Annotated in this window: 187 protein-coding genes and 11 pseudogenes (1 of these 198 running past the window's edge); 111 read left to right on the top strand and 87 right to left on the bottom strand. The window is 62.0% G+C overall.

The annotated features are described in order from the left end of the window. The first annotated feature begins 59 nt into the window (after positions 1-59). Positions 60-1,694 (top strand): NADP-dependent glyceraldehyde-3-phosphate dehydrogenase, encoded by a 1,635-nt coding sequence (locus OKW29_RS04900; RefSeq protein ID WP_429290190.1) that lies wholly within the window; start codon positions 60-62, stop codon positions 1,692-1,694. Between the two features lie 251 nt (positions 1,695-1,945). Here the strand turns inward: OKW29_RS04900 and OKW29_RS04895 are convergent, their stop codons facing one another. The 4 genes and pseudogenes from OKW29_RS04895 to OKW29_RS04880 all read right to left on the bottom strand — a co-directional run. After that, positions 1,946-2,125, bottom strand: a complete 180-nt coding sequence (locus OKW29_RS04895) for a hypothetical protein (RefSeq protein ID WP_429290767.1) — start codon at positions 2,123-2,125, stop codon at positions 1,946-1,948. Between the two features lie 10 nt (positions 2,126-2,135). Continuing rightward, positions 2,136-2,357 (bottom strand): hypothetical protein, encoded by a 222-nt coding sequence (locus OKW29_RS04890; protein ID WP_429290189.1) that lies wholly within the window; start codon positions 2,355-2,357, stop codon positions 2,136-2,138. Positions 2,358-2,629: 272 nt separating this feature from the next. Then, complete coding sequence (locus OKW29_RS04885; RefSeq protein ID WP_018422638.1) at positions 2,630-3,076, bottom strand: SRPBCC family protein; 447 nt, start codon at positions 3,074-3,076, stop codon at positions 2,630-2,632. 348 nt (positions 3,077-3,424) lie between these two features. Continuing rightward, a pseudogene (locus tag OKW29_RS04880) lies at positions 3,425-4,150 on the bottom strand (IS256 family transposase); the annotation flags it as partial. A 1-nt stretch (position 4,151) separates the two neighbouring features. On the opposite strand from OKW29_RS04880, the pseudogene OKW29_RS04875 reads away from it, so the two are divergent. Both OKW29_RS04875 and OKW29_RS04870 read left to right on the top strand, forming a co-directional pair. Next, positions 4,152-4,325: pseudogene (locus tag OKW29_RS04875) on the top strand (ATP-binding protein); the annotation flags it as partial. A 130-nt stretch (positions 4,326-4,455) separates the two neighbouring features. After that, a pseudogene (locus tag OKW29_RS04870) lies at positions 4,456-4,770 on the top strand (IS30 family transposase); the annotation flags it as partial. A gap of 164 nt (positions 4,771-4,934) precedes the next feature. On the opposite strand, the pseudogene OKW29_RS04865 reads toward OKW29_RS04870, so the two are convergent. Then, positions 4,935-5,738 (bottom strand): annotated as a pseudogene (locus OKW29_RS04865) (Clp protease N-terminal domain-containing protein); the annotation flags it as partial. A 650-nt stretch (positions 5,739-6,388) separates the two neighbouring features. Here OKW29_RS04865 and OKW29_RS04860 point away from each other — a divergent pair. From OKW29_RS04860 to OKW29_RS04825, 8 genes are all read left to right on the top strand, one after another. Continuing rightward, positions 6,389-6,970, top strand: a complete 582-nt coding sequence (locus OKW29_RS04860; protein ID WP_429290188.1) for a TagK domain-containing protein — start codon at positions 6,389-6,391, stop codon at positions 6,968-6,970. Continuing rightward, positions 6,954-7,790 carry a type VI secretion system accessory protein TagJ gene (locus OKW29_RS04855; RefSeq protein ID WP_429290187.1) on the top strand — a complete coding sequence of 279 codons (837 nt, stop codon included), beginning with the start codon at positions 6,954-6,956 and terminating at the stop codon, positions 7,788-7,790. The genes OKW29_RS04860 and OKW29_RS04855 overlap by 17 nt, the downstream gene beginning before the upstream one ends. Continuing rightward, a complete protein-coding gene (gene tssE, locus OKW29_RS04850) occupies positions 7,787-8,305 on the top strand; it encodes a type VI secretion system baseplate subunit TssE (protein WP_429290186.1) in 519 nt (172 codons plus the stop codon). Before OKW29_RS04855 ends, tssE begins: the two co-directional genes overlap by 4 nt. A gap of 1 nt (position 8,306) precedes the next feature. Then, positions 8,307-10,187 carry a type VI secretion system baseplate subunit TssF gene (gene tssF, locus OKW29_RS04845; RefSeq protein ID WP_090810718.1) on the top strand — a complete coding sequence of 627 codons (1,881 nt, stop codon included), beginning with the start codon at positions 8,307-8,309 and terminating at the stop codon, positions 10,185-10,187. Further along, the gene (tssG, locus tag OKW29_RS04840) at positions 10,184-11,257 is read left to right on the top strand and encodes a type VI secretion system baseplate subunit TssG (RefSeq protein ID WP_429290185.1); all 1,074 of its coding nucleotides are present in this window, start codon (positions 10,184-10,186) and stop codon (positions 11,255-11,257) included. Before tssF ends, tssG begins: the two co-directional genes overlap by 4 nt. After that, on the top strand, positions 11,254-12,327 hold the full coding sequence (locus OKW29_RS04835; protein ID WP_429290184.1) for an ImpA family type VI secretion system protein: 1,074 nt from the start codon (positions 11,254-11,256) through the stop codon (positions 12,325-12,327). Before tssG ends, OKW29_RS04835 begins: the two co-directional genes overlap by 4 nt. A 72-nt stretch (positions 12,328-12,399) precedes the next feature. Beyond that, a complete protein-coding gene (locus tag OKW29_RS04830; RefSeq protein ID WP_429290183.1) occupies positions 12,400-13,416 on the top strand; it encodes a fimbrial protein in 1,017 nt (338 codons plus the stop codon). Positions 13,417-13,457: 41 nt separating this feature from the next. Beyond that, entirely contained in the window at positions 13,458-14,861 is a 1,404-nt protein-coding gene (locus OKW29_RS04825) for a GlcNAc-transferase family protein (protein ID WP_429290182.1), read from the top strand. Here the strand turns inward: OKW29_RS04825 and OKW29_RS04820 are convergent. From OKW29_RS04820 to OKW29_RS04770, 11 genes are all read right to left on the bottom strand, one after another. Then, entirely contained in the window at positions 14,766-18,200 is a 3,435-nt protein-coding gene (locus OKW29_RS04820; RefSeq protein WP_429290181.1) for an RHS repeat-associated core domain-containing protein, read from the bottom strand. The genes OKW29_RS04825 and OKW29_RS04820 overlap by 96 nt on opposite strands. 16 nt (positions 18,201-18,216) lie before the next feature. Next, positions 18,217-18,483 carry a PAAR domain-containing protein gene (locus OKW29_RS04815; RefSeq protein ID WP_090810707.1) on the bottom strand — a complete coding sequence of 89 codons (267 nt, stop codon included), beginning with the start codon at positions 18,481-18,483 and terminating at the stop codon, positions 18,217-18,219. Positions 18,484-18,572: 89 nt separating this feature from the next. Beyond that, a complete protein-coding gene (locus tag OKW29_RS04810; protein ID WP_429290180.1) occupies positions 18,573-21,359 on the bottom strand; it encodes a type VI secretion system Vgr family protein in 2,787 nt (928 codons plus the stop codon). 33 nt (positions 21,360-21,392) lie between these two features. Beyond that, positions 21,393-25,358, bottom strand: coding sequence for a type VI secretion system membrane subunit TssM (gene tssM, locus OKW29_RS04805; protein ID WP_429290179.1), 3,966 nt, complete (start codon positions 25,356-25,358; stop codon positions 21,393-21,395). Between the two features lie 13 nt (positions 25,359-25,371). After that, a complete protein-coding gene (gene tssL / locus OKW29_RS04800; RefSeq protein ID WP_429290178.1) occupies positions 25,372-26,706 on the bottom strand; it encodes a type VI secretion system protein TssL, long form in 1,335 nt (444 codons plus the stop codon). Next, entirely contained in the window at positions 26,703-28,052 is a 1,350-nt protein-coding gene (tssK, locus tag OKW29_RS04795; RefSeq protein ID WP_429290177.1) for a type VI secretion system baseplate subunit TssK, read from the bottom strand. Before tssK ends, tssL begins: the two co-directional genes overlap by 4 nt. A 5-nt stretch (positions 28,053-28,057) precedes the next feature. Then, the gene (gene tssJ, locus OKW29_RS04790; RefSeq protein WP_429290176.1) at positions 28,058-28,603 is read right to left on the bottom strand and encodes a type VI secretion system lipoprotein TssJ; all 546 of its coding nucleotides are present in this window, start codon (positions 28,601-28,603) and stop codon (positions 28,058-28,060) included. A 140-nt stretch (positions 28,604-28,743) separates the two neighbouring features. Continuing rightward, positions 28,744-29,226, bottom strand: a complete 483-nt coding sequence (locus OKW29_RS04785) for an Hcp family type VI secretion system effector (RefSeq protein ID WP_429290175.1) — start codon at positions 29,224-29,226, stop codon at positions 28,744-28,746. 109 nt (positions 29,227-29,335) lie between these two features. Further along, on the bottom strand, positions 29,336-30,838 hold the full coding sequence (gene tssC / locus OKW29_RS04780; protein ID WP_184068177.1) for a type VI secretion system contractile sheath large subunit: 1,503 nt from the start codon (positions 30,836-30,838) through the stop codon (positions 29,336-29,338). 46 nt (positions 30,839-30,884) lie between these two features. Further along, positions 30,885-31,418, bottom strand: a complete 534-nt coding sequence (tssB, locus tag OKW29_RS04775; protein ID WP_184068521.1) for a type VI secretion system contractile sheath small subunit — start codon at positions 31,416-31,418, stop codon at positions 30,885-30,887. 205 nt (positions 31,419-31,623) lie between these two features. Next, on the bottom strand, positions 31,624-32,139 hold the full coding sequence (locus OKW29_RS04770) for an OmpA family protein (protein WP_429290174.1): 516 nt from the start codon (positions 32,137-32,139) through the stop codon (positions 31,624-31,626). Positions 32,140-32,218: 79 nt separating this feature from the next. Here OKW29_RS04770 and OKW29_RS04765 point away from each other — a divergent pair, with 79 nt between their 5' ends. Further along, a complete protein-coding gene (locus OKW29_RS04765) occupies positions 32,219-32,398 on the top strand; it encodes a hypothetical protein (protein ID WP_429290173.1) in 180 nt (59 codons plus the stop codon). A gap of 901 nt (positions 32,399-33,299) precedes the next feature. Here the strand turns inward: OKW29_RS04765 and OKW29_RS04760 are convergent. The 14 genes from OKW29_RS04760 to OKW29_RS04695 all read right to left on the bottom strand — a co-directional run bounded on the left by OKW29_RS04760 (position 33,300) and on the right by OKW29_RS04695 (position 50,180). Then, positions 33,300-33,983, bottom strand: a complete 684-nt coding sequence (locus OKW29_RS04760; RefSeq protein ID WP_429290172.1) for a DotU family type IV/VI secretion system protein — start codon at positions 33,981-33,983, stop codon at positions 33,300-33,302. 51 nt (positions 33,984-34,034) lie between these two features. Then, positions 34,035-34,595, bottom strand: coding sequence for a fimbrial protein (locus OKW29_RS04755; RefSeq protein WP_429290171.1), 561 nt, complete (start codon positions 34,593-34,595; stop codon positions 34,035-34,037). A gap of 73 nt (positions 34,596-34,668) precedes the next feature. Beyond that, positions 34,669-37,320 carry a fimbria/pilus outer membrane usher protein gene (locus OKW29_RS04750; protein WP_429290170.1) on the bottom strand — a complete coding sequence of 884 codons (2,652 nt, stop codon included), beginning with the start codon at positions 37,318-37,320 and terminating at the stop codon, positions 34,669-34,671. 198 nt (positions 37,321-37,518) lie between these two features. Further along, positions 37,519-38,283, bottom strand: coding sequence for a fimbria/pilus periplasmic chaperone (locus tag OKW29_RS04745; protein ID WP_429290169.1), 765 nt, complete (start codon positions 38,281-38,283; stop codon positions 37,519-37,521). A 99-nt stretch (positions 38,284-38,382) separates the two neighbouring features. Then, positions 38,383-38,931: a fimbrial protein gene (locus OKW29_RS04740; protein WP_429290168.1), complete on the bottom strand. Its 549-nt coding sequence runs from the start codon at positions 38,929-38,931 to the stop codon at positions 38,383-38,385. Between the two features lie 254 nt (positions 38,932-39,185). Continuing rightward, positions 39,186-39,836, bottom strand: coding sequence for a response regulator (locus OKW29_RS04735; protein WP_429290167.1), 651 nt, complete (start codon positions 39,834-39,836; stop codon positions 39,186-39,188). 731 nt (positions 39,837-40,567) lie between these two features. Continuing rightward, positions 40,568-40,705, bottom strand: a complete 138-nt coding sequence (locus tag OKW29_RS04730) for a BON domain-containing protein (RefSeq protein WP_429290166.1) — start codon at positions 40,703-40,705, stop codon at positions 40,568-40,570. Then, a complete protein-coding gene (locus OKW29_RS04725; protein WP_429290165.1) occupies positions 40,702-40,959 on the bottom strand; it encodes a hypothetical protein in 258 nt (85 codons plus the stop codon). The genes OKW29_RS04730 and OKW29_RS04725 overlap by 4 nt, the downstream gene beginning before the upstream one ends. 51 nt (positions 40,960-41,010) lie before the next feature. Further along, positions 41,011-41,253, bottom strand: coding sequence for a hypothetical protein (locus tag OKW29_RS04720; protein WP_429290164.1), 243 nt, complete (start codon positions 41,251-41,253; stop codon positions 41,011-41,013). Positions 41,254-41,581: 328 nt separating this feature from the next. Beyond that, complete coding sequence (locus tag OKW29_RS04715) at positions 41,582-43,009, bottom strand: basic amino acid/polyamine antiporter (RefSeq protein WP_429290163.1); 1,428 nt, start codon at positions 43,007-43,009, stop codon at positions 41,582-41,584. A 69-nt stretch (positions 43,010-43,078) separates the two neighbouring features. Beyond that, positions 43,079-44,515, bottom strand: a complete 1,437-nt coding sequence (locus OKW29_RS04710) for a basic amino acid/polyamine antiporter (protein WP_429290162.1) — start codon at positions 44,513-44,515, stop codon at positions 43,079-43,081. Positions 44,516-44,656: 141 nt separating this feature from the next. Continuing rightward, positions 44,657-46,153, bottom strand: a complete 1,497-nt coding sequence (locus OKW29_RS04705; RefSeq protein WP_429290161.1) for an efflux transporter outer membrane subunit — start codon at positions 46,151-46,153, stop codon at positions 44,657-44,659. Then, positions 46,150-49,209: an efflux RND transporter permease subunit gene (locus OKW29_RS04700; protein ID WP_429290160.1), complete on the bottom strand. Its 3,060-nt coding sequence runs from the start codon at positions 49,207-49,209 to the stop codon at positions 46,150-46,152. The genes OKW29_RS04705 and OKW29_RS04700 overlap by 4 nt, the downstream gene beginning before the upstream one ends. After that, on the bottom strand, positions 49,206-50,180 hold the full coding sequence (locus tag OKW29_RS04695; RefSeq protein ID WP_184068203.1) for an efflux RND transporter periplasmic adaptor subunit: 975 nt from the start codon (positions 50,178-50,180) through the stop codon (positions 49,206-49,208). Before OKW29_RS04695 ends, OKW29_RS04700 begins: the two co-directional genes overlap by 4 nt. Before the next feature lie 884 nt (positions 50,181-51,064). Between OKW29_RS04695 and OKW29_RS04690 the strand changes: the two genes are divergently transcribed. After that, the gene (locus OKW29_RS04690; protein WP_429290159.1) at positions 51,065-52,822 is read left to right on the top strand and encodes an esterase/lipase family protein; all 1,758 of its coding nucleotides are present in this window, start codon (positions 51,065-51,067) and stop codon (positions 52,820-52,822) included. Beyond that, on the top strand, positions 52,770-53,138 hold the full coding sequence (locus tag OKW29_RS04685; RefSeq protein ID WP_429290158.1) for a hypothetical protein: 369 nt from the start codon (positions 52,770-52,772) through the stop codon (positions 53,136-53,138). The genes OKW29_RS04690 and OKW29_RS04685 overlap by 53 nt, the downstream gene beginning before the upstream one ends. A gap of 2,098 nt (positions 53,139-55,236) precedes the next feature. Here OKW29_RS04685 and OKW29_RS04680 read toward each other — a convergent pair. Then, the gene (locus OKW29_RS04680) at positions 55,237-56,211 is read right to left on the bottom strand and encodes a ParB/RepB/Spo0J family partition protein (protein ID WP_429290157.1); all 975 of its coding nucleotides are present in this window, start codon (positions 56,209-56,211) and stop codon (positions 55,237-55,239) included. Then, positions 56,208-57,419, bottom strand: coding sequence for a ParA family protein (locus OKW29_RS04675; protein ID WP_184068212.1), 1,212 nt, complete (start codon positions 57,417-57,419; stop codon positions 56,208-56,210). Before OKW29_RS04675 ends, OKW29_RS04680 begins: the two co-directional genes overlap by 4 nt. Before the next feature lie 1,045 nt (positions 57,420-58,464). Between OKW29_RS04675 and OKW29_RS04670 the strand changes: the two genes are divergently transcribed. Beyond that, positions 58,465-59,868 (top strand): replication initiation protein, encoded by a 1,404-nt coding sequence (locus tag OKW29_RS04670; RefSeq protein ID WP_167368809.1) that lies wholly within the window; start codon positions 58,465-58,467, stop codon positions 59,866-59,868. A 124-nt stretch (positions 59,869-59,992) separates the two neighbouring features. Here OKW29_RS04670 and OKW29_RS04665 read toward each other — a convergent pair whose 3' ends face one another. Both OKW29_RS04665 and OKW29_RS04660 read right to left on the bottom strand, forming a co-directional pair. Then, positions 59,993-61,489, bottom strand: coding sequence for a GntP family permease (locus tag OKW29_RS04665; protein ID WP_429290156.1), 1,497 nt, complete (start codon positions 61,487-61,489; stop codon positions 59,993-59,995). A gap of 2 nt (positions 61,490-61,491) precedes the next feature. Then, positions 61,492-62,535: a patatin-like phospholipase family protein gene (locus OKW29_RS04660; RefSeq protein WP_184045135.1), complete on the bottom strand. Its 1,044-nt coding sequence runs from the start codon at positions 62,533-62,535 to the stop codon at positions 61,492-61,494. A gap of 616 nt (positions 62,536-63,151) precedes the next feature. Between OKW29_RS04660 and OKW29_RS04655 the strand changes: the two genes are divergently transcribed. The 8 genes from OKW29_RS04655 to OKW29_RS04620 all read left to right on the top strand — a co-directional run bounded on the left by OKW29_RS04655 (position 63,152) and on the right by OKW29_RS04620 (position 69,743). Beyond that, positions 63,152-63,523 carry a GFA family protein gene (locus OKW29_RS04655; RefSeq protein ID WP_090810665.1) on the top strand — a complete coding sequence of 124 codons (372 nt, stop codon included), beginning with the start codon at positions 63,152-63,154 and terminating at the stop codon, positions 63,521-63,523. After that, on the top strand, positions 63,520-63,642 hold the full coding sequence (locus tag OKW29_RS04650; protein WP_429290155.1) for a hypothetical protein: 123 nt from the start codon (positions 63,520-63,522) through the stop codon (positions 63,640-63,642). The genes OKW29_RS04655 and OKW29_RS04650 overlap by 4 nt, the downstream gene beginning before the upstream one ends. 7 nt (positions 63,643-63,649) lie before the next feature. Beyond that, positions 63,650-64,390, top strand: a complete 741-nt coding sequence (locus tag OKW29_RS04645; protein WP_184005401.1) for a response regulator — start codon at positions 63,650-63,652, stop codon at positions 64,388-64,390. Beyond that, the gene (locus tag OKW29_RS04640) at positions 64,387-65,730 is read left to right on the top strand and encodes an ATP-binding protein (protein ID WP_187626885.1); all 1,344 of its coding nucleotides are present in this window, start codon (positions 64,387-64,389) and stop codon (positions 65,728-65,730) included. The genes OKW29_RS04645 and OKW29_RS04640 overlap by 4 nt, the downstream gene beginning before the upstream one ends. Then, positions 65,731-65,856 (top strand): hypothetical protein, encoded by a 126-nt coding sequence (locus tag OKW29_RS04635; RefSeq protein WP_429290154.1) that lies wholly within the window; start codon positions 65,731-65,733, stop codon positions 65,854-65,856. 404 nt (positions 65,857-66,260) lie between these two features. Then, on the top strand, positions 66,261-67,682 hold the full coding sequence (locus OKW29_RS04630; protein ID WP_429290153.1) for a basic amino acid/polyamine antiporter: 1,422 nt from the start codon (positions 66,261-66,263) through the stop codon (positions 67,680-67,682). A 56-nt stretch (positions 67,683-67,738) separates the two neighbouring features. Further along, positions 67,739-68,998 (top strand): arginine deiminase, encoded by a 1,260-nt coding sequence (gene arcA, locus OKW29_RS04625; RefSeq protein WP_429290152.1) that lies wholly within the window; start codon positions 67,739-67,741, stop codon positions 68,996-68,998. A gap of 409 nt (positions 68,999-69,407) precedes the next feature. Further along, positions 69,408-69,743 (top strand): RcnB family protein, encoded by a 336-nt coding sequence (locus OKW29_RS04620; RefSeq protein ID WP_184023606.1) that lies wholly within the window; start codon positions 69,408-69,410, stop codon positions 69,741-69,743. Positions 69,744-69,841: 98 nt separating this feature from the next. On the opposite strand, the gene OKW29_RS04615 is transcribed toward OKW29_RS04620, so the two are convergent. From OKW29_RS04615 to OKW29_RS04600, 4 genes and pseudogenes are all read right to left on the bottom strand, one after another. Further along, on the bottom strand, positions 69,842-71,098 hold the full coding sequence (locus OKW29_RS04615) for an MFS transporter (protein ID WP_429290151.1): 1,257 nt from the start codon (positions 71,096-71,098) through the stop codon (positions 69,842-69,844). Then, positions 71,095-71,658: a GAF domain-containing protein gene (locus OKW29_RS04610; RefSeq protein ID WP_429290150.1), complete on the bottom strand. Its 564-nt coding sequence runs from the start codon at positions 71,656-71,658 to the stop codon at positions 71,095-71,097. Before OKW29_RS04610 ends, OKW29_RS04615 begins: the two co-directional genes overlap by 4 nt. A gap of 38 nt (positions 71,659-71,696) precedes the next feature. Continuing rightward, positions 71,697-73,124: an MFS transporter gene (locus tag OKW29_RS04605; protein WP_429290149.1), complete on the bottom strand. Its 1,428-nt coding sequence runs from the start codon at positions 73,122-73,124 to the stop codon at positions 71,697-71,699. An 80-nt stretch (positions 73,125-73,204) separates the two neighbouring features. Further along, positions 73,205-74,989: pseudogene (locus OKW29_RS04600) on the bottom strand (gamma-glutamyltransferase family protein). Between the two features lie 220 nt (positions 74,990-75,209). On the opposite strand from OKW29_RS04600, the gene OKW29_RS04595 reads away from it, so the two are divergent. Then, positions 75,210-75,887: a FadR/GntR family transcriptional regulator gene (locus OKW29_RS04595; protein WP_429290148.1), complete on the top strand. Its 678-nt coding sequence runs from the start codon at positions 75,210-75,212 to the stop codon at positions 75,885-75,887. A gap of 40 nt (positions 75,888-75,927) precedes the next feature. Here the strand turns inward: OKW29_RS04595 and OKW29_RS04590 are convergent, their stop codons facing one another. Both OKW29_RS04590 and OKW29_RS04585 read right to left on the bottom strand, forming a co-directional pair. After that, positions 75,928-77,253 carry a type II toxin-antitoxin system HipA family toxin gene (locus OKW29_RS04590; protein WP_429290147.1) on the bottom strand — a complete coding sequence of 442 codons (1,326 nt, stop codon included), beginning with the start codon at positions 77,251-77,253 and terminating at the stop codon, positions 75,928-75,930. A gap of 2 nt (positions 77,254-77,255) precedes the next feature. Further along, positions 77,256-77,699, bottom strand: a complete 444-nt coding sequence (locus OKW29_RS04585) for a helix-turn-helix domain-containing protein (protein ID WP_429290146.1) — start codon at positions 77,697-77,699, stop codon at positions 77,256-77,258. Positions 77,700-78,595: 896 nt separating this feature from the next. On the opposite strand from OKW29_RS04585, the gene OKW29_RS04580 reads away from it, so the two are divergent. From OKW29_RS04580 to OKW29_RS04570, 3 genes are all read left to right on the top strand, one after another. Further along, positions 78,596-78,973, top strand: a complete 378-nt coding sequence (locus OKW29_RS04580; protein ID WP_184068248.1) for a hypothetical protein — start codon at positions 78,596-78,598, stop codon at positions 78,971-78,973. Between the two features lie 11 nt (positions 78,974-78,984). Next, on the top strand, positions 78,985-79,203 hold the full coding sequence (locus OKW29_RS04575) for a YMGG-like glycine zipper-containing protein (RefSeq protein ID WP_018422694.1): 219 nt from the start codon (positions 78,985-78,987) through the stop codon (positions 79,201-79,203). A gap of 467 nt (positions 79,204-79,670) precedes the next feature. Then, positions 79,671-81,236: an alpha/beta hydrolase gene (locus tag OKW29_RS04570; RefSeq protein ID WP_429290145.1), complete on the top strand. Its 1,566-nt coding sequence runs from the start codon at positions 79,671-79,673 to the stop codon at positions 81,234-81,236. A 113-nt stretch (positions 81,237-81,349) separates the two neighbouring features. Here the strand turns inward: OKW29_RS04570 and OKW29_RS04565 are convergent, their stop codons facing one another. Together OKW29_RS04565 and OKW29_RS04560 are read right to left on the bottom strand one after the other, a co-directional pair. Further along, positions 81,350-82,504, bottom strand: a complete 1,155-nt coding sequence (locus OKW29_RS04565; protein ID WP_429290144.1) for an endo-1,4-beta-xylanase — start codon at positions 82,502-82,504, stop codon at positions 81,350-81,352. A 371-nt stretch (positions 82,505-82,875) separates the two neighbouring features. After that, positions 82,876-83,184, bottom strand: coding sequence for a BON domain-containing protein (locus tag OKW29_RS04560; RefSeq protein ID WP_187616500.1), 309 nt, complete (start codon positions 83,182-83,184; stop codon positions 82,876-82,878). A gap of 844 nt (positions 83,185-84,028) precedes the next feature. Between OKW29_RS04560 and OKW29_RS04555 the strand changes: the two genes are divergently transcribed. From OKW29_RS04555 to OKW29_RS04510, 10 genes are all read left to right on the top strand, one after another. Further along, a complete protein-coding gene (locus OKW29_RS04555) occupies positions 84,029-85,183 on the top strand; it encodes a porin (RefSeq protein ID WP_184068257.1) in 1,155 nt (384 codons plus the stop codon). A gap of 200 nt (positions 85,184-85,383) precedes the next feature. Continuing rightward, a complete protein-coding gene (locus OKW29_RS04550; RefSeq protein WP_429290143.1) occupies positions 85,384-86,475 on the top strand; it encodes a LacI family DNA-binding transcriptional regulator in 1,092 nt (363 codons plus the stop codon). Positions 86,476-86,664: 189 nt separating this feature from the next. Beyond that, complete coding sequence (locus tag OKW29_RS04545; protein ID WP_429290142.1) at positions 86,665-87,912, top strand: ABC transporter substrate-binding protein; 1,248 nt, start codon at positions 86,665-86,667, stop codon at positions 87,910-87,912. A 129-nt stretch (positions 87,913-88,041) separates the two neighbouring features. Beyond that, the gene (locus tag OKW29_RS04540) at positions 88,042-89,076 is read left to right on the top strand and encodes a carbohydrate ABC transporter permease (protein ID WP_429290141.1); all 1,035 of its coding nucleotides are present in this window, start codon (positions 88,042-88,044) and stop codon (positions 89,074-89,076) included. Then, positions 89,073-89,903 (top strand): carbohydrate ABC transporter permease, encoded by an 831-nt coding sequence (locus OKW29_RS04535; protein WP_184023565.1) that lies wholly within the window; start codon positions 89,073-89,075, stop codon positions 89,901-89,903. The genes OKW29_RS04540 and OKW29_RS04535 overlap by 4 nt, the downstream gene beginning before the upstream one ends. Positions 89,904-89,962: 59 nt before the next feature. Next, complete coding sequence (locus OKW29_RS04530) at positions 89,963-91,300, top strand: GH1 family beta-glucosidase (protein ID WP_429290140.1); 1,338 nt, start codon at positions 89,963-89,965, stop codon at positions 91,298-91,300. Positions 91,301-91,412: 112 nt separating this feature from the next. Beyond that, positions 91,413-92,543, top strand: a complete 1,131-nt coding sequence (locus tag OKW29_RS04525; RefSeq protein WP_429290139.1) for an ABC transporter ATP-binding protein — start codon at positions 91,413-91,415, stop codon at positions 92,541-92,543. A 50-nt stretch (positions 92,544-92,593) separates the two neighbouring features. Next, entirely contained in the window at positions 92,594-92,833 is a 240-nt protein-coding gene (locus OKW29_RS04520; protein WP_429290138.1) for a hypothetical protein, read from the top strand. Positions 92,834-93,158: 325 nt separating this feature from the next. Beyond that, positions 93,159-93,590, top strand: a complete 432-nt coding sequence (locus OKW29_RS04515) for a type II toxin-antitoxin system Phd/YefM family antitoxin (protein WP_429290137.1) — start codon at positions 93,159-93,161, stop codon at positions 93,588-93,590. After that, on the top strand, positions 93,590-93,979 hold the full coding sequence (locus tag OKW29_RS04510) for a type II toxin-antitoxin system VapC family toxin (protein ID WP_090810623.1): 390 nt from the start codon (positions 93,590-93,592) through the stop codon (positions 93,977-93,979). Before OKW29_RS04515 ends, OKW29_RS04510 begins: the two co-directional genes overlap by 1 nt. On the opposite strand, the gene OKW29_RS04505 is transcribed toward OKW29_RS04510, so the two are convergent. After that, the gene (locus tag OKW29_RS04505) at positions 93,958-95,007 is read right to left on the bottom strand and encodes a LacI family DNA-binding transcriptional regulator (protein ID WP_429290136.1); all 1,050 of its coding nucleotides are present in this window, start codon (positions 95,005-95,007) and stop codon (positions 93,958-93,960) included. The two genes, OKW29_RS04510 and OKW29_RS04505, sit on opposite strands and share 22 nt — an antisense overlap. A gap of 272 nt (positions 95,008-95,279) precedes the next feature. Here OKW29_RS04505 and OKW29_RS04500 point away from each other — a divergent pair, with 272 nt between their 5' ends. From OKW29_RS04500 to OKW29_RS04445, 12 genes are all read left to right on the top strand, one after another. Continuing rightward, positions 95,280-96,575, top strand: a complete 1,296-nt coding sequence (locus OKW29_RS04500; RefSeq protein ID WP_429290135.1) for an extracellular solute-binding protein — start codon at positions 95,280-95,282, stop codon at positions 96,573-96,575. A gap of 60 nt (positions 96,576-96,635) precedes the next feature. Beyond that, positions 96,636-97,553, top strand: a complete 918-nt coding sequence (locus OKW29_RS04495) for a carbohydrate ABC transporter permease (protein WP_429290134.1) — start codon at positions 96,636-96,638, stop codon at positions 97,551-97,553. Between the two features lie 92 nt (positions 97,554-97,645). Then, positions 97,646-98,389 (top strand): carbohydrate ABC transporter permease, encoded by a 744-nt coding sequence (locus tag OKW29_RS04490; RefSeq protein ID WP_429290133.1) that lies wholly within the window; start codon positions 97,646-97,648, stop codon positions 98,387-98,389. A 69-nt stretch (positions 98,390-98,458) separates the two neighbouring features. Continuing rightward, on the top strand, positions 98,459-99,589 hold the full coding sequence (locus OKW29_RS04485; protein WP_429290132.1) for an ABC transporter ATP-binding protein: 1,131 nt from the start codon (positions 98,459-98,461) through the stop codon (positions 99,587-99,589). 278 nt (positions 99,590-99,867) lie between these two features. Then, on the top strand, positions 99,868-102,273 hold the full coding sequence (locus OKW29_RS04480; RefSeq protein ID WP_429290131.1) for a glycoside hydrolase family 3 N-terminal domain-containing protein: 2,406 nt from the start codon (positions 99,868-99,870) through the stop codon (positions 102,271-102,273). A gap of 65 nt (positions 102,274-102,338) precedes the next feature. After that, positions 102,339-103,106 carry an SDR family NAD(P)-dependent oxidoreductase gene (locus OKW29_RS04475; RefSeq protein ID WP_184068291.1) on the top strand — a complete coding sequence of 256 codons (768 nt, stop codon included), beginning with the start codon at positions 102,339-102,341 and terminating at the stop codon, positions 103,104-103,106. Further along, entirely contained in the window at positions 103,103-103,987 is an 885-nt protein-coding gene (locus OKW29_RS04470; protein WP_429290130.1) for an SMP-30/gluconolactonase/LRE family protein, read from the top strand. The genes OKW29_RS04475 and OKW29_RS04470 overlap by 4 nt, the downstream gene beginning before the upstream one ends. 156 nt (positions 103,988-104,143) lie before the next feature. After that, on the top strand, positions 104,144-105,139 hold the full coding sequence (locus OKW29_RS04465; protein WP_429290129.1) for a LacI family DNA-binding transcriptional regulator: 996 nt from the start codon (positions 104,144-104,146) through the stop codon (positions 105,137-105,139). 181 nt (positions 105,140-105,320) lie between these two features. Then, positions 105,321-106,727, top strand: coding sequence for an MFS transporter (locus tag OKW29_RS04460; protein WP_429290128.1), 1,407 nt, complete (start codon positions 105,321-105,323; stop codon positions 106,725-106,727). Positions 106,728-106,759: 32 nt separating this feature from the next. Further along, on the top strand, positions 106,760-108,544 hold the full coding sequence (locus tag OKW29_RS04455) for an IlvD/Edd family dehydratase (RefSeq protein WP_184023534.1): 1,785 nt from the start codon (positions 106,760-106,762) through the stop codon (positions 108,542-108,544). Positions 108,545-108,628: 84 nt separating this feature from the next. Then, positions 108,629-109,816, top strand: coding sequence for a fumarylacetoacetate hydrolase family protein (locus tag OKW29_RS04450; RefSeq protein WP_187616515.1), 1,188 nt, complete (start codon positions 108,629-108,631; stop codon positions 109,814-109,816). Positions 109,817-109,856: 40 nt separating this feature from the next. Continuing rightward, positions 109,857-111,299 carry an aldehyde dehydrogenase family protein gene (locus OKW29_RS04445; RefSeq protein WP_429290127.1) on the top strand — a complete coding sequence of 481 codons (1,443 nt, stop codon included), beginning with the start codon at positions 109,857-109,859 and terminating at the stop codon, positions 111,297-111,299. A gap of 153 nt (positions 111,300-111,452) precedes the next feature. Here the strand turns inward: OKW29_RS04445 and OKW29_RS04440 are convergent, their stop codons facing one another. The 3 genes from OKW29_RS04440 to OKW29_RS04430 form a co-directional block, all read right to left on the bottom strand. Further along, positions 111,453-111,719, bottom strand: coding sequence for a DUF4148 domain-containing protein (locus OKW29_RS04440; protein ID WP_429290126.1), 267 nt, complete (start codon positions 111,717-111,719; stop codon positions 111,453-111,455). A gap of 198 nt (positions 111,720-111,917) precedes the next feature. After that, on the bottom strand, positions 111,918-112,751 hold the full coding sequence (locus OKW29_RS04435; RefSeq protein ID WP_429290125.1) for a DUF2182 domain-containing protein: 834 nt from the start codon (positions 112,749-112,751) through the stop codon (positions 111,918-111,920). Further along, positions 112,748-113,512: a DUF899 domain-containing protein gene (locus OKW29_RS04430; RefSeq protein WP_429290124.1), complete on the bottom strand. Its 765-nt coding sequence runs from the start codon at positions 113,510-113,512 to the stop codon at positions 112,748-112,750. The genes OKW29_RS04435 and OKW29_RS04430 overlap by 4 nt, the downstream gene beginning before the upstream one ends. Positions 113,513-113,678: 166 nt before the next feature. On the opposite strand from OKW29_RS04430, the gene OKW29_RS04425 reads away from it, so the two are divergent. The 5 genes from OKW29_RS04425 (at position 113,679) to OKW29_RS04405 (ending at position 120,933) form a co-directional block, all read left to right on the top strand. Next, positions 113,679-114,908, top strand: a complete 1,230-nt coding sequence (locus OKW29_RS04425) for a helix-turn-helix domain-containing protein (protein ID WP_429290123.1) — start codon at positions 113,679-113,681, stop codon at positions 114,906-114,908. A gap of 14 nt (positions 114,909-114,922) precedes the next feature. Further along, the gene (locus tag OKW29_RS04420) at positions 114,923-115,597 is read left to right on the top strand and encodes a glutamine cyclotransferase (protein WP_429290122.1); all 675 of its coding nucleotides are present in this window, start codon (positions 114,923-114,925) and stop codon (positions 115,595-115,597) included. Between the two features lie 627 nt (positions 115,598-116,224). Further along, the gene (locus tag OKW29_RS04415) at positions 116,225-118,621 is read left to right on the top strand and encodes an alkaline phosphatase family protein (RefSeq protein WP_429290121.1); all 2,397 of its coding nucleotides are present in this window, start codon (positions 116,225-116,227) and stop codon (positions 118,619-118,621) included. A gap of 122 nt (positions 118,622-118,743) precedes the next feature. Further along, entirely contained in the window at positions 118,744-120,234 is a 1,491-nt protein-coding gene (locus OKW29_RS04410) for a cytochrome-c peroxidase (RefSeq protein WP_429290120.1), read from the top strand. A 27-nt stretch (positions 120,235-120,261) separates the two neighbouring features. Continuing rightward, positions 120,262-120,933 carry a hypothetical protein gene (locus OKW29_RS04405; RefSeq protein WP_429290119.1) on the top strand — a complete coding sequence of 224 codons (672 nt, stop codon included), beginning with the start codon at positions 120,262-120,264 and terminating at the stop codon, positions 120,931-120,933. 87 nt (positions 120,934-121,020) lie between these two features. On the opposite strand, the gene OKW29_RS04400 is transcribed toward OKW29_RS04405, so the two are convergent. Genes OKW29_RS04400 through OKW29_RS04370 form a run of 7 tightly spaced genes read right to left on the bottom strand, consistent with a single transcriptional unit; the run spans position 121,021 to position 126,576 of the window. Continuing rightward, on the bottom strand, positions 121,021-124,116 hold the full coding sequence (locus OKW29_RS04400) for a complex I subunit 5 family protein (RefSeq protein ID WP_429290118.1): 3,096 nt from the start codon (positions 124,114-124,116) through the stop codon (positions 121,021-121,023). Then, positions 124,110-124,484, bottom strand: a complete 375-nt coding sequence (locus OKW29_RS04395) for a sodium:proton antiporter (protein WP_184023510.1) — start codon at positions 124,482-124,484, stop codon at positions 124,110-124,112. The genes OKW29_RS04400 and OKW29_RS04395 overlap by 7 nt, the downstream gene beginning before the upstream one ends. Positions 124,485-124,500: 16 nt before the next feature. Then, positions 124,501-125,205 (bottom strand): Na(+)/H(+) antiporter subunit B, encoded by a 705-nt coding sequence (locus tag OKW29_RS04390; protein ID WP_429290117.1) that lies wholly within the window; start codon positions 125,203-125,205, stop codon positions 124,501-124,503. Beyond that, a complete protein-coding gene (mnhG, locus tag OKW29_RS04385; RefSeq protein WP_090810583.1) occupies positions 125,202-125,546 on the bottom strand; it encodes a monovalent cation/H(+) antiporter subunit G in 345 nt (114 codons plus the stop codon). Before mnhG ends, OKW29_RS04390 begins: the two co-directional genes overlap by 4 nt. Positions 125,547-125,549: 3 nt before the next feature. Then, on the bottom strand, positions 125,550-125,792 hold the full coding sequence (locus tag OKW29_RS04380; RefSeq protein WP_018422732.1) for a hydrogenase subunit MbhD domain-containing protein: 243 nt from the start codon (positions 125,790-125,792) through the stop codon (positions 125,550-125,552). Between the two features lie 3 nt (positions 125,793-125,795). Beyond that, positions 125,796-126,056, bottom strand: a complete 261-nt coding sequence (locus OKW29_RS04375) for a monovalent cation/H+ antiporter complex subunit F (RefSeq protein ID WP_018422733.1) — start codon at positions 126,054-126,056, stop codon at positions 125,796-125,798. Beyond that, entirely contained in the window at positions 126,049-126,576 is a 528-nt protein-coding gene (locus OKW29_RS04370) for a Na+/H+ antiporter subunit E (protein ID WP_429290116.1), read from the bottom strand. The genes OKW29_RS04375 and OKW29_RS04370 overlap by 8 nt, the downstream gene beginning before the upstream one ends. A gap of 459 nt (positions 126,577-127,035) precedes the next feature. On the opposite strand from OKW29_RS04370, the gene OKW29_RS04365 reads away from it, so the two are divergent. The 3 genes from OKW29_RS04365 to OKW29_RS04355 all read left to right on the top strand — a co-directional run bounded on the left by OKW29_RS04365 (position 127,036) and on the right by OKW29_RS04355 (position 128,920). After that, on the top strand, positions 127,036-127,818 hold the full coding sequence (locus OKW29_RS04365) for an ABC transporter substrate-binding protein (RefSeq protein ID WP_184023501.1): 783 nt from the start codon (positions 127,036-127,038) through the stop codon (positions 127,816-127,818). Positions 127,819-128,072: 254 nt separating this feature from the next. Next, positions 128,073-128,399: a DUF190 domain-containing protein gene (locus OKW29_RS04360; RefSeq protein WP_184023499.1), complete on the top strand. Its 327-nt coding sequence runs from the start codon at positions 128,073-128,075 to the stop codon at positions 128,397-128,399. A 236-nt stretch (positions 128,400-128,635) separates the two neighbouring features. Beyond that, the gene (locus OKW29_RS04355) at positions 128,636-128,920 is read left to right on the top strand and encodes a hypothetical protein (protein WP_184059165.1); all 285 of its coding nucleotides are present in this window, start codon (positions 128,636-128,638) and stop codon (positions 128,918-128,920) included. Positions 128,921-129,213: 293 nt separating this feature from the next. On the opposite strand, the gene OKW29_RS04350 is transcribed toward OKW29_RS04355, so the two are convergent. From OKW29_RS04350 to OKW29_RS04330, 5 genes are all read right to left on the bottom strand, one after another. Further along, entirely contained in the window at positions 129,214-129,642 is a 429-nt protein-coding gene (locus tag OKW29_RS04350; protein ID WP_429290115.1) for a VOC family protein, read from the bottom strand. 141 nt (positions 129,643-129,783) lie between these two features. Continuing rightward, the gene (locus tag OKW29_RS04345) at positions 129,784-130,263 is read right to left on the bottom strand and encodes an SRPBCC family protein (RefSeq protein ID WP_429290114.1); all 480 of its coding nucleotides are present in this window, start codon (positions 130,261-130,263) and stop codon (positions 129,784-129,786) included. Next, positions 130,256-130,591, bottom strand: a complete 336-nt coding sequence (locus OKW29_RS04340; RefSeq protein ID WP_018422741.1) for an ArsR/SmtB family transcription factor — start codon at positions 130,589-130,591, stop codon at positions 130,256-130,258. The genes OKW29_RS04345 and OKW29_RS04340 overlap by 8 nt, the downstream gene beginning before the upstream one ends. Positions 130,592-130,713: 122 nt before the next feature. Further along, entirely contained in the window at positions 130,714-131,043 is a 330-nt protein-coding gene (locus tag OKW29_RS04335; protein WP_184059163.1) for a hypothetical protein, read from the bottom strand. A gap of 87 nt (positions 131,044-131,130) precedes the next feature. Beyond that, positions 131,131-131,583 carry a MarR family winged helix-turn-helix transcriptional regulator gene (locus OKW29_RS04330; protein WP_090810567.1) on the bottom strand — a complete coding sequence of 151 codons (453 nt, stop codon included), beginning with the start codon at positions 131,581-131,583 and terminating at the stop codon, positions 131,131-131,133. A gap of 156 nt (positions 131,584-131,739) precedes the next feature. Here OKW29_RS04330 and OKW29_RS04325 point away from each other — a divergent pair, with 156 nt between their 5' ends. Further along, a complete protein-coding gene (locus tag OKW29_RS04325; protein WP_429290113.1) occupies positions 131,740-132,159 on the top strand; it encodes a PPC domain-containing DNA-binding protein in 420 nt (139 codons plus the stop codon). A 39-nt stretch (positions 132,160-132,198) separates the two neighbouring features. Here OKW29_RS04325 and OKW29_RS04320 read toward each other — a convergent pair. The 5 genes and pseudogenes from OKW29_RS04320 to OKW29_RS04300 all read right to left on the bottom strand — a co-directional run. Next, a pseudogene (locus OKW29_RS04320) lies at positions 132,199-132,546 on the bottom strand (LysE family translocator); the annotation flags it as partial. 56 nt (positions 132,547-132,602) lie between these two features. Beyond that, positions 132,603-132,989 (bottom strand): MAPEG family protein, encoded by a 387-nt coding sequence (locus OKW29_RS04315; protein ID WP_184068340.1) that lies wholly within the window; start codon positions 132,987-132,989, stop codon positions 132,603-132,605. 186 nt (positions 132,990-133,175) lie between these two features. Then, entirely contained in the window at positions 133,176-134,858 is a 1,683-nt protein-coding gene (locus OKW29_RS04310; protein ID WP_429290112.1) for an alkaline phosphatase family protein, read from the bottom strand. 267 nt (positions 134,859-135,125) lie between these two features. Then, positions 135,126-135,365: a hypothetical protein gene (locus OKW29_RS04305; protein ID WP_429290111.1), complete on the bottom strand. Its 240-nt coding sequence runs from the start codon at positions 135,363-135,365 to the stop codon at positions 135,126-135,128. A gap of 430 nt (positions 135,366-135,795) precedes the next feature. Then, on the bottom strand, positions 135,796-136,200 hold the full coding sequence (locus tag OKW29_RS04300) for a DUF427 domain-containing protein (protein WP_429290110.1): 405 nt from the start codon (positions 136,198-136,200) through the stop codon (positions 135,796-135,798). Positions 136,201-136,547: 347 nt separating this feature from the next. Here OKW29_RS04300 and OKW29_RS04295 point away from each other — a divergent pair, with 347 nt between their 5' ends. Continuing rightward, positions 136,548-137,534, top strand: a complete 987-nt coding sequence (locus tag OKW29_RS04295; RefSeq protein WP_184068348.1) for a hypothetical protein — start codon at positions 136,548-136,550, stop codon at positions 137,532-137,534. Positions 137,535-137,766: 232 nt separating this feature from the next. Next, on the top strand, positions 137,767-138,108 hold the full coding sequence (locus tag OKW29_RS04290; RefSeq protein WP_429290109.1) for a hypothetical protein: 342 nt from the start codon (positions 137,767-137,769) through the stop codon (positions 138,106-138,108). Positions 138,109-138,150: 42 nt separating this feature from the next. Here the strand turns inward: OKW29_RS04290 and OKW29_RS04285 are convergent, their stop codons facing one another. From OKW29_RS04285 to OKW29_RS04275, 3 genes are all read right to left on the bottom strand, one after another. Then, positions 138,151-138,750 carry a hemerythrin domain-containing protein gene (locus tag OKW29_RS04285; protein WP_429290108.1) on the bottom strand — a complete coding sequence of 200 codons (600 nt, stop codon included), beginning with the start codon at positions 138,748-138,750 and terminating at the stop codon, positions 138,151-138,153. A 66-nt stretch (positions 138,751-138,816) separates the two neighbouring features. After that, a complete protein-coding gene (locus OKW29_RS04280) occupies positions 138,817-139,155 on the bottom strand; it encodes a hypothetical protein (RefSeq protein WP_429290107.1) in 339 nt (112 codons plus the stop codon). A 73-nt stretch (positions 139,156-139,228) separates the two neighbouring features. Beyond that, positions 139,229-139,480: a hypothetical protein gene (locus OKW29_RS04275; protein ID WP_184068354.1), complete on the bottom strand. Its 252-nt coding sequence runs from the start codon at positions 139,478-139,480 to the stop codon at positions 139,229-139,231. Between the two features lie 1,055 nt (positions 139,481-140,535). Here OKW29_RS04275 and OKW29_RS04270 point away from each other — a divergent pair. Then, positions 140,536-140,760, top strand: a pseudogene (locus tag OKW29_RS04270) (nitric oxide dioxygenase); the annotation flags it as partial. A 4-nt stretch (positions 140,761-140,764) separates the two neighbouring features. Next, a pseudogene (locus tag OKW29_RS04265) lies at positions 140,765-141,079 on the top strand (MBL fold metallo-hydrolase); the annotation flags it as partial. Between the two features lie 199 nt (positions 141,080-141,278). Here OKW29_RS04265 and OKW29_RS04260 read toward each other — a convergent pair. Together OKW29_RS04260 and OKW29_RS04255 are read right to left on the bottom strand one after the other, a co-directional pair. Continuing rightward, the gene (locus OKW29_RS04260) at positions 141,279-141,794 is read right to left on the bottom strand and encodes a hypothetical protein (RefSeq protein ID WP_429290106.1); all 516 of its coding nucleotides are present in this window, start codon (positions 141,792-141,794) and stop codon (positions 141,279-141,281) included. A gap of 146 nt (positions 141,795-141,940) precedes the next feature. Beyond that, a complete protein-coding gene (locus tag OKW29_RS04255; RefSeq protein ID WP_429290105.1) occupies positions 141,941-142,111 on the bottom strand; it encodes a hypothetical protein in 171 nt (56 codons plus the stop codon). A 137-nt stretch (positions 142,112-142,248) separates the two neighbouring features. On the opposite strand from OKW29_RS04255, the gene OKW29_RS04250 reads away from it, so the two are divergent. The 4 genes from OKW29_RS04250 (at position 142,249) to OKW29_RS04235 (ending at position 148,251) form a co-directional block, all read left to right on the top strand. Further along, positions 142,249-144,540 (top strand): FdhF/YdeP family oxidoreductase, encoded by a 2,292-nt coding sequence (locus OKW29_RS04250; protein WP_429290104.1) that lies wholly within the window; start codon positions 142,249-142,251, stop codon positions 144,538-144,540. A gap of 1,778 nt (positions 144,541-146,318) precedes the next feature. After that, a complete protein-coding gene (locus OKW29_RS04245) occupies positions 146,319-146,501 on the top strand; it encodes a hypothetical protein (protein WP_187620124.1) in 183 nt (60 codons plus the stop codon). 265 nt (positions 146,502-146,766) lie between these two features. After that, a complete protein-coding gene (locus OKW29_RS04240; protein ID WP_429290103.1) occupies positions 146,767-147,078 on the top strand; it encodes a hypothetical protein in 312 nt (103 codons plus the stop codon). 117 nt (positions 147,079-147,195) lie between these two features. Continuing rightward, positions 147,196-148,251, top strand: a complete 1,056-nt coding sequence (locus tag OKW29_RS04235) for an AI-2E family transporter (protein WP_429290102.1) — start codon at positions 147,196-147,198, stop codon at positions 148,249-148,251. Positions 148,252-148,369: 118 nt separating this feature from the next. Here the strand turns inward: OKW29_RS04235 and OKW29_RS04230 are convergent, their stop codons facing one another. Continuing rightward, the gene (locus OKW29_RS04230) at positions 148,370-149,125 is read right to left on the bottom strand and encodes a TetR/AcrR family transcriptional regulator (protein WP_184068370.1); all 756 of its coding nucleotides are present in this window, start codon (positions 149,123-149,125) and stop codon (positions 148,370-148,372) included. A gap of 529 nt (positions 149,126-149,654) precedes the next feature. On the opposite strand from OKW29_RS04230, the gene OKW29_RS04225 reads away from it, so the two are divergent. From OKW29_RS04225 to OKW29_RS04200, 6 genes are all read left to right on the top strand, one after another. Further along, entirely contained in the window at positions 149,655-150,716 is a 1,062-nt protein-coding gene (locus tag OKW29_RS04225; protein WP_429290101.1) for an efflux RND transporter periplasmic adaptor subunit, read from the top strand. Next, positions 150,713-153,886 carry an efflux RND transporter permease subunit gene (locus OKW29_RS04220; protein WP_429290100.1) on the top strand — a complete coding sequence of 1,058 codons (3,174 nt, stop codon included), beginning with the start codon at positions 150,713-150,715 and terminating at the stop codon, positions 153,884-153,886. The genes OKW29_RS04225 and OKW29_RS04220 overlap by 4 nt, the downstream gene beginning before the upstream one ends. A 2-nt stretch (positions 153,887-153,888) precedes the next feature. Beyond that, positions 153,889-155,352, top strand: coding sequence for an efflux transporter outer membrane subunit (locus tag OKW29_RS04215; RefSeq protein ID WP_429290735.1), 1,464 nt, complete (start codon positions 153,889-153,891; stop codon positions 155,350-155,352). A 182-nt stretch (positions 155,353-155,534) separates the two neighbouring features. Next, a complete protein-coding gene (locus OKW29_RS04210) occupies positions 155,535-156,875 on the top strand; it encodes a paraquat-inducible protein A (protein WP_429290099.1) in 1,341 nt (446 codons plus the stop codon). Between the two features lie 67 nt (positions 156,876-156,942). Next, the gene (locus tag OKW29_RS04205) at positions 156,943-158,538 is read left to right on the top strand and encodes an intermembrane transport protein PqiB (protein WP_429290098.1); all 1,596 of its coding nucleotides are present in this window, start codon (positions 156,943-156,945) and stop codon (positions 158,536-158,538) included. Then, positions 158,535-159,224: a PqiC family protein gene (locus tag OKW29_RS04200; protein WP_429290097.1), complete on the top strand. Its 690-nt coding sequence runs from the start codon at positions 158,535-158,537 to the stop codon at positions 159,222-159,224. Before OKW29_RS04205 ends, OKW29_RS04200 begins: the two co-directional genes overlap by 4 nt. Before the next feature lie 171 nt (positions 159,225-159,395). Here OKW29_RS04200 and OKW29_RS04195 read toward each other — a convergent pair whose 3' ends face one another. After that, positions 159,396-160,139 (bottom strand): TetR/AcrR family transcriptional regulator, encoded by a 744-nt coding sequence (locus OKW29_RS04195; RefSeq protein ID WP_429290096.1) that lies wholly within the window; start codon positions 160,137-160,139, stop codon positions 159,396-159,398. Positions 160,140-160,281: 142 nt separating this feature from the next. Here OKW29_RS04195 and OKW29_RS04190 point away from each other — a divergent pair, with 142 nt between their 5' ends. The 12 genes from OKW29_RS04190 to OKW29_RS04135 all read left to right on the top strand — a co-directional run bounded on the left by OKW29_RS04190 (position 160,282) and on the right by OKW29_RS04135 (position 178,618). Beyond that, positions 160,282-161,943 (top strand): FAD-dependent monooxygenase, encoded by a 1,662-nt coding sequence (locus tag OKW29_RS04190; protein WP_429290095.1) that lies wholly within the window; start codon positions 160,282-160,284, stop codon positions 161,941-161,943. Between the two features lie 57 nt (positions 161,944-162,000). Beyond that, positions 162,001-163,071: a VOC family protein gene (locus OKW29_RS04185; protein ID WP_429290094.1), complete on the top strand. Its 1,071-nt coding sequence runs from the start codon at positions 162,001-162,003 to the stop codon at positions 163,069-163,071. Between the two features lie 35 nt (positions 163,072-163,106). Next, positions 163,107-164,063: a fumarylacetoacetate hydrolase family protein gene (locus tag OKW29_RS04180; protein WP_429290093.1), complete on the top strand. Its 957-nt coding sequence runs from the start codon at positions 163,107-163,109 to the stop codon at positions 164,061-164,063. Then, positions 164,060-166,036 carry an acyl-CoA synthetase gene (locus OKW29_RS04175; protein WP_429290092.1) on the top strand — a complete coding sequence of 659 codons (1,977 nt, stop codon included), beginning with the start codon at positions 164,060-164,062 and terminating at the stop codon, positions 166,034-166,036. The genes OKW29_RS04180 and OKW29_RS04175 overlap by 4 nt, the downstream gene beginning before the upstream one ends. A gap of 762 nt (positions 166,037-166,798) precedes the next feature. Continuing rightward, complete coding sequence (locus tag OKW29_RS04170; protein WP_429290091.1) at positions 166,799-167,521, top strand: OmpW/AlkL family protein; 723 nt, start codon at positions 166,799-166,801, stop codon at positions 167,519-167,521. Between the two features lie 145 nt (positions 167,522-167,666). Beyond that, on the top strand, positions 167,667-170,645 hold the full coding sequence (locus OKW29_RS04165; RefSeq protein ID WP_429290090.1) for a molybdopterin-dependent oxidoreductase: 2,979 nt from the start codon (positions 167,667-167,669) through the stop codon (positions 170,643-170,645). 10 nt (positions 170,646-170,655) lie between these two features. Beyond that, a complete protein-coding gene (locus OKW29_RS04160; protein ID WP_429290089.1) occupies positions 170,656-171,519 on the top strand; it encodes a 4Fe-4S dicluster domain-containing protein in 864 nt (287 codons plus the stop codon). 414 nt (positions 171,520-171,933) lie between these two features. Then, positions 171,934-172,611, top strand: coding sequence for a TetR/AcrR family transcriptional regulator (locus OKW29_RS04155; RefSeq protein ID WP_429290088.1), 678 nt, complete (start codon positions 171,934-171,936; stop codon positions 172,609-172,611). A gap of 573 nt (positions 172,612-173,184) precedes the next feature. Then, positions 173,185-174,018, top strand: a complete 834-nt coding sequence (locus OKW29_RS04150) for an AAA family ATPase (RefSeq protein ID WP_429290734.1) — start codon at positions 173,185-173,187, stop codon at positions 174,016-174,018. A gap of 165 nt (positions 174,019-174,183) precedes the next feature. Next, complete coding sequence (locus OKW29_RS04145; RefSeq protein WP_429290087.1) at positions 174,184-174,633, top strand: DUF3331 domain-containing protein; 450 nt, start codon at positions 174,184-174,186, stop codon at positions 174,631-174,633. A 228-nt stretch (positions 174,634-174,861) separates the two neighbouring features. Beyond that, the gene (locus OKW29_RS04140) at positions 174,862-175,779 is read left to right on the top strand and encodes a LysR family transcriptional regulator (RefSeq protein WP_429290086.1); all 918 of its coding nucleotides are present in this window, start codon (positions 174,862-174,864) and stop codon (positions 175,777-175,779) included. Between the two features lie 487 nt (positions 175,780-176,266). After that, the gene (locus OKW29_RS04135) at positions 176,267-178,618 is read left to right on the top strand and encodes a DUF3141 domain-containing protein (RefSeq protein ID WP_429290085.1); all 2,352 of its coding nucleotides are present in this window, start codon (positions 176,267-176,269) and stop codon (positions 178,616-178,618) included. A 124-nt stretch (positions 178,619-178,742) separates the two neighbouring features. On the opposite strand, the gene OKW29_RS04130 is transcribed toward OKW29_RS04135, so the two are convergent. Then, complete coding sequence (locus tag OKW29_RS04130; protein WP_429290084.1) at positions 178,743-179,369, bottom strand: UPF0149 family protein; 627 nt, start codon at positions 179,367-179,369, stop codon at positions 178,743-178,745. A 237-nt stretch (positions 179,370-179,606) separates the two neighbouring features. Next, positions 179,607-180,356, bottom strand: coding sequence for a hypothetical protein (locus OKW29_RS04125; RefSeq protein WP_429290083.1), 750 nt, complete (start codon positions 180,354-180,356; stop codon positions 179,607-179,609). 389 nt (positions 180,357-180,745) lie between these two features. Here OKW29_RS04125 and OKW29_RS04120 point away from each other — a divergent pair, with 389 nt between their 5' ends. Next, entirely contained in the window at positions 180,746-183,298 is a 2,553-nt protein-coding gene (locus OKW29_RS04120; protein WP_429290082.1) for a DUF3772 domain-containing protein, read from the top strand. A gap of 67 nt (positions 183,299-183,365) precedes the next feature. On the opposite strand, the gene OKW29_RS04115 is transcribed toward OKW29_RS04120, so the two are convergent. Beyond that, the gene (locus OKW29_RS04115; protein WP_221307744.1) at positions 183,366-183,743 is read right to left on the bottom strand and encodes a hypothetical protein; all 378 of its coding nucleotides are present in this window, start codon (positions 183,741-183,743) and stop codon (positions 183,366-183,368) included. 511 nt (positions 183,744-184,254) lie between these two features. On the opposite strand from OKW29_RS04115, the gene OKW29_RS04110 reads away from it, so the two are divergent. The 6 genes from OKW29_RS04110 to OKW29_RS04085 all read left to right on the top strand — a co-directional run bounded on the left by OKW29_RS04110 (position 184,255) and on the right by OKW29_RS04085 (position 188,262). Beyond that, on the top strand, positions 184,255-184,677 hold the full coding sequence (locus tag OKW29_RS04110; protein WP_429290081.1) for a DUF4148 domain-containing protein: 423 nt from the start codon (positions 184,255-184,257) through the stop codon (positions 184,675-184,677). A 304-nt stretch (positions 184,678-184,981) separates the two neighbouring features. After that, on the top strand, positions 184,982-185,314 hold the full coding sequence (locus OKW29_RS04105) for a hypothetical protein (protein ID WP_429290080.1): 333 nt from the start codon (positions 184,982-184,984) through the stop codon (positions 185,312-185,314). Between the two features lie 10 nt (positions 185,315-185,324). Then, positions 185,325-185,876, top strand: coding sequence for a hypothetical protein (locus tag OKW29_RS04100; RefSeq protein WP_429290079.1), 552 nt, complete (start codon positions 185,325-185,327; stop codon positions 185,874-185,876). A gap of 931 nt (positions 185,877-186,807) precedes the next feature. Further along, on the top strand, positions 186,808-186,930 hold the full coding sequence (locus tag OKW29_RS04095) for a hypothetical protein (protein ID WP_013094087.1): 123 nt from the start codon (positions 186,808-186,810) through the stop codon (positions 186,928-186,930). Positions 186,931-187,002: 72 nt separating this feature from the next. Then, positions 187,003-187,614, top strand: coding sequence for a recombinase family protein (locus OKW29_RS04090; RefSeq protein WP_184023420.1), 612 nt, complete (start codon positions 187,003-187,005; stop codon positions 187,612-187,614). A 228-nt stretch (positions 187,615-187,842) separates the two neighbouring features. Next, positions 187,843-188,262 carry a response regulator gene (locus tag OKW29_RS04085; RefSeq protein WP_429290078.1) on the top strand — a complete coding sequence of 140 codons (420 nt, stop codon included), beginning with the start codon at positions 187,843-187,845 and terminating at the stop codon, positions 188,260-188,262. Between the two features lie 28 nt (positions 188,263-188,290). On the opposite strand, the pseudogene OKW29_RS04080 reads toward OKW29_RS04085, so the two are convergent. Next, positions 188,291-189,158 (bottom strand): annotated as a pseudogene (locus OKW29_RS04080) (glycosyltransferase family 2 protein). Between the two features lie 56 nt (positions 189,159-189,214). Further along, entirely contained in the window at positions 189,215-193,297 is a 4,083-nt protein-coding gene (locus OKW29_RS04075; protein ID WP_429290077.1) for a CheR family methyltransferase, read from the bottom strand. A gap of 317 nt (positions 193,298-193,614) precedes the next feature. Between OKW29_RS04075 and OKW29_RS04070 the strand changes: the two genes are divergently transcribed. The 3 genes from OKW29_RS04070 (at position 193,615) to OKW29_RS04060 (ending at position 195,113) form a co-directional block, all read left to right on the top strand. Then, positions 193,615-194,091, top strand: coding sequence for a hemerythrin domain-containing protein (locus OKW29_RS04070; protein ID WP_429290733.1), 477 nt, complete (start codon positions 193,615-193,617; stop codon positions 194,089-194,091). 168 nt (positions 194,092-194,259) lie between these two features. Further along, on the top strand, positions 194,260-194,532 hold the full coding sequence (locus tag OKW29_RS04065; RefSeq protein WP_184024220.1) for a DUF6723 family protein: 273 nt from the start codon (positions 194,260-194,262) through the stop codon (positions 194,530-194,532). Between the two features lie 302 nt (positions 194,533-194,834). Next, positions 194,835-195,113: a DUF2934 domain-containing protein gene (locus OKW29_RS04060; RefSeq protein ID WP_187618538.1), complete on the top strand. Its 279-nt coding sequence runs from the start codon at positions 194,835-194,837 to the stop codon at positions 195,111-195,113. A gap of 84 nt (positions 195,114-195,197) precedes the next feature. Here the strand turns inward: OKW29_RS04060 and OKW29_RS04055 are convergent, their stop codons facing one another. Continuing rightward, positions 195,198-195,722 (bottom strand): CinA family protein, encoded by a 525-nt coding sequence (locus OKW29_RS04055; RefSeq protein ID WP_429290076.1) that lies wholly within the window; start codon positions 195,720-195,722, stop codon positions 195,198-195,200. A gap of 229 nt (positions 195,723-195,951) precedes the next feature. On the opposite strand from OKW29_RS04055, the gene OKW29_RS04050 reads away from it, so the two are divergent. Continuing rightward, a complete protein-coding gene (locus tag OKW29_RS04050; protein WP_429290075.1) occupies positions 195,952-197,997 on the top strand; it encodes a protein-L-isoaspartate(D-aspartate) O-methyltransferase in 2,046 nt (681 codons plus the stop codon). Between the two features lie 361 nt (positions 197,998-198,358). Further along, a pseudogene (locus tag OKW29_RS04045) lies at positions 198,359-198,583 on the top strand (peroxiredoxin); the annotation flags it as partial. Between the two features lie 107 nt (positions 198,584-198,690). Here OKW29_RS04045 and OKW29_RS04040 read toward each other — a convergent pair. The 4 genes from OKW29_RS04040 to OKW29_RS04025 all read right to left on the bottom strand — a co-directional run bounded on the left by OKW29_RS04040 (position 198,691) and on the right by OKW29_RS04025 (position 203,669). Beyond that, a complete protein-coding gene (locus tag OKW29_RS04040; protein ID WP_429290074.1) occupies positions 198,691-199,425 on the bottom strand; it encodes an ABC transporter substrate-binding protein in 735 nt (244 codons plus the stop codon). A 228-nt stretch (positions 199,426-199,653) separates the two neighbouring features. Beyond that, positions 199,654-200,943, bottom strand: coding sequence for an MFS transporter (locus OKW29_RS04035; RefSeq protein ID WP_429290073.1), 1,290 nt, complete (start codon positions 200,941-200,943; stop codon positions 199,654-199,656). A gap of 51 nt (positions 200,944-200,994) precedes the next feature. Then, a complete protein-coding gene (locus OKW29_RS04030) occupies positions 200,995-202,323 on the bottom strand; it encodes an MFS transporter (protein WP_429290072.1) in 1,329 nt (442 codons plus the stop codon). Positions 202,324-202,394: 71 nt separating this feature from the next. Then, positions 202,395-203,669: a glucarate dehydratase family protein gene (locus OKW29_RS04025; protein ID WP_429290071.1), complete on the bottom strand. Its 1,275-nt coding sequence runs from the start codon at positions 203,667-203,669 to the stop codon at positions 202,395-202,397. 206 nt (positions 203,670-203,875) lie between these two features. Between OKW29_RS04025 and OKW29_RS04020 the strand changes: the two genes are divergently transcribed. From OKW29_RS04020 to OKW29_RS04010, 3 genes are all read left to right on the top strand, one after another. After that, positions 203,876-204,580, top strand: coding sequence for a GntR family transcriptional regulator (locus OKW29_RS04020; protein WP_184068489.1), 705 nt, complete (start codon positions 203,876-203,878; stop codon positions 204,578-204,580). A 577-nt stretch (positions 204,581-205,157) separates the two neighbouring features. Then, positions 205,158-205,415, top strand: coding sequence for a hypothetical protein (locus OKW29_RS04015; RefSeq protein ID WP_429290070.1), 258 nt, complete (start codon positions 205,158-205,160; stop codon positions 205,413-205,415). Between the two features lie 133 nt (positions 205,416-205,548). Then, positions 205,549-205,896 carry a hypothetical protein gene (locus tag OKW29_RS04010; protein ID WP_084754269.1) on the top strand — a complete coding sequence of 116 codons (348 nt, stop codon included), beginning with the start codon at positions 205,549-205,551 and terminating at the stop codon, positions 205,894-205,896. Between the two features lie 97 nt (positions 205,897-205,993). Here the strand turns inward: OKW29_RS04010 and OKW29_RS04005 are convergent, their stop codons facing one another. Beyond that, positions 205,994-207,007 carry a Gfo/Idh/MocA family protein gene (locus OKW29_RS04005; protein ID WP_429290069.1) on the bottom strand — a complete coding sequence of 338 codons (1,014 nt, stop codon included), beginning with the start codon at positions 207,005-207,007 and terminating at the stop codon, positions 205,994-205,996. Positions 207,008-207,183: 176 nt separating this feature from the next. Then, complete coding sequence (locus OKW29_RS04000; protein WP_429290068.1) at positions 207,184-208,848, bottom strand: alpha-amylase family protein; 1,665 nt, start codon at positions 208,846-208,848, stop codon at positions 207,184-207,186. A 48-nt stretch (positions 208,849-208,896) separates the two neighbouring features. Here OKW29_RS04000 and OKW29_RS03995 point away from each other — a divergent pair, with 48 nt between their 5' ends. Continuing rightward, complete coding sequence (locus OKW29_RS03995; protein ID WP_429290067.1) at positions 208,897-210,528, top strand: alpha-amylase family glycosyl hydrolase; 1,632 nt, start codon at positions 208,897-208,899, stop codon at positions 210,526-210,528. A 102-nt stretch (positions 210,529-210,630) separates the two neighbouring features. Here the strand turns inward: OKW29_RS03995 and OKW29_RS03990 are convergent, their stop codons facing one another. Next, complete coding sequence (locus tag OKW29_RS03990) at positions 210,631-211,488, bottom strand: helix-turn-helix transcriptional regulator (protein ID WP_429290066.1); 858 nt, start codon at positions 211,486-211,488, stop codon at positions 210,631-210,633. A gap of 104 nt (positions 211,489-211,592) precedes the next feature. Here OKW29_RS03990 and OKW29_RS03985 point away from each other — a divergent pair, with 104 nt between their 5' ends. Then, on the top strand, positions 211,593-212,492 hold the full coding sequence (locus OKW29_RS03985; protein WP_429290065.1) for an SDR family oxidoreductase: 900 nt from the start codon (positions 211,593-211,595) through the stop codon (positions 212,490-212,492). Positions 212,493-212,561: 69 nt separating this feature from the next. Here OKW29_RS03985 and OKW29_RS03980 read toward each other — a convergent pair whose 3' ends face one another. After that, positions 212,562-213,254 (bottom strand): phosphatase PAP2 family protein, encoded by a 693-nt coding sequence (locus OKW29_RS03980; RefSeq protein WP_429290064.1) that lies wholly within the window; start codon positions 213,252-213,254, stop codon positions 212,562-212,564. A 247-nt stretch (positions 213,255-213,501) separates the two neighbouring features. Here OKW29_RS03980 and OKW29_RS03975 point away from each other — a divergent pair, with 247 nt between their 5' ends. The 3 genes from OKW29_RS03975 (at position 213,502) to OKW29_RS03965 (ending at position 215,885) form a co-directional block, all read left to right on the top strand. Then, complete coding sequence (locus tag OKW29_RS03975; RefSeq protein ID WP_429290063.1) at positions 213,502-214,374, top strand: endonuclease/exonuclease/phosphatase family protein; 873 nt, start codon at positions 213,502-213,504, stop codon at positions 214,372-214,374. Positions 214,375-214,513: 139 nt separating this feature from the next. Continuing rightward, complete coding sequence (locus OKW29_RS03970; protein WP_429290062.1) at positions 214,514-215,299, top strand: COG4705 family protein; 786 nt, start codon at positions 214,514-214,516, stop codon at positions 215,297-215,299. 37 nt (positions 215,300-215,336) lie between these two features. Next, the gene (locus OKW29_RS03965; RefSeq protein ID WP_429290061.1) at positions 215,337-215,885 is read left to right on the top strand and encodes a hypothetical protein; all 549 of its coding nucleotides are present in this window, start codon (positions 215,337-215,339) and stop codon (positions 215,883-215,885) included. Positions 215,886-215,923: 38 nt separating this feature from the next. Here OKW29_RS03965 and OKW29_RS03960 read toward each other — a convergent pair whose 3' ends face one another. Continuing rightward, the gene (locus tag OKW29_RS03960) at positions 215,924-217,165 is read right to left on the bottom strand and encodes a glycosyl hydrolase (protein ID WP_429290060.1); all 1,242 of its coding nucleotides are present in this window, start codon (positions 217,163-217,165) and stop codon (positions 215,924-215,926) included. A 1,824-nt stretch (positions 217,166-218,989) separates the two neighbouring features. Here OKW29_RS03960 and OKW29_RS03955 point away from each other — a divergent pair. The 5 genes from OKW29_RS03955 (at position 218,990) to OKW29_RS03935 (ending at position 225,473) form a co-directional block, all read left to right on the top strand. Next, positions 218,990-219,634, top strand: a complete 645-nt coding sequence (locus OKW29_RS03955) for an SCO family protein (protein ID WP_429290732.1) — start codon at positions 218,990-218,992, stop codon at positions 219,632-219,634. A gap of 17 nt (positions 219,635-219,651) precedes the next feature. Continuing rightward, complete coding sequence (locus OKW29_RS03950; RefSeq protein ID WP_429290059.1) at positions 219,652-221,610, top strand: RICIN domain-containing protein; 1,959 nt, start codon at positions 219,652-219,654, stop codon at positions 221,608-221,610. After that, on the top strand, positions 221,610-222,050 hold the full coding sequence (locus tag OKW29_RS03945; RefSeq protein WP_429290058.1) for a hypothetical protein: 441 nt from the start codon (positions 221,610-221,612) through the stop codon (positions 222,048-222,050). Before OKW29_RS03950 ends, OKW29_RS03945 begins: the two co-directional genes overlap by 1 nt. A gap of 495 nt (positions 222,051-222,545) precedes the next feature. Next, positions 222,546-224,807, top strand: coding sequence for a polysaccharide biosynthesis tyrosine autokinase (locus tag OKW29_RS03940; protein WP_429290057.1), 2,262 nt, complete (start codon positions 222,546-222,548; stop codon positions 224,805-224,807). A gap of 228 nt (positions 224,808-225,035) precedes the next feature. Next, positions 225,036-225,473: a hypothetical protein gene (locus tag OKW29_RS03935; protein ID WP_429290056.1), complete on the top strand. Its 438-nt coding sequence runs from the start codon at positions 225,036-225,038 to the stop codon at positions 225,471-225,473. A 539-nt stretch (positions 225,474-226,012) separates the two neighbouring features. Here the strand turns inward: OKW29_RS03935 and OKW29_RS03930 are convergent. After that, positions 226,013-227,098, bottom strand: coding sequence for a glycosyl hydrolase (locus OKW29_RS03930; protein ID WP_429290055.1), 1,086 nt, complete (start codon positions 227,096-227,098; stop codon positions 226,013-226,015). A 1,217-nt stretch (positions 227,099-228,315) separates the two neighbouring features. On the opposite strand from OKW29_RS03930, the pseudogene OKW29_RS03925 reads away from it, so the two are divergent. After that, positions 228,316-228,912: pseudogene (locus OKW29_RS03925) on the top strand (sugar transferase); the annotation flags it as partial. A 105-nt stretch (positions 228,913-229,017) separates the two neighbouring features. Beyond that, positions 229,018-230,142 (top strand): glycosyltransferase, encoded by a 1,125-nt coding sequence (locus OKW29_RS03920; RefSeq protein ID WP_429290054.1) that lies wholly within the window; start codon positions 229,018-229,020, stop codon positions 230,140-230,142. A 360-nt stretch (positions 230,143-230,502) separates the two neighbouring features. On the opposite strand, the gene OKW29_RS03915 is transcribed toward OKW29_RS03920, so the two are convergent. Beyond that, on the bottom strand, positions 230,503-230,686 hold the end of the coding sequence (locus OKW29_RS03915) for a glycosyltransferase (protein WP_429290053.1). Its footprint extends 737 nt past the window's final position; 184 of the gene's 921 nt are visible here — the last part of the coding sequence; the start codon falls outside the window, past its right edge — the gene reads right to left on this strand; the stop codon is at positions 230,503-230,505.

Genomic DNA, 230,686 nt, shown 5'->3' with positions numbered 1-230,686 from the left:
TTCGAGCAATCCCAACGCCTGGCGGGCCACCGCGTACTGCACGAACATAGGAGCGAAACGTGGCAAATATTGACTTCGAGAACCTCTGGCAGTTGTTTCCAGTCACCGACGATATTCCCGATTCCGCCCGCCTCGCGGAGCCGATTCATCAGCGCGTCTCGCTCGTCGATGGAGAACTGAAGGCATGGGATGGCGCCTGCAAGAGCGTGCAGTCGCCAGTCTGCGTGCGACAAGCCTCCGGCGACGCTGAACAGGTCGTCATTGGCAGTTATCCGGTCATGGGCGAGGTCGAGAGCGATGCCGCGCTGAACGCGGCCGTGCGAGCCTACGATCACGGCCGCGGTGAGTGGCCAACGATGACAGTCGCGCAGCGCATCGGCTGCATGCAAGACTTCATTCGTCTCATGGCGGCCAGGCGCCATGAGATCGTGAATCTGATCATGTGGGAAATCGGCAAGAGCCTTGCCGATTCGCAGAAGGAGTTCGACCGCACCATCAGCTATATGCAAGACACTATCTCGGCGCTCAAGGAGCTAGACAATAGCAACTCGCGCTTTGTCATCGCGGAGGGCACCATCGGCCAGATTCGCCGCACCCCGCTGGGCGTCGTGCTGTGCATGGGGCCTTACAACTATCCGCTGAACGAAACGTTCGCGACGCTCATTCCCGCATTGCTGATGGGCAACACCGTCGTGTTCAAGCCGCCCCAATATGGCACGCTGTTGTTCTTTCCGCTGCTCGAGGCTTTCCGCTCTGCTTTCCCGAAAGGCGTCGTCAACACGATTTATGCACCGGGTGCGGTGGTGGTGCCACACATGCTCGCCTCAGGAAAGATCGACGTGCTTGCCCTCATCGGCTCAAGCAAGGTTGCAGACCACCTGAAAAAACAGCACCCAAAGTCGCATCGGCTACGCGCCGTTCTCGGCCTTGACGCCAAAAACGCCGCGATTGTGTTGGCTGACGCCGACATAGACCTCGCCGTGAAGGAATGTCTGCTCGGTACGTTGTCGTTCAATGGTCAACGGTGCACAGCGCTCAAGATATTGATGGTGCACCGCTCGATCGTCGATACGTTTCTTCAGCGCTTTAACGCAGCGCTCAAAAATCTCAAGGTCGGCATGCCGTGGGAACAGGGTGTGTCCATTACACCGCTGCCGGGCATGCATCGCACGGCCTACATGACTCAGGCAATTGACGATGCGAAAGCGAAAGGCGCGGCGGTCGTGAACGAAGGTGGTGGCGTGTTCTGCAAAACTCTTTTCTATCCGGCCGTGGTGTACCCCGTGAAGGAAGGGATGATGCTCTATCGTGAGGAGCAGTTCGGACCGATCATCCCAGTCGTGCCGTTCGATGACATCGATACACCACTCGAGTATGTCATCACTTCGGACCACGGTCAGCAGGTCAGCATTTTCGGCACCGACGCTGCCCAAATTGGCTCGCTGGTCGACCCGCTCGTCAATCAGGTGTGCCGCGTCAATCTCAACAGCCAGTGCCAGCGAGGCCCAGACGTCTTTCCGTTTGCCGGCCGCAAGGATTCTGCGGAAGGTACGCTATCGGTCACCGATGCGTTGCGCGCGTTCTCGATTCGCTCCATGGTCGCGGCCAAGGAGACCGACCTGAACAAGACGCTGCTCGATACGATTGTCACGAATCATCACTCGAAGTTCGTGAACACCGGTTTTATCTTTTAGCGGCTCGATGGGTATCGAGCTCGAGTCCCGGTGCGGAGATTCAGCGCGCGATGCCGTAAAGGTCAGCGCATTGCGCGCATGGTTGAGTCAAAGGGTCCATTCGTCAGTTGGGGCGATTTCGCACGACGTCCGGCCAGTCGATGCCCGTCGAAAAGCATAGGTTTAAAAGCGACGAATATTTGCGACGTCCTATGGCGGTGCTTCATGCATCGACCCAACGCTTTTCCCTGGTGCAGGATGCGCGGAGCGGGTCACTGCGGGTCCGGATGAGCCAAGCCCGCTTGCTCGATAATCTGCTCGTATTGTTCCACACCGACTACGGCTCGGTATTCCTGCATCAGCCGGATGAGCGCCTGCGACGTCCTGGAAATCACACCGTAGACTTCCAACTGCTCTGCGTGCACCAGGGCCTGCCCCAAAGTCATGGCCACGTCAGTCGCCTTATTGCAGTTGAACAGCGAGCAAGTCGTTGGCGAACGCGGGCCGGGCGGAGGCGAACTCCATCAGGTCGAGGAAGCCCTCGCTGACCGCAAACTCATGCAGCGCATCGTCGCCGCTGTCAGCTTTGATGCGACCGTAGCTTTCGACCATTTTCAGGTCGGTAATCAAGTACATCATCTCAACCTCTTTCTGTCTGGGAATGCCCCGAGTTGTCGCGCTCATACCTCGACGGAAAGAATGCGCCCCGTCGGGCCGTTGTCGTCTCATGCTTCGGTCCGAAGAGTACGTAGCGTGGCTTAATTCAAGCTTAAACAATGCCAACGATGAGAACGCCTCGCCGCAACGGAGATTCGGCGGCGCCCAATCGGAAGACCTCGCGGAATAGCATTCAATCCGTCGCGAAGCGGTTGAACACTGGACGGTCGTTTGGCGGGGAGAATAAAGTGCCCTCGGGTCACTTGCTCGGTGGCGGAGCAAGCGGCTGTTATTGAATGTCAGTCCGCAATCTCCGGCTCGACCAGCTTCGCCAGTTGCGCGAGCGACTCCTGCCAGCCGAGGTAACACATCTCGACCGGAATCATCTCGGGGATGCCTTCCTGCACGATGTTCAGTTCGGTCCCGCACGACACCTGCCGCAACGAAACGGTCGTGTGCATCTGACCAGGCAGATTCGGGTCGTCGAAATGGTCCGAATAGCGGATCTTTTCGAACGGCACCAGTTCGATGTACTCGCCGCCGAACGAGTGCCCCTTGCCCGAGCCGAAGTTATGAAACGACATCCTGTAGGTGCCGCCGACGCGCGCATCCATCTGATGCACGTCGCAGGTGAAGCCATACGGCGGTAGCCATTTCGCCATCGCGGCGGGTTCGAGGAACGCGCGATAGATACGCTCGGGCGTCGTGCGCAAAACACGGTGGAATTTGACGGTTCCGGTAGCCATGATGAGTGTGCCTTTCACTGGAGGGGTTGGACATACTGTCACGACGCGCCCGCGTTGCGGGAATCGACACGCACGAGACCAGGCAAAACCCGTAGACGGTTGACACTCGTTTAGCAGATGTATCGCCCCATACGGACTGCGTTGCGGTCGAAACGTCCCCGGTCGCCATAGCGTCCCCGTCCTTTTTGGATGATCGATGATTGCAACGCATCAGGGACCGCCGGCCTACGCCGCCATTGAAGTCCGGATGCATGGCTGCAATCGTTACCTTCAATCCGTTACAAACGAGAACTTGGCAAGCCGGGGGCGTCCATGCATGGTGTATAGGCAACTTGATGAGCAGGGACTTCAGGCGGCGAGTTTCTGCTGAACCGGTTGATCGTCTTTCACCGGTTCGCCATCCCTGAAGGCAATGCCTTCCAGCAACAGCTTGATCTTTTCGGGCCCGTTGACGCGGCGCCAGGTTTTCTCGGCTTCCTCGATCAGCTTGAATGCCAGACCAAGGAAGGTTGGTCGCGACACACAGTTGCGCGTGCGCGTCGTACGGTGTCGCACCGTCGCGAACGTCGACTCAATCGCATTCGTGGTCCGCAAATGCTGCCAGTGCTCAGCCGGGAAGTCGTAAAACGCCAGCAGGCTTTCCCGGTCCTTCTTCAACGTTTCCGTTGCCTTCGGATATTTCGCCGCGTAGACCGTCACGAAACGATCAAACGCGGCATACGCGTCGGCGCGCGTGGCGGCCATCCAGTTCGCCTGCAGATCTGCTTTAGCTCTGCCTTGCTGCGACTTCGGCAGCACGTTCAGGACGTTGCCCATCTTGTGGAACCACCAGCAGCGCTGGCCACGCGTTGCAGGAAACACTTCCTCCAGTGCGGCCCAGAAGCCCATCGCGCCATCGCCGACGGCAAGCAGCGGCCCAGCCTGCAGGCCTCTCGATTTCAGGTCGAGCAGCAACTCCTGCCATGACGCCTTCGACTCGCGATACCCGTCACCGATCGCCACACGCTCCTTGCGTCCATCCGGCCTCACGCCGATGATCACCAGCAGACATTGACCGTCCGAGTTCTCGCTGCGCGGCACCATCAAGACACTTTCTGGCTACGACTTCAGCTTCCAGCCGGGTCTCGATCGGGATCGCATCATGGCACTGGCACAACTCGACTTCATCGAACGACGTCAGGCCGTGCATTTCCTCGGGCCGCCTGGAACCGGCAAATCACACTTGTGCATAGCGCTTGGCGTTGAGGCCTGCTATGAGCGGTGCGCAATCATCGTCCCAAACGGAGCTCCTCCGATCACAATTCCGGCTGATCACCGGTTACACAGGGTGGGGATTTTTACTTCGACACTTCGGGGGAAATTACGGGCGGCATTGACAGCGCCAAAGCTTCACCTACGACCGGGGTAAGGAAATGTCGCGACATCAAGAACTCACCGCCGCGACGGGTGCGAAGGTGTACTTCTGCGACCCGCACAGTCCATGGCAACGCGGTACTTGTGAAAACACCAACGGCTTGCTGCGCCAGTATCTGCCCAAAGGCGCAGACCTGTCGGTCTATAGCCAGGACGAACTCGACGCCATTGCCGACAGTCTCAACAGCCGCCCTCGCGCCACTCACGCCTTCCATTCGCCATTCGAGGTCTTTGCCCCAACACTTGCTTCAGCAGCTCAACCTCAAGGCTCTAAACATTAAATCCGCCGTTGCGCTTCGACCTTGAAGCCGCCGTTTACGTACGGCCATAAAACATAATTCGTATTACGATTAGGGAATACCCGCTGAATGATGGCCGAAACTGACGGTGTGATGCGCCCCCGAGAGCACCCGTGTCCAACTATCCTCATCCTCATGGCAGCGTTGCTCAACAGCCGCACGTCGGCAAGTTTCGGCGGGACTTCGCCGGCCGCGATCGCGCGCGCGAGGCCTTCGACTACCGCCGTCTTGCCAACCCCGGCGTCGCCGGTCAGCAACGGATTGTTCTGACGCCGGCGCAACAGCACGTCGATCATCGTGCGAATCTCGACTTCGCGCCCAACCACCGGATCGATTTCACCGGCGCGCGCGCGTGCGGTCAGATCCGCGCAAAACTGCGCGAGTGCCGCGCCCTTCACCGATGCAGCGAGCGCACCGGACGCCTCGCCCGGCACCGCCGACGAAAAGTCACTCTGGTCGTACGGGGTGTCCTCCGCTTCGGGGGAGCCGGCAATCCACGCCGGCAACGCATCGTGAAGGCCGTCGACGGCAATCTTGCCGAACTCCGGCGAAATGGCCAGCAGCAAGCGCCGCAACTCAGGCGTCTCGACAAGCGCCGCCATCAGCCATGCGCCGCGGATCCGACCGTCGCCGAATGCCAGCGTCGCGACCACCCACGCGCGCTCGATTGCCGTCTCGACGTGATGCGAAAAATCCGTGAGCGCGCTCGCGCCTGACGGCAGCGCGGCAAGCGCGGTCTGCAGGTCCCGCTCGAGCAGTTCGCGGCTGATGCCGCAGTGTCTGACGATGCGGTGCAGGTCGCTATCGGACTGCGCGAGCAACTGGTGCAGCCAGTGCGCGAGCTCGATATACGGGTTGCCGCGCAGCTTGGAAAACGCCGTTGCGGATTCGATGCTCCTGAAGAGCGTTGCGCCGAGCTTGCCGAACAACGCGTGGCGTGAAATGGACATGATGACGTTGCAGGTAAAGATGTTTGTAGCGGAGAGGCGTGGCCTCGCGTCGGCATCCCGCGCTCCGCGGGCAGGTATCCGAAAAAGCGCGCCGGCCAGACTGATCGAGCGACAAAGGATAGCCGGTCGATCGCTGCGTGTATTTGGGCCGTCGCCCATATTCCGCTCAAGGAGCGCGAAGTAGCATTCATATCTTCCACGCGCCAACCCACATTTTCAGTTGGTGATTTTTTTATTTCTGCGGCGAGAGAGTTTTTACAAATGCGCGCTTTCCAGGCAAATCTCATTCGCCGTTTCATACCGGTCAGGCCATGACTGGATATCACGCACGCTGGGACCATTCGCCCTTCGAAGCAAGCGCGCTCAGGACCTTCGCACGAACGATCCAGTCTTTCCGGCTCGCTCCAACCGTTTCGCGAATCGATCTGTCGGAAATGAGTGAGGCAAGCCAGTGGGCCGTCGCACGCGAGGACCGTCACGCCGGCGTGGAGGGTTCGCCTCGCGCTGGGCCGAGCGCGCATACCGACCTTCAGCCTATGCCCGATTTATTACGGAACCCGCCTCTCGAAATAGCGAATACGTCTGGAGACTTTGTCCAGGCACCACCGTCGAGCGTGAATTCTGCCGCGGACCGGATCGAGCCCGTGCTCATGCAGCCGGACGACTTCAGCGACCTGATCGCACTAGCCGACGAGGACGATAACGATCCGCTGCAGTTGCGGCGCGAACCGAATCCAGCGGAACCCGGCGCACACGACGGCATGGCAAAGCTTCTGACAGCCGACATCGACGCAGCGGACCCGCTCGCCGCGCTCACGCTGGAATATCGTCACGCGCTGTTGAGCCAGGAGAGCGGCAACGCGCACGAGCCCAAGGCGTCGGCCGAAGATCACGGCGAGTCGATCATCGGCTCACCTCACGATCCGTTCGCCGAGCTTGTCGATCCGTCGCGTGCTGAAGCGTCGGTGTTCGACCTGCTGACGAAGGGGAAGAACATCGACACCCTGCTCGATAGCCTTGACTCGTTCAGTGCCGAGCAGATTTTCGAGGCGGACGAAACGCACGAGATCCTCGCGCTGCTCGCGCCGCGCGGAATTCCCGCGCACCGTGCGAGCAGAACCGCGCAGCTTGCGCGCGAAGAACATCACATGATCAGTATGGACAGCCACATCGCCATGCCTGAATCGATCGAATACGAAGAGCCTGAATTTTCAGATGAAAATAACCGCTGACCTGCCCAAGTCGGACACGCCAACACTTCGCAGCCTGCTCGACGCGCAGACTTACTGCGAACTCAAGGAGCAAACCATCGACAACGTGCGCAAGCATCCGTCGAACGTGCGCGAACGCTGGCTGTTGTTCGAGCTGTTGTGCCTCGACGGCGAATGGAAACGCGCGTTACAACAGCTGCAAACCTGGGCCACGCTAGAGCCGGAAGGCACATCGCGCGCCCAGATGTATCGCGGGCTGATTCGCAGCGAGATGTTCCGCGCCGAGGTGTTCGCGGGTCAGCGCGCGCCGGGCGAGATCAATCCGCTGCCCGAGTGGGTGAAATCGCTGCTGCAAGCCAACGTCATGCTGGGCGAGGGCAACCTCGCCGCCGCCGACGAACTGCGCGGCGCCGCGTTGAACGCCGCGCCGGCCACGCGCGGCGACAGCACGCAGATCGGCGCATTCGAGTGGCTGACCGATAGCGATAGCCGGCTGGGCCCCGTGTGTGAGCTGACCGTAGCGGGCGGGTATCGCTGGGTGCCGTTCGACTCGATGAAATCGCTGACACTCGGTCCGGTCACCGCGCTGGCCGACCTCGTCTGGCGCTCGGCCGTCGTGGGCCTACGCGACGCGACTATCCTGCGCGGCTACCTGCCGGTGCGCTATCCCGGCTCGGAAAGTGGTCCCGCCGCCACCCGGCTCTCGCGCGAAACAACCTGGAAAGACGTAGGGGAAACCGGCGTGATCGCGCTCGGCCAGAAAACCTGGAGCACCGACAAGGGCGACGTCGGCCTGCTCGACATCGGCGAATGCCGGTTCAATCACGACGAGCACGTATGACCACGTCCGACGCGCGACACCGGCAAGCCTACATGCCGTCGCTGATCGACCGCCTGCTCGACGATGCGCCCGCGCGGCGCAGCGAGCGGCCGGAGGCCTATGCGCCCAACAGCGAAGGCATGCGCCGCATCATCCAGCGTGATCTCGGCCTGCTGCTCAACACGACGAACCTGGACGACGAAATGGACATCGCGCGCTACCCCATCCTAGCCGCGTCGGTCGTCAATTACGGCATTCCCGCGTTGTCCGGTAGCTACCTCACCAGTCGCAACTGGGAAACCGTCGAGAAGATGGTCCGCAACGCGATCGTTCGCTTCGAGCCGCGGCTGATTCCGGAGTCGCTGCGCATCCGGCCGCTCAATAGCAAGAACCCGGTACGTTACAACCAGCTCGAGTTCGAGATTCATGGCCTCATGCGCTGGTCGCCCTATCCACTGGAATTTCGCATCCAGAGTGCATTCGACATCGAAATGAATCACGTCACGTTCGAACTGGGCTCCGGCAAGGGAAGTTGACATGGACCCACGATTTCTCGACTACTACAGCCGCGAACTGACCTACATGCGGGAAATGGCCGGCGAGTTCGCCGCCCAGCACCCGAAAATCGCGCGCCGCCTTGGCATGGAGGGCATCGACGTTGCCGACCCCTACGTTGAGCGGCTCATCGAGGCGTTTTGCTTCATGTCGGCGCGCACGCAGATCAAACTCGACGCCGAATTTCCGCGCTTTACGCAGCGCCTGCTCGAAGTGGTCTATCCGAACTATGTCGCGCCGACGCCGTCGATCGCCGTCGCGCAGTTGCGTCCGAGCCTGCGCGAAGGCGATTTCACGAGAGGGCTGAAGGTGCCCCGGCAAAGCATGCTGCGCTCGGCGATCCCGCCCGGCGAGCAAACCGCGTGCGAATTCCGCAGCAGCCAGGACGTCACGCTATGGCCTATCGAGATCGCTGAAGCCCGGCTCAGCGCCGTGCCACCGGATATCCCCGACACCGATCGCCATCTGTTGCCGCACCTGCAATTGCGCGGCGCGTTACGGCTGCGCCTGCGCACAACAGGCGAAGTGAAGTTCAACCAGATGACAGACTTCGACCGGCTGCCCATTTACATCGGTGGCGACGAACGTATCGCTTCGCATCTGTTCGAGCTGATCCACGCCGGCAGCGTCGCCTCCGTCGTGCGCGCGTACGGCGCGTCGAGAGACGAAGGGCACGTGGTCGCGAAAACACCGGTCGAATTTGAAGGTCTGCAAGCGCAACAGGGTCTGCTGCCGCTCACGTGGAATACGTTTCACGGCCACAACCTGCTTCAGGAATACTTCGCATGCCGCCAGCGCTTCTATTTCTTTGCGCTGACGCAGCTCGCGGCGGGTCTCGCGCGAGTGGACAGCAAGGAGGCCGAGGTCGTGCTGCTGCTCGACCGCCTGCCGGAAGAGCTGGCCGCGCACGTCGACGCAGCGCGTTTCCTGCTGTTCTGTACGCCGGTCATCAACCTGTTTCGCAAGCGCACCGACCGCGTCGAAATCAATCGCGCGCAAACCGATTTTCATCTGCTCGCCGACCGCACCCGGCCGCTCGACTACGAGATTTTTTCGGTGTCGCGCGTATTCGGTCAGCGAGCGCAAACATCGCTCGAAGTCGAGTTCAATCCGCTTTATCAGACGCTGCATAGCGACGTGGGCAACCACGGCCGCTATTTTTCGGTGCGCCGTGAGCAGCGCGCGCTGTCGGCCAATGCACGCAAGTACGGCACCCGTACGCCGTATATCGGGACCGAGGTCTACGTGTCGCTCGTCGATCAGGCGGAGGCGCCGTACGCTGACGACATTCGCTACCTGTCGGTCGAAGCGTGGGTCACGAACCGTGACCTGCCGCGCCTGATCCCGCGTAACGGCAAAACCGACCTCACGATGTCGGACTCCGTGCCGATCGAGGGCGTGCGCCTCGTGCATGCACCGAGCGCGCCGCGCGCGCCGTACGCGAGCGGTGAAACGGCGTGGCGTCTGATCAGGCAGCTGAGCTTCAACTACATGCCGCTCGCCGAACTCGACCACGGCGACGGCGGCCAGGCGCTGCGCAACATGCTCGGCCTCTTCATCGCCCCAGGCGAGCGCGAACAGGCACGGCAGATCGAGGCACTCGTCGGCGCACGCACTGAACCGGTGGTCCGGCGTCTGCCGGGCGACGGACTACTCGTGTATGGGCGTGGCGTGCGCTGCGAACTGACGGTCGACGAAACCGGCTTCTCAGGCATCAGCCCGTATCTGCTCGGCCTCGTGCTCGAGCATTACCTCGCGCGCCACGTCTCGATCAACGTGTTCACCGAAACCGAACTTCGTTCGATGCAACGTGGCCTGATCACCCAATGGCGGCCACGCATGGGCGGACGCGGAGCGGTATGAGCATGGATGGGGCAATGGCGAGCGCCGTCGCGTCAACGCGATCATCGCTCGATCCGCAATCGCTCGACGCGTGGTTCGATCCGGACACGCCGTGGCAGTCCGGCTTCCTGAGCCTGCTGCGGGCTATCGCCGCGCGCGACCCGCTGATGCCGTTGCCGGGCACCGCGAGTCTGCCGCAAGAAGAGCCGTTCCGGATCGGTCAGCAACCCACTCTGGCGTTTGCGCCACGCGAAATCGCGTCGCTCGGCATGCGAGACGGTTGCCTCGACGTGCGGCTGTTCGGGCTCGGCCTGTGGGGGCCGCAGGGGCCGCTGCCGCTGCATATGACGGAGCTGGCTCACAGTCGTGTGGAAAGCCACCAGGATCATGCGCTCGTCGGGCTGGTCGATCTGTTCCATCACCGCGCTCTGTCGCAGTTTTATCGCGCGTGGGCATCGGGGCAAGCCACCGCGTCGCTCGACCGTGCCGGCGACGAAACGTTTTCGTTCTACGTCGCCAGTCTGATCGGCGTCGACCCGGCCGAGGCGGAGCAGTCCTGTCTGCCCACGCACTCGCGCTACAGCGCGGCGGCGCACCTCGTGCGCGAGGCGCGAACTCCGCACGGCATCGCGGCGACGCTCTCGCATTACTTCGGTGTTCCGATGACGATCGAAGAATTCGTGCCGCACTGGATCCATCTGTCCGCATCGGAACATACGAGGCTCGGGGTGCCGGGGCCCGCGGCGATCATCGGTGAATGCGCCCAACTCGGCGAGGCAATTCCCGACCGGCAACACAAGTTCCGGCTCGTCGTGGGTCCGCTCGACCTCGATCAGTATTTGCGCCTCACGCCGCACGGCGAGGACTTGCCGACGTTCGTCGAATGGGTGCGAGCCTTCGTCGGCCACGAATACGCGTGGGAGGTCAAGCTGCTCGTCAACCCCCGCGCGGCGCCAGCCGCCTGCATCGGCACGTCGCAGAGACTCGGCTACTCGACGTGGCTCGGTGATTCCCTCGACGACCTGCCGGTCGTCGGCATGGTTTTCGAACCTGAACAGTACAACGACCGACCCCGGAGTTCCCTCGCATGAACGCCAACACTCCCGCCGCCGTGCTGCGCTACGCCGATCTGCTCGAACCGGTCTCCGCACACGCGCCTTGCGGTCCCGATCTCGAATACGATCCGGCCTTCGTGATGCTGCAGGCGGCCGCGGCCCCACGCGCCGAAGCGCAGTACGGCGACTTCGTCGACGTGCCGCCAACGGCCAATTGGGCCGACATTGAACGCGACTGCCGCGCGCTGCTGCTGCGGACAAAAGACATCCGCCTCGCGGTGATCCTGCTGCGTTGCCGAACCCGGCTCGACGGCGCGGCTGGCCTGCGCGACGGACTGGCATTGCTGATGGCCATGCTCGAATGCTATGGCGAAGCGCTCCACCCGCTGCCCGTGTTCGAAGGCGAGCGAGACCCGGCGATGTTCGCCAACGCGATCGGCGGACTCGTCGAACCGGATGGCACGCTGGCCGATGCGCGCGACATCCCGATGCCGAGGGCCGCGGGGCTTCAACTGCATTTGCGCGATATCGAAAAATCATTCGCGACGCCGCGCCAGAAGGACGCGCTCGCCCCTGAATCCGTCGCCCGGTTGCTAAAGGAATTGTGGGGCCGACGCGACGCGGCAATGGCCGCACTAGTCGAAGCGCAGTGTCTGACGCAGCGCATTGCCGCATGGTGCGATGAGATGCTCGACGCCGACGCGCCCGATCTCGGCGCGTTGTCCCGAGCGCTGGAGCCATTCGCGCAGCATCGGGTGGGCGGCGGCGGGTCCGCGCCAGTGCCCGCCCGAGCCGTCAACGAGCAGGACAACAAGCAGGACAACGACAGCGTGCGTGGATCGGCGTCGGCGATCGTGGCTACGGCGACGCTACCGCAGTCCGACGCGCGCGCCGATCTGCCAATCACTGCGCCTTCTTCAATGGATCGCTGGAGCGCGCTCGCAGCCATTCAGGAAACACGCATGTGGTTCGAGCAAAACGAACCGAGCAGTCCTGTCATTGTTTTGCTGCGCCAATCGGAACGAATGGTGGGCAAACGGTTTTCAGAACTCGCCCATATCATTCCCGCCGATTTACTCGCTAAATGGGACGTAGCCGACAGTTGAGGCGACGTGCGCGCATGTGCGACTTTCCCCGCTGTCAGCCCATTCAGTCCGCCGGTCAACCAACAACTTCCAATGAAAAGACTCATTCATTTTCTTATCCTGGTTTGCTTCGCGATACCCCATTTCGCGTTCGCCACCTGCACCCAGTTGAAGCCTTCGCAAATTTCCGAACTGCTGTCTCAAGGCTACATTGCGGGACAAACATTAACGGTCAACATACCGTTCCGGGAAAGCTCGGTATCGATCGATCCGGCGTTACCGGTCGGCTCGGTGATCGCCACGGGCTTGTCGCCGGCGTACGCGACCTATGCGAACTTCGCGGACTGCACCAACGGGGGCACGGTATCAATACAGTATTCCAACGCAACGCCGTCCGTTGTATTGGGGGCTACCGTCTATAACACGAACGTCCCAGGCATCGGCTTTCGTTTGACCTATCTTCGTGCAACCGGCGTGAACTCGCCACTTCCGTTTACGCCGTCCTTTCCCGCGGGCGAACCCAATCAGGTTATCTATGGGCGCTTCGGCATTGGCTCGCAATTCGAGATCGAACTGGTCAAAACGGGCGACATCGCAAGCAACGTCAACGTGATACTCAATACCGTGGGAGCCGGCGTCGCCGAGGGTGACGGCAATCGGGTCGTGACCATCACGGGCGGCAGCATCAACGTCAAGGTTCTTCCAAGTTGCTCGGTCAATACCAGTACACTGAACATCGATTTCGGCACGTTCGGCCCAAGCGATGTGTCGACCACAAGCGGGCCAACCCGGCCAGTCGACTTTACGGTGCTCTGCACCGGGCCCACGCCACCGGCTTCGATTACTGCCGTACTTTCCGGAACCCCCGATACAGAAGATAGCAGCATGTTGAAGAACACCGGCGCGACGCATCTCGCGATTCGATTGCGGGATGTTTCGACCAACACAATCTTCAGGCCCAACGATCCGACGAGCACCCTCGTCCACACACCGCAGGGCGCGATGCAATCGCCGTTTGCACTCGAGGCGACGGTGCTGCGCGTCGGAACAGCAACGCCGAGCGCAGGCAGGATCCAGGCAACCGCAACAGTCACGATGACCATTCTTTGAATCGACTATTCAACGACGAAGGTCCACCAGAATCAACGCGCATGACCCAGTTATCCGTCACACCGCCGCACTCGATCTTCGTGCAAATCGCGAGTTATCGCGACCCGCAGTTGATCCCCACCTTGCTGGATTTGATCCAGAAAGCTAGAAAACCTGATCTACTACGGATCATCGTCTGCTGGCAGCATGCGCACGACGAGACGATGATCCAATTCTGGCAGCACGGCTTTGGCAATTGGCGAACCGAGCAGACCGACAGCTGGACCATCCAACATCTCAGTCTTCGTGAAGCGAAAATCGAATTAATCGACGTGCCCCACATGATGACGCAGGGCGCATGCTGGGCTCGCAATCTGGTCCAACAGCGATACGGCGGCGAGCGCTACACGCTGCAACTCGATTCGCACCACCGCTTCGTCGACGCATGGGACACGCTCGCAATCGAGATGCTGGAGTCTTTACGCGATGCAAGTCCGAAACCCGTGCTGACCGCCTACCTTCCGATGTACGACCCCGAGAACGACGACGCTCGATCCAGCGACGAGCCGGGGATATTGGCCTATGCAAGGTTTTCCAGGGAAGGGGTGGTCCTGTTTCGCTTGAAGACACTCTCCGACTGGAGAACGCGCATTCGCCCGGTCCGTTCGCGCTTCTTCAGCGCGCACTTCGCATTTGCCGACGGTCACTTTGCCCAGGCGGTCCAGCACGATCCTGACTATTTCTTTCACGGCGAGGAGATTTCGCTTGCCGTCCGTGCGTTCACCCACGGCTATGACCTGTACAGTCCGCACAGGCTGATCGGTTGGCACGAATATCTGCGCTCATACCGCGTCAAGATGTGGAACGACCACAATCACGAGGCCAAGGAACGGGGTGAAATCGACGAGCCCTGGCACGCGCGCAACGAGCGCTCGTTGCAGCGCAATCGTGCTCTGCTCGGTATCGACGGAGAAACGTTGGCTGACATTGAGTTCGGCAAGTATGGACTCGGAGCGGAACGCACGCTCGCCGATTACGAGGCCTACGCGGGCATCGGCTTCAAGTGGCGCGGTGTCCAGCAGTCGGTATTGAATGATGTTCCACCAGTCGCGGGCACGCAACGTCCCGACGAAGCGACATGGAAAGCTTCTCTGCTACGCGCAAACGACGTCCGTGTGTGCGTGCATCAGAATGGATTCGACAGGCATCTGGTCACGCCCGGCGTCGAGCACGCGCTGCGGGCCGCGACGTCAGTCACCGTCGTGATTTACGGCAACGACGAGACGGTACTGCGCCGCGAGACCGTCGACGGCAGCGGTCTTTCCCGATACCGGAAAAACGGCTGGCTCGACTTCCATGTGACTTTCGAATCAGAACTTGGCCAGCTCCCAGCCTGCTACGTCGTGGAGTTGTTCGACGACGCCGGCAAGGTATTGAGCCGGGTCCGGTGCGCCATCGATGCATGACGCATCCGCGAGGACGACGCACGGAAACGCCTCCGGCGTCGCGCGGCCGACAGGACTGCACCACGTCAGCGGATTCGGCGCGTAGCGATACGGACTGGCTCCGCCTTCGCCATTGCGATCGGGGCTGATGTAGCGGCCCGCGTGAGGATCATAAAAACGCGCACCGTTGTAGTACAGCGTGGTTTCATCGTCCGCGTATTGGCCGGCATAACGAAGCGGCTGCGCAAACGCGTCGCTGCTTGGCCACTCCGGCGTCACGAGACTGCCCCACGCCCGGTAACGCCCGCGCCATGCCACCTGGCCGGTCTCATCCGTGAGCGCGACGGCCGTACCGGCGACGTCAGTGTGATAGTGATAGACCTGCGTGTTCTTGATCGCGCCATCATCGGTGAGGGTCTGGTCCACGCAAGCGAGCGGCGCGAAGCCGGTTGAGCGGTCGGGCTCGGGTTGATACAGGTACGTGCGCAGTTCCATCGCGCGCTGCTGCTGGATCAGTCTGTGTCCTTGCCACAAATAGCGCGTGACCTCGTCCTGTTCCGGCGTCGATGACTGCTGCGCGCGCCGTGACGAAGCGGGTTCGACACGCCTGCCGATACGCCGACCGATCGCGTCATACTGATAGCGCACGGTATAGCCCTTGCGATGCGCGGCGATGACGTGCCCCTCCGCATCCCAATCGAGCGATAGCGTATGGTTGCGGCCACGCCTACGCACCAATTGCCCCCACACATCATAGTCATAACGATGTCCGCGGCATTCCCGTAACCGGTGGTCGGGATACGCGGCCGGGAACCAGCTGCCGCCAGGCGTATCGAGCAGATTGCCAGCGGCGTCCCACGTGAAATACTCGATGTCCCCCTTCTCCGACACCGAGCGCAACAGACAGCCACGCCGGTCGTAGTCGTACCACGTCTGACCGTCGGCCTCGGCGCCCGTCCTGACGATCACGTCAGCGAGACTGTAATCGGCTTCGCGCCACAATCCGGCGACAGGTTCTGTCACGCAGCCCGGCGTATCCACGTCGCGCCCCGTCACCGAACGCCACCACACCGGCAAGCCGAGCGGCGAATAGCCCGTATGCGTGCGCAAACGGCCTTGCGTGCGCGCAACCGGACGCCTCATCGCGTCATACCAGAAGCGCGCAATCTGTCGATCGTCCAGTTCGACGAACGCGACAGCGCCAGTTTCGAAGCGACGCATACGCAACTCCTGCCTCTGTGGCAGCTGAATCGCGACAAGGCGGTCAACGACGTCGTACGTGTAGCGCAGTGTGCCGTTTGCGCCGTGCTCGGCGATCAGACGGTCACCGGCGTCGTGTTCGAAGCGGATCTCATCCGCTCCGATTCCGAGTAGCTCGCCTTCTCGTGTTGGCTCGCGGCTCACGCCGTCGAGCAATCCGCGCGGCCCGTAGCGATACATATAGCGATTGTGCGCGGTCTCACGCCGGATCAGACGGCCCGCGCGGTCGTAGTCGAACGTTTCGCGACGCTGTTGCCCGCCCGCCTGCCACGTGAGACAACGGACCTGCCCGGTATCCGCATAGTCGAAGTTGCGTTCCACGCCATCGGCATCCGTGATCGACAGGCAACTGCTCGCATTCCACCGAAGCAACTGCACCGCGCCGTTCGCGCTTTCGATTCGAACCGGGCGCCCATGCGCATCGTATCGACGCACGATCACGTGCCCCTCTTCGTCGACCGCGCGTACGACATTGCCGCGCCGGTCTCGATACCAGTGCCGGCTTCGGCCACTCGGGCCGACGAACGACGTCCGCTGGCCAGCCGCATTCCACACATGACGCTCGGCCTGACCGTCCGGACGCGTGATGGTCAACGGTCGGCCGAGCCCATCGCGCTCGATTCGCGTGACCGCGCCGAGCGCGTCGGTCACACTGACTACGTAACCATTGACGTCATACTCGTAGTCCGTCGTGCTTCCGCCAACTCCGGTGCGACGTGTCACCTGCCCCCACGCGTTATGCGCGAAGGTCGTGGCGACCCCCTGCGCATCCGTCGAGCACACGACATCGCCATCGTCACCATATTCGAAACGCGTGAATTCTCCAGACGGGGTTTGATAGTGCAACGGCTGCAAGCGATCGTTGCGTGCCCACATCCACACACGGCCATCGCTTAACACAACTGACACGGGCTCGCGTGACGCAAACGCATACTGCGTCGAGCGGGTTGCGCCCTGGAGATCCGTCTCACACGCGACGCGTCCGAGCCCGTCGTATTCGACGTGAACCACCCGCTCGCCGGGCAGTTGCATGGTGAGCGGCGCGACAGCGTCGCCGTAGTCGAACCGGTAGCGCCGGTCATCGAAGTCTGTGTGCGACAGCACGCGGCCCTGCTCGTCGTATTGCCAATGCGCCGTGTTGCCGAAGACGTCGCTGACCTCACTGGTCCGGCTATCGAAGTCGTAGGCGAAGCGCTCACGCGCGCCTTCTGACGTGACTCGTCGAATCACGCGCGCGGCGCCGCCGATCGTCTGCCACACATAGCGTGTCGCCATTCCGAGCGCGTCGGCTTCTTCGACGATCCGCCCATCGCGGTATGCAAAGCGACGCACGATTTCGCCGACCCGGTTGCGTACCTCGGTGAGTTCGCCGCGCTGGCTGTAGCCGTACTGGACCAGCGCGCCGGTGGGACCGCCGTCGACACACTCGACAGCGCTCAGACGCGCGCCCATCCGCGCTTCGTAGTGCATGCGCAGCTCGTGGCCGCAGGTTCCACGCATGCGCAGCAAGCGCCCGCCGGGATCCCAGATCAGGCCGATCCGCTGCTGACGAAGATCCTCGACGTATTTGAGCCGTGCGATTCCGTTCGCGTCGAAGTCGCCGAACACGCGGTAATGCGGCGTCAGATCCGCGACGACGAGGCGTCCGTCGCTCAGATGCGCGATGTGCAACTGCGCAGCCGACGCAATCACCTGCGACCCGCGCTCGGGAAACGGCACGCTGAGCGTGCTGCCGTATTCGTCGGTGTAGAGCAGTTGATCGTCCCGCTTGTGCAGCGTGACTTCCCAACTCGTGCGCCAACCGACGCCGAGCAGCCCGAGCGCGTGCTGCGCGCTCGAATAACAACGCGACCATACGAGCGGAAGACGGCCTCGCAGCCTGAAGTCGGTTTCGTCGGTAGGTAGGCAGATTTTGCTGCCGCTGATTACCTCGACCGAGCCGCACAGAATGCCCGACAGCGCACGACGCATCCGAAAGCGGTCGACGACGTCGCCGAGCCGCTCACAGCGATCGAGCAACGGTCCGACACTGGCGAGGGGCAATACGACGCCGGGCAAGCCGACCAGCTCGCCGCCGATTCCCGCGACTCCCGTCGTCACATGGCCCCCATCGTCATCATGAACCGATGCGCACGTCTGGCGAGCCAGCGGAACACGGCGCGCCACACGAAACCTTGCCGCCAACCAATGCCGCCGGCACGTTGTTGATCAACACCGTACCCGAACCCGCGACCACAGCTTGCGAGCACGGGTGCAGCGCGCAAACGGCAGAGCTCATACCGACGAGCGCCGCAGGCAATCGATTGATGAAGACCGTCGGGGAACCCGAGACGATCGAACCGCCATGTCCGATCGCATCGCCTTTGCGAGCCGCTGGAAACATGATCGATTTTCTCCTCATGGAAACTGAACGTCCGTGCAGGGCGATGCGCGAAGGCATTCGCCGTCTGCACGGTATTGCGAGATACGCTGTTACGCGTCTGAGCCGGTTGCGGGCGGTGTTTCGATCGGCGGCGGCGGTTCTTCCGAGGGCGGCGGTTCTTCCGATGGCGGCGGTTCTTCCGACGGTGGCGGCTCCTCCGACGGTGGCGGCTCCTCCGACGGTGGCGGCTCCTCCGACGGTGGCGGCTCCTCCGACGGTGGCGGCTCCTCCGACGGTGCGGGCTCTTCCGATGGCGGCGGTTCCTCCGATGGCGGCGGTTCCTCCGATGGCGGCGGTTCCTCCGATGGCGGCGGTTCTTCCGATGGTGCCGGCTCTTCCGAGGGCGGCGGTTCTTCCGAGGGCGGCGGCTCTTCCGACGGTGGCGGCTCCTCCGACGGTGCCGGCTCCTCCGACGGTGGCGGCTCCTCCGACGGTGGCGGCTCCTCCGACGGTGGCGGCTCCTCCGACGGTGGCGGCTCCTCCGACGGTGCGGGCTCTTCCGATGGCGGCGGTTCTTCCGATGGCGGCGGTTCTTCCGATGGCGGCGGTTCTTCCGATGGTGCCGGCTCTTCCGATGGTGCCGGCGCTTCCGACGGCGGCGGCTCTTCCGACGGCAGTGGTTCTTCCGTCGGCAGCGGACATATCGTCGGAAGCGGCTCGCCCGATGGAGGTGGCGGAATAACTGGAACGTCCAGCGCATCGAGCACCACTACAGGAACTGGCACCGTCACTGCGCTGCCGCATTCCTTGTCACCGGGGTTAAGGTCCAGCGGCGTGCCTTGCACCACGACACGGGTGTCACCCTGGATGCGGATCGACTTACCAATGAGCTTGATCTCGCCATCCTTGTTCATGGTCAGCGACGACTTGCCGCACACGATAGACAGCGCCCCCCCGGCCGACAGCGAATAGGCTCCGCCTACCGCGTGCGTCGACGCGCCACCAACCGTGACCGTACGTGCACCGCCCACCGTCAGAAGGGAGGCACCCCCAACCGCGGTCTCCTCCGCCCCGCCAATCGAGACAAAGTGTGCAAGACCCACGGAATAGAAGGCGACACCCTTCACCCTTACCGAGTACTTGCCGCCGACGATCGTGCTGGACGTCGCCCCGACGGTCATGCTGTGCGCCGCGGCCACGCCGATCGTGTAGTCGGCACCGACGACGTGTGACTCATTCAGCTTCGTCAGGCGGTTCATGTCCCGTTCCGCCTGCAACGTGAATTCCTCGGCACCCGCCTTGTCCTCGAAGCGGATGCTGTTGTAGTTCTGCAGGCCCCCTTCCATCGACCGGCTCATGAAACCGCTCTGCGTCGCGTTGCCTGGCAAGTCATAGGGCGGACGCGTCGCCGCGTTGTACAGGCTCCCGGTGATCAGCGGACGATCCGGGTCGCCGTTCCAGAAGTCGACGATGACTTCCTGGCCGATGCGCGGAATGTAGATGCCACCGAAACCCTGACCGGCCCACGCCTGGCTCACACGGACCCAGCAGGAGTCGGTTTCGACGTTTTGGCCGTAACGGTCCCAGACGAAGCGGACCTTCACGCGGCCGAATTCGTCGGTCCACAGTTCCTTGCCCTCGGGACCTACGACGACAGCCGACTGCGGCCCGTTGACGACCGGCTTCGAGGTCTCCCGCGGCAGTCTGAACACTTCGCTTGTCGGTTGCACGTCGAACTTGTTGCTGCAGGTGTATTCGTAGCCGCTACCCGATTCGTCCGGCGTACCGGTCAGGTCGAGCTTCGTACCGATGACGAGGTATTCGCAGTTCGCGGCCGTATAGTCGTAGTTGGTCAACACGAACGTCTGCCCGCACGCGAGTCCCCGTACGTTACCTTCGCCTTTCGCTCGCGTACCCGGCGCGCGCAGTGCTTCCATGCGCGTACGCGCGAGCAGTTCACCGTGGCTGCTGTCGGTGTAGTCGCCCGGCCAGTCGTAGCGCTCGAGCAGGTTCCAGCTGGTGTCGCGCGGTTGCTGATTGATCGCCCGCATGTCGGCGCGCGAACGCGTGAAGTCGAAGTCGCTCGTCACGTAGTGACCGGTGCACAAGACTTCGGCCGTCGAAAACGCGCTGATGTATTCGGTGTCGGTCTTGCCGCCCTGCGGTTGGAACGCCAGTGTCCGGTATGAGGGGTTCGGCGAGTGGCGGTGCGCGCCAATGTGATCGCACAGCACGAGCCGGTGCTTGCCGTCGGCATGCTCGAAAAACCAGTAGATGCCCCACTCTTCCATCAGGCGATGAATGAAGTCGTAATCGGTCTCGCCGTACTGGACCTGGAACGCGCGCGGTTCGTTGGTCGGACTCTCACCCTCGAGCGCATAGCGGCTCACGTCGAGGCGCTTTTCGACCGGGTACGGATAGTCCTTCAGCACCTCGTCGATGATCTCGATGACCGTCCTGTTCTGGAAAATCTTGTAGTCGGTCGTCAGGGTCGCCAGCCACAGCCACGGCTTCAGCACGACACGATAGACGTTGTAGCGGCCTTCCCGACGCAGGTATTGCGCGGCGACGACGAGTCCGGTGATTTCGCGCTGACATGCTTCGGTGTCGGCGCTCGGCTGGAGGTCGATCGCGACGGTCATTTCCTTGCCTAGCAGCGCCTTCAGGTCGAGGTTGGCACTGACGGCAAGCGGTACCGTGTAATCGTCAGGCGTGCGCAACAGCAGTTCGTACTCAAACAGCTTGCCGAGATGCTCGTCGCCGTTCAGTGACATGAACTCCAGCGCCGGCTGCGTCTGTCCGTCCGCGGTCTGCCCCGGCCACCGCGGTATCGCCGCGCTGGATACGGTCACTGAGCGGCTTTGCACACTTATCGCGTTCAAGGGATTACTTGACATGCACTCCTCTAAATTCTCTATATCGAAAAGACGCTACAGTTCGTCGGCGAATGCGGAGCCTGACGACGCGTCCGCTCGCCTTCCCATCGCGTTTCCGCTACCGGGACAACGAAAATCGCGCAGCAACGCCGTGAGTTGCGGTCCTGAATGTCCGCCCGATGTCAGTTCGATGACCGCGTGCCGGTCGTCGAAATTGAAGTCCACCGCCGAGCGGCTCGACGACAACGTCGACGTCACGCGGCCCCGGTCGATCAGACGGAACAGCGCCCACGGACCTTCGGTCATGACGGTCGACGTGTCCGGACGCACGCGTGGATTCGCGGTGAGGCCGGCCATCGAACCGCCGCGCGGCCCCGGCCAGGTGATCGGGGACGTCGTGACCGGACCATGCGCATAGCGCAGGTTTTGCCCGTCGACGTCGATGAGCAGATCGGTAATCTCGGGGTCCAGCGACACGACCTTGAGGCCCGCGTTCCACGACATCCGGGTCGCGCCGGGATCGCGAAAAAATGTCTGACGGATCGCCGCGGCGCGCTCGAACGGTTCGAGGCCCGGTCCCTGCATGGGCGGCATGCCCGGGCTGACCGGCTTATAGCGCCATGGCCGCATGCTCGTATCGACGCGGCTGGCGAGCGTCTTGTGGAAGAAGTCGTCGAGCAGGCCGCCGGCCGCGAACACGCGATTGAAATCGTCGATGTCGACTTCCTGGGCGCTCGCGGCAAACGGATATTTGCCTTCGACAGCACGGCGGCATTGCGCGCCAACGCTCGATTCGACCTGCATCGTGAGCAGGGAGCCGACATTGCGGTCCACCTTGCGCATCGACTGCGACGCGAGGCCCACGAGCACGGCCCGAAACGGCGGCGGAAGCTTCTGCGCCTCGAGCTGCATCGTGGAGCCGAGGTCATCCGTGGGCGGCATGCTGTTGGTGGCGAGCACGTCGCCGGCCGTCATCAATCGCGTGTACTGCTCGTTGATCAGCCCGATGACGCCGCCCAGCTGCAGCACGCCGCTGCCGCCAGGCAGCGCGCTCCCGCTATCGGCCTGGCCGGTCACGACTTCGCGCAGCGCGGCAAAGCGTCTGTCGACCAGTTCACGTTCCATCTTCTGTTGCGCGAGCTGACCGATCGTGGCGGTTGCGGCCACGGCGCTCGCCGCGCGCGCCGCCTGCGAGCGACGCATGATCACGTTGATGGCACTACCGGCGGCCGACGGCTCGTCCGCGCCATCAACGATCGACAGCGACGTCTCGCGCGCGGCCGTTCGCGCGAGTCTCGCCAGCGGCGAATCCGGCGCAGCCAGCGTACGCAGCGTCTGCAGATCGGGCGCCAGGGTGCCTTCGCTGCCAGACACCGGTCTCACGTCGTCGAGAAACTGGCTCCAGTAATTGCCATAGTCGGTCAGGTATTGGCGACGGATATCGTCGGCGAGCCTGTCCTTGCGCGGTGCGTTGCCGTTTGCCATCCGCCGCCGCCGCGCCGACGCATCGGCCTCGCCCATCACCCAAGCGTCCTGTTTTCGCGCCTGCTCGAGAAAATCAGGGAGGCGCTTGTTAAAAACGGCGTGATAGCCGTCGTAGGTATAGAGACCGGGGATACCTCGCGCGAGCGTCGAACCGCCGGCCAGCATGAACACGGTAGTGGCCTGCGGACCCGCGGCGCTCAGCAGCGTGACGTTCTCGGGCGCCTCGGGAGCCATGGCGTTCATCGCACGTTCGTAGAGCCGTCCGGACGCCGGATTGCGGCCAAGGAACTCGCGCGCGCGGCGCACGAGCCGTGCATTCACCGGTCTTGCCGGCACCGCGGGCACCCCTTCCACGATCAGCGCATCGAGGTGACGCGCCATCACGTTGCGCTCGCCGAGCGATGCGACGCTGTTGGCGTGTTCCCAGTCGCCGAGCACCCATGCCTTGACCGCTTTCGCGTCGTAGTGCGAGCCATCGAACAGCATCAGGTAGACCATCAGCGTGCGATAAACGCCGTCCGCGTCCTGTACGCCGATTTGCGTATCGAGCACCGTTTCGAGCCGGCCGACGACTTGCGGCAGCAGCATCTGTTGCAGCAGATTGTTGTAAGTCTCGCCGGCCGCGGCGCGGATGGCGGGCGCCGTGTAGAGCCCGTAGTGCCATGCGACACCGGGACTGTCGAGGTCCATGCCGTCGAACTGAGGCAGGTCACGCGACGCTGACAGAAGCGTCCCCATCGTCCCGGGCTGCGGCGCCTTCCGTTGCGACAAGACCCGCGCGACGAGCGCATTGGCCTTGCCATCGATCGCGGCGAGATACTCGCGGTTGTTGCCGAAGCTCACGACGAGCGCACCAATCAGCCACACCGCCACGACGATCGCGAGCAGATGTCCGATAAGACGCAACGCGCGGAAGCGGACTTCCCAGTACAGGTTCGGCCGCACCAGATGCGCTTCGGCCAGGATCACGCGCTGAAACAGATTGCGCAAGAAATAGCCGCGATAGCCGATAGGCGTTGCGTCGCCGGACGACGGCGAAACCGTTTTCGGCGCGGCACCGAACCAACCCGCGAGCCCGCGACGCAGCCGCTGCAAGAGCGTGGAGCTGTCGGCGGACACGGCCTCGTGAGTTTGCGCCGCGCTCGTGAAATAGACGCCGCGCAGCGTGCTGTTCAACTGCGTGTCGTCGTATTTCGAATCGAGAAACACCAGCGCGAGCAATTCATTGAGTTCCGCGCACAGGCTACGAAATTCTGACGGCAGCGCATAAAGTTTCTTGCGCGGATCGACCTCGTACACCTCTTGCAGCCTCGTGTTGACGCCGTCTTCGAGTCCCTGCTCCAGCTCACGCATTTCGGCCGCGCAGTTCAGGCGCAGTGTGTCGCGGCCGTGTTGTACCGCCGCTTCCTGATAAGGCAGTGTGAAGCCGAAAATCTGCGCGCGGCTTTCCGCCGTCAACGACTGGAAATACTCCCCAAAGCCGGGCAGCAGATCGAGCTTCGTGACGAGCACGTAGACGGGGAATCGAATCCCCAACTGCTGGCGCAACTCGCCGAGCCGAGCGCGCATGGACGCGGCGAGCGCCTTTCGTTCCGGCGCTGGGCGCGTCAACAACTCTTCGACCGAAACGACCAGCAACGCACCGTTGATCGGCGCGCGCGGGCGCCGCTTGCGAAGCAGCCCCAGAAGGCCGCACCACTCGGCCTCGTTCACGCTCTTCAGGTCTTCCGGATTGACGTCAACCTTCGCGGCGTCTTGCGACGTTGCGTCCTGAACCGTATAGCGGCCAGCGGTGTCGATCAGCACCGCCTCGTTCGCGAACCACCAGTCGCAGTTCGCCGTTTCGACGCGGCTTCTCAGCGACGCCGCGACCATCTGATCCGCCTCCGGAAAATCCAGACCCGAGTTCAGGATCAACGTCGTCTTGCCGGCGCCTGGCGAGCCCACCACCATGTACCACGGAAGTTCGTACAGGTAGCGCTGGCTTTCGAGCAGACGACGTAGCCCTGCCGGTCCGCCGCGCATGCGTTTGAGCTTGTCGATGGCCTTCGCGACGACCGCGTGAAGCGCGCGGATTTCGTCTCGTGCGACAGGGGTCGCGGCCGACTTCTTCGTGAACGGGTTCAGAACGCGCTGCAGCAGCACGTCATCGCTGCGCACTGCCCGCCACAGACGATACAGCCCATAGATCGCGTAGCAGGCAAGCAGCACCGAGATCAGCAGCACGCGGGACCATGTGGTGCCGAGTGGATGCGTTTGGCCGAACGCGAGTATCGGTCCGAAATACCAGAGCGCGAGACACAGCATCGCGACGCCGATGACGCCAGGCGACCAGCCGAGCAGCCAGAACAGCAGCAGCAATAACAGCACGACGATCGACAGCGTGCGCGAGAGCACGCTCTCGAGTGGGCGGTAGTCGCCAAATGCAATCAGAGGTCCCACGAACCAGACGGCCACAGCAGTCACGAGGATCGCGGCGAGCACCAGCGTCTGGCGCGTGAGCACAAGTTTCGATAAGCGGTTCAAATAAGACATCAAGGCTTTCCCGTTAATGCGTGACGAAGACTTCCACGCGTCGATTGCGGGAACGACCTTCCGCTGTACTGTTGTCCGCGACAGGTTGTGTATCGCCCTTGCCGACAGCCTCGATGCGATTGCCGGGCATGCCGTGCGCCTTCAATACGTCGGCGACGAACGCGGCGCGCCTTTCCGATAGCACCAGGTTGTCAGGAAACTCCGCCGTATGAATCGGCTGGTTGTCGGTGTGCCCGGTCACCGTGACATTGCCGCCGACCCGGACGACCTCCTGCGCGACCTTGGTCAACACCGGATCCAGTTCCGGTCGAATGCGGCTTTGCCCCGGCAGGAACACGTAGTCGCCACGGAACACGACCCGGCTGCTGCTCGCGTTCTCTTCGACGGAGACCTGGCCGCGAGCGATCTCGTCTTTCAGCAAAATCGACAGGCGCAAGCGCTCGTGAACGACCGGAGCCGCGACCTTGATCGGCTCTCCGATCGCGAGAATCTTCGCTTCCAGCGCATTGCTTTGCGCCAGAAGCCGATACTTGTACCAGGCGAACAGCGAGAACACACATAGCGCAGCGACGCCCGCCGTTGCCCAGACCGGCACGCTTTTCAGCAGCCGCATCCTGCCCGGCTCCTTGCCGCGCCAGTGCGGCGACAGTTCGAGCCGCATCGTGTCCCGCGTGCCGCTGATAAGCGTCAGCATTCGCTGCCGAATCTGCTCCAGATGACGTGGACCGTCCGCGGCAACACTGTAGCGTCCTTCGAATCCAAGGCTGAGAATGCGATACAACACCTCGAGGACGTCGATGTACTCCTGGGGATCCGTTGCCATGCGGCCGATCAGCAGGAAGAACTTCTCGCCGCCGTCCACTTCTCCTTCGAACTTGAGCAGCAGCCCCCCCGCGGCCCAAATTCCACCGCTCCCCCAACGCGTGCGGTTGGCGGCTTCGTCGAGCGCGGTGCACAGCGCGTAACGGACAGCCGCCACGTGCTTCCACGGCAAACTCGCTTTGTCGCAGACCTTCTGGAATGCGGCGACCTCACGCACCAGCAGCGAGCGCAAGCTCGCAACCGCAGCCAACGAATCGAGCGAAGCCGGCATGTCCGCCAGCATGCGCAACAAAGGCTGCGCGGCTTCACACAACGGATTGCGCGCAGCCTTCATGCGCTCCAGACGCGTCTGCACTTGTTCCGGCGGATCGAACGCGGCCGCATCGACCACCGGTTCCTGATTGGCGACACCCGCGGTTGTGGAACGTCCAGCGGGAATGGCAGACGGCTGGCTCCGGCCAGAAGCAGAGTTGTCGGGGTTCAACAGAAACTCGAACGCGTCGTCCCCGTATGCACCGGCACTCATTTTTGACGCACGCCCCACAGCTCAAGCTTGAGTTCCGGGAAGTGCCCGGCGACATGCATGGCAAGCCCTCCGTGCCGCGCAATCTGTTCCCAGAACGGTCCGGTACGCGACAGTTCGAAATAGATAAAGCCCGAGTTGAACGGAATCTGGCGCGGAGGAACCGGCAGCGCCGCTACTGCCAGACCCGGCAGGTGCGAACGGATCAATTCCGGCAAGCGCTGCGGATGACTGATCTTCGTTTGTGCAAGAAACTGCTGCTGCAGCAATTCGGAAGGCATCTGCGCGCCCACGGCGAGCACGAGGCTCGAATAGCCGGCCAATTCGTTCGGCAGCATGGCGGCCGTACGGATGCCATGCGCCTGCTCCATAAGCGGAATGGGCTGCGCACCACGAATCAACACCTGGTTCAACAGATAGTGAACCTCCTCGACGAGGGGCCTGATACTGCGGTAGAGCTGCGCATGGTCATAGCCCGGCGCCGCCCGCGGACGCCGCGTTTGCGGACGCACGAAGGTCGAAAGCTCGCCCGCGAAAAGCGCGAGCTCGCGATACAGGGTCACCGGCGCGGTCTCCTCGAGTTGGCAAATATGCTCGAGCAGCGGCTCATAGCGATTGAGCACCTGGAGCAGCAGATAGTCGGCCACTTCGGCCGCCGCGCCCGTACGGCCATCAGCACCTGACAGACGGGCGGCGAGCGCGTCGGCGCGTAGTCGCGCGAGGCCGTGCAGCTGCATCGCCCATTCGCGCAGCAGTGGATTCGCGCCGTAACCGGTCACGGGCGGAATGTGGTCGGCGCTGTGCAGCGACACGGCGCCGTCGGCGTGCAGCGCCTTCACGCGCGTCAGCGCAAGCCCGATCCACGACTGCGTCAGCTCTTTCTCGGGCAACAGCCGCAAGCGCAGATTCGAGAGTTGGACGGGCTTCGGACCTTGGCCGATCGCGTTGCTGTCGCGCAGTTCGGCGTCGTACGCATGGTAACGGGCCAGCGATCCGCTCTGCTCGGTGAAGGCGGTTTCCTCGGTGTTAGGCAAGCGAAGCGGGACCGCCAGGTAAATCACCTGCTCCTGATGTTCCGGTCCGATCGTCAGTGGGGGCGGGGGCAGCGTCAGGCCAGGCACCTCGAACGGTGTGCCGTCTGGAAATACGCCGAGCCCGCTCTTGAACACCAGCTTGCCGAACGCGAGCGATTCCTGATCGATTTCATAACGGCTGAAGCCCCAGAAAAACGGGCTCATCGGCGCGCTCCGGCGATGCGCGAACGACTCGAAATACCGCTCCTGCTGCTGAAACAATTGCGGGCGCAGGAAGAGTCCTTCGCTCCAAACAACTTTGCTATACCAACTCATCGAAATTAGTCTGACTTTGAAATCGAAACAGTGCGCTGATCGAGCTGGATCGTCAGCTTCTGTTCCTTGTCTGGAAGAGCCATCCTGTACCATGCGGCGTCGGGCGCGATTGGCAACCGGTAAACCGCGCGCCAGACCGATTTCCCGAGATCCCGGTAGCCGGCCAGCACGCCAATTGCGGTAGTGGCGGGGTTCGACTTCCGGACGATCTCGCGTGTATCGCCGGGACGCAGAATAAATTCGTCAACGACCAGCACATCGTCGCCAAGGACTTTTTTGTCGTCGCTTTGCAGCGTGAAAAAGTCGCCGGTTTGAAACGCCGTCGGCGACTTCAGTTCGTAGACCCGCACGAGGATCGGCGCCGCCGTTCCCCACTCGTTCGGATTGACGTTCTCGTTTGCCGCGATCTGAAGCCGGAGGGTCGTTCGCTCCTTGACAACGGGAGCCGACGCGGTAGCGCACCCGGACAGCCATGTGCTCGCCCCGCTTAGGGCTAGCCAGCCCCCGATACGCAGCCATATCGCGAAGCGGGAAAAAAAGATCGAAACCATCTGACGGTATCAAGGTGATCTCGCACATCGCCCTGAATGAACCAGGATGCCTGCATCCAGCCGGGCATCCCGGTTAACAACCTTCACACGGCGTCCCGGACAAAAGGGTCGTCGTGCCAAGATTCAGGAAAATGTGCGATTTAGGCCGTGTTCTTCTTGATATCGAAGGTCGCCGTGATCGCACCGCCGCTACCGCCTTGCGCGTTCTGCACCACATATTCCTGCTTCAGGCGAGCAAAGGACAGACGCACCGTTTCGCACGGACGCGATTCACTGTCGCTGACGCCGGACGGATGCACCGAGGTAACCAGCACGTCGTTCATCGTGAATTTGATGTATTCGAGCGGATTACCGCCAGCCTTGCGCACGACGAGTTTGGCTTCGTCGATGTGCTTACCGGTCAGGCAGTATTGCGTCAGGTTGGGCGTTGCACGATCGATGAAATGCTCAAACGTGAAGTCCTCGACCGTGGCTCGGCCAGCGCCACCACCGGAACCAACGTGCATATTCGATTGCTGCGTAACGCCCCACGCCCAGCTCAGAACATCGATTTCGTCCTTGTGGTTAGCGTCTGCCGACTCACCATCAATCCCGTTAATCTTGAGAAAGATGTCTTGCGCCATAAAAATACTCCTTGGTACCGATTAGTTTTAAAGATGCTCAATGAAAGTCAGGCATATTTAGTGAGCGCCTGTCCGTCGCTCATTCACCGAATGGACGGTAGACGTCAGATCAGGCTGCATCCTTCACGAGCGGCAGCTTCGCGACGAGACGCAAAGAAACCGTCAGACCTTCAAGTTGGAAATGCGGACGCAGGAAGAACTTCGCCTGGTAATATCCCGGATTTCCCTCGACGTCCTCGACGACCACTTCGGCCGCGGCCAGCGGTCGACGTGCCTTGGTTTCCTGCGACGAATTAGCGGGATCGGCGTCAACGTAGTTCATGACCCATTCGTTGAGCCATTGCTGCATTTCGTCCCGCTCCTTGAATGCGCCGATCTTGTCGCGCACGATGCACTTCAGGTAATGCGCAAAGCGCGAGCACGCGAACAGATACGGAAGACGTGCCGATAGATTCGCGTTCGCAGTTGCGTCGGGATCGTGGTACTCGACCGGCTTCTGCAACGATTGCGCGCCGATGAACGCCGCGTAGTCAGTGTTCTTGCGGTGAATGAGCGGTATGAAACCACTCTTCGACAATTCCGCTTCGCGGCGGTCGGAGATCGCAATTTCCGTCGGGCACTTCATGTCGATGCCACCGTCATCCGTCGGGAACGTGTGACACGGCAGGTTTTCAACTACCCCACCGCTTTCCACGCCGCGAATCAGCGTGCACCAACCGTAGTTCTTGAACGAACGGTTGATGTTCACCGCCATTGCGTAGGCCGCGTTCGACCATACATAGCGTTGATGATCCGCGCCGGCGGTCGCCTCTTCGAAATTGAATTCGTCGACAGGATTCGTCTTGACGCCATACGGCAGACGTGCAAGGAAACGCGGCATTGCAAGGCCGATGTAGCGCGCGTCTTCCGAACTACGCAGCGAGTTCCAAGGTGCGTACTCGAGGTTTTGCGTAAAAATCTTCGTCAGGTCGCGCGGGTTGGCGAGTTCCTGCCACGAGTCCATCTGCAGCACGGACGGTGCCGCACCCGTAATGAACGGCGCATGCGACGCTGCCGCCACCTTTGCAATCGAGCCCAGCAGGTCGACATCGGCCGGCGTGTGATCGAAGTAGTAGTCGGCGACGAGACAGCCGTACGGCTCGCCACCCAACTGCCCGTATTCTTCCTCGTAAATTTGCTTGAAGAACGGACTCTGGTCCCACGCAATCCCTTTATAGCGCTTCATTGTGCGACGCAGGTCGTCCTTCGACACATCCATAAAGCGGATCTTCAGCTTCTCATCCGTTTCCGTGTTCGCGACGAGGTGATGAAGCCCACGCCATGCGCTTTCAAGACTCTGAAAATCTTCATGGTGGAGAATCAGGTTGATCTGTTCGGATAATTTGCGATCGATCTCCCCAATAATTGACTCTATGTTTTTGTACGCGTCGTCGGACACCGTTGCCGATGTAAGCAGTGCTTGTTGAGCGAGCGTCCGGACAGCCCCCTCGACAGCCTCGCGCGCGCGCTCCGTTTTGGGCTTGAATTCGCGCGATAGGAGTGCATTGAAATCGGACTGATTGGTCACGCTCGCCGTTGCCTTGGCGCGCGTGTTCGCTTGAAGTTCGGCCATCATTTCCCCATTGTTTCAGGCTGTGCTTTCGTGCGGAAAGCAAAAATCATTCGTTGGTCACCGGTTCGCCGGCGGATGCCGCTTCCGGCTTTGGCGCCTTTGCGAGCGCTTCGAGTAACGCTGGGTCTCTCAACACCTTGCTGACTAGGTTTTCCGCGCCACTTTTGCCATCCATATACGTTTGCAGATTGGCGAGTTGCGTACGCGCCTCGAGTAGCTGCGCAAGCGCGTCAACCTTCTTCGCGACGGCTGCGGGCGAGAAGTCGTCCATGCTTTCGAACGTGATATCGACCATCAGATGACCTTCGTTCGTCAGCGTGTTGGGCACCGCGAACGCAACACGCGGCTTCATGGCCTTCATTCGCTCATCGAAGTTCTCGATGTCGATATCGAAGAACTTACGATCGCCGACGGCGGGCAACGGTTCGAGCGGCTTGCCCGACAAGTCGGCGAGGACGCCCATCACGAACGGGAGTTCGACTCTCTTTTCCGAACCGTAAATTTCGACGTCGTATTCAATCTGGACGCGGGGGGCACGATTACGTGCGATGAATTTTTGAGAACTGGTAGAAGCCGACATAGTGCTCTGAGGTTGTTCGCTCAAGTAAAAGAAGGAGCGGCGACACCGCTCGCTTTCGTATGAAATCCGCAAGCTGATGATGTTATGTCTCGGAGCAGCGCGGCGATATGGGCGGTTGCCCAAAAGTCTGTCCCGTTCGCAAAAGCGAGGCCGGGTTGGCGTGCGCGAACGCAGGCTCCCAGAGGACGATCCGCGACGAGTACTTTCAGTGCGTGCCTGAATCGGGAACAACGGTGATTTCGACACGACGATTCATCTCGCGCCCCTGACTAGTTTCGTTGCCGGCGATCGGCCGGGTATCGCCGTACCCCTGAATTGCGAAACGTGTGACGGGCAACGTAGCCGTGTTGACGAACCAATCGCGGATGGCCCGCGCGCGTGCCTCGGAGAGCTTTTGATTCGCGACGCTGGCACCCACGTTGTCAGTATGACCCGCGATGAGAATTCGCTTGTCGGGATTCGCGCGAATCAGATCGAGAACCGCGTGGAGCCTTGGCTCTGCACCTGACTTGAGCGTCGTCTTGCCGCTGTCGAATAACAAGAGGCTGTCGATCGTCACAGCAAGGGGCGGGGAATGCGCGGCGATCGTGGGGGAATGCGATGTCGCGGTCACGCGTTCAAGCGCGACTTGCAACTGCTTGCCCCGATACAGTCCCCAGCCGAGCCCGGTCGGCACACCGTTGCTCGCATAGCGAGCCAGCTCGGCGGATTGTCTGCGCAACGATTCGAATCGCTCACGCTTCGCATCCGCGCGGGCTGTGGGTATATGCGCGTAAGCCTCGAGGTCGTCGGCGACTCGCGTGACCAACCTGCTGTTCGACCATGCGGAGACACCAATCGACACCATCAGGACGACCACCGACGCAGCCAACGCGTGCAAGCTTCCGGAATACGACCGGGCCCACTCGCTCTTCGAAACCCGGAATCTGTCGTTCCGCGCGATGGTCGTAAGTAAAGGCAGAGACAGCGGCTTCGGTTGAGCCCTCGGCCTCGTCAGCAGCGGCCGCAGCGCGGTCTTGCCGGTGAGCCATCGCGTCCATGCGCCTGGACGCATCGGTGGGTGTCCGATGTCGGCCAATAGCAAGCCGCGCAGCGAGAACGGCGCGGTGTTCGCGAGCGATGAAAGTATCGATAGCAGCGCCTCATCTTCTAGCCAGTCGAACACTGCATGCCCCAGACCGGCACGCGACGCACGTTCCGGGTGGGCGACAGCGAGCCAAGCCTGATCCAGTTGTTGCCTGAGCGCTTGCACATGTTGCCGCGCGGTTGCGGTCGCGGGTTGCATCGTCGAGATATTCATGGCATCGCCGAACCAGACCGGTTCCACTGCGTGGTCGCCATTCGAGCCGAGGTACGCGTAGATCGCGATATAGCAGGGTAATACGAACGCCCGGGGACCGATGCAAGCGTCGATTTGATGCTTCCAGCGGGAAAATTCGCGGCGAATCACAGCATCGTCGCACTCACCGTCGGGAACGACGGGCATCAACACGGCATCTGGCGGACGTTGATGCGACTCCATCACCGTGGCCAACACGCTGGACAACTGCTGCGGGGACCGGACACGCAACCACAGCGCATCACCGTTACGTCGCAGTGTGGATGTCTGGCCATCGCGTGCAAACAACGCGCCGGCATGCGGCCCGACGACGAGAACGATCGATAACTGACGCACGTTCCCGAGCTGAAAATCCTGATCCTCGTGGGTCGGATGCGATCGCCCGTAAGCTGGCAAAACGGCGGCGCCCACCCCCGTCAACAGAACAAGACTGAGCACAACGGGCCACGCTGGTTGAAGAGCAAGCGGCAAACATAGCCATATCAGTCCAACTACGGAGACAGCGATCCAGATCAGCGCCGCCGGGTAGCTGTTTCCGGAAATCATTGCGAACGCTCCGTCTGCATAGGACTACTCTGCGGCGACGACGTTTGAGGTAGACCGCGTGTCGCAACGTCCAGACTAAGGTCCATCGCCGTCCATAGTGACGCGATGGCAACCGCACCAGCAATCACCCCGCCGGCGGTTCTGCGTGAATGTGAGATGCGTGCCATGTCCGACGGCCGAAGCGAATTGGTCGGTGGCATGGCGTTATCCGGTGCGTCGGGTATGGAGAACGCCGCCTTATGACGCAGATGCCCGTTCAACGCCGATTTCGCACGCTCCAGATATGCGTTGGCGTTTTCTCGTCCGCCGTCGAAGCCCAACCCCAGCAACATGGTGTAGAACTCAAGTCTGGCGGGGTCCGGATCGCCGCCGTCCACCACCGCCGCGATCCGGTGCCATACCCATGCGGCGCCATCGCGCACGCCATGAAAACGCATCTGCAGCGGGTCACGCAACCATTCCTCGCGCTGCCTGGACGGCAATGCATGCAACGTCAGTTCATCTAGCAGAACGCATTGTGCGAGGCTGACTTCCCGGATGTCCGTTGCCAGAAAAGTTCGCTCCAGCATTTGCTGCTGTAACGTCTCGACCAACGTACTGCAACGCGCGCGCCAAAAAGGAATAGCCGGCAGCTCCGCGCCGTCGGACAGCAGTGCTGCATGCAACGCAGTCGCTCGCATGAGCGCGACTGTTGAGTCAAACATAATAAGAAACGTATTCGCGCCGGCACCTCAGGGCATTTCGACGACATAGGTGACGAATGTATTGACGGTGCCAGCCGTGGCTCGACCGGTTGCGTAGTAGCTGGCAATGAAATCCACCGGCGTCGGATCCGTGGACGTGATCGGAACGACTCTCATCGTAGACCGGTCGCCGACCTTGATCCGCGATCCGTCCGCATTGGCCAGCATGACCTGTACATTCGTTGCCGACGCCGCCCCGCTCGCATTCTGCAGGTCCAGATTCCCGGTGTTGGGATCGGTCGACGAACCGCTCTCGAAATACACGCGCGCCCCCGTTACACCGCTTGGACATTGGATCGTGATGGTAAAGACCTTTGAGCCATCTATAGCTCCGGCCGTCGGCAGCGATCGCGTCGAAAGCGTCGGCAACGTGACCGTCATGTCGGGCGAACTCACCAGCGCACACGTCGTCGCGTTATAGGTGCCACTAAAATTGAGCGTGACCGAAGGCGAGCCTTGCGCATGTACGCAAACCGATCCCAACAGTGCACCTGCGATCAATCCGGAAATTAGTCCGGCGATCCGAAAGTATCTGCAAATATTTTTCATTTTCTGACCTCTACTGTCGGCGGAATCATCTAAGCCGCAGCGCTGGAGCTGACCGGGTATCGACCTGCGCACTTCAGCGAAGCGAACTGACAAGCGCCGCGCCCGCTGAACGTCGCGCTACGGACTTTGCCGGCGGAGACCAGACTAGCGCTGGATCACAGCTCAGCTTGATGCGCGCAACGATCCCCGCGCGCTGACCGCTGTCCGCCTTGTCGTCGTCCGGCACCGTGTAGGGCATCACGCACTGCTCCGCTGCGCGATTGCCCCAGCGCACCAGCAGCTTGCCTTCGTGCTCGAGGCCGCGCAGGTATGAGAGGCCACCCTGACCGACGATGCCCACCGATTTCTCGGACTCGTCGAATAACTCGGTGCCCATCGGCATCGCTTTGCCTTCCCGATCCAAAACCTCGGCGAAAATCGGCGTGCCCTGCGTGGTCGCAATCTTCACCTTGACAAGCGAACTCGCGCGCGGCACGACTTCCTCACTCGTGTTGCCCAGTTCAACGTCGAGCGACACGTCGCTCGGATCCAGCGCGACCGTGTTGACCCGGTATGGCATCAGCGAAGACACCACCGCATAGCCGTTAGCGTCAATCCTTGCACCCTGGCCATTGATGATCCGGCCACCTTCCGCGCCTTTCGCTTCGACGAGCGCGAACGCCTGCCCAAGCGGCGGGCTCAGCGTCATGCCGCCGCTGTGAACGACGACCGCGCCGTCGGCATTGAACGCGGCTTGACGGGTCTGATTGCTGATCGATGCATTGACGTTGTAGGTACCGAACGGCGCGCGATACATCGCATAACCACCCGCGGAAACGGTCCGATTGTCGCCGGCGACGATCCGTGACGCGTTGACACCGTAGGCGATCGGCGTGGCTCCGCTCGTGTTGCCCGACGCAGTGGCCTGAATTGTGCTATCCCCGTTCGAGCCGCGCGAAACGTTGGTGGTCAGATAGTCGAACATATGATGCTCGTTCGAGTCGACCTTGCCGAGCGGAATCGTCAGGTTCAAACCTACCTGCGTGCTGATCTTCGAGTTTTGCAGGCGCGTGCGTTGCGCATATAGCGAGTAGGACACCCGCTTGTACGCGCTGTTGAAACCAACCTGATATTGCAGATCGTAGCCCTTCGACGCGCCCCAGTAGTTCTGCGAACTGCCGGCGATATAAAAAGAACTCGACTCGCCGATTGGCTGGTTGATATTCAGCTGCAGACGGCTGCGCGTGCGGTAGTCATACTGACCCGTGGTGTCTCGGGAGCCATATCGCGCGTACATCGCGTCATGCAGGCTATAGAAGCGTGAGGTCGAGTATCGGTAAGCCGCAACCGAAAAATTCGTGTTGGGCCCTGGAAGGAGCTTGCTGTAGCTGATCCGCGTACTGTAGCCGGGACGACCACCAGACACCCCGGGAATATTCGTTCCCGCCGCCGTTACGTCAAACGCGAATGCGCCGAGCGGCGTATTGAGCGCGACACCCACCAGGCCAGCCCAGTAACCTTCCGCAAACTGTGCACCGGTGTAGCCGGTCAACAGGTTTGTCAGGCCGCGCTGATAAACCGCCTGCGCCACCCACGGATGGTTATTCAGCACGGTATCGCGATAGACACCGGTCGTCAGATTGAAACGTGCAACACCAGGCCGCAGCAACTGCGGGACGGACGCGAACGGCACCAGAAAAGTCCGCTGACGGCCGTCGGATTCTGTAATAGTGACCTGAAGGTCGCCGCCATAACCCGTAGCCGGCAGGTCGTTCAGTTCAAACGGCCCCGGCGGCACGCTGGTCTCGGCCACGATGATGTTGTTCTGACGCACGATGATGCGTGCATTGGTATCAGCCACGCCACGCACAACCGGCGCGTAGGAGCGCATGGAATCCGGCAACATGCGGTCGTCGCTCGAAAGCTGGACGCCACGCACGTTGAATGAGTCGAAGACGTCACCGCTCGTCGAGCTGTCGCCGATCGTCAGTTGGCTCTTAAGCGCCGTGACATCGTGTTGCGCAAACAGCGCGACACTTTGCCAATGCGTGCCGGAACCCCGGTTCTGCGAGCTTACCGTGGACCACTGGCGGAAACGCCAGCCGTTCACGTTGAATCCGCTTTGCAGACCGAGGTAGACACTGCTGAAGTCTCCGCTACCATTGTTCTGGTGAGTCGTATAGCCGGCGAGACTGTATTGCACGAAGCCTGCGTTGATCCCGTTGTCCCAACGGGACGGATCAACGTAACCGGCAGCCTCCTTGCGCAATTCGATCTGTGGAATCGACAGATCGAGTTGCAGATCGGCGGTGTTGAACGATGCAACCGATCCCGGTACGGCTTCAACCAGCGGGACGCATTGCACTGACGCGTCCGTATTGTCGAAGTCGCCCTTTCCTGCTTCCTTCAACCGCTGGGCCACGCGCTCGGTATCTACGCCAGCGCGGTCCAGGCCAGGCATCGTGAAACAGGGCGTTGCGATATCCGAGCCCGGCACTGCCTGAAACAGGACATCGAAGCGTCCACGCTTCTTACCATTGACGAGCAGTTCGAGCGGATAAACACCGGGAGCAACAGGATTGCCTCGCGTATAGCGTGACAAATCGGCGACGTTGCCCGTAAAGAATGCTGGATTGAACTCGACTTCTTGCGGAACTTCCGCAGCGGGCGCATTTGATGTCGCCGTGGTAGATGACGGATCCGTACGCGCAGCTTCTCCGTCGACACCGGCTGCCTGTTGCGGCAACTCGGACGCCGAGCAGTCGCTGGATGGCGTCGCCGCTGAGTCCGGCGCGCACGCGGCGACCGCGGAATTTGAGCAAAAGACCCAGCCCGACGCTATGATTGCCGCCCAAGCCAGTGGGTGAAACCGGAAAGGGACATTACTGAATACTCTTTCAACCGCCGTCTTACTATTCCGCACGCCCGACATCCCGTATTTCAATTATTGATTCTTTTGCGCTTCCGCGCTTTGAGCACCTGTCACTTCCGCCGAGTCCTTGATCGCTGTACCGAAGTCGTTCAGAACCGTATAGGAAACGGTGGCAGGAGCTTTGATATCCAGCTTTCCATCTTGTGGACGGAGATCGACGTGCCCGAACGGCGGTGCCATATCGGGCAAAAGAGCGACTTTCCTGCCTGCCGTTTCTACCTCTGCCGTGCCGACGGAAATGTAGTAGGGCGAAGGGTTGTCCAGACGAACGATGCTCTGACCTTTGTCATTTAGCTCGACATGCCACTTCAGCTGGGCCCGCCCCGCCGTTGGGTCATCGAGCAACGATACCGGCCGGTAGAACATCTTGATACGCGTTCGGAACGCGAGCTGAATCATGTTCCGGTCATCAGCGTCCTTAGGCTTCGGCGGAATTTCGAGAACGTTCAGCCAATAGACAGCCTCACGGTCCTTCGGCATGTCGCCGCCTGTGAACATGATGCGCAAAGCCTGCCCTCTGTGAGGCTCGACCCGAAATACCGCCGGCAGTAACGTGAACGGCACCTTGATTTCATTCGGGGCAGCTGCCGCATCGCCGTCGTCCAGCCACGCCTGGACCAGGACCGGACGGCTGTCAACATTGTTCAAACGAACATTGACTTCACGGTTTTGCGCCGGATAAATAACTCGGGTACCGGTAATGGTGATAGCAGCTTGTGCAGCAAACGAGGTCACACTTAAGGCGACAGCTGCGGCGAACAACATTGGAAACTTCATTGAAGACACTCGCTCCTCCACGCGACAGATAAGCGGAATGCCACTTCGGGTTGCCTTCGAACTAGAAGAGCAACCCGATGCCATTCGGCTTAGATTCGCTTACTGGTATGCCAACGTGTAGCGAACAACAGCCGTCACGTTACCGGCCGTGGCTCTGTCTGTTGCATAGTACTGGCCGGCGTAGTACATCGTTGCCGTACCGTCGCTCCCAACATCAACGAACTCGCCCGTGCTGCCCAGCGGAAGCACCGACATCGTGCCATTCGCGCCATTGTGGTCAAGCAATTGCACTTCGACGTACTGGGCCGGCGAGGTAGTTGCCTGGTTAATGGCATTACGCGTAACCGGGTCCATGTTCGTGGTCTCGAAATGCGCCGCGACCTGTTTCAGCGTTGCCGGGCACTGCGACACCGAAATGTTGAAAGGCGTGGACCCGCCGACTGCGCCAGCCGCAGGCAGCGTTTGCGAAGACACCCGAGGCAGCGTGACCGTTTGGTCCTCGTCACCCGAGTTGATCACACAGGTGTCGTCATACAGCTCTCCATTGAACGTTACCTGACCTGTGCCCGGTGCAGCTTGAGCGAAAACCATCGGCGCGACGGACAGGCCCATCAGCGCGATCATGAGTTGCGTTACTTGTTTTTTCATGAGATTCCTCTTTGTTGCCATTTCAGAACTACAAACCCTTGTGAAGCCGGGACGTCCAGCGATCGTCAAGGCAGAGGAATGATGTCATTGAAGAAGATCGGTGTTAATGGGCCGATACCCAAAATGAAAGACCAAATAGGTCAGTCGAGAAACGGCGTGTCGATTCCTCGAACTGAACAGGTCACAGGACCACCCTACGATAGGGAGAAGGCGCCACGAGAACGACAGAATCCGCCTGAGAATCGCGGCAATTGCTACAAGCAGGACCACTCGCGCACGATCGTGACGAGTTCTACGTCGTTTCTGGCACCGAGCTTCTTCATGCCAGCGTTCTTCTGATTGCTCACGGTCTTCGGACTGCGATTGAGCCGCTCGGCAATTGTTGCGATCGACATTCCGTCGCAGATCATTCGCACGACCGTCGATTCTTTTTCAGATAGCAAATTGAGAGAAGATGCGCCTTGCGCTGCGCGCCCCGTTGCGCGTAACATCTTGTCCGCAATGGAATCAGGCAGAAACACGCTCTTATTTTTGGCAACGCGGACGGCAGCGGTAAGGCTGACAAAGTCCTCGGGACCCTTGCCGACGAAGCCGGCCGCCCCCGCGTTGAGCGCAGCTGAAATGATGTGCGTGGAAGAATGCGTGCTCAGAAAAACGACTCGTATGGCTGGGGCGACACGCCGGATCCGGTCAAGAAGGTTGAGACCGTCGGCATACGGATCGCCTTCGAATTCGTAGTCGCACACAAGAACATCGACTGGCACTTCAACCAACCGCTGGAGAAGCAGGCCAATACTTTCGCTTTTGAAGCAGACCTGGATGTCAGGACAACGCTGAAGAAGATGCTCGACGCCGAGGAGAATAAATGGATGATCGTCGGCGATACCCACTCTTATTTTGTTCACTCACACTCCATACCACGCAGGTGAATACCTTTTCCTTGCCGAAACACCCTGCATGATTTGTCACCAAAGTACCATGTCATTTCACGCCGTTACATGATGAGAAAGGCGCAGGGCATCTCGTCCCATCCACTCGTCGACACCCCCTGATCCTGTGTGTCGCCACGGGACGCTGCGTTTGCGTGGGCCTAGCCGCACACCTCAGCAGCAAGATCGAGAGCCGCAACCTTCCTGCTTCTAATGAAGCGAACGGCGTCGGGAACGCCTATCATCTAAGCGCACCAGTCGGTGCAGTCCAAATAGCGCATATCAAATTGTCTTGATCGTTCCACAAAAGCATTTTGGCACCACGCAAATAGAAGTTTTCGAACCACTGTTTTTTAAAACGATGCAAAATCGGTGAGAAAGCCGGTGTGCTTTGATAAAGACAAAGCAATTTTTGGGCATACAACCTGGCATGGATCAATCATGAAGATGGGATAGCGCAACGCACCCCAACTCGTCGGCGAGGAATTAAAACATCTTCGCCTTGCGCAGAGGCGGATTGTACGATGCGCTAACAAGAAAAAAGTCAGCAGAGTCCTATATGCGTCATAGGTGCAAGAAGTGCTTTCAACATCCAGCCCAGTCGGCCCGTCGCAATGCCCCATCGCCGCCGGCGTCACCGCCGTGTTTCTTCTAGCGGACCGCGCGACAGCAGGTCCGCCCTCGCGGGCCCATTTGAACCGAAACCGCTAGTTGCTGCCCCGCGTGCTGAGTTCCTTACGCACCGCGACGCGGCTGGTCACCGACAGAACACCGGGCACGCCCTTCGCAATATTGGTCGCGAGTTCGACCTGGTCCGCGGTCGGCGCGCTGCCCGTCAACCTCACGACGCCGTTATCCGCGCGCACTGTAATGTTGCTGGCCCGTAGTCGCTGGCTTCGTGCGTTTCTGAATGCGCGGGGCGTACGTCCCGCACGAGTTGCCGGTTGGTAGCCTTGATCTCGCCCGCGGTTGGCGCCGAACTCGCCGCAGCTTGTGCCGCGGGACCCGATCCGCCCGCTTGCGGCTGCGCGTGCGCATTCAGGCAAGCGAACACGACCGCGCTCGCGCAAACCAGCTTCAGCCATTTCTGTGCGTTCATTTCGTTCTCCTGTTGTGTATGGCCGGATGACATCGACGGTGACTCCGGTCACTAATCGGTAATGCGCTCGTCGAATACGGTCAGCGCGGCGAGACTGACGCGACAGCACGCGCTCATGTACCAGGCCGGCGCATAGGCGCTGCCCGTCACGCCAATCAGCCACGTCACGACGAACGGCGCGAAACCGCCGAACAACGTCACGCCGACGCTATAGATGATCCCGAGCGATCGCCCGCGCAGTTCGCGCGGGAATCCTTCGAGCAGCAGCAGAAACCCAGCCGGATTGCCGAGCACCCACAGGCCGATCCCCGATATGGACGTAGTCTGGCCGCCGGCCCGGCAGCACGCCGGGTCGGCGAAACGCGAATTGGCGAAGTTCAGGCTGTAAGGTATTGCTCGACGAGCGTGGCCCAGTAGGCGGCGCCGATCGGCAGTGCCTGATCGTTGAAGATGAAAAAACTGGATTTCATTGAAACGTCGCGCACGGCGAGACTGCATCTGATGCAGCGCGAAGGCGCGATTCACACGCGCCCGGCCGACTATTTCATCCGCTGCATTCGCCAGGCCGCGATCATGTGAGCCGCGCGGCGCGCGAGCGAAAGCGGGAGCGGGAGCGGGAGCCTTAGGCCGCAAAATGATTGCGCACGAGATCGACGAACGCGACCAGCCCGGTAAGCAGAACTACAATGAACAGCCAGCGTTCGAGCAGCGCAAACACAGGCCGTTTCCCCTTGCGACGCTCGGCGATGTAAAACCACACGGTCGCCGCCGTATAAAGCACGGTCGACATCAACAGATAATGCAGGCCGCCCGCGTACACGAGAAAGAGCGCGTAGCCGCAGCCCAGCAGCGCGAGCATGAAATCGATGCGCCGTGACCACGGCTGCCCCGCATACGATTCGCCGCTCGCTGCGAGCTTCAACCCATAGCCGGCGACGAGCAGATACGGGATCAGGTTCATCGACGTGGTGAACTCCTTGGCCAGCGTGAACGCTTCTTTCGAAAACAGCGTGACGATCAGAAAGGCCTGAATCACGAGGCTCGTCATCCACAGTGCGGCGACCGGTACGTGGTTGCGGTTTTCTCGCCCGAGAAACGCGGGCATCGTGCGGCTCTTGCCCGCCGCGTGCAGAATTTCGGCGGCGAGCAACGTCCATGCAAGATAAGACCCGAGTACCGATATCAAGAGGCCGAGCTTGACCACGACCGCGCCCCAGGCGCCGACCGCGGCGCTCAGCACGCCAGCCATCGACGGATTTTTCAGCGTGCCCAACTGCTCGAGCGGCAACACGCCATACGACAACAACGTGACCATGACCATCAACGCAAGCACGCAGAGAAAGCCGAGTACGGTCGCGACCCCGACGTCGCGCCGTTCGCGTGCATGCCGTGAATAGACACTCGCGCCTTCGACGCCGAGAAACACGAATACCGTGCCCAACATCGTCTTGCGCACCTCGCCGAACAGACCGGTCGCCGACGGCTCGGGAACGGTCCACAGGTTCGCGACGAACAACTGCCACTTGACACTCGATAGCACGAGCACCGCGAACAGTCCAAGCGCGAACAACTTGGCGGCCGTCATCGACGCATTCACTACCGACGAGCCCTTCACGCCGCGCAGGATCAGAAGGTGAAACACCCAGATCATCAGCGAGGAACTGACGATCGCGCTAAACGTATTGCCAGCGCCGAATGTAGGCGCGACGATCGCAAGCGCGGACTTGATCAGCACGAGATAGGCCACGTTGCCGAGACAGCTGGCGCACCAGTAGCCGAACGCCGACAGAAACCCCGTGTAGCGTCCAAACCCGACGCGCGCATACGTGTAGACGCCAGCGTCGAGTTCCGGCTTGCGCCATGCGAGCCGTTGAAAGATCAGCGCGAGTATCAGCATGCCGGAGCCGGTGATGGTCCAGCTGATCAACGAACCGACTACGCCGGTATATTTGCCGAGCGCCTGCGGCAACGAAAAGACGCCCACCCCGACCATCGAGCCGATCACCATCGCCATCAGGCCCGGCGCTGAAAGTCTGACGCGCTTGTCCATTGCTGCGATCGCTCTCCCGCGAACACGTTCCGATCGAGCCGCGCTCGTGCGACTACGATGATCGACCGCTCAGATGACGATCGTGCCGGTCGCGAGGCCGATCAGCGCGCCAATCGCGCCGCAGGCCGCGACGGCAAAGATGACCCACTCGACTTTCGAAAACACCCGATGGCCGCGCTCGCGTTTGGCCACCACATACAGCACCGTACCGGGCGCATAAAGCAGCGCCGATAGCATCAGGAACTTCAGGCCGCCCGCGAACAGCAGAAAGGCCGTATACAACGTCGCGAACATCGCGACGAAATACTCGGTGCGCAACGCGCCGCTCAAGGTGCCGCCATTCTGTCCACTATCGTAACGCGCGGCCTTGATGCCGTATGCGGCCACGAGAAAATAAGGAATCAGCACCATCGAGCTCGTGAGATTGAGCATCAGCGCAAACGCATCGGTCGACCAGTACGTGCTGATTACGAAACACTGCACCACGGTACTCGTGAGCCAGATCGCGGCGACCGGCAGCTTGCGCTCGTTTTGTCGCGCGAAGATACGCGGCATCGTCTCGAGACGCGCTGCTGCGAACAGCACCTCGGCACAGATCAGCGACCATGCGAGGTACGCGCCGAGGATCGAAATGATCAGACCGGCGCTGACGAACACGACACCGAATGGGCCGAGCAGCGCGCCGAGTACCGCGGCCATCGACGGTTGGCGCATCACCGCGATATCGGCGCGCGGCAAGGTCGCGTAAGGCAGCAGCGTCACCAGCACCAGCAGACACAGCACGGCGACGAAGCCGGTGATCGTCGCGGCGCCGACGTCCGAGCGCTTTTTCGCATAGCGCGAGTACACGCTCGCACCTTCGATACCGACGAACACGAAGACGGTGACGAGCATCGTCGCGCGAACCTGCGAGAACAGGCCCTTGCCGATCTGATCGCTGCGTTCCCACAGATTCGCGCGAAACATGTCGGCGCGAAACAACGCGATCAGCATCACGATGAACAGCACGATTGGAATCAACTTCGCGACCGTGACGATCGTGTTGATCATCGTGGCCTGCTGGACGCCGCGCAGCATCACCAGATGAAACAGCCAGATGCCCACCGACGACACGATGATCGCGGTCGCCGTATTGCCGTTGCCGAATACGGGGACGAACGCGCCGAGCGTCGATTTGATCAGCACCCAGTACGACACGTTGCCGAAGCAGCCAGCCATCCAGTAGCCGAATGCGGATAGAAAGCCCGCATAATCGCCGAAGCCCGCTCGCGCGTACGCGAACACGCCGGCGTCGAGCTCGGGCCGTCGCTGCGCGAGCGCCTGAAAGACGCGCGCCAGCGCATACATGCCGATGCCCGCCACGCACCATGCAATGACCGCGCCGAACGGTCCGGTCGCGCGCGCGAAATTGCGCGGCAACGAGAAAATCCCTGCGCCCACCATTGAGCCGACGACCATCGCGGTCAATGCGGGCAACGACAGTTTCGTCTCGACCTGGGTTGCCATCGTCCACCCTTCAGAGAAGCTGATTTCTTCCAGACAGGGACTTACGCGGAGCAGGTACGCGTGCATTGCGCATCTCCTGTCAGTCCTCCCCGACTGAAGCCAACGGCCTTGCGAGTACCGGACCGCACTCCTCCTGGTCGTTCACTGTGCGGCCGGCGCCGGCGCGGTGGCGGGCGCGGGTTCCGTCGGCGCTCGTGTATTCGAGGCCACTGGCGGATTGGCCAACCAGCCGCCCCCCAACGCCCTGAACAGCGCGAACTGTGCCTGCAGTTCGCCGACCTCTTCCCTCGCCTGCGACGACTGGCTTTCGAGCAGCGCAACCCGCACCTGATCGATATCGACGCGGCCGGTATCGCCGAGTTCGTAGCGACGTCGCACCTGGCTCAACTGCGTGGTGCGACGCGTGACTTCTTCATTGCGTGCCTTGAACAACTCGTCCTGCCGGTTCAAGCGCGCCAGTGCACGGTCGACGTCATAGAACGCGCCGAGCGCGGTCTTTTCATAGTTCAACATGGCCTGCTGCGCCTGCGCATCCGACGACTCCACCTGCGAGCGCCGCGCGCCAAAGTCGATCAGCGGCAGCGCCATCGCCGCGCCGAATAGCCAGAAGGTGCTGGGCCCGAGGCCTTGACCCGCGATCTCCCAACCATTGCGTGCAAGCAAACCGCTCAACGACATGGTCGGCCAGTAGTTGAGCCGCGCGACATCCGACTGCCTGAGCGCCGCATTCACGCGTGCCTGCGCCGCGATCAGATCCGGGCGCCGCATCAGCAGGTCGACCGGCTGGCCGGGCTCGATATGCGGCAGCGCGGTCATCAGCGTGTCGCTTTCATCGAGAATCCCCGCGAATTCCGCGGGCTGCACGCCGCATAGATTCTGCAAATTGAGTCGTGCCTGCGCGATGCCGTTCTCCACGTCCTGCAAACGCGCATCGACCTGCGCGCGGCCGGCGCGCGCTGCTTCGATGTCCGTACTCAGCACGAGACCCGCGTTAAAGCTCTTCTCGGCGATGTTGACGAGGTCGTCCGCGATCGCGCGGCTCTGCAGCAAAATCGCGCGTTGACGCAGCAGCCCGCGATAGGTGACGTACAGATCCGCGACACCCGACACCACGCTCAGGCGTACCGCCTCCGCGTCGCCCGCGGCTGCGCGCGCCTGTTCGCGTGCCGCCGAGAGCCTTGCGCGTCCCTGACCGAACAGGTCGATCTCCCATTGCGCCTGCAAGCCGACACGCCAGAACTGCGCATCGGTATTGTTGATGCCGAGGAATTCCGCGAATTCGAGCTGCGTCTCGCCGCCGTGGTACTTCGCAGCGCTCACGCCAGCACCGACCGACGGCAGCAGTTGCGAGCGAGCCAGCCGGATCCCGGCCTGCACCTGATCGACGCGTGCGTAAGCGGTCGCGATGTCGAAGTTGTGCGCGAGCGCGAGATCGATCAGTTTGTTCAGCGTCGGGTCGTTGTACTGGGTCCACCATGCCGCGAGCTGCTGCTCGGACATCGGTGTCGCCACGCCCGGTTGCGCCTCCGAATACTGCGGCGGAAACGCGGCGGGCTTTTGCAGCTGCAATGAACCCGTACAGCCGGCTTCGAGCAGCAGGGCCGCGATGGCGAGAAGATAAGGGCGCGCGCGGATCATTTTGCTTCCGGGTGTCGACCCGGCTCCCATTCCGTCTGCCTGATCGAGAACAGCATCGCATACAGCGCCGGCACGGCGACCAACGTCAGCACGGTGGCAAAAACGAGGCCCGCCATAATCGTGATCGCCATGTCCTTGAAGAAAGGATCCCACAACAACGGCGCCATGCCGAGCGCCGTCGTACCGCCCCCCAGTATCACCGGCCGCAGACGGTTCATCGCGCCGTGGGTCACCGCCTGCATGCGCGGCACGCCCGCGGCGATCTGCGAATCCATCTCTTCGACGAGCACCACGCCGTTCTTGATCAGCATGCCGATCAGACTCAATAGACCGAGCAACGCCATGAAGCCGAACGCGCCGCGAAATAGCAGCAGACCGAGCGTGACGCCGACGATCGACATCGGCACGACGAGCAGCACGACGAGCGCCGGCTTCAGGCGTCCGAACATCATCAGCACGAGCAGCGCCATGCCGATGAAGCCGAGCGGCAGTTGACGGAACAGGCTCTGCTGCGCGCGCGTCGACGATTCGTGCTCGCCGCCCCATTCGAAGCTATAGCCCGGTGGCAGCTTGATGTTCTCAATGCTGGAGCGTATGCGGTTGAACGCGTCGACACTGTTCTGCCCATAGATCGGGTTGGCCGAAACCGTCAGCGTGCGAATCCGGTTTTCGCGCGCGATCTGGCCTTCCTCGGTACCGACCGTGAAGCCGTTGACCACGTCGCCGAGCGGCACGTAACGGCGCAGCCCCGCGCTGAACACCTGCAGGTCCTGCAGACCCGCGACGCCACGCGTGTAGTCGGGCGAACGCAGCACGATCGGCAGTAGCTGATCGCCTTCGCGATAGATGCCCGCCCGCAGGCCTTCGGTTGCATAAGCCATCGTGTCGCTAACCTGACGGCGCGTCACACCGAGCGAGCGCGCCCGCGATTCGTCGAATTCCGGCCGCACGATGCTGATCGGGTTCTCCCAGTCGTCGCGAATCGCGATGATGCGGCCGTCGGCCTTCAGCACATTCTGTGCTTCTTGAGACAAGCGGCGCAGCACGGCCGGGTCGGGTCCGGAGAAACGTGCCTGAATGGCCGCGCCACCGCCGGGACCGAAGTTCGGCCGCGTGACAGTCCAATGCTGTTCGGGGAAGCGCTTCTTCAGGTCCGCTTCGATGTCCGGAATCATGTCGTCGATCAGGCCCTGGTCCTTCACGCCGACGATGAACTGCGCGTACGACGGATCACGCCCCTCCGGATCGTAGACGAGGAAGAAACGCGTCGCGCCCGAGCCAATATACGTCTGCACGTTGGTGACGTCCGCATGCTTGAGCAGCACCTTCTCCACCTCGCGGCTCTTTTCGACGACCGCGCGAATATCGGCGCCGCGCGGCAAACGCATGTCGACATAGAAGATCGGCGTGGTCGACGCGGGGAAGAAGCTCCGCTCGACGAAGCGGAACGCCCACCCGGCCAGCACGGTCAGCGCGACGAGGCCGATGACCACGAACACGCGCTGTCGGGTGACCCATGACAACAGCTCGCCGTAACGCTTGTACAGCTTCGACTTGAACGGGTCGTCATCGATGATGTCCGCGGGCTTGAAAAGATACGTGCCGAACAGCGGTGTCAGGGCGATGGCGATCACCCAGCTGAATAGCAGCGAAATCGCGGCGACGGCGAACAACGACGCACAGAATTCGCCGACCGCATCCGGCGACAGGCCGATGCCCGAGAAAGCCAGAATCCCCACAATGGTCGACGCGAGCAGAAGCCATTGGCTTTGTTTGAGAATCTCGGTCGCCGCCTGGAGATGCGACATGCCTCGTTGAACCTTCACGAGCATCCCCTCGACCACCACGATGCTGTTGTCGGTCAGCATGCCCATCACGATGATCAGCGCGCCGAGTGAGATACGCTGCAGCTCGATGCCTGCTGCGTACATGACCAGCAGCGTGCCGAGGATCGACAGGAACAGCTCGACGCCCAGCACGATGCCCGCGCGCCAGCCGAGCGCAATGCCCAGCGCGACACCGACGATCGCCACGGACAGGAACACGTCGAAGATAAAGCCGCGCACGCTCTCGTCGACGACCTGCGGCTGATCGTAAAGCGAGTGCAGCTTGATGCCGATCGGGCGGTTACGCTCGAGTTCGGCGAGCCTCGCCTTGATCTCCTCGCCGACCCTCACCACATTGACGCGCGGCCGCGCGCTGATACCGATCGTAACCGCCGGCTGGCCGTTATAGTGAATGACCTGGTTCGGAATCGTCGCGTAGCCGTGGCTTACGCGCGCGATGTCGCCGAGCAGCAGCGGGCCGGGCGTAATGTTGACAGGCAGCGAACGAATGGCCTGCAACGAATCGAGCGAGCCGGTCGGCGCAATCCGCAACGACAGGTCGCCGACACGTTCGCGGCCCGCGGGCCGAACCTCGTTCTGCAGGAACAGCGTCTGCGCAAGATCGTCGGTGGACAGATTGTTGGCGATCAGTTGCGACTGGTCGACGTCGACCGAGATCTGCTCCTGCTGCTCACCGGCGATCACGATGTCGGACACGTCGCCGAGTGTCAGCAGTTGGCGGCGCAGTTCGCGCGCGTACTCATACAGTTGCGCCTGCGTGTAGCCCTCGCCGGTCAGCGCGTAGAACATCCCGTAGACGTCGCCGAAACGGTCGACCACGAGTGACGGTCCCGCGCCCGGCGGAAGCCGGGGCTGTGCATCCGATACCGACTTGCGCACCTCGTCCCACACCTGCGGCAATTGCGCCGACGTGTACTGGTCGCGAATCTCGACGCGGACTTCAGAGTAGCCCGGTGTCGAACGCGAGGTCAGCTTGTCGACCTGCGGCATCTGCTGGATCGCGCTTTCGAGCCGGTCCGTCACTTCCTGCTCGACCTCGTGCGCACTCGCGCCCGGATACAGCGTCACGACGACCGCGGTCTTGATCGTGAACTTCGGGTCTTCGAGCCGCCCGATGTTGTAGTACGCGAAGATCCCGCCCAACAGCGAGATGAGCGTCAGAACCCACGCGATCAGCGGCTTTTCGATAAGGGGGCGCGCGAGATTCATTGAGGCGCATCCATTGGACGGACCGCCATTCCCTCTTTCATGAACTGCGAGCCGCCGGCCACCACGCGGTCGCCCGCCGCAACCGCCCCCGCGACGACCACATCGTCATTGCGAATTTCGCGCACGCTGACCGGCACCGCATGCACACGGCCGGACGCGGCGTCGTAGCGCCACAGACTGCGCTGACCGTCCGCGCCGATCGACACCGCGGCGATCGGAATCGCGAAGTACCCTTTGTTGTCGTTTTGCGCGACCTGACGCGCCGTTTCGGAAATCTGTACGCGCATCGCCATGCCGGGGAACAGCATCGCGCTTTGCGGTCCTTCGATCGAGAACACGAGCCGGTAGGCCGCCGAAGTCGGCGAGGTCTGCGTGGTCCGTTCGCGGAACACTAGCGGGAAGCGGTTCTGCGGCCGCTCGGGCAGCCACGCCTCGGCTCTCAGGGTCTTGTCGACGAACAGCCGTTCGGCAATGCTCTGAGGCAGATCGACGCCGACATCGACACGGCCGATGTTTTCCAGATTGAACGCGGGCGCCCCAGCCTGCACGAGCTGCTGGATCTCGATGTTGCGGCGAGCGATCCGGCCGTCGAATGGCGCGACGAGCTGGGTATTGCGCAGGTCGCGGCTCGCCAGGTCGCGTGACGCGCGTGCGGCGTCCGTGGCAGCCGAGAGCTGCTCATAAGCGGCTTGAGACAGAATGCCGTCCTTGCGCAGCACCGCCTGGCGCTTCAGGTTGTCGCTCAGCTGCTGATACTGCGCGTTCGCGCGTTGCAGTTGCAGCTTGTAGGGTTCCTCGTCGATCCGCGCGATCAGTTGCCCGCGTTTCACCGACGCGCCTTCGAGCACCGCGATCTGCACGACGCGGCCCGATACTTCGAAGGCGAGCGGCGAGATGCTGGTCTGCTCGACCCGCCCGGTAAAAATGCGAATGGCGGAAGCGTCGGCCGGTTCGACCCTGGTGAGCTGCACGGCTGGCCTCGTATCGCCACTCTGTGTTTCGGTCTGCCGTTGGCAGCCCGACAGTGAAGCGACAAGCGCGCAGGTCAACGCGCACGACAATGCGCCGGTCAGTGCGATTCCGCCTGATCGGCGGGGCCGCGGTGCATCGGAGCGGTTGGCATTCATGACGTTCTCGGCTGACTGCTGGCGCAACCCATGTCGTAAGCCCGGCGGCAACGTAGCTCACGGGCCGGCGAATACGAGACCCTACAGGTTGCTCAGCAATTCATAGGGGCCCATAACAGTGGACCGACGGGTGCATCCGCTTCGACTTCCACGGCCAGGTCAGACTCGAGGAACAGCGGCATCCCTTCTGTCGGACCGGCAACGTCGTTCAAACCAGTGTATCGGCGGCAATGGTGTTGTGGCCGTCCAGACTACAGCCGCAACCCATGTGTCCTCATTCCGGCTCCGTTCATCAGGCATCCTGTCGAACGGCCAAACTGCTTCGCCATGCCGAAGCAAGACTGAGGAAATTGACGAATCCGCCCTGTATGGAATGCACGACGATTCCGCAAAACCTGAAGACGAATGAATATGCGGGCGGATTGCAGGGTTGAATCAGATCCCTTCGATTGAACCTTGCTGCAAAATTATTAAAGTTCCCAAACAATTCGTTGTCAAGAGCCTCACAGGCGCTTAAGGTAAGCAATCGATACGATCGTGCTACTAGTCACGAAATGCCATGGGGAAAAAATGCTATAGGTTTCAAGGAATTTTTGTTTCGCCGATGGGTGACGCAACTCTGCGTGAAAAGAAAGTTGGCAATTGCAACGTCGCGGGCCGCCGCCAGCGTTCATCGCTTGCATCGGCGTAGCGCGGCTGCCCTGTCGCACGAACCGGTTCGACGCATCATGACGCGCTCGCTCGCATCGTGGACATCGCGGTGCGCGGCACTCGCGCTGCTCACTGGCAGTCTTCTGTGCGGTTGCGCGATGGTCACCGTCAGCTCACAAGGGCCGGAGCAGTACATCGCGATGCGCCGCGGCGACATTCTATCGACCGGCCGTCTGAGCGCCGCGACGCGAGACACCCTGCACATCGCGGCACTCGATGGGAACACCTGCCAACGTGAGCCGCTCGATTGCATCAATACGATCTCGACCGTCGGCGGAATCAATACCGACCGGCGATTGTCGAGCCTCGCCGAACTGTCGTTGCAGATGGCCATCACCAACACGCCAACCAGCGCCAGCGATTGGAGCGACGCGCAATTCGATCTGTGGCTCAGGGCCGCGCGATTCGCGTATGTGTTTCTGTTCCTCGGTGAACGCACTGCTGGCGAACGTGCATTCGAAGATCGTCAGACCCAGGTCCGTGACTACTACAACTACGCGGTGCAGGAACTTGCCCACGCGCTGTTTCTGCGTGGCGCGCTCGCTACCGATGCCGGCAACGGCGTGCCAGGCACGCAGTACATCGCAGGCTGGTCCATCCATCTCGACCTGAGCCGAACCCGGCTACCCGAAGGCGTGCGCGAACCGCGCGAAGTCATCCCGGCGTCGCGGCTGTCGTTCGCGGGGATACGTAGCATTTATCGACGCGATGGTTTGGGGGCGGAACTCGTTGCGGTGATGAACGTGCCGCCGCCTGAAGATGACGTCGATGCGGGTGGCAATGCGGGTGGCAATGCCAGCGCCGACACGCGTGGGTCCGCCCGCGTCGATGGTCCCGCGAGCGCACCGTTCAACTCCGGCGTGTCGTCAGCAGCCGCGGGTCGGCCAAGGTCGGCGTCGCGCTTTTTCCGCGAGATGCCGTCGCCGAACGTGACCGCGTTGATCTGGTTCAGCCAGGGCACGCTCGAACAGGTGCTTGCCTCGCATGAGGTCGTGCTGTCCGTCTATGATCCGTATCGCGAAGACAGTGTCGAGCGACACGGCCAGACTGTGCCACTTTCGGCCAACTTCAGCGCGGGCTACGGCATCTGGCTCGCGCGCTCCGGCTTCGCCGGGCAATCGTTGCGCACGCTGTTTGGACGCGCACACGGTATCGATACGCCCCGCATCTACATGATGCAACCGTTCGATCCCAATCGACGGATCATTCTGATGCTGCACGGCCTCGCGAGCAGCCCCGAGGCATGGGTCAACGTCGCCAACGATATTCAGGGCGATGAAGTGCTTCGCCAGCATTTCCAGGTGTGGCAGGTCTACTACCCGACCAACGTGCCGATTCTGGTCAACCTCGCGCGCATCCGCCGCGCCACGCAACAGACGCTCGCGCACTTCGATCCAGACGGTACGGCGCCGGCGTCGCATGGCATGGTGTTGATTGGTCATAGCATGGGCGGCGTTCTGGCGCGGCTGCTCGTGTCGACTTCCGGCGACGCGCTTTGGGCGACGTTCGAGGACAAGTACGTGCCCGAGGGCACCGATATCGATCGCGAGGACGAGCGGCTCGATCGGCTACTGAACTTCACGCCGATGCCGCAGATCGAGCGCGCCATATTTATCGCGGCCCCCCCATCGAGGCACGCCCTTCGCGAGCAACCGGCTGTCGCGCTGGGCGGCCAACCTCGTGCGTCTGCCGCTTGCCCTGCTGAACGAGATCGAGGAAGTGATGCAGACGGCGACGAACATCGAACCGCAGGGACGGACCTTCCATGTGCCTAACAGCATCGAACAGCTGCGCGAAACCGATCCGTTGATTCGCGCGACGTCGCAGTTGCCGATCAGCCCCCAGGTTTGCTTCCATTCGATCATCGCACGGCGCCGCGAAAACGGGCCGCTCGAAGATTCCGATGATGGCGTGGTCCCTTATCGCAGCGCGCATCTCGTGGGCGCGCTGTCGGAGAAGGTGATTGTTGCTGGACACAGTGTGCAGGAGACGCCGCGGGCGATCCTCGAGATTCGGCGGATCTTGCATGAGGATATTGCGCAGATCGATCAGCGCGGGGAGGTTTGCGGGGAGGCTCGGATAGCGAAGTGATGGCGGAGGGACCAGCTGTCTTTTGCGGCGGCTCGGACTTGGGCTCGGACTTGACGAGCTTGCTGTTGCTGGGCTCTGATCGAATCACTGGTACAGCGTTCCGAATCAAGCCAGCGTGATCGAGGCAGGCGCGGAAGATTGGTTCGAATGAGCGGTCAGGTCAGCGGAACGCTCGAAAGATCGCGACGGCCGCTCGAAATTCTTTCGCTACAAATTACGTATTGAATGTTACGAATTGGCGGGCATGTATGTTCATTCTGGCGTGTTGTCGCCGTTTGATGGGAGTAATGGGGTATCGTGCACCAATTTGACTGATTGGCGTGAAACAATGGCGTGCATTGGTGAAAAAAGTCTTTTAAAACAATAGGTTGACACGCACAAAAGACGTTTCGCTATGTTTCACGCCGTGTCGGTTGGCGAGATTGGCCGAAGAATCGAAAATTCTCGCTCGTATTGGCTAAGAGTCACTCGTTTTTCGATATTTAGTTCGCAAAAGTTGACCGGATGTTCTGCCCCCGTATATTGTTAGGTTGCCGATGCGCGACTGCTGCATCTGCTGAAGTTCAAGTTGGCCACACGCGTGGCGACTGACAGTCGCTCGCATTGCGGATGCGCGATCGTCTTGCTAATCAATATCACAAGGCGGCCCGGGAGAGACTCTTTACGTTCGCGAGATTTGCGCGCGTGCCCTCACCTATCCTGCCGTCCATCGTCCGACGGATTTCTTGCGGATGATCTGAGAGCAGCGATGTTGATTTCGCGCTGAACGAGTGGTCTGACGCAGGCCCATCCGGGTGGCGTGACATACGATCGGACGGAGACCATTCGTTGCGGTCGAGTCACTCATTACTCCGGTGCTTGCCCAAAAATGATCGGCGCGGTCGCGATGCATCCCTTCGAATACTTCCTATCTGGGTGTCTCCGCAGCGGGTGGGTAGATCGGTAGGCGTGACGACCGACATCAACTACCTTTGGAGGGTCCTCTCTTGACGACGGTGGGATGTCGGTTTAACGCGATTACGGCCAATTCATCGCGGCCGGCAGGCGTTCGCGATTGACTTTCTGGTCGTCGATCGAGACGCTGGATCAGCAACGAGATCTGATTTGAGGACAAGCTTGCGCCGTGGCGAACACCGTTTGCGGAACGGCGATGCATCGTTTGAGAGAACGCGCGATACATGATTCGGGATCCCTTAACGCGACGTTCCAGTAATAACTTGCTCCCGCCGGATCTTGACGCATGTCGTCTGTTCGCTGAGGCAAGCCCCATTCACAGCCTTCCTTTGCGCGTTTGTTCGTGCCGCTTTCATTGCTAATCGTACGGAACAGCTTTTCCGGCAGAACGACTGCCGACTTTGCGGTCGATAAGCGGTGGCCTCAACGCTGCGCGCGTTCATTGCCTGAGGTACACCGGGAGAGTGAAGCATTCTTGCGGGACGTCGACGATCTTCGCCGAGGTTTGCTGCGGCCGACAGCGCCATCATGAACACAGCTGTTCATGGACAACCATGTGCAATGCACGTCGCGCACTAAGGGCCGCGGCCTTTCTCATTGAGAAGATTGGAACCGACGATAGCGGAGTCGAGTCGTCTCGGGGAAACGCGCTGATGCGGCGTTGGGTTGAGAACGACCGTGGATGGTACGTTTATAGGACAGAGGGCTGGCCCTCCATCCCGTCCGTCATATGTCGCCTGTGCGATTTTGTATGTGCTCCGGGTAATGCGACCGTCAACGAAGCAGCCGAACCCGGCTCAATGGATGCATCAGAAATCCCCAGTCATTGGCTGTCTCGCTCATGGCGAGCGGCTGACCCGCCGCAGGTGCCTGCGAGATCGCTGCGAACGCAATACTGCGCGAATCGCTCCGCGGGTCGTGCAAGGCACGAACGATGTGCGTTCGCGCGGACGCGGCACGCTTTCATCGGCATCGGGGGGTGCGTCGTCAAGAGTGTCTAGAGTCTAGACACCGGATGGCGCAAAGGTAGGGGCTGCGGAGTGAGTGTCTAGACTCTAGACACTCTTCGAGGTGGACCGATTTGATTGGCCCCAAAAAAAGCCCGCACTAAGCGGGCCTTTTAACACTACAACCGAACCACCTATTAGCTCGTCTTCGGCTGCGATTGGAACATCTGTCCGATCAACTGTCGTATCTGAACTTCTTGCGCCTCGGTGATCACTCCGGTCTTGATCTTGATCGTGAAGTTACTCACATCCTTGGTGATGCTCCCAGCGTGCTCTCGTCCCGCGAAAAATTTCTCGATGCTGCGTCCGCTGGTACCACCCGACGTCGTCTGCCGGGTCGCCAGGGCGGCGATTCCCGCCGCGACCTTGCCCTGATCCATTTCGCCTCTCACCAACAGAGGCCAAATTTCGCGAGCGGCTTTAACGCCATCCTCGCCATGCTTTTTGATAGCCGCTGCAATTGCTTGCGCCGCAGTCCCGCCCAATAGTCGCGGTTGAATATCGAGATCTTTCTTGATGAAGTCCGGCAGATTGTCGAACGACAAGAACTGATACAGACCTGCCCGCGACAATCCCATCGCTTCCGCCAGTCGCTTGCGATTCGGGAACTCTGCTTCCGATCGACGAATCGCCACGCCGATTTCATAGTCAGCAAGGTCGTCGCGGCTAATGTTTTCGACCATTGCGAGCACGGCCATATCCGAGTCTGAGCAATCCGCAACCACGGCCTTGATCGTGTCCAGCCCCAACATCTTGTGCGCACGCCAGCGTCGTTCGCCGGCGACGATCTGATAGTCGTCCGCGACACGACGGACCACGATCGGCTGCATCAGTCCAACTTCCCGGATCGACTCCGCAAGCTCGGCTAACTTTGCTTCGTTGAACACTCGACGCGGCTGCCAAGGGTTCGGCAAGATGCCAGCAACCGCCAGTTGCGATGCGACGCCAGTCGATTCCAGTTCCTGCACGCGAAGTTGCGCAACGGCCAGCGCGCCGGCAAGGCCGGGCGCCGTTTGCGTGCGGTTGCTGCGCTTCACCTCGTCCTCGTTGATCGACGAAGTTTTGCGAATGCCGGACGTCTTGGCCAGCAACTGTTCTCGCATATTGCTCATTGCGCGTTCCTCCATTTTTCCGAATAGATCTCGTCGATCCAGCGACAGTAGTCGACGAGAGGTTGCCGCACGCGTTGCAATGACTTGGCCGCGCTGTGATTGCTGCTGATGTCGAAGACGGTCGAGAACGCCAACGCCCCGGTGCTCATCACCGAGCTCGCCGGTACCTCGATCGAATGCAGCCAGTTTTCGTACGCGCTTTGCGCCCACGCGCGCACGATCGGCGCGGACGAGTTCCGCCCATAATCGACCCGCGACAACACCAGCGACACGAAGTCGTACTTCTTGTCCGTCTCGAATTTGATAAAGCTTTTGGACACGTCCGAGAAAAGTCGCCAGAACGACAGCGAGCTGATGAAGTCCAGGTTTTCCGGCACCATCGGCATCACCATGGCATCCGCGGCCATCAGCGCGTTCAGATTGAGGTACGACAGCGACGGCGACGTATCCATGAGAATGTAGTCGTACTTCTTGCGCAGCGGCTCGAGCCCTTGACGAAGCACGGTCCAGAAGCGAAAACCGGGTCGCATCTTTTGCATCGCCGGCAGATGGAACTCTGCTCCAATCAGTTCCGTGTGCGCAGGAATCACGTCGATGCCATCCCAGTACGTCGACTGGACCCGCCCCACGAGGCCACCTTCGATGTCCTGGTCGTAGACGTACGGCAATACTGTGTCTTCAGGCGTCACGTCTTTTTCCGCGTACAGTCCACACAGTTCCGAAAGCGACGCCTGCGGGTCGAGATCAACCACCAACACTTTGCGTCCCCGCAGCGACAGCCCCTGGGCGAGGCACATCGTCGTCGTCGTCTTGGCGGAGCCACCTTTGAGCTGCGCGGTGATAATGATCTTCCCGTCTGGCTCCTTCAGGCGCGTGACCAGTGGAGTCTGGTAGATGTCGGAAATCTTTTGTACCCAGATCCGCGCTTCTTCCAGCGTGAAGGTCCGGGTACGGCCCGTGCCTGCCGCCGTGCCCGAAGGCAGTTCTCCGTCGCCTTTTGTCGCGAGATACTGAACCTGCGAGTGTGAGACGTTGCACATCTCGGCAATCTCGCCGGTCTTGAAAACGGGAGCCGTTTTTCGAGGACGCGGAGCCAGAATCGTGTCACGCAGCTCATTAGTGAAAATGGTGACTTTTTCTGCGAACTCACTGATCTGCTCAAAGTGAACGGTTCGGTCTACGGCAGGAAGTTGGCTCGTTCTGACCATTCTGAGGTTTTTCCATAAAATTCCAGAAACCTCAGAATACAGGAAATACTTGAAAATAGCTTTTTAAATTACTGTTTTTATGCGGATTTTCTGCAAATTTCTGTATTTCCAGACCGTTTTCGGTTGCGGAATCGCCGTGGAAACTAAACGAGCCTCGAAACACTGCTCCTCGAAGGCACAAATGACCTCACCTTTCTTCGCAATCTGCGTAGCGGAGTCGGCACTCCTGCTCGAGACTTAGGCACTTGGTGAGGTCATTTGTGCACTTTCTCATTTTCTGAAAGACCGGTCCGGCGATCTTCTGCACAACCGACCTCACCATTGTTAGATTTTCGCCACCTCCCTGCGAGCGCTCCCCGCACTTAGAACGCAAATGCACAATCAACCTCACCCACAGAAGCTGCGATACACCGGCGCCAGGCCGTCAGCCAGAGGTTCAGCTCATCGCCAAGGGTTGCCTATCACCGTAGCAGCACAACCAACCTCACCTTGGCAACAGATCTTCCAAACCCGCTCAACGATTCGCACAATCAACCTCACCATGCTGCATCGCGCAATCTTCAGCCGTATTTATTTGTGTGTGCCGGGTTGGTAGGTTTTTTTAAAACCGAGAACAAACCCACAAACCAACGCAACCAAACACTATTCAATCCGTTCAAGCACTTAAGTTCCAAAAGGTGAGGTGCGTTGTGTCGAAGGTGAGGTTTGCTGTGCTCAGAGGTGCGGTTGGTTGTGCAGCAAGGTGAGACCGATTCCCCACCAAGGTGCGGTTCGATGTGTTTGCCACTGCATCAAATCACGAAGGTGAGGTGGGTTGTGCAGCTACTGGGAACGAGGTTGAAAGGGCCGTCGCATAAGGCCTTGCCGCGCGAACGCCCGCCCGCAAGGTGAGGTTCTTTGTGAACATGGTGAGGTTCTGTGTGCCGAAACGCGGAAGGGACGCCGAAACGGCCTCCGTCGCGGTCGTTTGATGGTGAGGTTCTGTGTGTTGACAGCTCACCACCGCATGCTTACAGTCCCGGGAGCGAAAAAGTGGATGAAGAACATGGCCGCGGACAATCCGGAAGAGGGCAGGTCGAAAGCGACGTCACGCCAGATGGCGCTCGCGCTGTTCGAAGACATGTTCGATCAGGGATTGCGCATCAACGAGGCCAATCGCGAGATCGGTTATCAGCGCAACGATTTCTTCACCGAAATCGTCAATATGGGGCTGCCGGCGCGGCGCTTTCTCGATGCCGCGTACTTCATCGTCGCGCAGGAGCCCGAGCAGCGCGATCAGTACGACGTCGAACTCAACTACTTCAAGTGGCTGATGCGTTACGACAGCCGCAACCTGAAGCACTTGCGCACGATCGCCGACGAAGCTCAGAACGCGAAAGTTCGCGTGACGAATACGCCCGCGGACCGCGATCCCAACGAAAACGATCTGTGGGTGCAGGTCCAGTTGATCGGCATGGTCGGCTTTCATCGCGGACGTATGCGTTTCGACGTCCATCCGCGGCTCGTGCCGCATATCCGCGATCCGCAGAAATCGCATTGGCTTAGCTTGCGCATTTCCACCGCGTTCACGCGCAGTCTCGCGCGCGCGATCTACGACAAAGTTTTGCCCAACGTCCCCGCGGGACGCACCGACTGGATCCAGCTCGAGGAAATGCGCAACTGGCCCGGCAAAATGGGCGCGAATGCCGCCATCTTCAAATACTTCAAGCGCGATTGGCTCGAGCCGGCGGTGCGCGAGATCAACGAAGTGTCGGACGTCGAGATGTCCTATGAGACGCGGACTGCGTCCACGACGTCGAAGAAAATCGACCGCATCCGCTTCCTGCTCAAGCGCAAGGACACAGCCGACGCGGTACTCGCGAGCCTCGCCGACGCGAGCCATCTGTACAAGATTCTCACCGACGAATTCGGGCTCTCGACCAAGCAGTTCAGCGAGATTTCGGAGAACCGCGAACTCTGGACCGACGAACGCATCCAGCAGGCCGTCGAATACACGCGCTTCAGGGTCAAGCGCGGCCAGGTCAAGAAGAGCCCCGCGGGCTACCTGATGCGCGCGCTACGCGACAACTGGAAGATCTCCGACGCCGAGCGCACGATGGTCGACGTACAGGCCAAACTGCTCGCCGACGAAACGCAGGAACAGGCGGTCAAGACCGAAACGAGAAAGACCGTGGCGCACAGCATCGCGACGCGCGAAGAAGAAGTGCGCGCGCGCATGAACGAGGATTCGCGCAAGGGCCGCGACCATTTCAACGCCGCCGATGCGAAGACGCGCAAGGAACTGATGCATGCGTGGACGACGTCGCGCGAAGGCAAGCTGATGCTGCGTCGGATGAAGCTCGAACCGTCGACGGTCACCGAAGATGCGATTTTCGCGAATACCGAGCTGGTCTGGTATCTGGGGCAGTTCGTGTTCGGCCGGATGAATGCGGCGCGCGCGGCGGCGTGAAGCGAGCCGGAAATCGGCTGCAAAGCAGCCCAAACTGAGCCGACCGGCAAATAGAAAGGGGTCTTGCACTGACGGATAGCAACGTCAGTGCAAGACCCCTTGCTACTTCAGACGCTCAGAACGCTCAGAACGACCCGAACAGCGAGCCCAGCACGATCACCACCACCAGCGCGAGTAACGCGCCGAGAATCGCGACGATCACGATGTCGCGATAGCTTTCGCGGTGGTTCGACCCACACACCGCAAGCAGCGTCACGACCGCGCCGTTATGCGGCAGGCTGTCGAGTGTGCCTGAGGAAATCACGGCGACCCGATGCAGCAGCGCCGGGTCGATGCCGTATTGCGCAGCCAGTTGCAGATAGGTGCTGCCGAGCGCGTCGAGCGCAATGGTGAGACCGCCCGAGGCCGAGCCGGTCAGCGCCGCGAGCAGATTGGTGGCGACCGCGAGCGATACGAGCGGACCACCGCCGATACCCAGCACCCATTCGCGCACGAGCGCGAACGCTGGCAGCGCGGCGATCACCGCGCCATAGCCGACCAGACTGCCGACGCTGAGCACCGGCAGCACCGATGCATTCGCGCCCGCATCGATCGTCTCGCGCAGCGCTGGCAGGCGATGCCGATTGAGCAGCACGAGCACGACGATCGCGACGATGAGCGCCACGCACACGCCCCACACACCGCCGACCGCCGCAAGCGACGTCTCGCCCCAACGGACCTCGGCCAGATAGTCGGCGTCGATGCGCGGCAGCACGATCACGTTCATCACGAAGTTCGTCAGCACGACGAGCACGAGCGGCGTGAGCGCGACGCCGAACGAGGGCAGACTCTCGCTGACATGCCCGCGCTTCGCTTCCTCCGGATCGAAACTCTGCGATACGCTTGCGCGCTCGCGCACGAGGTTGTCGCTGGCCGGCGCCCCGGTGGATTTCACCGCCGCCTTGAGTCCGTCGAATCCTTCATTGGCCGCCTTCGCGCGCGATTGCTGCAAGGACAACCACCAGAGCCCGAACACCACCATCACGATACTCGCGATGATGCCAAGCCCAGGCGCCGCAAACGGTGTCGTACCAAAGAACGGCATCGGGATCGCGTTCTGGATAGCCGGTGTGCCGGGCAGCGCGGACATCGTGAACGTCGACGTGCCGAGCGCGATCGCGGCCGGCATCAGACGGCGCGGAATATTGGCGGCCTGGAAGAGGGCGGTGGCCATCGGCGCGAGCACGAAGAACGCCACGAAGAGGCTGACGCCGCCATAGGTGACGAGTGCGCCACCGATCACGACCGCGAGAATCGCCCGATGCGCGCCAAGCTTCTCCGTCATGTAACTGGCGATCGCCTTCACGGAGCCGCTGTCTTCCATCAGCTTGCCGAACAGCGCGCCGAGCAGGAACAACGGAAAGAACTGCGCGAGAAAGCGCGCGGTGCTGAGCATGAAGGTCTGGGTCCAATGCGCGAGAATCGGTTCGCCCGAAATCGCGGCGGCCAGCATCGCGGCGAACGGCGCGAGCAGCAGCACGGTCCAGCCGCGGTACGCGAAGCCGATCAGCACCGCGAGACTCGCGAGCATGCCGAAAAGCCCTAGACCGATCGCGAGCGGTGACAGGGTGATGACTTCCATGGTCAGACTCCGTCGAGCAACGCGTCGAGATCCAGCGAGGAGCGCACGCCGATCGAATCGCCGTGCTCGGCGAGGAACGCGTCGGCGGCACGCCGGCCTTCGTCGCGCAGCATCGTCAGAAAGCTCCACTCGGCGTTCAGCTTCGACGAGTAGCCGAGTTCGGTCATCAGCTCGCTCGCGATCCGATGGATGCGCATCGCCGCCCAATGGCGGCCTTCGTCGCTGCCGGGGTCCGCCGCGCGGCGCAGCAGCGCGATCATGCGCAGCTCTTTCAGCAGCGGCGCGTTGAAGGCAACTTCGTTCAGGCGACTGATGATGTCTCGCGCGGTGCGCGGGGTTTCGTCCCGCACCACGGGATTGACCTGGATCAGCAGCGTGTCGCTCGACGTGCATTCGCGTACCAGTGGCGTCATGGTCGGATTACCGGCATAGCCGCCGTCCCAGTAGTCTTCACCGTCGATCTGCACGGCTTGGAACAGCGTGGGCAGGCAACCGGAGGCGAGCAGCACGTCAGGCGTCAGGTCGCCATTGCGAAACACACGCGCCTGGCCCGTGCGCACGCGCGTCGCGGTGATGAACAGCTTGATCGGCGCGTCGCGCAGATGCGCGAAATCGATCGAGTCCTGCAGAATCTTCGCCAGCGGATGTACGCCGCGCGGGTTCAGGTCGTATGGAGAAAACACGCGCGCCGCGAGGTCCATCGCGATGAAGAGCGGCGAGTAGTCGAGCGTCCAGCGGCCCATCAACACGTCGAAGGGGGTTCGGCGAAACGGGCTGTACACCGATGCTTCGAATACTCGCCGCCAGAAGGCTTCGAGCGCGGCGCGCGCGCCGGCCGCGCCGTCTGCCTGATAGCCGCTCACCAGCACCGCGGCGTTCATCGCGCCAGCCGACGTACCCGATATTCCTTCGATCTGCAGCCACGACTCTTCGAGCAAACGGTCGAGGACGCCCCATGTAAAAGCACCGTGCGATCCGCCGCCTTGCAATGCGAGGTCGATAAGGGCGGGTTCGCGGTGGGTGGGTTGGTTTTTTGTTGCAGCCAAGACGACTCCGTAGTGAGGAGTGCTCCGTTTCGCGAGCTGACGCCGCATGCACGGCGGACGAATGAACTGCTGGCCAATGCTGTGAACTACCGAATGAGGTGAGGCGTGTTTCAAAGGCGAAACATCGCACTGCACCATTGGTATTGGAAGTGGCCGGTGACTAAAAGTCAAGCGTATTCAACTTGATTCACAGAGCTTGCGAGCAACCGGCTCTTGGCCGTCATCGCCCGCTTGCTGGTCACGCGCGATTGTGCCTGGCAATGTCGGCCATTCAAGCGGAATGTAGAAAAGCCGGCTGGTCACGCCGAGGTCAAAAACAGCGTGTAGGGAGGCCGGCCCGCGCGCCGCGTCGCGCCGCTCAGATAATCATGGATAGGCGGAGTATCTTTGCACGGTTGAGCGCGATGATGCGGTGGCAATCATGCAATCTGCGTTATGCGTTTGCGCGTGCCGCTTAAATGCTAACTCGCGTGTATATCTTCGCTGTTTCGCCTTGCGCTAATCGCCGCGGCGTATTGCAATGTAATGTATCGTCTCGGCCGCCGGATACATTACGACATAATTCGACTGATGAACCGGGCTATAAAGCAGGCATCGTCAAATCACGGAGAGCATCATGAACGCCGGGTTGCTGCAAGGGTCCTGTCACTGCGGGGCCGTCAAGTTCGAAGTTCGCACCGAAATCGTTCCGGCTGGTCGTTGCAACTGCAGCCTGTGCCGCCGCAAGGGCGCGCTGATGACGCCGCTCTTTCCCGCCAGTCAGTTGAAGATTCTGAGTGGCGAGGATTCGCTGACGCTATACCAGTTCAACACGAAGGTCGCGAAACACTACTTCTGCAAGCATTGCGGCATCTATCCTTTTCATCAGACGCGCAAGGATCCGCAGCAATGGCGCGTCAATATCGGCTGCCTCGACGGGGTCGATCCTTACGCGCTCGAAGCCGGCGTGGCCGATGGCGCGAGTCTTTCCGTGCTGGAGGACGCATGAAACGCCTGTTTGCCATCGCTGTGTTCGTGGCGGGCGGCTTCGCGGCCGAACTCGTGCATCCGTTGCAGTGTTCATTGATCCAGTCGGGCGGCGTGCAACTCAAACGCCGCAGCAGATAATCCGTCGATGGAAACCTCCGACCACGTACTGATCGTCGATGACGATCGCGGTATCCGTGAACTGCTCGCGGGATACCTCGAGAAAAACGGCGTGCGTGTCTCGCTCGCGGCCAATGGCCGCCAGATGCGCGCCGCGCTCGAGAACGGCGCGCCCGACCTGATCGTGCTCGACCTGATGCTGCCCGGCGAAGACGGCCTCGTGCTGTGCCGTGAGTTGCGCGCGGGCAAGTTCCGCACAGTGCCGATCCTGATGCTGACGGCGCGCAGCGAGGAAGCGGACCGGATCGTCGGCCTCGAAATGGGCGCCGACGATTACCTGACCAAACCGTTCGCCGCACGCGAGTTGCTCGCGCGAATCCGTTCGGTGCTGCGCCGCGCGCGCATGCTGCCGCCCGGCATGGAGGTGACGGAGTCGGCGCCGATGCTGTGCTTCGGCGACTGGCGGCTCGACACGACCGCGCGCCATCTGCTCGACGCGGACGGAACCGAGGTGGCGTTGAGCGGCGCGGAGTACCGTCTGTTGCGTGTGTTTCTCGATCATCCGCAGCGCGTGCTCACGCGCGATCAGTTGCTGAACCTCACCCAGGGACGCCAGGCCGATCCGTTCGACCGCTCGATCGATCTGATGGTGAGCCGCCTGCGTCAACGCCTGCGGGACGGCGCGCGCGAGCCGCGCTACATCAAGACGCTGCGCAGCGAGGGCTATGTGTTTTCAGCGGCCGTGACCGCGATCGGAGATCCGGAATGAGCGCATCTCCATCACCGTCGTTGCTGCGCTGGCCGCATTGGCCGCGCACGCTGTTCGCGCGGCTCGCGGTGATTTTGTTCGTCGGGCTCGCGCTCGCGCAGGCGCTGTCGTTCTGGCTCACGATGACCGAGCGCGACCAGACGATGACCAACATCATGATGGGCTACATCGAGCGCGAGGTGGCGAGCTCGGTCGCGCTGCTCGATCATCTGCCGCCCGACGAGCGCGCCCAGTGGCTGCCGCGGCTCGCGCGGCGCAGCTATGAGTTCGTGCTCGGCCCGGGCGTGCCAGGCACCCCGGTCGACGCGAGCCTGTCGGCGCGCGTCGCGCAGTCGATCGGCGATGGCATCGGCACGCGTTATCCGTTGACCGTCAACGCAGTGCCGGGCGATCGCGAGCGTCTGCAGGTGCATCTGAAACTGAGCGACGGCACGCCGCTCACCATCGACCTGCGGCCAATGCCCGGTGCCCCGTTGTCGCGCTGGCTGCCGCTCGTGCTGACGCTGCAGCTGCTCGTGCTCGCGGCCTGCTGCTGGCTGGCGGTACGGCTCGCGACGCGTCCGCTCAATCAGCTCGCAGTCGCGGCCGACACGCTCGGCCCCGACCTGAAGGCCGCGCGTCTGCGCGAAGCCGGTCCGTCCGAAGTGGCGCGCGCCGCGCGCGCGTTCAACGCGATGCAGGACCGGATCGCCACGTACATGACCGAGCGCATGCAGATTCTCGCGGCGATTTCGCACGATTTGCAGACGCCGATCACGCGCATGCGTCTGCGTGTCGACACGATGGACAACGACAGCGAGGCCGCAAAGCTGCGCCAGGATCTGCAGGAAATGGAGGCGCTGGTCAAGGAAGGGGTCACCTATGCGCGCACGATGCATGGCACGACCGAGGTGCCGCGCCGTATCGATCCCGATGCGCTGTTCGACAGCCTGGTGTGCGATTACGTCGACGCGGGTCAGCAAGTGTCACTGCAGGGCCACTTCGGCCAGTCGCTGACGATGCGTCCGCAGGCGTTGAAGCGCATCGTTGGCAATCTGGTCGATAACGCGCTGAGGTACGGCGGCGCCGCGCAGATCCATATCGGGGCGTTGCACGATGGCGAGGCCACCGTGTCGGTGCTCGATCGCGGTCCCGGCATTCCGGTCGAGTCGCTGGAGACGGTGTTCGAGCCGTTCGTGCGGCTCGAAGGATCGCGCAATCGTCAAACGGGCGGCACGGGTCTGGGGCTCGCGATCGCGCGGCAACTCGCGCTCGCGATGGACGCGACGCTCACGCTGCACAACCGCGTCGGCGGCGGTCTCGAAGCGCGGCTGACGTTGAGGAAGTTGCGCGAGTCATAGTTGGACGACCTGTTGCGGCGCGGAGACGCGGGCGATTCCGTCAGAAAAATTCACAAAGCCCGCCATTACGAAATCGCCATCGGGTTTGGACTATTAATGACCCCCGCGCGCCATTTCGAGCTGTGACTCTGGCGCTTCTCAGTAGTTCTGAACGGCCACCGGTTCAGCTCGCTTCAGCGATTCTCCATCATTTGAGAAAACCGCGGCGGTGATGCGGCAGGTCGCATCATTGTTAAATCATCGATATTCAGAGCGACTTATCGATGCGAGCGATTCAGATGCGTGGTGAATTGTTAATTCGCAAATTCAACCAGATTCGGCAACGCAGCATCGATGGATTCGATCGCATAGCGAGCCACAGTCCATTACCTTGTCTTCGATAAATTGACAAACGCCAACGGACAGACCATTCTTTTCGTGTGGTGGTTGCAGAGTAGCACGGCTGATCAACAGCAAGATTGGCCGAGAGACACGTTTCGTTCGAATCTGATTAAAGATCCTTGTTAAAAAGGTAACTAAAAGGAATCCGAATGGCGTCCACTCCACAAAAGCTGTCAAAAATGCAACTCACCGGGATGGTGGTGGGCGGCATGGTCGGAGCCGGAATATTTTCCCTGCCGCGTACCTTTGCCGATGCCACCGGTCCGTTGGGCGCCGTGATTGCCTGGCTCATCGCGGGCACGGGCATGTATATGCTGGCGCGCGTATTTCAGGCGCTGGCCGAACGAAAACCCGAACTGGACGCCGGCGTGTTTGCGTATGCGAAAGCGGGCTTTGGCGACTATCCGGGCTTTCTCTCCGCATTTGGCTACTGGATCGGTAGCTGTATCGGCAACGTTTCTTACTGGGTGCTGATCAAGTCGACACTCGGCGCGTTTTTTCCCGTGTTTGGCGACGGCAATACGGTCGTCGCGATTGTCGTTGCATCGATCGGCATCTGGCTATTTCATTTCATGATCCTGAAGGGCGTGCAGCAGGCGGCCTTCATCAACAGTATCGTCACGGTCGCCAAGGTCATTCCGATTCTGGTGTTCATCGTGATCCTGATCTTCGGCTTCCGGTTGGACCTGTTCCAGGCCAACCTCTACGGCGGAGGACTCGAAGGCAATATCCTCGAGCAGGTGCGGGCCACGATGCTGGTCACGGTGTTCGTGTTCATCGGTATCGAAGGGGCGAGCGTTTATTCCCGTTATGCGAAGAAGCGCTCCGATGTCGGCCAGTCGACGATTCTCGGCTTCGTCGTCGTGACCTCGCTGATGGTGCTCGTGACGATGCTGCCTTACGCCGTGCTTCAGCGCGTGGACATCGCGGCCATGCGGCAGCCGTCGATGGCGGCGGTGCTCGAAGCGGTGGTCGGTCATTGGGGCGCGGTTTTCGTCAGCATAGGTTTGCTGATTTCGGTACTGGGCGCTTATCTCGCCTGGTCGCTGATCTGCGCCGAAGTGTTGTTCACGGCGGCAAAGACCGAAGACATGCCCGCCGTATTCGCGAGGGAAAACGCTAACAAGGTACCTGCCAATGCATTGTGGCTGACCAACATCGTGGTGCAGCTGCTCGTCATCAGCACCTACTTCTCGCGCGATGCGTTCGCGCTGATGCTGAATCTGACGAGCGCGATGTCGTTGATTCCGTACCTCTTCGTCGCGGTGTTCGGCTGCATGAACGCGAATCGCGGCGACGGTTACGACGTGCGCGCCGACGAGCGCCGGCGTGACTTCATCATGGCCGCAATCGCCTCGATCTATACGGTCTTCATGATCTGGGCGGGTGGCCTGAAATTCATTCTGCTTTCCGCCGTGCTGTATGCGCCAGGAACGGCGCTTTATATCTGGGCTCGGCGCGAGCAGAACAAGAATGTCTTCATCGTTTCCGACTGGATCATTTTTATCGTTGCGATCATTGGCGCGATCATCGGCATCTATGGCCTCGTAACCGGAAGGATCGCGATTTAGCTTTAATGAAATCCGATTGAACAGAGCGGGCCAACATTGGCATTCAGGAGATCATCATGGCGAACACGGACACGAAAGCGGGTGAATTGGGTGTCTACTCGGAAGTCGGGCAGCTGCGCAAAGTGATGGTCTGCGCACCGGGGCTCGCGCATCAGCGTCTTACCCCGAGCAATTGCGATGAACTGCTGTTCGACGACGTACTGTGGGTCGAGAACGCGAAGCGCGACCACTTCGACTTCGTCACGAAAATGCGCGACCGCGGCGTCGAAGTGGTGGAGATGCACAATCTGCTCGCCGAAACGGTCGCGGTGCCCGAAGGCAAGGAGTGGATTCTCGACAACCAGGTGGTGCCGAATCAGGTCGGCCTCGGCTTTATCGATGAATTGAGAAGCTATCTGGAAGGGCTCGACAATCGCAAGCTTGCCGAAACGCTGATTGGCGGGCTATCCACTCACGACTTCCCGGAAGCGCATGGCGGCAAGGCGCTGGAGGTCGCGAAAGAAGCGGCGGGCGGCACCGAATATCTGCTGCCGCCGCTGCCGAACACGCTGTACACGCGCGACACGACGTGCTGGATCTATGGCGGCGTCACGCTGAATGCGCTGTACTGGCCGGCCCGCCACGAGGAGACGATCCTGACCACGGCGATCTACAAGTTCCACCCCGATTTCGCGGGCAAGGTCAACGTGTGGTGGGGCGACCCGACTCAGGACCACGGTCTCGCCACGCTGGAAGGCGGCGATGTGATGCCGATCGGCAAGGGCGTCGTGCTGATCGGCATGAGCGAGCGCACCTCGCGGCAGGCCATCAGTCAACTGGCTGCAATGCTGTTCAAGAAGGGCGCGGCCGAGCGCGTGATCGTCGCGGCGATGCCGAAGATTCGCGCGGCAATGCACCTCGATACCGTGTTCACGTTCGCCGATCGCGATTGCGTGCTGGTCGCCCCGGACTTCATGGCGAAGACGCGCACCTATTCGTATCGGCCGAGCAGCCATCCGAGCGGCGTCGAGTTGCACGCCGAAAACAAGCCGTTCACCGACGTCGTCGCCGAGGCGCTCGGGCTGAAGCATCTGCGCGTGGTCGAGGCGGGCGGCAGCGACTATCAACGCGAGCGCACGCAGTGGGATAGCGGTGCGAACCTCGTGTGCGCGTCCCCGGGCGTCGTCTATGCATACGACCGCAACACGTACACGAACACGCTGTTGCGCAAGCAGGGCATCGAGGTGATTACGATCGTCGGTGCGGAGCTGGGCCGTGGACGTGGCGGCGGTCACTGCATGACCTGCCCGATCATCCGCGATGCGGTCGACTATTGATCAGTCAAGCGAATCAATCTGGCCGGTGACTGGCAAAGTGTCGCCCGCTCGCTGAAGTGGCGAGCCGGCGACAGCGCCGCGCGCGCGTCCGCCGCCGCCAGGAACGGCGCGATCCGTCCAGACGATCGACGCGACGAATCGAATCGCCCCGCTAATCGCCGGGTTGACGCACGCGGTAGTGGTGGGCAGGTCCGGCTTGAAGTCGAACTTCCTTTTACTATACTTTTTAACGACTTCGCGCCTGAATTATCGAATTTGATATCTCGCGATTTGCAAGGATTACATTCGATAGACCAGCGATCGCTGCAATGAAGTTCGAGTTAATGAATCTGCGAGTAGCTGGACGATCACGTTTCACGTCAATCGCGTGAATGCTCGGAGCTTTCTTCCACCGCACGGAGGTTCGAATATGAATAATCGCTTTGTTGCGCAACTCGTCGCCTTGTCATTTGCCGGTATGTCCGCGCTCGCGATTGCGGCTGGGCCCCCCAAGGACGAGGGCGGCGGCCAGATGGCCGGTACGGGCCGTCAGCAAGTGATGCCGACGATTCCGCACCGTGACTGGCATAAAGGTCAACGTGTGCCGGCCGAATACCGTAACTACAACTTCATGATGGACGACTGGCGCGGACATGGCCTCAATGCGCCGCCGCGCGGGCACAAATGGCTGGGTGTCAATGGCGACTATGTGCTCGTAACGACGAACAACTGGACCATTTCAGACATTGTCGCCGGAACCCAGTAATGCTTCCTCGTGGTGCCCGGGCTATCCGGCGACCAGTTTTAGCGCCGGAACCTGGGCCATTCATCGACACGACATGATTTCGTCATTTTCGCGTCGATTTAATGCTGCGTGTCGTATAGCCGGTCGGGAACGAACAATGCAGTCACACCGCTCAAAAAGAACACCGCGCCGACCACGAGAAAACCAAGTCCGATCGAGAACTGCGTCGCGATAAAACCGATGACGATCGGCGCCGCCCCCGAACAGAAGCGCCCGAGATTATACGAGCCGCCCACCGCGGTGCCGCGCACCGACGTCGCAAAACTCTCCGACATGAATGTGCCGATCGTGCCGAGTGGCACGCCGTACAGAAAGCCGAAGACAAGCATCAGCGTGGAAATGTTGTCGTGGGTGTGCCAGAAAATGATCACGGGCAGAAAGAGTGCCGCACCGATGCAGCCGAGCACGTACACGCCGCGCCGGCTCCAGCGGTCACCGAGCCAGCCCGCGAAGATCTTGCCGATGAAGGCGACCACGTATGTGCCGATCATATAGCCGGTCAGCGAGCTGAACTTGATGTGCAATTCCTTCTCGAGATACGTCGGCAGCCAGTTGTTCAGGCCGTAAAAGCCGGACAGCACGAAGACTGACGCGAAGGTCCACAGGATGAACATCGTGCGCGCTTGGCGGTCGCGGAAAATCTGCGCGTAGCGATTGTCGACGAGCCGCGTTTTGCTCGCATGGTCGGCAGCCCGGCTCGCGAGCCATGCCGCCGGTTCGGGCACCGCGAACTTGATCGCGAATGCGAGCAGCACCGGCACGGCAGACACGTAGTACAGCGTGCGCCAGCCGTACTGCGGCAGGATCCAGTTGCTGAGTGCGATCACGACGATATAGCCGGCCGAAATGCCGGTTTGCAGCATGCCGAGTACCAGCGAGCGCCGTTCTGTCGGCACATATTCGGCTACGAGCGTGGTGACCAGCACCATGCAGCCAATGCCGAGCGAACTGATAAAGCGCACCGCCGCGAATTCGACGAAGCTGTGCGTGAACCCGAGCATCCCCGCGCCGAGCGAGAACAGCGCGAGCGCCCATGCGATGACCCGCACGCGGCCGAGACGATCGCTCGCCCAGCCGCCGACAATGCCGCCGATCGCCATGCCGAGCAAGGTCAGACTGCCGAGCGCGCCCGCTTCGACATTGGTCAGCCCGAAGTCGTCCTTGATGCGCGACAGGGTGAGGCCGTACATCATCACGTCGGCGCCATCGGCGATCAGCGCGAGGTAGGCGAGCACGAAGACCAGCACCCAGCGGCCTTGCGAGACGGCGGAATGGGTCACCGTTCGATAGTTTTGCAGGTCGGATGGTGTTTTCATGAACGGGCGGCGCAAGCGGGGGATGCCGTATTCTGCTTGAGCAGAGCGGGGACAAGGAAGGCGCCGATCAGGAGGCCTATGCTTTCATGACGGCTGGTGTACCAGCCTTCCTTGTGGGTCAGGTTCATCGTACCGATGCACACGCCATCATAGGCGATCGGAATGTTGAGGATCGAGCCGAGACCGATACCTGTCATCACCGCGTGATCGTCGAAGGCCTCGCGAATGCCTTGCGACGTGGCGGCACGAAACGGCTTCAGATCCTGAAGTATCTGTCGCGCCCACGCGGTGCCTTGCTTCTTTTTGCGGCCGCCCAGTGGATAGATGTCCGGCATGTTCGTGTAGACCCGTTCGACCTCGTGACGCCGCGCATCGTAGGACATGATCGTGAACAGGCTTAGGCCTATCGCCTTCGCCGCCACCGCGTGAACCGCGCGGTACAGCTCGAGCGGTTGGTTCTTCAGGCGCATCGCCAGCGCGAGACGCTCGAGGTCCGCGATATCCAGCATCTGCGTATCGTGCGGTGAGGGTTCGGTCAGGTTGCCTTGCATCATTTGCATCGCGTTTGCATCGGAAAGTGTGAAAAGTCGCAGTGCGTTTAGCCGTGCATGCGGGTGGAGTTCAACTGGCCTCGCGCGTCGCGAGCCGCTTCGAGTTCGCTCGCCTCGATATCTTCGAGCGAGCGGTTGCGCGTTTCGATGCCGAGGAAGAACACCACGCATGCGCCGATCACCAGCACCGTCGTGGTCATCGCGAATACACCGAGGAAACCGGACAGCGGATAAACCAGGCCGACGAGGATCGGCGCGCTGACCGAGCCGATGCGGCCGAACGAAGACGACGAGCCCGTGCCCGTCGTGCGTACCGCGGTGGGAAACACTTCCGGCGTGTAAGCGTAGACGCCGGCGAATGCGCCGTTCATGAAGAACGACAGCGCGATGCCCGCGGTCATGATCTGTATGCCGGTGTGAGAAAACGCGAGCGTGATCGCGGCGATGCCGCCGAACAGCATGTAGGAAGCGACCACCGCCTTGCGGCCGATCTTTTCGTTGAGCCACGCCGCCGAGAAGTAACCGGGAATCTGCGCGCCATAGATTGCAATCGAATAGCCGAAGCTCTTCGTCATCGTCAGCCCTTCCTTGACGAGCAGGCTCGGGATCCACGCGAAGAACGAGTAGTACGCGAACGCGACCGAGAACCACATCAGCCAGCTGACCGCGGTCGTGCGCGCGAGTCGCGGCGACCACAGCGTGAGCACGTTGCGCCACGCGTTGCCGCGCGCCGGCGTCGAGGCCGGCGTGCGCACCGCGTGAAGCGCGTGATTCGCAGTCACGGGCGCAAGCGCAATGCCGCGCTCGACGAACGCCGCTTCGATGCGGCCGACGATGCCGTTCGCTTCGGCCGCGCGGCCCTGGCTTTCGAGCCAGCGCGGCGATTCGGGCAGCGTCCGGCGCCACCACAGCAGCATCACGACGGGCAGCGACGTGATCACGGCCAGATAGCGCCAGCCGTCGACGAAGTTGCGCACCACCGCGAAGCCGAGAATCGACGAGGTCAGATAGCCGAACGACATGAAGCCGACCAGCGCGCCGCAGAAAATGCCGCGATAGCGGCGCGGCACGAACTCGGCGAGAAACGGCGCGATCACGACCGTCTCCGCGCCCGAACCGAAGCCCGCGACGACGCGCAGCGCGAAGAACGTGTGCCAGTCGTGCGCGGTCGCGCTCGCGAGCGACGCGACGCAATAGATGGCGAGCGCGCTCATCATGATGCGGCGCCGGCCGATCACGTCGGCGAGCACACCCGACAGGAACGCGCCGAAAAAGTAGCCGATATAGGTGCTGCTCGCGACGAGCCCGGTCTCAGCGCTCGTCAATTGCCACAGCTTGCTGACGACCGGCAGCAGGAACGCGAGCGACGACGAATCGAGCCCGTCGAACATGTACCCGAGCCCGCCGATCAGCAGCAGTCTGCGGTGAAAGCTCGACAGGGGAAGTCTTTCAAGACGGGCGGCGACGGCGGACACGGCAACTTCTCCTGAAGGAAATGGCGCGGCGAGGCCGCGCGTTCTGCGCTGATGGATGCTTCGGGCCGCTTATCGGCCGCTTATCGGCCGATTGCGTAGGCCTGCATCTGACGCGGTGTAGCGGCGCCTCGCATCAAACCGTTGCGGATCGCGACCGCGCAGACCCGGCCGAGCGCCCACGGTTCCGCGACGGTGAGGTCGTGGCCCCGCGCGTGCAGTTCGGCGAGCGTGCTGTCCGGAAAGCGCGACTCGGCCGACATCTTGCCGAGCTGCATCGCGCGCGGATAGAACGAGCCGGGGAAGTGCGCGGTCTGGAACGAGGGCGCATCGGCGGCGGCCTGGAAGTTCATGCCGCCATGCACGTGCTTGAGGAACAGCTGCAGCGACCACTGATCCTGCTGGTCGCCACCCGGCGTGCCGAAGGCCGCGTACGGTTTGCCGTCGCGCGTGACGAGCGTCGGCGACAGCGTGGTGCGCGGCCGGCGGCCCGGGCCGAGTGACGAAGGCAGGCCTTCTTCCATCCAGAACATCTGCGCGCGCGTGGTGACGTTGAAGCCAAGACCCGGCACCGCCGGCGACGCCTGCAGCCAGCCGCCCGACGGCGTAGCCGACACCATGTTGCCCCAGCGGTCGACCACGTCGAGATGCACGGTGTCGCCGCGCAATTCGGGCAGCGGCGCGAAGGTCGGCTCACCCTGGCCAAAGCCGCCGGCCTGCTCGCGCCCGGCATTCGCGACGATGCGCGCGGCGCGTTGCTCGCTGTCGCCGAGCAGCCCGGGGCGGAATTCGAACGACGCGCGGCGCGGATCGATGAGGCGGCGCCGCTCGTCGTTGTACGCGTCGCTGAGCAGCACGTCCATCGGCACATGCGAAAACGCCGGGTCGCCGTAGAACACTTCGCGATCGGCGAATGCGAGCTTCGAGCACTCGATCACCGTGTGCACGAAATCGGGCCCGAGGGGGTCCATCGCGCCGAGATCGAAACCCTTCAGCAGCGCGAGCTGTTGCAGGAACATCGGGCCCTGGCCCCACGGGCCGGTTTTGTGCACGCGCATGCCCGCGTAGTCGTAAGACACCGGGTCTTCGTAGGTTGGCTCCCAGCGCGCGAGATCGCCCGCATCGAGCAGACCGCTATTGCGCAGGCCCGAGGTGTCGAGCACGGCGGTCGAACGGAAGTACTGGTCGATCGCGTCGGCGACGAAGCCGCGATAGAAGACATCACGCGCGCGTTCGCACTGCTCGGCGCGATCGCTGCGCGTATTTGCCTCGCGCAGGATGCGCTTGTAGGTTTCGGCGATCGCGGGATTCGCGAACAACTGGTTCGGCATCGGCGCCTCGCCGTTGCGCAGCCATTACTCGGCCGAGGTCGTCCATTCGGTGCGGAAGAAGTCCTCAATCGCGAGAATCGACGATGCCATGCGTGGCAGCACCGGATAGCCGTTTTCCGCGTAGCCGATCGCATAGCTCAGCACTTCTTCGAGCGGCAACTGGCCATAGTCGCGCAGCAGCGCCATCCACGCGCCGAATGCGCCCGGCACGACCGCGGGCAGCAGGCCCGTGCCCGGCACCACGTCGAGCCCCATCTTGCGCATCCGCTCGATCGTCATGCGCGCGGGCGTCACGCCTTGTCCGCACAGCACGCGCACGCGTTCTTCGCGCGCGCTGTAGAACACCACCGGCAACTCGCCACCCGGACCGTTCAGATGCGGCTCGACGATCTGCAGGACGAAGCCGGCCGCGGCGGCGGCGTCGAACGCATTGCCGCCTTTTTCGAGGACCGCCATCGCCGATGCGCTCGCGAGCCAGTGCGTCGAGGCCACCATGCCGAAGGTGCCGATCAGTTCTGGACGGGTTGTAAACGACATGCGCGACTCCTTGGCGACGACGGTCCGAATGGAGGAACCAATATGGAATGGTTCGGTTGGAGAAAATGAAAGCGTAAAACTAACGAAGCCGGGTTGCACCCGGTGTTAACCATCAACATGCGACCCAGTATAGCGAATCAAAAATCACCGGGTGCTGGTATGTCATGCCGCCGCGATTCTGGTATCGTTTGGACCAATACAAATTGGTTCAGTGGACAACATGGACAAACCGGTACTGGATGCGCTGCTCGACTACATCGCCGATCATCAGTTGAAGGACGGCGACGCGCTGCCGCCCGAACGAAAGCTCGCCGAGGAACTGGACGTGAGCCGCCGCGAGCTGCGCGCGGCGCTGGCTTCGCTCGAGGCGTCGGGGCGCGTGTGGCGCGGCGTCGGCCGCGGCACCTATCTGGGCGCGCGGCCGCTGAAGTTTGCGCCGACGCTGCGCGGCTTGCGCGCCGGCACCAGTCCCGCGGATATCGCCGAAATGCGGCTGCTGTTCGAGCCGGCGCTGGCCGCGCTGGCCGCGACGAAAGCGAGTGGCGACGACCTGCAGGAACTGGAGAAATGCGCACGCAAAAATGCCGCCGCGGAAAACGACGACGAGTGGCAGCAATGGGATCATCGCTTTCATTTGCTGATCGGACATGCCACGCGTAATCCCGCGTTGATTGCGTTGATGGAGGTGATTAACGGTATGCGGGTGAAGCCGGAGGTGCGCGAGAAAACGTCCGCGCAGGAGACGCGGCAGTTTTTCGCGCAACAGCATCAGGCGATCGTCAATGCGCTGAAAGCGCGCGATGCGGATGCGGCCGCGCAATGCATGCGCGAGCATCTGCTGAGCGTGCAGTGGCGTGCGTCGGCGAAGACCGATGGTGCGGCGGCGCGGCGTGCGTGAGGCTGCCGTGGTGCCGCGCGTCGATCGGGATGGCGGCGCTTTACTGCGCAAGCTTCCGGTTCAGCCGGCGCATGCCGTCGAAGACCGCATCGGCCACGTCCAGCGGAAAGTCGGCGGGCAGTTGCGACGAGACTGTGTCGATCACCGTCTCCGTTTGCGCGGTCAACTGATCGATCAGCGTATCGACGTCCGCGGCGGAAAAACCGACGCGCTGTCCTTCGGCCACCCAATGCCGGCGCTGGATCTGATTGAGCAGGTAGTGGACGTTCTTGCCGCGAACCGCCATCGCCAGTTTCACTTTTTGCGCCGCGAGGCGCCCCGCGCCGCTGCCGATGATCGGATGCGCGGACAGCACGTCATAAAGCGGTGTGGATTCGTAGCGATTGCCGGGCAGATGCGCAATGCTGAAGTTCTTCGCGTGGCCATCGGTCGCGGCGAGCAGCCAGAAAACCAGCTGCGTCGCGAAGAAGTTGCGCCGGTCCGTCGTCGCGCGTGTGGACCTCGCGAGTATCTCCATGATCGCCTCGATGCCCGGACCGCCGTCGGACTCGTACTTGTGCAGCGCCGACGTGCCAGTGGCCTGGCACATGTCCTCTTGCGGCAGACGCACGATCCACGAGGCGTCGCTCGACAAACGGCGATCGAAGCGCTCGACGATCAATACCTTCTGCTCATCGAATCGCGCGATTTCGCAACGCGCGATGGGCAGCCCGTAGGCCGCGACGATCTGCGAGCACAGCCATTCGTTTTCCACCGACGTGCGCATATCGGCGCGCATGTTGCCGACGAGCCCGAGCGGCAGCTTGAAGATGTGCGTGGTCGGCGTGCTGCCTTCGGGCAGCAGCCAGCGATTGCGATGACGGAGCAGCGCGGTTTTTTCCTGCGCCCCGGCGATCGACAGACGCAGGTCTTCGAGCGGATCGTGCTGCCCGAGCGGCGCCGCCGTCGTCGTGCCGCGTAGCAGCGCCGCGATGTCGCTGTCGCTGAGTTCGCGACCGTGGATGCTCGTCAGATCGCTCGGCTCTTCGTCCGGCGACAGCAGTTGCAATGCGCCGACGCAGTCGCGGCCGAGCGCGGTGAGCAACGCAAACGGCGCGGCGCTGCCGGTCCGGTAGCGCGCGGCGATGCGGCGCCGGATCGGTTCGCTGTCGGGCAGCAGGTTGTCGAAATAGTCGGCGACGATCTGGCCGCGATACGCCTGATTGCCCGGTGTGAACGGCAGCGACAGCGATAGCGGACGTCCTTGCGGATCGTCGATCCATTCGTCGGCATAGCTCAGACGTTCGCCGCTGCGTGTCGTTTCCCAGGCGCCGACCCGCAGGCCGTTCATCCACAGATTCAGACGGTTCGGTGTGCTGCGCGCCATGCTTACCAGTCCTCCCGTTTCTTGCTGGTGCTGGCCGCTTTGGTTGCCTTGGCGGGTTTGACCGCTTTGGGCTTTTGCGCCGACGGTCCCGGTTTGAGCGGCACGCGCGTGGCGCGTTTAGCGTTGCTTTTTGCGTCGACCGGCGCTCCGGCGGCCGGCGTTCCGCTCCCGGCGCGGCGGGAGCGGTTCGGCGCCGGCGCGGCGTCTTCCACGGCCACGCTTTGCGTCGATCCGCTCCGCGCGAGCTTCAGATCGACCTGCAAGACCCGCAACACCCTGAAGAGCCGTTCGACGCTGACGGTCGCCGGATTCGCTTCGAGTTGCGCGTAGGTCTGTTGCGTGACCCCGAGATGCGCGGCCATCGCGGCCTGAGTGAGGCCGGCGGCCTTCCTGAAGCCCTGCAGGATCGGTCTGAGCTGGCTCAGTGTCTTGATGGCGTAGTCCACGGTCGATCTCCGGTTCGGCTGCGGCGGCGTAACAGCCCAAAACCTGTAAATAACAGATACAGTCTATACTCTGTATTTAGCAAATACAAGCTAGAGACTGTTAATGACGAGCACGGACATTTGAAACGGCGTCCCGTCACGCTACTCATCACGCAACTAACGGTCGACCGCACACCGCCACCCCCTTCGCTGCTGCGCAGCCCCTCCGCCGCAGGCAACATGTGATCCACCGAAAATAAAGATGATGGACAAACGCAACCATAAAATCGCATCTGTTTCACTGCTGGTTGGTGCTGCCACCAGAAGAAGCAACGCCTCGACCGGAAATAGATAAATCCGAATCGTTTTCGATTGACGATCTAATCAGGAAGCCGAACATTCAGGCAAAACAAAAGCTGTTTTCGCATTGCGTGGCCAGAACACTGAATGGCCGTCGATAACGAATCGCTAGCAATATCACGGGCGCTCAAATCGAGCGCAGGATAACTGACGAGTGTTGACGCGCATTGCATCGTATCCTTTCGCTCGCTGAATGAAATTTGACACAAATGTCACGCGCCGCGCATCGAGAGGAAACGGGCTTGGAAATTACAGAAAAGGCTGTAGACTCTATAGCGTGTATTACGCGGCGAGGCCAACACGAGTCCAATCGTTGCGCGCACACAGCATGTGTGCAAATCACTCCAATCCGCCACGAGATTTTTCTGCCATCAAGGTGTCTATTCGCTGATACGACCCAACGCCAATAGAAGCCGAACCGGCGAACCACGCCGACCGGTGAACCTGAAAGGAGATTCGACGAGACACACAGACCATTCTTCCAAATAACGCGATCGACGCCGCCGGATGCGGTCGCCGGCGGGCCGCTGGAGAACATAACTTCTTTGGAGTATGTGATGGCAAGCAAACCACAATGGCGAACGCTGTTATCTCTGACTTTTCTATCGCTGGCAATGATGGGCAACGTCGCGCGTGCGGAGAGCATTCCAATTGTCACAGGCCAGCAATGGATGCAGTCGACCGATGAGCAGAAGAAAGCGTATCTGGTCGGCATCTCGAATTTGATCGACGTCGAGCGCGCCTATGCCGGCAACACGGCGAACAGCAATGACATCGCACAGCGCTTCGGCAAGGGCATGCAAGGCCAGACACTCGACAGCGTGCGTCAAGGCCTCGACGGCTACTACGCCGCCAATCCCACGATGATCCAACACCCGGTGATCGAGACCCTCTGGTTCCAGATGGTCGTGCCCGGCCTGAAGAAAAATCAGTAAGGAGAACGATCATGAAACGACTTGGGTGGATCGTCAGTATTGGCGCACTGGCTGCGATGATCGGTTGCACGGACATGAGCCCGCAGACGCAGGGAACGGTGAGCGGCGCGGCACTTGGCGCGGGCGCCGGTGCGGGCATCGCGGCGATCTCCGGCGGCGATGCGTGGACCGGCGCGATCATCGGCGGCGCGGCGGGCGGCGTGGCCGGCAATATCCGCGGCCGGCAGTAATTACCAGCGAGCAGGCAAGGCTGGGGCGCGACCTGGGTCACGTCCCGGCTTCGTTACTGAAGCGCACGGCCCGATCAGGCCTTGATCAGGCATTCCACGGCCGTCGAGTGAAGCGATTTCCGAGGCGTCGCAGAAGGACCGTTCTTCCATGGGGCACCTCTCCTTTCCCCGCGACGCCGTATGCATTCCGTGCCATTTTCCTCACGTCGAATGTCAAGTAGCGAAGCGAATGGGGCGAATTCATTCGCGCTCGCGACATCGCGCATCCCCAGTTCGTCATGAAAATCATCCGTTCATACTCGAGCCGCTGTCGACGTCGCGTTGCCCGCCCGGCCGACAAAGTTTGAACCGGTGATTAAAAGCCCTTAGGATATCCACACCGGAAGCCGCCGCGATGGCGGCATGCGCACACCACGCAGAGAGCAGCCTGCGCGCGGTGCAACCTTCATCTCATCAAGAGAACACGAATGCTGCGCACGTCACTGAAGGTAATAACGATAAGTGCATGGGTTCTGGTGCTGCTGGCGGTGCTCGCATTGGGGCTACGCGCGTGGTATTCGCAGCGCGGGCCGGAGCTGTCGGTATGGCACACCTATGTGCCGCGCGAAATGACCGTCGAGGAAATGGACACCGCCGACTGGAACGCATACATCAAGGCGGAAAATCGGATTTTCGACGACGTGCGCGTCAATGTCGTTGAAAAGCTGCGGCCGTCCGAGCGCATTCCGGCGAACCGCTATTACGAGGGCTCGCCGATTTTTCCGTGGCATTTCGCCGAAAACTGGAATCACTCGTACATTCTCGAGCCGTCGGGGCCACCCGTCGGCGCGGTCGTGCTGCTGCACGGCATGACGGATGCGCCGTACAGCATGCGGCATATCGCGCGTCGATATCGTGATCGCGGTTTCGTCGCGATCGGCATCCGCTTACCCGGACATGGCACGGTGCCGGCGGGGCTCGTCGACGTGCACTGGCAGGACTGGACCGCGGCCACTCGGCTCGCGGTGCGTGAAGCGCGCCGTCGCGTGGGGCCGGACAAGCCGATCGAGCTGGTCGGGTTTTCGAACGGCGGCGCGCTCGCACTGCAATATGCGCTCGACGCGATCGAGAATCCTGCGCTCGCGCGTCCGACGCGCGTCGTGCTGATCTCGCCGATGATCGGCGTCACGCGTTACGCACGCTTTGCCGGTCTCGCCGGATTGCCCGCGGTGCTACCGGCCTTCGCGCGCGCCGCGTGGCTCGGCATCGTGCCGGAGTTCAACCCGTTCAAGTACAACTCGTTTCCTGTGAATGGCGCGCGACAGTCCTTTCTCCTCACGAGCGTGATTCAGGAACAGATTGCGCGGCTCGAGCGCGAGAACCGGCTCGATAAGTTGCCGCCTATCCTGACGTTCCAGTCGGTGACGGATTTCACGGTCAGCACGCCAGCGGTGATGTCGGCGCTCTACGACAAGCTGCCGGAGAACGGCAGCGAAATCGTGCTGTTCGACGTGAACCGCAGCGTGCGCTTCAGGACCTTCCTGCGCTCCGCGTCGTACACGGCGCTCTCGCGCCTACTGCGCATCGGTCCGCAGAACTATCGCACGACGGTGATCGCCAACGTGTCGCCGGATTCAGCGCGTACTGTCGAGCGCAGCGTTTATGCGGGCGAAGTGCAAACGCGTGTCAAGCCGCTGGATATCGACTATCCGCAGGATATTTTCTCGTTGTCGCACGTCGCGATTCCATTCCCGATCACCGACGCGCTGTACGGCATCGCGCCGGACGATTCGGAGAACTTCAACGAGAACCTCGGCACGCTCGCGCCGCGCGGCGAACGCGGCACACTGATTCTGACGCTCGATTCGATGTTCCGCATCGCGTCGAACCCGTTCTTCCCATATCTGCTGCAGCGTATCGACGAAGGCATCGGCAAGATGCCGCCGCCGGTCGTCAAGTCACCGCCGCGCACGCATGCAACCGCCGACGGTTCGCCCGACGATTTCCCCGAAAATCTGAATTCGCTCGAGCAGGTCGGCTCGGACGAGCCTTGAAATCTCGATGCTTTGAATCAAGCTGACGGCAATTGCACTGCCACCCTCGCGAGATGTGACCAGACGGCCCGCACCTACCGCGGGCCGCCTGCTTTTCGGCTCGAAGATCGACGTTACGGCTGATACGACGAATCGACGATCGTCCACAGCGCCGCTTTCGGCTGCAGGTTCGCATCGAACGGCAGCGGCAGGTTGTTGCGCGCCACCGGCGTCGACGTCAGCCACGTGTGCTTGTCCGAATAGCCCCAGAACGTGACCGCCTTGATGCTCGGCTCCTGCTCGAACAGAGCGAACACGGCGCGATAACGCTCGGCCTGCGCGCGCATGATGTCGTTCGGCACTGGATGCCCGAGGTCCGGCAGACATGCATGCGGATCGCTCCAGCATTCACCGGGATCGGCATAGAGACTCACGTCGAGCTCGGTCACCTGGTTTTCGAGGCCGAGCGCGGCGACGTCGTCGAACGCCTGCTTGATGTTCGGCAGCGGCGGCCAATTTACGCTGATATGCATCTGATGTCCGACACCGTCGATCGGCACGCCCTGCGCGCGCAAATCGCGGATCACCGCGAGCAGCTTTGCGCGCTTGCGCGGATCGTCGGTGTTGTACTCGTTGATATAGAGCTTCACGTTCGGGTCCGCCGCGCGCGCCGCGCGGAAAGCGATCGCGATGTAGTCCTTGCCGAGCGTCCGATACCACGGACTGTCTTCGCGATACACCTGATGCGGATCGTCGCTGATCACTTCGTTGACTACGTCCCACGCGTAGACCTTGCCTCGGAAGTGTGTGACGACGTCGGTTACATATCGATCGAGCCGCTTCGCGACGATGTCGTGATAGAGCGGATCTTTCGGATCGCCGGCGAAGAACCAGTCCGGCGCCTCGGTCCAGTCGCCGGCCTTGAAGTGCCACAAGAGCGTGTGCCCGCGCACCGCAATGCCGTGCGCTTGCGCGAACGCGACGATCCTGTCGGCCGGTTCGAAGTTGTACTTGCCTTCCGCGACGCCGATCGTGCCCGGCTTCATCTTGTTCTCGGCGGTCAGGCTCGAGAACTGGGCGGCGACGAGCGCCGCGTCGGCGGGACTGTCGATTGAATCAGGTTCAATCGCCGCGCCGACCTTGAAGTGCGCGGCCATCACACTGCGCAATGGCGGCAGCGCTTCAGCGGGCGCCGCGGCGAGCGGTTGGCCGTCATGAGCGACGGCGGCCTGGTTGTGCGCGCAGCCTGCGGTTGCGAGCGCGCAAACGGCGACGGCTGCGCAGAGCATGCGCATTGAAGTCCTCAAAGGACGCACTCCTGGTCTCCTTGTGACGGAATGCCGGTTCGGATGTCTTCTCTAACTATGCTTACCGTTACCGATAACAGAGAAGATGTTAAGCAGCCTCTGTCAGCCCCGCTATGAGGGATTTACCTGACATATCGACGAGACATGGATGGTGAATCAGCGTCGAGTCGACCGGCTTGACACGGCGTGGGTTGAAAGCGCTTTCAGATCGGGATTGCACGGAACCGCCGCGCGGCTAACGGCGCGAAACAGGGCGCCAGTCACTGAATCCCAACTGGCGAGACAGGAAAACTGAATCCGTTGAACGCGCGGGTTTGCTTCAATCGTCGTCCGCGCGGCGATTCAGTTTGATTTCAATGCCCGTTCAGCGAGCCAGCGTCGGGCGAGAGCCGGTTGTCCACCGAGGTGACACCCGGAACCGACATCGCACTCTGCTCGGCACGCGCGACATGGTCCCGCTCGGGCACCCATCCGAGCAACGTGATCTGCCCCGAGTGGGCAAAGACGAACACATGTGACATCCCGACTCCGCTGTGCGCCTCCGCGACCCGCACGCTATGGGCGAGTTGTTGGTCGGTGGCTTGCGAATCCTGGGCATGGGCCGCCGGCGCTATTGCGCTTGAAATCAGCAGCGCGAGTGTAGAAACAAGGGCTGTTTTCACGATACCTCCTTAGAGTGCCAAGGTGTGCCGGCAAAATCCGCCGGCAAATCTTCCGGTTCGACTCGATGCGAGGCGTCGGAAGTGCACTGGACAAAATCCTCTTTCCACTGCACGCGTCGCGGTTATCGCGGTTGCGCGCCGAGGTTTTGCCAGTCGGGGCGATGGGCGGTCGTGCCTTCGCCCGCAGAAAAGTTGCAAGGGCAGCGTGTTCGAACGGGACGTCGCATGTGCGGCGTGGCGGGGGAACAGCGAGAGCCGAGGGATGGGAGCTGGTTGGAGCGGTCGTGATGGAGCGCGAGAGCCAGACGGATGCGCCGACAATCCTGCACCCAGCCTGCTACGCGGCTGAGCCCGGCTCGTTGCCCGGCATCGTATGCATTGATGATAGTCGCTAATGTCCACCACTGCTGGCGGCTCCTGCGCCAGTTCGTCAAGCCCAAACCGGCAATGCAAGCGAGGCGGCTCGTTGCATCTTCGCAACATCAAGCGCGAAATTTTGCTTGCATTCGAGCGCGTCTTCCTTGTTAAGCAAGCGCTGAGCGACGCGCGAGACGGATTGGCGCATCGTTTCGGTGCATGAGTTCAAACGGATTTCCGACGCTTGTGACCATCACGTAATGGTCACAAAGCAGGGCGCTACTGCGGGATCGTCCGGCGCGCAACTGTTATCGATAACAGCGTTTTCCCTGAGCAGTTAGTTTGATGCGCGGCGCAAGGTCATCCCTATAATCGCCTCGAAATGTGAAGCAAATAAGTAGCGAACATTTCGGCAAGAGGGGAAACGTGTGAGAACGCGTGCGTCCTGTGCGGCTTGGAGACGCCAAAATATATATAGGATATCTAAATGAAGAAGAAGCTTATTGCTGTGTCGGTGATGGCAGCCGCGACGACGGTGGCCCATGCGCAGAGCAGTGTCACGTTGTACGGCCGTATCGACAACGGCATCCAGTTTGAAACCGGCCTCCCGGGCGGCCATGCGTGGTCAGCCCAAAGCGGCGACTGGGGTTGCTCGTGGTTCGGCCTGCAGGGCGCCGAAGATATCGGCGGCGGCACGAAGACGGTCTTCCAGCTCGAAGGACAGCTCAACACGATGACTGGTGCATCCGCGGGCAATCTGTTCGGCCGTCACGCAACGGTGGGGCTGACGAACGACCACTGGGGTTTGTTCAAGATCGGTAACCTCGGCGCCGGCGAACTGGCGCAGGACAGCTGGGGCACCGACCCGCAGGTGATGCAGCGCTACGCGATCTCGACACTGGTGCGCGGCCGCAACTGGACGAGCACCAGCAACGGCGCGGAGTACAACTCGCCGGTGCTGTTCGGCGGCCTCGTGCTGAAGGGCCAGTATTCGCTGACCAACAACACGAGCTGGAACTCGGCGCCTGTCAACTCGGCTGGCGTGCCGACCGGCCAGGGTCGTACGAACGCGGTCGAAGGTGTGTACACGTGGGGCAACGGCGACGTCCGCGTGATCTATGACGAAGTGCGCGGCGCCAACGGCTCGTTCAACAACGTCTACTCTGCTTCGCGGATGGCCCTTGTCGGCGGCACGTACGTGCTAGGTCCGGTCAAGCTGTACGCGGGCTACCAGCACCTGAGCGCGCCTGACGCGACCAACGCGAGCGTGGGCGTAACCGATGCGTCGCAGCCTCTCGGCGTGAGCGCGCCGACCAGTGTGAACCACGAATGGTTCGGCGCCGCATGGCAAGTCACGACGCCCACGCAGGTGACGGCTGCGGTCTACCACGCGAACGCGAACAACGGCAACGGCAATGCAACGCTGTTCACGCTCGCCGCGACGTACGCGCTGTCGAAGCGCACGTTCCTGTACACGGAAGCCGGCTACGTGCACAACAGCTCGACGTCGAACCTGAACCTCGGCAACGGGCCGTACGGCAACAACAACTTCGATGCGGTGACGGGCACGTCGTCGAACAGCAACCCGAACTATGGTCATAGCCAGACCGGCGTGTTCGCCGGGATCATGACCTCGTTCTGAGTTGAGGTTGCCTGATCAGCAATTGCAGTGATCTCTTTGTTTCAAGGACTGTTTATTTCTCTTTCATAGAGAGGCCGGTGCGACGCCTCCTCCACCCTCGTCGCATCGGCTGCTTTTTCCTTTTTTTCGAATTCATCACCGGACGTAGTGCGCCTCTTCATATCTGAAAGCGCTTTCATCACACGATTCAGGCAGAACTCATGACCCACGACGGCTCCAACGATAAACCCGGCGCGCCCAAGGTATCCAACGTACCTGCTGCGCCCAACGTGACGCTCGAAGCCATCGCGCGCGCGGCTGGTGTTTCTCCGAGCACCGTATCGCGGATCCTGAACGGTTCTGCGCGCGTGCTTCCCGCCAAGCAGCAGGCGGTGGAAGCGGCGATCGCGCGTTTCAACTATCGGCCGAACGTGCTCGCGCGCAGTCTCGCGAGTGGGCGGACCGAAACGATCGGCGTATTGACGCAGGCGGTGTCGAGCCCGTTTTACGCCGAGTGGCTGCGCGGCATCGAGGAGTCGTTGTACGAGCCGGGCTTTACGCCGATCTTCGTGAGCAGCCGCTGGAACATCGACGACGAAAAGGCGCGCCTCGAGCAGTTCATCGCGCGGCGCGTCGATGGAATCATCTTGCTGCACGCGCAACTCGATGAGTCGACGTTGACCGACTACTCGCGGCACGCGCCAATGCTCGTACTCGGCCGCTCGGTACAAAACAGCGCGACGCTCGCTGGCCTGCCGATCGACAACATGCAGGGCGCACGCGACGCGACCCATCATCTGATCGAGCAAGGCCATCGCGAGATCGCCTTCATCGCCGGGCCGGCAAGTCACGAGGATGCGATCGAGCGCCTCGTCGGCTACCGGACCGCGCTCGAGGAAGCGGGCATCGGTTTCGATGCCGATCTCGTCGAGCAGGGCGATTACCTCGAAACGGGCGGCGTCGCAGCGATGGAGCGCCTGATGGCGCGCCATCCATCGTTCAGCGCGGTGTTCTGCGCAAACGATCAAACCGCGTACGGCGCGCGCCTCGCGATGTTCCGCCGCGGCGTGCGGGTGCCCGACGACGTGTCGCTGGTCGGCTTCGACGATTTGCCGACATCGTCGTACATGACGCCGCCTTTGACGACGGTCCGCCAGCCGACTTACGAAATCGGCCGCCTCGCCGCACAGGGCATCGTGCAGATGATCCGCAAGCAGTCGATCGCGCTAAGCCCGATTCCGCTCACGCTCGTGACGCGTGAAACCACGCGGCGAATCACGGCGCCGGTAAAACGGGGGGATACGCCTACGTAGCGGCTGTTTTTTCGCCTCAACGTGAAAGCGCTTTCAGGTATCGGCAGTCAAGCAGAAATTCAGCAGCGCATTCAGCACCAGGCAAAGCAGCACCAAGCAAAGCAGCAACAAAGACAACAGGGGAAGTAGGTCGCAGCAACCGGGTATTCATCAAATGCAATTCAAACAGGGTTCTTCAGGAGACGAGTAATGAAATTCCGCTTTTCAGGCTCTGCCGCCGCCGTTCTGCTCAGCCTGGCCGCAGTCGGCGCGCACGCTAACACCACGTTGACGGTCGCGGTCTTTCCGAAGCTGGATCAGGAAATCAAGGACGCGCTTCCGGCGTGGAAGAAGCTGCATCCGGACGTCGACATCAAGGTGTCGTCGCTCGCGATCGCCGATCACCACAACGCAATGACCACCGCACTCGCGACGAGCTCCAATCTGCCCGACGTGATGGCGGTGGAGGTCGGCTTTATCGGCCGCTTCGCCTCGGGCGGCGGTCTCGAAGATCTGTCGAAGGCGCCGTATAACGCGGGCCAGTACAAAAGCCAGTTCATCAACTACACGTTCGCGCAGGCGACCACGCAGGACGGCACGATCGTCGGCATGCCGGCCGATATCGGTCCGGGCACGCTGTTCTATCGCAAGGACCTTCTCGACAAGGCGGGCGTGACCGAAGCCGACCTGACGAAGTCGTGGGACTCGTACCTGGCGGCGGGCGTGAAGATCAAGAAGGCGACGGGTGCGTACCTGATGGCATCATCGCGCGATATCGAGGACATCTACATTCGCGCCGACATGAAGGAAGGCGATGGCGTGTACTTCGACAAGGCCGGCAATCCGGTCGTCACGTCGCCGCGTTTCGTGAAGGCGTTCGAGCTCGCGAAGAAAGCACGCGACCTCGGTCTCGACGCGAAGATCACGCCCTGGTCGAACGAATGGGCCGAAAGCTTCAAGCGCGGGACCGTCTCGACGCAGATGATGGGCGCGTGGCTCGGTGGCCACCTGTCGTCGTGGATCGCCCCGGACACGAAGGGTCTGTGGCGCGCGGCCAATCTGCCGAACAACGCGTACGCATCGTTCGGCGGCACGTTCTACTCGATCCCGGCGAAGGCGACGCAAAAGCCGATGTCGTGGGAATTGATCAAGTTCCTGACGACGCGCCAGGACACGCAGCTCGCATCGTTCCGTTCGATCGACGCATTCCCCGCGCTGCTTGCCGCGCAGAACGACACGTTTTTCGCGGAGCCGGTCGCATTCCTCGGCAACGAGAAAGCGCGTCTGATCTGGCGTGACGCAGCCTCGCACATCCCGGTGATCCAGCGTAGCAAGTACGACCAGGTCGCCGAGGAAGCGGTGCATTCGGCGCTCGACAAGGTCGTCGACGACGGTGCAGACGTGCATACGGCGCTCCAGGAAGCGCAGGACCAGATCGCGCATCGGGTTCGCCGTTAAGCGGTATCGATGCAAGGTCGCGGCACGCTGCGTGCCGCGACCGAAGTGTGTCGCAGTGCGCTGCAAGTCTGCTGCAAACAGCGTGGCCGGTCATCGATCCCGGCTACGCCCGACTGGACGGAACTATTGATGAACACCCCGCTGCCCACGACCCCAGAGGTCGCCCGCGATGCGCGCGCGAGCGACGTGCTGAGCTCGCCCGCGCCGTTCGCCGCGCCGCGCAGAACTTCGCGGCTCGATCCGGTGAAAGTCGCACCCTACCTGTTTCTCGGTCCATTTTTCCTGCTGTTCGCGCTATTCATGGCGTTCCCGCTGCTGTTTTCGCTGTACCTGTCGTTCCAGAGCTGGGACGCGACGGCGGGGCTCGCGAGCATGAAGTGGGTGGGTCTGTCGAACTTCACGTTCACGCTGACCGACCCGTGGTACTGGAAGTCGCTGTACAACACCGCGTCGATGGCGATCATGTCCGGCGTGCCGCAGCATCTGGTGGCGCTGCCGCTCGCATTCTTTCTGCAAACCGCGTTTCGCCGCTGGCGCAACCTGGTGGTCGGCCTGTACTTCCTGCCGTTCATCACGTCGAGCGTCGCGATCGCGCTGATCTTCTCGTCGCTGTATTCGACCGACTTCGGCATGATCAACCTCGCGATCGCCGAGCTCGGCAAGCTGCCCGGCCTGCACTGGATCGTCCCTGCGCATCCGATCGAGTGGCTGTATAACCCGAAGAACGTCAAGCCGGCAGTGTCGGTGGTGATCTTCTGGCGCTATGTCGGCTGGAACACGGTGCTGTATCTGTCGGCGCTGCAAACCATTCCGAAGGACCTTTATGAGGCCGCGCGCATCGACGGCGCGAACGGCTGGCAACAGTTCACCCGCATCACGATTCCGCTGATCAAGCCGATGATTTTCTTCGCGGTCACGCTGTCGATCATCGGTGGGCTGCAACTGTTCGAAGAGCCGTTCATCCTGCTGCCGAACGAAGGCATGGGTACCAGCCAGTCCGGTCTGACGACGGCCGTCTATATGTATCGCACCGCATTCCACGACGGCGATTTCGGCACCGCGAGTTCGATCGCATGGCTGCTGTTCGTTTCGATCGGCGCGTTGATGTGGTTGAACACGAGGATCTTTCACCGCAGCGGCATGAACGAGGAGACACAGCGATGAAATCGTCGAGCAACAAGGGCCGTTATATCGGCTACGCGATCGTGGTGGTCGGCGCGCTGCTGATGTTCTCGCCGTTCTACTTCATGTTCGTGTTCGCGACGCACACGAGTTCCGAGATTTTCTCGATGCCGCCCCCGCTGTGGTTCGGCAGCGCGTTTCTCGACAACATGGCCTCGCTGATGCGGCACATTCCGTTCTGGCGCAATCTCGGCTGGAGCTTCTATACGGCCACGATGCAAACCGTGCTGACGCTGCTCGTCACGTCGATGGCCGGCTACGCGTTCGCGATGTACGAATTCCGCTTCAAGAAGACGCTGTTCGCGATCGCGCTGACCGCGATGCTGGTGCCGCCGTTCCTCGGCATGATTCCGACCTTCATGACGATGAACCTGCTCGGCTGGATCGATCAGCCGCGCGCGCTGTACGTACCTGGCGCGGCCGCCGCGCTCGGCGTGTTCCTGATGCGCCAGTACGTCGCGGCGGCGATTCCGTCCGAGCTGATCGAGGCAGCGCGCATCGACGGCTGCAGTGAATTCCGCATCTACTGGAGCATCGTGATGCCGCTGCTGGGACCGGCGCTGGGTACGCTTGGACTGATCAGCTTCATTCAGGCGTGGAACAACTTTCTGTCGGCGCTCGTCGTGCTGCGTTCGCCGTCGATGTACACGCTGCCGCTCGCTCTGCGCATTCTGCAAAGTCCGACCAATTCGGATTGGGGCGCGGTGATGGCGGGCTCCGCGGTCGCGGTGCTGCCGTTGCTGGTGCTGTTCGCATTCACCTCGCGGCGTCTGATCGACGGTCTGACGACCGGCGCGGTCAAGGCTTGAGATTCTTTCTTTCATTTTTCACGCCCTCGCAGGCGTGACCATTCAGGACAACATCATCCATGTCGACGTATCGATTCAACGAAGACTTCGTCTGGGGCGTCGCCACCAGTTGCTACCAGATCGAAGGCGCAGCGCATGAGGACGGCCGCGGCCCGTCGATCTGGGACGCGTTCTGCAACGTGCCGGGCAAGGTCGTGAACGGCGAGAACGGCGATGTCGCATGCGATCACTATCACCAGGTCGAGGCAGACCTCGACCTGATGGCCGAACTCGGGGTCAAGGCTTATCGCTTTTCGATCGCCTGGCCGCGCGTGCAGCCGACTGGCTGCGGCGCATTCAACGACAAGGGCCTCGCGTTTTACGAGCGCCTCGTCGACGGTTTGCTCGAGCGCGACATCCAGCCGTTCGCAACGCTGTATCACTGGGACCTGCCGTTGTCGCTGCAGCATACGCAAAACGGTTGGGAAAGCCGCGACACCGCTTATCGCTTCGCGGACTACGCACGCAAGATCGGCAGCGTGCTCGGCGATCGCGTTGCATCGATCGCGACGCACAACGAACCGTGGTGCACCGCGTGGCTCGGCAACGCAACCGGCTATTTCGCGCCGGGCAACGCCGATCTGAAGAAGGCCGCGCATGTCGCGCACCATCTGCTGCTGTCGCACGGTCTCGCGTTGCAGGCACTGCGCGCCGATGGCGTGAGGGCGCCGCTCGGCATCGTGCTGAACCAGTCGCCAGCGCATGGCGCGACGGATGCGCCCGAAGATCAGGCCGCCGCGTCGCTCGAATACGCGAAGTTCGTGCGCTGGTACATGGACCCGCTGTTCAAGGGCGAGTATCCGGCCGAGGCGCTGGAATGGTATGGCGCGAACGGTCCGCAAGACGTGATCCGGAGCGGCGATTTCGACGTGATCGGTACGCCGATGGACTTCCTCGGCGTCAACTACTACACGCGGATCTTCGCGAGCGCATCGGGCGAGAAGCGTCCGCCGGGCGCGCTCGGCTTCACCGACATGGATTGGGAAGTCTATCCGCAAGGTCTCACCGAATTGCTGACGCGCATCAACGCCGACTACAAGCTGCCGCCGATCTACATCACCGAGAACGGCTGCGCGGCGAAAGACGTGCTCGATAACGGCCGCGTGCACGACGCCGAGCGCGTGCGCTTCTACGACCTGCATCTCGCCGCCTTGTCGGACGCGGTGAAACAGGGCGTTGACGTGGCGGGCTATTTCGCCTGGAGCCTGATGGACAACTTCGAATGGGCGTCGGGCTACGACAAGCGCTTCGGCATGGTCTACGTCGACTACGCGAGCCAGGAGCGCACGCTGAAGGACAGCGCGTTGTGGTATCGCGACGTGATCGCGCAACACGCCGGCGTCGCGGCCGTGCGCTGAGGCGCACGCCCGGCGACGGGCGCATCGAACCTCGCGTGGCGCGACAGTAGTGCGGCAGTGGGATAGCGTCACGCGGGGTCTGAAAGTACAAGGATTGAGGAGGAGGCATCAAATGGGCGAACTCGTATTGCGCAACGTCACGAAGACGTATGGCGAAGGACCGCAGGTGATCCAGGGCATCGACCTGCACATCCCGGACGGCCAGTTCACGGTGTTCGTGGGACCGTCGGGCTGCGGCAAGTCGACGATGCTGCGCATGATCGCGGGGCTCGAGTCAGTGACGGGCGGCGACATTCTGATCGACGGCGTACGCGTCAACGATCTGCAGCCCACGGCCCGCGGCATCTCGATGGTGTTCCAGAGCTACGCGCTCTACCCGCACATGACGGTCGCGGAAAACATGGGCTTTTCGCTGAAGCTGTCGGGCAAGTCGAAAAAGGAGGTGCGCGAGGCGGTGGGCCGTGCCGCCGAGATCCTGCAGATCACACATCTGCTGGAGCGCAAACCGAAGGCGCTGTCGGGCGGCCAGCGCCAGCGCGTCGCGATCGGGCGGGCGATCGTGCGCAAGCCGCGCGTGTTCCTGTTCGACGAACCGCTGTCGAATCTCGACGCTGCGCTGCGCGTGCAAATGCGTATCGAACTCGCGAAGCTGCATCGCGAACTCGGCACGACGATGATCTACGTCACGCACGACCAGGTCGAGGCGATGACGCTGGGCCAGCAGATCGTCGTGTTCAACAAAGGCCGCATCGAGCAGACCGGCGCGCCGCTCGATCTGTATGAGCGGCCGGCGAACCGCTTCGTTGGCGGCTTCATCGGCTCGCCGCAGATGAACATGCTGACCGCGACGCTGGTGTCGCGAAGCGATGCGCAAACCGTCGTGGCGCTCGCCGGCGCGAGCCAGCGCATCGTGCTGCCCGGCCGGCCGGCGCAGCCGGTCAGTGGCGAGTTGACGCTCGGGGTGCGCGCCGAGCATCTGGGCATCGGCTCGCTCGACGAAGGTCTCGCCGCGCGTGTCGAACTGGTCGAGCATCTCGGCGACGTCTCGATCCTGCATGCTCGACTCGATGGCATGGCGCACGCGATCGCGCTGAAGCTCGACAAGAAGGACGCGCAGCACGCGGTCGGCGCGCGTGTCGGGATCAAGGTGGCGTCGTCGTCGGTCACGCTGTTCGATGCGAACGGCGCGGCGGTGAGCCTCGCGCGACCCGAAGTCGGCGAGGACGTCGGCGCGGTGGTTTGACAGGCCGATGTCGGCGAGTGAGCAACGGTACACCGATGGCGGATAGTGCGATGGAGAAAAATGTAGCGAACGACGATGGCGAGGCCGCGGCTAGCAATCCGTCCGGGCACCGGTCTGACCGGACGTCTGGTGAAACCGCTGCTGCCGCGAACCGCGGGCAACCGGCTACCGAACGAGAGCCGCAGCAGCGCGGCAGGCTGAAGAAGCCGCGCGAATCGTTGCATGCGTGGATCGTGCATTTCGATGCGGAGCCTTCATCCGGGCTCCCTGCATCGAACGACGAAGACTGACGCAAGCAGCGACGACGTTAGCCAGCTCGCATTAAATATTACGCGGCACTTTCGACGCCTTGCATTGAGCTTTCTCCTTGCCGGGCTTGATTTAGAGGGTCCAGTCGAGGGGTCGGATAGTGGTTCGGAGCTTAGGTAAACTCCGCATGGCGGCCGCGAACATGCGCCATTAACATCCGCTAACGTTAAGGGTAACGTTAAGCAAGTTTGCATCTATTCGAAGATCTATAACACGGGGCAAAACATTGCAAGCCAAGACGCGCCGCGCCGCTTTCCGGCACGACCCGGTATGGCCAGTGCGGTCTGTGTAAAACCAATTGATTAGATGAACGTGCATCGGTTGCGCGCAGGAATTGGCGCGACCGTTGCAGGCTGTGTCGCGGTTACGGTAGTTGTCGCCGCTGGGAAGCAACGACTGAGAGCAAGGTTGATAAAGAATGTCGGGCACGCATCGCGGGTGTTCGCCTGCGGGCGCACCGGCCCGATACAAAAAATACCGTTGGATTTTTGCTGGGTGGAGAGCGTCATGGAAAAGCGAGTATCTAAAGCCATTTTCAAGTCCCGGGCCTGCGAGCTGTTCCGTCAGGTCGAGGCATTGGGCGAAACCGTGGTCGTCACCGACCGCGGGCAACCCACCATCGAAATCCGGCCGTATCGCAGCAAGCAGGAAAATCCGCTCGAACTGCTGCGCGCGTCGATTACGCATTTCAACCTGAAGCACGCGTTGCAGCCTGTCGCTGCCGAGCAGGACGAGTAATGATCACGCTCGACACGCTTGCGCTCGTGTGCTGGCTCGGCAGGCAGAAAGCGCTGAGCCAGGCCGCGCACGATGCGATCGATCGGGAGCTCGCCGGCGGCGAGATCCTGATTTCGGCAATCAGTGCGTTCGAAATCGCGGAATTCGTGAAGGTCGGCAGTCTCGGGCTGTCGATGGACGCGCGCAGCTGGATGTCGACGTTTCTGTCGCTCGACGGCGTGCGGATGATTCCGGTCGACACCGAGATCGCGTTTCGCGCGGCCACGCTGCCGCCCACGCTCGCCTTGCATCAACGCCTGATCGTCGCGACCGCGCGCACGCATGGCGGCGCGCTCGTGACTTCGGATGCGAAAGTGCGCGCGTCGACTTACGTCGAAACGATCTGGTGACGGACGCGGCGCTGCCTGGTGCGGACTGGGCCGGTGGAATCGCGCACCACCAGTTCCGCCGGCAGCGTGATGCGCTGCGAAGCGGCGTCGATCCCGGCGATCTGCGCGAGCAGCGTGTTGACCGCCGAGCGCGCCATTTGCTGGAACGGTTGGCGGATCGTAGTGAGCGCCGGGTGAAACTGCTCGGACATCGGGATGTCGTCGAAGCCGATCACCGAGATGTCGTCCGGCACGCGCAGACCTGCTTCGCGGATCGCGGCGATCACGCCGAACGCGCTCTGGTCGTTGGCCGTAAAGATCGCGGTGGGCGGCTCGGCGAGATTCAGCAGGTCGAACGTGACGTCGAACGCCATCATTTGCGACAGGTCGCCCGCGGCGACCAGCGAGTCTTCGCGCGGCAGGCCGAGGCGAGCCAGCGTGTCGTGATAGCCGCGTTGCCGGTCGCGCACGCCTTCGATCGTTTCGTCGCCGGCCAGAAACGCGATGCGCTTGTGACCGAGCTCGGCGAGGTGCTCGACCGCGAGACAGGCGCCGCCGTAGTTGTCGACCGACACCGACGGGAAGCCCGTCAGCGTGCCGCGCTGATCGACGACGACGACCGGTACCTTCGCGGTGGCGAGCGCCTCGAGGCACAGCGACTCGCGCGGAAGAATGGCGAGGATACCGTCGGAGAATTGCTGGATGAGCCCAAGCAGGTCGTGATGCGTATGACGATCTTCGTCGAACACCGTGTAGACCAGCATCTCGCAGCCCGCGCCACGCGCCGCGCGGCCCGCGCCGAGAATCAGTTCGCTGGAGAATTGCGTGTCGAGTGTCGGCGTGATGATGCCGATGATGCCGTTGCGGCCGCCCGACAGTTTCTGCGCGGTGCGGTTGACGACGTAACCGATGTCCGACGCGATTCTCAGGACTTCGTCGCGGGTTTCGCGCGACACGCCTGGACGGCCGTTGAGAGCGCGCGACGCGGTCATCTGGGACACCCCGGCAAGCTTGGCAACGTGCTCAAGCGTTGGGGTCTGTCTTGCCATGCGGGTCGAAGGTGTGCGAGAGGTCATTGGATGGGTCGACTCGCTAATCGCGTTAGCGATAACGTTTATGTAGTCGTTATTCTAGCAGAACCCTTTATATTTCAGCTTTCCCACAATCGGTCCATCTTATCCGGCAGTTGCGTCGCAGCCCGCCGGGACCAGGTAAAATCCCGCATAGCCTTACTTCACGCATCGACCTAACATTCATTAACGTTAAGGCTAACGTTAATGTTTTGGTGATTTCTTATAAATCCAGAAGAGGGGACACACCCATGGCGTACCCGGCTTTGTTTAAAGCGCGGTCCATCATCGGCGCGACGGCGCTGCTATTTTCGTTGTCTGCAGTTGTTTCGAACGCCGTAGCGGCGGACTCCAAAACGATCACGGTATGGGACCAGCAGACCAATGCGTCGTCGAGCAAGATCATTCGCGACGCGTCGGATCGATTCGAAAAGGCGGTTCCGGGCTACAAGGTCGAGAATTCGCACGTCCTGAACGAGGCGTACAAGACTAAGCTGAAGGTCGCTTTCGGCGCGAACCAGCCGCCGTGCGTGTTCGAGAACTGGGGCGGCGGCGGGCTGCACGAGTACGTGAAATCCGGCCAGATCGCCGACCTCACGCCGTACCTGGAGAAGGATCCGGCGTACCGCAGCCGCTTCATGCAAGCGTCATGGAATGTCACGACGTTCGACGGCAAGACCTACGGTGTTGCCGCCGAAAACGCGGCGGCCGCAGTGATCTTCTACAACAAGGAAGTCTTCAGGAAGTACGGCATCACGCCGCCGAAGACGTGGGATGAACTGATGCACGTCGTTGAAGTGCTGAAGTCGCACAACGTTGCAGCGTTCTCGCTCGCGAACAAGAACAAGTGGACCGGTTCGATGTACTACATGTACCTCGTCGACCGTATCGGCGGTCCGCAAGTCGTGAAGGACGCGATCGAAGGCAAGGGCAAGGGCTTCGAAGATCCGGCGTTCGTCGAAGCCGGCAAGCGCATTCAGGAACTCGTGAAGGCTGGCGCGTTCGCACCGGGCATCAACGGTCTCGATTACGACTCGGGCGCCTCGCGCCGCCTGTTGTACACGGGCAAGGCTGCCATGGAGCTGATGGGCGCCTGGGAAGCTTCGACGATCGCGAACGAAAATCCGACGTTCTCGAAGGATCTCGACTTCTTCGCGTTCCCGAGCGTGCCGGGTGGCAAGGGTGATCCGCGCGACCTGATCGGCACGGTCGGCGACGGCTTCCTCAGCATCTCGACCGAGTGCAAGACGCCGGACGCAGCGTTCAAGCTGATCCAGGCATTGACCGACGAGCAGGCGATGCAGGCTCGCGCGTCGGATGACCACAAGCTCCCGCCGGTCAATAACGTCAAGATCGACGATCCGTTCACGCAGCGTCTGCAGCAAATGCTTGCCGCCGCTCCGAGCGTGCAGCTCTGGTACGACCAGGCACTGCCGCCGGCCCTCGGTGAATTGCACAAGGACACGACGCAAGCACTGTTCGGTCTGTCGCTGACGCCTGAGGCTGCTGCGCAGCAAATGGAAGCCGCTTCGAAGAAGGGCGGCTGATCTCCAGTCTTAAAGAAAAGTCCGACCGGCACCGCGAGGTGCCGGTCGGCATACAAGCCCGTGAATATCGCACTTTCCGCTACACCCGAACGCCGGCTGAGATTTTCATCGCAAACGCTCGTCACGGTTGTGTTTCTTGCGCCGTCGCTGCTGCTGCTGGCCGTGTTCCTGCTTTATCCGCTCGTCTCCAGCCTGCGGCTGTCGCTGCTCGACTGGAACGGTCTCGGCAACACTGCCCGTTATATCGGGCTCGCGAACTGGGCGCGGCTCGCGCACGACATGGTGTTCTGGCAATCGCTGAAGAACAACGTGATTCTTGCTGTCGCGTCGATCGTCGTCCAGCTTCCGATCGCGCTCGCGCTCGCCGTGCTGCTGGAGAAGGCCGGTCGTGGCTCGCGCTTGCTCAAGGTTCTCTATTTCCTGCCGCTGCTGATGTCGAGCGTGGCGATCGGTGTGCTGTTCAAGCAAATCTACGATCCGAATTTCGGTCCGATCAACGTCGCGCTGCAGGCTTTCGGGCTTGATGGCTTCGCGATGGACTGGCTGGGCGATCCGCATTTTTCGCTGGCTGCGACCATCGCCGTGATCATCTGGCAGAACGCGCCTTTCTACATGATTCTGTTTCTCGCCGGCCTCTCGTCGATGCCGGCCGAGGTCAACGAGGCTGCGCTCCTCGACGGCGCATCCGAGTGGACCATTTTCTGGCGCATCAAGCTGCCGCACCTGCAAGGCACGGTGCGCACCGCTGTGCTGCTGTCCGTGCTCGGGTCGCTGCGTTACTTCGATCTCGTCTTCGTCATGACGGGTGGCGGCCCCGAAGGCTCGTCCGAGGTGATGGCCACCTACATGTATCGCACGGTGTTCAGTTCGTTTCAACTCGGCTACGGCAGCACCATCGGCTCGGCGATGTTCCTTATCGTCATCACGGTGGCGGCGGTGTCGATGTACTTCACCCGCCGTTATGCAACCGAGGTCTGAACCATGAACAAGAAACTACGCTTCCCCCGCGTGGGGGTTCCTCTCTGCTGGCACTGACCTGGCTGGCCGTCACGACGATTCCGTTTCTCTTCATGGTCGCATCGAGCTTCAAGAGCCAGGAAGAGACCTTCGCGACGTCAGTGTGGGCGCCGCCGAGCCACCTGTATTGGGGTAACTACGCGGCTGTGCTGCAGGGGCCGTTTTTCACTTATTTCCGTAACAGCGTGTTCACGGTGGGCGTGTCGGTGCTGCTGATCGTCATCATCAGTGCGATGGCGGCCTACGTGTTTGCGCGCTTGCGCTTCTCGCTGAACAAGACGCTGTTCGGTCTGGTGGTCGCCGGCATGATCGTGCCGCTGCATGCGACGCTCGTGCCGATCTATCTGCTCACGCGCAACCTCGGCCTTTACGACACCGCGTTCGCGCTGCTCGGCCCTTACGTGGCCCTCAGTCTGCCGGTGTCGATCTTCATCCTGACCGAGTTCATGCGCCAGATTCCGCGCGAGCTCGAAGAAGCGGCGCAGCTCGACGGCTGCAGTCCGTTCCGCATCTTCTGGCGTATTTTCTTCCCGCTTTCGGCACCGGGGCTCGCCACCGTGACGATCTTCAACGGCATTGGTCTGTGGAACGAGTTCATCTTCGCGTACATGCTCACGTCGACGGCCGAGCACCGTACGCTGCCGCTCGCGATTTGGGACTTCATGGGGCAATACGCGTCGAACATACCCTCGATGCTGGCCGTCCTCGTGCTCACGTCGCTGCCGCTGATCGTTGCCTACGCGTTCGGTCAGGAGCGCGTGATCAAGGGGATGATGGCCGGCTCGCTCAAGGGCTGATCCGCATCGCACCTCACCTCGAATCGTGTGGGCCAAAGTGGCCCGCACACCGAACCTCGTATAAACGATATGGCAAGCATCTCTCTCACTAACGTACAGAAGTCCTATACGAGCGGTAACTCGGTGATCCGCGACGCCAACCTCGAAGTCGGCCGGGACGAATTCTGCGTGTTCCTCGGGCCGTCGGGCTGCGGCAAGTCCACGCTGCTGCGCATGATCGCCGGTCTCGAATCGATCACCGACGGCGAACTGCGCATCGACGGTCAACTGATGAACAACGTCGAACCCGCGAAGCGCCAGGTCGCGATGGTGTTTCAGAACTACGCGCTCTATCCGCATATGAGCGTGTACGAGAACATGGCATTCGGCCTGCGTCAGGCGAAGGTCGATAAGGCCACCATCGACAAGAAGGTGCGCAGCGCCGCTGCCGCGCTGCAACTCGACAGCTACCTCGAACGCCGCCCCGCTGCGCTGTCCGGCGGCCAGCGCCAGCGCGTGGCGATCGGGCGCGCCATCGTGCGCGAGCCGGGCGTGTTCCTGTTCGACGAGCCGCTGTCGAATCTCGACGCCGCGCTGCGCGTGCAGACGCGCACCGAAATCGCCCGTTTGCATCGCGAGTTCAACCGCACGAGCGCGGTGTACGTCACGCACGACCAGATCGAAGCGATGGCGCTCGCCGACAAGATCGTGCTGCTGCACGCCGGCGCGGACATGGAAAAACACGGCAGCATCGCGCAGATCGGCGCGCCGCTCGATCTGTACCACCGGCCGAAGAGCCGTTTCGTCGCGGGCTTCATTGGTTCGCCGAAGATGAACTTCATGCCGGCCACGGTGCTCGCGGTCGACGACAAGGGCATTCAGGTCGAGCTGACCACGGGCGAGCGCGTGCGCGCCGAGGTCGACGGCCGCAGGCAGCGCGTCGGTTCGCAGGTCACGCTCGGCGTCCGGCCGGAGCATCTTGCCCTGCCGTCGGCGCAGGCCGGCGTGCAGACAATCCGCTGCGCCGTGCGCCTGGTCGAACGGATGGGCGAGCACAGCTACGTGCATGTGGACGGTGGCGTGCGCGACGGCAACACGATGATCGCCAAGCTGCCCGGCGACGGTGGCGTGACGCACGACGAACGCGTCGAACTGGCGTTCGCACCGCACGCGTGCCACGTGTTCGACGACAAGGATTTCGCGCTGCCGCGTCTGCACTGATCCGCTTGCGATCGCGCTGCTTGCACGACGCGAGCAAGCGCGGTCCCATTGCGTTGCGTCGCTAGACGCAACGAACGACCCGTAGTCGATCAAACACGGCGAATTCGAGTCGCGGCTGCGTTCGATCGATTAGCAGGACTGCGAAGTCTGGAAAGGTATCTGAAATAGAAGGGATGGCATCCGGGCTGAAGCAACGCGATGCCGCACGCTTGTCAGAAACAACGGATTTGTCGGCGCTTCATGCGCTTCGTACACCAGGATAAAAAAAGGAGTTTTCGATGTTGCTTCGCCAAAGTGAGGTCCCGCTCTACCGCAATCCAGCGGCAGCCATGGAAGAGCGCGTGGCCGATCTGCTCGCGCGCATGACACTCGACGAAAAGATTGCGCAGCTTCACGCCGCGTGGCTGAAGCTGTCGGCCGATGGCAATCACAAGGCGCGTAGCATCGATTTCGCGCAGAGCGCCAACCAGATCACGGTCGACGAGATCCTGCAGCATGGCCTCGGCCAGATCACGCGTCCGCTCGGCACGCATACGGTCGATCCGAAAGAAGGCGTACGCGCACTCAACGAGCTGCAGCGCAAGATGGTCGAAGACACGCGCCTCGGCATTCCGGTGATGTCACACGAGGAATGCCTCGTCGGGCTCATGATCAAGGACGCGACGCTGTTCCCGTCGCCGTTGAACTATGCGGCGACGTGGAATCCGCAACTGGTCGGCGAAGTGGGCACGATCATCGGCGAGCAGGCACGCTCGATCGGCTGTCATCAGGGGCTCGCGCCGGTGCTCGACGTGTCGCGCGACCCGCGGTGGGGCCGCACCGAGGAGACGCTCGGCGAAGACCCGTATCTGGTTGGCGTGCTAGCGTGTCATTACGTGAAGGGCCTGCAGGGCGAACAGCGCGATCTGCTCGCGACGCTCAAGCATTTCGTCGGTCATTCGGCGAGCGAAGGCGGCCGCAATCATGCGCCGGTGCATGTCGGTCCGCGTGAGCTCAACGACGTGTTCATGCTGCCTTTCGAAATGGCCGTGAAGCTCGCGAACGCGGGCTCGGTGATGCCCGCCTATCACGACGTCGACGGCGTACCCTGTCATGGCGATCGCGCGCTGCTGCACGACACGCTGCGAGAGAAATGGGGCTTCGACGGTCTCGTCGTCGCCGATTACGCGGGCGTTGACCTGCTGTTCAGCCATCATGCGGTAGCGCGCGACAGCGCGTCGGCCGCGGCCCTCGCGTTCAACTCCGGCCTCGACGTCGAGCTGCCGGGTCACGAGTGCGCGGTGCATCTGAAGGAAGCGCTCGAGCGCAACGAGATCAGCGAAGCGACGATCGACACCGCCGTCTCGCGCGTGCTGCGCGTGAAATTCCAGCTCGGCCTGTTCGAGAATCCGTACGTCGATCCCGAACGCGTCGACGTGAAAAGCGCGACCGCGGGCGATACCGCATATCAGGTCGCGCTCGAATCGGCGGTGCTGCTGCGCAATCAAGGCGACGTGCTGCCGCTCGACGCGCACGGCCCGGAAAAGATCGCGGTGATCGGCCCGACCGCCGACGATCCGCTCGCGCTGCTCGCCGGCTACAGCTTCCCGGTGCACCTGATCAACAGCGGCGAGCAGTCCACTGCTTCGATCGCGACGCCGCTGCGTTCGCTGCGCGCGTTGTTCGGCGACGAGCGCGTCATTCACGCGCAGGGTTGCGACATCATCAAGGAGCGCCGCGCGGGCGCGCCGGTGTTCCCGGGCGACGTGTCGCTCGATCTGACCGGCGACGCGCATTGCGACGAGCTGATCAGCAAGGACACCGACGGCATCGCGTCCGCGGTCGAGGCCGCCCGGCAAGCGGGCGTCGCGCTGGTGTTCGTCGGCGATCTGGCGGGCCTGTTCCAGTCCGGCACGGTCGGCGAAGGGTCCGATACCGACAGCCTCGACCTGCCGGGCGTGCAGCAGGCGTTGCTGCAGGCAGTGGTCGATAGCGGCACGCCGACGGTCGTCGTGATGACGGGCGGCCGTCCGTACAATCTCGGCGGCCTCGAAGACCGCATCGCCGCGCAGATCATGGCGTTCGCGCCGGGCGAGCGTGGCGCCGAGGCGCTGGCCGATCTGCTGGTGGGCCGCGCCAATTTCAGCGGCCGTCTGCCGCTGTCGGTGCCGAAGAGCGCGGGCGCCGTGCCGTACGTGTATAACCATCGTCTGAAGAGCGCGGGAACGCCGATTGCATACCATTTCGGCTGCCGCTATCCGTTCGGTTTCGGTCTCGGCTATACGCAGTTCCGTTACGGCGATCTCGCGCTCGCGCATAGCGAAGTGCCGATCGAAAGCGGTACGATCGAGTTGAGCTTCACGGTCGACAACATCGGCGCGCGCGACGGCACCGAGATCGTGCAGATCTACGTGCACGACCGGCACGCGTCGGTCGCGCGGCCGGTCCGCGAGCTGAAGGCGTTTGCGCGCGTGCCGCTCGCGGCCGGTGCGTCGGCGCGTGTGCGCGTGAAACTGCCGGTGGACATGCTGAACTTCACCGACGCGTGCGGCGAGCGTATCGTCGAGCCCGGTGACTTCGATCTGCTGGTCGGCAGCTCGAGCCGCGACATTCATCTGAGCGGCACGGTCGCCGTCGCGGGCTCCGCGACGAGAACGCTCGAACGCAACTGGCGCATGCTGAGCGAGGTCGAGATCGTGGCCTAAGCGGCGGGTCAGGGCGGCGAGCGCCGTCCTGTGTGTGGTCCTACTCGTAACAAGTGGAAAATCTGATGTCGTACGCAACCTATCCAAGTCTGTCGGACAAAACCATCGTCGTGACCGGCGGCGGCAGCGGGATCGGCGCCGCGATCGTCGAGGCCTTCGCGCAGCAAGGCGCGCGCGTGTTCTTCCTCGACGTCGCCGAGCACGGTTCGCTCGCGCTGCAGGAAACGCTTCGCCACGCGAAGCATCCGCCGCTGTTCCGCCGCTGCGACCTGAAAAATGTCGACGCGATCGAAAACACGTTCGCCGACATCGTCGATGCGGTGGGCCCGATCGACGTGCTCGTCAACAACGCCGGCAACGACGACCGGCACGAAATCGGCGAGCTCACCGCGAGTTACTGGGACGACCGTATCGCGGTGAATCTGCGCCACCAGTTCTTCTGCGCGCAGGCCGCCGCGAACGGTATGCGTCGCGCGGGGCGCGGCGTAATCCTGAATCTGGGCTCGGTGTCGTGGCATCTCGCGCTGCCGAACCTCGCGATCTATATGACCGCCAAGGCCGGCATCGAAGGGCTCACGCGTGGTCTCGCGCGTGATCTGGGCAGCTCGGGCATCCGCGTGAATTGCATCATCCCCGGGGCGGTGAAGACGCCGCGGCAGATGCAGCTGTGGCAATCGGCTGAGAGCGAAGCGAAGGTCGTCGCGAGTCAATGTCTGCAACTGCGCATCGAGCCCGAGCACGTCGCGCGTATGGCGCTGTTCCTCGCCTCCGACGACGCATCACGCTGCTCCGGCCGCGATTACTTCGTCGACGCAGGGTGGTACGGAGAATGAGCATGCCGGTCCCAGCGTGCGTATGGGCGGTCGGCGCCGAACTGGCCGAAGGGCCGCTATGGCAGGCCGCCGAAAACGCGGTGTATTTCGTCGATATCAAGGGGCGCCGGATTCATCGGCTGTCCGTCGCGACCGGCGAGCAGCGGACGTGGCAGGCGCCCGACCAGCCCGGTTTTCTGGCGCCGCTCGCGGACGGCACGTTCGTATGCGGGCTGCCATCCGGCTTGCATCGCTTCGATCCGGCGAGCGGTGAGTTCAGCAAGCTCGCCGAGGTCGAACCGCATCTGCCGGGCAACCGCCTCAACGACGGTTTCGTCGATGCACGGGGACGCCTGTGGTTCGGCTCGATGGACGATGCGGAAGAGGCGCCGAGCGGCACGCTGTATCGCGTGAACGAGCAAGGCGCGGCAATCGCGCAGGACGACGACTACGTGATCACGAACGGCCCGGCGATGAGCCCGGACGGCCGCACGCTGTATCACAACGACACGATGCGGCGCGTGGTTTATGCCTTCGACGTCGCCGCGGACGGCACGCTGTCGGGCAAGCGCATCTTCGCCGCCATCTCCGGCGACGGCCATCCCGACGGCATGGCCGTCGATGCCGACGGCTTCGTGTGGATCGCGCTGTTCGGCGGCTGGCGGATCGAGCGTTACTCGCCGGCGGGCGAGCTGGTCGATCAGGTGCCGTTGCCGTGCGCGAACGTGACGAAGCTCGCGTTCGGCGGCGACGATCTGCAAACCGTCTATGTGTCCACCGCATGGAAGGGACTGACGGCGGTCGAGCGCCAGCATCAGCCGCAGGCGGGCGGGCTGTTCTCGTTCCGCGCGCCGGTGGCGGGGCAGGCTCAGGCGCGCTGCACGGTGGGCTTCGAGCGCTAGACGACAAAAACACAGCGACAGGACAGGCCGCAAAACGCAACCCTGACGTTGCCTGGTCGCTCCGCAAGGAGCGGCCCGCTATCATGTGCGTTCCATGACTTTCGCGCATTCGCCCCGATACCTATCATGACGTCCAGGCCGCCAGTCCCGCCCCGCATGTCCGATGTTGCCGAACGCGCTGGCGTCTCGAAGATGACCGTGTCGCGCGTGCTCGCCGGCCGCAACGTGTCGCAGGCGACTCGCGAACGCGTGCAGAAGGTCATCGACGAACTCGGCTACGTCGCCGATGCGGCGGCGGGCGCGCTGTCGTCGGGACGCTCGGCGTTCGTCGCGGTGCTGGTGCCGTCGCTGTCCAGCTCGAACTTCTCCGACACCGTGCGCGGACTGAATGCCGCGCTGGGCCCGCACGGTCTGCAACTGCTGCTCGGCGACACGGACTACCGTCTGGAACAGGAAGAACTGCTGGTGCGCTCGATGCTGCGCCACCAGCCGCGCTGCGTCGCGTTGACGGGCGGCCGGCACACCGAGGCGACGCGCATGCTGTTGCAGCGCGCCGGCATTCCGGTCGTCGAAATGTGGGATTTGCCCAGCGATCCAATCGATAGGGTCGTCGGCTTTTCGAACTCGTCGGCGGCGCGCGCGATGGTCCGGCATCTGCACGAGCGCGGTTATCGGCGGATCGGCTTCATCGCGGGTGCCAGCGAGCGCGACCGGCGCGGGCACGACCGGATGCGCGGCTACGTCGCCGAAATCAAGGCGCTCGGCCTCGGCGAGCCGCGCGTGATCCGGCTCGGCGATTCGCCGATCACGATGAGCCACGGCGCACCGGCGATCGGCGCATTGCTCGACACGTGGCCCGATACCGAGGCCGTGATGTGCGTGAGCGACATGTCGGCGTTCGGCGCGATCATGGAGTGTCACCGGCGCGGGCTGTCGGTGCCGGGCGACATCGCGGTCGCCGGGTTCGGCAACTTCGAGGTGTCGTGGTGCTGTCAGCCGAGCATCACGACGGTGTCGGTCGACGCGTACGGCATCGGCCTGCGCGCTGGCGAAACGCTGCTCGCGGCGCTCGCCGATTGCGAAGCGGGTGAGGTGCAGCGCAGGAAAGCGGTGAAGATCGATTTCACGGTGATTGCACGCGATAGCGCGTAGATGGCGCACTAGCACTCCCCTTAATTAAACAGATCAGGGATATCCCTCGGTTGTCCGGCTGGTAAGCCGGGCGTAACATCCACAGCTAGAAATGTTACCGGTAACTTAACCGGCGGTGCCAAATCGCACGAGCCGCGAGGCAACGGCATTTCCGACCAAAAATACGCTGATGGAGAAACGAATGACCGCTGTACCGTCCGCCATCGCCGCGCCCGCCGCGCGCGTCGACGAGTTCGAGGAAAGGACCTATCGCAAGGTCGTGCGCCGGCTGCTGCCGGTACTGTTGCTGTGCTATGTGGTTGCTTATCTGGATCGCGTGAACGTCGGCTTCGCGAAGCTGCAGATGCTCGACGATCTCGGCCTGTCCGACACGATGTACGCGATCGGCGCGAGCGTGTTCTTCTGGGGCTATTTCATCTTCGAAGTGCCCAGCAACGTGTTCCTGCATCGCTACGGCGCGCGCTTCTGGATCGCGCGGATCATGTTCACGTGGGGGCTCGTGTCGATGGCGCTCGCGTTCGTCGCGCCGCTCGCGCGCGTCGCGCACGTCGAAACCGCGACGATGTTCTACATCCTGCGCTTTCTGCTCGGGCTCTGCGAGGCCGGCTTCTTCCCCGGCGTGATTCTGTACCTGAACTTCTGGTTTCCGTCGCAGCGCCAAAGTCGCGTGATGTCAGGCTTTCTGATCGCAATGCCGGTCAGCCTGATGCTCGGCGGCATCGTGTCGGGCTGGCTGATGGACCATACGGCCGGCCTGCTCGGCTATCAGGGCTGGCAATGGATGCTGCTGATCGAAGGCGTGCCGTCGCTGCTGACCGCGTTCGTGGTGTACTTCTCGCTCGACGACGGTATTGACCGCGCGCGCTGGCTCACGCCGCAGGAGAAAAGCCTGCTCGCGGCGAATCTGCAGCGCGAAAGCGCGCACAAGACAGCGCGCTTCGGCTCGGCGGTGCGCGATCCGCGCGTCTGGCTGCTGGTCGCGATTTTGCTCACGTTCAATACCGGCTTCTACGGCCTCGCGTTCTGGCTGCCGTCGATCATCAAGGCGACCGGCGTGCAGGATCCGTTGCATATCGGCCTGCTGACCGCGATCCCGTACGGCGTGGCCATCATTGCGACGCTCGCGAACGCCGCGCATTCGAAGAAAACCGGCGAGCGGCGCCTGCATGCGGCGATTCCCGCGCTGATCGGCGGAATCGGTCTGATCATGAGTGCGGCTTTGGCGCATCATGTGGTGTGGGCGATCACGTTTCTGACGATCGCCACCGCCGGCATCCTTGCGCTGATGCCGATTTACTGGACGTTCCCGGGACAGCTGCTGTCGGGCGCCGCCGCGGCGGCCGGCATCGCGATGATCAACGCGATCGGCAATCTGTCCGGCTTTACCGGTTCGATGATCACCGCCGTAGCGAAAGATTTGACCGGCGACATCAACAACGGCACTTACGCCCTCGGTGCGTGTCTGCTGGTCAGTTGCGTGCTGATCCTGCTCGTGCCGCGCACGATGCTGACGCGGGCCGCCTCGAATGAAGACAGCGGCCCCGGCCGCGAGACAGCGCGGGCACAGAAACACGCAGAGCACGCATAAGAAACCCTCACCCAGACAGAGAGACAAGCATCATGTCAGCATCCACCCCGCGCCGGCTGCGCAGCCAGGAATGGTTCGACGATCCCTCGCATGCGGATATGACGGCACTGTACGTCGAGCGTTTCATGAACTACGGTCTGACGCGAGAAGAGCTGCAGTCGGGCCGGCCGATCATCGGCATCGCGCAGACCGGCAGCGATCTCGCGCCGTGCAACCGGCATCACATCGAGCTCGCGGCGCGCACGAAGGCCGGTATTCGCGACGCGGGCGGCATTCCGATGGAATTTCCGGTGCATCCGCTCGCCGAGCAGAGCCGCCGGCCGACCGCAGCGCTCGATCGCAATCTCGCGTATCTGGGCCTCGTCGAAATCCTGCACGGCTTCCCGCTCGACGGCGTCGTGCTGACCACCGGCTGCGACAAGACCACGCCCGCGTGCCTGATGGCGGCGGCCACCGTCGATATGCCGGCGATCGTGCTGTCCGGCGGCCCCATGCTCGACGGCTGGCACGACGGCAAGCGCGTCGGGTCGGGCACCGTGATCTGGCATGCACGCAATCTGCTGGCGGCCGGCGAGATCGACTACGAAGGCTTCATGGAGCTGACTACCGCGTCGTCGCCGTCGATCGGTCACTGCAACACGATGGGCACCGCGCTGTCGATGAACAGCCTCGCCGAAGCGCTCGGCATGTCGCTGCCCGGCTGCGCGAGCATTCCAGCCGCTTACCGCGAGCGCGGCCAGATGGCCTACGCGACCGGCAAGCGCATCGTCGACCTCGTGCGCGAGGACCTGCGGCCGTCGAAGATCATGACGAAAGAAGCGTTCGAAAACGCGATCGTCGTCGCATCGGCGCTCGGCGCGTCGACCAACTGCCCGCCGCATCTGATCGCGATTGCGCGGCACATGGGCGTCGAGCTGAGTCTCGAAGACTGGCAGCGCGTCGGCGAGCAGGTGCCGCTGATCGTCAACTGCATGCCCGCCGGCGAATATCTCGGCGAGAGCTTCCATCGCGCGGGCGGCGTACCGGCCGTGATGCGCGAGCTCGCGAAAGGCGGCCTCGTGCACGAGGATTGCCTGACCGTGTCGGGCCGCACGATGGGCGAAATCGCGGCCGCCGCACCCGCGCCGGATCGCGAGGTCATCAAGACGACCGACGATCCGCTGAAGCACGGCGCGGGCTTCATGGTGCTGTCCGGCAACTTCTTCGACAGCGCGATCATGAAGATGTCGGTGGTCGGCGATGCGTTCCGCAAGACCTACCTGAGCGAGCCAGGCGCAGAAAACAGCTTCGAAGCGCGCGCCATCGTGTTCGACGGCCCCGAGGATTATCACGCGCGCATCAACGACCCGTCGCTCGAAATCGACGAGCATTGCATCCTCGTGATTCGCGGCACGGGTACGGTCGGCTATCCGGGCAGCGCCGAGGTCGTCAACATGGCGCCGCCGGCGGCGCTCGTGCGCCAGGGCATCACGTCGCTGCCGACGCTCGGCGACGGCCGTCAGAGCGGCACGTCGGCGAGCCCGTCGATTCTGAACATGTCGCCGGAAGCGGCGGTGGGCGGCGGCCTTGCGCTGTTGCGCACGAACGACCGCATCCGCGTCGATCTGAATTCGCGTAGCGTCAAAGTGCTGGTGGACGAAGCGGAACTCGCGCGACGTCGCGAAACCGTGCACTTCGAGATTCCGCCCGCGCAAACGCCGTGGCAGGAGCTGTATCGCAAGACGGTGGGCCAGCTTTCGACCGGCGGCTGCCTCGAACCGGCGACGCTGTATCTGAAGGTGATTGCCGAGCGCGGCAACCCACGGCATTCGCATTGACCCGCGGGTGACAAGGCCGGGCTTCGCACGCAACGCGACGCCCGGCCTTGCCCGTTTTCCCACTTATCCGAAAGAGCCCATCCCATGTCCGCAACTTTCCCCTCCAGCTTTCTTCCCGGCGATCTGAACGACGCACTGCTGATCGGCCGCGTGTGGCGCAAGACCGAACAGCATGAAGGACCTTGCGTGGTCGTCGTGCGCGGCGGCGAGGTGTTCGACATCACCGCGGTCGTGCCGACTACCGCCGACCTGTTCGAGCGCGACGATGCCGCGCAATTTGCGCGCAGCGCGCCGGGCGTGCCGCTCGGGCCGGTCGCGCAGCTGATCGAGGCGAACCTGCCGGGCGCGAGCGCACCGGCCGTGCGCGTGCTCGCGCCGTGCGACGTGCAGGCGATCAAGGCCTGCGGCGTCACGTTCGCGGTGAGCCTGATCGAGCGCGTGATCGAGGAGCAGGCCGGCGGCGATCCGGCGAAGGCGAAGGAAGTGCGCGAGACGATCGCGTCGACGATCGGCACCGATCTGTCGAAGATCAAGCCGGGATCGGAAGCGGCGATGAAGCTGAAGGCCGAGCTCGAGCGTCGCGATGCGTGGTCACAATATATGGAAGTCGGCATCGGTCCGGACGCCGAAGTATTTTCGAAATCGCAGCCGATGTCGGCAGTCGGCTTCGGCGCGGACGTCGGTCTGCTCGCCGCGTCGGTGTGGAACAACCCGGAGCCGGAGATCGTGCTCGCGGTGAATAGCCGCGGCGGCATCGTCGGCGCGACGCTCGGCAACGACGTGAACCTGCGCGACATCGAAGGCCGCTCGGCGCTGTTGCTCGGCAAGTGCAAGGACAACAACGGCTCGTGCGCGATCGGTCCGTTCGTGCGGCTGTTCGACGAAACCTTCTCGCTCGACTCGGTGCGCGCCGCGAGCGTGTCGCTGCGCGTCGAAGGCGCCGACGACGACTTCGTGCTCGACGGCGTGAGCCACATGAGCGAGATCAGCCGCGACCCGGCCGACCTCGTCGCGCAGACCTGCGGCCGCCACCACCAGTACCCGGACGGCTTCATGCTGTTCCTCGGCACGATGTTTTCGCCGATCAAGGATCGCGACGCGCCCGGCGGCGGCTTCACGCACCACCTCGGCGACCGCGTGACGATCTCGACGCCGCAACTCGGCGCGCTGACCAACACGGTGCGCCTGTCCACCGAAATCGAGCCGTGGACGTTCGGCGTGCGCGCGCTCTATCGCAATCTCGCGGCCCGTGGCCTGCTCGTTGCTGAATAACCGGAGTTGTCGCTGCAATTTTCGAAAGGAGAATCAGGACATGAGTCAGTTCGCAAACTACATCGACGGACAGTGGGTCGACGGCGCGAGCGTGTCGCGCAACGTCAATCCGTCGAATCTCGACGACGTGATCGGCGAATTCGCGCAAGCCGACGCCGAGCAGACGCATCGCGCGATCAGCGCCGCGCGCAAGGCCTTCGCGCAGTGGTCGTTGTCCACGCCGCAGCAGCGCTTCGACGTGCTCGACCAGGCGGGCAGCGCGATCCTCGCGCGCAAGGCGGAACTCGGCAAGGTGCTCGCGCGTGAAGAGGGCAAGACGCTGCCCGAGGCGATCGGCGAAGTGGGCCGCGCCGGGCAGATCTTCAAGTTCTTCGCGGGCGAAGCGCTGCGCGTCGGCGGCGAAGTGATGCCGTCGGTGCGGCCGGGCATGACGGTCGAAATGACGCGTGAGCCGGTTGGCGTGGTCGGCCTGATTACGCCGTGGAATTTTCCGATTGCGATTCCGGCGTGGAAGATCGCGCCGGCGCTTGCGTACGGCAACACGGTCGTGATCAAGCCGGCCGATCTGGTGCCGGGCAGCACGTGGGAGCTGGTCAAGATCATCGCCGAGGCGGGCGCGCCGGCGGGGGTGATCAACCTCGTGATGGGGCGCGGTTCGGTGGTTGGCGAGGCGCTCGTGTCGTCGCCGGAGGTCGATGCGATCAGCTTCACCGGTTCCGTTTCGACGGGCCGCGCGATCGGCGCGAAGTGCTTCGATTCGGGCAAGAAATTCCAGCTGGAAATGGGCGGCAAGAACCCGATGGTCGTGCTCGACGACGCCGATCTCAATGTCGCGATCGAAGCGTGCATCAACGGCGCGTTCTACTCGACGGGCCAGCGTTGCACGGCGTCGAGCCGGCTGATCGTGACCGCGGGGATCTATGACCGCTTCATCGACGGCATGAAGGCGCGCATGCGCGCGCTGAAGGTCGGCGATGCGCTCGCGGACGGCACGCACATCGGCCCGGTCGTCGACGACAAGCAGTTGGCACAGGACGAGCGCTACCTGGCGATCGCGCGCGAAGAGGGCGGCACGGTGTTCGGCGGCGAGCGCGTCGAAGGCTCGACGCGCGGCTATTTCCTCGCGCCGGCGCTGGTCACGGAGACGACCCCGGCTATGCGCATCAACCGTGAAGAGGTATTCGGGCCGGTGGCGTCGGTCATCAAGGTCAAGGACTACCAGGAAGCGCTCGCGGTTGCCAACGGCACCGAGTTCGGGTTATCGGCCGGCATCTGCACGACATCGCTGAAGTACGCGAGTCATTTCCGCCGCCATGTGCAGGCCGGCATGGTGATGGTCAACACCGCGACGGCGGGGGTCGATTATCACGTGCCGTTTGGCGGACGGAAGGGGTCGAGCTACGGTCCGCGCGAGCAGGGCGCCTACGCCCGCGAGTTCTATACGTCGGTGAAGACCGCGTATATCAACCCGGGCGCGGTCTGACGCAGAACTAACAACAGAGCTCCCCAAAACGGAACTGGCCCGCCATCGCATTCAGTCGCGATGGCGGGCCAGTAGGGGAAGCTGCGAGAGCGCTAAGCCGAGCGCTCCGGCAGGTACAGCTACATCAACAGCAACTTTCCAACCTGCAACGCCTTACTGCGCTGCGTGACCTTGCTGCGACGAACCGCTGGTCACGCCGCCGACCGCGGTGTTTTGCGCCGCGACGCGGGCTTCGGCAGCCTGAATGTTCGACGGATATTCGTTCGGGTTCGAACGTGCCGGGTTGTAGCCGGCTTTTTCGATCTGAGCCAGCTCTTCACGGACTTGCGCACGGGTCAGCGGCTGGTTCGATTGAGCGAAAACGGCAACCGGAGCAGCGAGGATAGCGGCGATAACGACGGCTTGAACGAGCGATTTCATTTTTACTACCTCCAGGTTTTGTCTTGTTAGGCTGCGAAACCGTTTGTTTGCAGCAGTGATGACAGTCTAGGGGCAGCGGAAAGTAGGGTAAATACCTAATTTCTGAACTTACTGTTTCCGAAAGCAAAACAATAATGAGACAGCAAGGCCGTCGAGCATCGATTTGCGAAGCGATCCGCGACAGCTGGCGCGCATGAGTCAACCGGCTGATAGGGCCTGGATGAGCAGCAAGCCCGCGCCGGCGACGGCTATGGCGCCGCTCGCCCGGGCGACGAGTGCGCCGTCCGGCGCGAGTCGCTCGGCCGTAATCGCGGCCGTCACGGCGGCCATCAAGCGCAAATCCGTCATGCCGACAACCAGCAGAATTGCCGTGAGACCCCCGCAGCAACCGGCGCAATCGATGCCGATGCGCAGACCGTATCTCCACGCGCTCGGCGCATCGGCGGGAAGGCTGGGTGTCGTGCGGCTGCAGGCGAGGCGGCGGGCTTTCCATGTGCTGAACTGCAACGCGCCCGCGAGCAATACGACCACGCTGACCGCCAGCGGCATCGAACGCGCGAGCGCTGGCCACCGCAACTCGAGCGCCGCGAGCGACGCGCCCAGTGCAAACACGGCCACGCCGAGCACCGTCCATACGACCGCATACGCGCCACTCACGAGCATCGTCAGCAGGGCCAGTCGCTCCGCACTTGCGCGCGAGCCGATCGCGTCGCGATAGCGCAGCAGCGTCGGCATCAACGACGGCAGCATCATCGCCGACATCATCACGATCCACATGCCGATGAACGATGCCGCGGCGCGGGCCCACGTGCGCCCGCAGGTCGGCATCCACAGCGTCGACATCGACCAGCCGCCGGGCATCGGCAACGCGCCCATCGCCGCCATCGACGCGCCGTGGGCCAGTGTCGCCGCGACGCTCGCGCCGAACACCAGTGCGCAGACGCCGACGAACACGCGCTGCGATGAGCGCGCCGCGCGCCGTGTGACAAGGCGCTGCCCGCTCAAGCAGACAGCGCGCACGAGCGGGCTCATGACCGCTCGTACTCGTCGTGACGGCGCCACCAGATGCCCGTCTCGTTGCGCCCCTTCGGCGCGCGATCGAGCCACTGGTACATGCCCCACAGCGCATCGACACCGCGCGCGTAAGTCGAGTACGTGTGATAGACGACGCCGTCTTCGAGCACGAACGCGCTCATGCCTGGCCGGTCGCGCGAATAGGTGGCCGCGTCGGTGCCGCAGGTCGCCGCGAACTGCGCGACCGGTTCAGGCGTGGGCGTCACGTCCATCGCGTGACTGTTGCGCGCGTAGTTGTACTCGATATCGCCATCGCGCTGCTGTGCCTCGGTGAACGAGACGTTGAAGTCGAAATTGAAATCGCCGCTTGCCGACGACGCCCATGGAAACGTCCAGCCCATGCGCTGCTTGTACGTCTGCAGCTTGTCGAGCGGCGCGCGCGACACCGCCGTCAGCATCACGTCGTGATGCGCGAGATGCACGGCGAAGCCGGCGAAGCCGTCCGCGATCGACGAGCATGACGGGCAGCCCGCCTTGTAGTCGGGGCCGAACATGAAGTGGTAGACGAGCAGCTGCGAACGTCCTTTGAACAGATCGGCGAGCGACGCGCTGCCTTGGTCGGTATCGAAGCGGTAGGCCTTGTCGACCCTGACCCACGGCAGCGCCTGGCGTTGCCGCGCGAGCTCGTCGCCGTGTCGCGTGTGGGCTTTTTCCGCGTCGAGCAGCGCGCGTCGCGCGGCGAGCCACTGTTCGCGTGTTCCGATCGGATGCGTAGTCATCGTGGTACCTCCGTGAGTCGTGCCGCGCCGCGCGAACCCTTGCCCGACGGCGTCGGTGACGGTTGATGGTCGTGCTAGATTAGGGCCGGGCATCCATCGGGTGGGAGTGACAAGTGTGGCGGGATTCACTTGATGCATTGACGTGCTACGCGCGGACTCGCACGCCGTGGACGCGCTGATTTCGGCGGCGGCGCGCGCGCTCGCGGCCGGCGATCCGCTTGGCGCGCTCGACCACGTCGCGTTACGCGACGACGCGCCGGCGCTCGCGCTGCGCGGCATCGCGATGGCGCAGCTCGGCGATTTCGGGCGCGCAAAGGCGCTGGTGCGCGACGCCGCGCGTGCGTTCGGCGCGCAGCATGCGGTGGCGCGCGCGAGATGCGTGGTCGCCGAAGCGGAGATCGCGCTGGCGTCGCGCGATCTCGCATGGCCCGCCAAAACACTCGACGCCGCGACCGCCACGCTCGACGCGTACGGCGATCGCGTCAATGCCGCGCATGCGCGGTATCTCGCGGCGCGGCGTCTGCTGCTGATCGGCCGTCTCGACGAAGCGGAGCGCAAGCTTGCCGCGCTCGATCCCCGGCCGTTTCCGCCCGCACTGCGTGCCGCGCATGAACTGGTGGTCGCGGGAGTCGCGCTGCGGCGTTTGCGCAGCAGCGCCGCCCGTGCCGCGCTGGCGCGGGCCGGACACGCGGCACGCGAGGCCGGCATTCCGGCGTTGATCGCGGAAGTCGAAAGCGCGTCGGTGGCACTGGGCAAACCGGCGGCGCGCATGATCGCGCATGGCGAAGAAGAACCGATCCTGCTCGATGAAGTCGAGAAGCTGTTGACCTCGAATCGCGCTGGCGGCGCGTTGATCGTCGACGCTTGCCGCTACGCGATCCGCGATGCGAACGCGGCGGTTGCGCTCGCGAGCCGACCGGTGCTGTTTGCGCTCGCCCGCATGCTCGGCGAGGCATGGCCCGACGACGTGCCGCGCGACGCGCTCGTCGCACGGGCGTTCCGCGCCAAACGCGCCGACGAATCGCATCGCGCGCGGCTGCGCGTCGAGATCGGCCGGCTGCGCACGGCGCTCGGCACGCTCGCGAGCGTCAGCGCGACGACGCGCGGCTTCGCGCTCGCGCCGCGTCACGCTCGCGAGGTCGTCGTGCTGGCGCCGCCGGTCGAAGGCGAGCATGCGGCGCTGCTCGCGTTTCTGTCGGATGGCGAAGCGTGGTCGAGTTCCGCGCTTGCCCTCGTGCTCGGCGCGAGTCAGCGCACCGTGCAGCGCTCACTCGACTCGCTCGCTGCGGCCGGCAAGGTGCAGCCAGTGGGCGAGGGGCGCGCGCGCCGCTGGATGACGCCGCCTCTCGCCGGATTCGCGACGGCTTTGTTACTCCCTTCCCCGTTCCCTTCATGATTAGGATGGCCACCATGAACCGCTCCGCCGCCAGAATCGTCCGTGAATATGGGCCCTTTACGGGCGTCGATAAAGTGCATGGCGTCACCTACGACGGCCGACAGGTGTGGATCGCGACCGGCGAACGGCTCGACGCGTTCGATCCGGCGAGCGGCGAGACGCTGCGCTCGATCGCGGTGGCCGCCGACGCGGGCACGGCCTTCGACGGCGAACACCTGTTCCAGATCGCGCACGGCCGCATCCAGAAGATCGACCCGCAGAGCGGCCGCGTGCTGTCGACGATCGCGGCGCCCGGCGACGGCGGCCAGTCGGGGCTGACATGGGCCGAAGGTTCGCTGTGGGTCGGTCAGTATCCCGAACGAAAAATCTATCAGGTCGATCCGGACACTGGCGCGGTGCTGCGCACGATCGAATCGAATCGCTTCGTGACCGGGATCACGTGGGTCGACGGCGAGCTATGGCATGGCACGTGGGAAGGTGACGAGAGCGAGCTGCGGCATCTCGATCCGCGCAGCGGCGAGGTGCTCGAGCGCGTCGAGATGCCGGCCGGCGCGGGCATTTCCGGACTCGAATCGAACGGCGCGGATCTGTTCTTCTGCGGAGGCGGCGGCAGCGGGCTCGTTCGCGCCGTGCAGCGTCCCTTGCGAGAGAGCGACTCGCAATTGCCGGTCGATTCGACGAACGAGTGATTCGTCATGCAAGCAGCGCGTCCTCGTTATCCGGCGCTGGTATTTGGCTCACTTGTACTCGCCGATAACGTAAGTCATCGTTGGTAAACGAAGTATTCCATTGCGTTACTCTTATCGCGAGACTACTCCCCAGACGCGGGCCGCCTGCAGCGACTTCCAGCAGGCCGTGGCAAAGCACTCAGCCACCGCCGGATAGCGGTCCCGTCATCTCGCTTCTTCAGCCTCGCCCCACCAGTGCTCGCATCAGACCCACCGACGCGGCGCATGCGCCACCACCCGGTACTCGAAAGTCCAAACCGCAACACTCGGATGCTGCACCGCACACGCGAAGTATTCCAAGTGTTTTTCAATAGTAGCGGGGAATTGAGAGCATTTTCGCTGCACCCCAACAACTGCGACGGTTGGTTCTCAGCTTTATTTTCGTCTTCGTTGCTTGCCGGTGCATTGCGGCTTTTCGAAAAGATGTGATCAGAACCAAGCCAGGTTCACACTCCAATCCTTACCGTTAGCAGACGTACGCGTTACACAAACCCTTCATATTATTCGCTCGTTGTACTAAGTCTTGCCCCACACAAGCGGTTGCCGATACAACTAACAAAGGGTCCCCAAATGTCATCGCATCACAAAATGCGCCCAGCGCTTTGTCTAACGTCCGTTGCCGCTGCCTGCGTGCTCGCAGCTTGCGGCGGAAATTCGGATAGCCCCTCTGCCAGCAACAACAACGGTGGCACGACCGCCGGCACGACTTACTCGGGCGTGGTCGCCGCAGCCGCCTTCATCCCGGGCAGCTCGAGCGGCAACCCGACCTTGAAGGCCGGCTACTACTCTGGCGCCACCGTGTTCGTCGATGCCAATGGCAACGGCGTGCTCGACAGCGGCGAAGCCTCCGCGAAGACCGACGGCAACGGCCATTTCTCGTTGACCACGACCGCCACGGGTCCGCTCGTCGCTGACATCACGACCTCGGCCACCAACACGGCATCGGCCGCCAAGGTCGCCAGCCACCTGATCCTGCGCGCTTCGGCCGACCAGATCGCCGACCAGGGCGCCACCAAAGTCGTGATCAGCCCGATGTCGAGCGAAGTGCAGCGCCTCGTCGAAGCCAACGGCACCAAGTACGCGACCGAGAAGGCTAATCTGTCGACCCGTCTGTCCGGCCCGGCATTCAACAACGCCTCCGTGACGGTTCCCGCCGGCGACGTCCTGGCCGACGCCAACACCCTGTCCGGCGCCGAGCAGTACGCGGTGCTGTTCGAAGAAAACGCACTGACGAACCGCTACACGTACGCCACCACGAAGCTCGATCGTGGCGACAAGTACCCCGATGCGCTGGCCGTTGCCGGTGGCCACCCCACCCTGACCGGCGTCTCCGGCATCACTGCTGGCGAAACCATCCCGACGGATACGCGCAAGGCGATCACCTTCGCACAAGCCCAGCAGGCTGCGTTCAACGTCGAAGCGATTCCGCGTTACGACAACGTCTTCGTGATCATGCTGGAGAACAGCAGCACGAACCGCGTCAAGGGTTCGGCGTACATGCCGGCGGTCAACTCGATGATCACCAACGGCAACTACTTCTCGACCTACTTCGCGACCGGCAGCCCGTCCGAGCCGAACTACACCGCCCTGGGCGGCGCCGACGACTTCGGTATCGGCGACGACAACTGGTGGGGTTGCGCCGCCGCCGGCGCCAACGCCCCGACGGACAAGGCTTTCGCCGGCGGCACGGCTTCCGACGGCCAGCCCCTGCCGTCCCACGTCGCGCTGACGCCGAACGACCCGATCATCGGTACCACCGCCGGCGGCGCCACCGTGGCCGTTGGATCGCTGCTGTCCAATTACACGGCGGCCGCCAACCAGACGTGCTCGACTGACGGCACCGGTTCCGTCGCCAACCACAACATCATGAACGCGCCGAACCTGTTCACGCAGATTTCGAGCGCGGGCCTGACGTGGCGTACCTACAGCGAATCCATGAACCCGGGTCAGGATCCGCGCGCCGACAGCCTCGGTGACACGGGTGTATCGCAGGCCTACAACCAGACGGACGGTAGCATCACCGTGACGGGCACGCCGTTCGCCATGCCCGGTTCGCTCTACAAGACCAAGCACCATCCGGGCATGGCCTATCAGAACGTGCGTAACCAGCCGGAGTTCTTCGCGAACAACCGCACGATCTTCGGTACCCAGTACTACACGAACGCGGCCGACCTGATCAACACCACGCTCTACAAGGTTCCGGCCGGCTACAACGTCGACCAGTTCAGCACCGACCTGGCCAAGGGCGACGTCGGTACGCTGAACTTCATCATGCCTGACCAGTGTGATGACCTGCACGGCGCCGGCAGCGACGGCACCTGTAAGGACAGCACGACCGCCTCGGGTACCGTTCCGGCTCACGCGCTGCTGACCCGCGCCGACTACTACACCAACGCCGTGGTGCAGAAGATCAAGGCCTCGCCGCTGTGGCAGAACAAGCAGCGCAACGTTGCCATCGTGGTCATGTTCGACGAAGGCAATGGCGCGTCCAACGGTGCCGGCAGCTCGTGCTGCGGCTGGGACGTGGGTGGCAAGGCTACGCAGATGCAGAACGCGGACGGCAGCTGGACTCCGGTTCAGGCGAAGTACGGCAACGGCAACAAGGGCCATGGCAACTCGATCTTCGTCCTGATGACCAACCAGCAAGACGTGGGCGCCGCGCCGAAGGGCGTCGCCGACAGCGACACATACAGCCACTTCTCGTTCGTGCGCACGGTGCAGGATATGTTCCAACTGGCCGACCCGGCTGTTCCGACCTCGTACGCCAACCGTTCGAAGTACACGGAGTCGTACATTGCGCAGAACATCGCCAACCTGCCTGAGTACGCTGGCAGCGCCGACACGCACTACGACGCGGTTCGTCCGATGAACCACGCCTACGTGATTCCGGCGGGCTACACGCAGAAGTTCCAGACGGGTGACGTGAGCGATCCGGCGCAAGTTGGTCCGGACGCGACCCAGAAGAACCTGTGGGCGACGAAGTAATAAAAAGCACTAAACGGTAAGCACGCACAAGCGTGCCATTCATCAAGCAGTAGCCTGCGCGGGGGAGCGGTTCGGCCGCTCCCCCGCCAGCTGTTTTATCGAACAAAGCCGGGGGAGTAGCGATGCGCAAGGTTTATGCGGGGGCGCTGTATGTCATCTTGTCGACACTGGCCGCTTGCGGGGGCGGGCGCTCGTCACAGTCTGCTTCGACGGACGCAGGCACGGGCTCCACGGGCTCCACGGGCTCTACGGGGTCGGCGCCCACGAGCAAGCTGAGCGCTGCGGCCCAGGTCGGCGAGAAAATGTTCTTCGACAAGAACCTGTCCGGCGGCAAGAACCAGGCATGCGCGAGCTGCCACGATCCGGCGTATGCCTACGGCCCGCCCAACAGCCTGGCGGTGCAGCTGGGTTCCGATGGCGTATCGGAAGGCCAGCGCGCGGTTCCCTCGCTGCGCTACAAGGCCATGACGCCCGCCTACGACGACAACGCCTCGAACCCGGACGGCATCACGGCGAATGCGCCGGGCGGCGGATTCATGTGGGACGGCCGCGGCAAGACGCTGGCCGACCAGGTGGCGCTGCCCCTGCTCAATCCCATCGAGATGAACAACGCCTCGAAGGACGCGGTGGTGCAGGCGGTAAAGAGCTCCTCGTATGCCGCACAGTTCACGGCGGTGTACGGCCCGGCCGTGTTCGGCGATACGGACACGGCGTTCCAGGACATCGGACTCGCGCTGCAGGCCTACCAGAATGAGGACCCGAGCTTTGCGCCGTATTCCAGCAAGTTCGACCTGTATGCGAACAACAAGATCGGCGGCACGTTGACGCCGGCCGAATTGCGCGGGATGAACCTGTTCAACGATACCGATCGCGGGGCCGGCTGCGTGGCCTGCCATTTCATGGGCGCCAACTTCAACGGCTCGAACGCGCTGGGGACCGACTTCACCTATCAGGCGATCGGTGCGCCGCGCAACGACACGTCGATCCCGGACAATCCGAACCCCATCGCGGTCAACCTGAAGGCGAGCTACTACGACATGGGGCTGTGCGGCCCGATCAATAACGGCAGCTATGACAGCCACACGCCGCTTTCGGCCACCAGCGGCGCTGGCCCGGACCCCTTTACGGGCGTGAACAACCCGGATCCGTATTGCGGCCGCTTCAAGGTGCCGACGCTGCGCAACGTCGCCGCGCGCAGCGCCTTCTTCCACAACGGCGTGTTCCACTCGCTGGAGCAGGTGGTGCGCTTCTACAACACGCGCGACACCAACCCCGAGTACTGGTATCCGTCCACGGGTGGCGATTCCACCAAGCTGACCAGCAACCCGAGCTATGCGCTGCAACCCACCTATGCAGCGGGCGCGACGGTGAACATGTTCAACGATCTGCCGGCCGCCTACCAGGGCAATATCGACGAGGAACTGCCGCTGGGGCAGGGCCAGACCGACGCGGGCGGCACCACCGCGTTGAACGGTGCGCAGCCGCGTGCAGTCCATTCGGCGCCGCAACTGTCGGATCAGGACGTGCAGGACGTGATCTGCTTCCTGAATACTTTAAGCGACGGCTACCAGCCTCCCGCGACCCAGCCCACGAGCGGTAGCTGCGTGAATTGATCTTTTTGAATACTTGAACTATCCACGATGATGCATTTTTCGAATCCGGTGCGCGGCACTGCCATTGCGGTTTCCATGACGGCGTCGTTCCTGCTGGGCGGTTGCCAGAACAAGGCCGAGCCTACCGCGGAGAACTTTACCAACACCATCACGCACTACCTGGCCGATCGCGGCCACCTGTGCGTGGCGAAATACGATTGGCCCATCCACGTGGCCGATCAGGACATCGTGGTCACGCATTCCCGCGATGCGCTGCAATTGCCGGTGATGGAAAAGCTGGGCCTCGTCAAGAGCACCGTCATGACGGTCGAGCGCACTGGCGAGGACGGGGCCAGGATCGAGGCGCCGGGACGCGAGTATGTGCTGACCGACGAAGGCAAGAAGTTCTACCTGCACAAGCCGGTGGTGGTGGCGACGCCCGGCAAGACGGTCACACACGACGCCGATTTTTGCGTAGCCACGCTGACCCTGGACAAGGTGGTGGGCTGGGAGCCGCCCCAGACTCACGACGGGGAGACCAGGACCTCGGTGCTCTACACCTATAAGATCGACCCGGCGCCTTTTGCCAGGACTCCTGAGTTCCAGCGAGTGTTTCCCATGGTGGCGCGCGTGATCGAAGGCGCGGGCACCATGCAACTGCGCGAAGGCGTGCGCTTGACCAAGGACGGCTGGGTAGCGGAAGAATATCTCGTTCGATGATCGTTGAGTTCGCCGACGCCTGGCTCCGAGGCGATCGTTGCCGCACGTGGGCCGGTCCATGCCGCTGCGCCAGGGCCAGGTGCACCCTTACGGTGTCCCCGCTGGACTCAGCCCCGTGCTCGCAAAATAGATCGCTAGAAAATACAGCAGCACATAGAGCGCGTAGGTCTGCCCGTTGCCGGTATAGACGCGGCGTATCCGAGCCGCCGCCACGAGCGCGAAGTGCGATATGCCGCGCCAGAACATCTGCGCGACCGGCGGCACCGTGCGGCTCAGGATCGGCCGGTAGAAGTGGTAAAAATCCGGGGCGGTGCGCGCATTGCCGCGGCGGCTGCGGTAGTACAGCACACCGAGCCCGAACACGATCGCCGTGACGATCAGCACGACGATCACGACCGGCGTCGGATTCCAGAACCCGTAGATGCTTTCGAGCGACATGCCGCCCCACACCAGTGTCGCCGCGAACTGCGGATCGATCGCGGCCGACACCGGTTCGAGCAACACCTTCGGAAAGAACGACAGGATCACGATACCGACCACGAACAGCAACTGCGGCACCAGCAGCATCACAGGCGCTTCGCGCACCTGCGGCCGCTGCGGCGGGCGCGGTTTGAGGAAGACGCCGTTCAGCAGGCGCAGCATGTACAGAAAGCCGGCGCAGGTCGCGATCAGCCCGCACACGGCGAGCCCGTACCAACCCTTGTCGGTCATTGCGCTCAGCAGCAGCCATTTGCCGCCGAAGCCCATCAGCGGCGGCAGGCCCGACATCGACACCAGCGCGATCACGACCATCGCGAACGTGAGCGGCATCTCGCGCGCGAGGCCGCCCACATCGGCGAAGTTGCGCGTGCCGGTGCGCGAGATCACGCCTGCGAGCGCGAGGAACAGGATGCCCTTCACGAACATGTGATTGGCGACCAGATACAGCGCGGTGACCCAGCCGAGATGGCTCATCAGGCCGATCGCGGCGACGATATAGCCGGTCTGGCTCATGCTCGACAGCGCGAGCATCCGTTTGAAGTCGTTCTGCCGCAACGCCATCAGCGCGCCGAACAGGGTCGTCAGCATGCCTATCCAGGTCATCGCGTGCGCGAGTTCGAGGCCGACCTCCGAGCGTATCGTCAGATAGGTGCCGATCAACAGGCCGAACATCGCGACCTTGCTGACCACCGCCGACAGCATCGCGGTCACGTCGTCTTCCGCTTCGGTGTAGGCGCCCGGCAGCCATACGTGCACGCCGATCGCGCCGGCCTTGATCAGGAAGCCCGCCGCGAGCAGCACGAACGCGCGGTTCGCCTCCGGTCCCGAATGGATCAACGCCGACAGCGCGATGCTGTCGTCGATCGCCGCGACGTTGGCGAAGCCCGCCAGCAGGAAGAACGCCGCCAGCAGCGAAAACAGCAGGAAGGTCAGCACGTGCGGTCCCGCGCGCCGGCACTTCGCGATCAGGAAGCACGACGACAGCGTGATGATTTCCCAGCTATAGAAGAACTCGAGCGAGGTGGATGAGCGCAGCAGCGCCGGAATCGACAGCGACAGCACGACGAGCATCGGATAGAAGCCGGCGCGCACGTCGTCGCGATAGAGACTCGCCGCTGCGATCAAGAGGCTGCCCGCGAGCAGCAGCCAGGCGAACAGTCCGGCGATACCGCGCGAGCCCTCGCAGAGCAGACTGCCGATCAATCCAATCGCGATCACCGCGAGCACGCCTTTCACGCGCCCCGGCAGACGATCGGCCGCATAGAACAGCGCACCCGCCGCGAGCGGCGAGAAGATCCACGCCGACACGACGCCCGAGAACACGGCTGCCATATAGGCCGCCGCGATCAGCAGCACGGCGACGCCGAACAGCGGCAACAGCGCGGCGATGTTCGGCCGGGCTTTGGCCTCGACGTCGGACGGAGCCAATGCGCGCACGAACCAGTGGAACATATAACCCGCTTCGAGCAGCGAGCCGGTCAGGATCAACACGATCCAGTACGGCTTGTCGGCGGCGGTGAGGCGCATCACGAGTTCCCACTTCGCCCAGAAGCCGGGGAATGGCGGCAGTCCCGCGATCGCGACCATGAAGAGGCCGAGCAGGCCGATCAGCAACGGGCTGCGCGACAGGATCGCGCGTGCATCGTCGCCGTGCCGCCGCAGCACGCCGATCAGCCAGAACAGCCCCGCCTTCGCGAACAGATGGTTGATGAAGAGCCCGCCGACGACGAGCGGGATCGATGCGTCCGCGCCGATCTGGCGCAACAACGCGAGCGACAGCATCAACAGCGCCATCTGCCCGATCGACGAATAGCCGAGCAAGCGTTGCGGCTTCGTCTGCTTGATCGCGAGCAGGTTCGAGAACAGGAATGTGACGCCGCCCGAGACGGCGAGCAGCGTCAGCAGGCCGTCGAACAGCGGCAGCAATTTCAGCAGCGCGAAAAACACGCCCGCCGATACGCCGACCGATACCATCGCGCCGACGCCGCTCGGCGCGGTCTCGTAGACGTCGAGCCCCCAGCCGTTGGCCGGAAACGGCTTCAGCTCGATCACGAGACTCGCGAACACGAGCAGGATCGCGGTCGTGCCGATCGGGCCGCCGAGCTGGTCGCGCAGCGACAGCAGTTCGTCGATGTTCAGCGTGCCGCTCACGTAGTAGAGCAGCACCGCGCCGAGCAGAAAGAGCGTCGACGCGATCACGGTCGCAAAGATGTACTTGAACGCGGCGGCGAGCGCGGCGGGCGTGCGCTCGAGCCCGAACAGGCCGTATGTCGCGATCGACACGATCTCGAGAAACACGAACAGGTTGAACAGGTCGCGGGTCATCACCATGCCGTCGATGCCCATCACCAGAATCAGATACAGCAGCAACGCCGCGTAGTTGCCGCGCAGACGGTCCCACAGATGCAATGCGCCGAGCAGCGCGACCACATTGACGCTGAATGTGAAGAAGCCTTCCCACAGGCCGAAGCGCAGATTGATCGACACCGGCGGCAGCGCGCCCGCGGTCAGCACCTCGATCGTGTCGCCGCCGTCGAGCAGGCCGTAGAACGACACGCCGGAAACGAGCACGATGCCGCACAACGCGATGAAAAAGCCGAGCGTGAGCCATGGCTTGCCGAGCCGGTACAGCAGCGGAATGGCGAAGCCGCCGCCGAGCCCGAGAATGAAGATGTGCAGCGGATGAAACAGCGCGGCTACCATTTCGACTCGGTGAAGGCGTCGATGGAAAGCGTCTTTTTGGCGGCATGAAGACGGATCGCGAACGACAGCATGATGGCGGTGACCGATAGCCCGATCACGATCGCCGTGACGACGAGTGCCGACGGAATCGGATCGATTGCGCGGTGCGCGGCGGCGGATTTGCTGAGCGCCGCGTCGATGATCGGCGCGGTGCCGCCCGTGACGTAACCGGTAGCGACCATCACGATGTGCAGGCCCGTGTCGATCACCGCGAAGCCGATGATGATGCGCAGGATATTGCGGTGGGTCAGCATGCCCCACAGGCCGATCAAGGAAAGGCAGAAGCCCGTGATCAGCAGGATCTTCGAAACCGGGATGCCCGTGCTCATGCGCTCTCCTTCTCGTTCAGCTTCTGAACCGGTCGATGATGACACTCAGCTCCGCGCCGACCTTGACGCCGAGCAGCGTGGAAATCAGCGGGATCGCGCCGGCGCTGAAGAACGCTCCGAACTCGCCGCGCGGCAGAAAGCGCGGGTCGAGAAAACCGCCCGCGAGCACGAGGCCCAGAATGCCGATGCACACGTAGATCGCGCCGGCGAGCGACTCGACGACGCTCAGCAGCGCGACGTTCAGCGTCGAGCGGGGCCGCGCGAGCAGCATCAGCATCACGGCGGACGCGACGATCGCGCCGCCCTGGAAACCGCCGCCCGCCGACAGATGGCCGTTGACGATCACGTAGCCGCCGAAGGTGAGGATCATCGGCAGCAGCACCTGCTTGCCGGTATGTACGATCTCGCCGGCTGGGCGGCGCGCGGGCGCGGATTCGTCCGCCGCAGCGGCGGAAGTCGCGTTGCTTTCCTCTTTCAGCAGCACCCCGACGCTCGCCGCGACCATGAACAGCACCGCGACTTCGCCGAGTGTATCGAAGCCGCGAAAGGTGATCAGAATGCCGGTCACGATGTTCGGCGCGCCGAGTTCGAGCGGCCCTCTGACGACGTAATACCAGGCGAGCGGGCGCAGCGCCTGCAACTCCGTGTAGCCGCCGACCAGCCGCCAGAACACGACCGCGAACAGCAGCACCGTCAGCAGCGCAAACGCGCGACGCATCATGATTCGGCCTCCCCCGCGGTGCGCCCGCCTTCGTCGGCGAGTGCGTCGGTGATCGTGGACGAGGTCATCGGCGTGCGGATCAGCCAGGCGGCGCGCGATAGCGCATGCGAGGACACCGGGTTGGTCACGAGCACGAAGTAGATCAGCAGGATCAGACGGAAGGTCCAGTTCGGGTGATAGAACGCGAGGCCGATCAGCACGAGCATGTTGCCGAGCGTCGACGCCTTGGTGCCGGCCTGAATGCGCGTGTACGCATCCGGCATGCGCAGCAGCCCGAGGCCGGCGGAGAACAGAAAGACGGCGCCCACCAGGATGAACACGCTGCCGATCAGTTCGAACATGCGCTAGCCCTTCTGATAACCGGTTTTGCGGATCGCGTACAGAAAGATGAAGGTCGCGAGTCCGGAACCGATCGCGGCTTCGGCCATCGCGACGTCGGGCGCGGCGAGCAGCAGGAAGGCTATCGCGGCGAACAGGCTCGCGAGCCCCGAGCTCACCATCGCGGCCAGCAGATTCTTCAGGCAGACGGCCAGTACGCCGCTCACGAGGATGCTCGCGCACATCAGCAGCAGGAGCAGTTCGAGCATGGCTCACAGCCCCCTTTCGAGAAAGCGCGCAATCGCGAGCACCGCGAGAAAGCTCAGCAGTGCATAGACAAGTGCGACGTCGATATAGACGAAACGACCGGAGACTTGCGCGTACAGCGCGATCAGCGACAGCGAGACGACCGTCAGCATGTCGATCGCGACGATGCGGTCGACGAGGGTCTTGCCGATCACGAGACGGATCACGCCGAACAGGATCGCGAAGAAGATCAGCACGGCGGCGATCCGGAGCATGATCTCAGCCAAAGATTTTCTCCAGATGCTTTTCGAACGGTGCGACGAGTGCCTCGGTCGCTTCGTCGATATCGGTCGTCTTCACGTCGAGCAAGTGAATGAATAGTATGTCGTCCCGAATATCCATGACGAGCGAGCCCGGCGTGAGCGCAATCGAATTGGCGAGCGCGAGACGGCCAAGCGGTGTTTGGAGGCGCGTGCGAACCCTGACGATGCCCGGCTTGATGTCGATACGCGGCGAGTACACCAGCGCCATCACGTTCAGATTGGCGCGTACGAGCTCGACGACGAAGGTCGCGCTATACGCGGCGAAGTGATACGGTGCGCCTGGCGTTAGACGTAGGCGCTGCCATGCTTCGCTCGACGACACGAAGACACGCGCGATGACGAAGGTAATGACGAGACCGACGAGTGCGGGTTCGACGGCGAGCGATGCATTGGCGATCATCCAGATGACGAACAGGACGACCCAGAGGCCAGGCATTCCCCGAGGAACGAACGACGACACCGGTTTTCCGTTGTTCGCAGCCATGTCATCGGTTCCTCAGGAGGCCTTGCGGAAAATTCTAAGTGACAACCTATGGCAAAGCAACCGGCGCACGGTTGTCCGTTGGTGGTCGTTTTGTGTGCGTAAATCCGCGCGGCGCTTATCGGCTGCTCATCGAGTGAATTAGTGTCATTGCGATCTGTTCAATAAAATGGCGCGCGAAAAGCCGACGCCGATCGGCGCGCATTTATTTTGAAACAGACTGCGTTGCCGCGATAAGACGCGACGTTGAATCTCTAAGCGGCGCCGTACCGTTTTTAGTCACCTGTGACTGATCGGAATCTGGAAGTCTAGTCGCCAATCTATGCGCGCGTTGCATAAATTGATTTTTTTAATGAATTTGCGCCGGCGACCAGATCCCGGTCGAATGTCGGGTTTCGCGCGGTCCGCATGTGTCGCCGTGCCGCCGGTTTGAATTCTTCAAATGACCAATAAGGAGCAACAATGAAAGCCATGCTGGCAACCCTGACGATTGCGCTGCTGGCCGTCTCGTCCGGAAGCGCAATCGCCAAGGATTGGTCGACCGTGCGGTTCGGGGTCGACGCGAGCTACCCACCGTTTGAATCGAAAGCGGCCGACGGCAAGCTCGTCGGCTTCGATATCGATCTCGGCAATGAGATCTGCCGCCGGCTCAACGCGAAATGCGTGTGGATCGAGAATTCGTTCGACGGCATGATTCCCGCGCTGAAAGGCCGCAAATTCGACGGCGTGCTGTCGACGATGTCGATGACGCCCGCGCGTCAGGCGCAGATCGCGTTCTCGTCGAAGGTGTTCCGCATTCCGACGCGTCTGGTCGCGAAGAAAGGCTCGCCGATCGAGCCGACGCCGGAAGCGCTGAAGGGCAAGCGCATCGGCGTCGAGCAGGGCTCGATTCAGGAAACCTACGCGAAGACGTATTGGGAGCCGGCCGGCGCCGCGATCGTGCCGTATCAGGATCAGGATCTGGTGTATTCGGATCTGCTTGCCGGCCGTATCGACGCGTCACTGCAAAACGCAGTGCAAGCCGATATCGGCTTTTTGCGCACCGCGCGCGGCAAGGACTTCGGATTTGCCGGCAATCCGCTTTACGACGCGAAAACGCTCGGCAGCGGCACAGCGATTGGTTTGCGTAAAGAAGATACCGATCTGCAGGAAAAGATCGACAAAGCCATTGCCGAGATCCGAGCCGATGGCACTTACGACCGCATTGCGAAAAAGTATTTCGATTTCGACGTGTACGGTCAGTGAGCCGGGGCCGCGCCGCACGTGACCAGTTTCGACCTGGCACTCGCGCGGCCCGACACCTAGACTTGTGTCATGACCGTCCTGAGCCGTGCTGCGGCAAGCCGGGATGCCCGAATCGGTTGCAACCGGCGCCTCACGCGGCGCTGCAGGTTTCCGCTTACAAAAGTGAGCGGGCAGGGGACGGCGCAATGCGGCCACCGGCTCGCGTGCGGATCGCCTTGCGCACACAGCGCGATCCGCATCGGGGAGGCACCGACATGCACGGCTTTCAGATCACGTTCTTTACCCAGCAGGGGCGCAGCCATCATGGCAAGCCGCTTGCCGACTGGCTCGTGCGTCTCGCGAGCGAACTCGGCCTGCGCGGCGCGACCCTGATCCCGGCTTGCGAAGGCATCGGCCATCATCATCGCATTCACTCCGCGCACTTCTTCGAGCTTGCCGATCAGCCGTTGTCCGTCGTGATGGCGGTGACGAGCGACGAAGCCGATCGGCTGTTCGATCGACTGCGCGCGGAAGGTTTGCATCTGTTCTACGTGAAGACGACCGCCGAGTTCGGCGTCGTCGGTGAGGCCGACGGGGCTTGAACGACCGGGCCTCGATGGCAAGCCCCACGCCGCGCTCGTCCAGGCGACGAAGTCGGCCGCCATGTCGGAGTCGGTGCGTGCTTCCAGCTTGCCGCTGCGGCACGCGTGGCGGAACACCTCGTAGTCCTGCTCGACCTGGTCCGCGTACGCGCGCGAGTAGACGCGCGCCCGGTGTGGCTATTGGGCATGGCGCATGCTTCGCTGCAAGAGGCGAGTCATCCCAGGGAGAGCGAATCATGCGGCAGGTTTCGGCAAACATGCTGATCGCGCTGTCGGCCGTTGCGTTGCTGGCGGGCGCGTCCGGCTGCAAGCGGACGGCCGGGAATGGCGGTATCTCGACGGGCCAGGTGAGCAGCGGTGTCATGAGCAATTCGGCGAGCCCGCGCGGCACACCGGGCGATAGCGACGCGGCAAATCGTGCGAACGCCGAGGCGGGCGCGGCGGCGAGCGCAGCGCCCGCCGCGAGCGACGCCGCGTCGGTCCACAGCACGCCGGCGAGCACGGCGTCCGCGACGCAGTAAGCGTCGCTTAGGCGCGGCGGCGCATTGGTCGCCGTTCCATGCGCGCAGGCTTGCTCTCGGTCCCGCGCATGGCGACGCGATGAGGCGAGATGGGTGTCGTCAGCAACTCGGGCACACCGCCGGGGTCATCGAATCGGCTTCGCCGCAATAGAACGAGACGCGGAACCGCGCGCAGCAGGCGCAGCCTTCCTGGCAGACATGACTCATGGAAAGACGGAACGGACAGGTAGTTGCGCCGCGGCGAAGCGGCGCTCGCGTGTGCGTGTGATATGGAACGCCGGCCCGCTTCAATGCTATGACGTGGGCTCCTCGTGCCGCACATTGACCATCCAGGGCACGCCGAAGCGGTCGATCAACGTGCCGAAGCCGCTGGTCCAGAAGGTCTGCTGGAATGGCATCGTGATCTGTCCGCCGTCCGCCAGCGCGTTGAAGTATTTTTCGCCGGACGCCTGGTCGTCGGCGGTGACCGACAAGCTAAAGCCCGCATGCACGGCATTGCCGCCGCGGCAATCGCCATCCGACATCAGCACGTGCGTGTTACCGATGACGAGCGTCGCGTGCAGGATCTTGTCGGCGTGTTCGGGCGCCACCGGGCGAGCGGGATCGGGCGGCGCGTCTTTCGCGCGCAGCTTCAGCAACTCCTGCGCGCCGAGCGCCGAACGATAGAACTCAATGGCTTCCTCACAACGGCCATTGAAGAACAGATAGGGTTGGATTTCCATGCTGATTTCCTGAGACGGGCGAGGGTCGGGCAGACGATTCTATCAGCGTGATCTCGCGGATGGACGACCGTCGAACCTAAGATGCATCGTTCGGCCCCACGATGAAGCCACACACCTGATGCTCTACAGCGTATCCCCGCATCAGGCCTTCCCGGCATGACTCCCGCCATCGGCCGGATAAGCCTCCTGCAACGCGATCGAGCCTGTCTCCAGCAGCGATTTGAGGTTGGACATGATCTTCGGCCAGCCACCCGACACCGCCTCGATGAATTTCGATGGATCGCGCTCGATCGTATGCGTGAGCGTCAACTTGACCGCCGTTCCGCTCGGTTCGAGCTCCATCGTGCAGCGCGAATCGCCTTCGGCCTGCAACTCGGGACGAATCTGGTGCTGCCAGCGGATCACCAGACGCCGCGGCGGATCGGCCTCGACGATCTCGCCCGCGTCGAAGATCTGGCCGCCGCTCGACACGAGTTTCCACGACGAGCCCGCCGTCCATTCGCTTTCGCAGTGCATGCCGAACCAGTACTGCTTGATGAACTCCGCGTCGGTGAGCGCCGACCACAACTGTTCCGGCGTAGTGCGGATATAGGTCACATAGACGAACGTCGATCTAGTCATTGCCTTTCTCCAGGCGTCGTTTCAGGGTCGAGAGCGCCTTGAGGCGCGGCTTTTCGAACTTGGCAATCCAGCGCTCGTAGATCTGCTGCAGCGGCACCGGATTGAGGAAGTGCAACTTTTCGCGCCCGCTGCGTACGGTAACGACGAGGTTAGCCGCTTCCAGCAGGCCCAGATGCTGGGTGACGCCTTGCCGCGTCATGTCGAGGTGGTCGCACAGGTCGTTCAGAGTCTGGCCGTCGTGCGCGTGCAGCACATCCAGCAGCTTGCGCCGGCTCGGATCGGCGAGGGCTTTGAATAGCACGTCGGTGTCGTCGGGGCGCTCGGCCATGAACGGCTACAGGCAAGTAATTTGTTGCGTTTACTATAGGCAAGAGATTGCTTGCATGTCAAGGCGACGTGAGGGACACTCCGCAGGTCCGACACATGCGCCGACCACCGTTTACGAGGCGCTCAAGTACGTTTCGGAATGTTGCCGCCATGCAAAGGACCGAACAGCCGCGCACAGAGCATGCCCATCGCCAGGATACCGAGGCCGAATGGCACGGCATCGCCCGTTGCCTCGATTCGAAAGTCGCCAACACGAAAAACCAGAAGATAGCCGACGACCATATTGAAGAAGCCCCACAGTACATTGACGGTCGATGACGACAGCCCTTTTCCGGACGGCTTCGCGAACGGGCTCTGAAACGGCTCGCCCATCACACCGCTGACGAAATGCGGCACGGCATTCGCGAACAGGACACCGCCGAAAAAATAAGAGACGACATGCGGCCAATCCATTTCAGTTGCTCCTTGAATCGAGTAAATCGATGAGGTCGCGGGCTGTGCCCGTTTCGATACCGGTTCGGATGAAGTACCTGCAAACGTTCAGGAGTCAGCGAGCCGCTGCAGCAGTTCCACCGCGGCGGCGAGCGTGGCCTGTTCTCGCGGCGATAGCTGCGCTTGCAAGGCACCGATCAGCCAGTCCTCTTTGGCCGCCCGACTTGCCTTGAGCGTTCGTCTGAACGTGGGGGTGAGATGGATAAGAGTTTTGCGTCCGTCGGTTGGATCCGCTTCGCCTTTGACGACGCCCAGCGTCTCCAGACCGGCAACGGTAATGCGCATGGACTGGGGTTTTACGCGCTGCGCTCGCGCTAGCGCGGAAACTGTGGCTGGGCCGTCGCGCTCCAGATGAAACAGCACCGACTTCTGCGCCGACGTAAAGTCGCTCGATTGCGAATGTTCTCGCGCGCGGCGAACCAGTTTGCTCACGGCAATGCGCAGTTCGCCCGCAAGGGCGGCTAGATCGGTAGATTGGGAAGACGGTGATTGTCGTGACATGTCGAAAACATAGCATATGTACAGTTTAACTGTACATATAAACTGAATATATTTTCGCCGTCGAGTCCGCACGAATCCAGCATAAACAAGCGCCTGTGAGATACTTCCTCATTCACGCATAATCCCCGAGTCCACCGCGTCTCAACCGGCCCAGGCATGCAAGCCCATCCCCTCCGACTCGCTCCCGGCGACGACCTTCGCGTCGCCGTCGAAGACGCGCTTCGTCAACGCGACCTGCAAGCGGCCTTCGTCGTCCAGGGCATCGGCAGCCTCCACGTTGCGGCATTGAGGTTCGCTGGCGCGCAAGCGCCGACGGAAATTCGCGGCGACCTCGAAATATTGACCCTCGCAGGCTCCGTTTCGCCCGATGGCGCTCATCTGCACATGTCGATCGCGGATGCGCGCGGGCAGGTATTCGGCGGTCATGTGGCGCGCGGCTGCACGGTACGCACGACCGTCGAGTTGTTGCTCGTGTCGGTTCCGGGCTATTCGTTCGCGCGGGAGCCTGATCCGCAGACGGGTTTTATGGAACTCGTGATTCGCGGCGGCGCCGCTCCGCAGTCTGGGTCCGCCTGATCACGCAAAGGCGCTATCGCTTCGCGCGCCGGTAGTCGCTCAACGCCCCGCCAACATCCGCCCGCCGACCCCCACCAACAGCACACCCGCTGCCGTATCCAGCCCGGCCTTGCGCCGAACCAGCGTGCGCCGAACCGACGGATGCGAGGCAAGCAACGCCATCGCGCAGTACCACGCGCACGAAATGCCGATCGACAGCGCCACGACCGCGATATCGAGCCACAACGGCGCATGCGCGGGCACCATCAACGCAAAGATGCTGCGGTAGAACGCGATCGACTTCGGGTTCGTCATGCTGACGAAATAGCCTTTCTTCGTCGCAGCCCAGCCGGACGCGGTGCTGCCGACGTCCGCGGACAACGGCCGCCGCACGGTGGGGCTTATTTTCTTTTGGTCTAGCGCGGGAAGTCATCTATCCACTGTGCGTCGGTCCCGACCTTGCCTCAGCGCATTAGCGCCAGACACAACCCAATCCCCGCCCCATAAGTCCCAAGCGCACCGACCAACCGCAAAGGATTGGGCTTCGCCATCGTCGGAAATGCAAGCAGTCCAACGACGAGCAAACACCGGCACGCGGTCGCGATGACCATCAGCGACACGGACACCGCGGACGGCGATCTCGCGCCCAGAAAAAGAAACAGCACCGCCAGGAACGGCGCGTATTCCGCGGTATTGCCATGCGCTCGAACCAGCTTGTGCAGCAGGTTGGCCGGATCGTCGGCGCAGCCCGCATTGGTGCGTTCGCGAAAACGCGTCATCGATACCGACAAGCCGAGGCCGAATAACAGCAGCCCCAACACCGCGACGCATCCGAGAGCAATGTCGTTCATGGCATTGCGCTCCTTGTCAGGCAATCGACGCACGCCTGATTGGCGAGATTCAGGCGGCTCCCATTCTCGCACGGGCCGGCACGCGAGGTCCGCGCGGCTGGACCCCGCAAAAACGACTGCGCCGCGATCGTTCCAACACCGATCGCGGCGCAGCTTACTACTCAAATACGTGGACTACGGCCATGCTTAGTCTTCGTGATCGAATTCCGGCAGCGCACGCGTTCCTTCAATCGCGACCGAATGCAGTAGCTCAGGCTTCAGATCGAGCAGACGCAAGATCGTCGGCGCGACCTGCGTGGTCAGCACCGGCTCGTCGTTGACCTGCCCGGCGTGATGCGTGTGAGGCACGTACATCACGAGGCCGAGATGGCTGTCGTCGGGCGCGTTGCCGCCATGCTCTTCGTCCTTGGACGTGCTCGACGTGTAGATGACGCCCGGGTTCGGTTGAACGATGATATCGGGCGTACGTCCGCGCGACGGGTCGCCGAACCGGTTAGCCAGTTGCGGGCCGGACAGGATGTACGCCTGAGGGCCGTCCGCGCAAATGCCGGGTGCGTTGCAGCTCAGATTGGCTTTCAGCGTCTTCACGACCGAAGACACCTGGCTTTGATCGCGCAGCCAGATCAGGCCGACGTCGTCGGTCTGGACGAAACCCGTGCCGACAAGTCCGGTGCCGTCGTTGAGGTTGCCGCTCTTCGTAGCGGCCTGCCCAATATTGCCGCCCGAATCCAGGTAGTTGTTGGCTTCGAGCAACTTGGTCAGCGTATCGCCGTTCTTCACGAGCTTCGAATGATCGGTCGGCGACTGGCCATGCTTCGCGGTCACGATGATCGCCGTCGACGAATAGAGATTGCGTTGCTTCAGTTCGGACACGACGCGTCCCAACGCGTCGTCGATATACGCGATCGCGCCGGCGACTTGCGGACCCGGCGTGAAGCTCGCATCCAGATAGCCGCCGCCCGACGCGACCGTGGCCTTCTGCGCGACGCTCAGCGTCTGGAAATTGGCGCCGAACACGGTCGGCACCGCGACGTTCTTTTGACCTGTCGAATCCTTGCCATCGATTTCGTGGATCAGCGATTGCACGTGGTAGTTGTCGAACTTCTCCGTGTGCGTGTACGTGTCGAGGTAGTAGGTATTAGTATCTGGATCGATCGAATTTATTTCGGTGCGCGAAAGGTCGTCGACGCCCGCGCCCGACGGTCCGTTGAGCCAGTCGTAGCCCCACGCGTGCTTGTCCGCCCACGCGGTGCGCGCGCCGTTGACGTTGCCCTTGATCACTTCGAAAACCGTGTTGGTCTTCAGATAGTTGTGCGGATAGACGGGCGTACAGACGCCATTGACGAGCGCATGCGGAATCGCCTGCGGATTGAACGCGCCGCCGCCGTCGAGATGGATCAGCGCGCCGCCGTTCTCGCCGTCGATGCCGGTCGTTTCATCGAAGACGACATTCCAGCCGGTCGGGCCCGTGCAATGGGTATCGGACGGCGCATAGAGCGTGCGGTCGTATGAGACGTCGTAGAACAGCCCCGCGGACTTCGGCGAGCCGCCGGTCACGAGCGCGGCGAGGCCCGGAAACGAATCCGACAGTCCCGGTGTGTGCGCGTTCGTATAGGTGGTGCCTGACTTCGCGAGCAGCGCCAGGTTAGGGCACGTATTCGCGCCGATGCAACGCGCGACGTCCTGCTCATGCAGACCGTCGAAGCTGATCAGCAGCACATGCTTGACGGACGCGCGATCGCGATCGTGATCGCGGCCGTGGTCGTGATCGTCGCCGGCTGTTGCGACTGCCGAGTACAACCCGGCGAGCAGTGCGACGGCGGCGCACATTGCGCTTTGCTTACGCTTCCATTTCGTGATCGGTTTCATGTCTCGTCCTTTTGTTTGACAACGAATTTGGGTAGTGCGGGACGAATTTGAACCGTAAAGAAGTCATTTGCGTGACCTGAAATTAATATTTGGCAATACTGAGGTGCTAAGGTCTTGTTAAGGTTGGGGTGATCCATTCGACGCGCATACGCTGTGAACCTGATTCGATTCCGCGCGTGATTTTTCGCGAGTCGGCAAGCATAAAAATGGCACGGGCTATTGCAGACCCTGCCGTTTCGCCGGTCGGTAGTCGAATATCGCCAGGCGTCATCCGAGTGAATGAATCAAGGCCTGATCCGTTACCTGCACCGGCCTGACCTTGATCGATTGACTATAGAGCGGCGGCAGCATCGTCAGCAGCTTGCTGCGTGGCCGCGCGTGACTTCGAGAAAGGCGCGCCGAATTTTCGACAGCCCCTCGACGCCCGGCAGACACAGCAGCGGATAGCAGGGTGTCGAGCATCGCGACCGCGTGCCCCGTGCCGCCGTTCTTCAGGTCTTCGGCCACCGCTTCCTTCAGAAATGGCGCGAGCCCCGTTATCATCGACCAGCGCGCCGCCAGCGCTGAACGAGCCGGCGCAGTTCGCCGTCATCGCCTGGAGCACGGCCTGTGTCATCGCGGATTCCGTCGATGTAACTTTTTCAGCCATGTTGATTCACCTCTGTAGCGCGGATTGAATACCGACTGCAAAGAGAATGAGCGGCACCGGCGGTCGGATGTGCGCCCATTTGGGTGGCGCCGGCATGAAAGCCGAGTGAGGGAGCAGGCGTGACGGTAGATTCTGTTACTTCGAACGCGAGAGGGAAACCCGCTCGGATTGATAGCTTGCGTGGTGCGAGCAGCGGCCGCCGCGCGGCGGCGGCGCCGTCCGTGCCGCTCGCGCCATGCCGGTCGCCGCGATCGCCGCGCCCGCACGCGGCATGACGCGCGCGTTCGCCTAGTGCGCGGCCGGCTCCTGCGTGATGGAATCCACGCGGTCGGGATAGAACGCAAGGTGCTCGCGGATCGGCGCGACAGCGTCGTACGGGTGCTCGTAGGTCCACACCGCGTTGGTGCCGCGCTCGCCGGCCGCAGGAATCGAGAAGTATGCGCATTCGCCCTTGTACGGACAATAAGTGGCGTGCGCCGTGCGTTCGAGCCGGGTCATGTCGACGTCCTTGCGCGGGATGTACAGCACGGCCGGATAGCGGGCTTCGCGCAGCGTCAATGCGTCGTGCGTATCGGCAATCACGTGACCGCCTGCCATGACGATCACGCGCGCGTGGTGGTGCTCGATCGTGATTGGATGATCCGGGCCGGGGATCTTGACGGGTTTGTCGTTCGGGACCGAATGAGTGGACATAACGAGGCTCCCTGCGAAAGTGGGGCTGCGAGGTTTCGTGAGTCGACGGCGATGTTCGTCGCCGAACGCCACGCAAGCGACTGAAGATTGCCGTATTGCCGTACTACTTCCTTTCAGGTATTTCTATCACATACTAACGCAGACCTTCCAGGTGCTGTGAGCGGCGCAATGCCCGTCGGAATTGCATCAGTTGCGTGCGCGTGCTTTTGTGCAACGGGATGGCGACTTCGCGGAAGACGAACACGATCAGCCGACTGACAGGAGCGCGTCATGCTCGTTGGATATGCCGTGTATGACCCTGCAAGTGAGCCTGCAATCTCGTCAACAAATGGCGAGGTTGTTTGACTATGCCGGCGCTTCGGAAGTGTTGGTCACTTCGCGCATTTGGGGCGTGTGCCGCTCTAACCTTGAACCTGTTGTCCTGCCCTTCGCACGCACAGGTCGCGCCGAGGCAATTGTCGAGCAATACCGTGATTGGCGGCAATGTAAAGCAGCACGCAGACGCTGTGCTCGCGATCATGACCTACACGACAGTCCCGGACGTTACGACCAGTAACCTGTCGGTCAACAACGGCCTGACGGGTAATCCCGGCTTCGGGCAGACGCAATTTGGCGGCGGCTTCACCCTCAGCAGGTCGTTTCCGTTGTACATGGAGGGCACGCTCGCCTACAGCCGCTACGATCCGATCTTCATTGCCACGGATGGCGCCCAGCAGCGTGCGGTGCCGACGAAGTGGAACACCTTCAGTGGCACGGTCGGCCTGGGGTGGGATTTCCGCATCACGGACGAACTGGTGTTCCGTCCGATCTTGAACGGCACGATTGGGCGTGTCTCGAGTGACCTGAAGGTGGGGCAGACCCTCTTCAATCATGTCACCGACAGCAACCTGCAGTTCCTCGAAAACGGCTCGCTGAACGCCTACGGCTATGGCGGCTCCCTGATGCTCGACTACGAGCATTACCGCGAAAACTACGAAATCGACGCCGAACTGCGGGCAACCGATATTTACCTACGCAGCTTCGGCAGTTCATCGGAGGCCGTTCAGGGCTCGGCCATGGCGCAGCAGGTGAGCCTATGGACGCGCTGGCGCGCGCCCACCGGCTGGCACGCGCTGGACCGGCCGGTCCGCTATGTGCTGGAAGCCGCTTACTCGCACTATTTCGGCGACAGTGCAGGCGTGCTGGGTTTCAACGACCTCACGTCGCTGGGAGTCGGCCTCGAACTCGACAGCAGCAGGTATCCCGTCATCGTCACCCGTACGCGCGCGATGGTGCGCTATGTGTTCGGTCGCAACGTGCACGGGGTGTCGTTCGGATTCGCGATGAGTTTCTAGCCGGGCCAGCTTGCCGGTCCAGCAACGAGGCTCGAACTCATGCGCGCGATCCAATGCTTCTGGTTCTCGCTCGGCCACGCGGTATAGCGCTTGCTCGGCCCACACATGAATCGATCAAAGGAGCCGTGATGAACGACAAACCGAAACAGCCCGATGCCGGCGGCAATCTGCCGGGCAACGTTGTAGCAGAATTAGGCCCTGAACGAAGGGCCAAAACGAAGGACCTCGTGCCATGTGTACATTCGGACAGAGCCGGTCGACGAAGCGGATCGACAGCGAGCCGGACATGCGCCTGCAGAAGATAGAGATTGCCGACTTCCTCGTAAGCTGGACCGTCATCCGGGATTCGGAAGGCGCTTTCCAGTGGGTCGTGGTCGTGACGGAGCGTGGCGGCGAGCATCACACGATCTTCGAGCGACGCGGGACGTGCGGCCACGTGTCATGGGACGACGCGCTCGACATCGCGGCCGAAACCGCGCGCCGCGTCGCGGCCGGGCTCGTCGAGCCGGGTGAACCGGCGAAGACGAAACAGCGGCGCGGGCGCACGCCGGGTGCATCGCGCCCGAATCGTTGATGCGCGATCGCGGGCGGCGCCCCGTGGTGTCAGTAGAACGTGCTAGTTCCATTGACGCCGCGTCTGTGCCGCGCGACGCGACCTCGGCAGCCAATGCCGCAACGCGAGCAATACAGTCGATCCCAGCAGCAGCGTGGCGATCGGAAACGTGCCCGCGGCATTCACCGCAATGTCCATCGGGCGCTCTCCGAGCAACTGCATCCGGCGGCGCGTCATCGCGGCGCCGAGCGACTGCAGTTCGTTGTTCAGCACGCGCTCGGCGTCGGGCAGCAGGATGGTTTCCTCGTCGGCGACATGATGAGCGACTTCGCGGATCAGTTGATAAAAGAGCCCGTCGTAGGCGGCGTTTTCGGGGCCCATCCCGCGCAGCTTCGCGATCGTTGCGCGCATCTCGTCGTGCTCGGGACGGCTCTTTCTCAGTGCCTCGTCATTGCCGAGCGCGCGGTCGAGCGCCGGGTAGAAAATTTCCTCCTCGAGCTGCGCGTGGATATCGAGCGCGTCGCACACGCCGTTGACGATCGCGCGTTTGCGCCACCACGGCGTGGACGCGTGGTATCGGTGCGAAGCGGCGAGCACGTGCATATGGTCGAGGCGGATCATCGACGTAATCGACGGCGACAGCGATGAGGCGTCATTGGACATGGCGTTTCTCCAGGGAAAGGGTGCCGGCGGATACCGCATGCGCCATTCCCGCTGCCCAGCAATCGATCAACGCGGTGCCGGCTGCCGCGAGCGCACTGCTTTGCTGCTCGTGAGGGCGCTCAACGCGGAGTCCGCGGCATCCGCCGCACGGGCGAACAGGTCGTCGACGAATCGGCGCGCCGCGCTATATCCGCCCATCAACGCATCGGCCTCGGTGTCGAACGGCCGGCTGCCCGCCATGTCGACGCGCAGCGGCGAGAACGTTGCGACCGCAGCACCCGCCTGATAGATGTGAACCACCGCCGCGTAGCGTGTGCGTACCGCCGCGCGCCCGGCGGGGCGCAACGTGAAATCCGCCTCGACGGTCACCTCGATCGTGAACCCGTGGTATTCGTAGGTCCGCATTATCATCATGTCCTTCGTCGCGTGAGTGTGTGATCGTGCCGGTGCGCGATGATCATGCGCGACGGGCGCGGCGCTAATTGCCGCCCTGCGCGCTCGAGCGGCGCTGGCTCCGTGCTTCGAGCGTAGCGAGCCGCGCTTGCGGCTGCAGCGCCGGCGGCAGTTCGGCGTTGGCCTCGATGCGCGCGCGCCAGTAAGCCGGCGCCGCAATTCCCGTGCCCTGCCAGTCGACGCGGTCGCATTGAACGAGTTGTTCGAGGCGCTGGACAATCGCGCTGATGTGCGTCAATTTCCTTGTGACGTCGTTGTGATTACGCGCGGCTTTCACAGGTTCTCTCCCCGTTTTGTTATCTCCAGCTTACTCTTCGTTCACAGTAAGTCATACCGGCTTGATGACATGTCCGAAAACGCCGGATTCAGCATATGCTCGCATTTGCAAAAAAAAAGTACATCGCAGTGAGTTGTCCGAGACAGCCGCATTGTGGACAGCCCCGTCCACTCTCGCGCCGCAGTTTGCGGGACCCACATTCGACGAACCGACGCGCCGGATTGCGTCTACGCTCGACTGTTGGTGTGACGTCGTGATGACAGCGTGTGCAAATGAAGTTCGCGCCGTCGTCGGTTAGTCGGTCAACTTCTGATCTGGATCAAAATAGCAAAAGGCGGCATGGTGATCGCGCCAGCGCTCGGGTACCCTCGTTGGAAATCCCTTTGTGCGTGGCACGATGAACGTGGTGACTATCGCTGAGGGAGGGCGAAATGCCTGATGTCGGACAAGGCTCGTGCGCTACCGATGCACGCAAGCGCGGCGCATCCGCGCGTTGCGATGGTGATCGCAATGCGACTCACGCAGCGAAGAATCGGCGCGCGGCAGCGCTGCGCGGAACGCTCGTGATGACATTTGCCGTCGCCATGATGGGTGGATGCGCGACGTCGGCCGAGCGCACCAATGTGCAGCCTTCGGGTCAACAGACGTGCAATGTGGCCGGCAAATTCTGCAACACGTTTTTCGGACCTTGACGGAAACGCTCCCAGCGCGTGTCGGCGCGCACGGCACGTTTCCTGACCGGCCCACGTTCGTCTGCAATCGGACGACCGATGTTGGACGTGTCGCGGCGCGCGTTTGCTCGGGCGTGTCCATGGCCTTCAGCTTGTGGACAGCGAGCATCGGTTGGAGGAGCATGGTCGCCTGGATACGCTTGAAGGGGTATGCGCGATCGGACAATTCCACCCCACCATTTACGCGCACGAGCGAGGTGACCAGTCGTCCTATTGCAGGAGGAAAGAAATGCTGACGCAGAAAACCAAGGACATCGTCAAGGCTACGGCCCCGGTTCTGGCCGCGCACGGCTATACGATCATTCAACTTTTCGTGAAGGCGGAGCACTATCCGATCGTCGGCGGCGCGTGGTGTTCATTCACGGTGCGCGCAACGGCGCGGTGCATGCGATGCGCGGCCGTCTGCAGCAGACTGCCGCCACCCAGCCGAATTTCCGCGCGATCGTGTTCTACGACGCGCCGCTCGATACCGACGTACAGGGCCGCGACTACGACAACGCGGGTTTCATCGACCTCAGCAAGCTGCGCGACGAGATCCTGTTGCCCGAGCCCGCCGTTGCGAGGCCATACCTATGGTCACGCGGGCGTCGCGGTACACGGCGATGGCGGCTGGTTGCTGCTCGCGGGCGACGCCTATTTCGACAACGGCGAGCTCGACCCGGTGCGTCCGCATTGCGCACCCGGTTTGCGCTTCTATCACTGGATGCTCGAAAAGGATCGCGCGGCGCGACTGTACAACCAGCGCCGCCTGCGTGATCTGGCGAAGCGGGCGAGCCCCGCGTTGACGATTTTTTGCAGCCACGACGTCGACGAGTTCGCGCCGCTCGCGGGCCGTTCGGTGGCGGTGCCGGCGGAGCAGATGGCGTGATGCTCGCAGGCTTGCAAGCGCGCCCGGTGCTTCGCGGATCGCTCACGTCTTGCACTTGGCCCAGGCATCGTGCGCGGCGGGGCGCGTTTCCTATACTGCCTTTGTCCTCCGTTTGGACTCCAGGGGACATCGTTCTCAAATGCGCTTGCGGCGACCATGCCGGTTGAAGGCTGGTGGCACTTTTTTGCGCGAGCGCATTTCATCGATCCGGCCGCCGCAGCAGCGCGGCCGCGAGCAGGCCCGCGCCGAGCGCCACGTAGACGTTCCCGAGCGAGCGGCGCGACAGGTGCGCCTCGAATCCAGGGGTGAGCCTGTTGGGCACCACCTTGTAGTCGACCACATACGCGCTCGCCACGGTCGTGGCCGCGGCCACCGCGGTCGCGCCGGGCCGTCGTGACGGGTCGGGGCCGGCCATCCGGTCAACCAGTTGCTCGAACATCATTGCCCAGAAGATCGCGGCTGCCTGATGGATCGCGAAGCCGGTCACCGTATGCGGGATGCTGAAGCCGCGTTCACGCAGCGCGCGTTGCGGCCACAGGCAGTGGGTGACGGCATTGATCGGCGCGAGCGGGCTGCCCGATGCGTCCGTGGATGCCGCCGCGGCTGTCGCCGCCGACACGCAACCGGCCAACAGCCCCGATGGGACGGCTCGGCGTAGCGTCGCACGGGTGGCCTGATACCACGGCGAACCGATTTTGTACTCGAGCGTTTTCATGGCAGGGCTCCGGTTCGGGCGCGCAAACGCGCGCCCCATGATCGCGGACAGCGGTACGCGCGAGGAGCAGCATGGCACCTTCCGCGCGGACGATGCGCAGGAATGCCGGCCGAAAATCGTGGCCCCACTGCGATACGCAGTGCGCTTCATCGACGACGACGAGTTCGATGCGTTGCCGAGAACGCGCCCGCAATGACGCCGCGGATGATGTCCCGTTGGCCGGGGCGCAGCCGGCTGATCCCGAACACTTCGCGCAGCGTCCTGCGCATCGCGTTCAGACGGGCGGACGTGTCGCGCGGGATGGAGGTGTCGGTCATGAAGTTGGCGGTTGGCTTGCGGCACGACGAGTCAGCCTGCGACGCAGCAAACATCGTACCGCGACGCGGCGCCGCAGCCGGGAACGCGATGTGCTGATACGTCATGACGTGATATTTACGGCCAAACGGGTGGACTCATGAACAAAGAAGACAAAAGCGACGCGTATCCCTACGCGTCGGGCGGATGGGGGTCGGTCAAGGCGGTGGCGACAATCCTGCTGCAGGAAAAAGCACCGCTGAAGGATAGCCAGGTTCTGATGCATCAGAATAAGCCCGATGGTTTCATGTGTGTCAGCTGCTCGTGGGCGAAGCCGGCCGATCCGCATACGTTCGAGTTTTGCGAAAGCGGCGCGAAAGCGACCGCGTGGGATCTGACGGCCAAACGCGTAACGCCCGATTTCTTCGAGGTCCACACGGTCAGCGAGCTCGCCAAATGGCACGACCACGATCTCGAGGAAGCGGGGCGGTTGACCGAGCCGCTGCGCTACGACCCGGCTACCGACCGCTACGTGCCGGTGCCGTGGCAGGAAGCATTCGATGCGATCGGCGCCGAACTGCGCGCGCTGGACCCGGCCAGCGTGGTGTTCTACACGTCGGGCCGCGCTTCACTGGAAACCTCGTATATGCTGCAGCTTTTCGCGCGCATGTACGGCACGAACAATCTGCCCGACAGCTCGAACATGTGCCACGAAAGCACCAGCGTCGGCCTCAAGGAAGCGATTGGCGTGGGCGTCGGTACGGTCTCGCTCGACGACTTCGAGAAGACCGACCTGATGTTCTTCTTCGGCCAGAACGTCGGCACCAATAGCCCGCGCATGCTGCATCAGTTGCAGGACGCGCGCAAACGCGGCGTGCCGATCATCACGTTCAATCCGCTACGCGAGCCGGGGCTGCTGCATTTCGCAAACCCGCAGTCAGCGTTGGAGATGCTCACACCCAGCGATACGCAGATCAGCACGCAATACCACCAGGTGAAGACGGGTGGCGATACCGCCGCGATCCTCGGCATCTGCAAGCTCGTCATCGAAGCGGACGATCGCGCGGTGAGCACGGGCGACGCGCGCGTCGTCGACGTCGATTTCATCCGCGAGCATACGAACGGCTACGAGCAATTCGCTCAGTACGCGCGCGACGCGAACTGGGACGACATCGAGCGAGTGAGCGGATTGCCGCGCGACGCGCTCCAGGCAGCCGCCGACGAGTACATGAAGGCGAACGCGGTGATCATCCATTACGGCATGGGTCTCACGCAGCATCGGATGGGCGTGCAGAACGTGCGCATGCTGTGCAATCTGCTGCTGCTGCGCGGCAATATCGGCAAGCCGGGCGCGGGGCCGTCGCCGGTGCGCGGGCATTCGAACGTGCAGGGGCAGCGCACGGTCGGCATTACCGAAAAGCCGGAGCTCGCGCCGCTCGATCAACTGGCCAGACAGTTTTCGTTCGAGCCGCCGCGCGAGAAAGGTATGAACATCGTCGAGGCCTTCGAGGCGATGCTCGACGGCAAGGTCAACGCGATGATCAACCTCGGCGGCAACCTCGTGCGCTCGGTGCCCGACCGGGTGCGCACCGAACCGGCGTGGGCCGCGCTCGGGTTGACCGTCAACGTGGCGACCAAGCTCAATCGCAGCCATCTGGTGCACGGCCAGCGCTCGTATCTGCTGCCGTGTCTGAGCCGCATCGAGATCGACCGGCAGGCGGGCGGCGCGCAGGCGGTGTCGATGGAAGACAGCACGGCGCACTTTCATGGCTCGCGTGGCATGGCCGAACCGGCCGCGCCGACGATCCGCTCGGAGCCGTTCATCGTCGCGGGCATCGCGAAGGCGACGCTCGGCGAGCGCTCGAGTGTCGACTGGGATGCATGGCGCGACGACTATTCGCGCGTGCGTCTGGAGATGTCGAAGACATGGCCCGAGATGTTCGGTGATTTCGAGGCGCGTATGTGGACACCCGGCGGCGTGATCCGGCCGCTGCCGGCGCGGGAGCGCAAGTGGAAGACCAAAAGCGGCAAGGCCGAATTCATGGTGCCGACTTCGATCGGCGAAGATCCGGACATGCCCGCGCGTGAGCCCGATTCGCTGCGGTTGATGACCTTGCGCAGCGACAGTCAGTTCAACACGACCATCTATGGCCTCGACGACCGCTTCAGAGGCATCAAGGGTTCGCGCATGGTGATTCTGATGAATCGGGTCGACATGGAGAAGCGCGGACTCGCGCACGGCGACCGCATCTGCCTCGAGACGATCGCGGACGACGGCGTCGAGCGGCACGTCGACGGACTGACCGTCGTGCCGTTCGACGTGCCGCAGGGATGCATCGGCGGCTATTACCCGGAATGCAATCCGCTGCTGCCGCTATGGCACTACGCGAAAGAGAGCAAGGTGCCGGGCGCGAAGTCGATTCCGGTGCGCGTACTGGCGGCCACGCGGTGATCAGTGCTTCGTAGATACAAAGAGGCCGGCATCGTTACCTGCGCCGGCCGCCGAATTACACCCGGGCAGCGCGTGAAGGGCATGATAAGCGCGTGCCCATCTCCATCATAGTCGGGCCAGCGGCCCGCAACGCGTGATGTCCGTTACCCAGCATTGAAGGACAGCGCACGACGCCACATAGTGTTCGGATACGGCGACGTCCCCTACGGATTCGGGGACAACGTTTCTCCAGAAGCGCTCATGGCATTCCATCGCTGCCTCCGGGCTGTGGTTCGATTTGCCGGCAACCCGGCATCGTCCGTTTCATCGCGTCGGCAGCCCCCGCACGCGACACGCAGTCCATGCGATCGCCGAAACCCGCAGGCAGCCGGCGAAAATGCCGCGCCTCATCGAATTGCTGAGGAAGGGTTGAGAGCAGTCTATTGCTCAACCAACCAGGGTCTCGCGGCCAGCGATTTGCCGACGTCATGAACGAATCGCCGGCAAACGCCGTCGTGCATCACATGCGCCTACGGCGATGAACAGAATCCGGCTAGCCGCGACAATCGCCGGTCTCCCAGGTATGGCTGCGCGGGTTGCGCAGCCATACGGGGTTATTTCGAAAGCTGGGTCGGGACTTGCGTCGACGCTTGTGTCGGGAGCTGGTTCGGAAGTTGCGTCGACGCTTGTGTCGGAAGTTGCGGAAGCTGTGGAGGTTGCGGAAGCTGCGGCCCACCCTGTGAAAGCTGCTTCGTGGACGGTTGCCCGGCGGACGCTGGCTGCTACGACGGCAATTGCTGCGGCAGATCGCTTTGCGCAAGCACGGATGTGCTGGTAAGGAAGGCGAACAGTACAAGGAAGGTCTTTTTCATTTCAATTCTCTACAGTTGGTTGTCTTGATTTTGATGCGATTAGCAGCCGCGAGCCGTATCAACGCGCGGCCAAGGTTGCCTTGTAACGCCAGGACGCTGTTGCGGTACTGAAGTCGACGGGGCTACCCGACGCTACGTTGTCTGACGGGAGGGGAGCGGACGAACTAGTCACCCCGCCGCAGTTGTGGAACGCTTGCCGCTGGGCTTCCACGCGGGCTAACACCGCCTGAAAGTCCATTGCATGTTGTGTATTGGCGCCCGTGTGGTCAGGGTAGCCGACCGTTTGACGCTGAACCGGTTGCACAGCCGCTTGCTCATAGGTTTGCGGACCGCTGCTGCTAGCGAATGCGGCGGTCGAGAAGGACAAGATCGACGCGACAACAGGGACGGGGATGAAGGTCTTCGACTTTGGCATGATCAGACTCCATATCGAGCGTCGGATGCAGGAGACGCGGTGTTTGGGGAACAACGGTCTGGCGAGGCATGAGTGCTGTTTGCCAGTTCGTTGGTGCCAGTCTAGTCACTTACGGTCGGCTTACAAGCATCTGCGGGGCAACGGATAGTTGCCGTCGCTGCAAGGTTGTAGCCGATTGCGCTGAAGCAGTGTGTGCTTCTTTAGTGTGTCCGGAGGCAAGGGCGGTGCGGGCTGTCTGAATGACACGCAGCAATTCGCTTCGACTGTATCCGCTGGTCGTTACACAAACGAGATCAGCCGTCGAGCATGCGCGCTTCCATCGCCGTTCGTTGACAAGACGCTACGTGGGTATCGGAATACGTCCGCTTGCTGTTCTTATGTCAGCGATTCGCGATTCACGCAAACCGTGTATTGAAGATCTCGCAACTCATAATTGCGCGCGTCGAATGGCGGCGCGCTTTGCTTATACTGCGTCCACATTAAACAGGCTTCGTTTTTACGCAGGAATACTTATGGCACACCAACTTACGTTCCACGCCGGTTCATCGAACACGGACGTCATTCACGAAATCGTTCAGCACGCGTTGCGCAGCGCTGCTACGGCCTCCACCACGAATGGAGCTATTGATGTGCTTGGTCAGGCGCTACTCGAGGTCGAGCGCCTCGCCGCGCACCCGAGCGTCCTGACGCACTGAGCCCGCTGCGCGTCTGCGAACTGGCCGGGGGTCGGACCGGCAGCGCAGCGCACGGCGTACCGCCGATGGCGGATGCAGCGCGGCTCGATCTCTAGAATCAATATTGACCGATCGCGCGAATGTGATAAGATTATCACATAGTGGCCCGTCCGCGAAGTTGCTGTAGGCGAGTCGCCGCAATCCCAGCGCACGCTGAATCAACCGTGGAGATGTCACCCATGACTGCTCAACCAGACCTGAACGATTCGCTGCATCGGTGGCAGGAATGACGCGCCGACCGCGCTTCTTTTTCGCCTTGCTGTGCTCGTTCCCGCTTGCTGCGACGGTCTGCGGTTGTTCCACGACCGTGATGCCCACGCCGCGCGTCATCGCGATTGTCGTTCCCGCGATGCAAGCACCGGCAATGATGTCGCCGCCCGATCCGATGGCGCTTCCATTGTGGATCGAAGTCACCGGGCAACCCGGCGGCCAATCGCAGACAGGCACCAGCAAACCGGCGACGCCGCAAGACCCGTCGCGCCAGCACGGTGATGACAGGCGTACCCACAGCGCGGCTAGCGGCGCGACGCCGATCTGACGGATGCGCCGCGCGGCGACCCGGCATCGCCGGCGCCTGCGGTTAAGACGGATACTTCCGCCGATGCTTCGGCCCAACGACGAAAGCCACTCGATCACTCGCCCAGTGGGGGCGCTTATGACTGTATACCATCGTCAATCTCTGTTTTGGGGCGCCGTCGCGTTAGCGGCCGGCGTGTTGCTGTGGAACCTGCGTGCCGTTCTCACGCCGTTTCTGCTCGGTGCGCTCGTCGCATACATTTTGCAGCCGGGCGTGGAGTGGCTGGTACGCCATCGCATTCCGCGCGGCCTTGCGGCGCTGGTGATGATGTCTTTGTTCGCTCTGTCCGTCGCACTCGTCATGCTGCTCATGTGCGTAGTTGTCCAGAAGGAAGGGCCGGAACTCATCAGGCAAATTCCATTTATCGTCGCAAAACTCGATGGATGGCTGAAGCCGCGTCTGGCTTTTCTGGGACTGGATTATTCGCTCGATGTGACGAATATCCGCGAGGTGCTGGCGGCCCGTCTCAAAGCGGACGGGCAGGGCGCGATGCTTGCCGTATGGCAGTACCTGCGCACCAGCAGCAACGTGATGATCAATGTCGTGAGCAATGCGGTGCTGATGCCACTCGTCCTGTTCTATCTGCTCTACGACAGGCACGAGGCGTTCGCGCGCATGGCGAGCTTCGTGCCGCGGCGCTGGCTCGGCAAGACACGGGAATTCGTCGGAGAGATCGATCGCATGATGTCGCAGTATCTGCGCGGGCAATTGCTGGTGATTGCAGTGCTCGCCGTGTTCTACCCGACTGTGCTGACGATTGCAGGGTTGGATCTGGCGGTGCCCGTCGGCCTGTTTAGCGCGCTTGCAGTATTCGTCCCTTACATCGGCTTTGCGACCGGCCTCGCGTTCGCGCTGCTGGCGGCGCTGCTGCAATTCGGTGACTGGTATGGCCTGGCCGTGGTGGTCGCGGTGTATGGCGTCGGCCAGATTCTCGAAAGCTTTGTGCTGTTGCCGAGACTGGTTGGCGAGCGCATCGGTCTTCATCCGCTCGCGGTCATCTTTGCGTTGCTGGCCTTTGGGCGGCTGTTCGGATTCTTCGGCGTGCTGCTCGCGTTGCCGGTCAGCGCCATCCTCGCATCGGCATTGCGGGAACTGCGCCGCCGCTATCTCGCGAGTGCGCTTTACCAGGGCTGACCGGCATCGCGATCGCCCGATTCGATGTCCGGGCACCCGCCCCGCCCACCCACCAACCCGACACCGCACCGGGCGGCCGCACCTGCGATGGCGCGGAAACGCCGCGCTAGTTGCACTGTCACGGCAAGGTCGGAGCATCGGGAACGGTGGGCAGTGGACGTCGCGCGATCCGCTCGGCCTCTACACGTGTGAGACCGAACGCCTGCAACACAATGGCGGCGGTTCGCTGGGCAAACTTGTCCTCCTTCGAGCGAAGCACCTTTCGCGCACGAACGGTCCGCTTCGATGAGTTGGCCAGTTGCAGTTCTGCGGCAATTCCCGCGAGCACCGTGCCAATCACGGTGATAACGGACATGAGCCGGTCCGCGATCACAAAGCGCCTTTCTGAAATGCCCTTCTCGCTATCGCGCAGCAGGCGCAGGCCGAGACCCCTGCTGAGCAGGCGCGGCGACAAACCTTCGCGAATGAGAAGTTGCCCCCACACTGGCTCGCGGTAGGCCCGCAGGAGCGTGTGACGGACTGAGACGGCGATCACTTCCGCTGGATCGGACAACCCCGCGGCGAGGCGATCGAGCGTATCCGCAAATTCCTCGAACAGCCATTCGATGAGCGCCGTGAAGATGCCTTCCTTGGATTCGAAGTGGTTATAGAAGGAGCCGAACCCGACGTCGGCTGCCTCGGTGATTTCGTTAATGGTGACGGAGCTCAAACCCTTGGCCGCCACCAGTTTCAGCGCAGCGTCGAGCAGGCGCGCGCGCGTCTCGCGTTTGCGACGGGCACCGCGCGGATAGCTTCGATTGATCGCGTCGCGGGACGCACTTGGCGCCTTGAGAGAGCGTCCGCGGCTCGCGCGCGATGTGGGGGCTTGTGGCATGTCGGCTTCGTAGTCGTGATATTCGATATCCGTATTCTAGATTTTTATGTCATAGTTGACAATATACTCAGTATTGGGTCTAATCTCACCCTCGACGCCGACAACCGGACGTACGAAGGACCCAACGATGCCGACGGAGCGAAAAAATTCCGTTAGCGGTCGATCTCAAGTCCTCGGCCGGAACTGACAGACCCGCAGATCACCGGGCGTTAGGCATGAACGGGCGCTGCCCCACGTACTGGTTGCGTGGAGGCACATCGAGATGGCAAGTACCGACATGCACGTCGATAAGTAGGACTAACGTATCAACGAAGCTTGTTTTATGCGTCCGCGCTGATAGCGAACCGTGCTTGCTGGCACTCGGGTTTGCACGGCATCGGGAAACTTTCTTACCAGGGTTATCACCCGTCTTGTGAACATCGTGAAACATTCCGGCCCTATCGCGCAGGCGCCTGCGCGTCGCTTCTTACCTTCCCTCGTCCAATCTCCGCAGTGCGCACGCATGGTGCTTGCGGCTTGCTGCGCGGTCATGCTCACGGCATGCCACCAGCGCGAAGCCGCCGCTCCAGAGCCGAAGCCCGTGGTCGCCCTGGCCGTCCACGCTGACGGGCGCACGGCAAGTGCGTCGCTGCCGGCTCAGGTGCAGGCGCGCTACTCCACGGCGCTTTCGTTCAGAGTGGGCGGCAAGATCATCGAACGGCGCGTTCGCCTCGGCGACGCCGTCAAGGCGGGACAGGTTGTTGCGCTGCTTGACCCGACCGATCTGCGCAGTAACCTGGCCAACGCGCGAGCGCAGCTCGATGCCGCCGAACACCGGTTCGTCTACGCGAAGCAGCAGCTCGATCGCGATCAGGCGCAGGCGCAGGCAAACCTGATTGCACCGGCGCAGCTCGAACAGACGCAGGACGCGTACGCATCCGCTGTTGCGCAGCGCAACTCGGCGCTCGCCCAGATGGCGCTCGCCTCGGACAATCTGCGCTATGCGACGCTGACTGCGGATCACGACGGCGTGATTACCTCGGAGGACGCCGACACGGGCCAGAACGTTCAGGCAACCCAATCCATCTATCACCTCGACTGGACGGGCGACGTGGATATCGTCTGCGACGCGCCCGAGCGCACGCTGAGCTCGCTGACAGTCGGCAGCATGGCGCGCGTAACGCTGCCGGCGCTACCCGGCAAGACCTTCGAGGCCCGCGTGCGCGAGGTGTCGCCTAGCGCGGATCCGCAAAGCCGCACCTGGCGCGTCAAGCTCACCCTGAACGCGCCCAGCCCTGCAGTGCGCCTCGGCATGACGGCCACCGTTGCGTTCGATGTCGTCGGTGACGCGTCGGGCGCACAGCCGTTCACTGTGCCGGTGACGGCGCTCTTTCATCAGGGCGAGAACCCCGCTGTCTGGGTGGTGCGTACCGGCACCGACACACTCGAGCTGCGTCCTGTGACGGTGCAGCGATACGACGAGCGCACGGTCTCCATCGCATCGGGCCTCCACGACGGCGACCGCGTCGTGGTGCAGGGTGTGCACGCCGTTAGCACGGGCCAGCACGTGCAGGTGGTGGCGCCCCTGCATCGGGAGGATTTCCCGTCATGAACTCCCGTGACCAAGAACCCGTGCGCGAGAGCGCGCCTGTCCCGTCTTCCGGGGCAGACAAGTCTGGCGAAGGCAGCTTCAATCTTTCCGCCTGGGCGCTGCGTCATCAGCAGCTCGTGATCTTTCTGATCGGGCTCGCCACGCTTTTCGGCGTGATCGGCTATACGAAACTCGCGCAGTCGGAGGATCCGCCGTTCACCTTCCGCACGATGGTGATCAAGACCTACTGGCCTGGTGCGACTGCGCGCGACGTGCAGGAACAGATCACGGACCGGATCGGCCGCCAGCTACAGGCCGCGCCGAACATCGACTACATCAAGAGCTACTCGCGGCCTGGCGAGTCGATGATCTTCTTCGCCATGAAGGACTCCGCGCCCGTCAAGGAAGTGCCGGACACCTGGTATCAGGTGCGCAAGAAGGTCGGCGACATTGCCGCGACGCTGCCGAAGGGAACCGTCGGCCCGTTTTTCAACGACGAATTCGGTGACGTCTACACCAACATCTATGCGCTTGAAGGCGACGGCTTTTCGCCGGCGCAACTGCACGACTACGCTGACAAGCTGCGCACAGTCCTGCTGCGCATACCCGGTGTGGCGAAGGTCGATTATTTTGGCGACCCCGATCAGCACATCTTCGTCGAGATATCGAATGCGCAGCTCACGCGGCTTTCGATCACGCCGCAACAGCTCGCGCAGGCGATCGACGCACAGAATGCCGTGGCGCCCGTCGGCACCATCACGACTGCGGACGACCGCGTGTTCGTGCGGCCGAGCGGCGCGCTCAAGGATGTGCAGGCGCTCTCCGACATGCTGATCACCATCAACAAGCGCACGTTCCGGCTGGGCGACATCGCGAAGATCACGCGCGGTTATGACGACCCCCCGGCGACCCAGATGCGCGTCGGCGGCCAGGCGGTGCTCGGCATCGGCGTGACGATGCAAAAGGGCGGCGACGTGATCGACCTCGGCAAGGCGCTCGACGCAAAAGCCGCCGAACTGCAGGCCACGTTGCCGGCGGGTCTGAAACTCACGGCGGTTTCGAGCATGCCGCACGCGGTCAAGCACTCGGTGGATGAGTTCGTGAGATCGGTTGGCGAAGCGGTGGCGATCGTGCTGGTCGTGAGCCTCGTCTCGCTCGGCTTGCGCACCGGCATGGTCGTCGTGATCACGATTCCGGTCGTGCTGGCGGTGACGGCACTGTGCATGCACATGTTCAATATCGGGTTGGACAAGGTTTCGCTCGGTACGCTCGTGCTCGCGCTGGGCCTGCTCGTCGACGACGCGATCATCGCCGTCGAAATGATGGCGGTGAAGCTGGAGCAAGGCTGGAGCCGGGCGCGCTCGGCAGCGTTCGCGTATACCAGCACGGCGTTTCCGATGCTCACAGGCACGCTCGTCACCGTATGCGGCTTCCTGCCGATTGCGCTCGCCAAATCGAGCACGGGCGAATACACGCGTTCGATCTTCGAAGTGTCGGCCATCGCGCTGATCGTTTCGTGGGTCGCGGCCGTCGTGCTGGTGCCGTTGCTGGGTTATCACCTGCTGCCGGAACGCAAGCCTCAACCCGGCGGTGCGCACCATGATCCGCATGAAATCGGCAACACCGGCTTCTACCGGCACCTGTCGGGATGGGTTGCGTGGTGCGTCGAGCGTCGCTGGGTCGTGCTCGGCGTCACCGTCGTGCTTTTCGCGATTTCCATGCTGGCCTTCACGCGCGTGCCGCAGCAGTTCTTCCCGAACTCGGAACGGCCGGAACTGCTGGTCGATCTGCGATTGCCGGAAGGCGCCTCGTTCGAAGCGACGCTGCGTGAAGCGAAGCGCCTGGAAAAGGTGCTCGACGGCAAAGCCGAGATCGACCACTTCGTCGACTTCGTCGGCACCGGCGCGCCGCGTTTTTACCTGACGCTCGACCAGCAGCTTCAACAGCCGAATTTCGCGCAGTTCGTGATTACCGCAAAAAGCGTGGAAAACCGCGAGGAACTGATGCGTTGGCTCGACGGCATGCTCGAGAAGGATTTCTCCGGCGTGCGAGCGCGCGTCTCCCGGCTCGAGAATGGTCCGCCGGTCGGCTTCCCGATCAAATTCCGGGTGAGCGGCGACGATATCGCGACCGTCCGATCGATTGCGCAGACGGTGTCGGACAAGGTCCGCGCCGATCCCCGCACGCGCAACGTCCAGTTCGACTGGGACGAGCCGGCGGAGCGCTCGATCTCGTTCGAGATCGATCAGAACCGCGCGCGCCAGCTTGGCGTCACGTCGGAAGACGTGTCGAACTTCCTCGCGATGACGCTATCGGGCTACACGGTGACGCAGTACCGCGAGCGCGACAAGCTGATCAACGTCGATCTGCGTGCGCCAAAGAGCGAACGTGTCAATCCGGCGCAGCTGACCAGTCTCGCGATTCCGACACCCAACGGCCCGGTGCCGCTCGGTTCGCTCGGCCACGTGCGCAATACGCTCGAGTACGGCGTCATCTGGCAACGTGACCGTCAGCCGACCATCACGGTGCAGGCGGACGTGCGCGGCGACGCGCAGGGCATCGACGTGACCCACGACATCGAACGTGCGCTCGCGGCGGAAACCGCCAAGCTGCCGGTCGGCTATCGCATTCAGGTGGGCGGCGCGGTCGAAGAAAGCGTGAAGGGCCAGACGTCGATCAATGCCGAAATGCCGTTGATGATCATCGCCGTGCTGCTGTTGCTGATGATCCAGCTCAAGAACTTCGCGCGGACCTTCATCGTCGTGCTGACCGCGCCGCTCGGCCTGATTGGCGTCGTGGCCGCGCTGCTGCTGTTCGGCAAGCCCTTCGGCTTCGTCGCGCTGCTGGGCGTGATTGCCATGTTCGGCATCATCATGCGCAACTCCGTGATTCTGGTCGACCAGATCGATCAGGATATCGCGGCAGGGCAGCCGCGCTTCGACGCGATTATCGGCGCAACGATAAGGCGTTTCAGGCCGATCATGCTGACTGCCGCCGCCGCCGTCCTCGCGCTGATTCCGCTGCTGCGCTCGGGCTTCTTCGGTCCGATGGCGACCGCACTGATGGGCGGTATCACGATTGCGACGGTACTGACCGTGTTCTTCCTGCCCGCGCTGTACGCCGCGTGCTTCAGGGTCCGGCACGACGAGCGCGGAACGCAACCGGTCGTCGCCGAGCAGATGGAGGTTTGATGATGAGCTTCGCCTACAAGACATCCGTGATGGCCGTGGCTGTGGCCATCGCACTGACGGCCTGCACGTTCGGCCCGAACGGCGCGCCCCCGGCGATGCCTTCGCCTGCGCACTACGGTGCCGAGGCACAGCCGGCCAGGACCGTCGCAGCGGGCGGCGTGGCGCAGCAGTTCGATATCGGCGCAGTGGGCGTTCCGCAATGGTGGCAGCTTTACCGGTCGGACGCGCTGAGTGCACTGGTCGAGGAAGGCTTGCGCAACAGCCCCACGCTCGGGGCTGCGCAGCGGACGCTCGCAGCCGCGCAGCAGGAGTTGCGCGCCCAGGTCGGCGCATCGACGCTGCCTTCAATCGATGGTGCCGCACAAGTCGATCGCGGGCGTTCACCGCTTGTGCCCGGCATTGGCCCCAGCGAGGTTCGCTATAACTTTTTTGCCGGACAGGTTCTCGCGTCCTACACCTTTGACCTGTTCGGTGCGACGCGTTCGGCGAATGCGGCCAGCGCCGCTCGCGTAGACGTGCAGGCGTATCAACTGGAGGCGGCGCGGCGCGCGCTGGCGGCAAACATCGTCGGTACGACCATCAGCGTGGCGGCACTCGATCGCCAGATCGCGCTCACCGAACGGCTCGTTGCCGTGGCCAGGACGGCCGCGGACGAGGACCAGCATCGCTACGCACTCGGCTCGGTCTCGCGTGCGCAGGCGCTTGCGTCGACGCAGGATGCGGCTTCGGCTGCGGCGAGTCTTCCTGCGTTACGCCAGCAGCGCGCCACAACCATCCATGCGCTCGCGGTGCTGATGGGCCGCACGCCGGACAACGCCCCGGCCGTTCCCGACCTCGACAGCCTGACGTTGCCCGAACACGTGCCCGTCGTGGTGCCGTCGGACCTGCTGCGTTCGCGTCCCGACGTACAGGCAGCCGACGCCGCCGTGAAGGCCGCTGCCGCCGATGTCGGCGCTGCGACCGCGCAGCTCTTTCCGAGCCTGTCGCTGACGGCCTCGATGGGCCGCGGCGGCTTTAGCTGGCCGGCGGTTCTCTCGGGCGCGGGCGGGCTGTGGGCCATTGGTGCGAGCCTGTCGCAGCCGATTTTCCATGGCGGCGCGCTGTTCGCGCACCGCAAGGCGTCGATCGATGCTTACGATGCGGCCGTGCTGAACTACAAGTCCACCGTTCTGTCGGCGTTCCAGAATGTCGCGGATTCGCTTGCGGCGCTGGATAACGACGCACAGACACTCGCGTCGACTGAAGCAGCGGCACAGGCAGCGCAGGCGGGATTCGACGATACCGCGTCGCGCCGCCGCATGGGTTCGCTGCCGTCAACGGCACAGTATGCCAGCGAGCAGCGCTTTCTCAACGCACAGATCGGCGCCGTGCGCGCGGCAAGCCAGCGCATGAACGATACCGTCGCACTGTTCCAGGCGATGGGCGAACTGCCGCCGGGCCAGCCGCAAACAGCGTCGGCGCAATGATCGCGTGTCGATGAAGACGGGAAGAGCGACCTGCCGATCAGGCCGCTCTTCCTCGACTGTACCGGCGGGTATCGGAGCAGTCGTTTCCTATCCGAAATCAGAATGCGCCCACGCACGGGAAGGTCAAGCCGGACTTCACGTGCATCGAACGCGCCAGAACTTCAGGTTGTCCAGTTCCCTGTATGGAATATAAGAAACTGATCGCCTGTCATGAGTGCGATCTGCTGTTTCGCAAGCCTCTGCTGCGGGGCGGCCAGACTGCGAACTGCTCGCGTTGCCGTGCGGGCCTGGAAGGAACGCAGGGAGCGAGCGTGCCCCTCGACCGGATTGGTGCGCTCACCGTTGCAGCTTTGATCACATTCTGTATTGCGCAGGCTTTCCCGGTTATACAACTGCAGACCAACGGTATGACGTCGGAGGCGACGCTATTCGGCGCGGTGCGCTCGTTGTGGACGGGGCACATGCGCATCGTCGCAACGATGGTCTTTTGCTCGGCGATCCTGTTTCCGCTCATCGAACTCCTCGCCCTTCTCTATGTGCTCATTCCGCTGCGCCTTGGCAAGGTAGTACGTCATTTCAATCGAATGCTTCGCGTCGTGCAGCTCATCCGTCCATGGGGCATGATCGAAGTGTTCATGCTCGGCGTGGTCATCACGATCGTGAAAATGGTCAGCATGGCGCAGGTGATCCCTGGGCCAGGACTGTTTGCATTCGGTGCACTCACGTTGATGTTGGCGTTTCTCGCCACTTTCGACCCGCGCGTGCTCTGGTCGACGCGGGACGAAATAAAGTTTCGACAACCCGCTGAGATCCGCTGGACCAGAGTGAAGCGCAGGTGCACCGCGCGAGCCCCGACGTTCTTCGGCCTGAAGCCCGCGCCGGCGGCGCATATGACGGCGCGCAGCGCCGGGCTCATAGCCTGTCATACCTGTGGACTGGTGCAGAAGCACATCGCGGCGTCGTCAGAGCAGCGCTGCTCGCGGTGCGAATCGGTGCTGCACACGCGCCATCCCGATAGCGTGACGCGCACGTCGAGTCTGGTTCTTGCCGCCGCGCTCGCCTACATACCCGCGAATCTGTTGCCGATCATGCACGCGTCATCCCTCGGCCACTCGGAGGACGACACGATCCTCGGCGGCGTGGCGTACTTCTGGACTTCAGGCGACTGGCCGCTCGCCGTCGTCGTGTTCGTAGCCAGCGTCGTGGTGCCGATGCTCAAACTCGCCATTCTCACGCTGCAGATCGTAGCGGCCCGTCGCAGTCCGGACTGGCAGCCGCTCGAACGCGCGAAGCTGCATCGGCTCGTCGAGTGCGTTGGCCGGTGGTCGATGCTCGATATCTTCGTTGTCGCCCTGACGGTCGCGCTGGTGCATTTCGGTTCGTTTGCGGTTGTCACTGCCGGTCCGGGCGCGCTCGCTTTCGGCGCGGTGGTGATTCTCACCATGCTCGCGTCGCATCAATTCGATCCGCGGCTGATCTGGGACAACGTCCGCTGCGGGCCAGCGCGTGGTTCACGGCGATGAACGAATACCGTTCTAGCGGCGTCCGCACTCCTAAATAACCTCATATTTGCGAACTACTCTTCGAGCGATGCATCTTCCCACGCCACCCAGACCTGACATCAAGCCGCGAAAACGCTGGATTCCCTCCCTCATCTGGTTAGTGCCGCTCATCTGTGCGCTGATCGGTGTGGCGCTGGTAGTCAAATCCGTCACCGACAAGGGACCGACAGTGACGGTCACCTTCAGCAACGCTGAGGGCATGGAGGCGGGCAAAACGAAGGTCAAATACAAGGACGTGGAGATCGGTTCGGTACAGGCGGTCGCGCTGTCAAAGGACCTGCAGCACGTCATCGTCACGATCGAGCTGACCAAACAGGCAGAAAAATTCGCAAGCCGCGGCACACGCTTCTGGGTGGTTCGCCCGCGCGTGGGCGCTAACGGCATCTCGGGCCTCGGTACGCTGCTCTCCGGCGCGTATATCGGTGTCGACGTCGGGCGGTCTTCGGAAAGGCAAACCGCATTTGTCGGCCTCGAAAGTCCGCCGATCGTCACGTCCGGGCAGCCGGGGCATCAATATACGCTGAGGGGCGACTCATTGGGGTCCGTCGATATCGGCGCGCCGATCTTCTACCATCGCGTCCAGGTAGGCCAGGTGGTCGGCTTCTCGTTGGATCCGCATGGCACCGGCGTCATCGTCAATGTTTTCGTCAATGCCCCGTTTGACCAGTATGTCGGCACCAATACACGGTGGTGGCACGCAAGCGGTGTTGACCTCCGTCTCGATTCGAATGGATTGAAGCTCAATACGCAATCTCTGGCGACGGTGGTCGTCGGAGGCCTGGCGTTCCAGTCGCCGCCGGGTCAGGACGCCGGACAACCGGCCGCTGACAAGGCGGCGTTCCGACTCGCATCGGACGAGTCCGACGCGATGCGCGAGCCCGATGGCGCGCCGCTCAATGTCGTGATGCGGTTCAACCAGTCGCTGCGCGGCCTGTCTGTCGGTGCTCCCGTCGACCTTCGAGGCATCGCGCTGGGGCAGGTGACGGACATCGGTATCGAATATAACGAAAAGGAGAAGAGTTTCAGCATGAAGGTATCGCTGGCGCTGTATCCCGACCGGCTCAGCCGGCGCTCCAACGAAGCGCTACCGGCTCCGAACTCGCAGGGTGGTCATGAGTTGCTGCAAAACCTCGTCATGGAGGGAATGCGCGGTCAGTTGCGAACCGGCAACCTGCTGACAGGCCAGCTATTCGTGGCGCTCGACATGTTTCCGAAAGCGCCTCGGGCGAGCGTCGATGTTCATCGCAATCCTATTGAACTGCCGACTGTGCCTAACACCCTTGACGAACTTCAGGTGCAGATTGCCGATATTGCGAGGAAGCTGAATCAGGTGCCGTTCGACAAGATCGGAGCCAATCTTAACGGCGCACTTGAAAACGCCAACAAGCTGTTCGGGCACATGGACACAGAGATCGTTCCGCAAGCCCGCGACACACTGGCGGCCGCGCAGAAAACCTTCAGTACCGCCGAAACGACGCTCCGGCAGACCGCGCCCCTGCAGTCGGACATCCAGGATGCGATGCAGGAACTGACGCGCACCCTGCAATCCCTCAATGCGCTCGCCGATTATCTGGAACGTCATCCCCAGGCGCTCCTGTTCGGCAAGAAAGGAGACCAACGATGAAACTGATCCAATCCCGCGTGTGGCGCGCGATGGCCCGTATTGCGACCGTCATGGGTCTGGCCGCGCTGAGCGCCTGTGCTTCCCCGCCGGCCCGCTTCTATACACTCGGCACTGACAGCGAACCGACGGGCGCAAACGTTACGGTCAGTCCGGCCTTCCGGATCGACATGCGCATGGTGAAGGTGCCGGTTTCAGTGGCAAGGAGCCAGCTCGTCGTACAGGTCGATGCGGCGCGCGTCAGGATTCTGGAAGACGAGCGCTGGGCATCGCCGCTTGCAGACGAGATCCGCAATGCGCTGCTCGCGGCCGCGACTCGACAGGCGGGCGGCCCCGACACGTACCGGTCTGGTCACGCCGAGGACGCTCGCACGTATCAGGTCTCCGTCGACGTGCAGCGTTTTGAATCGTGGCCGGGCTCACACGCGCTGCTTGACGTCACCTGGAGTGTACGCAAGTCGAACGACTCACGAACATTGACCTGCCGCAGCATAGTCAGCCAGCCCGTATCGGCCGGCTACGATGCACTCGTCAACGGCCATCGAATCGCAGTGAGAAGGATAGGCACTCAAATTGGCGAAGTCGTCCGGGAATTTTCGGCGGCGCCTAGCGTGTCCGCCGTTGCACCGGCGCGCATCCCTGCGAGTACGAGAAGTTCGGCGTTGTTATGCCCGGCTCTAGCAGGCTGAACCGATACAGGAATTGGTGCATCACGCCGACAAGGAGCGCGAGCTGATTGCTAGCGTCGAGGCTTTAGCAGGTGATTGAGTTTAATCGCTAGCGGCCCGACCGGGCTTCTCCGCCGGGCCGCACCCGGCTGACTTCAGGCCGATCAGACCGATGGCGCCGGACCTCTTGATTCAATCGGCGTCGACAGTCTCCTCCACGACCGGCAGCGGACGCGCTGCAATCTTCTCCGCCTCCGCGCGCTTGAGTCCGAGTGTCTGCAGCAGCACTGCTGCAGTACGCTCAGGGAAGTGCTCCCCGCTGAAGCCAAGCTCCTTGAGTACGCTTGCCGCGGGCGCGCCCGGTGCGACGAAGTTCAGCTCGGCGGCGATTGCACAGAGGACCGTACCGGCTACCGCAAGAAATCCGATGAACGGGTCGGCGACCACAAAGCGCTTCACGGCAATGCCATTCACAATGTCGCGCAGCAGCCGCTGGCCCAGTCCGCGGCTCATCGCATGCGTCGGAATAAACCCTTCACGTACCAGGAAACGTCCCCACACGGGGTCTTGCTGCGCACGCAGGACCGTATGACGCACGGCGACAGCGATCACCTCGGCCGGGTCGGAAAGGCCAGCGGCGAGGCGATCCATCATGTTAGCGAAATCCTCGAACACCTCGTCGACAAGCGTCGCGTAAATCGCCTCCTTCGATTCAAAGTGGTTGTAGAACGAGCCAAAGCCGACATCAGCGGCTTCGGTGATTTCATTGATCGCCACGCCCTCCATGCCTTTTTCGGCCATCAGTCTGAGGGCGGCGTCGAGCAGACGGGCACGCGTCTCGCGCTTGCGACGCGCACCGCGCGGCTCGCGTTGTTCGGGAATGGCAACCGGGGCGATTGGCGCCGCACGGGTAGGACGCTTCGTAGTGTTCGGCATGATGGATCCAAGCTTGGTTATGCCTAAGTATAGATCGTAATGTCTAGGTTGACAAAACGCTCATGAATGACTTTAATGTCATTAAAGGCGACCCGAAGGCCGGCCTTACATACAAGTACAACAGACAACATCTGGAGTGACTGTGGAGACAGCAGCAAAGGACGGCGCCGCGCCGTGGAGCCGGCATGAACAGGTTCGTCCGCCGATTGGCGCATTACCGTCGGTGGTTGACGTCTTACTGGTGGGTTGCGGACCTGTCGGTGCAACGATTGCCAATCTACTGGCGCGCTACGGCGTGCATGTATTGATTGTCGACAAGTCGACCGAGGTTTCCATCGCGCGCCAGGCAATCGAGCTGGATAACGACGCGCTGCGCGTCCTTCAGCTTGCGGGCATTGGGGAGCACGATTTCGAGACCAGCACCATTCCATATGTGCGGATGAGAACGCCCATGCTGGGGCAGGTCGGCCAAATCAGTTCGGCGAGCCGCCTGGATGGCTATCAGAAGCCCGTCACGTTGTACCAGCACGAACTCGAGCGGTGCCTGCGGGCCCGGCTCGAGAAATACGACTGTGTGCATATCGCGCCAGGTGTCGAACTGGGGAGCTTCACGGAAGAAGGCGACCATGTGCTCGTGTCGCTGGAGCTTGATCACGGCCGCCCTCACATCGTCCGGGCGCGCTACGTGGTCGGTGCAGACGGGGCGTATTCACTGGTTCGGCAGACTATCGGGCCGCACTTCTGGGGTAAGACATTTGCCGAGGAATGGCTCGTTGCCGCTGCGCGGCATCTTTCGCGCCCAGCCGATGATATCGAGTTCATCTCCGATCACCGTCGGCCAAACCGGTGCATGGCCGGTCGCAGCGGGCGTGAGCGCTGGAAGTTCATGCTGCAGCCGGACGCGCGCCACGAGAACATGAAAGCTGAGGTCCGCATACGCGAGATGGTCGCTCCATCGGGCAACCCGGAAGACTCGATGATCGAGCGCAAGGCGGTGTATCGCTTCCGAACGCGAACCCTTAATGCATTCAGCCGGGGGCGTGTGTTCTTCGCGGGCGACGCCGCGCACATTGGGCCTCCATCCGTCGGCCGAGGGTTGGCCGCGGGACTGCGAGATGCCGCCAACCTGTGCTGGAAGCTTGCATGGGTGGTGCAGGGGCGAGCGGATTCACGCATTCTCGACACTTACGGCGAGGAGAGGCGGCCCCACGAGAAGGCGATCACAAAGCTCGCAAGGTTCATGAGAAAGCTCGTCACGCCGCGCAATGGCGGCATTGCCTTGTGGGCTCATGGGCTAATGCAATTGTCGCCACCGGTGCTCCCGCTCCGCGCGCAGCCCGAGGAATCGCAGATCCAGCCGAAAAAAACAACTAGAAGAGGTGTGTTTGTCAAAGGCCGCTCGCCGACGAAGCTTGTGCGCGGCGCAGTCATTGGGCAGGGGCGGGTACGCGGTTCGGATGGCAAGGCGCGTCCGAGCGACGAGGTGTTCGGGCAGGGTCTGGTGCTGATTGGATTTGGCACAGATGCCCGAGCCTCGCTTGATTCTTCTGAGGCAGCAGCCTTCGCGCGCGCCGGCGGAAGCACTGTGCAGATCGCACACCGTGGAGAGCGGCCGCATCTCGCTCGGCATGACAGCTGGGAGGACCTCGACGGTGTGTTCCTTCCGCGTCTCGTACCGGTTGGTTGGGCCGCCGTGGTGCGGCCCGACAAGACCGTCGTTCACGATGGCCCGGCGACCGATGCGTCGCGGCTCGTGCGCGAGAGTCTTTCCTTGCTAGGTCAGCACTGCTGGGTCATGCAGTGATCGCGAAGCCGCATGCCATCTCGAAACCCCATTCACACCGTGTGATCTCTTATCGCCATGAACCTGACCACTGTACAACCAGCCCGTCACCCCGATCCTACGACGAAAGCGTCGGCGTTGGCCTATCTGATATTCGACCGGCCAGATCTCGAAAAAGCCGAGCAATTTCTCAGTGACTTCGGGCTCCGAACGGTATCGCGCGGTGAAGCGCTTCTGCTGCTGCGGGGAACGGGTGCTTCACACTTCTGCTATGTCGTCCGGAAGGCCTCGAAATCCCGGTTCGTTGGTTTTGGGCTACAGGTCGATAACAGGGCCGAGCTTGATGCACTTGCAAAACTGCCGGGCGCCTCGGACGTCGAACGCTCGCCCCTGCCCGGCGGCGGCTATACGGTACGGCTGACCGATCCTTCAGGCTTTCGCGTCGACGCGATATGGGGCCAGCAGCCAGCTTCGACGTTGTCTCATCGGCCACCCTTGCCGTTCAACTCCGTGGATGCGACGGTCCGGATCAACGGGACGCAGCGACCGCCCGAAGGCGCGCCGGAAATTATCCGGCTCGGACACGTCGTGCTCGAACTCGTCGACTACCAGGAAACCTGCGCGTGGTATACGCGGCATTTCGGCCTCATCCCCAGCGATGTGCAGGTGCTTCCCGATGGTTCGCCCGCCGTCGCGTTCATGCGGCTCGATCTCGGCGACAAGCCAGCCGATCACCATACGCTCGCGCTTGCACAAGGCTTCGTGCCCACCTACAGCCATAGCGCGTACGAAGTCGTTGACGCCGACGCGGTTGGCATGGGCCAACGCATTCTGCGCGACAAAGGTTGGACGCACGCATGGGGGATCGGCCGACATATCCTGGGCAGCCAGGTGTTCGACTACTGGCAGGATCCGTGGGGAGACAAGCACGAGCACTATTGCGACGGCGACCTCTTTACGGCGGACGCGCCGACGGGTGTCCATGCCGTGAGCCGCGAAGCGATGGCGCAATGGGGACCGACGATGCCACGCAGCTTCACGAAGCCCAGGTTCACACCCGCGAGCGTCGTGGCACTTTTCAGAAACCTGCGCCGCAGCCCCGACCTGACGTTGAGCAAGCTGCGCACGTTGGCGAAGCTTTTCGCCTGAACCACCCCACTTTCATCGAATCCGGAGATCGATAAATGGCACTTCACGTTCTGCATTACCTTCATGATGGCCGCGCCCAGTGGGGCGTAGTCGCCAATGGCGCCATCACGCCGATTCAAGGCGAATTCAAGTCGACCGCCGAGTTTATTGAAGCCAATCCCGTCGAACGGCTGGCGGTACTGGACGGTTCTCCGATTCCCGAATCGGATGTGCAATGGTTGTCGCCCGTGACCGCCAACCAGCAGTTCATCTGCCAGGGCGCGAATTATCGCCAGCATATGATCGACTCGGGCATGGACCCGGATGTGAAGAAATTCAACATGATCTTCACGAAGGCGACGAGCTGCATCGTTCCTGCCGACTCGCCCGTCGTGAAGCCTAGGGAGGTGCAGTTCCTCGACTACGAGATCGAACTCGGTCTTGTGCTCAAACGCGACGTCACGTCCCGCGAAACGGTCACCGACGAGAACCTGCATGACTACATTGCTGGCGCCGTGATCGTCAACGACTACTCCGCGCGCGATATCCAGATTCCGCAGATGCAGTTCTACAAGGGCAAGAGCTACCGCACGTTTGGCCCTGTCGGCCCTTATCTTTGCCTCCTTGAGAAACATGATATTCCGAAGTTGAAGGAGCTCGTGCTGACACTGACGGTCAATGGAACCGTCCGCCAGAATGACACGACGGCGGGTCTCGTCCATGGACCGGCAGAGACCTTGACGGAGCTTTCCGGCGTGCATGATCTGCGCATCGGTGACCTGCTCGCGACGGGCACGCCATCTGGCTGTGCACTGAGCATTCCATCGCCCGAAAAGCAACGCGCCGCGGCGCAGCTGCCTGAAGCGGAAAAATGGCGTCTTTTCCTGAAGATGCAGGCGGAAAGGCCGCAGTACCTGAAGGTGGGGGACGTCGTGGAGGCGCATATCGTCAGCTACGATCGCTCGATCGATCTGGGCGTGCAGCATAACGTCGTTGTGGAAGAGGCAGCATGAAAGGCATCGCAAACGTAGACGAAGTCCTTGCCATCGAAACGCAAGGGCTGCCGGCGGATCTCCCGTCGAGCACCTACGAGATGATCTGCCGGGGCGCGGCGATTAATCCATCGGCACCGGCACTTTCGTTCTTTGCAACGGCCGACGACTATCGGAACGCCGAGTGCTGGACGTATAGTGAACTCGTCCGAGATATCACGCGCACCGCGAACATGTTCTCGCGCCTCGGAGTACAACGCGACTCAGTCGTCGCATATGTTCTGCCCAACCTCCCTGAAACGCACTTCGTGATCTGGGGTGGGGAGGCCGCCGGAATTGTCTGCGCGATCAATCCATTGCTCGAGCAGGAAGCCATCGGCCAACTCCTCAACGCTGCAGGCGCCAGCGTGCTGGTAACGCTGGCGCCGTTTCCCGGAACTGATCTTTGGCAAAAGGTACAAGCGGTGCTGCACAAGGTTTCTTCGCTGAAGAATCTGGTGCTCGTGAATCCGGCCGAACGTGTGACGGGTTCAAAACAGTCCGCGACGCGGATGCTGCAGCGTAACGAGTGCTCAAGGCTGCACGGCGAGGGCGGCGTGCGGGGCGCGGTTCCTGCGCATATCGAGATCCACGACTTCGGCGTTGCCATCGCGCAGGAGTCGGGAACGGCACTTCAAGGCGCGCGGCACTTTGGCGCCGACGACGTGTCGTCGTACTTCTGTACGGGCGGGACGACCGGCCTGCCGAAAATTGCGATGCGCCGCCACGGCAATGAGGTGGCGAATGCCTGGAGCACGGGTCAATTCTTCGGCGACAGCGTCGGGCCAGGCAAGACGCTTTTCTGCGGACTGCCACTCTTCCACGTGAATGCCGTCATGGCAACGGGTCTCCTGCCTTTTTCCAAAGGCGCCCAGGTCGTGCTCGGCACGCCACAAGGCTATCGCGGCGATGGCGTTGTCAAACGTTTCTGGGAAATCGTCGAGCATCACCGCATCAATTTCTTCAGCGGTGTCCCGACGCTTTATGCGGCGTTACTCGATATTCCTGTCGCCGAGCACGATGTGAGTTCGCTGGAGTACGGACTGTGCGGTGCGGCTCCCATGCCGGTCGAAGTTCTCCGGACCTTTCAGGAAAGGACGCGCATCCGGATTCTCGAGGGCTATGGCCTGACCGAGGGGACCTGCGTGAGCAGCGCCAATCCGCCGCTGGGGGAGCGCAGGCTGGGCTCAATCGGGCTCCGCATTCCGGGCCAGGCGATGAAAGCCGTCATCGTCGACGCTGACGGGCGATATGTACGGGATTGCGAGATCGATGAGGTCGGCCTGCTGACTATTTCCGGCCCGAACATTTTCCTCGGGTATATCGTGCCCGAGCAGAACAAGGGGCTCTGGCTGGATCTCGGCGATGGCAGGTGCTGGCTCAATACCGGCGACCTCGGTCGATGCGATGTCGATGGTTATTTCTGGCTTACTGGTCGCAAAAAGGAAGTGATCATTCGTGGCGGTCACAACATCGATCCGGCAGCGATCGAGGAACCGCTCTATCGCCATCCCGCCGTCAACATCGCGGCGGCGGTCGGTCGTCCCGATGCACACGCCGGAGAGTTGCCGATTGCCTATGTCCAGCTCAAACCGGGTGCAACCGCGACTGAGGACGAACTCGCCGAGTTCGTGCGACTCGAGATAGGCGAGCGCGCGGCACTGCCTAAACGGATCAGAATCCTGGATGCGATGCCGTTGACAGGCGTGGGCAAGATTTTCAAGCCGGCGCTGAAACAGCGCGAAACGGTAGACGCGTTACAGTCGGCACTCGTGGAGGCTGGCGTCGAGGGAGCAACCGTTAGGATCATTGAAGATACTTCGCGCGGGCTTTCGCTTCACGTCGAACTTCCCGACCCCGCGCTCGAAGCATTGGCGACTTCCGCGCTCGGGCGCTTTCCGTTCGCATTTTCGCTTTCGGTTGCCGCGCGGCCATCACGGAAAGAGCAATGTTGATGTACCAGCGGCGATAGAGACGCACAGCAGGCCAAGGTGATAGGAGCCTGACATCAGCGGGGGCGCTCAGTCACGCGCACGCGGCTCGATGCGGCGTTTCAAACGCCAGTGTCATGAGTTAAACGCTCGCGTCGGTTTGGAGGAAAGAAGATGAATACTGCTTCAGAAAGGTCCTTGCGTTCGCTTGTTGAAAAATGGCTCGGGCCAATATCGGCGAGTGCGGTTCGGATTACCCGGTTCGGTCGTGCCGGCTCAAACCAGAGACCCTATGTGCATATCGAGCTACTGCTGCCGACAGGACCGGTTGGGTTATTTTTCTTCCGGCACCCCGACGGTGCGTGGTGCGTATTCCCGCCCGAGACTGAACGTTTGGCGATGCGCGCTTACTAGCGTGCAGGGCGATGGAGGCATGCTGTACCAGCAGTTATTCCAAAGGCAGAGAACGAATAATTGGACGGATTAAAGTCTCGACACCAGGAGGTACGAAGAATAGAAAGGATGGTAAGGATAACGCGAAAGCGTATTTCCACATAACGTGTACGAGGCAGTAGCAGTGTTCTAAACATTCGTGCCTGTTTCATGTCATTTAGTAAAACCACCTAATCAGACATAACCGGCGGACCTGATAAGCGGTCGAAGCCTATGAGGAACGACGCAACGACCCCAGACGGAGCGCCGCATCGGTTCCACAGGAAGCGCCACGGGTTCACAAAAATGCCCGGGCAACGAGACAGGAGAAGACACTTGAGGAATTACAGGCGAATGGTCAGCTCTGCCGGTATGGCGGCTTGCCTCTGCTCGGCTGCGCTTACCGACAATGCAAACGCCCAGTCGGCGGGAAGCATTACGCTGTCCACAGGATGGCTTCACATCGCGCCACAGGGCGACGCAACGCCACTCACCGTGGAGAGTATTGGCGGCGAAACGGTGAATCGCCAACTAGCCGGTAGCGGGGGGCATGCGACGTCAACGAATACGGTGGGAATTACCACCGAGTACTACGTCACGGACAACATTGGCGTCGCTATGCTTTTGGGACTGCCATTGACAGTAAATCTGGTTGGCGATGGGACGCTGGAGAAGTATGGCAACCTCGGCTCGACGAGGCCAATGCCGCCAGCCATCGAACTTCGATACCACCTGTTTTCAGCCGAATCGAAATTCCGTCCGTTCATGGGGCTCGGCGTGAACTATACGTGGTTCACCCAGGTTCGGATAACCAATAGCCAGTTTGTCACTGATAGCGTTGGTTCAGGTGGTTCGGCACACGCAACACTCAGTTCATCGTGGAATCCGGTATTCGATATCGGGGCAAGTTACGCCATTACAAAACACTGGTCTGTCGGAACCTCTGTGAACTATATGCCGGTGAAGACCCACCTTACGTTAGACGGACACACCGCGACTGGAACGCAGATCGTTTCCAAATCGACGCTCCGGCTCGATCCCCTGAGCGTCTTCCTGAACGTCGCCTACACGTTCTAGCGCGTACGACTCGTTAATGCACCGATCGAGAGATCTGAATGCCCATCGAACACATCGACAACGTTATTTTTCGCGCCCCGGGCCTGGCTGCGGTCCGCGACGTCATGCCACCGCTAGCGCACCCCGCTTCCCTTTGGATCGAACAATGAAACGACAGGTCCTCAAGACTATTCTTTTTGCTTTGCCCAAGGTTCTTGACCTGACGGCACGCCGCTTTCCCGCTTATCGTGATCGCCTGAAGGAGCGCGATCTCGTGGCCTGGATCGGACTTGCGGATCAAAGCATCGGTCGCGTCATCAGGTTAAAGAACGGACGTGTTCGGTCCAGCGCCGGCAGGCGACCGCGGCCCGACGTGAGCATGATCTTCAAGGATGTCGCCACCGCCCTGAAGTTCTTTTCTCCCAATCCGGACCAGGGCGAAATCATCCACGCTGCCAAGAACTTCAAGGTGGTCACCGAGGGCGAGGACGAACTGTTGGTTTGGCTAATGCAGACCCTGAGCATGATGCGGACCGTCGGCCTGCCGATGGGCACGCCTTTGCGCGACGGCACCCGCCGCTACACCACCTGCACCAACGGCGGGCCTCTGTTCGTCTACGTCAAGGATGGCCGCGTCGTTCGGGTGACGCCCATCGAGCTGGACAGCACGGATGCGCCAAGTTATGTGATCGAGGCGCGCGGCCGCCGTTTCAGCCCGCCACGGCGTGGCCTGGTCGCGCCCCACGCGTTGACGCTCAAGTCGCTGGTCTATTCCGACAAGCGCATCCTTCACCCCATGAAGCGGGTCGACTTCGACCCTGACGGCGAACGCAATCCCCAGAACCGGGGCAAATCCGGCTATGTGCGTATCAGTTGGGACGAGGCCCTGGACATTGTCGCCAGGGAAATCAACCGGCAGAAGCGCGTTCACGGTCCCGGTTCCATCACCTTCCCGATGTCGTCCCATCACCAGTGGGGCAACGTCGGTTACTACCTCAGCGCGCTGACGCGCTTTGCCAACCTGATCGGCTTTACCCGGGTCGCGGCCAATCCGGATAGCTGGGAAGGCTGGTACTGGGGTGCCATGCATCATTTCGGCAACTCGATGCGCGTCGGCGTGCCATCCGGCTATGGTGGCGTCGAGGATTGCCTGAAGGAAGCCGACATGATCGTGTTCTGGTCCTGCGACCCCGAAAGTACCAACGGGGCCTATGCGGGATTCGAGGGGACTCCGCGGCGCCTGTGGGCCAAGGAACTCGGCATTGAGTTCGTTCATATCGACCCACACTGCAACCCCACCGCGCAGTTGCTGGGCGGGCGCTGGATTCCGGTCCGACCGCAAACCGATGCTGCTCTCGCCACCGCCATCATGTACGTGTGGGCCGTGGAGGGCCTGTACGACGAGGATTACATCGCCACCCGCACGACCGGTTTCGACGAGTGGAGGGCCTATCTTCTGGGCGAATCCGACGGCGTTCCCAAGACGCCCGAGTGGCAGGAGGGCGAAACCGGCGTGCCCGCCAAGGACGTCCGTGCGCTTGCGCGCCGATGGGGGAACAGGAAGGTCCATCTCGCGGTCGGGATGACCGGCGCGGGATTCGGCGGCGCGGGCCGCGGCGCGACCGGAGCGCAATGGGCGCGCTGCATGATCATGATGATGGCGATGCAGGGCTGGGGTAAGCCGGGGGTCAATTTCGGCTGCCTCGAGGCCGGCGTGCCCCACGACCTCCATTTCTATTTCCCCGGCTACGCGGACGGCGGCATATCCGGCGACCTGGCGTGGACCGCCAATGCGGTGAACAATTACCAGCGCATGCCGCACATTCTGTCCATGAATCCGGTCAAGCAAATGGTCCCGCGGCAGCAATTGCCCGACGCCATCATCAACGGCCATGCGACGGGCTACCTCTGGGACGGCATGTCCCAGGAAGCCCAGTTCGCGCCGTTCAGCTACCCCATGCCCGGGTATTCGCCGATCCACATGATCTACCGCTACGGCGGATCCGCCTTCAGCACGGTGACGAATTCCGGACGCTGGGCTGAAGCCTACCGGCACCCGAGCATCGAGTTCGTGGTCAACCAGTCGATCTGGATGGAGGGCGAGGCCCAGTTCGCCGACATCATCCTGCCGGCGTGCACCGCGCTGGAGCGCTGGGACATCGGCGAATGGGCGAATTCCGGCGGCTACGCCCACCATGGGTTTAGCACGGTCAATCATCGCGTGATGACGCTGCAGCACAAGTGCATCGAGCCTTTGGGCGAGTCCCGTTCCGACTACGACATCTTCACTGCCATCCTGACCCGGCTGGGCCTTGGCGGGGTGTTCACCGAGGGATGCAGCGAGCTGGACTGGGTCAGGCGGGTCTTCGACTCGTCGGATCTGCCCGATCGCATTTCGTGGCGCGAGTTCTGCCGCAAGGGCTATTTCGTCGTGCCGGCCGAGAAGCCCGAGTTGCGCCATCCGGTGGACATGCGCTGGTTCGCGGAGGGACGGCGCAAGGACCTGCAGGAACCCCATCCGCTGCCGTCGCAGTTCGCCGAAAAATTCGGCATGGGCCTGCAGACGCCGAGCGGCAAGCTGGAGTTCGTGCCCGAGTTGATGAAGCGGCACACTGCGGACAATCCCGAGCGACCACCGCTCAACCGATACATCCCGTCCTGGGAGGGGCTGCGTTCGGACCTGGCTCAGCGTTATCCGCTGCAGTTGATCGCCACTCACAGCCGTTACAGCTTCCATACCCATTGTGATGGCAAGAACTCCTCGGTCAACAGCATCGATGACCATCGCGCGCTGATTGGTGGCCATCGCTTCTGGCTGCTGAGGCTAGGTCCGGCCGACGCGGCCATTCGAGGCATTGCCCACCGCGACCTCGTCAAGGTGTACAACGACCGCGGCGCAGTGATCTGCGCGGCCGACGTCTCGCCGCTGGTTAGCGCGGGAGTGGTCAAGTCGTATGAGGCGAGCGCCGAATTTCAGCTGGTCGAAATAGACGGCGAGTGCGTCGAGATTGGCGGTTGCATGAACATGCTCACCCCTGACCGGCCTCAAACCGCCGGCACGAGCAGCATGAGCCCAAATTCCTGCCTGGTGCAGGTCGAGAAGTGGCTAGGCACCGAAGCGTTCATGCTCGGTCGCGCCGCGTGAGGAATTTCGAATGAGCAAGTGGAACCTGATTATCAAAGTGGGGCGTTGCGAGAACTGCCAGAACTGCGTGATCGCCGCGCGGGACGAGCACGTCGGCAACGACTTCCCCGGTTATGCCGCGCCCGCCGCCGCCAATGCCGACAGCCCCATCCGGATCCTGCGCCGCGTCCAGGGCGACTCGCATATGGTCGAGACCACGTATCTGCCGGTCATGTGCAACCACTGCGACGAAGCGCCTTGCATGCGGGTGGGCGGCGACGCCATTCGCAAGCGCGCCGACGGCGTCGTCATCATCGATCCGGACAAGGCTCGAGGCCGCAAGGACATCGTGAAGTCCTGCCCGTACAAGGCGATCGTCTGGAACGATGAGCTGCAACTGCCGCAGACCTGGATTTTCGATGCCCATCTACTCGACCAGGGCTGGCCGCAGCCGCGTTGCCAGCAGTCGTGCCCCACCGACGTCTTCGAGACGGTCAAGCTCGATGACGCGGCGATGGCCGAGAAGGCCCAGCGCGAGGGGCTCAAGGTCTTGCGGCCTAACCTGGGCACGAAACCGCGCGTGTGGTACAGCGACCTCGAGCGCTGGGAAACCTGCTTCATCGGCGGAAGCGTCAGCGCGCGGATGGGAGATGTGGTCGAGTGCGTCACGGGTGCGGTCGTAGCCCTTTACCTCGGCGATCAGAAGGTGGCGGAGACTGTCTCTGACGGCTTCGGCGATTTCCGCTTCGGTGGTCTCACCAAGGGAAGCGGTCTTTACAGGGTCGAAATACGTCATGCCCTCGGCAGCGCCTGGCGCAAATGCGAATTGGGCGAAAGCGTTTACCTTGGGGAGCTCAGCCTCGCACAGTCGACAAACGGTATGGAAGTCGCGTGATCATGGGCACCGCAACGAAGCTGCTTGGCATGAGACGGGCGGACCGCTCACGCTTCAGGATGGGCGACGTATGCAGTCGCCGGCCGACTCAAGGCCGCACGCTATCGCCCGAAGATCTTCCAATCGGACGAGGGAGCTCATGACGTCCCCGCGCGGCGCGCCTCTGCGCTTTTCCGAAGGGCGTCTGGATGCCTTGGTCCGGAATACCAGTGCGCGGTATGGCGGTTCCGATTTTTCCTCACGTTTGTCAGATTTCGTCGTCGCTATTGACAGTAAAATCAGATATGAGTCTAATGTCACATAAACCACGAGGCGGCCTGATCGGGCGTCGACGGATCATTGCGAAACCCGTCATCTGACAAGCATGCCGATCTGGCGGCACCGCAGATGTCGGCCTGACCGGTACTTTATGCCATGAAGCGGGAACGCCTGACACGGGCACAGCGCAGAGAGCAGACGCGCGAATGCCTGCTTGAGGCTGCGCGGAAGATGTTCGTTAGAAAGGGATTCGCCGCGACAAGCGTGGAGGACATCGCTGAGGCGGCTGGCTATACGCGCGGCGCGTTCTACTCAAACTTCGGCGGCAAGCCGGATCTGCTGATCAGGTTGTTGCGCCGCGACGACGATAGGGCGCGGACGAATCTCCTGGCGATGATGGAGAGGGGCGGCACGCCCGATGAAATGAAGGACCGCGCCATCGCGTACTACAGCCAATCTTTCGTTGAACACGATTGCTTTCCACTTTGGGTCGAGGCCCAGTTGCTCGCGTGCCGGGACACCCCGTTTCGGGAGCGCATTAACGCCTTCCGGCAGGAGAAGCTGGAACAGATCAGCGCGCACATCTGCATGCTTTCGGAGCGCAACGGCAGGCCGTTGCCCCTGCAGGCCGAGGCTCTCGCGGTTGGCCTGGTGAGCCTGTGCGAGGGCGTGCAGTTCTTCAGGATGTGCAGTCCGCAAACGGTGAGCGACAAGGTGCTTCAGACAGTGCTTGCCGGATTTTTTTCGTGCGTGTTGTCGCGACAGCCGGAAGAAACAGTCTACGACAATCATCGCCCGGACGTACCCGTGGGCGCACCATCGCGACTCATATGACTGAATGGACTGGCACAGCCCAATTCCCGCGGCAGCCCCGTCCGAGTGAACGCGGCATGGCGGCGCCGAGCTGTCGCCAAGGCAACGCAACCGCTCGATAAGTTACCGCGGGCATCAGTCGGAGGCATCGACAGGTGTCACTCCACCCCCGCTCGCCACAACAGCACATTGGCGCACCCCAAGCGCCTTCGGCTGTTGATCGAGACGACCCGAAAGGCACGGCGTCAAGCCTTGCTGTAGCCGGCTAGACGTACCGCTACCTCCATTTTCAGGCAGCGCGCAGCATTTCAATTCCCAACGTGCAAGAAAGAACCAGATGAGTTCGGGGCCAACCCGCCGTTCGCGTTTTTTGCATCTGTCACTCATATCTGACACATAGACCATATATGATTGCATTGTCAGTAGTGACGCGAAGGCGTACAATGCACGCGTCGATGAAACGTGCGATCCGAAAGTCGTTATGACTGACGGCGCGCGGGCCGTCAACGCTACTCGTGATGGGCGCGGAGGTCTCGATACGTGGGGGAATCAGTGAAGGATATAGTCTCCGGACAGGCGCTCGGGTTGCGCCAGATGTTCGCCAAAAGTGCTACGCGTGTGGTCGCTGTCACAGGCGGCTCGAAAGGAGTCGGCCGTACAACTGCCGTTGTCAACCTCGCGATGGCGCTGACCAGACAGGGTATGGACGTGCTGGTGGTGGACGAATGTCCTGGCGCGCGGTCGGCGAGCACAATGCTTCAAGACATTCACGCCGCAGGCGTGTTCGCTCCCGCGATACATCGCAACTTGCCGCGCGTGCTGGCCGTTGACCGTGGTCGACGTCAGATCCACTCGACTGGCACCGGCCATACGGATCACGAAAACTTCGCTGGCCTGCAGTACGACGCGGTGCTCACGAGCCCGCCGAACATCGTGCTGATCGATGCCGCGCTTGCTGGCAACGGCGCGTTTTCACCACTTGCGTTGCAAGCCCACCACGTCATCGTCGTCATGCACCTGTCGGCCGCTGCAGTAGAAGACACTTACGTTTGCATGAAGCGCCTGCGTCTCGCACAGGGCATCGAGGAATTCCGCATCATTGTGAATCTGTTCGAGGGTGAAGCGGACACTCACGCGCTGCTGGAAAGTCTCGGAGCCATTGCCCGCGATTATCTGGCTGTCTCGGTTCTCAAGGCAGGCTGCATCTCAATCGATCCGTGTATCGCGCAAGCGGCAGAGCTTTCGCGCTGTGTCGTCGATGCATTTCCTGGGTCCCCGGCGGCGAGCGATTTTGCACGCGTTGCTGCCGATATGCAGTCCTGGTCGAGGCGGCCCGCTGCGTCCTGGCTGCCACTTGCGAAAACGCACATGGCGGCACGGGGGCAGCGCACGCATAGGACTTTGGGCCCGGCAGCAGCATACCGGTAAAGCCTCGAAGAACGATCTCCCCGACCCAGGGGACTTGCCGGGGCCACGGTGTTTTTCGGGTAGGCGCCGTTCATGAAAGCGTGACTATGTTCGCAGGGGCAAAGACATCAAAAAGGTCTTTGCCGACGCAATCGGACCGGTAATTATCGACGGAAGGGAGCAGCTATGGTGGGCAGCGCTCACGCGAAGCGCAAGCGTTCGAGCTTGCACGGAGGGAGCCGGGTTATGAATCGCGCTGTTGATCCGTGGAGTATGACCGTCACAAGGCTTGGCGATTGGAGACTTAACGAACGAGCCACCGCGCACGGATCTGCCTTGAACGGTTCCTCTGTTCGACAGTCGATCGCTTCGACCAGCAAGCCAATCATACGGGTACTCGACCAACCGACCGCGCAAACACTGATCGTTTCATGGTGCGATGCGCGCTCCGGACACTATGGATACCAGACATGGTGCGAAGTCGTCGCGCGGGTGCCAGGCATCTGTGCGCTGACCGGTCGGCTAATCGAAGTCGGAGATGCCATCTACAGGCCGCGCCTCACTGGGCCCACACCGGCTAATGCTCACGCAATGATCTGTGCGAGAAGCGTTAGCCTGACAGAACAGCCGACCTGATGTGATTCGGTTCTCTGGTGTCTTTACGGCAGAATGCTCAGCGCTTTCATGTGCGGCGGTGACACCAGGCGCATCCACGCGCGCAAGACGTGACCGGACAGTACCCCTGGTCGCGGTTGCACGGCATTGGACTATGTTCCACAGCGTGCGGTGCGGTAAAGGTCCACGAACAGGACTGATATCAAGGATATCTACACAAGTCGTCAGATAGCAGATGGAACGTGAACCATGGAATACATTGAAAGCTTGCGCCTGTTCCGGACTATCGTCGAAGTCAAACACTTCAGACGTGCCGGGGAAATGATGGATCTCTCGCCATCGGTCGTTTCGCGGGCGATCGCATCGCTGGAAGAGCGCCTGGGCGCGCGACTTTTCCATCGCTCGACCCGACAGTTTTCGCTGACGGAAGCCGCGGAGCGCTTTTACGATGGATGTTGTCGCATCCTGGATGACCTTGATTGCCTGGAAGCCAGTGCGGCGGGCCACGGTCGACTGCCGGCGGGCGTACTGCGACTGGTCGCACATGCGACCACCGCATTGACGTGGCTCGCACCGCTGATTGCGTCCTTTAAACGCAAGCATCCGAACGTCACCCTGGATATCACATTGACCGAGCGGCCCGTGGACCTGACGGCCGACGGTTACGATCTGGGTATCGTCCTGCCTTTCATGCTGGCGACGGATCTGGCTGTGACGCGGCTGCTCCAGCGGTTGCCGCTGGTCATTGTCACAACGGAAGCTTATCTGGGCAGGCGTCCTCGGCCCCGGCATCCGGCTGACCTGGCCGACCATGTGTTCGTCACGGTCCCTCCTTCGATGCACAAACCATGCGTCACCTTTCGAATGGATCAGGAAAACATCGCGGTCCCGATCAGCTACGAAATTGCGTCGAACAATCCCATATTCAATCGCGACATCGTACTCGAAGGATTCGGTATTGGTCTGCTTCCAATCGCCCTTGTTGAGCAGGACATAAAGGCCGGACGGCTCGTTCGTCTGCTGGAAGACTTCGAGATCGCCGATAATGTGGCCGAGGTCCGTCTGGCCTACATCGGACGCGCACTGTTGCCCGCGAAAGTCAGGGCGTTTATCGACCATACCGCGGAGTTCTTCGAACAGGGCATGGGACCTTCCGCTGCTGATTAGGTGGCGCCGCATTGCTGCCGCATGTGGTCGAAGCATGAAAGAACGCCTGCGTGCGACGTGTGCCGCGATAGGGGGCGTTTGACGAAAGGGGCGACAAAGTACGTTGTGGTTAGTATCCCGATGGATTTGGATGTCCTGGGTATCGACCTCCCGCGCTCGGACTTGCCGCGGTTGAAGCGGTCCGAGTCCCAGCATCGTGAGCCAGTGCGGGTGGTCCCGCCCCGTCATCAACTCACCCGGACTTTTGCCTTGACGCTCGGCCCGGCGGCTGCGCACGAAGCGCCGATGATTCAGGAAGAAGCGCAGTAGGTCGAGGTAAGGGGCGCCCAGATGGCGACGCAGCGTGAAATGACATAGTTGTCACTTGAAGGATTGTTTGTGCTTGATGCTGCCCGTAATCCAGGCGGCATCCAAGCTTCTCTGCAACCAGGCAACGGAATGAGCAGTTGTGCCGGGTTAAGTTGCTTCGTTTAAGGAGATTCATCAGATGGACCAGGTTTCACAGCTGACACGCAATCACGAGATTGCATTGAAAATCCTGCGCCTGTTGCACAATCGCCTGGAAGAGGCCCGGCAACGGTTCGGGCAGAGGACGAGCGACGCAATCAAGGGGGGCGACGGCACGTCCGCGCTCACCATTGCCAACCTGGCGCAGTTCACACCATGGGGTGCCTGGCACTATACGGCCGATTTCGCGCAGCGCTCCGTCCTGTTCTGGGATGCCTTGCGTCAACGCGGCAACGAGTTCATCGAGCGTAACAAGGCCGGGATCAAGCCGGCGTTGCATTTCGACTATGACACAGTGCTCGACGCGAGGCACTTTGAGCGGCCCGTCAACTACGCTCTGCTGTCGATACGGCCGCCGGAAGGTGTTGTGGTCGACGTGAAGAAGCGCCCGTATCTGATCATCGATCCGCGCGCCGGGCACGGTCCCGGCATCGGGGGCTTCAAGGACGATTCGCAGGTCGGCGTTGCCCTGCGCGCCGGTCATCCCGTCTATTTTGTTGTGTTCTTCCAGGAGCCAGAGCCCGGCCAGACCCTGCTCGACGTGTGCGCGGCCGAGCAGCAGTTCGTACGGAAGGTGCGCGAACTGCATTCAGACAGCCCAAAGCCCGCGATCGTCGGAAATTGCCAAGGCGGCTGGGCCGCGATGATGCTTGCCAGTTCGTCGCCGGAAGACACCGGTCCTATCCTGGTCAACGGCGCGCCCATGTCTTACTGGAGCGGGGCGTGGAGCGAGAGCGAGGTGCCCAATCCAATGCGTTATGCCGGAGGCATTCTGGGCGGCACGTGGCTCTCGTCCCTGGCGGCCGATCTTGGCAACGGCAAGTTCGACGGCGCGCATCTCGTGAACAACTTCGAGTATTTGAACCCCGCCAACACGTTCTGGGACAAGTACTACAACGTGTTCGCCAACATCGATACGGAACCGGCGCGCTTTATCGAGTTCGAGCGGTGGTGGGGCAGCTACTACCTGATGAACCGGGAAGAGATCGAGTGGATCACCCGTAACCTCTTCATCGGCAACAAGCTGTGGTCCGGCGAAGTGTCCGGCCCGTCGGGCAAATCCTTCGATCTGCGTGCCATCCGCTCGCCCATCATCCTTTTCGCATCGATGGGCGACAACATCACGCCGCCGCAACAGGCGTTCAACTGGGTCGCTGACATTTACAGCAGCACCGAGGAGATCAAGGCGCGCGGCCAGGTCATCGTCGCCCTGATGCACGAGGACGTCGGCCATCTCGGCATCTTTGTTTCCGGCAAGGTGGCGAAGAAGGAATACACGCAAATCTTCAACGTGCTGGAGACAATCGAGACGCTCGCGCCGGGCCTCTACGGCATGTCGATCAAGGAGGGAAAGGGCGCAGACGGCAAAACGGAATACGAGGTCTCGCTCACCGAGCACCGGCTGGAAGAAGCCGTCGAGCATTTCAACGAGTTGCGGCGCGAGGACGAAAAGCCGTTCAAGGCCGTGGCGGTGGTGTCGGAGTTCAACCAGCGAGCCTACGAGCTGTTCGTTCAACCCTTTGTGCAGCATGCGTCGAGCGAGATGACCGCGCGGTTGCTGCGCGATTTTCATCCGTTGCGTCTTCAGCGCTGGGCATTCTCGGACCTGAATCCGTGGGTGGCCGCGCTGCGTCCGATGGCCGATGCTGTCAGAGCCAGCCGGCAGCCATCGAGCGACCTCGAACCCTGGCGCAAGGTGGAGCAGCGCGGCTCAGAACTGATCAGCGCCTCGCTCGATCAGTTCCGGGCGGTAAGAGACGCCAGCATCGAAGCACTGTTCTTCTCCATCTACGCGAATCTTTTCGCAATGTACGACCCGGACCGCCTCGGCGAGCATGGGGCCGGCACCTCCGCCGCCGCCGATCCTCGCAGCCTGCCGTTCGTCCAGGCGGCGCTCGCCTCGCTAAGGCAGGGCGGCTACAACGAGGCGGTCGCGCGCACCGCGTTCCTGCTCGCGCCAAAGGGCGAGCCGCTGCCGCTATCGCGCATCGAGACAGTCAAGCAACTGGTCGATGAATACGCCGACGACCTGCCGCATTTGCCTCCTGCCGACTGGCGGCGCATTCGCGGGGAGCAGGAACTCATCGCGACTTTTGAGCCGCAACAGGCTATCCAGACGTTGCCCGATCTGCTCGCCAGCCCGGAAGACCGAAACCGGCTCCTGACCTTGCTCGACAAGCTGCTGGCCGACCGGCGGGTGCTGCGCATCCCGCCGACACCCGCGCAGGAAGAGGCGCTGCGCGCCATCCGGTCAGTGCTCGGCGCGACAACCGCGCTCGAGTCGCAGCCCCAAAAGGCCCGCGCACCGCGCGTTCGGGCCACGGCATCGTGAGTGCCGCCAACCCGTCAGTGAGGGAACCCGCCATGGAATCCAGACACGTCAAGTACCACGAGCTCATTGCGCAATGCCGCAATCTTGCGCCCATGCTTCTGGCCGTCGTCGCTGTCGATCGTGTTCAATGCCTGCGCGAGTGCGGCACTGTCGGTAGGACCTGCTGTATCCAGAAGTGATGGATGCGGAGTACCGAGTCTGCCAGGGAGTCCGCGAAGGCCTGATGCTGGTCGAGACCGTCCTTGCGTCTCCTGAGCTCATCCCAGCCGGCCTCGGTGCCGTACAACAGGATCACCGTGAACCATTCAGGGTGCTGCGCCATCAAGGGCGACCACGTTGCCTGATCCAGCGTGATGCCCTTGTAATACCCGACACACCACTCGTCGATGATCGACAGCGCCCGGCCGTCATCCCCGTCACGCTCAAGGACCAGGGGTTCATACGCGCAGGGCGTCTCGCGCAGCGTGGCATTGACATCATTCCAGTGCCGGATGATCAGGCCGACGATGCGGTCGGCATCTTCGGCGTTCGCGAACGCGGGTTGGTCCACGCCTTGCTCTGGATCCCAGATCCAGCGCAGCATCGTGGTAGGCATGACGAGGTTCGGACTCGATGCGAGCGCGGTCATGAAACCATCCATCATCGAGACATCCATCGCCTCTTCCGGAGCCGAATCGCTGATCAGGAAATCATCGAGTTGCTCGATCTCCGTGTCAGTCAGCGGCAGCGCGAGCAATGCATCTTGCTTCATACATTCTCCCTGTTCGTCGGCGCGCGCCCTTTTTACGATGGCAAGCACCGTATTCTTGCTAATGGAAAGCCTCTGTCCAATCTCGCGATACGACTGTCCCATCGCAACGAGTGTCAGAACTTTTGGCGCGAGCTTGTCGGCCTTGACACGCTGCCCGGGTTGCCGGCCAAATGCAATCCCACGAGCCTGAGCGCGGCCGCCTCGCTTCGTCAGTCGCCGCGGCCGATTGGACTGGCGTCAATCAGAAGGCCTTGGTCGAAAATCGTGGACCTCGATCGCGACGAGAGTCGGAACTGGCAATGGAGCATTGCCAACCGGCAGCGGCTTCACCGTCCTGCGAGTCGGTATCAGGAATCCATCGAATTCGCGAAAGTCCTCGCAGATGTGAGCGGCCCGCGCCCAGCGGCCGATAACCATGGCGGTGTAATCGATCCTGCAAAGGCGATGTTGCCTATCGAAATAGAAATCCTGGACCCGGCTGTGCGTTGGAATGTCGCTGGGAAAGGTCGCCCGGATTCTTGGCCATATCCCGGCCGAAGTCGCCAGTGGCGGAAGTTCTTGGAACGTAAAGCCGCCGCGCAAGAATAAGAAAGGTGCTGTCAGATAGTTCCAGAACGCGTAGGCGCCGAAATAGACAAAGTCGAGGTCGTCCCAGTAGATTTGCCGTCGCCAGCCACGAAATGCTGTTCGCGGTCCGTCGCGGCGAGCCAGGATAGCCCCGTCTCGCCCGACGACGCGAACAAGTTCTTCTCCTTGAAGTTCACTCGTTTCGCCAACATGCGGAAAATCGTTGAAAGCGAAACGAGGCTCGTGTGTCGACGCGCGAACCTGCACTTGTCGCAGTATTGGCCGTCGCTTTGCGGTGAACAGAAGGCCGCAGGCGGAAACCGTCGCCTCGATCTCCGCCAGTTCGGCCCATCGCGCTGCACCGCCGTGCGCCTCAATCGCTGCTCGGATCGAATCCGGCAATGCGTTGCTCTGTTCCATGTCGATGCTCCTCCATTGCCGCGTTGCCTGCGCGCCTACCCGTGAGTCCAGGAAACGATGGTTTGATAGATGCCAATTAGTCGGGAGCCCGATATCGCGGGAAGCCTTGTAAAAAGCATCCAGGATCAGCTTCCATCTTTCAACGTCCCACTATACCGAACGTTTCTCGCACAAACTGGATAGCGCACGCCGATGCTCAAGCGGCCGCCGTCGCAAATCAGCGGGCCAAGCGCTGACCGTGCACCACCTTTCATATTTGCCGTTACTATCATATATGATATTATGATCACGTATGATTCATTAAGCTTGCTCTCCTACCGCAGTGCGGCTCCCTCATTTCACGCCCGGCCGCGACCGAATGCAACACCGCTTACCTAGGTATCGCGTGCATGAGCCAGATCTCTCAAATGCATACTCTTCGCCGCGCTTGCGCCGCGCGACAAATAGTTGCAGTCATTTTTCACCTTATCGCGCTGACGATGTTCGGCCTGATTCCGGTTGCCGCCAACGCAGCGACGCTGCCACCCCTTAGCATAGATGCTCCTGCTGATTCTTCGCCATCCATGGGCGCGGGCTCCGAGGCATTACAAAGGCTCGGTGCGCTTCAGGAAAAACAGGACCAGATCCGGCAGCGTGCTTCGACGGCAACAAGCGATGCGCAGCTGTCCGAGCTGGACGCATTGAGCCGGCGCGTCGCCGAAGACGTCGACAGGCTGATAACCACGTCGCTGGAGCCCGATCGCGCGAAAACGCATGCCCAGCTCGACGTACTCGGAACAGCACCCGCTTCCGAATCCGCCGCGGAAACTCCCGCGGTCGCCCAACAGCGCAGCGTTCTCGCTGCTCAGCAATTGCAACTCGATGCCGAACTCAAGCAGGCGGCAACGATCAAGGAGAACCTTGCCAACCTGAGCGCCCAGATCACGCGACTGCTGCAAAACCATCTGAAAGATCAACTGGCTCTTCGTTCCGACAGCGTAGTCAGCGCCGCGTTCTGGGCGTCGGCGCTCCACCCGGACACGGCTGACTATCAACGTCTGCGAGACTTCAAGGCGCAGATCGACAGGCAGATTCAAACGACATGGCAACCGGGGCAGCGGGTTGCAACCGCCCTGCTTGTGCTGCTCGCCCTGGCCGTTGCAACGATCGGAACACGGCTTCTTGACAGAGCATCAGAACGGTTCTGCCTACGCCGCCTTCCAGAAGGCCGGATACGGCGCAGCGTGATGGCGATCTCGACCGTCGTCGCGTCTTTGGTGACCACCATATGTGCCATTGATCTGCTCTACTTCGCGTTGACCCGTCAGCAGGCGCTGCCTCCTGCGCTGCAAAGCTTCGCCAGCGAAATCATCAAACATGTTGTGACCTGCGCGCTGGTCGCTGCTCTCGGCCGGGCATTGCTTTGCACACGACATCCGTCATGGCGGTTGCCGGCCATCGCGGATCCCGTCGCTCGCGCGCTACGCCCTTTCCCATGGACACTGGCCGCACTGCTGCTGTTTTCAGGAGCCATCGAGCAGATCAACCGGGCCGTCGATACCAGCGTGCAACTTACGCTCTTTACTCGCGGCGTGGTGGCATTGGTGGTCGCTCTGACCATCGGGATGTCGCTTTTACGCGCAAACCGGGTACTCACTGCGCTCGCCGCTGCCGGAGAATCGCCTGAGGCGCGTTCTACCCTCGCTGGCATTATTCATGCCGCCGTCAGCCTTGCCGTCGGAGCTTCTCTGATTGCATTGCTCTGTGGTTATGTTTCGTTCGCGCGGTTCCTGACTTACGAACTGGTCTGGTTCGATCTCGTACTGAGCAGCGTTTATCTGCTGACGAAGCTCGCTCATGATGTTTGCGAAACCGTATTTTCGCCATGCCACGCCAGCGGCAAAACAATCAGGCATCTATTCGGGCTGCAAGATGTTCATCTCGAACAGGTGGCAACGGTACTCTCCGCCATTCTTCGCAGCGCATTGATGCTCGCCGCAGTCATTGCACTGCTTACGGGCGGCCTCGGGACAACGCCGCGAGATCTGGTCGATAGCATTCTCGACGTACTCGGTGGCGAGCGATTACATGCGCTCAATATCGTTCCCGCCCATATCTTCAGCGCTATCTTTACCTGTGCAGTATGCCTGTATCTGGTTGGGCTCATGCGCAAATGGCTGGACGCCGAGTTTCTGCCCAAGACGCAAATGAGTTCGGGTATGCGTGCGTCGCTGGTGACGGTCTTCGCCAACGTCTGCTATGTCCTCGTCGCGCTGCAAACCTTGTCCGTACTCGGCGTGAAATGGCATAACCTGGCGTGGATCGTCAGCGCATTGTCGGTAGGCATCGGCTTTGGTCTGCAGGAAATCGTTAAAAACTTCATTTCCGGGCTGATATTGCTTGCTGAACGGCCGGTCAAAGTAGGCGACATGATCAGTATCACCGGCATTGAAGGCGATATCCGGCGCATCAGTGTACGTGCGACCGAAATACAACTCGCAGACAGATCAACGGTGATCGTTCCCAATTCGCACCTGATTTCTCAGAATGTGCGCAACGTGACAATGGGAAACAAAACGCAGGGGGTTGTCACACTGGCCCTTACTTTTGCGCTGGACGTCGATCCGGAGCAGGTGCGCGATGTTCTTCTGCAAGCTTACCTGGATCACCCATCGGTTCTCGATCGTCCCGCGCCATCGGTGATCTTTAGCCAGTTGACGCCTGACGGTATGACATTGACTGTTACCGGCTATGTCGGTAGCCCGAGAATCGCCGGGGATACCAGAAGCGATCTGCTATTTGCAATCCTGAAGCGACTACGTGCTGCAGAAATACCGCTGTCGATCTCTCGAACCGTCGTCGTCCGAAGTACGAGCGATATCATCTCGAACCAGGAACCCACCGATCGCAATTCCGGTCCGGTAGAGCTCCGTGTCCTGTCTGCAATCAGCGAGAATAGATAGTCGTCGACGTGATTTCCCGCGCTCATGGGACTGGTAAAAGCCGTTATCGGTGGTTTGCTGGCCCTCGTTACACCGGTGATCGCAGCTCTACGCTATCGCCCACCCGGAACCGCTTTCCGCCGGGCGAATCCAGCGAAACACGTTCCTTGGTGTAGGTTCCGTTCGCTTGCAGGCATTCCGAGTAACTGATAACTGTCATCCAGTCATAGACTTTTCCGTCCTGGGTCACTGCAGCGATGCGCTCTGCCATGCCACGCGGCGCACGCGCAGTCTGCTGCAGTACACCGTAGTAACGGCACTTGCTGTCCGCTGACCGTAGCACTACGAGTCCGCCGAGTTGATTCGTACCTGCGACGCTTTCAATCGTTGCGTTCATCGAGGAATCGCCGGCTGCATGCGAACTCGCTGCGAATAAAATCAGCAGCGCGGCAAACCACTTTTTCATTGAAGACTCCTATGGGTTAAAGGAAGGGTAGCGGCTGCTTTTGCGCCGAGGTCCGATTGTCAGCGCTTGAACGTGAATCGTTGTGCTGGCTAATCCTTTGTAAATAACGGAGCCGGTATCCACCGCAAAACTGAGCACATGCTGTGTCAGATGTGGGTTGCAGTATATCGACAGCGCGTCGTTATTCGACGCGCGCAATTGTGAGTTGCCATTTCATGAACATGGAGGTTGGGTGGCTCGCGAATCGTTGGCCGGACAAGGTAGACCCCGAGTTATCCAAGCGTATCGGTTCTTGACGCGCCTATACATTCGCCGTCCGCTCGCAAATTACGTCGGTTGGGCGGCCTTCATCAAATGCACGTCGCAGCACGAGGGCTCCGAGCCCCGAGATCGCCGTTCGGTACGGCGCCCTGTCGTTTCGCGACCGTTGCGCGCGGATAGATGCCTCTCGACGTTGCAAGCTCGGAAACAATGTATTGAAGAGAACTATTTGTAATCAAACGATAAGAAGATGACGGACCTCAACGGAACGGGCACACGGACTTCAAGACCTTGCCTGGTCGTTGTTTCGCTAACCCGGCGTCTGTTGTTCCTGGCGCTCGAGACTGGAAGCTTCATCATGGCTAAAGCGTTCATGCCCGTTCTCACTGTCGTGTCAGTCATCGCTCTCCCCACGGCCACCTCTGCTCAGGGCAATGGTCCTCTGACGCGTGAGCTAGTGCACGAAGAAGTCATCCGACTGCAGCTAGCGGGCTCTGACCACCCCAACGGTGACGCACACTATCCGGCGAACATCCACGCGGCGCTGGCGAGCGTGGCGGCTCAACAGCAGGCGTTCAGTGGGCGCGGTGGCGTGAAACTGGGCTCCGCAGTTTCGGGGGTACCGGCGATGGCTCAACTGGCCTCGTATCGTTCTATCTACAACGAAAGTTGATTGGACATCACGGCGGGGCAAGCCGCAGCCTTGTCTGGCTTTCCATAGCGACGTCGGCGTACCCCCTTCGGACGCGAGGTTCAGCGGAAGGCGTAGATGTCGGGAATCTGCCTTCGGGGTCGGCCGGCCCCGGAATCACCAGGTTCGGCCACGCGGGGATTCACTTCAACCAGCACCAACGAGATTCCCTTTTTTGTCGCGCAGCGGAATTCGCCAGGTTGAACCCGTTCGGTTTTTTGCGCCATGGCCTTACCGTTTTGCGCCGGATCGCGGCAGGCCCGCTTCATCGAATAGGAGAAAGTTTGTGAGATTCAGGATAGTTTTGCTTGCGCTGATCGCGACTACGGCCGTATGCCTGAATAGCACCGCGCAAGCGCATGTGCGCGTCGGTGTCCTTGTGGGTATCCCGCCCCCCATGATGATGGCGCCCCCCGTCGTCTACTACGCTGCGCCCGCCCCAGTCGTCGTCCAGTCGGTCCAGCCAACCCCGAGCACCGTCTACGTCGAAAAAACGCAGACGAGTCCGCCGTCGGGTACCTGGTGGTATTGCCCGGTGACAAAAAAATATTACCCGTACGTGAAGGGGTGTTCGAGCGGCTGGGTGGAAGTGCCGGTGAGGCCAACCGGGCCGAAATGACATGAGCAAAATGAATTCCCTCTCTCTGGCAATGCGCACGAAACGGGGCGTATCCGCGCTAGTCACCGCCGCGGTCAGCCTGAGCTGCATCATCGCGCTCGACGGCTGTGCTGGCATGCCGACAGGTCCCACAGTGATGGCCCTGCCCGGCACGGGCAAGTCCTTCGATCAATTCCGCGCCGACGACGCGACTTGCCAGCAATTTGCTTCCCAGCAGACCGGCGGCGTGAGCACCCAACAGGCCGCAGCGACAGGCGCCCTCGGCGGTACGGTCGTCGGCACCGCGCTCGGGGCGGCGGCCGGTGCGGCGTTCAACGGCCGCCGCGGCGCAGCGGTCGGCGCAGGCGCAGGTCTGCTCGGCGGCAGCATGATCGGCGCCGGCATGGCGCAAAGCTCGGCCGCCAGCCTTCAACACCGCTACGACCAGGCGTACGTTCAGTGCATGTACGCAAATGGCGAGCGTGTGCCGGTCCCGCGCAGCGCCGCCAATGTGTATCGGACGCACGACGAAGCGACGCCTCCGCCGCCGGCCCACGATACGGCGCCTCCGCCAGGTTACTGAACATGGCACGCCGACGTTTCGTGGCGCGTCAGGCTGGCTTGGCTAGACCTGTAAATCGAAGATCTCCGCGGATATCTGCACCGCGAACTTTCGAGCAAGAGGCGCCGACCATCGAATTCGCCAATCGTCGCGCTGCGCGCGATGCTGCGGTTTCTCACCGTGATGGGTCTTGTGCCGTCCGGTCTCGAGGAAGCACTACCTCGAATCCGGAGATGGCGTCACGCGACGCTTCCAGCCAGCCTGACGAACGATGATGTGGAACGGCTCATCAAGTGCGGGTCGACGCTGCGACGTTTCAGCCGCTGCGGAACACAGCAATCATATTGTTGCTCGCCAGGACCGGGATGCGGGCTGCTGAAGTCATGCACTCGGTCTGGATGCGTAAAACGAAGCGATGTTGTCACCGCATAATGCCCACAAGGGAAGGGCGTAAGCCCGGACGCCGGTTGTCCGGCACGGGGAGCTTCGATGGTAGTAATAGAACGGATAACGATGACGATGCGCGGCCGGCTTCAGTAAAGAGGCGAGCGAGCCGTCGCGTTCTTCGTGTCGGCTCGTATCTGCATGGCCGCTCTGGCGCCGAGCTTTGAGCAGGGCGCTACATGCCTTCCCGTCAGACGGATTCCGCGGTCGTCCCCGATTGCGGTTCCCGATGCGCGGCCGTCACTTGCCGCGCCTCCACCGCCCACGCAATGACAGTTCAATCGCGCCAATACCGACGCCAACCGTATTGGACGTTCAACGCGATTGATACACTTTGAAAATTCCTCCACCGGGCTGCTCGCATCGCCAGCGGAAGCGTCATAGCCAGGCGCTTGCATGCCCGCGCCGCAACGCTCTGGCGCGGGCAGGACCGGGAACGCTGGTTGCGCGTTGATCACGACGGCCGCGGTTAGCCACGGTCACCCGCAATCTCACGTAGGAGAGCGTCATGACTTCGGACAAGAATTCGAATCGTCAGCCGTCGAATCCGGCGCAGCCCGGCCGCGACAGCGGACAGCAGCAACAGAACCAGACTCCTCCGACGCATCAGGGCGGCCAGCGGCAGCCCTGAGCGCGATGAGTGACGGCGTGTCCAGACGTCGTCGCTCGAAAAAACCGGAACCCCGACGTAATAGCGCCGCTAATGGCGGATCGTCACTACGAAGGCGAAGTGGAAAAACTACACATCTATCTGTTCGGCGCGCACGATGCGGTTCGGCACGAGCAGGCGCTGATCCGGCTCGACAAGGCCGGCTACATGGTCACGCTCGCGCGGGTCGTGGTCGAAGATCTGCCAACCTATGCGCAGGCGCGCGACCGCCCCGAGCTGCAAAGTCTGATCCGACGAATCGCGCCGCGCGACACGCTCGTCGTGCTCGAGCTGGCCGCTCTCGGCTGCAACGCGCGCGACATCCTCGCCACCGTGATGCAGTGCCGGAAGGCCGGCGTGGCGCTGCGTTGCGTCGAAGTCGGCCATACCGATCTGGCCGGGCGCCCCGAGCCCTCGGCGGTGAAGGCATTGCGCGCGCTGGTGCGGCTCGACGCCGCGTGCCGCAGCCTGCGCAGCCGCGACAGTCTCGCGGCCGTTCGCGCGAGCGGCAAGCACACGGGCAGGCCGCCGTCGCTTTCCGAGCAGCAGCGTCAACGCGTGCTGCAATCGCTCGGCAGGGGACAGTCGGTCAGCGAGGTCGCGCGGCGCTTCGGCACGTCGCGTCAGACCGTGATGCGCATTCGCGCGGACACGCCAGCCGTGTAGAAATTGCGTGCCGGAGCCCGGGATCACTGCGAGTCGTCGAGGTCTGGAAAAGCCTGATCGAACATCGTGCGCAAGTGTGCGGCTGGTCCGCCCACGTGAACAACGCAGGCGGACGCGAGTCGCTGAGCGTCGAGCTGGTCGATTGCCCTGCGGATCGCCTCGCGATTATCTCGGCCGCGTTGAGCTCGGGACCGATCGGCGGAGTCCGCTCCGCTCGATGGCCTCTTCGTGCTCGCGATCGACGACCAGGAAGAAGCGCGCGACGCGCTCGAAGCGGTGCTGAGCACGAGCGGCGCACGCGTACGGCTATGTGCAGCGGGCACCGAAGCGCTGGACTGGCTGCGCGCGACGGACCCGGCGCAATGGCCGGATGTGCTGCTCTGCGATCTGATGCTGGCCGGCGAAGATGGCTATGACGTGCTGAGCCGTTTGCGCGCACTGGAAGGCGGGCGGCCGTCGATACGCGGCGGGCCACTGCCCGCGATCGCGCTGACCGGCTACACGGACGCACTCGACGAACAGCGCGCGCGCACCGCGGGTTTCGACGCGCACTTGCACAAGCCCGTGGCGCCCGCAGAACTGATCGCTGCGATCCGGCGGCTCGCGCAGCCGCCGTCGCGCACGGACACGGCGTTGCCGCGATCATGATGCGCGCGATTCAGGTCTGAGCGAGGTCTCAGATCGGCGCGTCGAACTTGCCACCAACAGTCGTCGTTGCGGACGCGTCGAGATTGCGCTCGGCCGCGCGCACGCGGTCGCGCATCGCGAGGATCGACCGGGGGACCACCCGGCGTTCTCGCACGGTCCACGCCAGCCCGGCCAGTAATTCGGTGCCGTCGCGCATCAGCGTGCCTTCCCGCGCGAATACGTCGAGGGCGCGCAGAGTCGCGCTCAACGCTTCGCCCAACGGCAGACGCAGCCACGCGACCCACGCGGCGTTGCGCGCGAGCACGCGACGGCGCAACGCGCTGTCGCGCACCGGCGACGGATGGTGATGGAGCGTCGACTGCTCGCAGTAGACGATCGCATGTCCCGACGCGAGCACGTCGAGCGAAACGAGTGTTTCCTCACCGCCGATGAAAAGACGCGGCTCATAGCCGCCGATCTCGCGATACAGCGCCGCGCGAAACACGCACGCGCCCCGCCATCAAGCCGATCAAGGAGGGCCCCGGCAGACCGACACGGCCGAGCGGGCTTGCGCGCATCAACGGACAGGTCGGATCCGTCGTGTTGTCCGCGCCGACCGCGACGCGCGCATTCAGCACGCCGACGCGCGGCCATGCATCGAGCAATTGCACCGCGCGTTCGAGCGAGCCCGGGCCCCACCAGGTGTCGTCATCGCAGAACGCGACATAGTCGGTCTCGACGCACGCGACCGCGTGGTTGCGGCCTGCCGCGCCGAGATTGCCGTTGCATTCGACGACGCGAACGCTCGGATAGCGCGCTTCGACGAGTGCGACCGTGTTGTCGGTGGAACCGCCGTTCGGCGACAGGCAGCCACAGATCGAGGTCAACGCGGCCGTTGCGAGGGTCGCGTCGCGCAACGCGTCGTCGTCGCAAAGCAACGGATAGACCCGTTGCGCCCCGTCAAGCCGCTGGTTCAGCCGCGTAGCCGCGCGAAAATACTCATCAGGTCTTCGAGAACCACCGGCTTTTTCAGGTGCGCGTCGAAGCCCGCGTCTTCGGCCGCGCTGACGTCCGCCTGCTGGCCGAAGCCGCTGACCGCGATACAGATCACGGACTTCATCGCCGGCATACCGCGCAGCTTGCCGATGAACTCCATACCGTCCATACCCGGCATGCCGATGTCGGACAGGATGATATCGGGCGCGTTGCCGTTGATGATCGTCAACGCTTCCTCGCCGCTCGTCGCGGTCCGCACTTCGGCGCCCTCGCTTTCCAGCAGCAGCTTGAAGGTTTCGACGGTCGCGGCGTCGTCGTCGACCATCAGGATGCGCGTGCCTTTCAACGGCTCGGCGGTGACTTCGATACCCGCGCTCGTGCGGGTGGCGAGCCGGTGGGTGGGCAGGGTCACCGTGAACGTTGCACCGCGGCCGACGCCGTCCGACTCCGCACGCACCGCGCCGCCGTGCAGGTTGACCAGATCACGCACCAGCGCGAGGCCGATGCCGAGGCCCCCGCGGCGCGAGCCCGGATCGCGGCTCTGCTGGAACATCTCGAAGATATGCGGCAGCAGCGACGCCTCGATGCCGATGCCGGTATCGCTGACGCGCAGCACGGCCTCGGCGTGATCGTTGACCTGCAACGACACCTGGATCGAACCGCGCTGCGTGAACTTCAGCGCATTGCTGATCAGATTCCACACGATCTGCTCGATCCGCGTGAGGTCCGCGTGAACGATCACGGGCGCATCGGTCATCTCGACGCTGAGCGTGATGCCGCGTTGCGCGGCATCGTCCTGCACCGCGCTGCACACGCGCTGCACGATCTCGCGCATGTCCACTACGGTGCGCACGACCGACAGCTTGCCCGTGCGCACGCGCGAAATGTCGAGCAGATCGTCGATGATTTGCGCCTGGCCCATCACGGTGCGGCGGATCGTATCGGTCGCGCGCGACACGTTCAGGTTCTGCCGCGCTTCCGGCGCGCGCGCGATGAGCTCGGCGCTGGCCGAAATCAGGTTCAGCGGATGCTTGAGCTCGTGCGACACGATCGCGAGAAATTCGTCGCGGCGCCGCTGCGCGTCTCGCTCGCTCGCCGCGCGCAGCGTTTCGACATGGGTGCCGCGTCCCGAGGTCGGTTCGTTCACATATTCGCCGAGATCGCGCGTGATCTTCGCAAAGCCGCTGATGCCCGGTTCGTCGAGACGGGACAGCACGCCGCTCGCGAAAAAGCGCGTGCCGTCCTTGCGCAGATGCCAGCACTCCTCTTCGGCGCGGCCGTTCAGACGCGCTTCGGCGAACTCGCGTTGCGCAACGTTGCCGGTGCGGTCCTCGTCGGTGTACAGGATGTCGGCGGACTGGCCGATCATTTCGGCTTCCGAATAGCCGAAAATCCGTTCCGCGCCCGCGTTCCAGCTAGTGATCACGCCGTTATCGTCGAACGTGATGATCGCGTAGTCCTTGGTGCCCTCCGCGACGATGCGCATGCGCCGCTCGCCTTCGCGCAGCCGGTCTTCCGCCTGACGGCGGTCGGTGATGTCGATGAACGACAGCACCGCGCCGTCGATGCGGTCTTCCGTCGTGCGGTAGGGCACGAAGCGCGCAAGATACCAGCGCCCGTCGTTGCTCTTCAGCTCGCGCTCGATCAGGCGTAGCGAGTCGAACGCTTCGGCCGCGTCGTCGGCGAGCCTGTCGTATTCGAGCCGGTGCGTGATGTCGAGCAGCGAGCGGCCGATGTCCGATGGAATGATGCTGAAGACGTCGGTTGCGCGCGGCGTATAGCGCTTGATGCAGAAGTTGCGGTCGACGAAGATCGTGCCGATGTCGTTCGCGGCGATCAGGTTGTGCAAGTCGTCGTTGATCTTGCCGGTTTCCTCGACCTTCGACTTCAGTTCCGCGTTGACCGTGGTCAGCTCCTCGTTGATCGATTGCAGCTCTTCCTTGCTGGTTTCGAGTTCCTCGGTCGCCGAGCGCAGTTCCTCGTTGATCGCCTGCAATTCCTCGTTCGACGCCTTCAGCTCCTCGGTCGAGGTTTCCGACTGCTCGATCGTGGACTGCAACTGTTCCTTCGTGCGTTGCAGCTCGCGTTCGAGCTGGCTGATGATCGGGTCTTTCTGCACGTCGGCCGAGGCCGTTTCCGCGTTGGCCGTGCTGTCCTCGACCTCGTCGAACAGCACCAGCACGAAGTCCGCGTTCGCTTCCGGATCGTGCACCGGCCGCGCGGTCATGTTGACGAAGTACGAACGGCCATCGCGTTCGATGTGTACCCGGCGCGCTTCGACACTGCGGTTCGTGTGCAAGGCCTGATAGATCGCGGTGCGCAGTTCGAGCCGCAGTTCCGGGCGCACGGCGGCCACGATGTTATGCGACGGCTCGCCGCCGGAATATTGCAGAAAACGGCCAGCGCGATCGGACAGATGAACGATTTCGGATTCGCGGCTCACCAGCACGCTGGGCGGCGCATATTGCTCGACGAGCCGCTGATGCAGATCGCCGAACGAGAAGCGCCGGCGCCCTGTCGGCTGCACCGTGGTCACCACGGGCCGCGATCTCATCGTGCCCGAAATCGCCATCGGCACCGGCGTGTCGCCGCGCACGGCCATGTTCGCGCGATAGATGCGGTTGCGCTTGTCGACCACGGTGAACATCGAGCTCACGCTGTCGGCCGATTCCGAGCTGCCGAGAAACAGCACGCCGCTGGGCCGCAGCGCGAAGTGGAACATCCGCAGAATTTCGATCTGCGCTTCGCGGTCGAGGTAGATCAGCAGGTTGCGGCAGCAGATCATGTCGAGCCGCGAGAACGGCGGATCGCTCAGCACGTTATGGTGCGCGAACAGCATGCGTTCGCGCAGTTCCTTCTTGATCCGGAAGTGCGCGGCGTCCTTCGTGAAGAACTGGCGGATGCGCGCCGGCGTCAGGTCGGCGAAGACCGAGTCCGGGTACAGACCGGTGCGTGCGAACGAAATGGCGCGCTCGTCGATGTCGGTCGCGAATACCTGAAACGACACGCCCTCGTGTGACTTTATCGAGCGCTCCTGCATCAGCATGGCCAGCGAATACGCTTCCTCGCCGGTCGCGCAGCCCACCGACCAAACGCGGATACGGCCCTGCTCGCCGCGCTGTTCGAACAGGGGCGGCAACACCTCCCGCTCGAGCACGTCGAACGCTTCCTTGTCACGGAAGAAATTGGTGACGCTGATCAGCATGTCCTGCAGCAGCGCCTGGGTTTCTTCGGGATGCAGATGCAAATAGTCGCGATACGCCTGCAGCTCGGTGATGCCGTTGACCTGTAGCCGGCGTTCGATGCGGCGCAGGACCGTAGCCCGCTTGTAATGGCGGAAGTCGTGCGCGGTGCGGGTGCGCAGGATCACCATGATCTCGCGCAACGCGCGTTCCGCCGACTCGTTGACCGTGTCTTCGTCGGGCTCTTCCGCCTGCGCGGCCGGCAAATGGATTTCCCGCGCGGTGGACCACAGATCCATCAGCCGTTGCGGCATCTCGGCCGCGGTCATCACGAAGTCGGACATGCCGGTCGCGATCGCGCTGCGCGGCATGCTGTCGTATTCGGCCTCGGAAGGGTCCTGCACGAGCGTAATGCCGCCCATTTCCTTGATACGCGACAGGCCGACCGAGCCATCCGAGCCCGCGCCCGACATCACGATGCCGATCGCGCGTTCGCGGTGCGCCTCCGCGAGCGTGCGGAAGAACAGATCGATGCTCGCCCGGCGTCCTTCCTCGGACTGCTTCTGCGTGACGCGCAGGTAGCCGTCGACCATGATCATCTCGAACGAGGGCGCGACCAGATAAACGTGATCCGATTCGATTGGCGTGGGGCTCGTGACCTGTTGCACCGGCATGCCGGTGACTTTCTGCAGCAGCGAGGCCAGATTGCTTTCGTGATCCGGCGACAGGTGAACGACCACTACGAAGGCCATCGACGTGTGCGCGGGCAGCGCCTCGAAGAATTCCGTCAGCGCGTTGAGCCCCCCCGCCGATGCGCCGATACCGACGATCGGATAGTGTGCCTGGCTAGGCAGAGACTGCCCTCGCTTTTTTGACATGGCTGCGCGTCCCTTCTTGGAAAAGGATAGTCCAGCGGTGGATTTTTATAGGGCAACGAGCCCATTTCCTGCTGGGCCAGACACCCATTATCTCGCATTGGACTTATATTTCCAGCAGCATGGAATGCAGGAGTTCGGCCGCGTGGCGCCGCGCGTTGTCCTCCTCGCGCTGTTGCGCCGCGGTGTCTCCTGTCCTGGCGAAATTGGCCAAGCTCCAGGCTGAACATTTCGCGCTCGCGCAGCGCACGCAGCGCCTTGCGCAACGAGTCCTCGGCATCGACCTTGCGGCCGTCGTCGAGCGATGCGGCCGAGTAGGCATGACCGAGGTCGATCACCGCGCCGTGGGAAAACTCTTCGACGCCTTCGGCAAATCGCGCGGCGACGAACGCGACACGCTCGAAGCCAAAGCCGCGCTGGCGCAGCGCGCGTGCGAAGAGCTGACGATGCATACGATCATCGAGGAAGAGCTGTTGTATCCAGCCGCGCAACAGGCGCTGCCCGACGACGACAAGCTCGATGTCGATGAAGCCTACGTCGAGCATTTTCTGGTGAAAACGCTGATCGCGAAGTTCGAGACGCTGAAGCCGGGCGACAAAGGCTTCGACGCGACGTTCAAGGTCATGTCCGAGCTCGTGCGGCATCACGTCGAGGAAGAGGAAGGCGAACTCTTTCCGGCGTTGCGGCGCACCGGCTGCGATCTCGCCGCGCTCGGTGAAAAGGTCGCGGCGCGCAAGCAAATGCTGCAAGCCAGGCTGGACGAGGCGGGCAGTCGCGCGGTCGGCGACAAGACCTGATGGGAGTCTTGAATTTGCGCGCGGCGCTCGCACTGATTCGTTTAAAACGTCGCTGCGACAGTCATGTCTATAAGTCGACACTTACGGACGTGCGCACCCTGTTACATGTCCATTAACATCGATTTCAGGAGGGTACAACAGGATCGCCTGATGAAGCAGGGGAGAGCCATGTCAAGGAGAAAGCTGAAACTGACGCAGTATCTGGCGGCAGGGGTCGCCTCAAGCGACGACTTTTCCATCTACGTCACCGCGCGCCGCAGCGCCGATGGGCGATTCTATGCCGATCTGCTGGTGAGCCGTAAAGTGGATGGCCGCCGTCTGTTCCCGTTCGATGGCGCGCCCGAAGTCGGTCCGTTCAACAGTATCGAGGAAGCGCGGCTCGCCGCCGAGGAGTACGGTGCGCGAATCGTCGCGGCCGACCTTGCCTGTCCCGAGGCGTGAGCGCGCGGCCCGCCCCGATATCGCTTGGCGACACGATCCCCTTCAAACGCTTGCCCTGGTTCACGACTGGCACGCGGTGGATCTGTGCGCCCGCCGTTTTCGTTCTGACGTCGTCGACGTCGCCTTCCTCGAGCACCAGTCCGGCGGCGCGCTGATTTGATTGGCTCGTCGAATAGCGGGGTGCCATCGAACGAACGCGCGCCGCGCGGAACAACGCTTGCTAGCCTGTGGCTCGCCGTCATTCGGGCACGGTGCATGTGGCGCCGTACCGCGGCATCGCTCACGTTCACGGAGAAGCACTTATGGACAAGGAACTCGAAGCCCGCATTCGCACGCGGGCGTACCAGATCTGGGAAAACGATCCGTCGCCGGAAGGGAGAGCCGACGACCATTGGGAAGAAGCGCGCCGGCAGATCGAGGCGGAAGGCGCGGCCGACGACGCTGCCGTGCCGCAGGAGCCGACCGATCAGTCCGCGGAGCGCGAGCGCGGCTCGCGCATCGCGCCCGAAGAGCAACTGCAGGAAATGTCGGACGATGACATGGAACCGCCGAAGCGCGCCACGCGGCCGCGCGCCGGATAAGCGAGCGCCGCCCCTTTACACCGACGCCGGCGATGGCGTCGGTGCCACCGGCAATGCGCGTTGGTGGCGTGTCGCGCTCTCTCATCAGTGGTCCCGCTCGACGCGCGGGAGTTGATCGAAATAATGCTCGACGCGCGACAGCGCATACAGCGCGGCGGCCGACCGCACGTCGTTGCGGTCGCCCGAAAAGCGCCGCGTCTCGGCGAAGGTGGTGAACTCATTGCCGCGCCGTCGGAACGACCACGCGAAGCATTGCGTGCCTGGTGGCGGATCGTCAGCGGAGCCGCCATGCGCGCCGCTATCGGCGAGCCCCGTGTTCGATACCGCGATGTCCGCGCAGCAGCCTTCCTGGCGCAGCGCGCCCTCGGCCATTTCGCGCGCGACCGCTTCGCTGGTAAGCCCGTATTGCTTCATCGTGCTTTGCCGCACGCCGAGAAAGCCTGCTTTGCCCGATGGCGAGTAGCTGACGAAGCCGACATCGAGACACGCGCCGCTACCCGGCACGCTCGCCAGATACGACGCGATCTGGCCGCCGGTGCAGGATTCGGCGGTCGCGAGCTTCAGACCTCGCGAGCTGAGGAAGGACACGACCTGCATGGGAATGTTCATGATTTTCGCTTTGGTTGTGCGACGGATTCGGACGGCATTTTGTTCGTGCAATCGCTCCCGAGAAGCGCGCAGCAAAGATCGGTCCGGGCGCGCTTCACGTTTCGCGCATCGCCACGAGCACCTGCCGGCGGTATGCTCATTGCTGAAGCGTGAAAGAGCAGCGGACTCGCGCGCGGCCTCGTCGCAATGCGTGGCGCGCGCAGCGCCGCGCATTCGCGAGGAGGCGGCGATGAGCGATTTCGACGAAGCGCGCGCATGGATGGTCGAACGGCAGATCGTGCAACGCGGCGTGCGCGACGACTACGTGATCGAGGCGATGCGGCGCGTGCCGCGCGAGGCATTCGTGCCATCCGATCTGCGCGAATTCGCGTATGACGATACGCCGCTGCCGATCGGCGGCGAGCAGTCGATCTCGCAGCCGTACATCGTCGCGAAGATGCTCGCGGCCGCCGAGTTGCAGCCCGGCGATCGCGTGCTCGACATTGGCACGGGCTCCGGCTATGCGGCCGCGATCGCCGCGGAGATCGCCGGCCGGGTGGATTCCATCGAACGCGACGCGAGCCTCGCCGAGGGCGCGCGCGAGCGCTTGCAGCGGCTCGGCTACGAGAACGTCGAAGTGCATGTTGGCGACGGCACCGCAGGTCTTGTCGCGCATGCGCCCTATAACGCGATCATCGCGGCGGCGGGGGGACCGCGTGTGCCGCGAGCGCTGCGCATGCAACTCGCCGTGGGCGGACGGCTCGTGATGCCGGTCGGCAGCAGTCAGAGCCGTCAGCGGCTCGTGAAGATCGTGCGGCGCAACGAACACGACTACGACGAACATGCGTTCGGCGACGTGCGCTTCGTGCCGCTCGTCGGCGACGATGGCTGGCCGGAGCCAGGCGGCGCGCCGCGCGCGGATTTGCGGCCCGCATCCACGCCCATCCCGCTCACGCCTACGCCGGCCGCACCTACGCCGGCCGCGCCTACGCCGGCCGCACTCGAACTCGCGATTTGCGACGCGGCCGAACCGTTGCCCGACATCGATTCCGCGGAATTCGCGGCATTTTTCGACCGCTTCGCCGGACATCGCGTCGTGCTGCTCGGCGAGGCCAGTCACGGCACGTCGGAGTTCTACCGCGCACGCGCGGCGATCACGCGGCGCCTCGTCGAGCAGCACGGCTTTTCGATGATCGCGGTCGAGGCCGACTGGCCCGACGCCGCGATCGTCGACCGGCATGTGCGCGATCGGCCGATGCCCGGCGGGCGGTCCCGACCGTTTCGCCGCTTTCCGACCTGGATGTGGCGCAACACCGACTTCATGGGCTTGGTCGCGTGGCTGCGCTCGCACAACGCCGCGCACCCCGAGCGCGAAACGCGCTTTTACGGGCTCGATATCTACAGCCTTTCCGAATCGATCGACGCGGTATTGCGCTATCTCGACAGCGTCGATGCTGCCGCGGCGCGCACCGCTCGCGAGCGTTATGGGTGCCTCAGTCCGTGGCAGAAAGATCCGGCCGTGTATGGACGCGCCGCGTTGAGCGGCGGCTACGCGCAGTGCGAAGAACACGTGGTCGCGCAACTCGGCGATCTGCTGAAAAGCCGGCTCGACCATGCGCGCGAAGACGGCGAGCGCTTCCTCGACGCGGCGCAGAACGCGCGGCTCGTGGCGGTCGCCGAGCACTACTATCGCGCGATGTACTACGGCGGGCCGCAAAGCTGGAATCTGCGCGACACGCATATGTTCGACACGCTGCGTCATACGCTCGACAGCCGCGGGCCGCAGGCGCGTCTGGTCGTGTGGGCGCACAACTCGCATATCGGCGACGCGAGCGCCACGCAGATGGGCCGCATGCAGGACGAGATCAATCTCGGCCAGTTGTGTCGCGCGCAGTTCGGCGACGCGGCGGCGCTGATCGGGTTTGGCACGCACAGCGGCACGGTCGCCGCGGCGAGCGATTGGGGCGGACCGATGGAGGTCAAAACCGTGCAGCCATCGCTCGAGGGCAGCGTCGAATTCAGCATGCACGGCACGGGTCTCCCGCGCTTCCTGCTCGACCTGCGGCCCGGCATGCACGACACGCTGCGCGAACGGCTGCGCGCGCCGCTATTGGAGCGCTTCATCGGCGTCATCTACCGTCCCGGGACCGAGCGGTATAGCCATTACGCGGAAGCGTCGCTGGCCGAGCAGTTCGATGCGTTCGTGTGGTTCGATCGCACGAGCGCGGTGAGCGCGCTGCCCGTTTCCGCCGACGAAAAGAACCACGCGGCGGGGACTTTTCCGTTCGGTGTGTGAGGGCGGTCGGCACGCTCACGCCTCAGGCGAGGAACGCGGCTTGCAACGGAACGGACAGGGCATTCCAGCTGGTCCGAACCGAGGGGTCGCTCATGAACAAGGTTGTACAGCGCCTTGCCATCGCCGCGAGGTTGGGTGTTGCCAGTGGCGTCGTCTGCGCGCAAGGCGCCCGGCAAGTTGAGCCGCGACCAGGCGAACCGTGAACACGCGGGGCGCGCGAACCAGGCCGCGGTTCAGCACGGACAGTGCCGCCAGCATGGCGCGAGCAGTGCGCGCTAGCGGCGACGCGGCCCGGCTGCCACCGTCGCCGCGCGGGCTCGCGATTCCGCCATGAAGGACGAACCGGTCTGGTTCCTGCTGATCGGCGCGCGCGTTGCATCTGTCGTTGCCGGCCGATACCAGCGTCGATGCGGAGATCGATCTCGGCACCACCGATGGCGCTTATTTCCTTCAGGCGCGGCTGTTCGTCAGTCTTCCCGGTGTCGAGCGTGACGTGGCGCACGCCTTGATCGAGCGAGCGCATCTGACCTGCCCGTATTCGAAGGCGTTGCGCGGTAAGGTGGATGTGCAGACTACGCTCGTTTGAGCGTCGCTGAAGGTGGTGGCGGGGCCGCGCCGAAGCATCGCGCGGCCCCGCGTATCTGCTATGCCAGCAGCTTCGAAAGCTACGCGGTGTCGGGTTCGAGCGGCCCGCTACGCCGCAGGCGCAACCGACGCTCCCGCGATCTTGTGCCGCGCGAGCGATTGCGCCACAAAACCTGAGGCCTTCATCTCTTCGACAAACGAACGCAGCGCGTGAGCCGCCGCTTCGCCGCGGCTCTTCGGCACACCCATCGCCTGCCGGATCACCATGAAGCGCTCGTCTAGCAGCCGCAGACCGGGAGTTTGCTTCGCATCGGCCTCGAGTTGCTGCTTCACGCCTGCCGCCACTTCCAGATGCTGCTCGATAAACGTCGGCACGACGCTCGGCGAGCTCGGCGCGCGCACGATTTGCGCGGATTTCAGCTCGCGCGTCAGAAACAGATCGTACGCACTGCCTTGGCCGACGACGACCCGGTTGTGCGCCTGATCCACATCCTGATTCGAGCGTACCGGCGAGTCGTCGCGCACCAGGTAGAAGCCTTCGATCAACACATACGGCGCCGTGAACGCAATCGTCTCGCCGCGCAACGGATCGATCGCGAAGAAGCCGAAATCCGCGCGCTCCTCGCCGACGGCCTGCACCGATTTGCCGGCCGTATCGAAGACGACCAACTCCAGTTCGACGCCGAGTTTCGCGGCGAACGCGCGCGTGAGATCGACCGATACGCCGAACGGCTCGCCGGAGTCGGCGTGACGATTGGCCAGGATTGGATTGCCGAGATTGATCGACGCGCGCAGCTTGCCCGTGGGCGTGAATGCGGCGACGACGGAGGGATCGATGGTCATAAGGCCTCTCGTGGCGATGGCGTTGGGGCGGGCGAAGTCTCAGGGTTCAAGGATTTCGCTGATGCGGGATAGCGCGTCGAGAGTATGCAGCAGATGCTCGCGCGTTGCTTCTGACACTTCTTCGTTGCGCTCGCGCTCCAAAAGTTCGGCAGGAAGCATCGTTGCAAGGGCAGGGGACGCCAGTTATCCGTGCCACGTCCCCTCGCCCTTTCACCCGCCAGCGGCACGTCAATCGCGCAACTTAACCGCCGTCATCCGCGGCATCAACAGATGAATGATGCCCAGCGCAACCAGATACGCCGACGCGCCGACCGTAAAGAGCGCCCAATACTGCCCGGTGCGCTGCAAGGTCTCGCCGATCACGCCAGAAAAGAAGAACGAACCGACCATCCCCGCCACGCCGCCAATACCGACCACCGTGCCGACCAGGCGCTTCGGAAACACGTCGCCGACCGTCGTGACGAGGTTTGCCGACCAGCCCTGGTGCGCCGCTGCCGCGAGACCAACGGCGAAGACCGCCCACCACAGGCTCTGGAAATACGACAACGTTGCGATCGGCACCACGCACAATGCACAAATGAGCATCGTGAGCTTGCGCGCGAAATTCGGCCTGTTGGTGCGCGCCATCAAACGCGACGACAGCCAGCCCCCCGCCACGCTGCCGACCGATGACATCGTATAGATAGCGATCAGCGGCAGGCCCATGTTGCCGATGTCGATATGGCGCGACTCATTGAGCCACTTGGGCAGCCAGAACAGATAGAACCACCACACCGGATCGGTCAGCAGCTTGCCGAAGACAAACGCCCACGTTTCGCGGTACTTGAGCACCGACAACCAGCTGACTTTCTGCTCGACGACTTCCTCGCGATCCGCATTGATGTAGTCGAGTTCTTCCTTCGACACCAACGGATGCTCCGAAGGCTGCCGATAAACCAGCATCCACACCGCCAACCAGATGAAACCGGTCGCGCCGCCCGCGATGAACGTCGCGCGCCAGCCCCACATCACGGCAGCGATCGGCACGAAGGCCGGCGCCACGATGCCGCCGATCGTCGCGCCCATGTTCCAGAAGCCCGTCGCTAGCGCGCGTTCCTTCTTCGGAAACCACGTGGCGGTAGTGCGGATCGCAACCGGAAAATTGGCCGCCTCGCTGAAGCCGAGCAGACCGCGCACGGCCGCGAAGCCCGGCACGGTCGATGCCACCGCGTGGAGCATCGCCGCGAGACTCCACAGCGCCATCGCGCTGCCGTAGACCTTCTTCGTGCTGACGCGATCCGCGATGCGGCCGAAGATCGCGAGACCCACCGCATAGGCGACCGTAAACACCATCACGGTCTGCGCGTACTGCACCTGGCTCCAGCCGATATCCTTTTGCAGCAGCGGCGCGAGCAGCCCGAGCATCTGACGATCCATGTAGTTGATCGTCGTCGCGGCGAAGATCATCGCGCAGATGGTCCATCGGTATCGTCCGACGGCCGTGCATGCGACGGCCGTCGTGGCTTCTATCGTTTTCATCGTGTCTCCTAAGGTTTCTGGAAATAGTGTCTATACGGTTGTTCGATGCAGTCAATGCGCGGAGGCGGGCATTCCTTCGCGCGGGCTCATGCGGGAGAAGAACACGACCCCGGCGGCCACCACCGACATCACCGCGAGTCCAGTGAGGCCGCCCTCGATCGAGCCGGTCTTCTGTTCGAGGAAGCCGAAGTCCGCTGGCGCGACGAAGCCGCCGAGGTTGCCGATCGAGTTGATCAGCGCCAGCACTGCGGCGGAAATCCGCGCGTCGAGATAGCCCTGCGGGATCACCCAGAACAGTGACGAGGCGGCCTTGAAGCCGATCGCAGCAAAGCAGATCGCGACGAACGAAAACACCGGGCCGCCCTGGCCGGCCGCATACATGCCGACCGCGGCGATCAGCAGCGCGCACGCGACCCACGCCTGCTGGAACTTGAAGCGCGCCGCGAGCATCGCGAACAGATACATCGCCGCGATCGAGATCAGCCACGGAATCGAGTTGTACAGGCCGACCTGGAAATCGTTGAAATGGCCCATCTTGCGGATGATGCTGGGCAGCCAGAAGGTCGCGCCGTAGATGGTCAGCGATACCGCGAAGTAGATCAGGCAAAAGATCAGGATTTGCGGATCGCGCAGCAGCGCGCCTATCGATGGCTTGACCGGGTGCGCGGCGGCGCGCTGGCGTTGCTCCTCGCCGACCGCATCGAGCAAGGCGTCCTGCTCGGCGCGGGTGAGCCACGCGGCGTCGCGCGGCTTCGAGTCGAGCCACAGCAGGATGAAGCCCGCGAGCACGACCGAGAACATGCCTTCGATGATGAACATCCACTGCCAGCCGCGCAGCCCCGCGCCTTCGATCAGCATCAGGCCGCCGGAGATCGGCCCGGACAGCACCGACGCGAGCGCCGAGCCGCTCAGGAAGATCGCCATCGCCTTGCCGCGCTCGTTGCTCGGCAGCCATTGCGTGAAGTAGTAGATGACGCCGGGAAAGAAGCCCGCTTCGGCCGCGCCGAGCAGGAGCCGCATCGCGTAGAACGACGTTTCGCCGCGCACGAACGCCATGCCGGCCGCGGCCAGCCCCCACGTGAGCATGATGCGCGCGAGCCACAGCTTCGCGCCGTAGCGCTGCAGCAGGATGTTCGACGGCACTTCGAAGATCGCGTAGCTGATGAAGAAGAGCCCCGCGCCGAGCCCATAGGCCGCCGCCCCGATGCCCAGATCGGCGCTCAGATGCTGGCGCACGAAGCCGATGTTCACGCGGTCGATGTAGTTGACGATGAACATCACGACGAACAGCGGCAGCACGCGCCATTTGATCTTGCGCACCGCGCTCGCCAGCGCGCTGGCGCGCTCGGGCCGCGCCGTGTCGGCAATCGGGCTACTCATGGGGTTGTCTCCTTCGATGGCGACGCGCGTTGCGCGTCGCGGGCCTCGTAGGCGCGGATTGGAAGCGGGAGCTAAAAGCGCGGATTCTTGCCGGTGAAGCCCGGCTCGTACTTGCGCATCTGCGAGAGGTCATCGCGATTGCGCACGCCGCACGACAGATACTGCGCATACAGTTCGGCGAGCCGCTCGCGGTCGAGCTCGACGCCGAGGCCCGGCGTGGTGGGCACGCGCACCGAGCCGTTGTCGAACTCCACGCGGCCGCCCTTGATGACTTCTTCCTCCTGCCACGGATAATGCGTGTCGCACGCATAGGTCAGGTTGGGGATGCTTGCCGCGACGTGCGTCATCGCCATCAGGCTGATGCCGAGGTGCGAGTTCGAGTGCATCGACATGCCGAGATCCCACAGCTTGCACATGCGCGCGAGCATCTGCGTCGCGCGCAGGCCGCCCCAGTAGTGGTGATCCGACAGCAGGACCTTGACCGAACCCATCTCGGCGCCGCGCTGGAAATCTTCCATCGTCGTGATGACCATGTTGGTCGCGAGCGGCAGGCGCGTGTGCTTCGCCAGTTCGGCCATCCCTTCGAGACCCGGGCACGGGTCTTCGTAGTACTCGAGCAGCTCGTCGAGTTCAGGGGCGGCGGCGATGCTCGTTTCGAGCGTCCAGTTGGCGTTCGGGTCGAGGCGCAGCGGCACGCCGGGGAACGCCTGATGCAGCGCGCGCATGCAGGCGATTTCGTGTGCCGGTTCGAACACGCCGCCCTTCAGCTTGATGCTCTGGAAGCCATACAGCTCGATCATTCGCCGCGCCTGCGCGACGATCTGCTCGGGGCTCAGGCCTTCGCCCCAGGCGTCGGGCGCATAGGGCTTGTCGACGTGCTCGGCGTATTTGAAGAACAGATAGGCGCTGTAGGGCACGGCGTCGCGCACCTTGCCGCCGAGCAGATCGACGATCGGCGCGCCGACGATCTGCCCTTGCAGATCGAGCATCGCGACTTCGAGCGTGCTGATGACTTTCGGCGCGTTCTTCGCCGAGTGCGAGCCCGGCGCGAGTTCGAATTCGACCGCGCCCGGGCTCGCCTTGATCGACGCTCGCACGCGCTCTTCCATCCGATTGAGGTCGAACGGCGACAGGCCGGTCACCAGCGGCTTCGCCTGTTCGAGCACGCGCAGCATCGGTTCGTCGCCATAGGTCTCGGAGATGCCGACGCGGCCGTCGCTCGTCTCCAGCTCGACGATGGCGCGCAGCGCCCAAGGTTCGTGGATTCCGGCGGCGTTGAGCAGCGGGCCGTCGCGGAAGGCGATCGGGGTGATGCGCACCTGCGTGATGGTGATGTCGCGAGTCATGATGGCATTCGGCACAAGAAGAGTTTGATGGGACGGATGGTAAAGCACTAATGTATTAGTGCGTTACTGGGGTAAGTACCCATGTGCACTGTTCGCGGAATTCCGCTCGCAAGCCCGCTGGAAGGGGCGCACGTCGGCTATAGTACTAGTGCCTCAGCGGACCGCCATGCCGGGTCACGCCTGCTTCCATGCTTCAGTTTTCTGCCATGAAAAACCATGCTCATTCGTCGACGGTAACCCGGCTCGACCGCTCCCGCCACGCCGCGCCGCAAGTATTCGAACGACTGCGCGAAATGATCCTTTCCCTCGAACTCACGCCGGGTACGGTGCTGTCGCGCACCGAGCTGGCGAACCGCTACGGGCTCAGCCAGACGCCGGTGCGCGACGCGCTGATGAAGCTCGGCGAGGAAGGTCTCGTCGACATCTATCCGCAGCACGCGACGGTCGTCAGTCAGATCAACGTGACGTCCGCGCTGCAGGCGCATTTCCTGCGCCGCTCGATTGAACTCGAAGTGGTGCGCACGCTCGCGCAGCAGCGCGACGCCACGCTGATCGCTGAACTGCGCCTGACGATCGCGCGGCAAACGGAAGTGCTCGACCTGAAGAACTACGAGCAGTTCTCGCTGCTCGATCAGGCGTTTCATCGGCAGATGTACGAGGCGGCCGGCGTGCCGCAGCTATGGGATCTGGTGCGTAGGTTGAGCGGCCATATCGACCGGCTGCGGCGCCTGAATCTGCCGGTGGAGGGCAAGACGATAGCGGTCGTGCGCGATCACACCGAGATCGTCGATGCGATCGACAAAGGCGATGTCGAGGCGGCGCAGGCAGCGCTACGCAAGCATCTGTCGGGGACGCTGAGTCAGATCGATCAGATCCGCACAAGTCATCCAAATTTTTTGGCGGACGAGTGAGCGTTCGCTGAATCGCTGGCTACGGCTGGTTCACGGTCATTCTGAATGGACCGCCGTTCGCCGCCGCGTGGGGTACCGCTTCGTTGAGCGGACCGCAACATCCTCGTTTTCATGTTCATCGAACCGGAAGCACGGCGGCTGTTCGGACCCGCCTGGGAAAACGAAGCGCGCCGCATGTGGATCGCGCACGACGCGAAGGCCCTAGGGTCTGTTTACATATGGAACGCACGTGCGTTGCCGCGAGAAGGGCCGCTCGCAAGGATTGCGACGCCGCGAATACTCGACGTATTCGCAAGGAGCATGACGCAGCGAGCGGCCCTTCTCGCGGCAACCCCAGTTCTGAATTTCATTCCAGGGGAATGCCCGCTATCGGCCGCAGGGCGGCGTCGTGCGTCGCTCACGTGGCGCGGCCACGCAGCGCTCCTTACTCCTTGCCCTGCGGCCGATAGCGGGCATTCGCACGTGCGTTCCATATGTAAACAGACCCTAAGACCTTGGTCCGATTGACGCGACAGCCACGCGTGGCACCCTTGTACAAAGTCGGCACACTCGTGTTCAATCTGTCAGGGAGGTCACCATGTTTTCATGGAGCCGGGAGTTCGCGGTCGCGGTCACGGCTGTGTTCGTGATGGCTTGCGCGGGAAGCTCCTGGGCAACCGAACAGGCTCAGCAGCGTCGCGCCGGACGTGACGTTCGCCAGGAGACACGCCAGGGTTCCCGCCACACGAAGCAGGAGTGCCGGGCCACGGACCAGAAGAGCAATTCGCAATGCCGGCAGGACAAGCGGCAAACCAAGCAGAACGGCCGTCAGGCGGCCAGGAATATCAAGTATTGAGCGTTTGCGTTCGCGTGCGCCAGCTGGGCACTGAACCAGCGACAGCAGGGGATGGCAGACACCACGTCCACCAGATCAAGCGGGGAAGCTGATGCGAGCCTGCCGATACGTAGCGCTTTGCACCTTGCCGTTCATGATCGTCGGCTGTAACACGCCTCCGATCGCGCCGGGCAAGCCGGTCGATATCCCGACTGCCCTCGAGCAGGTTCTCCAGGGCCTGTGCAATTTCCGCAAAGATCAGGCCGGCCGGAAGCAGGATCTGGGCGCTGCAATCGACTCTATCACCGTGGAACTCGACCTGACCGTCGACGGAGCGAGAAATCCCCCAGTGGCGGTTGCGCCGGATATCCAGTTCATTCCCACGGTTAGCTATGGTCAGATCATGACGGCAAACAGAGGTAGCAGACTCGTGCTTACGCTGAAAAACACTGGCAGCGGTGCCCACGGCGGCGACTGCGATGTCACCGCGCCGGCCAGGTAAAGACCACTTTCGCTCGCCATAGCCTATGGCTTTGCGAAAGCGGACAACTGGGCACTTGCCGCGCGTCGAACAGCGCGGCAAGTGCAAGCGTTGCACGTCAACCTTGGGCGATGCTCTCCCACGCGCCCGATTGAGCCGAGCGGAACACGGCATCGATCACCCGCATATTCGCGCGCGCATCTTCTAGCGGAATAGCCTGCGGGCCCCCACTCAGGATCGCCTCCGCGAACGTGGCGGCGGCTACGCCATATTGATCGCACACCGCAAGCTCCAGCCAGCGATCAGTCGCGACACCGTCGCTATTGTGCTCACTGATTAGCAGGCGCGTCGGTCGATCGTTTGGTGCATTGAATGGAATTTCGACTTCGATTCGCCCCTTGGTACCGTGAAATTGCATCCGCTGGTACGGATAGGTCTGAGTCGAGTAAAAGAAACTCGCCTGCACGCCATCGAAGTCCATCAGCACGGAGCCGAGCCGGTCCACTTTGAAGGTCGGATCCTGCTCCACCAGCGCAACTACGCGCCGTGGCTCACGCCCGATAGTGAAGCGCGACGTCGTGATCGGATAACAACCAATATCGAGCAGACCGCCGCCACCTAGCTCGCTCTTGTTGCGGATATTGTGTTCGTTCGTGTTGTGATAGGTGAAACCGCCGGTCACTGCCCGCAATTCGCCGATCGCGCCTTCGTCGATCAAGGTCCGCACCTTCAACCATTGCGGATGCGTGCGAACCATGAACGCTTCCTGGATGTATCGGCCGTTCTTGTCGCGCGCGGCGATCAGCCGTTCAACCTGTTGAGCGTCCAGGCTGATCGGCTTCTCACACAGGACGTGCTTGCCCGCCTCGACCGATTTGATCGTCCATTCCACGTGGAGATGATTGGGTAATGGAATATAGACCGCGTCGATTTCCGGGTCCGCGAGGAGCGCCTCGTAACTATCGTATGCGACAGCCAGACCATACCTGGCCGCGGCTTCCCGCGCCTTCTCCGGAGAGCGTGACGCGATGCCTTTCACCCGACACTTCGGCGCGTTGTGCATGGGCACGACCACCTTGTCGTTGATCTTTGCGGCGCCCAAAATTCCCCAGACTATTTCATCCTTTGCCATGACATCCCTTTATTCGATTGCGTATCCGATGAGTCGAGCAGGCTGAACATTCGCGTGAGTCGACAAGTCGCGTGAGTCCGCGAACGACCAGAAGCACGCGATCGTATCAGTTTAACCGTGTCGCCCCGCGATACCCGATACCCGGTCCGACCGAAGGCACGATCGCGACTCGTCAGCTAGACCTCGGTCCGCCTGAGCAGATAGCCGAGGCCGCCCACCCGATACCATCGGTAGCCGAACGGCTCGAGCACCACCGCGTGGCGGCGGCCATCGTCGGACTCGCTGTGGTCGTCGGACAGAAGATTGATCAGCGACTGTCTACCCGGTTCGTCGGAGCTTAGGCGGAATTCGACGGTACACGCTTCGGCGCGGAAATTATGCAGAAACAGCACGGAGTTGTTACGCCACTGATAACTGAGCGCGAGCACATTGTTTCGCGAGGTAGGCAGCACTTCGAAGTCCCCCCAGCTGATTTCCGGTACTTCCTTGCGCATGCGAATCATCCGCTCCGTCCAGTTGAGAAACGAATCGGGATCGCGTCGCTGCTTCGCCACGTTGACCCGCTCGAAGCCATAAGCCCCGCCGCAGATCGTCGGGACGGGCGGGTTTGAATGACTGGTAAAGCCGCCTTGCGGCTCGCCCGACCATTGCATCGGCGTGCGCGCACATTGGCGCTCGGGCAGGCGCAGGTCGTCGCCCATGCCGATTTCATCGCCGTACCGGAACACGGGCGTGCCGGGCAAACTCAACATCAGGCTGTAGGCAAGTTCAAGGCGGCGTCTGTCGCCCGACAGCATCGGCGCAAGTCTGCGGCGGATGCCGCGCCCATACAGCTGCATGTCGGGGTCCGGAGCGAACGCGGCGAACACTGCCGCGCGCTGAGCGGGCGTCAGCCGGCCCAGATCGAGTTCGTCGTGATTGCGCAGAAACACCCCCCATTGCGCGCTCGGCGGCCGTGGCTTCGTCGCAAGGAGCGCGTCCTTCAACGGCTTCGTGTTGCCCGTCGCGAGCGTGTAGAACGTGTTTTGATTGACCCGGAAGTTGAACATCATCGGCAGGCGCTCGCCCTCGTCGCCGAAGTATTGGAGGTCGGTTTTGGGCGGCACGTTGGCTTCGGCCAGAATGATCGCATCGCCCTCGCGCCACTGCAGAAACTCGCGAAACGTTCGCAACATGTCATATTGCTCGACGGGGCGGCGCACCTTCGGGCCCTTCGTCGCGATGACGAAGGGCACCGCGTCCATGCGGAATCCGGAAACCCCCAGCTGGATCCAGAAGCCCATGATCTTCAGCAATTCCGCCTGCACATGCGGATTCGATGTATTCAGGTCCGGTTGAAAATCATAGAAACGATGAAAGTACCAGCGTCTCGCCCGCTTGTCGAAACTCCAGGTCGACTTCTGCACGCCCGGAAACGCGACGCCACGTTGCGCATCGGGCGGTTTGTCGTCCGACCAGACATACCAGTCGCGATACTTCGAAGCGGGATCGCTGCGTGCTTCCAGGAACCACGGATGCTGGTCGGACGTGTGATTGACCACCAGATCGATGATGACGCGCAAGCCCCGCTCGGCGCACGCATGCGTAAGCTCGGCGAAATCGCCGAGCGTGCCGTACTTCGGGTCGACGTTGTAATAGTCGCAAACGTCGTAACCGTTATCGCGTCCGGGCGAGGGGTGGAAGGGCATCAGCCAGATCGTCGTCATGCCAAGCCCTTGCAGGTAATCGAGCCTGCGCATCAGGCCCTGGAAGTCGCCGACGCCGTCGCCATTCGCATCCATGAAGGTGCCTACCGAGAGGCAATAAATGATCGCGTTCTTGTACCAGAGGTCATTGAGCATAGGTTCCGCGCATAGCGCCAAAACGATCGATCGCCAAGAGGAATTGCAATGTCGGAGCTTGCGTGGTGGCAACGCGGCGTGATCTATCAGATCTATCCGCGCTCGTTTCAGGACAGTAACGGCGATGGCATCGGCGATCTACCCGGCATCAGCGCGCGGCTTGAATATGTCGCGGCGCTAGGCGTCGATGCGGTGTGGATCTCCCCCATCTACCCGTCGCCCATGGCCGACTTTGGCTATGACGTCGCGGACTACTGCAACATCGATCCGATATTCGGCACTCTGGACGGGTTCCAGCAATTGATGGGCCACGCACATCGGCTTGGGCTCAAGGTGCTGCTCGATTTCGTGCCGAACCATTCGTCGAGCCGGCATCCGTGGTTCGAGGAAAGCCGCTCGTCACGGGCCGATCCGAAACGGGACTGGTATCTGTGGCGCGATCCCGCGCCCGATGGCGGGCCGCCGAACAACTGGTTGAGCCGCATGGGAGGCTCGGCGTGGGAGTGGGACGAGGTGACGGGACAGTACTACTATCACGCGTTTCTGTGGGAGCAGCCTGATCTGAACTGGAGAAACCCGCAAGTACGCCGCGCGATGGATCAAGTGCTGCGATTCTGGCTGGATCGCGGGGTGGACGGCTTCCGCGTGGACGTGCTGTGGCTGTTGATCAAGGACGCGCGGTTTCGCGACAATCCGCCCAATCCCGGCTATCGGCCCGGCGAGCCGGAACATCATCGGCTCTTGCAAAGTTACACGGAGGATCAGCCGGAAGTGCATGAAATCGTCCGCTCGATGCGAGCCACACTGGACGAGTACGGCGAGCGCGTGCTGATCGGCGAAATCTACCTGACTGTCCCGCAACTGGTGAAGTATTACGGCGTGAACGGCGAAGGTGTGCACATGCCATTCAATTTCCAGCTGCTCAACGCGAGATGGGTCGCGCAGAACATCGCCCGCATGATCCGGGATTACGACATCGCGTTGCCCGAATACGGGTGGCCGAACTGGGTGCTGGGAAACCACGACAATCCGCGCGTTGCATCGCGCGTCGGCGCGGCGCAGGCGCGGGTGGCCGCTGTGCTGCTGTTGACGCTCCGAGGGACGCCGACGCTCTACTACGGCGATGAGATCGGCATGCCGGATGGCTATATCGCGTCAGATGAGATCCAGGACCCGGCGGAACTCCGGCAACCGGGCATTTGCCAGGGGCGCGATCCCGAGCGCACGCCTATGCAATGGGATGGCTCGCTGGCGAATGCGGGCTTTACGGACGGCAAATCGTGGTTGCCGATTGCGACGGCGACGAGCGTGCGCGAACAGCACGGCGACATGTCGAGCATGTTGTCGCTCTATCGGCGCCTGCTGAGCCTGCGCCGCAGCAACGCCGCGCTCGTGCGGGGCACGATCGAGAACGTCGTTGCTGACGGCGACGTGCTGACCTATGAACGGCGATACGGCAATCAACGCCTTTTCATCGCGCTGAACATGGGCGTCGAAGATGCCACCGTGCAGTCGCGCCCGGGCATGGTGTTGCTATCGACGGTGAGTACGCGCATCGGCGAAACCTTCGTGGAGGGCGCCAACTGGCTTGCCGCCAGCGAGGCGGTCATCGTGATTCTTACGCGAAGCTTGTCCGATGCCGTGCGGCCAATTAACGGGCCGAACGATGCAGTTCGGTAGTTGTCCCCCAAGGTGCTTCAACCTCATTGGTTTCCACGAGCAATTGCGGAGTCGCCCGAGTGCGATCCGGCGGCCGCGCTCGCGCTCGAGCGTCAAAGCCGATCACGCAGCGGTCAAAGGCGCGGCGCTGGCACTCTCATCCATCGATGAAACGGTACTGCGGATGCGCGCCGCGATTCGCGCGTCGAGCGGCGTGTACACGAGCATGCTCAGGTCTGGCCGACCATCGACGGCGAACAGCGAATACTCCATTTCGACGGTCCCGAACGCAGGATGCAGCAGGCGCTTAACGTGGTGTCCTTCGCTGTGGCCGAATACCTGGTTTTCGCGCCACATGCGTTCGAAGTCCGGGCTCGTGCGACACAGATCGTCGACCAGATCGCCCACCTCGGAAGCGAGCCCCGCGCGAGCAACGTCCGCTCGGAACGTCCCCACGACGAAGCGCGCGACACTCTCCCAGTCGTGCTGTTTTGCCCGGACGGCCGGATCGCCGAACAGGAAGCGCAGGATGTTGCGCTGGCCCGGCGGCAGCGCGCTGTAGTCGGTCAGCACCACGGCTGCGGCGCGATTCCACGCGACGACGTCCCACGTCGCGGTCTTGATGATCGACGGGCTGGCATCGAGTGAATCGAGCACGCGTTGCAAGCGCGGGTCCACTGCGTCGGTGGACCGGTAGCGCACTTCCGGGGGGAGTCCGAGGCCCAGCATGAAAAGATGTTCGCGCTCGGTATTCGTCAGCATCAGCGCCGCGCAGATGCGCTCGAGCACCGCGGCGGATGGCGCGCCGCCGCGGCCCTGCTCGAGCCACGTGTACCACGTCGAGCTGATATTCGCGCGCTGCGCCACTTCTTCCCGGCGCAATCCGGGCGTGCGCCTGCGGCCCGAGAAGCCGAAGCTGGCCGGATCGAGCCGCGTGCGGCGGCTGCGCAGAAAGTCCCCGAGGGTTTGGGCGGTGTTCACTGGGATGATTAACCTGTTAGTCGCTTTACCGGGATAAGCTCACTACTTCAATAGCATAGTGAATGATCGCATAGTGCGTCGGTGGCTATTCTGGAGACTTGACCATGCGAATCTTTCTGACGGGCGCAACCGGGTTTATCGGCTCGGCTTTGGTGCCCGAACTTATCCACGCCGGGCATCAGGTCATCGGCATGACCCGGTCCGATCAGGGCGCGCAGGCTCTCAGCGCAGCCGGTGCGGAGGTCCATCGCGGCACGCTCGAAGAGACCGACAGCCTGCGCAGCGGCGCCGCGAAGGCGGACGCCGTCGTTCACCTTGCTTTCGACCACGATTTCTCGCACTTCGTGGAGAACTGCGAGAAGGACAAGCGTGCTATCGCTGCACTGGGCTCGGCGCTGGCCGGCTCGGATCGGCCGCTTCTGATCACGTCGGGCACGGGCGTCGGCAGCCGCGATAACGCGCAGCCGGCCACCGAAGAGGTGTTCAACACCAGTCACCCGAACCCGCGCATCGGCTCGGAGCTGGCCGGCAACGTGCAGCTGGAGGCGGGCGTCAACGTGTCGGTGATGCGCTTGCCGCAAGTGCATAACCCGTACCGGCAAGGCCTCATCACGCCGCTCATCCAGATCGCGCGGGAGAAAGGCGTGTGCGCATATGTGGAGGAGGGACGCAACCGCTGGCCGGCGGGGCATCTGTCGGATGTCGTGCGGCTGTACCGGCTCGCGATCGAGAAGGGCGAACGCGGTGCGCGCTATCACGCGGTCGGCGAAGAAGGCGTTAGCGCCCGCGAGATCGCCGAGGCGCTCGGACACGGCCTGAAGTTGCCGGTCGTCTCGATCGCGCGCGACGAGGCGCAGGCGTACTTCGGATGGATGGCGATGTTCGCCGCGCTCGATATGCCGGCATCGAGCGCGCAGACGCAGGCGCGTTTGGGCTGGCGACCGACAGGTCCGACGCTTCTCGCGGATCTGAACGAAGCGCGTTACGTTCAGGTGTCCGCGTAGCTTTCGCTGTCGCTGTCGCTGTCAGCCGCCGTCGCACGAGAACAAACCTGGGAGCAACCATCGCCGCCATCATAGGTGTTTCATTACGCCACTCGCCAGCTTGCGCAGTTCGTCGAACTGCGTGACGAGCTGGAGGCACAGAACAAAGGCCAGCGTCGCTGCGGGCGCCGGGTGGCGTTCGGTCCATCGCAGCACCGGCGTCGCGTAGCGTACGCGGATCGCATCCCGCGTCATCACCAATGTAATCACGATTCCCACCGCGGTGCCCACCAGCAAATCGGTCGGATAGTGAAAGCCGAGATAGGCGCGCGGAAGGCAAATGAACAGCGCAGTATAGAGAAGCGCCAGCACGCCGACGCGCCGCGACATCAGGAAGATGCCGGTGGCCACCGCCATCCATAGCATCGCGTGATCGCTCGGGAAGGAACTCCAGTTGGTCAGCACTGCGTCCTTGATTTCGCCGCTGGCAAAGCGCAGATGCAGTTCGGTGTCGTAGACGGGGCGCACCCTGAATGGCAACCAGTGAGTCAGCAGTCTTCCGACGAAGAGCGCCACGATGCCGCTGACAAGCGTCGCGAGAACCATTTCTCGCCGCCATTCGCGGCACTCGTCTTGCTGAAACCACATCCACCACAGCACGGGAATGAGTACGAGGCCTTTGAAGGTGTACAGGTTGTCGATGGCCTGGATGGATAGAGTCGCGAAATGGCCGAAGTGTATGTTGGACAGATATGTTTCGATGGACAAATCGAAGCTATTCATTGTTTTCTAAAGAAATTGAGCCGGTCGCGGATGAGGGTCAGCATAATTCATCGCATGCACGGCATTTTTTGGCGCTTACTTTCACTGACAATTTTTACCGCGCAATTTCATCGCTAACTTTCAGTGACCCTGTGGACGCTCATAACAAGGGGAGGCGTGTGATTGAAATGCGCTCGTCCTGTCCAGCGCTGAGTCACCGCGCAGGATGCGGCGATACACTGTAGCCGGATCTTTCAAGGAGGCCGTCATGAAACTGGTCGACTGGAACATTCAGTGGGGATGCGGCGTCGACGGCCGCGTCGACCTCGGACGGATCGTGCGGGAAGCACGCGCGTTGTGCGACTTCGACGTCCTGTGTCTGCAGGAAGTCACGCGCGGCTTCAACGAAGAACCGGCGGCCGGCGGACTGAAAGGCGCGCCATCGTCCGATCAGTTCGCCGAACTTGCCGCTCTGCTGCCGGAGATGACCGTGCTCGATGCGATCGGCTCCGATCTGCCCTCGTTGGGCGCGAGCCGTCATCGGCGGCAGTTCGGCAATGCCATCGTGACCCGTTTGCCGGTTCGTCAGGTGCTGCGCCATTCTCTGCCGTGGCCCGCGGACCCCGCCAAGCCGTCGATGCTGCGCGTCGCGCTCGAAGCGGTGCTCGAAGCCGACGTCGGTCCGCTCCGAGTCATCAGCACGCACCTCGAGTTCTATTCGGAGAAACAGCGGCTCGCACAAGTGGCAAGACTGCGCGAGTTGCATCAGGAGGCGTGCGCTCACGCGCGCGCTCCCGCGCGTGGCGAAAAGCCGGACAGTCCGTTTGCCGATACGGCGCGCCCGGTCAGCGCGATTTTGTGCGGAGACTTCAACAGCGCATTCGAAGACACCGCCTTTTGCCGAATGCTCGAACCGATCACCGACGCTCCGGCGTTCGTCGATGCGTGGGCCCGCGCGCACCCAGGCGAGCCGCGTGCCGCGACGGTCGGCCTATACGATCACGAGCAATGGCCCGACGGACCATTCGCGTGCGATTTCGTTTTCGTCACGGAAGACCTGAGCGCACGCATTGCATCGTGCGATGTCGATCAGCACAGCCGCTCGTCCGATCATCAGCCGATGTGGCTGGAACTGCGTTGAAGGGACTCGGAGTTACCGCCCCGTTATTGGCGCAGGAAAATCTGACCACATGATTCGGCGGGATGCTTAAGGTGCTGTTAAGGGTTGCTCTGCGATGGTTGAGCCTATGTTCAAGCCATGAGAATAGTGAGCACGTCACATGAATAGCAACCCGTCGCAAACTCGCGCGCATGCACTCAGTAAAGTCCCGCAGATCACGCTGGGCTTCTGGATCATCAAAATCGCCGCCACGACGCTTGGCGAAACGGGCGGCGATTGGGTGACCATGTCGCTCAAATTGGGTTATCTGATCGGCACCGCGATTTTTGCGGTTATTTTTATTGGGCTGGTCGCAGGGCAGATCAGGGCGGAGCGGTTCAATGCCTCGCTCTATTGGGCGACCATCGTTGCAACGACCACGCTCGGTACCACGCTGGCCGACTTCTTCGATCGTTCGGTGGGAGTCGGCTATCCGGGCGGTGTAGTCATCGTCTTCGCGCTTCTGCTTGCGAGCCTGGGCGTCTGGTACAAATCGGAAGGTACGGTGGCGGTGCAGAGCATAACCACGCCCAAAGCCGAGTGGTTCTATTGGGTGACGATCCTCTTTTCGCAGACGCTGGGTACGGCCTTGGGCGATTGGGTGGCGGGATCGGACCGAGGCGGTCTGGGGCTTGGCTATGAGTACGGCGCTTTGATCTTCGGTGGGGGGCTGCTGATCGTCGGTGCGCTTTATTACTGGTCGCGGCTGTCACGGACCGCTATATTCTGGGCGGCGTTCATCCTGACGCGTCCGCTTGGCGCGACCTTGGGGGACCTGCTCGACAAACCCATTTCTCAAGGTGGGCTCGAGATCAGCCGACTCTATGCGTCGGTGATTCTGTGTTCGTTCATGGCGCTCTGCGTGATTTTCTTACCGCAACGTCCTGCTGGGCGAGCGATGCGGTAGATGGCGCGAAGAGGCTACGAATGTTCGGGAATAGCCATTGCTTGCCCGCTTTCGCCGCGACACCGACGCGCAGAACGAGCGCGTCGACCTATCGGTAGCGCGCCCGCTCGACGTCCCGTTCAATCGAGGCCGACATGAAGAATCCGTGGACGAAGAAGAACCCGTTCCTGAGCATGTGGTTAAGCGGCGCCAATACCGTCGCCAACTCAGCGCGGGTAAGAACGACAGCGGCAGCCAAACGCGCGACCTCCACATTCTGGAGCGCCGCACTCACCCCACCGAAGCCGAAGAAAAGCAGAAAGACGCGCCGCTGAGCGGACTCGTCCGCTGTCGGGCGAATATGCCGCCTGGCGTGCGCGACCGGACGCAGGGCGAATCTGGATCGGGCGTTTCTCGACTCTCGGGTGGCGCGGCGTTGTTTGCCGTGTCTGCTCCTTCGATTACGGCAGCGACGAGTTTGACGCAACGCATTGGCACAGTGCCAGTTCATCCTCGCGAAGCTCGGCCTCGGGAATTTCGCTGCGCGCTCAAACTGGATGCGGTCCTGTCAACCCGACCAAAACGGAAAAAAGAAGGAGCGCCATAGTCGGCGCTCCGTTCATTCATGGGTTACAGCAGGCAGGCTTACTTGATCGCAGTCAGGTAAGAGCCGGACAGGAAGCGTTGCGAACGCGGAATGGTCGCCGTGTAGGCCTGAATCGCGGCTGCCAGCTGCGGACGAATCAGGTTACGGTTGTAGTCGTAGATCGAATAGCCGTCGCCTTCGCCATTGCTCGGATCGCCGTTACGCACGACATACCAGAACGCCTTTGCCACCGAACCGTTGTTCATCAGAACCTTCAACTGGTTGAATGCGGCCGTTTGTCCGGCGTCCGTACCGTTGGTGCCATTGTTGGTCTCGGTCAGCCAGATCGGCTTCGCGCCACTGCTGACGAGGTTCGACACCGTGGTCATGAATGCCTGCACCATCATGTCGTATTCGGCGCTGCCGAAGTAGGGGTGAACGTCGACGACATCGATCGTGGTGTTCAACGGGCTGGAAGCACTCTTCGTGTTGTTACCCATTGCCTTGATGTAGTCGGTCGCCTGGATCAGCTCGCTGCCCGCGGGCGGTTTCCAGCCGTTATTCGGGTACGCCGAGTTGTAGAAGTACGAGATGCCCTGAGTGTGCAGAACCGTTTTGTAGCCCGACTGGCTTTTCGTGTTCAGGATCTGCCTGGCTTCCGAATAGAGCGTCTTGCTGCGATTCAGAATGTATCCGGAGATACCGTTCGGATCGCCGTAAGACGGGTCCGAAGCGGAGAACGACCAGTTGGTCTCATTGAACAGTTCGATGTCAGCCGTAAAGGGCAGAACGACGTCCATGAGCGAGCCGAGATACTTCGTGAACGTCGCGTCGCAGAAGTCGAGTCGCGGTGACGATGCGGTCGGCGGATTTTTGGTGGCCGGGCATTGGTATGCGCTAGACGGCGCGTACATGCCCACCTGGAAAAGAATCTTCATGCCGCGCGTGCGCGCGGCGTTCAGAAGCGACTTCAGAAAGGCCACTTTGTTGGGGTCCAGCGTGCTGCCGTCGGCCAGCGTCATGAAGTCCCACGAAACGCCGAGGCGAACCGTACCGACGCCCAATCCGGCAATCAGATCCAGGTCCTTTGAGCATTCGTTCAGCGCCGTCTGATCCGCACTCCAGAGATTGCAGTTCACGTCCATTGCAAAACGGTCATTTCCGCTTCCGGTGGGCGGCGGCTGCAGCGCCGCGAGTTGCTTGGCGGTGGCGGCGGTCGAAGTCGTCTGGGAGAACGCTGGCATCGATTGCCCGCACAACAGGGCTAAAACGGCGAACAGTGAGTAGAGTCTGAGTTTCATGGCTTAGCTATAAATTGCTACTGACCGGGGATGGGCCGAGAACGTTGGAATTACGTTTGCCGATGACCATCAGTGCCTGAAGCGATGGCATACGTAACGCAAACACGTCAAACGCGTGAGTCAACGGTCGCTGACATCACGATTGAAAATGCTCTTGCACGAGATATGCGGGTTTCGTATCGATCGTCGCGAAACGGTTCAATCGCCTTGTCCCGCCCGTTGCACCAGGGCGCGGTTATAAGGCTGACCGTTCGCCTGAACCGGCGGAGAGCCATTGTCGGGGGGCACTACGCCGTTGCTGTACGGATCTGTAGCCGCGTTCGCGACTGTGTCGGCAGGCAGGGAGTTGGCGGTCACGGACGCGGTGCTGCCATCATCGCTTGTTTCACCGCCACAACCTGCAAGGCTTAGTACGCCTGCGATAAATGCAAGCGCCGAAGCAGTTTTTGCGATCTGGGGAAGCCGACGAAATGACGGTTTTAGTCTTGGAGAGAGTCTGCTGAAGAAGGACATCTGTCTATCAGGCCGATGGAACCTGGCCGCTAAAACGAACAACGTTCGCGTGATAAGGACGTCGCCACGAAAAAATACGCAACAACACGAAGTAGAACTGAATAATGACCGGCTTTTTTCAAGAGCCGCCCGCTGCCGCACTCGCGTGGGGCACTAATCGCGCTTAATCTTCAGATTTAATGCGACCTACTGAAAACCCGCTTTCATCATTTTCAATCGGAAGATTCGGTAATTCGTCGCAAATTGCGAAGTTTTTCCAATTGAATTAAAATCGACAAGGTTTTCCCTGAGTGATCTGATGAATACGAATGATACAGAATTGGAACAATTCTTTCCCCATCGGACGTAACTAAGCGTAACAACGAAATTTGTGCTATGTGATCCTATCGGTAACGTGTCCCTCCTCCCTTCCCACGCTTATCCAGACGCGTTCTCACGCCCGAGTTCGAGATTCACAAAAAAACAAAAAAACCGTTACAAAATTGTTACTTGTCGCTTTTAGACAGTCGGGGTGCTTTAATTTCCGTCAATGTATGGTTCTTATCGGATGGCTCGGGACCTAATTAAATGACAATTAAATGTTCCGGTATGGTTTTAGAAAGAAAAATAATGCTGCCGAGGCATTTATATGCGCCGCACCGCTCGCATCAAATAAATCGCGGAATGCGAATTTTGCCACGGTTTGACTTTGTGCTTTGGAACAAGGAGACGGTCGGGAGCCAGGCGCGCGGAACCTGCATATCATCGCCAGCGAAACACGCGCAATGGCTCGCCGTGGTCGCGGCGAAACTCGAAGCCGCCAGAACACCGGCGCTGCTTGCTATTCGCCACCGCGGACTTGCCATCGTGCCGATGCTGAGACCTTGTTGGGCAACCCCTTCGTTGTAGGAGCAGGGCTTGGCAGTTCGGTAACGGTCAGCCGAGTCTCTTCGGCCAGGCCGACCTGGTCCGCCTGCCTGACGCGTCTTGCCGTCACGTTTGAGCGCGCAATCCATTTTCGCGACTTCGCCATTTCCGCCGCCTCACGACGAATCTCAGGACGACATAGGGTTCTGCTCGGGCTTTCTAAAGCACCCAGTTTTTGAAGTTTCATTGTTATGTGTCCGACCTCACAAAGCGGAGCAAGTCGCGGGCCTGACGCTGTCATTTTCCGGAAGGTTCTCTGCTACGCTCCCGAATGCCGTTAATTCGAAATTAGAAAGCGAACGTAGCCGTCGCGCGACTCGTGCGCATTATCGCGCGGGTAACACGCAATAAAAGATGGCGACGAATGGTTCTGCGAGCCATTACACGTTGCGGGAGATCATAGTCATGTTCCATCAACACGCGCTGACTCGCGCGGCGTTGCGTGCGTGCGCGCCGGTCCGAAGTCCGGGGCGTCGCGCGCTGTTGCGTGGCGTATCGGCCGCGGCGTTAGCAGGCGTTTCTTTTCCGCTATACGCGCAGCACGCAAGCGTAGGACTCGTCACACCGCCTATTCGTCTCGACGACTTCTGGCTGGTCGATCAAAGCGGCCAGAAACGGTTGCTAACCGACCTGTTGCGTCAGAAAGTGACTGCGTTGCAGACGATTTACACAGGATGCACTTCCGTTTGTCCTTTGCAGGGTGCGCTGTTCAGCACCGTTCAGCAACGGATTTCGCAGTTACAGCACCGCTACCCCGTTCAGTTGGTGTCAATCGGAATCGATCCGCTTTCCGACTCGCCGCCCGCGCTGCACGCATGGCTCATGCGCTTCCAGGCCGGACCCGAATGGCGGGCGGCCACGCCGACGTTGCAGGACGTCGACCGGATGCGCAGAGCGCTTTCGGGCAGCACCCTGCCACTCGGCAACATTGCCGATCACTCGACCCAAATCTACTGCTTCGATGCGAATGCAATGTTGCGCTGGCGAAGTGACGACCTGCCTCGCGCGGATCAAATTTGCGATGTACTGGGCGCATTAGGGCATGTGTAACCTACTGGACTGAGGCTATGTCACAAAACCGATCGTTTAGGATCCTCTCGCAATTGTTCGACAGGTGCGTGAAAGCGTTGCTGCTGATCACATTCATGGCGGCGCTTTCGATGTTCTCCACAGCTGCCGACGCGCAGACATCGAGCACGCTCACCGTCAACGGCACGACCTTGTGCGCCGACGTGAACGCTGAATCGAAGACGCCTGGCGCCTCGGTTATCGAGTGGACGTGCAATGGCGGGAATAACCAGCACTGGACACTAACGCAGAACAATGGGCTTTATCAGTTCGTCAACGTCAACAGCAACCTTTGCCTCGACATCTACGGTGTCAGCATGGATGCCGGCGCTGGGGCGGACCAGTGGACCTGCAATGGCCAGGCGAATCAAAGCTTTCAACTGATCCCGCAAGGTGGCGGCTTTGCAATCGTCGCGTCGCAGAGTCACCTGTGTCTGGCTGCTGCCAGCCTCACGGCGCAGGGCTCGAAGATCACGCAGCAGCCTTGCAGCGGAGCCGCTCTGCAGACGTGGCAGATCAGCGGCATGACCGCGAAAACATTGCCGGCGAAGTGGACTACACCCTATAACCTGTCGATCGTGCCGGCAGCTGCGGCGAATCTGCCCGATGGCAACGTGGTAGTGTGGTCCTCCGACCAGAAGCTGGACTTTACGTCTGGCGAAGTGACCCCCGGCAACACATACACCGCAATCTTTAACCCGACTACCGGCACGAGCAAACAGGTTCTCGTGACGAATACCGGCCACGATATGTTCTGCCCAGGCATCGTCAATCTTCCGGATGGCCGTATTTACGTCACTGGTGGCTCGAGCAGCGACGCGACGAGTTTCTACACGCCTTCGACTGGAAAATGGACGTCGGGTCCTCTAATGACTATTCCGCGCGCCTACCACGGCAGCGTAACGTTGAGCAATGGCAACGTATTCCTGGTGGGCGGCTCGTGGAACGGAGGCGAGGGCGGCAAGACCGGCGAAACCTGGTCACCGAGTACGGGTTGGCAGGTCAATAGCGCCATTCTCGCCGACTACATCCTCACGAACGACGCGGCTGGCATTTTCCGCTCCGACAATCATGCATGGCTGTTTGCGGCGGCAAATGGGCGAGTCTTCCACGCTGGTCCGAGCGTTGCCATGCACTGGTTCGATACCGCCGGCGCGGGCAGCGTGACGCCTGCCGGCAACCGGGGCAGCGATGCCGATGCGATGAACGGCAACGCCGTTATGTACGATATCGGCAAGATCCTGGCTGTAGGCGGTGCGCCGAGCTACGAGTATGCCAACGCGACTGCGGACGCCACGCTAATCGACATCAGCAGCGGCACCGCGGTGACTCAAACGCTTACGCCGATGAATTACCGCCGCGCCTTCAACACCAGCGTGGTCTTGCCGAACGGTCAGGTGGTAGTCCTGGGTGGAGAGGCGTTCCCGATAACGTTTTCGGACGACACCGCCGTGCTGGCGCCAGAGTTGTGGGACCCTACCACCAAGACTTTCTCGGTGCTCCCGCCGCAAGCCGTGCCGCGTAACTATCACAGCATCGCACTGCTGTTGTCGGACGGTCGCGTACTGAGTGGTGGCGGTGGACTGTGCGGAACCTGCTCGACAAACCATACGAACCTCGAAATACTGACGCCGCCGTACCTGCTCAACGCGGACGGCTCGGCGGCAACACGACCGACCCTCACAGCCGCGCCCACTACGGCACAGCTCGGGACATCGATCGCCGTAACGGGCAGCAGTGGCATCAAGGCCTTTGCGTTGATGCGCATGTCTTCGTCGACCCACGCGGTCAACAACGAGCAGCGGCGAGTACCCGTGACTTTCACGGTAGGAACGGCGGGCGAATATCTGATCAATATTCCTTCCGATCCGGGTGTCGTCGTACCTGGCTACTACATGCTGTTTGGCCTGAACGCGAAGGGCGTGCCGAGCGTTTCGCGCACGGTGCAGATCCAGTGATGGCGTTACGGTCACGGCGAACCGCGGCGCGTGCACTGGCGCTGGTGCTGGTGCTGGCGAACATCACGTATGTCGCGCATGGCGCGCCGCTTTGTGAGTCGAACGATCTCGGGTGTTCGATCTTCAACGGGCAGCATTCGGTTGAGGCGCAATTGCGCGACGACGATCGTCTGTTGCCCGGCTCGACCACGCGTTGCGCGAACTGCCATTCGCAAACCGGCTCGGGCGACGCATTCGCACCACCCTTGACCGCCGGCAACCTGTTTCCTGCGAAGAGTCGAAGGGACGGTCCGGCGAGCAGTTACGATCAGGCAACGTTCTGCAGGGCGCTGAGGGAAGGCATCGACCCGGTCAACGTGATGTTGCGCAAAGCCATGCCTCACTACCGGATATCCGAGACCGAGTGTGCGGCGCTCTGGCATTTCGTGACGAAGCGCTAGCACCTTTGCGTGCGGTTGCGCGAATTCGGTGCCGTTTGCTCCGCCAGCTTTTGTCGGTGTTTTCACGCTATACGGGCGCTTGTTCGAAATGATCGAAATAGTCACATCGCAATTGCGCAAGACCCAGTTGGTGCGAAAAATGCGGATGTGCGGCAGCGTACGGAGGTGCGGCAAGCCGTCGGATAGGCTGCGATGACGTCTGCTATGAATAACTCGATTTCTGTTTGCAGGCGAAATATATCGGATGCGAAAAAATTAGAAGTCTGCGCCAGATCTGGCGGAAGTCTCTTTTAGACGATAAGACGATTTATTTCGAGCACGCGGCGGGGGGTAGATCATAGGGATTTCCTCTCCGGGTGCGTTGCGAGCAGGACTGACGTACTCGGCCTGTGCGTCCGATTTCAGCCGTGACAAAAAGCGAGATCTGGCAACGCCGCATCGCCTGCACATTAAATCGAGCTTCCACCCTTTTCGTACACCCGCCCTGGGGTTTCGATGAATCAGAACTCTCTGCTTACGAATGCAGCCGTGCTCCGGAATAACGATGTAAGTCTTTCGCGTTATTTCGACGTTCTAATGGCCAACCGTTGGCTGGTCGGTGGAATCGCCGGCGGCGTGCTCGCCGTGGGCGTGGCCTACGCGTTTATCGCGCCGTCGGTGTACCAGGCCGATATTCTCGTGCAGGTTGAAGACAGCATTCCGAGCAGCAATTCAAAAAGCCCGCTGGGCGACGTCTCCAGCATGTTCGACGTCAAAACAGAGGCGACGGCTGAGATGGAAATCCTGCAGTCGAGAATGGTGGTCGGAAAAGCGGTCGACGATCTGCACCTCGACATCAGCGCAAAGCCCAGGCGCTTTCCATTGATCGGAGACTGGTTGGGCCGGCAAGCCCGGAGTCTTTCCGAGCCAGGTATCTTTGGATTTGGCGGATATGCATGGGGCGATGAAGCGATCAAGGTGTCCAGCTTCGACGTCCCGGAAGCATTCGAAGGCGAGAAGTTCGTTCTGACGGTTCTGGAGGGCGAACGCTACCGGCTGGAGCAGTCGGATCTCAGCGAGCCGATCGAGGGTCGCGTGGGCGAAAAGCTCGACACGAAACTGCCCGATGGCGCGATCACGCTGCAGGTCGATTCGCTGAACGCAAAGCCGGGCACGCAATTCATTCTGGAGAGACAGTCGCGCGACAAGACGGTGGAAAGCCTGCAAAACCGGCTGACGGTCTCGCAGAAGGGTAAAGACAGCGGCATCATCGGCGCGTCGCTGACGGGCTCTGAGCGGCTGCTGACGGCCAGCACGCTCGCCGAAATCGGCAATGCGTATGTTGACCAGAATCTGAAGCGCAAGGCGGCGGAAGCCGAGAAGTCGCTTGCGTTCCTGAGCGAGCAGCTGCCGCAACTCAAGAGCGACCTGGAGCGCGCCGAGGGACGCTATAACGACATGCGCAACCGCATGGGCGTGTTCAATCTGAGTGAGCAGGGCAAGGCCTATCTGGATCAAAGCGTAGCCACGCAGCGCAGCCTGCTCGAACTGAAGCAGAAGCGCGCGGAGATGGGCGCGATCTACGCGCCGGGTCATCCCGCGATCCAGGCGATCGATCAGCAGATCGGCATGCTGAGCAGCAAGATCGGAAGCTTGTCGCAGCAGGAACAGGCGTTGCCGGACCTGGAGCAGAATGCGGTGCGCCTGACCCGTGACATGAACGTGAACAACGAGCTTTACGTCGGCATGCTGAACAACATGCAACAGCTCAGACTGGTTCGCGCCGGCAAGGTTGGAACGGTGCGGTTGATCGATAACCCGGTGGTGCCGAAAGAGCCGATCAAGCCGAACAAGCTTCTGGTGATTATCTATGCTGCGTTGGGCGGCCTGATTCTGGGCGTGGGTGCGGCGTTCGGGCGTACGGCGCTGTATCGGGGCGTGACCGACGCGCAGGAGATCGAGGAGCAAACGGGCCTGAACGTCTATGCGAGCGTGCCGCTGTCGCAGGCGAAAGTCGCGCGAATCGGCAAGACGCCGAAGCTGCCCGCTGGCGAGAAGTTCCTGCTGGCGAGCGAGTTTCCGCGCGACCCGTCGATTGAAAGCCTGCGCCGACTCAGAACCGCGCTTCATTTTGCCATGCTGGAATCGGAATCGGGCGACAATCGCGTGCTGCTGACGGGGCCGACCGAACAGGTGGGCAAGTCGTTCCTTTCGGCGAATCTGGCGGCGGTCGTATCGGCGGCCGGCAAGCGGGTGTTGCTGATCGACGCGGACCTGCGCAAAGGTCATCTCGAGCAATACTTTGGTCTCGACTCGACCCCCGGCCTGGCTGACTATCTGTCGTCGGACGTGACGTCCGGCCCGGTGATCATGCGTGACGTGCGTCCGGGCCTCGACTTCGTTGCGCGCGGAGCGATACCGGAGAACCCGGCCGAGCTTCTGGTGAGCGAACGCATGCAGCAATTCCTCGCGAAGACGAGCGAATACGACATCGTGCTGATCGACACGCCGCCGGTGCTCGCCGTATCCGACGCGACCGCGCTTGCGGATAGCTGCGGCACCGTGTTGCTGGTGACCCGCTTCGAGACCACTTCCATTGCGCAGGTGGTGGAGGCGACCGCGCAGCTCAAGCAGGCGAATGCCCGGGTGAAGGGCGTGATCTTCAACGGGATCGATACGGATGTCTATCGCTATAGTCTGGGCGCGCGCGCAGACCTCTATCGCAGTGCTTCCTATCTCGATGCATTGCCCGCCAGCGGAAAGACGCAGAAAGACTAGCCTTCACGGCGCGAGGGCCGTCGTCAGGAATGGCGATGAAAAATCAGCCGACGTTCGGCGTGGATGATTGGCGGATATCAAAGACTCATTCGTCAGTGTCGCTGGAGTTGTACTGAGTCAGGCGCTCAATTTCGTTTCGATTCTATGGATCGGGAAGTTCTGCGGGCCGACGGCTCTCGGGTGCGTTTTATCCGCTCGTTAATCGGCTTGCGTCTGGAGGTTGCGTGCATGGCGGCGGACAAGGCCCAGGCCATGCGTGCAATGACGAGTTCCAGCGCCGTCGCCATACCGATCGGCCCGCGCTTGGTGGCCACGATCATTTCCGGCCCCTCCGATTCGATTCCGGTGATCGCCCTCGCAGTCGGCGTGTTTCTGCAACAGACTCTGGGTGAAGCGCTGACCAGCGAAAGGGAGTACACGAAGATCGCCACGGTCCGTTTCTTATCGATCACTGCGTTCGCCGGGCACTTCTTCTGCCTGATGGCGCTTTTGAAAGCTGAGCGCACGGGCACCGGCGTCTTCATCTATGGCGGGATCTTTCCGACCTCTCTGTTTGTGCCGGCCGGCGTCTGCCATTTTGATGCTGATGATATTCGTCCATCGCGACGCCGGCAGCTTCGCGCTCTCCTACCGCGTCGGCTATTTTCGTACGTCACGGTCTTCTGAACCCGCGCGCCGCTGGCGATGCAATGCGCTTGCCATTCTGAAGTTTGGCGCCGAAAGCGTGGCTAAACCCGTGGTATAGTGAGTTCGATTATTAGGTCGGCATCCATCCGCAAGCGGGACATTGCGCCCTTGTCAATCTCTGCCGGACTTTGGATCACCTTCATCACACTGTCCGGTGCCGCTAGGGAAGATCTCAAGCCATAGCTACGCCACCGATGACATCGTGCTGTTCAACTTCTCAAAATTCGATGTGGTCGTAAAGGGAGTGGAAGATGGTAACTTTCTTGACGCATGCCGCCTGTCTGCTGATCGGCGTGGCGATTGGGGTCTTCGCGTGTGCGCTTTGCGTTGCGCGCGCGAGAGGATCAAAGGAGGATAATTAGTCTCATCGCCCTCTTATGATTCATCCGTCATTGCGGATGTCCGCTGCTTCCTCTTTGCAACACCATCAAGCACGTTGGAGCAGGGCAGAACAGCAAAATGACGCAAACGGCGGAGTCGGCGTTCGCGTTTATCTCATCGATTGCAATTAGACGCCTTCACTGGACCGGGGTCAGGTAGGGACCCGATAGGAATCGCTGCGCTCGCGGGATGCTCGCGGTGTAGGCCCGAATAGCGGCGGCAAGCTGCGGACAAATCAGGTTACGGTTGTAATCGTAGATCGAATAGCCGTCGCCTTCCCCGTTGCTCGGATCGCCGTTACGCACGACATACCAGAACGCCTTTGCCACCGAACCGTTGTCCATCAGCACCTTCAACTGATTGAATGCCGCGAGTTGTCCGGCGTCCGTACGGGTCGCCCCGTTGTTGGTTTCCGTGATCCAGATCGGCTTGGGACCGCTAGCAACCAGATTCGAAACGGTCGTCTTGAACGACTGCATCAGCGTTTGGTAGTCGGCGCTGCTGAAGTACGGATGAACGTCGACGACGTCGATCTCGACGTTCAACGGGCTGGAAACACTCTTCGTGTTGTTACCCATTGCCTTGATGTAGTCGGTCGCCTGGATCAGTTCGCTGCCCGCGGGCGGTTTCCAGCCGTTATTCGGGTACGCCGAGTTGTAGAAGTACGAGATGCCCTGAGTGTGCAGAACCGTTTTGTAGCCCGACTGGCTTTTCGTGTTCAGGATCTGCCTGGCTTCCGAATAGAGCGTCTTGCTGCGATTCAGAATGTATCCGGAGATACCGTTCGGATCGCCGTAAGACGGGTCCGAAGCGGAGAACGACCAGTTGGTCTCATTGAACAGTTCGATGTCAGCCGTAAAGGGCAGAACGACGTCCATGAGCGAGCCGAGATACTTCGTGAACGTCGCGTCGCAGAAGTCGAGTCTCGGTGACGATGCGGTCGGCGGATTTTTGGTGGCCGGGCATTGGTATGCGCTAGACGGCGCGTACATGCCCACCTGGAAAAGAATCTTCATGCCGCGCGTGCGCGCGGCGTTCAGAAGCGACTTCAGAAAGGCCACTTTGCTGGGGTCCAGCGTGCTGCCGTCGGCCAGCGTCATGAAGTCCCACGAAACGCCGAGGCGAACCGTACCGACGCCCAATCCGGCAATCAGATCCAGGTCCTTTGAGCATTCGTTCAGCGCCGTCTGATCCGCACTCCAGAGATTGCAGTTCACGTCCATTGCAAAACGGTCATTTCCGCTTCCGGTGGGCGGCGGCTGCAGCGCCGCGAGTTGCTGAGCAGTGGCGGTAGTCGCGTTCGTTGTCTTGGCGCGACCGTTCTTCGCGAAGGCCGACATCGGCTGCCCACACAAAAGTGTTAAGACGGCGAATAAAGAGAGAAGTGTGAGTTTCATTTCTCAACTATAAATGCTGTCGCCTGGAATTGGTTCCGAAAACGTCAAAGTTAAGTGTGCCGATGAACATCAATTGTTGAAGCGACCGCATTGACGGCACGGATATGTCGAACACGCGCGTCGAATACCGTGTCGACGTCAGAGTCCCGCACAGACACTACACTTCAGAACAGAGCGACTCAATCTTCCTAAGGATGCGCCCCCTTGTTCGGCATCAGTCCCAGCTGAAGTTTGTTGTGTGACGCAATGCCTCACTATCAGATTTCCGACGCCGGTTGCGCCACGCTTGTCGGCATATCTCGAAGTCTTCGCGTGGAACTCCGCAATGAGCGGATCGTCCGATCATGTACGGGAACGCACATCGATTCGTAGTGCCGAGCCGGGATACTTTCGACTTCGATGTGCAGCGCGAGTCATCGCATAGACCTTGCCGCGGTCAGTCATTACACAAGTTGTTCCTTCATCAAATTTTCTTTTTTCCTAAAGATGAAAACTGTCGTCTCTCTTTAGACAAATTCGAAATCACGAGATTTCGACAGAACGATTACACGTCTGATAAAAGTATGCGTCTGACCTGAACGCTTTGTCATGATATTTACGAGTGATACCTGGCGATAAGACCAATCAAAGAACGAAGCCATGATTCGAATTCTGCGTATTTGATTGGCAGAAGAACTGTTGGTGCACCTGATGAAGGGCGACGTGTCGCGATCGAACTGTACGATGGCGACTTTATGCGCTATTGCTAACATTCGGTCTTTAAGTGAGATGTTACGCTCGTCGTGACTCGTCAGTGAATCAATGAAATTAGCTTCACTAAACGATTCACTTCCACACCAAAATCTGTTTTGCAAGCGCAGGGTGCCTACGCCGGCATCGTTTCCCACGAGTTTCCGAACTGAGGAGATAGTATGTTCGAATCCAACGCCACCGCGGATCCGAAACTGGAAGAGGCGTGCCTTGAGGCGAACTCAAAACAGGTCGCCCTGGATGACTCGAACCCGCAAAGCGAGAACCTCTTCGTCGCAAGGTGGGACGACGCAGTGAAGAGAACGATGGACGTTTGCGGGGCGTCGGTTCTACTCATCCTGCTCTTCCCGGTTCTTCTGATAATTGCGCTGGCAGTCATGAGCGATCACGGAAACGCCGTATATGGTCATCCGAGAATTGGCCGAGGAGGACGTACTTTCAAGTGCCTGAAGTTCCGCTCCATGGTGAAGAACTCGGATGAAGTTCTCGCCAAACTGCTCGCAACCGATCCGCAGGCTCGTGCGGAATGGGACCGCGATTTCAAGCTTAAAAACGATATTCGTGTGACGCCGGTTGGCCGCATTCTGCGCAAGACGAGCCTCGATGAGTTGCCGCAACTATGGAACGTGCTGCGCGGCGATATGAGCCTGGTGGGCCCCCGTCCTATCGTGCAGAAGGAGCTGGTGCGATATGGCCGCGATGTTCGTTACTACCTCGCGCTGAAGCCGGGAATGACAGGCTTATGGCAGGTCAGCGGCCGCAACGATGTGGACTATCCGACGCGGGTTTCGCTCGATGTTAAGTACGCAATGAACCGCTCGCTGACATTCGATATGTCGATCCTTCTGAGAACCGTCAAAGTGGTGTTCGCGAAAGACGGCGCCTACTGAGCCGGCTGAGATCCTTTCCCTGTCGTAGATTGCATGTCGTCCCGATCGCGGTGACCGATCGGGGATGTGTTCCGCTATTGCTGCGCAATTCACGAGAAACATGTTATGAGAGTGGTCCACGTAATCGAATCGACTGCTACAGGAACGCTTGCAGTTGTGAGCACGCTTGCGACGCGCCTCGCCAAGGAAGGTCACGAGGTGTATGTGATCTATTCGGAGCGCGAGGAAACACCGAAGAATTTGCGCGCGATGTTTCACTCTGACGTCGTCCTGCAGCATCTGCAGATGAAAGGGCCATCATTGGCACGGATCATGTCTGTCTTGCGCCAACAACTCATCGAATTGAACCCGGATATCGTCCATCTGCACTCGTCATTCGCAGGTTTCCTGGGACGAATGTCGACCTTGTTTGCGTTGCCGTCAACGGCGCTTCTTTATAGCCCGCACTGTATCTCTTTCGTACGGCGAGACATAGGCAGGTTGAAGCGATACTGTTTCGCCGCGTTGGAGTTGCTTGCGTGTGTGAAGAACTGCACATACGTTGGCTGCTCCGAGAGTGAATGCGCCGCTATTCGCCGCTATCTTCGGCGAGATGCAGTACTGGTCGAGAACGCGATCGATCGGGCTGTCAGTGTCCAGGGCAACAATCGTTTGGAAAGCGCCGGAAAAGTCGGATCGACGAAAAGGCAAAAAATTGTGACTGTCGGCGGCATTCGTGTGCAAAAGAATCCGCGATTGTTCGCGGAGATTGCATGCTCGTTTGATCGGGACGGCGTCGAGTTCGTATGGATCGGCGACGGCGACGCAGATCTCAGGAGGACGCTCGAGGACGCCGGCGTGCGTGTGACCGGTTGGCTTACGCGTGCTGACGTAATCGCGGCTGTGGCGCAAGCGGATATCTATTTGTCGACAGCTTCCTGGGAGGGAATGCCAATTTCTCTGATTGAAGCAATGACGCTCGGCACACCCGTTGTGGCGTCAGATTGTCCCGGCAATATAGACACCATTCGTCACAATTCGACCGGCGTTCTTTATCGGACGGCTGCAGAAGCGACTTCGCTGATCCGGAAGATGATAGCCGAGGATAAATTTCGTGAAGGTTTATTGCGGCGCGCGCAGGAGGAAGCGCACAACAGATTCAGTGAAGATCGTTTCTTCAACAACATCGCGCTGCTTTATTCGGCCCAGTTGAGAAGCATTCGCCAGGGCCGTTCGGTGCTGAGCGAGTGACTACGTGAAGCTGCGCGGCGGGGCTTAGCGCGATTTTCCGGCGAAGAGGCGACGCGGCGCCGGTTTCGGTTGCTTGCGCAGACTGCGCGATTTGCAGCAAGCCGTCGTCTGGGACCGATTGCATACAGTGCTCTTGCCGAAGTGAAGAGTAGCGGACAAAAGCCTCTTCACGCGCGTGAGCATCAACTCTTCATCGATTCGGGCAGTCGGGACGGGCGAAGAACTGGCCCGGACGTGCCGATGGGGCGCGGCAAGAATCGAAGCACCACTCCGTAACCAACGTTCACGGAACGCCGATCGCGACGAGACTGACTTTTGAGAAATGGATTGCGCGTGTCATCGCGCAAACCATTTTAATTTTTAGAGCCGCGCGAGATATCGCTCCACGCCCGAGGCGGCGATTATATCTGTCCACCGCAAATGCAGCAGCGTGGAGGGGTCATTTTTCGGCACCATATCGCCGTGGAAATTGCAGATGCTAGAGAATACCTCTGGGCCCGTTACTTTACATTGAATTCCAAACTTGGCGGCGGCGTTCAGATTC

The sequence above is a fragment of the Paraburkholderia sp. CI3 genome (assembly GCF_050436505.1).
In the GTDB taxonomy this organism is placed as follows: domain Bacteria; phylum Pseudomonadota; class Gammaproteobacteria; order Burkholderiales; family Burkholderiaceae; genus Paraburkholderia; species Paraburkholderia tuberum.
Note: the sequence above shows the minus strand (reverse complement) of the source record. Positions and strands in the feature narration are given on the sequence as shown.

Excerpts from the sequence above, each read along its gene's own strand:
- OKW29_RS04890 (WP_429290189.1), bottom strand. The coding sequence starts at position 2,357 with ATGAGCGCGACAACTCGGGGCATTCCCAGACAGAAAGAGGTTGAGATG.
- OKW29_RS04885 (WP_018422638.1), bottom strand. The coding sequence starts at position 3,076 with ATGGCTACCGGAACCGTCAAATTCCACCGTGTTTTGCGCACGACGCCC.
- OKW29_RS04860 (WP_429290188.1), top strand. The coding sequence starts at position 6,389 with ATGCAGCCGGACGACTTCAGCGACCTGATCGCACTAGCCGACGAGGAC.
- OKW29_RS04855 (WP_429290187.1), top strand. The coding sequence starts at position 6,954 with ATGAAAATAACCGCTGACCTGCCCAAGTCGGACACGCCAACACTTCGC.
- tssE (WP_429290186.1), top strand. The coding sequence starts at position 7,787 with ATGACCACGTCCGACGCGCGACACCGGCAAGCCTACATGCCGTCGCTG.
- tssF (WP_090810718.1), top strand. The coding sequence starts at position 8,307 with ATGGACCCACGATTTCTCGACTACTACAGCCGCGAACTGACCTACATG.
- tssG (WP_429290185.1), top strand. The coding sequence starts at position 10,184 with ATGAGCATGGATGGGGCAATGGCGAGCGCCGTCGCGTCAACGCGATCA.
- OKW29_RS04835 (WP_429290184.1), top strand. The coding sequence starts at position 11,254 with ATGAACGCCAACACTCCCGCCGCCGTGCTGCGCTACGCCGATCTGCTC.
- OKW29_RS04830 (WP_429290183.1), top strand. The coding sequence starts at position 12,400 with ATGAAAAGACTCATTCATTTTCTTATCCTGGTTTGCTTCGCGATACCC.
- OKW29_RS04825 (WP_429290182.1), top strand. The coding sequence starts at position 13,458 with ATGACCCAGTTATCCGTCACACCGCCGCACTCGATCTTCGTGCAAATC.
- OKW29_RS04815 (WP_090810707.1), bottom strand. The coding sequence starts at position 18,483 with ATGTTTCCAGCGGCTCGCAAAGGCGATGCGATCGGACATGGCGGTTCG.
- OKW29_RS04810 (WP_429290180.1), bottom strand. The coding sequence starts at position 21,359 with ATGTCAAGTAATCCCTTGAACGCGATAAGTGTGCAAAGCCGCTCAGTG.
- tssM (WP_429290179.1), bottom strand. The coding sequence starts at position 25,358 with ATGTCTTATTTGAACCGCTTATCGAAACTTGTGCTCACGCGCCAGACG.
- tssL (WP_429290178.1), bottom strand. The coding sequence starts at position 26,706 with ATGAGTGCCGGTGCATACGGGGACGACGCGTTCGAGTTTCTGTTGAAC.
- tssK (WP_429290177.1), bottom strand. The coding sequence starts at position 28,052 with ATGAGTTGGTATAGCAAAGTTGTTTGGAGCGAAGGACTCTTCCTGCGC.
- tssJ (WP_429290176.1), bottom strand. The coding sequence starts at position 28,603 with ATGGTTTCGATCTTTTTTTCCCGCTTCGCGATATGGCTGCGTATCGGG.
- OKW29_RS04785 (WP_429290175.1), bottom strand. The coding sequence starts at position 29,226 with ATGGCGCAAGACATCTTTCTCAAGATTAACGGGATTGATGGTGAGTCG.
- tssC (WP_184068177.1), bottom strand. The coding sequence starts at position 30,838 with ATGGCCGAACTTCAAGCGAACACGCGCGCCAAGGCAACGGCGAGCGTG.
- tssB (WP_184068521.1), bottom strand. The coding sequence starts at position 31,418 with ATGTCGGCTTCTACCAGTTCTCAAAAATTCATCGCACGTAATCGTGCC.
- OKW29_RS04760 (WP_429290172.1), bottom strand. The coding sequence starts at position 33,983 with ATGCGAGCGACTGCGTTGCATGCAGCACTGCTGTCCGACGGCGCGGAG.
- OKW29_RS04755 (WP_429290171.1), bottom strand. The coding sequence starts at position 34,595 with ATGAAAAATATTTGCAGATACTTTCGGATCGCCGGACTAATTTCCGGA.
- OKW29_RS04745 (WP_429290169.1), bottom strand. The coding sequence starts at position 38,283 with ATGAAGTTTCCAATGTTGTTCGCCGCAGCTGTCGCCTTAAGTGTGACC.
- OKW29_RS04740 (WP_429290168.1), bottom strand. The coding sequence starts at position 38,931 with ATGAAAAAACAAGTAACGCAACTCATGATCGCGCTGATGGGCCTGTCC.
- OKW29_RS04725 (WP_429290165.1), bottom strand. The coding sequence starts at position 40,959 with ATGAACGCACAGAAATGGCTGAAGCTGGTTTGCGCGAGCGCGGTCGTG.
- OKW29_RS04715 (WP_429290163.1), bottom strand. The coding sequence starts at position 43,009 with ATGGACAAGCGCGTCAGACTTTCAGCGCCGGGCCTGATGGCGATGGTG.
- OKW29_RS04710 (WP_429290162.1), bottom strand. The coding sequence starts at position 44,515 with ATGGCAACCCAGGTCGAGACGAAACTGTCGTTGCCCGCATTGACCGCG.
- OKW29_RS04705 (WP_429290161.1), bottom strand. The coding sequence starts at position 46,153 with ATGATCCGCGCGCGCCCTTATCTTCTCGCCATCGCGGCCCTGCTGCTC.
- OKW29_RS04700 (WP_429290160.1), bottom strand. The coding sequence starts at position 49,209 with ATGAATCTCGCGCGCCCCCTTATCGAAAAGCCGCTGATCGCGTGGGTT.
- OKW29_RS04690 (WP_429290159.1), top strand. The coding sequence starts at position 51,065 with ATGACGCGCTCGCTCGCATCGTGGACATCGCGGTGCGCGGCACTCGCG.
- OKW29_RS04685 (WP_429290158.1), top strand. The coding sequence starts at position 52,770 with ATGCAGACGGCGACGAACATCGAACCGCAGGGACGGACCTTCCATGTG.
- OKW29_RS04680 (WP_429290157.1), bottom strand. The coding sequence starts at position 56,211 with ATGAGCAATATGCGAGAACAGTTGCTGGCCAAGACGTCCGGCATTCGC.
- OKW29_RS04675 (WP_184068212.1), bottom strand. The coding sequence starts at position 57,419 with ATGGTCAGAACGAGCCAACTTCCTGCCGTAGACCGAACCGTTCACTTT.
- OKW29_RS04670 (WP_167368809.1), top strand. The coding sequence starts at position 58,465 with ATGGCCGCGGACAATCCGGAAGAGGGCAGGTCGAAAGCGACGTCACGC.
- OKW29_RS04665 (WP_429290156.1), bottom strand. The coding sequence starts at position 61,489 with ATGGAAGTCATCACCCTGTCACCGCTCGCGATCGGTCTAGGGCTTTTC.
- OKW29_RS04655 (WP_090810665.1), top strand. The coding sequence starts at position 63,152 with ATGAACGCCGGGTTGCTGCAAGGGTCCTGTCACTGCGGGGCCGTCAAG.
- OKW29_RS04650 (WP_429290155.1), top strand. The coding sequence starts at position 63,520 with ATGAAACGCCTGTTTGCCATCGCTGTGTTCGTGGCGGGCGGCTTCGCG.
- OKW29_RS04645 (WP_184005401.1), top strand. The coding sequence starts at position 63,650 with ATGGAAACCTCCGACCACGTACTGATCGTCGATGACGATCGCGGTATC.
- OKW29_RS04640 (WP_187626885.1), top strand. The coding sequence starts at position 64,387 with ATGAGCGCATCTCCATCACCGTCGTTGCTGCGCTGGCCGCATTGGCCG.
- OKW29_RS04630 (WP_429290153.1), top strand. The coding sequence starts at position 66,261 with ATGGCGTCCACTCCACAAAAGCTGTCAAAAATGCAACTCACCGGGATG.
- arcA (WP_429290152.1), top strand. The coding sequence starts at position 67,739 with ATGGCGAACACGGACACGAAAGCGGGTGAATTGGGTGTCTACTCGGAA.
- OKW29_RS04620 (WP_184023606.1), top strand. The coding sequence starts at position 69,408 with ATGAATAATCGCTTTGTTGCGCAACTCGTCGCCTTGTCATTTGCCGGT.
- OKW29_RS04615 (WP_429290151.1), bottom strand. The coding sequence starts at position 71,098 with ATGAAAACACCATCCGACCTGCAAAACTATCGAACGGTGACCCATTCC.
- OKW29_RS04610 (WP_429290150.1), bottom strand. The coding sequence starts at position 71,658 with ATGCAAATGATGCAAGGCAACCTGACCGAACCCTCACCGCACGATACG.
- OKW29_RS04595 (WP_429290148.1), top strand. The coding sequence starts at position 75,210 with ATGGACAAACCGGTACTGGATGCGCTGCTCGACTACATCGCCGATCAT.
- OKW29_RS04590 (WP_429290147.1), bottom strand. The coding sequence starts at position 77,253 with ATGGCGCGCAGCACACCGAACCGTCTGAATCTGTGGATGAACGGCCTG.
- OKW29_RS04580 (WP_184068248.1), top strand. The coding sequence starts at position 78,596 with ATGGCAAGCAAACCACAATGGCGAACGCTGTTATCTCTGACTTTTCTA.
- OKW29_RS04575 (WP_018422694.1), top strand. The coding sequence starts at position 78,985 with ATGAAACGACTTGGGTGGATCGTCAGTATTGGCGCACTGGCTGCGATG.
- OKW29_RS04570 (WP_429290145.1), top strand. The coding sequence starts at position 79,671 with ATGCTGCGCACGTCACTGAAGGTAATAACGATAAGTGCATGGGTTCTG.
- OKW29_RS04565 (WP_429290144.1), bottom strand. The coding sequence starts at position 82,504 with ATGCTCTGCGCAGCCGTCGCCGTTTGCGCGCTCGCAACCGCAGGCTGC.
- OKW29_RS04555 (WP_184068257.1), top strand. The coding sequence starts at position 84,029 with ATGAAGAAGAAGCTTATTGCTGTGTCGGTGATGGCAGCCGCGACGACG.
- OKW29_RS04550 (WP_429290143.1), top strand. The coding sequence starts at position 85,384 with ATGACCCACGACGGCTCCAACGATAAACCCGGCGCGCCCAAGGTATCC.
- OKW29_RS04545 (WP_429290142.1), top strand. The coding sequence starts at position 86,665 with ATGAAATTCCGCTTTTCAGGCTCTGCCGCCGCCGTTCTGCTCAGCCTG.
- OKW29_RS04540 (WP_429290141.1), top strand. The coding sequence starts at position 88,042 with ATGAACACCCCGCTGCCCACGACCCCAGAGGTCGCCCGCGATGCGCGC.
- OKW29_RS04535 (WP_184023565.1), top strand. The coding sequence starts at position 89,073 with ATGAAATCGTCGAGCAACAAGGGCCGTTATATCGGCTACGCGATCGTG.
- OKW29_RS04530 (WP_429290140.1), top strand. The coding sequence starts at position 89,963 with ATGTCGACGTATCGATTCAACGAAGACTTCGTCTGGGGCGTCGCCACC.
- OKW29_RS04525 (WP_429290139.1), top strand. The coding sequence starts at position 91,413 with ATGGGCGAACTCGTATTGCGCAACGTCACGAAGACGTATGGCGAAGGA.
- OKW29_RS04520 (WP_429290138.1), top strand. The coding sequence starts at position 92,594 with ATGGAGAAAAATGTAGCGAACGACGATGGCGAGGCCGCGGCTAGCAAT.
- OKW29_RS04515 (WP_429290137.1), top strand. The coding sequence starts at position 93,159 with ATGAACGTGCATCGGTTGCGCGCAGGAATTGGCGCGACCGTTGCAGGC.
- OKW29_RS04510 (WP_090810623.1), top strand. The coding sequence starts at position 93,590 with ATGATCACGCTCGACACGCTTGCGCTCGTGTGCTGGCTCGGCAGGCAG.
- OKW29_RS04505 (WP_429290136.1), bottom strand. The coding sequence starts at position 95,007 with ATGGCAAGACAGACCCCAACGCTTGAGCACGTTGCCAAGCTTGCCGGG.
- OKW29_RS04500 (WP_429290135.1), top strand. The coding sequence starts at position 95,280 with ATGGCGTACCCGGCTTTGTTTAAAGCGCGGTCCATCATCGGCGCGACG.
- OKW29_RS04490 (WP_429290133.1), top strand. The coding sequence starts at position 97,646 with ATGGTCGCATCGAGCTTCAAGAGCCAGGAAGAGACCTTCGCGACGTCA.
- OKW29_RS04485 (WP_429290132.1), top strand. The coding sequence starts at position 98,459 with ATGGCAAGCATCTCTCTCACTAACGTACAGAAGTCCTATACGAGCGGT.
- OKW29_RS04480 (WP_429290131.1), top strand. The coding sequence starts at position 99,868 with ATGTTGCTTCGCCAAAGTGAGGTCCCGCTCTACCGCAATCCAGCGGCA.
- OKW29_RS04475 (WP_184068291.1), top strand. The coding sequence starts at position 102,339 with ATGTCGTACGCAACCTATCCAAGTCTGTCGGACAAAACCATCGTCGTG.
- OKW29_RS04470 (WP_429290130.1), top strand. The coding sequence starts at position 103,103 with ATGAGCATGCCGGTCCCAGCGTGCGTATGGGCGGTCGGCGCCGAACTG.
- OKW29_RS04465 (WP_429290129.1), top strand. The coding sequence starts at position 104,144 with ATGTCCGATGTTGCCGAACGCGCTGGCGTCTCGAAGATGACCGTGTCG.
- OKW29_RS04460 (WP_429290128.1), top strand. The coding sequence starts at position 105,321 with ATGACCGCTGTACCGTCCGCCATCGCCGCGCCCGCCGCGCGCGTCGAC.
- OKW29_RS04455 (WP_184023534.1), top strand. The coding sequence starts at position 106,760 with ATGTCAGCATCCACCCCGCGCCGGCTGCGCAGCCAGGAATGGTTCGAC.
- OKW29_RS04450 (WP_187616515.1), top strand. The coding sequence starts at position 108,629 with ATGTCCGCAACTTTCCCCTCCAGCTTTCTTCCCGGCGATCTGAACGAC.
- OKW29_RS04445 (WP_429290127.1), top strand. The coding sequence starts at position 109,857 with ATGAGTCAGTTCGCAAACTACATCGACGGACAGTGGGTCGACGGCGCG.
- OKW29_RS04440 (WP_429290126.1), bottom strand. The coding sequence starts at position 111,719 with ATGAAATCGCTCGTTCAAGCCGTCGTTATCGCCGCTATCCTCGCTGCT.
- OKW29_RS04435 (WP_429290125.1), bottom strand. The coding sequence starts at position 112,751 with ATGAGCCCGCTCGTGCGCGCTGTCTGCTTGAGCGGGCAGCGCCTTGTC.
- OKW29_RS04430 (WP_429290124.1), bottom strand. The coding sequence starts at position 113,512 with ATGACTACGCATCCGATCGGAACACGCGAACAGTGGCTCGCCGCGCGA.
- OKW29_RS04420 (WP_429290122.1), top strand. The coding sequence starts at position 114,923 with ATGAACCGCTCCGCCGCCAGAATCGTCCGTGAATATGGGCCCTTTACG.
- OKW29_RS04415 (WP_429290121.1), top strand. The coding sequence starts at position 116,225 with ATGCGCCCAGCGCTTTGTCTAACGTCCGTTGCCGCTGCCTGCGTGCTC.
- OKW29_RS04410 (WP_429290120.1), top strand. The coding sequence starts at position 118,744 with ATGCGCAAGGTTTATGCGGGGGCGCTGTATGTCATCTTGTCGACACTG.
- OKW29_RS04405 (WP_429290119.1), top strand. The coding sequence starts at position 120,262 with ATGATGCATTTTTCGAATCCGGTGCGCGGCACTGCCATTGCGGTTTCC.
- OKW29_RS04400 (WP_429290118.1), bottom strand. The coding sequence starts at position 124,116 with ATGGTAGCCGCGCTGTTTCATCCGCTGCACATCTTCATTCTCGGGCTC.
- OKW29_RS04395 (WP_184023510.1), bottom strand. The coding sequence starts at position 124,484 with ATGAGCACGGGCATCCCGGTTTCGAAGATCCTGCTGATCACGGGCTTC.
- OKW29_RS04390 (WP_429290117.1), bottom strand. The coding sequence starts at position 125,205 with ATGATGCGTCGCGCGTTTGCGCTGCTGACGGTGCTGCTGTTCGCGGTC.
- mnhG (WP_090810583.1), bottom strand. The coding sequence starts at position 125,546 with ATGTTCGAACTGATCGGCAGCGTGTTCATCCTGGTGGGCGCCGTCTTT.
- OKW29_RS04380 (WP_018422732.1), bottom strand. The coding sequence starts at position 125,792 with ATGCTCGAACTGCTCCTGCTGCTGATGTGCGCGAGCATCCTCGTGAGC.
- OKW29_RS04370 (WP_429290116.1), bottom strand. The coding sequence starts at position 126,576 with ATGGCTGCGAACAACGGAAAACCGGTGTCGTCGTTCGTTCCTCGGGGA.
- OKW29_RS04365 (WP_184023501.1), top strand. The coding sequence starts at position 127,036 with ATGAAAGCCATGCTGGCAACCCTGACGATTGCGCTGCTGGCCGTCTCG.
- OKW29_RS04360 (WP_184023499.1), top strand. The coding sequence starts at position 128,073 with ATGCACGGCTTTCAGATCACGTTCTTTACCCAGCAGGGGCGCAGCCAT.
- OKW29_RS04355 (WP_184059165.1), top strand. The coding sequence starts at position 128,636 with ATGCGGCAGGTTTCGGCAAACATGCTGATCGCGCTGTCGGCCGTTGCG.
- OKW29_RS04350 (WP_429290115.1), bottom strand. The coding sequence starts at position 129,642 with ATGGAAATCCAACCCTATCTGTTCTTCAATGGCCGTTGTGAGGAAGCC.
- OKW29_RS04345 (WP_429290114.1), bottom strand. The coding sequence starts at position 130,263 with ATGACTAGATCGACGTTCGTCTATGTGACCTATATCCGCACTACGCCG.
- OKW29_RS04340 (WP_018422741.1), bottom strand. The coding sequence starts at position 130,591 with ATGGCCGAGCGCCCCGACGACACCGACGTGCTATTCAAAGCCCTCGCC.
- OKW29_RS04335 (WP_184059163.1), bottom strand. The coding sequence starts at position 131,043 with ATGGATTGGCCGCATGTCGTCTCTTATTTTTTCGGCGGTGTCCTGTTC.
- OKW29_RS04330 (WP_090810567.1), bottom strand. The coding sequence starts at position 131,583 with ATGTCACGACAATCACCGTCTTCCCAATCTACCGATCTAGCCGCCCTT.
- OKW29_RS04325 (WP_429290113.1), top strand. The coding sequence starts at position 131,740 with ATGCAAGCCCATCCCCTCCGACTCGCTCCCGGCGACGACCTTCGCGTC.
- OKW29_RS04315 (WP_184068340.1), bottom strand. The coding sequence starts at position 132,989 with ATGAACGACATTGCTCTCGGATGCGTCGCGGTGTTGGGGCTGCTGTTA.
- OKW29_RS04310 (WP_429290112.1), bottom strand. The coding sequence starts at position 134,858 with ATGAAACCGATCACGAAATGGAAGCGTAAGCAAAGCGCAATGTGCGCC.
- OKW29_RS04300 (WP_429290110.1), bottom strand. The coding sequence starts at position 136,200 with ATGTCCACTCATTCGGTCCCGAACGACAAACCCGTCAAGATCCCCGGC.
- OKW29_RS04295 (WP_184068348.1), top strand. The coding sequence starts at position 136,548 with ATGCCGGCGCTTCGGAAGTGTTGGTCACTTCGCGCATTTGGGGCGTGT.
- OKW29_RS04290 (WP_429290109.1), top strand. The coding sequence starts at position 137,767 with ATGTGTACATTCGGACAGAGCCGGTCGACGAAGCGGATCGACAGCGAG.
- OKW29_RS04285 (WP_429290108.1), bottom strand. The coding sequence starts at position 138,750 with ATGTCCAATGACGCCTCATCGCTGTCGCCGTCGATTACGTCGATGATC.
- OKW29_RS04280 (WP_429290107.1), bottom strand. The coding sequence starts at position 139,155 with ATGCGGACCTACGAATACCACGGGTTCACGATCGAGGTGACCGTCGAG.
- OKW29_RS04260 (WP_429290106.1), bottom strand. The coding sequence starts at position 141,794 with ATGAAAACGCTCGAGTACAAAATCGGTTCGCCGTGGTATCAGGCCACC.
- OKW29_RS04255 (WP_429290105.1), bottom strand. The coding sequence starts at position 142,111 with ATGACCGACACCTCCATCCCGCGCGACACGTCCGCCCGTCTGAACGCG.
- OKW29_RS04250 (WP_429290104.1), top strand. The coding sequence starts at position 142,249 with ATGAACAAAGAAGACAAAAGCGACGCGTATCCCTACGCGTCGGGCGGA.
- OKW29_RS04245 (WP_187620124.1), top strand. The coding sequence starts at position 146,319 with ATGGCACACCAACTTACGTTCCACGCCGGTTCATCGAACACGGACGTC.
- OKW29_RS04240 (WP_429290103.1), top strand. The coding sequence starts at position 146,767 with ATGACGCGCCGACCGCGCTTCTTTTTCGCCTTGCTGTGCTCGTTCCCG.
- OKW29_RS04235 (WP_429290102.1), top strand. The coding sequence starts at position 147,196 with ATGACTGTATACCATCGTCAATCTCTGTTTTGGGGCGCCGTCGCGTTA.
- OKW29_RS04230 (WP_184068370.1), bottom strand. The coding sequence starts at position 149,125 with ATGCCACAAGCCCCCACATCGCGCGCGAGCCGCGGACGCTCTCTCAAG.
- OKW29_RS04225 (WP_429290101.1), top strand. The coding sequence starts at position 149,655 with ATGCTCACGGCATGCCACCAGCGCGAAGCCGCCGCTCCAGAGCCGAAG.
- OKW29_RS04220 (WP_429290100.1), top strand. The coding sequence starts at position 150,713 with ATGAACTCCCGTGACCAAGAACCCGTGCGCGAGAGCGCGCCTGTCCCG.
- OKW29_RS04215 (WP_429290735.1), top strand. The coding sequence starts at position 153,889 with ATGAGCTTCGCCTACAAGACATCCGTGATGGCCGTGGCTGTGGCCATC.
- OKW29_RS04210 (WP_429290099.1), top strand. The coding sequence starts at position 155,535 with ATGGAATATAAGAAACTGATCGCCTGTCATGAGTGCGATCTGCTGTTT.
- OKW29_RS04205 (WP_429290098.1), top strand. The coding sequence starts at position 156,943 with ATGCATCTTCCCACGCCACCCAGACCTGACATCAAGCCGCGAAAACGC.
- OKW29_RS04200 (WP_429290097.1), top strand. The coding sequence starts at position 158,535 with ATGAAACTGATCCAATCCCGCGTGTGGCGCGCGATGGCCCGTATTGCG.
- OKW29_RS04195 (WP_429290096.1), bottom strand. The coding sequence starts at position 160,139 with ATGCCGAACACTACGAAGCGTCCTACCCGTGCGGCGCCAATCGCCCCG.
- OKW29_RS04185 (WP_429290094.1), top strand. The coding sequence starts at position 162,001 with ATGAACCTGACCACTGTACAACCAGCCCGTCACCCCGATCCTACGACG.
- OKW29_RS04180 (WP_429290093.1), top strand. The coding sequence starts at position 163,107 with ATGGCACTTCACGTTCTGCATTACCTTCATGATGGCCGCGCCCAGTGG.
- OKW29_RS04175 (WP_429290092.1), top strand. The coding sequence starts at position 164,060 with ATGAAAGGCATCGCAAACGTAGACGAAGTCCTTGCCATCGAAACGCAA.
- OKW29_RS04170 (WP_429290091.1), top strand. The coding sequence starts at position 166,799 with ATGGTCAGCTCTGCCGGTATGGCGGCTTGCCTCTGCTCGGCTGCGCTT.
- OKW29_RS04165 (WP_429290090.1), top strand. The coding sequence starts at position 167,667 with ATGAAACGACAGGTCCTCAAGACTATTCTTTTTGCTTTGCCCAAGGTT.
- OKW29_RS04160 (WP_429290089.1), top strand. The coding sequence starts at position 170,656 with ATGAGCAAGTGGAACCTGATTATCAAAGTGGGGCGTTGCGAGAACTGC.
- OKW29_RS04155 (WP_429290088.1), top strand. The coding sequence starts at position 171,934 with ATGAAGCGGGAACGCCTGACACGGGCACAGCGCAGAGAGCAGACGCGC.
- OKW29_RS04150 (WP_429290734.1), top strand. The coding sequence starts at position 173,185 with ATGTTCGCCAAAAGTGCTACGCGTGTGGTCGCTGTCACAGGCGGCTCG.
- OKW29_RS04145 (WP_429290087.1), top strand. The coding sequence starts at position 174,184 with ATGGTGGGCAGCGCTCACGCGAAGCGCAAGCGTTCGAGCTTGCACGGA.
- OKW29_RS04140 (WP_429290086.1), top strand. The coding sequence starts at position 174,862 with ATGGAATACATTGAAAGCTTGCGCCTGTTCCGGACTATCGTCGAAGTC.
- OKW29_RS04135 (WP_429290085.1), top strand. The coding sequence starts at position 176,267 with ATGGACCAGGTTTCACAGCTGACACGCAATCACGAGATTGCATTGAAA.
- OKW29_RS04130 (WP_429290084.1), bottom strand. The coding sequence starts at position 179,369 with ATGAAGCAAGATGCATTGCTCGCGCTGCCGCTGACTGACACGGAGATC.
- OKW29_RS04125 (WP_429290083.1), bottom strand. The coding sequence starts at position 180,356 with ATGGAACAGAGCAACGCATTGCCGGATTCGATCCGAGCAGCGATTGAG.
- OKW29_RS04120 (WP_429290082.1), top strand. The coding sequence starts at position 180,746 with ATGAGCCAGATCTCTCAAATGCATACTCTTCGCCGCGCTTGCGCCGCG.
- OKW29_RS04115 (WP_221307744.1), bottom strand. The coding sequence starts at position 183,743 with ATGAAAAAGTGGTTTGCCGCGCTGCTGATTTTATTCGCAGCGAGTTCG.
- OKW29_RS04110 (WP_429290081.1), top strand. The coding sequence starts at position 184,255 with ATGACGGACCTCAACGGAACGGGCACACGGACTTCAAGACCTTGCCTG.
- OKW29_RS04100 (WP_429290079.1), top strand. The coding sequence starts at position 185,325 with ATGAATTCCCTCTCTCTGGCAATGCGCACGAAACGGGGCGTATCCGCG.
- OKW29_RS04095 (WP_013094087.1), top strand. The coding sequence starts at position 186,808 with ATGACTTCGGACAAGAATTCGAATCGTCAGCCGTCGAATCCGGCGCAG.
- OKW29_RS04090 (WP_184023420.1), top strand. The coding sequence starts at position 187,003 with ATGGCGGATCGTCACTACGAAGGCGAAGTGGAAAAACTACACATCTAT.
- OKW29_RS04075 (WP_429290077.1), bottom strand. The coding sequence starts at position 193,297 with ATGTCAAAAAAGCGAGGGCAGTCTCTGCCTAGCCAGGCACACTATCCG.
- OKW29_RS04070 (WP_429290733.1), top strand. The coding sequence starts at position 193,615 with ATGACCGAGGTCGATCACCGCGCCGTGGGAAAACTCTTCGACGCCTTC.
- OKW29_RS04065 (WP_184024220.1), top strand. The coding sequence starts at position 194,260 with ATGTCAAGGAGAAAGCTGAAACTGACGCAGTATCTGGCGGCAGGGGTC.
- OKW29_RS04060 (WP_187618538.1), top strand. The coding sequence starts at position 194,835 with ATGGACAAGGAACTCGAAGCCCGCATTCGCACGCGGGCGTACCAGATC.
- OKW29_RS04055 (WP_429290076.1), bottom strand. The coding sequence starts at position 195,722 with ATGAACATTCCCATGCAGGTCGTGTCCTTCCTCAGCTCGCGAGGTCTG.
- OKW29_RS04050 (WP_429290075.1), top strand. The coding sequence starts at position 195,952 with ATGAGCGATTTCGACGAAGCGCGCGCATGGATGGTCGAACGGCAGATC.
- OKW29_RS04040 (WP_429290074.1), bottom strand. The coding sequence starts at position 199,425 with ATGACCATCGATCCCTCCGTCGTCGCCGCATTCACGCCCACGGGCAAG.
- OKW29_RS04035 (WP_429290073.1), bottom strand. The coding sequence starts at position 200,943 with ATGAAAACGATAGAAGCCACGACGGCCGTCGCATGCACGGCCGTCGGA.
- OKW29_RS04030 (WP_429290072.1), bottom strand. The coding sequence starts at position 202,323 with ATGAGTAGCCCGATTGCCGACACGGCGCGGCCCGAGCGCGCCAGCGCG.
- OKW29_RS04025 (WP_429290071.1), bottom strand. The coding sequence starts at position 203,669 with ATGACTCGCGACATCACCATCACGCAGGTGCGCATCACCCCGATCGCC.
- OKW29_RS04020 (WP_184068489.1), top strand. The coding sequence starts at position 203,876 with ATGAAAAACCATGCTCATTCGTCGACGGTAACCCGGCTCGACCGCTCC.
- OKW29_RS04015 (WP_429290070.1), top strand. The coding sequence starts at position 205,158 with ATGTTTTCATGGAGCCGGGAGTTCGCGGTCGCGGTCACGGCTGTGTTC.
- OKW29_RS04010 (WP_084754269.1), top strand. The coding sequence starts at position 205,549 with ATGATCGTCGGCTGTAACACGCCTCCGATCGCGCCGGGCAAGCCGGTC.
- OKW29_RS04005 (WP_429290069.1), bottom strand. The coding sequence starts at position 207,007 with ATGGCAAAGGATGAAATAGTCTGGGGAATTTTGGGCGCCGCAAAGATC.
- OKW29_RS04000 (WP_429290068.1), bottom strand. The coding sequence starts at position 208,848 with ATGCTCAATGACCTCTGGTACAAGAACGCGATCATTTATTGCCTCTCG.
- OKW29_RS03995 (WP_429290067.1), top strand. The coding sequence starts at position 208,897 with ATGTCGGAGCTTGCGTGGTGGCAACGCGGCGTGATCTATCAGATCTAT.
- OKW29_RS03985 (WP_429290065.1), top strand. The coding sequence starts at position 211,593 with ATGCGAATCTTTCTGACGGGCGCAACCGGGTTTATCGGCTCGGCTTTG.
- OKW29_RS03980 (WP_429290064.1), bottom strand. The coding sequence starts at position 213,254 with ATGAATAGCTTCGATTTGTCCATCGAAACATATCTGTCCAACATACAC.
- OKW29_RS03975 (WP_429290063.1), top strand. The coding sequence starts at position 213,502 with ATGAAACTGGTCGACTGGAACATTCAGTGGGGATGCGGCGTCGACGGC.
- OKW29_RS03970 (WP_429290062.1), top strand. The coding sequence starts at position 214,514 with ATGAATAGCAACCCGTCGCAAACTCGCGCGCATGCACTCAGTAAAGTC.
- OKW29_RS03960 (WP_429290060.1), bottom strand. The coding sequence starts at position 217,165 with ATGAAACTCAGACTCTACTCACTGTTCGCCGTTTTAGCCCTGTTGTGC.
- OKW29_RS03955 (WP_429290732.1), top strand. The coding sequence starts at position 218,990 with ATGTTCCATCAACACGCGCTGACTCGCGCGGCGTTGCGTGCGTGCGCG.
- OKW29_RS03950 (WP_429290059.1), top strand. The coding sequence starts at position 219,652 with ATGTCACAAAACCGATCGTTTAGGATCCTCTCGCAATTGTTCGACAGG.
- OKW29_RS03945 (WP_429290058.1), top strand. The coding sequence starts at position 221,610 with ATGGCGTTACGGTCACGGCGAACCGCGGCGCGTGCACTGGCGCTGGTG.
- OKW29_RS03940 (WP_429290057.1), top strand. The coding sequence starts at position 222,546 with ATGAATCAGAACTCTCTGCTTACGAATGCAGCCGTGCTCCGGAATAAC.
- OKW29_RS03935 (WP_429290056.1), top strand. The coding sequence starts at position 225,036 with ATGGCGGCGGACAAGGCCCAGGCCATGCGTGCAATGACGAGTTCCAGC.
- OKW29_RS03930 (WP_429290055.1), bottom strand. The coding sequence starts at position 227,098 with ATGGACGTGAACTGCAATCTCTGGAGTGCGGATCAGACGGCGCTGAAC.
- OKW29_RS03920 (WP_429290054.1), top strand. The coding sequence starts at position 229,018 with ATGAGAGTGGTCCACGTAATCGAATCGACTGCTACAGGAACGCTTGCA.